At 72.1% G+C, this 180,634-nt stretch carries 148 protein-coding genes, 2 tRNA genes, 2 rRNA genes, 6 pseudogenes and 2 riboswitches; of the genes and pseudogenes, 46 read left to right on the top strand and 112 right to left on the bottom strand.

Annotated features, from left to right (window positions below):
* Window positions 1-146: 146 nt before the first annotated feature.
* The 3 genes from ABNF97_RS20415 to ABNF97_RS20405 form a co-directional block, all read right to left on the bottom strand.
* Window positions 147-626, bottom strand: a complete 480-nt coding sequence (locus ABNF97_RS20415; RefSeq protein ID WP_349339433.1) for a hypothetical protein — start codon at window positions 624-626, stop codon at window positions 147-149.
* Between the two features lie 194 nt (window positions 627-820).
* Window positions 821-1,588, bottom strand: a complete 768-nt coding sequence (locus ABNF97_RS20410; RefSeq protein ID WP_349339432.1) for an MBL fold metallo-hydrolase — start codon at window positions 1,586-1,588, stop codon at window positions 821-823.
* Window positions 1,589-1,630: 42 nt separating this feature from the next.
* Entirely contained in the window at window positions 1,631-3,019 is a 1,389-nt protein-coding gene (locus ABNF97_RS20405; RefSeq protein WP_502930524.1) for a DUF72 domain-containing protein, read from the bottom strand.
* Between the two features lie 23 nt (window positions 3,020-3,042).
* Here ABNF97_RS20405 and tnpA point away from each other — a divergent pair, with 23 nt between their 5' ends.
* Entirely contained in the window at window positions 3,043-3,474 is a 432-nt protein-coding gene (gene tnpA, locus ABNF97_RS20400; protein ID WP_349339431.1) for an IS200/IS605 family transposase, read from the top strand.
* Between the two features lie 281 nt (window positions 3,475-3,755).
* Window positions 3,756-5,138, top strand: a complete 1,383-nt coding sequence (locus ABNF97_RS20395) for a YibE/F family protein (protein WP_349339430.1) — start codon at window positions 3,756-3,758, stop codon at window positions 5,136-5,138.
* 52 nt (window positions 5,139-5,190) lie between these two features.
* Here the strand turns inward: ABNF97_RS20395 and ABNF97_RS20390 are convergent, their stop codons facing one another.
* Entirely contained in the window at window positions 5,191-6,168 is a 978-nt protein-coding gene (locus tag ABNF97_RS20390) for a LysR family transcriptional regulator (protein WP_349339440.1), read from the bottom strand.
* Between the two features lie 159 nt (window positions 6,169-6,327).
* On the opposite strand from ABNF97_RS20390, the gene ABNF97_RS20385 reads away from it, so the two are divergent.
* The 4 genes from ABNF97_RS20385 to ABNF97_RS20370 all read left to right on the top strand — a co-directional run bounded on the left by ABNF97_RS20385 (window position 6,328) and on the right by ABNF97_RS20370 (window position 10,356).
* Window positions 6,328-6,690, top strand: a complete 363-nt coding sequence (locus ABNF97_RS20385; protein ID WP_130460952.1) for a DUF1801 domain-containing protein — start codon at window positions 6,328-6,330, stop codon at window positions 6,688-6,690.
* A gap of 5 nt (window positions 6,691-6,695) precedes the next feature.
* Window positions 6,696-7,097, top strand: coding sequence for a VOC family protein (locus ABNF97_RS20380; RefSeq protein ID WP_130465666.1), 402 nt, complete (start codon window positions 6,696-6,698; stop codon window positions 7,095-7,097).
* 169 nt (window positions 7,098-7,266) lie between these two features.
* Entirely contained in the window at window positions 7,267-8,196 is a 930-nt protein-coding gene (locus ABNF97_RS20375) for a hypothetical protein (protein WP_349339429.1), read from the top strand.
* Window positions 8,197-8,340: 144 nt separating this feature from the next.
* The gene (locus ABNF97_RS20370) at window positions 8,341-10,356 is read left to right on the top strand and encodes an LVIVD repeat-containing protein (RefSeq protein WP_165436605.1); all 2,016 of its coding nucleotides are present in this window, start codon (window positions 8,341-8,343) and stop codon (window positions 10,354-10,356) included.
* Window positions 10,357-10,456: 100 nt separating this feature from the next.
* Here the strand turns inward: ABNF97_RS20370 and ABNF97_RS20365 are convergent, their stop codons facing one another.
* Window positions 10,457-11,140 (bottom strand): DUF305 domain-containing protein, encoded by a 684-nt coding sequence (locus tag ABNF97_RS20365; protein WP_165436606.1) that lies wholly within the window; start codon window positions 11,138-11,140, stop codon window positions 10,457-10,459.
* A 255-nt stretch (window positions 11,141-11,395) separates the two neighbouring features.
* Here ABNF97_RS20365 and ABNF97_RS20360 point away from each other — a divergent pair, with 255 nt between their 5' ends.
* A complete protein-coding gene (locus ABNF97_RS20360) occupies window positions 11,396-12,829 on the top strand; it encodes an LPXTG cell wall anchor domain-containing protein (protein ID WP_349339428.1) in 1,434 nt (477 codons plus the stop codon).
* A gap of 112 nt (window positions 12,830-12,941) precedes the next feature.
* Here the strand turns inward: ABNF97_RS20360 and katG are convergent, their stop codons facing one another.
* Genes katG through ABNF97_RS20340 form a run of 4 tightly spaced genes read right to left on the bottom strand, consistent with a single transcriptional unit; the run spans window position 12,942 to window position 19,914 of the window.
* Entirely contained in the window at window positions 12,942-15,173 is a 2,232-nt protein-coding gene (katG, locus tag ABNF97_RS20355; protein ID WP_349339427.1) for a catalase/peroxidase HPI, read from the bottom strand.
* Between the two features lie 25 nt (window positions 15,174-15,198).
* Window positions 15,199-15,711, bottom strand: a complete 513-nt coding sequence (locus ABNF97_RS20350) for a Fur family transcriptional regulator (RefSeq protein WP_502930527.1) — start codon at window positions 15,709-15,711, stop codon at window positions 15,199-15,201.
* A gap of 55 nt (window positions 15,712-15,766) precedes the next feature.
* Complete coding sequence (locus ABNF97_RS20345) at window positions 15,767-19,240, bottom strand: ATP-binding protein (protein ID WP_349339426.1); 3,474 nt, start codon at window positions 19,238-19,240, stop codon at window positions 15,767-15,769.
* Complete coding sequence (locus tag ABNF97_RS20340; protein ID WP_130460959.1) at window positions 19,237-19,914, bottom strand: hypothetical protein; 678 nt, start codon at window positions 19,912-19,914, stop codon at window positions 19,237-19,239. Before ABNF97_RS20340 ends, ABNF97_RS20345 begins: the two co-directional genes overlap by 4 nt.
* A gap of 383 nt (window positions 19,915-20,297) precedes the next feature.
* Here ABNF97_RS20340 and ABNF97_RS20335 point away from each other — a divergent pair, with 383 nt between their 5' ends.
* Together ABNF97_RS20335 and ABNF97_RS20330 are read left to right on the top strand one after the other, a co-directional pair.
* Complete coding sequence (locus ABNF97_RS20335; protein WP_130460960.1) at window positions 20,298-20,627, top strand: CU044_2847 family protein; 330 nt, start codon at window positions 20,298-20,300, stop codon at window positions 20,625-20,627.
* Between the two features lie 15 nt (window positions 20,628-20,642).
* Window positions 20,643-24,701: an AAA family ATPase gene (locus ABNF97_RS20330; protein ID WP_349339425.1), complete on the top strand. Its 4,059-nt coding sequence runs from the start codon at window positions 20,643-20,645 to the stop codon at window positions 24,699-24,701.
* A gap of 23 nt (window positions 24,702-24,724) precedes the next feature.
* On the opposite strand, the gene ABNF97_RS20325 is transcribed toward ABNF97_RS20330, so the two are convergent.
* The 10 genes from ABNF97_RS20325 to ABNF97_RS20280 all read right to left on the bottom strand — a co-directional run bounded on the left by ABNF97_RS20325 (window position 24,725) and on the right by ABNF97_RS20280 (window position 33,264).
* Entirely contained in the window at window positions 24,725-26,092 is a 1,368-nt protein-coding gene (locus ABNF97_RS20325) for a carboxylesterase family protein (protein ID WP_349339424.1), read from the bottom strand.
* Entirely contained in the window at window positions 26,089-26,466 is a 378-nt protein-coding gene (locus tag ABNF97_RS20320; protein WP_349339423.1) for an ArsR/SmtB family transcription factor, read from the bottom strand. The genes ABNF97_RS20325 and ABNF97_RS20320 overlap by 4 nt, the downstream gene beginning before the upstream one ends.
* Window positions 26,467-26,599: 133 nt before the next feature.
* Window positions 26,600-27,364 carry an ABC transporter permease gene (locus ABNF97_RS20315; protein ID WP_130460963.1) on the bottom strand — a complete coding sequence of 255 codons (765 nt, stop codon included), beginning with the start codon at window positions 27,362-27,364 and terminating at the stop codon, window positions 26,600-26,602.
* Window positions 27,361-28,173 (bottom strand): ATP-binding cassette domain-containing protein, encoded by an 813-nt coding sequence (locus tag ABNF97_RS20310; RefSeq protein WP_130460964.1) that lies wholly within the window; start codon window positions 28,171-28,173, stop codon window positions 27,361-27,363. The genes ABNF97_RS20315 and ABNF97_RS20310 overlap by 4 nt, the downstream gene beginning before the upstream one ends.
* On the bottom strand, window positions 28,170-28,550 hold the full coding sequence (locus ABNF97_RS20305; protein ID WP_130460965.1) for a DUF1048 domain-containing protein: 381 nt from the start codon (window positions 28,548-28,550) through the stop codon (window positions 28,170-28,172). Before ABNF97_RS20305 ends, ABNF97_RS20310 begins: the two co-directional genes overlap by 4 nt.
* Before the next feature lie 2 nt (window positions 28,551-28,552).
* Window positions 28,553-28,900 carry a helix-turn-helix transcriptional regulator gene (locus tag ABNF97_RS20300; protein WP_130460966.1) on the bottom strand — a complete coding sequence of 116 codons (348 nt, stop codon included), beginning with the start codon at window positions 28,898-28,900 and terminating at the stop codon, window positions 28,553-28,555.
* 364 nt (window positions 28,901-29,264) lie between these two features.
* A tRNA-Ile gene (locus tag ABNF97_RS20295) sits at window positions 29,265-29,341 on the bottom strand.
* A 214-nt stretch (window positions 29,342-29,555) separates the two neighbouring features.
* Window positions 29,556-30,899, bottom strand: coding sequence for an FAD-dependent oxidoreductase (locus ABNF97_RS20290; protein ID WP_349339422.1), 1,344 nt, complete (start codon window positions 30,897-30,899; stop codon window positions 29,556-29,558).
* Entirely contained in the window at window positions 30,896-33,025 is a 2,130-nt protein-coding gene (locus ABNF97_RS20285; protein WP_130460968.1) for an MMPL family transporter, read from the bottom strand. The genes ABNF97_RS20290 and ABNF97_RS20285 overlap by 4 nt, the downstream gene beginning before the upstream one ends.
* A gap of 166 nt (window positions 33,026-33,191) precedes the next feature.
* Window positions 33,192-33,264: transfer RNA gene (locus ABNF97_RS20280), tRNA-Asn, on the bottom strand.
* 261 nt (window positions 33,265-33,525) lie between these two features.
* Between ABNF97_RS20280 and ABNF97_RS20275 the strand changes: the two genes are divergently transcribed.
* Window positions 33,526-34,008 carry a hypothetical protein gene (locus ABNF97_RS20275; RefSeq protein ID WP_349339421.1) on the top strand — a complete coding sequence of 161 codons (483 nt, stop codon included), beginning with the start codon at window positions 33,526-33,528 and terminating at the stop codon, window positions 34,006-34,008.
* A 140-nt stretch (window positions 34,009-34,148) separates the two neighbouring features.
* On the opposite strand, the gene ABNF97_RS20270 is transcribed toward ABNF97_RS20275, so the two are convergent.
* The 25 genes from ABNF97_RS20270 to ABNF97_RS20140 all read right to left on the bottom strand — a co-directional run bounded on the left by ABNF97_RS20270 (window position 34,149) and on the right by ABNF97_RS20140 (window position 67,084).
* Window positions 34,149-35,156 (bottom strand): sugar phosphate isomerase/epimerase family protein, encoded by a 1,008-nt coding sequence (locus tag ABNF97_RS20270; RefSeq protein WP_349339420.1) that lies wholly within the window; start codon window positions 35,154-35,156, stop codon window positions 34,149-34,151.
* A 315-nt stretch (window positions 35,157-35,471) separates the two neighbouring features.
* Window positions 35,472-37,619 (bottom strand): ThuA domain-containing protein, encoded by a 2,148-nt coding sequence (locus tag ABNF97_RS20265; RefSeq protein WP_130460971.1) that lies wholly within the window; start codon window positions 37,617-37,619, stop codon window positions 35,472-35,474.
* Window positions 37,620-37,697: 78 nt separating this feature from the next.
* The gene (locus ABNF97_RS20260) at window positions 37,698-40,598 is read right to left on the bottom strand and encodes a PQQ-dependent sugar dehydrogenase (protein ID WP_349339419.1); all 2,901 of its coding nucleotides are present in this window, start codon (window positions 40,596-40,598) and stop codon (window positions 37,698-37,700) included.
* Window positions 40,599-40,903: 305 nt separating this feature from the next.
* Window positions 40,904-41,971 (bottom strand): polyprenyl synthetase family protein, encoded by a 1,068-nt coding sequence (locus ABNF97_RS20255; protein ID WP_349339418.1) that lies wholly within the window; start codon window positions 41,969-41,971, stop codon window positions 40,904-40,906.
* The gene (locus tag ABNF97_RS20250; protein ID WP_349339417.1) at window positions 41,968-43,428 is read right to left on the bottom strand and encodes an alkaline phosphatase family protein; all 1,461 of its coding nucleotides are present in this window, start codon (window positions 43,426-43,428) and stop codon (window positions 41,968-41,970) included. The genes ABNF97_RS20255 and ABNF97_RS20250 overlap by 4 nt, the downstream gene beginning before the upstream one ends.
* Window positions 43,421-44,686 carry a metabolite traffic protein EboE gene (eboE, locus tag ABNF97_RS20245; protein ID WP_130460980.1) on the bottom strand — a complete coding sequence of 422 codons (1,266 nt, stop codon included), beginning with the start codon at window positions 44,684-44,686 and terminating at the stop codon, window positions 43,421-43,423. Before eboE ends, ABNF97_RS20250 begins: the two co-directional genes overlap by 8 nt.
* Window positions 44,686-45,642, bottom strand: coding sequence for a TatD family hydrolase (locus ABNF97_RS20240; RefSeq protein ID WP_349339416.1), 957 nt, complete (start codon window positions 45,640-45,642; stop codon window positions 44,686-44,688). The genes eboE and ABNF97_RS20240 overlap by 1 nt, the downstream gene beginning before the upstream one ends.
* Window positions 45,642-46,307 carry an EboA domain-containing protein gene (locus ABNF97_RS20235; protein ID WP_130460982.1) on the bottom strand — a complete coding sequence of 222 codons (666 nt, stop codon included), beginning with the start codon at window positions 46,305-46,307 and terminating at the stop codon, window positions 45,642-45,644. The genes ABNF97_RS20240 and ABNF97_RS20235 overlap by 1 nt, the downstream gene beginning before the upstream one ends.
* A 53-nt stretch (window positions 46,308-46,360) precedes the next feature.
* Window positions 46,361-47,326, bottom strand: coding sequence for a sugar phosphate isomerase/epimerase family protein (locus ABNF97_RS20230; RefSeq protein WP_349339438.1), 966 nt, complete (start codon window positions 47,324-47,326; stop codon window positions 46,361-46,363).
* A gap of 68 nt (window positions 47,327-47,394) precedes the next feature.
* A complete protein-coding gene (locus ABNF97_RS20225) occupies window positions 47,395-48,282 on the bottom strand; it encodes an SCO3242 family prenyltransferase (RefSeq protein WP_349339415.1) in 888 nt (295 codons plus the stop codon).
* Window positions 48,266-49,435, bottom strand: coding sequence for an inositol-3-phosphate synthase (locus ABNF97_RS20220; protein ID WP_349339414.1), 1,170 nt, complete (start codon window positions 49,433-49,435; stop codon window positions 48,266-48,268). The genes ABNF97_RS20225 and ABNF97_RS20220 overlap by 17 nt, the downstream gene beginning before the upstream one ends.
* A gap of 634 nt (window positions 49,436-50,069) precedes the next feature.
* Window positions 50,070-51,245: a Gfo/Idh/MocA family protein gene (locus ABNF97_RS20215; protein ID WP_502930526.1), complete on the bottom strand. Its 1,176-nt coding sequence runs from the start codon at window positions 51,243-51,245 to the stop codon at window positions 50,070-50,072.
* A 54-nt stretch (window positions 51,246-51,299) separates the two neighbouring features.
* Entirely contained in the window at window positions 51,300-52,382 is a 1,083-nt protein-coding gene (locus ABNF97_RS20210; RefSeq protein ID WP_349339412.1) for a substrate-binding domain-containing protein, read from the bottom strand.
* 100 nt (window positions 52,383-52,482) lie between these two features.
* Entirely contained in the window at window positions 52,483-53,613 is a 1,131-nt protein-coding gene (locus ABNF97_RS20205) for an ABC transporter permease subunit (protein ID WP_130460987.1), read from the bottom strand.
* Window positions 53,610-55,157, bottom strand: coding sequence for a sugar ABC transporter ATP-binding protein (locus ABNF97_RS20200; protein ID WP_349339411.1), 1,548 nt, complete (start codon window positions 55,155-55,157; stop codon window positions 53,610-53,612). The genes ABNF97_RS20205 and ABNF97_RS20200 overlap by 4 nt, the downstream gene beginning before the upstream one ends.
* On the bottom strand, window positions 55,154-56,332 hold the full coding sequence (locus tag ABNF97_RS20195; RefSeq protein ID WP_130460989.1) for an ROK family protein: 1,179 nt from the start codon (window positions 56,330-56,332) through the stop codon (window positions 55,154-55,156). Before ABNF97_RS20195 ends, ABNF97_RS20200 begins: the two co-directional genes overlap by 4 nt.
* A gap of 191 nt (window positions 56,333-56,523) precedes the next feature.
* The gene (locus tag ABNF97_RS20190) at window positions 56,524-57,474 is read right to left on the bottom strand and encodes a YihY/virulence factor BrkB family protein (protein ID WP_349339410.1); all 951 of its coding nucleotides are present in this window, start codon (window positions 57,472-57,474) and stop codon (window positions 56,524-56,526) included.
* A gap of 148 nt (window positions 57,475-57,622) precedes the next feature.
* Window positions 57,623-58,432 (bottom strand): ABC transporter permease, encoded by an 810-nt coding sequence (locus tag ABNF97_RS20185; RefSeq protein WP_130460991.1) that lies wholly within the window; start codon window positions 58,430-58,432, stop codon window positions 57,623-57,625.
* A gap of 61 nt (window positions 58,433-58,493) precedes the next feature.
* The gene (locus ABNF97_RS20180; protein WP_502930525.1) at window positions 58,494-59,297 is read right to left on the bottom strand and encodes an ABC transporter permease; all 804 of its coding nucleotides are present in this window, start codon (window positions 59,295-59,297) and stop codon (window positions 58,494-58,496) included.
* Window positions 59,298-59,307: 10 nt separating this feature from the next.
* Window positions 59,308-60,240 carry an ABC transporter ATP-binding protein gene (locus tag ABNF97_RS20175; RefSeq protein WP_349339408.1) on the bottom strand — a complete coding sequence of 311 codons (933 nt, stop codon included), beginning with the start codon at window positions 60,238-60,240 and terminating at the stop codon, window positions 59,308-59,310.
* Window positions 60,241-60,361: 121 nt separating this feature from the next.
* Complete coding sequence (locus ABNF97_RS20170; protein WP_130460994.1) at window positions 60,362-60,898, bottom strand: hypothetical protein; 537 nt, start codon at window positions 60,896-60,898, stop codon at window positions 60,362-60,364.
* A gap of 3 nt (window positions 60,899-60,901) precedes the next feature.
* The gene (dnaG, locus tag ABNF97_RS20165) at window positions 60,902-63,763 is read right to left on the bottom strand and encodes a DNA primase (RefSeq protein WP_502930523.1); all 2,862 of its coding nucleotides are present in this window, start codon (window positions 63,761-63,763) and stop codon (window positions 60,902-60,904) included.
* A gap of 79 nt (window positions 63,764-63,842) precedes the next feature.
* Complete coding sequence (locus tag ABNF97_RS20150; protein ID WP_349339407.1) at window positions 63,843-64,682, bottom strand: siderophore-interacting protein; 840 nt, start codon at window positions 64,680-64,682, stop codon at window positions 63,843-63,845.
* A gap of 89 nt (window positions 64,683-64,771) precedes the next feature.
* Window positions 64,772-66,379 carry an MFS transporter gene (locus ABNF97_RS20145; RefSeq protein WP_349339406.1) on the bottom strand — a complete coding sequence of 536 codons (1,608 nt, stop codon included), beginning with the start codon at window positions 66,377-66,379 and terminating at the stop codon, window positions 64,772-64,774.
* A 9-nt stretch (window positions 66,380-66,388) separates the two neighbouring features.
* Window positions 66,389-67,084 (bottom strand): SDR family NAD(P)-dependent oxidoreductase, encoded by a 696-nt coding sequence (locus ABNF97_RS20140; protein WP_165436607.1) that lies wholly within the window; start codon window positions 67,082-67,084, stop codon window positions 66,389-66,391.
* Window positions 67,085-67,744: 660 nt separating this feature from the next.
* On the opposite strand from ABNF97_RS20140, the gene ABNF97_RS20135 reads away from it, so the two are divergent.
* From ABNF97_RS20135 to ABNF97_RS20125, 3 genes are all read left to right on the top strand, one after another.
* Window positions 67,745-68,137: a hypothetical protein gene (locus tag ABNF97_RS20135; RefSeq protein ID WP_165436608.1), complete on the top strand. Its 393-nt coding sequence runs from the start codon at window positions 67,745-67,747 to the stop codon at window positions 68,135-68,137.
* Window positions 68,138-68,243: 106 nt separating this feature from the next.
* Entirely contained in the window at window positions 68,244-69,422 is a 1,179-nt protein-coding gene (locus ABNF97_RS20130; RefSeq protein WP_165436609.1) for a VWA domain-containing protein, read from the top strand.
* Window positions 69,419-70,615: a hypothetical protein gene (locus tag ABNF97_RS20125; RefSeq protein WP_349339405.1), complete on the top strand. Its 1,197-nt coding sequence runs from the start codon at window positions 69,419-69,421 to the stop codon at window positions 70,613-70,615. Before ABNF97_RS20130 ends, ABNF97_RS20125 begins: the two co-directional genes overlap by 4 nt.
* A 45-nt stretch (window positions 70,616-70,660) precedes the next feature.
* Here ABNF97_RS20125 and ABNF97_RS20120 read toward each other — a convergent pair whose 3' ends face one another.
* Both ABNF97_RS20120 and ABNF97_RS20115 read right to left on the bottom strand, forming a co-directional pair.
* A complete protein-coding gene (locus ABNF97_RS20120; protein ID WP_130461003.1) occupies window positions 70,661-71,899 on the bottom strand; it encodes a deoxyguanosinetriphosphate triphosphohydrolase in 1,239 nt (412 codons plus the stop codon).
* Between the two features lie 34 nt (window positions 71,900-71,933).
* Window positions 71,934-72,287: a VOC family protein gene (locus tag ABNF97_RS20115; protein WP_130461004.1), complete on the bottom strand. Its 354-nt coding sequence runs from the start codon at window positions 72,285-72,287 to the stop codon at window positions 71,934-71,936.
* A gap of 325 nt (window positions 72,288-72,612) precedes the next feature.
* Here ABNF97_RS20115 and ABNF97_RS20110 point away from each other — a divergent pair, with 325 nt between their 5' ends.
* Window positions 72,613-73,119 (top strand): roadblock/LC7 domain-containing protein, encoded by a 507-nt coding sequence (locus ABNF97_RS20110; protein ID WP_130461005.1) that lies wholly within the window; start codon window positions 72,613-72,615, stop codon window positions 73,117-73,119.
* Between the two features lie 43 nt (window positions 73,120-73,162).
* Here the strand turns inward: ABNF97_RS20110 and ppdK are convergent, their stop codons facing one another.
* Window positions 73,163-75,871: a pyruvate, phosphate dikinase gene (ppdK, locus tag ABNF97_RS20105; protein ID WP_349339404.1), complete on the bottom strand. Its 2,709-nt coding sequence runs from the start codon at window positions 75,869-75,871 to the stop codon at window positions 73,163-73,165.
* 383 nt (window positions 75,872-76,254) lie between these two features.
* Between ppdK and ABNF97_RS20100 the strand changes: the two genes are divergently transcribed.
* On the top strand, window positions 76,255-77,955 hold the full coding sequence (locus ABNF97_RS20100) for a beta-N-acetylhexosaminidase (RefSeq protein ID WP_349339403.1): 1,701 nt from the start codon (window positions 76,255-76,257) through the stop codon (window positions 77,953-77,955).
* A 96-nt stretch (window positions 77,956-78,051) separates the two neighbouring features.
* Here ABNF97_RS20100 and dusB read toward each other — a convergent pair whose 3' ends face one another.
* From dusB to ABNF97_RS20075, 5 genes are all read right to left on the bottom strand, one after another.
* Window positions 78,052-79,263: a tRNA dihydrouridine synthase DusB gene (dusB, locus tag ABNF97_RS20095; RefSeq protein ID WP_349339402.1), complete on the bottom strand. Its 1,212-nt coding sequence runs from the start codon at window positions 79,261-79,263 to the stop codon at window positions 78,052-78,054.
* Between the two features lie 38 nt (window positions 79,264-79,301).
* The gene (locus tag ABNF97_RS20090) at window positions 79,302-79,907 is read right to left on the bottom strand and encodes a GNAT family N-acetyltransferase (protein WP_349339401.1); all 606 of its coding nucleotides are present in this window, start codon (window positions 79,905-79,907) and stop codon (window positions 79,302-79,304) included.
* A 15-nt stretch (window positions 79,908-79,922) separates the two neighbouring features.
* Window positions 79,923-80,036: riboswitch (SAM riboswitch) on the bottom strand.
* Between the two features lie 85 nt (window positions 80,037-80,121).
* A complete protein-coding gene (locus ABNF97_RS20085) occupies window positions 80,122-81,501 on the bottom strand; it encodes a glycine--tRNA ligase (RefSeq protein ID WP_130461009.1) in 1,380 nt (459 codons plus the stop codon).
* A 191-nt stretch (window positions 81,502-81,692) separates the two neighbouring features.
* A complete protein-coding gene (locus tag ABNF97_RS20080) occupies window positions 81,693-82,169 on the bottom strand; it encodes an Rv0361 family membrane protein (protein ID WP_349339436.1) in 477 nt (158 codons plus the stop codon).
* A 301-nt stretch (window positions 82,170-82,470) separates the two neighbouring features.
* Window positions 82,471-82,812 (bottom strand): antibiotic biosynthesis monooxygenase, encoded by a 342-nt coding sequence (locus ABNF97_RS20075; protein WP_130461010.1) that lies wholly within the window; start codon window positions 82,810-82,812, stop codon window positions 82,471-82,473.
* A gap of 97 nt (window positions 82,813-82,909) precedes the next feature.
* Between ABNF97_RS20075 and ABNF97_RS20070 the strand changes: the two genes are divergently transcribed.
* From ABNF97_RS20070 to ABNF97_RS20045, 6 genes and pseudogenes are all read left to right on the top strand, one after another.
* Window positions 82,910-83,167 (top strand): hypothetical protein, encoded by a 258-nt coding sequence (locus ABNF97_RS20070; protein ID WP_130461011.1) that lies wholly within the window; start codon window positions 82,910-82,912, stop codon window positions 83,165-83,167.
* Window positions 83,168-83,277: 110 nt separating this feature from the next.
* Window positions 83,278-84,252, top strand: a complete 975-nt coding sequence (locus tag ABNF97_RS20065) for a metal ABC transporter substrate-binding protein (RefSeq protein WP_349339400.1) — start codon at window positions 83,278-83,280, stop codon at window positions 84,250-84,252.
* On the top strand, window positions 84,249-85,016 hold the full coding sequence (locus ABNF97_RS20060) for a metal ABC transporter ATP-binding protein (RefSeq protein ID WP_349339399.1): 768 nt from the start codon (window positions 84,249-84,251) through the stop codon (window positions 85,014-85,016). Before ABNF97_RS20065 ends, ABNF97_RS20060 begins: the two co-directional genes overlap by 4 nt.
* A gap of 76 nt (window positions 85,017-85,092) precedes the next feature.
* A pseudogene (locus ABNF97_RS20055) lies at window positions 85,093-85,959 on the top strand (metal ABC transporter permease); the annotation flags it as partial.
* A 115-nt stretch (window positions 85,960-86,074) separates the two neighbouring features.
* Window positions 86,075-86,374, top strand: coding sequence for a metalloregulator ArsR/SmtB family transcription factor (locus ABNF97_RS20050; RefSeq protein ID WP_130461015.1), 300 nt, complete (start codon window positions 86,075-86,077; stop codon window positions 86,372-86,374).
* Window positions 86,375-86,420: 46 nt separating this feature from the next.
* A complete protein-coding gene (locus ABNF97_RS20045) occupies window positions 86,421-86,828 on the top strand; it encodes a transcriptional repressor (RefSeq protein WP_130461016.1) in 408 nt (135 codons plus the stop codon).
* A 100-nt stretch (window positions 86,829-86,928) separates the two neighbouring features.
* Here ABNF97_RS20045 and ABNF97_RS20040 read toward each other — a convergent pair whose 3' ends face one another.
* Window positions 86,929-89,541 carry a CHAT domain-containing protein gene (locus ABNF97_RS20040; RefSeq protein ID WP_130461017.1) on the bottom strand — a complete coding sequence of 871 codons (2,613 nt, stop codon included), beginning with the start codon at window positions 89,539-89,541 and terminating at the stop codon, window positions 86,929-86,931.
* A gap of 252 nt (window positions 89,542-89,793) precedes the next feature.
* On the opposite strand from ABNF97_RS20040, the gene ABNF97_RS20035 reads away from it, so the two are divergent.
* From ABNF97_RS20035 to ABNF97_RS20015, 5 genes are all read left to right on the top strand, one after another.
* A complete protein-coding gene (locus ABNF97_RS20035) occupies window positions 89,794-91,041 on the top strand; it encodes a S8 family peptidase (protein WP_349339398.1) in 1,248 nt (415 codons plus the stop codon).
* The gene (locus ABNF97_RS20030; protein WP_349339397.1) at window positions 91,034-91,729 is read left to right on the top strand and encodes an RNA polymerase sigma factor; all 696 of its coding nucleotides are present in this window, start codon (window positions 91,034-91,036) and stop codon (window positions 91,727-91,729) included. The genes ABNF97_RS20035 and ABNF97_RS20030 overlap by 8 nt, the downstream gene beginning before the upstream one ends.
* On the top strand, window positions 91,704-92,168 hold the full coding sequence (locus tag ABNF97_RS20025) for a hypothetical protein (RefSeq protein ID WP_130461019.1): 465 nt from the start codon (window positions 91,704-91,706) through the stop codon (window positions 92,166-92,168). Before ABNF97_RS20030 ends, ABNF97_RS20025 begins: the two co-directional genes overlap by 26 nt.
* Before the next feature lie 353 nt (window positions 92,169-92,521).
* Window positions 92,522-93,559, top strand: a complete 1,038-nt coding sequence (locus ABNF97_RS20020) for a hypothetical protein (RefSeq protein ID WP_130461020.1) — start codon at window positions 92,522-92,524, stop codon at window positions 93,557-93,559.
* Window positions 93,560-93,657: 98 nt separating this feature from the next.
* Window positions 93,658-94,272 carry a hypothetical protein gene (locus ABNF97_RS20015; protein ID WP_130461021.1) on the top strand — a complete coding sequence of 205 codons (615 nt, stop codon included), beginning with the start codon at window positions 93,658-93,660 and terminating at the stop codon, window positions 94,270-94,272.
* Window positions 94,273-94,353: 81 nt separating this feature from the next.
* Here ABNF97_RS20015 and ABNF97_RS20010 read toward each other — a convergent pair whose 3' ends face one another.
* The 3 genes from ABNF97_RS20010 to ABNF97_RS20000 all read right to left on the bottom strand — a co-directional run bounded on the left by ABNF97_RS20010 (window position 94,354) and on the right by ABNF97_RS20000 (window position 97,158).
* On the bottom strand, window positions 94,354-94,740 hold the full coding sequence (locus ABNF97_RS20010; protein WP_130461022.1) for a DoxX family protein: 387 nt from the start codon (window positions 94,738-94,740) through the stop codon (window positions 94,354-94,356).
* A gap of 162 nt (window positions 94,741-94,902) precedes the next feature.
* Window positions 94,903-95,082 (bottom strand): hypothetical protein, encoded by a 180-nt coding sequence (locus tag ABNF97_RS20005; RefSeq protein ID WP_165436610.1) that lies wholly within the window; start codon window positions 95,080-95,082, stop codon window positions 94,903-94,905.
* A 90-nt stretch (window positions 95,083-95,172) separates the two neighbouring features.
* Window positions 95,173-97,158 carry an acyl-CoA dehydrogenase family protein gene (locus ABNF97_RS20000; RefSeq protein ID WP_130461023.1) on the bottom strand — a complete coding sequence of 662 codons (1,986 nt, stop codon included), beginning with the start codon at window positions 97,156-97,158 and terminating at the stop codon, window positions 95,173-95,175.
* 323 nt (window positions 97,159-97,481) lie between these two features.
* Between ABNF97_RS20000 and ABNF97_RS19995 the strand changes: the two genes are divergently transcribed.
* A complete protein-coding gene (locus ABNF97_RS19995; RefSeq protein ID WP_130461024.1) occupies window positions 97,482-98,015 on the top strand; it encodes a COG4315 family predicted lipoprotein in 534 nt (177 codons plus the stop codon).
* On the opposite strand, the gene ABNF97_RS19990 is transcribed toward ABNF97_RS19995, so the two are convergent.
* The 7 genes from ABNF97_RS19990 to ABNF97_RS19960 form a co-directional block, all read right to left on the bottom strand.
* Window positions 98,012-98,941, bottom strand: coding sequence for a serine hydrolase (locus ABNF97_RS19990; protein ID WP_349339396.1), 930 nt, complete (start codon window positions 98,939-98,941; stop codon window positions 98,012-98,014). The genes ABNF97_RS19995 and ABNF97_RS19990 overlap by 4 nt on opposite strands.
* Complete coding sequence (locus tag ABNF97_RS19985; RefSeq protein WP_349339395.1) at window positions 98,934-99,680, bottom strand: hypothetical protein; 747 nt, start codon at window positions 99,678-99,680, stop codon at window positions 98,934-98,936. Before ABNF97_RS19985 ends, ABNF97_RS19990 begins: the two co-directional genes overlap by 8 nt.
* A 104-nt stretch (window positions 99,681-99,784) precedes the next feature.
* Window positions 99,785-101,794, bottom strand: coding sequence for a sensor domain-containing phosphodiesterase (locus tag ABNF97_RS19980; RefSeq protein WP_349339394.1), 2,010 nt, complete (start codon window positions 101,792-101,794; stop codon window positions 99,785-99,787).
* Window positions 101,791-102,372, bottom strand: coding sequence for a sigma-70 family RNA polymerase sigma factor (locus tag ABNF97_RS19975; RefSeq protein WP_165436611.1), 582 nt, complete (start codon window positions 102,370-102,372; stop codon window positions 101,791-101,793). The genes ABNF97_RS19980 and ABNF97_RS19975 overlap by 4 nt, the downstream gene beginning before the upstream one ends.
* A complete protein-coding gene (locus tag ABNF97_RS19970; RefSeq protein WP_165436612.1) occupies window positions 102,369-102,545 on the bottom strand; it encodes a hypothetical protein in 177 nt (58 codons plus the stop codon). The genes ABNF97_RS19975 and ABNF97_RS19970 overlap by 4 nt, the downstream gene beginning before the upstream one ends.
* Before the next feature lie 224 nt (window positions 102,546-102,769).
* Window positions 102,770-103,276, bottom strand: a complete 507-nt coding sequence (locus tag ABNF97_RS19965) for a DUF6328 family protein (RefSeq protein WP_130461029.1) — start codon at window positions 103,274-103,276, stop codon at window positions 102,770-102,772.
* A gap of 139 nt (window positions 103,277-103,415) precedes the next feature.
* The gene (locus ABNF97_RS19960) at window positions 103,416-104,165 is read right to left on the bottom strand and encodes a sugar isomerase domain-containing protein (protein WP_349339393.1); all 750 of its coding nucleotides are present in this window, start codon (window positions 104,163-104,165) and stop codon (window positions 103,416-103,418) included.
* Window positions 104,166-104,296: 131 nt separating this feature from the next.
* A riboswitch (TPP riboswitch) is annotated at window positions 104,297-104,404 on the top strand.
* Between the two features lie 76 nt (window positions 104,405-104,480).
* On the opposite strand from ABNF97_RS19960, the gene ABNF97_RS19955 reads away from it, so the two are divergent.
* From ABNF97_RS19955 to ABNF97_RS19945, 3 genes are read left to right on the top strand one after another with little or no spacing between them, the layout of a single operon-like run.
* Window positions 104,481-105,071, top strand: a complete 591-nt coding sequence (locus ABNF97_RS19955; RefSeq protein ID WP_130461031.1) for an ECF transporter S component — start codon at window positions 104,481-104,483, stop codon at window positions 105,069-105,071.
* Between the two features lie 25 nt (window positions 105,072-105,096).
* Window positions 105,097-106,632, top strand: coding sequence for an ABC transporter ATP-binding protein (locus ABNF97_RS19950; protein ID WP_349339392.1), 1,536 nt, complete (start codon window positions 105,097-105,099; stop codon window positions 106,630-106,632).
* Window positions 106,629-107,429, top strand: a complete 801-nt coding sequence (locus tag ABNF97_RS19945) for a CbiQ family ECF transporter T component (protein WP_130461033.1) — start codon at window positions 106,629-106,631, stop codon at window positions 107,427-107,429. Before ABNF97_RS19950 ends, ABNF97_RS19945 begins: the two co-directional genes overlap by 4 nt.
* 259 nt (window positions 107,430-107,688) lie before the next feature.
* Here ABNF97_RS19945 and ABNF97_RS19940 read toward each other — a convergent pair whose 3' ends face one another.
* On the bottom strand, window positions 107,689-107,880 hold the full coding sequence (locus ABNF97_RS19940; protein ID WP_349339391.1) for a hypothetical protein: 192 nt from the start codon (window positions 107,878-107,880) through the stop codon (window positions 107,689-107,691).
* Entirely contained in the window at window positions 107,877-108,077 is a 201-nt protein-coding gene (locus tag ABNF97_RS19935) for a hypothetical protein (RefSeq protein ID WP_349339390.1), read from the bottom strand. The genes ABNF97_RS19940 and ABNF97_RS19935 overlap by 4 nt, the downstream gene beginning before the upstream one ends.
* Window positions 108,078-108,300: 223 nt before the next feature.
* Here ABNF97_RS19935 and ABNF97_RS19930 point away from each other — a divergent pair, with 223 nt between their 5' ends.
* Window positions 108,301-108,561 carry a GntR family transcriptional regulator gene (locus ABNF97_RS19930; RefSeq protein ID WP_349339389.1) on the top strand — a complete coding sequence of 87 codons (261 nt, stop codon included), beginning with the start codon at window positions 108,301-108,303 and terminating at the stop codon, window positions 108,559-108,561.
* A gap of 63 nt (window positions 108,562-108,624) precedes the next feature.
* On the opposite strand, the gene ABNF97_RS19925 is transcribed toward ABNF97_RS19930, so the two are convergent.
* From ABNF97_RS19925 to recO, 3 genes are all read right to left on the bottom strand, one after another.
* Window positions 108,625-108,882 carry a hypothetical protein gene (locus tag ABNF97_RS19925; protein ID WP_349339388.1) on the bottom strand — a complete coding sequence of 86 codons (258 nt, stop codon included), beginning with the start codon at window positions 108,880-108,882 and terminating at the stop codon, window positions 108,625-108,627.
* Between the two features lie 329 nt (window positions 108,883-109,211).
* Window positions 109,212-110,024 (bottom strand): isoprenyl transferase, encoded by an 813-nt coding sequence (locus ABNF97_RS19920; RefSeq protein WP_207230701.1) that lies wholly within the window; start codon window positions 110,022-110,024, stop codon window positions 109,212-109,214.
* Between the two features lie 8 nt (window positions 110,025-110,032).
* A complete protein-coding gene (gene recO / locus ABNF97_RS19915; protein WP_130461041.1) occupies window positions 110,033-110,872 on the bottom strand; it encodes a DNA repair protein RecO in 840 nt (279 codons plus the stop codon).
* Window positions 110,873-111,059: 187 nt separating this feature from the next.
* On the opposite strand from recO, the gene ABNF97_RS19910 reads away from it, so the two are divergent.
* Window positions 111,060-111,845 carry a DUF4097 family beta strand repeat-containing protein gene (locus tag ABNF97_RS19910; protein ID WP_130461042.1) on the top strand — a complete coding sequence of 262 codons (786 nt, stop codon included), beginning with the start codon at window positions 111,060-111,062 and terminating at the stop codon, window positions 111,843-111,845.
* On the opposite strand, the gene ABNF97_RS19905 is transcribed toward ABNF97_RS19910, so the two are convergent.
* The 11 genes and pseudogenes from ABNF97_RS19905 to ABNF97_RS19855 all read right to left on the bottom strand — a co-directional run bounded on the left by ABNF97_RS19905 (window position 111,826) and on the right by ABNF97_RS19855 (window position 121,468).
* On the bottom strand, window positions 111,826-112,968 hold the full coding sequence (locus ABNF97_RS19905; protein ID WP_349339387.1) for an acyltransferase family protein: 1,143 nt from the start codon (window positions 112,966-112,968) through the stop codon (window positions 111,826-111,828). The two genes, ABNF97_RS19910 and ABNF97_RS19905, sit on opposite strands and share 20 nt — an antisense overlap.
* A gap of 95 nt (window positions 112,969-113,063) precedes the next feature.
* Window positions 113,064-113,903: an NAD-dependent epimerase/dehydratase family protein gene (locus ABNF97_RS19900; RefSeq protein ID WP_130461044.1), complete on the bottom strand. Its 840-nt coding sequence runs from the start codon at window positions 113,901-113,903 to the stop codon at window positions 113,064-113,066.
* A 34-nt stretch (window positions 113,904-113,937) separates the two neighbouring features.
* Window positions 113,938-114,846, bottom strand: coding sequence for a GTPase Era (era, locus tag ABNF97_RS19895; protein WP_349339435.1), 909 nt, complete (start codon window positions 114,844-114,846; stop codon window positions 113,938-113,940).
* A gap of 116 nt (window positions 114,847-114,962) precedes the next feature.
* Window positions 114,963-115,358, bottom strand: a complete 396-nt coding sequence (locus ABNF97_RS19890; protein WP_349339386.1) for a cytidine deaminase-like protein — start codon at window positions 115,356-115,358, stop codon at window positions 114,963-114,965.
* Window positions 115,351-116,784 carry a CNNM domain-containing protein gene (locus ABNF97_RS19885; protein ID WP_130461046.1) on the bottom strand — a complete coding sequence of 478 codons (1,434 nt, stop codon included), beginning with the start codon at window positions 116,782-116,784 and terminating at the stop codon, window positions 115,351-115,353. Before ABNF97_RS19885 ends, ABNF97_RS19890 begins: the two co-directional genes overlap by 8 nt.
* Window positions 116,784-117,251, bottom strand: coding sequence for an rRNA maturation RNase YbeY (gene ybeY / locus ABNF97_RS19880; protein ID WP_130461047.1), 468 nt, complete (start codon window positions 117,249-117,251; stop codon window positions 116,784-116,786). The genes ABNF97_RS19885 and ybeY overlap by 1 nt, the downstream gene beginning before the upstream one ends.
* A gap of 53 nt (window positions 117,252-117,304) precedes the next feature.
* Window positions 117,305-117,847, bottom strand: a pseudogene (locus ABNF97_RS19875) (PhoH family protein); the annotation flags it as partial.
* Between the two features lie 90 nt (window positions 117,848-117,937).
* Window positions 117,938-118,417: pseudogene (locus tag ABNF97_RS19870) on the bottom strand (LAGLIDADG family homing endonuclease); the annotation flags it as partial.
* A gap of 273 nt (window positions 118,418-118,690) precedes the next feature.
* A pseudogene (locus ABNF97_RS19865) lies at window positions 118,691-119,437 on the bottom strand (PhoH family protein); the annotation flags it as partial.
* A gap of 225 nt (window positions 119,438-119,662) precedes the next feature.
* On the bottom strand, window positions 119,663-121,054 hold the full coding sequence (locus ABNF97_RS19860; protein ID WP_130461049.1) for a serine hydrolase: 1,392 nt from the start codon (window positions 121,052-121,054) through the stop codon (window positions 119,663-119,665).
* 60 nt (window positions 121,055-121,114) lie between these two features.
* Window positions 121,115-121,468, bottom strand: a complete 354-nt coding sequence (locus ABNF97_RS19855; protein WP_130461050.1) for an HIT domain-containing protein — start codon at window positions 121,466-121,468, stop codon at window positions 121,115-121,117.
* Window positions 121,469-121,543: 75 nt separating this feature from the next.
* Here ABNF97_RS19855 and ABNF97_RS19850 point away from each other — a divergent pair, with 75 nt between their 5' ends.
* Window positions 121,544-122,305: an SDR family oxidoreductase gene (locus ABNF97_RS19850; RefSeq protein ID WP_130461051.1), complete on the top strand. Its 762-nt coding sequence runs from the start codon at window positions 121,544-121,546 to the stop codon at window positions 122,303-122,305.
* A 160-nt stretch (window positions 122,306-122,465) separates the two neighbouring features.
* Window positions 122,466-124,943 (top strand): glycoside hydrolase family 3 C-terminal domain-containing protein, encoded by a 2,478-nt coding sequence (locus tag ABNF97_RS19845; RefSeq protein WP_130461052.1) that lies wholly within the window; start codon window positions 122,466-122,468, stop codon window positions 124,941-124,943.
* A gap of 34 nt (window positions 124,944-124,977) precedes the next feature.
* Here ABNF97_RS19845 and ABNF97_RS19840 read toward each other — a convergent pair whose 3' ends face one another.
* The 3 genes from ABNF97_RS19840 to hrcA all read right to left on the bottom strand — a co-directional run bounded on the left by ABNF97_RS19840 (window position 124,978) and on the right by hrcA (window position 127,998).
* Complete coding sequence (locus ABNF97_RS19840; RefSeq protein ID WP_130461053.1) at window positions 124,978-125,721, bottom strand: 16S rRNA (uracil(1498)-N(3))-methyltransferase; 744 nt, start codon at window positions 125,719-125,721, stop codon at window positions 124,978-124,980.
* 51 nt (window positions 125,722-125,772) lie between these two features.
* Window positions 125,773-126,909, bottom strand: a complete 1,137-nt coding sequence (gene dnaJ, locus ABNF97_RS19835; protein ID WP_207230702.1) for a molecular chaperone DnaJ — start codon at window positions 126,907-126,909, stop codon at window positions 125,773-125,775.
* Window positions 126,910-126,975: 66 nt separating this feature from the next.
* On the bottom strand, window positions 126,976-127,998 hold the full coding sequence (hrcA, locus tag ABNF97_RS19830) for a heat-inducible transcriptional repressor HrcA (protein ID WP_130461055.1): 1,023 nt from the start codon (window positions 127,996-127,998) through the stop codon (window positions 126,976-126,978).
* Between the two features lie 281 nt (window positions 127,999-128,279).
* On the opposite strand from hrcA, the gene ABNF97_RS19825 reads away from it, so the two are divergent.
* Window positions 128,280-128,996 (top strand): DUF4870 domain-containing protein, encoded by a 717-nt coding sequence (locus ABNF97_RS19825; protein ID WP_349339385.1) that lies wholly within the window; start codon window positions 128,280-128,282, stop codon window positions 128,994-128,996.
* A gap of 103 nt (window positions 128,997-129,099) precedes the next feature.
* On the opposite strand, the gene hemW is transcribed toward ABNF97_RS19825, so the two are convergent.
* Window positions 129,100-130,323, bottom strand: a complete 1,224-nt coding sequence (gene hemW, locus ABNF97_RS19820; protein ID WP_130461056.1) for a radical SAM family heme chaperone HemW — start codon at window positions 130,321-130,323, stop codon at window positions 129,100-129,102.
* An 18-nt stretch (window positions 130,324-130,341) separates the two neighbouring features.
* Between hemW and ABNF97_RS19815 the strand changes: the two genes are divergently transcribed.
* From ABNF97_RS19815 to ABNF97_RS19805, 3 genes are all read left to right on the top strand, one after another.
* Window positions 130,342-131,127: an enoyl-CoA hydratase family protein gene (locus tag ABNF97_RS19815; RefSeq protein WP_130461057.1), complete on the top strand. Its 786-nt coding sequence runs from the start codon at window positions 130,342-130,344 to the stop codon at window positions 131,125-131,127.
* A gap of 154 nt (window positions 131,128-131,281) precedes the next feature.
* The gene (locus ABNF97_RS19810; protein ID WP_165436613.1) at window positions 131,282-132,142 is read left to right on the top strand and encodes a hypothetical protein; all 861 of its coding nucleotides are present in this window, start codon (window positions 131,282-131,284) and stop codon (window positions 132,140-132,142) included.
* A 286-nt stretch (window positions 132,143-132,428) separates the two neighbouring features.
* Complete coding sequence (locus tag ABNF97_RS19805; RefSeq protein ID WP_130461058.1) at window positions 132,429-133,331, top strand: phytanoyl-CoA dioxygenase family protein; 903 nt, start codon at window positions 132,429-132,431, stop codon at window positions 133,329-133,331.
* A 422-nt stretch (window positions 133,332-133,753) separates the two neighbouring features.
* Here ABNF97_RS19805 and ABNF97_RS19800 read toward each other — a convergent pair whose 3' ends face one another.
* The 4 genes from ABNF97_RS19800 to lepA form a co-directional block, all read right to left on the bottom strand.
* A complete protein-coding gene (locus ABNF97_RS19800) occupies window positions 133,754-134,557 on the bottom strand; it encodes a hypothetical protein (RefSeq protein WP_130461059.1) in 804 nt (267 codons plus the stop codon).
* A gap of 286 nt (window positions 134,558-134,843) precedes the next feature.
* Window positions 134,844-135,131: a GlsB/YeaQ/YmgE family stress response membrane protein gene (locus ABNF97_RS19795; RefSeq protein ID WP_130461060.1), complete on the bottom strand. Its 288-nt coding sequence runs from the start codon at window positions 135,129-135,131 to the stop codon at window positions 134,844-134,846.
* A 77-nt stretch (window positions 135,132-135,208) separates the two neighbouring features.
* A complete protein-coding gene (locus ABNF97_RS19790; protein ID WP_349339384.1) occupies window positions 135,209-135,613 on the bottom strand; it encodes an NUDIX domain-containing protein in 405 nt (134 codons plus the stop codon).
* Between the two features lie 221 nt (window positions 135,614-135,834).
* A complete protein-coding gene (gene lepA, locus ABNF97_RS19785) occupies window positions 135,835-137,712 on the bottom strand; it encodes a translation elongation factor 4 (RefSeq protein WP_349339383.1) in 1,878 nt (625 codons plus the stop codon).
* A 394-nt stretch (window positions 137,713-138,106) separates the two neighbouring features.
* Here lepA and ABNF97_RS19780 point away from each other — a divergent pair, with 394 nt between their 5' ends.
* Together ABNF97_RS19780 and rpsT are read left to right on the top strand one after the other, a co-directional pair.
* A complete protein-coding gene (locus tag ABNF97_RS19780; RefSeq protein ID WP_349339382.1) occupies window positions 138,107-139,087 on the top strand; it encodes a phosphotransferase family protein in 981 nt (326 codons plus the stop codon).
* Window positions 139,088-139,269: 182 nt separating this feature from the next.
* Window positions 139,270-139,536 (top strand): 30S ribosomal protein S20, encoded by a 267-nt coding sequence (gene rpsT, locus ABNF97_RS19775; RefSeq protein WP_107269985.1) that lies wholly within the window; start codon window positions 139,270-139,272, stop codon window positions 139,534-139,536.
* A 765-nt stretch (window positions 139,537-140,301) separates the two neighbouring features.
* Here the strand turns inward: rpsT and ABNF97_RS19770 are convergent.
* The 9 genes and pseudogenes from ABNF97_RS19770 to pepN all read right to left on the bottom strand — a co-directional run.
* Window positions 140,302-140,625 (bottom strand): annotated as a pseudogene (locus ABNF97_RS19770) (hypothetical protein); the annotation flags it as partial.
* Window positions 140,622-141,596: a DNA polymerase III subunit delta gene (holA, locus tag ABNF97_RS19765; RefSeq protein ID WP_130461064.1), complete on the bottom strand. Its 975-nt coding sequence runs from the start codon at window positions 141,594-141,596 to the stop codon at window positions 140,622-140,624. The gene holA and the pseudogene ABNF97_RS19770, both read right to left, overlap by 4 nt.
* A gap of 332 nt (window positions 141,597-141,928) precedes the next feature.
* Entirely contained in the window at window positions 141,929-144,460 is a 2,532-nt protein-coding gene (locus ABNF97_RS19760; RefSeq protein WP_349339381.1) for a ComEC/Rec2 family competence protein, read from the bottom strand.
* 302 nt (window positions 144,461-144,762) lie between these two features.
* Window positions 144,763-145,695 carry a ComEA family DNA-binding protein gene (locus ABNF97_RS19755; RefSeq protein WP_502930522.1) on the bottom strand — a complete coding sequence of 311 codons (933 nt, stop codon included), beginning with the start codon at window positions 145,693-145,695 and terminating at the stop codon, window positions 144,763-144,765.
* 217 nt (window positions 145,696-145,912) lie between these two features.
* Window positions 145,913-146,758: a DegV family protein gene (locus ABNF97_RS19750; RefSeq protein ID WP_349339380.1), complete on the bottom strand. Its 846-nt coding sequence runs from the start codon at window positions 146,756-146,758 to the stop codon at window positions 145,913-145,915.
* A 79-nt stretch (window positions 146,759-146,837) separates the two neighbouring features.
* Complete coding sequence (locus ABNF97_RS19745) at window positions 146,838-147,467, bottom strand: histidine phosphatase family protein (protein WP_349339379.1); 630 nt, start codon at window positions 147,465-147,467, stop codon at window positions 146,838-146,840.
* A complete protein-coding gene (gene rsfS, locus ABNF97_RS19740) occupies window positions 147,464-147,862 on the bottom strand; it encodes a ribosome silencing factor (RefSeq protein ID WP_130461068.1) in 399 nt (132 codons plus the stop codon). The genes ABNF97_RS19745 and rsfS overlap by 4 nt, the downstream gene beginning before the upstream one ends.
* 99 nt (window positions 147,863-147,961) lie before the next feature.
* Window positions 147,962-148,558, bottom strand: coding sequence for a nicotinate-nucleotide adenylyltransferase (gene nadD / locus ABNF97_RS19735; RefSeq protein WP_130461069.1), 597 nt, complete (start codon window positions 148,556-148,558; stop codon window positions 147,962-147,964).
* Window positions 148,559-148,672: 114 nt separating this feature from the next.
* Complete coding sequence (pepN, locus tag ABNF97_RS19730; protein WP_349339378.1) at window positions 148,673-151,195, bottom strand: aminopeptidase N; 2,523 nt, start codon at window positions 151,193-151,195, stop codon at window positions 148,673-148,675.
* Between the two features lie 72 nt (window positions 151,196-151,267).
* Here pepN and ABNF97_RS19725 point away from each other — a divergent pair, with 72 nt between their 5' ends.
* The 3 genes from ABNF97_RS19725 (at window position 151,268) to trpS (ending at window position 155,886) form a co-directional block, all read left to right on the top strand.
* Window positions 151,268-151,486, top strand: a complete 219-nt coding sequence (locus ABNF97_RS19725; RefSeq protein ID WP_101371446.1) for a DUF397 domain-containing protein — start codon at window positions 151,268-151,270, stop codon at window positions 151,484-151,486.
* Window positions 151,487-151,839: 353 nt separating this feature from the next.
* On the top strand, window positions 151,840-154,509 hold the full coding sequence (locus ABNF97_RS19720; RefSeq protein ID WP_349339377.1) for a PQQ-dependent sugar dehydrogenase: 2,670 nt from the start codon (window positions 151,840-151,842) through the stop codon (window positions 154,507-154,509).
* A 342-nt stretch (window positions 154,510-154,851) separates the two neighbouring features.
* Complete coding sequence (trpS, locus tag ABNF97_RS19715) at window positions 154,852-155,886, top strand: tryptophan--tRNA ligase (RefSeq protein ID WP_130461072.1); 1,035 nt, start codon at window positions 154,852-154,854, stop codon at window positions 155,884-155,886.
* Here trpS and ABNF97_RS19710 read toward each other — a convergent pair.
* From ABNF97_RS19710 to ABNF97_RS19675, 8 genes and pseudogenes are all read right to left on the bottom strand, one after another.
* Complete coding sequence (locus ABNF97_RS19710; RefSeq protein ID WP_349339376.1) at window positions 155,876-156,403, bottom strand: GNAT family N-acetyltransferase; 528 nt, start codon at window positions 156,401-156,403, stop codon at window positions 155,876-155,878. The genes trpS and ABNF97_RS19710 overlap by 11 nt on opposite strands.
* Window positions 156,404-156,626: 223 nt before the next feature.
* Window positions 156,627-158,111, bottom strand: a complete 1,485-nt coding sequence (gene obgE / locus ABNF97_RS19705) for a GTPase ObgE (protein WP_349339375.1) — start codon at window positions 158,109-158,111, stop codon at window positions 156,627-156,629.
* A gap of 177 nt (window positions 158,112-158,288) precedes the next feature.
* Complete coding sequence (gene rpmA, locus ABNF97_RS19700; protein WP_130461075.1) at window positions 158,289-158,546, bottom strand: 50S ribosomal protein L27; 258 nt, start codon at window positions 158,544-158,546, stop codon at window positions 158,289-158,291.
* 29 nt (window positions 158,547-158,575) lie between these two features.
* A complete protein-coding gene (gene rplU, locus ABNF97_RS19695; RefSeq protein ID WP_130461076.1) occupies window positions 158,576-158,890 on the bottom strand; it encodes a 50S ribosomal protein L21 in 315 nt (104 codons plus the stop codon).
* 271 nt (window positions 158,891-159,161) lie between these two features.
* On the bottom strand, window positions 159,162-159,692 hold the full coding sequence (locus ABNF97_RS19690; protein ID WP_349339374.1) for a hypothetical protein: 531 nt from the start codon (window positions 159,690-159,692) through the stop codon (window positions 159,162-159,164).
* Window positions 159,693-159,915: 223 nt separating this feature from the next.
* A pseudogene (locus tag ABNF97_RS19685) lies at window positions 159,916-162,952 on the bottom strand (Rne/Rng family ribonuclease).
* 109 nt (window positions 162,953-163,061) lie between these two features.
* Entirely contained in the window at window positions 163,062-163,808 is a 747-nt protein-coding gene (locus ABNF97_RS19680; RefSeq protein WP_130465678.1) for a TIGR03936 family radical SAM-associated protein, read from the bottom strand.
* Between the two features lie 131 nt (window positions 163,809-163,939).
* Window positions 163,940-165,928: a TIGR03960 family B12-binding radical SAM protein gene (locus ABNF97_RS19675; protein WP_349339373.1), complete on the bottom strand. Its 1,989-nt coding sequence runs from the start codon at window positions 165,926-165,928 to the stop codon at window positions 163,940-163,942.
* A 233-nt stretch (window positions 165,929-166,161) separates the two neighbouring features.
* Here ABNF97_RS19675 and ABNF97_RS19670 point away from each other — a divergent pair, with 233 nt between their 5' ends.
* On the top strand, window positions 166,162-167,997 hold the full coding sequence (locus ABNF97_RS19670; protein ID WP_349339372.1) for a hypothetical protein: 1,836 nt from the start codon (window positions 166,162-166,164) through the stop codon (window positions 167,995-167,997).
* Window positions 167,998-168,060: 63 nt separating this feature from the next.
* Here the strand turns inward: ABNF97_RS19670 and ABNF97_RS19665 are convergent, their stop codons facing one another.
* From ABNF97_RS19665 to ndk, 3 genes are all read right to left on the bottom strand, one after another.
* Window positions 168,061-168,747: a lysophospholipid acyltransferase family protein gene (locus ABNF97_RS19665; protein ID WP_349339371.1), complete on the bottom strand. Its 687-nt coding sequence runs from the start codon at window positions 168,745-168,747 to the stop codon at window positions 168,061-168,063.
* 167 nt (window positions 168,748-168,914) lie between these two features.
* The gene (gene ileS / locus ABNF97_RS19660) at window positions 168,915-172,166 is read right to left on the bottom strand and encodes an isoleucine--tRNA ligase (RefSeq protein ID WP_349339370.1); all 3,252 of its coding nucleotides are present in this window, start codon (window positions 172,164-172,166) and stop codon (window positions 168,915-168,917) included.
* A gap of 300 nt (window positions 172,167-172,466) precedes the next feature.
* Window positions 172,467-172,892, bottom strand: coding sequence for a nucleoside-diphosphate kinase (ndk, locus tag ABNF97_RS19655; RefSeq protein WP_130461082.1), 426 nt, complete (start codon window positions 172,890-172,892; stop codon window positions 172,467-172,469).
* Window positions 172,893-173,084: 192 nt separating this feature from the next.
* Here ndk and ABNF97_RS19650 point away from each other — a divergent pair, with 192 nt between their 5' ends.
* Entirely contained in the window at window positions 173,085-174,728 is a 1,644-nt protein-coding gene (locus ABNF97_RS19650; protein WP_349339369.1) for a VOC family protein, read from the top strand.
* Between the two features lie 28 nt (window positions 174,729-174,756).
* Here ABNF97_RS19650 and ABNF97_RS19645 read toward each other — a convergent pair whose 3' ends face one another.
* From ABNF97_RS19645 to ABNF97_RS19635, 3 genes are all read right to left on the bottom strand, one after another.
* Window positions 174,757-175,209 carry a DUF4233 domain-containing protein gene (locus ABNF97_RS19645; protein WP_349339368.1) on the bottom strand — a complete coding sequence of 151 codons (453 nt, stop codon included), beginning with the start codon at window positions 175,207-175,209 and terminating at the stop codon, window positions 174,757-174,759.
* The gene (locus ABNF97_RS19640; protein ID WP_130465681.1) at window positions 175,206-176,477 is read right to left on the bottom strand and encodes a glutamate ligase domain-containing protein; all 1,272 of its coding nucleotides are present in this window, start codon (window positions 176,475-176,477) and stop codon (window positions 175,206-175,208) included. Before ABNF97_RS19640 ends, ABNF97_RS19645 begins: the two co-directional genes overlap by 4 nt.
* Before the next feature lie 118 nt (window positions 176,478-176,595).
* Complete coding sequence (locus ABNF97_RS19635; RefSeq protein WP_349339367.1) at window positions 176,596-179,238, bottom strand: valine--tRNA ligase; 2,643 nt, start codon at window positions 179,236-179,238, stop codon at window positions 176,596-176,598.
* Between the two features lie 69 nt (window positions 179,239-179,307).
* Here ABNF97_RS19635 and ABNF97_RS19630 point away from each other — a divergent pair, with 69 nt between their 5' ends.
* Window positions 179,308-180,180 (top strand): hypothetical protein, encoded by an 873-nt coding sequence (locus ABNF97_RS19630; RefSeq protein ID WP_349339366.1) that lies wholly within the window; start codon window positions 179,308-179,310, stop codon window positions 180,178-180,180.
* A 134-nt stretch (window positions 180,181-180,314) separates the two neighbouring features.
* Here the strand turns inward: ABNF97_RS19630 and rrf are convergent.
* Window positions 180,315-180,431: ribosomal RNA gene (rrf, locus tag ABNF97_RS19625) — 5S ribosomal RNA — on the bottom strand.
* A 99-nt stretch (window positions 180,432-180,530) separates the two neighbouring features.
* Window positions 180,531-180,634 (bottom strand): 23S ribosomal RNA (locus ABNF97_RS19620); the annotation flags it as partial.

The raw sequence follows: 180,634 nt of genomic DNA, 5'->3' as shown, positions 1-180,634 counted from the left end.
AGGCCGAGTACTGGATGAGCACCATCACCCTGGCCAACTGGGCCGCCGAACGCGGCTACTCCGCATAACCAGAACCGGACACCACACGAAAGGGCCAGCCCCGACCGGGGCTGGCCCTTTCGCCGTCTACCGGGTTCTCCGGGTCGTCAGGTACCGACCGTCGGGTCGGTGCCGGCCAGCAGTGCCGCGAGCCGTTCGACACCGTCCCTGATCATCTGGCCGTACGGGTCGTCGCCGAGGGCCGGCAGCGCATCCCGGGCGAGGGTCAGGTGCTCCCGGGCCCGGTCCGGCCGGCCCAGCTTGCGGTAGTCCTCGGCGAGGTTGAGCTGCAACGACGGCCGGAACGCCGCGACCTGGAAGCTACTGTCGTGCCGCTGGACCCGCTCGTCGGTGAGCGTGTCGGCCGCCTCCAACGCCCGCAGGTCCCAGCGGAGTTCCTCAGCCGGGTCGTCCTGGAGATCGGCCAGATAGTGCGCCAGTGTGCAGCGGTGGAAGGGATCACCGGTCGGACCGATCCGCTCCCACAACTCGGTGAGCCGCTCGCGTGCCGCCTCGGTACGCCCGGCCTGCCCCCAGCCGACCGCCTCGGCGATGCCCGCCATCGTCCCGTCGGTGTCCCGCCCCATCGTCCACTCCCCTGCGTCGGCCGGTTCGCCGCCGTCGATGCTGCGGCCTCGACTAGGTCGAGGGTCAACCGCGGGATCACGGGCACCCCGCCGGATCGGCCGCGGCGGAGCAGGCCCTCCTCGACCAGGTGGTGTGCGAGATCCGCGCGGCGGCGCCAGCGCCTGACCGACCGTGCGAAGCGGGTGCCGGTTGGTCAGGCCGAGATCAGTTGCCGGGCCTGGGCCAGCGTGGCCGGCTCGCCGTGGCTGTCGACGTACCACTCGTAGTCGTCGTCAAGCAGGCCGCGCAGCATCGCCAGATCGAGGCCGTCGTCGGGGCCGCGCAGGTGCGCCGGTGGTGGATAGAAGCAGTCGCCGAGCAGGACGACCCCGGCGTCCGGGACGTACGCCACCGTCGAGTCGGGCGCGTGTGCGCCGCCGACGTGCCGCAGCCGTACGCCGGTCGGCAGGGTCAGCTCGTCGGTGAAGGTGCGGGTCGGGGGCAGCACGCTGAAATCGGTCCAGGTCTCCATGGCCAGCGCCCGGGCCCGGAAGCTCGGACCGAGTCGAGGGTTCTCCCGCACCTGGTCGCGCAGGTAGCGGTGGCTCCACGGCCGGACCGCCTCCCGCCGGAGCAGGTCCTGTCCGGCGACGTGCCCGACGATCTCCACATCCGGCCAGGCGCAGGCGCCCCAGACGTGGTCCCAGTGGTGGTGGGTGTAGACCAGCCAGCCGGCCGGGGGGAGCCCGGCGGTCCGCATGGCAGCCTGGATCGCCCGGCCGTGTGCGGGGCTGTGCCCGGCGTCGATGACGACGCTGCCCCGCTCGTCGGCGACTACCGCCACCCCGGCCTGGACGTTCGCCGGGTCGGGGTCGCCGGGCGAGATCCAGACCCGGCCGGTGAGCTGTCGGATCGTGATGCCGTCGATGATCGCGTGACCTCCGGGGGCGAGGTCCGGGGCGGACCGGGTGGCTTGCCCCACACCCTATCCGCGCGGTGCGACAGTCGAGGGTACGGCCGACGGTCACCGCACCACCCGCAGGGCGGCACGGCGCCGGGCGTGCCGGCCCGGCCAGTCCGCCTCGGGGCCGAGCATGCCGGCGAGGGTGGCCGCGTCCCGCTGTGCCTGGCCCGCGCAGCAGTTGTTCAGCAGCACGTGCAGCTCGTCGGTCTCCCCGGCCAGGCCGCGCAGCCGCTTCGCCCAGTCGGCGAGTTCGTCGTCGCCGTACGCGTACCGGAACCGGTCCTCCTTTCCCCCGGTGCTCCACTCCGCACTGTGGCCGTGGAACCGCATCACCGCCGGCTCGGCGGTGGCCAGCAGCAGCGGTGGGATCGACGACTCGTGCCCCTGCGGCATGTCGACGCTGACCATCGAGATGTCGTGCCGGGCGAGGAAGCCGACGCTGTCCGGCGCGTTGTCGCCGTCGAACCAGGACGCGTTGCGCAGCTCGACCGCGACCCGCCACGGGCGGCACCGCTCGGCGGCGTCGAGGATCCGCCGCTTCGCCCGCTCGCCGTGCGCCAGCCAGGGCGGGAACTGGAAGAGCAGTACGCCGAGCTTGCCGGCCCCGGCGATCGGCGCGACCGCCTCCCGGAACCGCTGCCACAGCTCGTCGTAGGTCGGCTCCGGCAGGTCGCGGCGGCGTACCCGACCGGTGTCCCGGCCGTCCGGTCGCAGGTCCCGGGGCAGCGCCGCCAGCTCCGCTCCGTGCCCGGTGAACAGGCCGAACGCCTTGACGTTGAAGGTGAAGTCCGGTGGCGTGCGGTCCACCCAGGCCGAGGTCGTCTCCGGTGCCGGTACGGCGTAGTAGGTGGTGTCCACTTCGACCAGGCCGAAGCGCTCGGCGTAGTAGGCCAGCCGCCCGGCCGGGGTGTTGGCCGATCGGGGGTACCAGCCGGACGTCAGCAGCGACCGGTCGGCCCAGGAGGAGGTGCCCACCTTTATCTCGCCCATGTCCACAGTCTCTCCCCATCGACCATGGTGGTCGAAACCTAACGGAGGCGCTGACCGACTGGAGATGGAGAGGGTTCGGGCGTCGGCCTGCCAGGACAGCATCCGGGCGTCGTACGGCTGGGCGGCGTCGGACCGGAAGCGGACCGGACCAGTTTCGGCCCGACGTCGTCGACGGCTACCGGGCCGGCCGAGGTTGCCAGCCCTGATGTTCGCCTTCAGGGTGGCGTAAGCGTCGGCGACCTTCTTGATCACGTGCTGGGCGGCCTGGGCGCCGAGCCGGTGGTCAATCTTGATCCGGTGGTAGGTGTGCTGTCGCAGGTCGTAGTTGCGGTAGCAGCCCAGCTGGCGGGCGAGCGCGGCGACCTCGGTCGCCGCGGTGTTGCAGGCGGCCAGGGTCGCCGCGAGTGCCGACGCCTGCTCCGGCGTCGGCAGCAGCTTCACCTGCACAACCAGCTTCACTCGACCATCGCATCATTTGGTCTATGTCACCACGGTGGACGCCAGACCCCTACGTCAGACGCGGCCGGAGCGTCGTCTACCACCTGCACGCGCATTTGGTCTTCACCACGAAGTATCGGCGCGGGGCGCTCACCGGCCCGATCCTCGACCGGTGCCAGCAGGTCATGGCCGACGTGTGCACCGACTTCGGCGCCGAACTGCGCCAGTTCAACGGCGAGGATGACCACGTGCACCTGCTCATTCACTACCCGCCAACGGTTGCCTTGTCAAAGTTGGTCAACAGCCTCAAGGGTGTGTCGGCCCGCTACTTGCGCAAGGAGTTCAGCGGCCACCTGTCCCGCTACTTATGGGGCGGACACCTGTGGTCGCCCTCGTACTTCGCCGGCTCGTGCGGCGGGGCGCCGCTGGCCGTCATCACGGAGTACATCGAGAACCAGAAGCGTCCCGATCCGTGACGGCGCTCCTCCCAGCCGTGAACGGCCGGGGTTCCCACCTTGTTCACCACTGAACCAGGAAACCGCCGCCCGACTGACCGACATCCTCATCCGCTGACCGCCGGGGCCGGAGGCCGTCCTGGTCGTGTCCGGCAGGTCACCGGCGTGTCATGCTGGCCCGTCGGGAGCCTCCGGCTGCGATGCTCGGGGCCGGAGCCCTCGCCGACGCGACCCGTACCCGCTCTGGTTCCAGTTCGCCGGGGAGCAGAACGAGCCTACGAGGAAGGCCAGCGGTCGAGCCGATGAGTTCCGAACACACACACAGCCACCCGCACCGCCCCGGCCGGCCAGCCAGCCGGGCCGCGCGCCGGCTGAGTCTGGCCCTGCTGATCCCGGCGGCGGTCCTCACCCTCGTGTCGATGGCGCTGCTCTGGCCCCGGGACACCCCCGCGCCCGCTCCGGCCGACGGGCCGATCCAGGTGCTCGGCACGGTCACCGCCGTCCAGTCGGCCCCCTGCGCCGCCCCGCCCGCCGGGGAGGAACTGCCGGCCGGCGCACCGACCGACTGCGGCACGGTCACCGTGGAACTGACCGAGGGTGTCGGAGCCGGCCAGCGGGTCAGCACCGACGTACCGTCCGGTCCGGGCGCCGTCCGGGTGGCCGCCGGGGACGACGTGGTGCTGCTCTACCTGGAGGAGAGCCCGGAGCGGCAGTACTCGATCATCGACCACCAGCGGTCCACCCAGCTGTGGGTGCTCGGCGCGGTGTTCGCGCTCGCCGTCCTCGCCTTCGGCCGGTGGCGCGGCCTGAGCGCCCTGGCCGGGCTCGGCGTCACCTTCGCGGTGCTGCTGATGTTCATCGTGCCGGCCATCCTCGACGGGCGCTCACCGCTGCTGGTCGCCATCGTCGGCGCCGCGGCGATCATGCTCACCGTGCTGTACCTGACGCACGGGTTCAACATGACCACCACGATCGCGGTGGCCGGCACCCTGGTCAGCCTGACCATCACCGCTGCCCTCTCCGCGATCGCCACCGCCGCGACCCACCTCTCCGGGATCGCCGACGAGACCTCGAACTACCTCTCCATCACCCAGGGCGAGGTCAACATGCGTGGGCTGCTGCTCGCCGGCATCGTGATCGGCTCCCTCGGGGTACTCGACGACGTCACGGTCACCCAGTCGGCCACGGTCGGCGAACTCGCCCTGGCCAACCCCGGGTACGGCTTCCGGCGGCTCTACTCCGCCGCCACCCGGATCGGTCGGGCACACATCGCATCGGTGATCAACACGATCGTGCTGGCGTACGCCGGCGCCTCCCTGCCGTTGATGCTGCTCTTCGCCGCCGACACCGCCACCCCGGTCGGCGAGTTGCTCACCAGTCAACTGATCGCCCAGGAACTGGTACGCAGCGCGGTCGGCACGATCGGGCTGATCGCCGCCGTACCGATCACCACCGCCCTGGCGGCACTGCTCGCCGCCAGCCGCGACACCGCGCAGGCGGGTCCGGTGCCGCCGGTCCCGGCCGGGCCCACGCCGGCTGCCCGGCGCGGTGCCGTCGAGGCCGGCGAGCCGCCCGCGCGGCCGACGTCCGACCTGCCCCGACCAGCGGTGGGTGCGGGTGGCGAGGCCCCGGAGACCGATCCGTGGATGGCCTTCGTCGACCGTCATCCGAAGGGGAGGCCGTAACCGGAGCGGCGGTAATGCACGGCAGGACGATGGCGGCCGGAGAACCCGCCTGTCACCGTCGTGCTCCGCCGCTTCCGTCCACTGCGGCCGGCGCGGGCGGGGCCGGCGCGGGCGGGGCCGGCGCGGGCGGGGCCGGCGCGGGCGGGGCCGGCCGGTTGGCGTCGACGGCGGCCCGAACGAACTCCCGGACCCGGGCGGTGCTGTTGGTGGCCAGCCAGATCGGGCCGCGTTCGATCGGCGGCGCGTCGGAGATCGGCACGTACGCGAGGTCGGGGCGGGGATAGTACCGCCTGCTCTGCTCGCCGACCGGCAGTACGCCCCGACCGAGGGCGACCAGCGAGAGCATCTCGGAGAAGGTGTTCCCGACCGGCCCCTTCGGCACCGGCCGTCCGGACGGGGTGTGCTCGGGCGTGCGGTCGCGCTTGAACCCGGCCGAGGTGACCGCCGGATACTGCACCACCGGGTGGTCGGCGAGGACCTCCAGGGTGACCGAGGCGGCGCCGGCCAGCGGATGGTCGGCGGCGACCGCGAGCACCCGCCCCTCGGAGAGCAGCGCCGGCCCGTTCGCCATCCCGTCGAACGGGAACGAGGCGATCAGCACGTCCACCGAGCCGTCCAGCAGGCTCGACCGGGTGTTCGCGAGCTGCGCCTCGTGCACCTCGACCTCGCACTCGGGATGCCGTCTGGTGAAGAGGTTGACCGCGCTGAGCAGTAGCGGTGCGGTCCCCTCCCCCAGGAACGCCACCCGGAGCCGCCCGGTGACGTTGCGCCCGGCGTCGACGGCCCGGCGTACGGCCTCGTCGATCCCGGCCACCAGCGGGGTCAGGTCGGCCGCCAGCTGCCGCCCGATCGGGGTGAGCCGGACGACCCGGCTGGTGCGCTCGAACAGCGGCGCCCCGACCCGGCGTTCGAGCTTCTTCACCACGTGGCTGATCCGCCCGGTGGTGACCCGCAGCCGCTGCGCGGTACGGCCGAAGTGCAGCTCCTCGGCGAGGGTCAGGAAGGTCTCGATCTCGTGTCGTTCCAGCACGTCGACGCCCATCGTTGAATCTGGTTCAACGATCGTAGCCCGATCACGGCTTGGTCCCGGTCGCCGTTGCGCGGATCGTAAGAGGCGTCACCAGCGGACCGGGGTTCCGGCCAGGACGCCGAGCAGCAGAGCCGACCGGCGCGACCACAGGAGGAGAAAATGGGCAACACCGAGATCACCGACTACCTGAGCGGTCTCGACGCACCGCTGCGGGAAATCGGCGAGAAGCTCCGGCCGATCATCGACACGGCATTGCCGGAGGCGACCGGCGGGATGTGGCACGGTCACCCGACCTGGGGTCTGGGGGGCAGACCCGGGCAGCGGCCGGTCTGCCTGGTCAAGGGGTACCGGTCGTACCTGACCTTCGGGCTGTGGCGGGGGCAGGACCTCGCCGACCCGTCCGGGCGGCTCGTCCCGGGCGCCCGCCGGATGGCGTCGGTGCGACTGCACGGCGTCGACGAGATCGACCCGACGCTCTTCACCGACTGGCTGCGCCGGGCCGCCGACCTGGAGTCGAGGTGACGACGATGCAGGCGAAGCCGATCCAGGTCAAGGCGTTCGACCATCTCGTGCTCACCGTGCAGGACGTGGAACGCTCCCTGGCGTTCTACTGCGGGACTCTCGGACTGGCACCGGTCCGGGTCGACGAGTGGCGGGCCGGCAAGGTCCCGTTCCCGTCCGCCCGGATCAGCCCGGAGACCATCATCGACCTGGTACGCGGCCAGCGGGGCGAATCGAACGTCGACCACATCTGCCTGGTGGTGGAGCCACTGGACTGGACCGAGGTGATCGAGTCCGGGGTCTTCACCGTCCTGCAGGGGCCGGTCGGCCGGTTCGGTGCGCGCGGCGAGGCGATCTCGATCTACGTCGCCGACCCGGACGGCAACACCGTCGAACTGCGCTGGTATCCGGAGGACCGGCCGGGATAGCTCCGGCCGAGGGGTGCGGCGGACGGAGGGCTCAGCCGTCCGCCGCGCCACCGGCGGCGTCCGCCGCACCACCGGTCCACCGATCGGCATCGAGCGATACCCTTGAATGCGTTGAGTCTCCGCCCGGCGACGCGCCGGACGGGTCCACCTGCACCGAGGCGGCGATACCATGGCCAACCTGCTCGACCGGATCGACCGGGCCACGTCCGGGCTCTGCCCCTGCGGCGCCGCCCCCGCCGACGGCTCGGCGTACTGCTCGGACGACTGTCGGCCCAGCCACGTCGGGGGTGACACCGACACCCGGGAGACGGGTCACCTGGCCACGCCCATGCGGTGGCGTCCCGACCTGGTCACCGCGGCCGCCGACGACGACCTGGTCGACCTCGGCGGCCAGACCTGGTACGAGGGCCCCTACCGGGCGCGGGTCTTCGAGCGGGCCAGCCAGCCCGGGAGCTGGCACCTGCGGCTCGACGACGGGCACCGGTACGTCGGCTGCGACCTCGGCGACCCCGACGAGACACGACCGGGTTCGGTGCCCGAGCACCTGGTCGGACGGATTCGAGGGCTCTGGCGGCGGCTGGAACGTGAGCTGACCGATCCCCGCCGCACGGTGCCGTACGCCGGACCCTGGCAGGCCGCCACTCCCACCGGCGCCGGGTCGTCGCCGTTCGCCGGTGACGTCGGACCGCCCCGACTGCGCAGCGCGCCGGGCCAGGCGTGGCAGCGGCGGTGCCGGCGCTGCGACCGGCACGGCGTTCCCCTGGACGGCCGGCGCGACGGCGAACCCTGCCAGGTCTGCCCGTACTGTCGGTCCCCGTTCCCCGGGCCGGTGCTGATCCCGATGCTGCAGTCCCACGGCCGGCACACCGTACTGAAGCTGAGCTACTTCGCCAACGGCGAGTACTTCACCCGCAGCGCCTTCGTGCCGGGGCGCGAGATGCTGGCCGCCGAGGATCCGGCGGAGCTGCTTCAGTCCGCATGGGACCGACTCGAGTCCTTCGTGCTCGACCAGATTCCCCGGTCCCAGCCCGGGACCGGGACCGGGGAGCCGGCAACCGCCCTCGCACAGCCTTCCGAGGAACGCGGTGCGGCCGGATAGCGGCCGGTGGTTTTCGCGTCCCTCGCAAAATATTCATGATCTTCCCGAGACTACACGCGGTACGGTCCTTACTAACGCGGCGTGCACGCGCCCCGACGCACGTCGTCGCCACCCGCTGGGGCATCGTGCACGGAGGACACATCCATGACTCGGTCGGATCGCACATCGGGCGGGAGACGCCGGACGGTCGGCGTGGCGGCGGCAGCCATACTCCTCGCCGCCTTGTTACCGGGGACGGCGTCGGGCCAGGAGCCCGAGCCGGACCCGCGCATCGATCTCGGCCCGGGGTGGCTGGACGCGCAGAGCGCGAGCAGCAACCTCGAACTGCTGGCCCACCGGGACAGGCCGGCGGGCTTCGTCAACCCGGCCAACCCGGGTGACTTCGGCTACGCGGGAACGGATCTCGCCTTCGGCGGCGACCATGCCTTCATCGGCAACTTCAACGGCTTCACCATCTACGACATCTCCCAGCCGGCCAACCCGACGCTGGTCACCAGCGTGGTGTGCCCGGGCGGGCAGGGCGACCTCAGCGTCCACGGCAACCTGCTCTTCATGTCGGTGGAGGAGAGTCGCGGCCGTCTCGACTGCGGTACCGATGCCTCGGTCGGCACCCGCTTCCAGGGCGTCCGCGTCTTCGACATCAGCGACGTGACGAACCCGGCGCAGGTCGCCGCCGTGCAGACCTGCCGGGGCTCGCACACGCACACCCTGGTGACCGACCCGGACGACGGCGCGAACGTCTACGTGTACGTCTCCGGCACCTCCGGCGTCCGCCCGGTCAGCACGATGGCCGGCTGCAACAACACCTCGGCGGCCGGCGAGGACCCGGCCCGGTGGCGGATCGACGTCATCAAGGTCCCGGTGGCCGCCCCCGAGCAGGCTGCGGTCGTCAGCGGCCCCCGACTGTTCACGGACCCGGAGACCGGTGCGGTCGACGGGTTGCAGAACACCCCGCCGGCCCCGAGGCACCCCTCGGGCGGCTCGTGGAGCCCGTCACCGGTCACCGACGCATGCCACGACATCACCGCCTATCCGGACCTCGGCCTGGCGGCGGGCGCCTGCGAGGGCAACGGCATCCTGATCGACATCTCCGACCCCGCCAACCCGGTACGCATCGACGAGGTTTCCGACCCGAACTTCGCGTACTGGCACTCCGCGACGTTCAACAACGACGGCACGAAGGTCGTCTTCACCGACGAGTGGGGCGGCGGCACGGCGGCACGGTGCCGGAGCACCGACCAACCGCAGTGGGGCGCCAACGCGATCTTCGACATCGTGGACCGGAAGCTGCGGTTCGCCAGCTACCACAAGCTGCCGGTACCGCAGACGCTCCAGGAGAACTGCGTCGCACACAACGGCTCGCTCGTCCCGGTGCCGGGACGGGACATCCTGGCCCAGGCGTGGTACCAGGGCGGCATCTCGCTGCTGGACTTCACCGACTCGGCCAACCCACGCGAGATCGGCTACTTCGACCGGGGACCGATCAGCCCCACCAGCCTCGTGCTCGGCGGCTTCTGGTCGGCGTACTGGTACAACGGTCAAGTCTTCGGCAGCGAGATCGCCCGTGGCTTCGACGTCTTCGGGCTGAAGCCGAGCCAGCACCTGAGCGCGGCCGAGATCGCGGCCGCCAGCGAGGTACGACTGCCGGAGTTCAACGCCCAGCACCAGACCAGGATCACCTGGGCGCCGAGCTTCGCGGTGGCCCGGGCCCGCTTCGACCAGTTGGCCCGGACCTGCACCTCGACCGTCTCGGGTCGGCACACGGGACCGCTGACGGTCACCGGTGTCACCTGTCTGACCGGGGCGACCGTCGACGGTCCGGTCAGCGTTCGCCCGGGTGCCGCCCTGCTCGCGCTCGACTCGTCGATCTCGGGTCCGGTCTCGGCCTCGAACGCGGTCGCGGTGCACCTGCACCGGAGCGCGGTGCGCGGGCCCGTGAGCATCACCGGTACGCGGGGCAGCGTCGCGATCGTGCAGACCGAGATCTCCGGACCGGCCGTACTGACCTCGAACCGTACCGGGACGGTCGAGCCGATCGTCGCGGACAGCACCGTGCGCGGCCCGCTGGGCTGCACCGGCAACTCGCCGGCGCCGATCAACCTCGGTGCGGCCAACACGGTGCGGGGACCTGCCGCCGGCCAGTGCGCCAGCCTTGACTGAAGTTCCACAGAGGTTCGCCGACGCACGGTAGGCACCGCTGGCGGTGCCGGGCGGGTCCGGCCGGAGTACCGGCCGGACCCGCCCGTCGGCATACTGTCGCTCAGTCGGGCAGCTTGGTCAGCAGTTCCCGCAGGCTCCTGATCTCGATCGTCTGGTCGGCGTCGACCTCGCGGGCGAACCGGTCGGCCGCCGGCTCCAGCCCGCCGCCGGCCGCGTAGAGCTGCTGCACCATCGTCAACGCGCCGTTGTGGTGGCGGATCATGAAGTCGAGGAAGAGTCGGTCGAACTCCCTGCCCCGGGCCTGCCGCAGCCGGCCCATCTGCTCCGGGGTGAGCATCCCGGGCATCGCCGCGTCGTGCCCGGCGTGCCGACTGTGCGGGCCCGGCACCTCCGCACCGCGTTCGGCCAGCCAGCGCTGCATCTGCGTTGTCTCGTCCCGCTGCGACGTCTGGATCCGGCCGGCGAGCAGCAACACCTCGGGGCTCTCCGCACGGTCGGCGACCAGCGCGGTCATCTCCAGCGCCTGCGCGTGATGCGCGATCATCCGCTGCATGAACCGGACGTCGGCCTCGGTGTGCGACGGTGGCGGCGGCAGTTGGGACTGCTCGGCCGGGGAGAGGGTACGACCGGCCTGCCCCGGCGCTCCGGGTTGGACGACCCTGGCGGCGGCGGCCGGTTCGTCGGGTCGGTCCCCGGTGGACCGGAGCACGGCGAACAGCCCCGCGCCGAGGGCGATGACGGCGACCGGCACGGCGATCAGGAGACGGCGACGCGACGAGAACACTATCCGAGCATCCGGCACCATAAGTTTCTATTATCTCCGCTTCAAGAAACCCGCATTTCCGCCTGCTGCGTTTGATCCACCTACCGACCGGTCCCTACGGTGTGCGTGCGGCGTACGGAACGGCCCGTGCGGCACCGATCTCGACCTCCGGGCGTTGTCGGGTCGCCAGCCACCGGAAGACGGTCCTCCGTCACGGGGCAGCCGGAACCCCCACCGGTCCGCGCCGCCGCGCATGATCTTGGGAGGTTCACACACATGCGACGGTCGCACCGCGGTCGCGCCTCCACCGGTACCGGCCAGCGCCGCCGCCTCCTTGCCGCGGCCGCCGCTCTCGCCGTGTTCGGTGGCCTGGTCGGTGTCACACAGATTTCCAACGCGGAGAGCCAGCAAGCCGCCCCCGGTTGCGAGCCTGGCTCGCCGCCCTCCGCCGCCGCGTCCGAGAGTCCCGGCGCCGCCGGGGACGACGCGACCGCCGAGGCGTCGCCGCCGACGTCCGACGAGAAGTGCCCGCCGTCGACCGGCCCGGCCAGCCCGTCCGGTACCCCTGGCGGAGCCGCCCCGGGCGGCAGCGGCCTGGACGCCCTCGGCGACGACTGCGAGGCGAGCAACCTTCCCGCGCACACCGGTTTCCAGGAGGGCGGCCGGTGCGTGGCGACCGCCTTCGGTGAGGTCGGCGCCGCGGAGCAGAACCCGAGCCTGCTGATCACCCAGGCGCCACGGACCGTACGGGAGGGAGAGCCGTTCCGGCTCGTGGTGAGCACCCGCAACCTCGTCCGCGACCGGTTCCTGCCGGCCGGGCGGGGCGGCTACTACCTGGAGACCTCCCTGCTCGACGGCGAGGGCCTGGTCCGGGGTCACTTCCACACCGCCTGCCGGATGCTGACCAGCACCAGTGAGGCGGCCGACCCGGCCCCGGTACCGGCGTTCTTCGTCGCTACCGAGGACGGCAAGGGCAGCGACGAGCCGGACTCGGTGATCATCGAGGTTCCCGGCCTGCCCGCCGGCCTCGCGCAGTGCTCGTCGTGGGCCGGTGACGGTTCGCACCGCATCCCGATGATGGTGCGGGCCAACCAGATCCCCGCGCTCGACTCGGTCCGCATCCGGGTCCAGCCGGCCCCGGAGCAGCCTCCGGCGGAGGAGCCCGGCAACGAGCAGCCGCCGGCCGAGGAACCGGGCAACGAGCAGCCCCCGGCCGAGAACCCGGATGACGAGGAACCCCCGGCCGAGGAGCCCGGCAACGGGCAAACCCCGGGCGGCGAGGAGCCGCCCGCCGGCAACCCCGGCGGCGAGCAGCCGCCCGCCGAGGAGCCGGGGAACGAGCAGCCCCCCGCCGGCAACCCGAGCGGCGGTCAGCAGCCGCCGGCCGGCGACGATTCCGAGCAGAAGCCGGACAACAAGCAGCAACCGGCCGGTCAGAAGCCCAGTCCGCAGAAGCCCGCAGGTGGCGCTGCCAAGCCGACCGCTCAGGCCACCGAGCCGGCGTCCGAGGAGTCACCGGCGGGTGCGGCGAACGTCGCCCAGGGCCCGCCCGCCCAGGAGAACGCCGAGACGGCGACCTCCGGTGCCGGTGGTGGGCTGGCGCTCACCGGCACGAAGACCATCAGTTTCATCGTGGTCGGTGTGCTGCTGCTGATCGCCGGTGCGGCCTTCCTCTACCTGAGCCGGCGACGCCGGCCGGTACGTCGCTGACGCCGAGCGGTATCAAGCGCAGACGGCAGGTGCGGCCCTCGCGGGCGCACCTGCCGTCTGCGGTTCGCGGCTGTCCCGGACCGGCACGGGCCGGCCCGGGACCGATCTGGAATCAGGCGAGGTCGAACCGGTCCAGGTTCATCACCTTGACCCACGCCGCGACGAAGTCGCGGACGAACTTCTCCCGCGCGTCGTCGCTGGCGTAGACCTCGGCGAGCGCCCGCAGTTCCGAGTTGGAGCCGAAGACGAGGTCGACCCGGGTACCCGTCCACCTGACCTCGCCGGTGGCGGAGTCACGGCCCTCGAAGGTGTTCGCGTCCTCGGCCGTCGGCTTCCACGTCGTGCCCAGGTCGAGCAGGTTGACGAAGAAGTCGTTGGTCAGCGATCCGGGCGTCGTGGTGAAGACGCCCAGCGGCGACTGCTGGTAGTTGGCACCCAGCACCCGCAGACCGCCGACCAGGACGGTCATCTCGGGCGCGCTCAGGGTCAGCAGGTTCGCCCGGTCCACCAGCAGGAACTCGGCCGGAAGCCGGTGGCCCTTGCCGAGGTAGTTGCGGAACCCGTCCGCCGTCGGCTCCAGCGGCACGAACGACTCCACGTCGGTCTGCTCCTGCGACGCGTCCATACGCCCCGGTGTGAAGGGCACCTCCACCGGCTGGCCGGCGGCCCTGGCCGCCTCCTCGACGGCGGCGGAACCGCCCAGCACGATCAGGTCGGCGATCGAGATCCTCTTCCCGCCGGTTTGAGCGGCGTTGAACGCCTGCTGGATTCCCTCCAGGGTGTGCAGCACCCGGGCCAGCTCGTGGGGGTCGTTGACCTCCCAGCCGTTCTGCGGCTCCAGGCGGATGCGCGCCCCGTTGGCGCCGCCGCGCTTGTCACCACCCCGGAAGGTCGACGCCGACGCCCAGGCGGTGGTGACCAGCTGGGACACCGACAGTCCGGAGGCCAGGATCTGGGCCTTGAGCGCCGCGACGTCCGCGGCGTCGACCAGCTCGTGGTCCACCGCCGGGATCGGGTCCTGCCAGACCAGCGTCTCGGCCGGCACCTCCGGGCCGAGGTAGCGCACGGCCGGGCCCATGTCGCGGTGGGTCAGCTTGAACCACGCCCGGGCGAACGCGTCCGCGAACTGGTCCGGGTTGTCCCGGAAGCGCCGCGAGATCTGCTCGTAGACGGGGTCGAACCGGAGCGCGAGGTCGGTCGTCAGCATCCGCGGCTCGCGGTACTTCGACGGGTCATGCGCCTCGGGCACCATGTCGCTGCCCGCGCCGTGCTTGGGCCGCCACTGGTACGCGCCGGCCGGCGACTTCATCAGTTCCCACTCGTACGCGAACAGGATGTGGAAGAACTCGTTGTCCCACCGGGTCGGGTGGTAGGTCCAGGTGACCTCGAGACCGCTGGTGATCGTGTCCGCGCCCTTGCCGGTGCCGAAGCTGCTCTTCCAGCCCAGACCCTGCTCCTCGATCGGGGCGCCCTCGGGCTCCGGCCCGACGTGGTCGGTGGGGCCCGCACCGTGGGTCTTGCCGAAGGTGTGGCCGCCGGCGATCAGTGCCACCGTCTCCTCGTCGTTCATCGCCATCCGGCGGAACGTCTCCCGGATGTCCCGGGCCGAGGCGATCGGGTCCGGGTTGCCGTTCGGGCCCTCCGGGTTGACGTAGATCAGGCCCATCTGGACCGCTGCGAGGGGGTCCTCCAGCTCACGGTCGCCGGTGTAGCGGTCGTCACCGAGCCAGGTGCTCTCGGGACCCCAGTAGACGTCCTCGTCCGGCTCCCACACGTCGACGCGGCCACCGGCGAAGCCGAAGGTCTGGAAACCCATCGACTCCAGCGCGACGTTGCCGGCGAGGATCAGGAGGTCGGCCCAGGAGATGCTCTGCCCGTACTTCTTCTTGACCGGCCAGAGCAGCCGGCGGGCCTTGTCGAGGTTCCCGTTGTCCGGCCAGCTGTTCAGCGGCGCGAAGCGCTGCTGGCCGGCGCCGGCGCCGCCGCGGCCGTCGCTGATCCGGTAGGTGCCCGCGCTGTGCCACGCCATCCGGACCATGAACGGGCCGTAGTGCCCGTAGTCGGCCGGCCACCAGTCCTGCGAGGTGGTCAGCACCTCCGCGATGTCCTGCTTCACCGCGGCCAGGTCGAGGGACTTGAACGCCTCGGCGTAGTCGAACTCCTCACCGAGCGGGTTGGCCACCGCGGGGTTCTTGGCGAGGATCTTCAGGTTGAGCTGGTTCGGCCACCAACCGCGGTTGCCGCCACCCTGGGTCGGGTGGGGGGTACGCCCGTGCGCGACGGGGCAGCGGGACTCGCTGCCCGCCTCCGCGTCGTGGACGACGGCTTCGTGGTTCTCGGACATCTGGTTCCTTCCGTGACTTCGCGGATCAGAGGGTTCGGGGCTGGCCTGCGGTGGAACGGGTTCCGGCTGGCCTGCGGGTGGAACTGGTTCCGGGCTGGCCTGCGGTGGATCCGGGCGGGCCTGCGGTGGAGCAGTCGGGGCAGCGCCCCCAGTAAATGATCTCGGCCTCGTCGATCGAAAAGCCGCCGTCGTTGGATGCAATCAGGCAGGGCGCCTCTCCGACGGCGCAGTCGACGTCGGAGATGCGACCGCACGACCGGCAGACGGCGTGGTGGTGGTTGTCCCCGACCCGCGACTCGTAGCGGGCCACCGAGCCGGACGGCTGGATGCGGCGGATCAGGCCCGCCGCGGTGAGCGCGTGCAGCGAGTCGTAGACGGCCTGGTGGGACACGTCGGGAAGATCCGTACGCACGGCACCGATGATCGAATCGGTGTCGGCATGCGGGTGCGCGTAGACCGCGTCGAGCACGGCGACCCGAGGACGGGTCACCCGCAACGCGGCACCGCGCAGCATCTGCCGGTAGTCCACGGTCGTCATCACGCCCGGAAGTCTGGCCGCTGATCTGGAATCAGTCAAGAATATGGGCTCGACATCACCCTGCCGGCACGGCCGCGCGGCGGACGACCTCCTCGGTCGTCAGCGGGCTGCGCGGATGATGGGTCAAGCACAGCGGCGCCTGCATCTTGACGAAACGGCCGCCCTCGACCCCGGAGTAGAACTGGCCGGTCCGCAGCTTGCCGACGTCGGCGATGTCGACGCCCTTCGCTCTGGCCACGTCCCGGGCCGCCTCGATCTGGACCGGTGCGGTCAGCAGCCCGAAGAACTGGGTGGCGGCGTTGCCGGGAATCTGGTTGTGCAGTGCCTTCGGCGCCTGCGTGGCGAAGACCAGGCCGAGTCCGTACTTGCGGGCCTGTGAGGTCAGCGCCAGGGTGCTCTGGGTGCAGGCGGTGACGGCCCCGGACGGGGCGAAAGTCTGTGCCTCGTCCATCACGAAGAGCCCGCCGAGCGGCCGGTCACCGGCCGGGTGGCGCTTGATCCAGGTGAAGAGCGCCAGCTGGAGCTGGTTGACGAAGCTCTGCCGCTGTTGATCGTCGGGCAACCCGACAAAACTGATCACCGACACCCGGGCGCGCCGGCCCGGCGCCGGGGTGAGTAGCTCACCAGGATCCACGGGCGCGCCGGCACCGCCGAACAGCGGGTCGTTGATCTGTGCGGCCTTGAGCAGCTGCGCCATGCTCGCCGCCAGTTTCGGTGCGCCGTCGAGCTGGCTCACCCCGTCCGGCAGCTCGTTGAGTACCTCGGTGAACTCGCGCACGTCGTTGGCGCCGGTCCGGGCGTAGCTGACTAGGGCCTCGCGCAGCACGGCCCGGCCGAGCCGCGCCTTGTCCGTGCCGCCGTCGACCCGGGCGTGCGGGGCGAGCGTGGCGACGGCGGCGTTTACCGCCCCGGTGAACCCGTCCGGGTCGTCGAGCACGTCCGCGAACCTGGGCAGCGGTTGGAAGGTCAGCGGCCGGCCGCTCTGCCGGCCCGGTGTCCAAATCACGACATCCGTCGCGGACAGGTACGCCGCCGCCCGGTCCGCGTCGTCCGGCCCCCACCCGGTCGGCTGCACTGGCCACGCCTCGCCGAGCCGGGCCAGATCGTTGTTCGGGTCGAGGACGATGGCGGAGACGCCGCGCAGGGCGCACTCCTCGATCAACCGGCGGAGCAGGACGGTCTTTCCGGAGCCGGAGCCGGCGAAGACGACCATGTGGCGGCGCAGTGACTCCAGGCCGATCCGCACCGGATCGGATCGCCCGGCGACCGTGCCGAGTGCCAGCTGGTGCGGATCGATCCAGGCGACCGGCCGGGATCCACGAGCCAGGTCGATCGGCTCGGACTCCGTCTCGGTCGACCGGGGCACGGTCTCAGCCGAGGCCGGCTCGGCAGGCTGGGGCACGGTCCCAGCCGCGGCCCGCTCGGCAGGTTGGGGCACGGTCCCAGCCGCGGCCGGCTCGGCAGGCTGGGGCGCGGGCCCGGAGGATCGCGGCGCCGCCGGGACCGACGCCCGACCGACCGCCCGGGCCGGCGAAGGCGGGCCCGATCCGGATTCGGGCTGCGGCGCCGACACCGACGGGAGCCGCTCACCGAGATCGACCGATGGCCGCGGCTCGGGCCCTGGATCCGGCCCCGCGACGAGCGGTTGCCCTGGCTCCCCGACCGCGTCGCGCCCGCTGGCCAACGCCTCCCGCAGACAGGTGACCTCCGCGGCGGGTCGCCGTTCCGCGAACCACGGCCGCAGGCTCTCCAGCCCGAAGTGCTGGATGAGCTGCTCCAGGGCCGCAAGTCGGCTGACGTCCGCGGCGGGAAAGGCGATCGTCCGGCCGCCGGCCCGTTCGAAGGCGTCCAGCACCTCCCGGGTACGGGCGCCAGCCGACCACGGCGCGCTGCGCAGCAGGAAGAGCCTGCGCTTGGCGACCCCCTCGGTGAGCCCGGCGGTGGTGATCGCGTTGCGGATCCGGTTGAGCGCGGCGATGTGGTGCGGCGCGGAGATCGCCCGGAAGGACCAGTGTTCCTCGTCCTCGCTCGCCTCGTCGAGGCTGTGGCGCAACCGTGCGTGCAGGGCCGGTTTCCCACCGGCGGGGAGCGGGTCGAGGCTGAACTCCTCCGCAGCGGCGCCCTGCTCGGCTATCCACGCGGTCAGCCCGGCCTGGAGGAGCACCGGGACCCGGGAGTCCTCGGACTGCTGGACTACGGCGGGCTCGGGATCGGCAGCGGCGATCAACTCCGCGTACCTGGTGTCGATCTTGCCGAACTCGTCCGGTCGGCTGCCGGCCGGTGGCGTACGGACCGCCGGGGCCGGTGTGGCGTCGACGTTCGCCCGGTCGTCGGCGGAGTGCAGCAGGTGGGTGAGTTCCCGTACCTCGCCGGCCGCGAGGCAGGCCCGGACGTGCGTGTCGATCCGGCGCAGCAACTCGCGTGGGGTGAAGTCGACCACCTCGTCGAACGCGGCGGGGTGGACCGGCCAGGTCGGGTACGCCGGCCGGAAACCCAGCTCACCGAAGGCCATCGCGAACCGCTTCTCGACCAACTCCCGCCCGACCTCGGTGGAGGGGATCTCCTTAAGCCAGACGGCTTCCCGGAACCGGTCCTGCACCGTGTCGGTGGCCTGCTCCTTCACGTTCTGCCAGGTCTGCGGCAGGCAGGAGACGACCGAGAGCGATCGCCGGGTGGTTTCCCGCAACGACATCAGACCGCTGGCGATCTGCTCCAAGAGCAGCGACGTCTGCCAGTCGGTCTCACCCCTGGCGTCGGCGTGCGTCGTCTTGACGGACTGCGCGACCATCAGGTCGATCTGGTCGACGGCGATCACCGTCGGGCCGACCATGGCCAGCAACCGGGACGCGTCCCGGACCACCTCCTGGGGTGCCCGTTTGTTCCGCCGTACGCCCCAGGTCGCGCGCGAGCCCGGCTCCTCCTCGTCGCTGGAGCAGAGGAAGTCGTAGCCGATGTCCTGCAGGGCGGGGGACTCTGCGGCGTAGAGCACCAGCGCGCGGGCGGTGTCCTGGCATTCGGTGCCGATCTGCCGGTTCGTCTTACGGATCAGGTCGACGAAGGCGTCGAGCGCGGGTCGGCTGAGTTCGGTGTCCCCGGTGACCGCCCGGCGTACCGCCCGCTGGGCGCCGACCAGATCCGCCAGGCCGCGCAGGAACGTGCGCAGCTGCGTCGTACCGTCCGGCATCGGCCTGGCGAAGTCCGCCAGCATCGACATCGCGGTGCTGCGCCAGAACGCGCTCGCCTCCAGCAGGCTGACCAGGAAGAAGAAGCCACCCCGCCGCTGCACCTGCTGGCGCACCACGCCGAGCAGGTGGGTCTTGCCGGTGCCCCGCTGGCCGAGGATGGCCACGCCCACCGGGCTGGAGTCGGCGCTGTCGTCCGCCTCCGCGACGCTGTCCAGCACCATCCCGGTGATGTCGCGGTGCAGGCCCTCGACGTGGAACGGCGTCGGTTTCCAGACGTCGTCCGGGGTCGGAGCCCAGTTGAACCGCAGCGCGGCCAGTGCCCTCTGCTCCTCCTCCGTGATCATGACGAGATGGCGATGAGGTGCTTGTCCTGGTTGCCGATGTTCACTGCGGCGGCCCGCTCCTCCGGCCGGAGTACCTTCTGGTTGGACTCGGGGACAAGGTGGACGTTCCGCTCCCGGTTCAGCCGGACCAGGGCGGCGTCCACCTCCGCACGGGGCAGGTCGCCGAGCGCGGAGCGCAGCTCGGAGAGCATCACGTAGTCGCCGGGCCTGCCCGCCAGTTCCTGGTAGGTCCGCCGCACCATCGTCGCCACGTCGGCGTCCCGGTCCGGTGCCGGGCCGGGGGCCGGCGGCGGGGCGGCGGCCAGCGCCGAGACGACGTCACCGCCGCTGATCTGCAACCGGAACAGGTCGTCGGCCCGGGTGCCCGAATGGTCGATGAGCCGGCGCAGGAAGTCGAGTGCGACGTAGAGGGCTCCACCGGTGCTGCCCGCGCCCCTCGGCGCCTCCGCGCCCAGTTCCTCGGCTGCCCGGCGCCATCCCTCGTCAGTCAGGGCCAACGTGATCGGTTTCTCGGTGACCTCGATCAGTTCGCGGGAGAGCAGTCTGCGGCGATGCTCCGCTTTCAGGCCGATCCCCGCGATGTTGGTGAAATAGGTCTGCGGCAGCGGGGTGGCCTTGATCATTAACGTGACGAGAATGCACCGGTCAACGAGCGTCAGTTCCTTTTCCGACATGCGGATGCTCCTCTGTGGCACGAGTCTTCGACCAGGCACACGGGGTTGAGCGAAGACTCAGGGGGTGGCCGGTGATCCGGGTCTGGCAACGGGGTGACCCGTGCCCGCGCCGATTCTGCCGACGCCACCGGGCAAGCGCAAGGTCACGTGCAGGGGCGCAGATAACTGACACCGCCGATTGAGTGGATCTTCAGTAATGCAGCCCGAAGGGGGTGCCTGAAACACCTGTTCGGAGCGATGGTTCGTGATCATGTATTCGCCCGTTGCCAAATATCGGAGACAGGGGGGAGCATGGCTGATCGGCGAGGGGGCCGAATCGGCGATCGCGGCGCGCCGAAACCCTCGTTCGTCCCTTTCCGCCGGACCAGCCACGGAGGTTACCGGTGCAGTCTGAGGTGGTCCGCTACCAGGTGGACGACAAGACGGTCGCGCTGATCGAGGTAGAACCGCCCGCGGGTTTCCAGCCCGCCGGGGTCGGCGATGTCGCCGGCTGGGTACGGGAGGCCGCCGCACCGGCGCTGGCCGCCGCCAAGGAGTTGCTGGAGCAGGTGAAGGCGGTCTCCCCCGACGCGGTCGAGGTGAAGTTCGGAGTCAAGGCGACCGGGACGGCGAACTGGGTGGTCGCCCGGGCGACCACGGAAGGAAACTTCGAAGTCACTCTGCACTGGCATCCGCGCGGATCCGTGCAGAGCGACACCGGGCCGGGGCACTGACGGACGGAGTGGCCGGTGGCAGCAGTCCCTGAGGACAGCCCGTGGGCAGTCGCCCTCCATCGGGGAGAGAACCAGGACACGCCGGTCGGCGCCGGCATCGTCATCGACACGAACCTCGTCCTCACCTGTCACCACGTGGCGTTCGCGGCCAACGGCGGCCTTTACGACGATCTCTGGGTCAGCTTTCCCCTCGCGTCGAGGGTCAACTACTTCGACCGGCGCAGGGTCCGGCAGTGCCTGCACGACGGCAAGCGGGCGGCGCACGTCGACCTGGTCGTCCTCGAACTGGTCGAGCCCGTCCCGGCCACCGTCGTACCGGCACGACTCCGCTGTCTGCGACCGAAACCGCTCGTCGGGCGCCCCTTCTGGACGTACGGGTTCCCGCGGGGAATCACCGGCGGCAGCCCGGTCACCGGGACCCTGACCGAGGTCGGTGGCTGGGGACACGTGATGGTCAACGGCGACGCCGGGGGCGTGCTCGGCAAGGGGTTCAGCGGCGGTGCCGTCTGGTCCCCGGAGTACCAGGCGGTGATCGGGGTCGTGGTCTCCGCGGACGCCCAGGGCAAGGGCCAGGCCGTGACGCTCTACTACGCCGACGAACAGCTACCCGAGATGAAGCTGCGGACGCTCTCCGCCTGGCGAGCCGAGGACGCCGATGACGCCGCGCTCTCTGCCTGGGGCTGGACGCTGCGCAGGGACGGGGAAGCCGGTCGGCACTGGCTGCCTCGGGCCAGGGGCGTGGCGGTCGACACCGAGGGTGGCGCCCGGTTCCGCGGCCGAACCGCGGCCCTGCGCCGGATCGTCGACTGGATCGATCGCCCGGCACCGGTAACCCGGGCACTGATCGTCACCGGATCGCCCGGCGTGGGAAAGTCCGCCGTCCTCGGCCGGATCGTCACCACCGCCGACCGACAGATCCGGGCATCCCTGTCCGGCGCTGACGCCGCCATCCAAGCCTCGATCGGCTCGGTCTCCTGCGCCGTGCACGCCAAGGGCAAGACCGCCGTCGAGGTGGCGCGGGAGATCGCCCGGGCGGTCGCCGTCGACCTGCCCGGCGCACCCGCCGACCTGATGCCGGCGGTACGCGAGCGGCTGCACGGCCGGCGTAGCCGGTTCACCCTGATCATCGATGCGCTCGACGAGACGGCGGACCCAGGCGATGCGCGGGTGGTCGTCGACGACATCCTGCTGGCGTTGGTCCGCAACTGCGGCCGGTACGGGATTCGGGTGGTGGTCGGCACCCGTCGCTGTGACGACCGGGGCGATCTGATCGCCTGCTTCGGCGACGACGCCGAACTGGTCGATCTGGACACCCCGGAGTACTTCGCCGAAGCCGACCTCGCCGACTACGCCCAGGCGACCCTGCAACTGCTCGGCGCCGAGCGGCCGGCCAACCCGTACGCCGCCGCCACCGTGGCGGCGCCGCTCGCCCGCCGGATAGCCGCCCTGGCGAAGGGAAACTTCCTGGTCGCCGGCCTCGTCGCCCGGGCACACGCGCTGCGTGACACCGCACCCGTCGATCCGGCCTCGGTGTCGTTCACCGCCACCGTGGCACACGCGCTGGACGCCTACCTATCGGGCCTGCCGGCGGCCGGCTCGACACCCGCCCGGCTGGCGCTGACCGCCCTGGCGTACGCCGAGACGCCCGGGCTGCCGCTGTCCCTGTGGCAGACCGCGACAGCGGCCCTCGGCGGAACGGTCACCGAGGCGGAACTCGGCACCTTCGCCCGTACCTCGGCGGCGAACTTCCTGGTCGAGACGGGCAGCGGGGCGCAGCCCGCGTACCGGCTTTTCCACCAGGCCCTCAACGACGCGCTGCTCGCCGACCGCGACGCCCGCGCTTCCCGCCGCGGCGACCAGCAGCGGCTGGTCTCCGCCTGGACGGATCTGGCCGGCGCCGCCGGTTGGGCGGACGCACCGGACTACCTGCTGCGGTCGCTGCCCCAGCACGCCGTCCGGGCCGGGCTCGTCGAGCGGCTGCTCGCCGACGAGGACTACCTGCTGCACGCCCACCTGGACCGGTTGCTCACGGTCACCGACGCGGAGCGGGCCCCGATGGCGCCGCTGCCGGCCGCCCGGGCGAAGCTGTTGCAGCGCACCCCGCTGGCGGTGGCGGCGGGGCCGGCCGAGCGGGCCGCACTCTTCTCGGTCGTCGACCGCCTCGACCGGCTCGGCAGCGGGATCGTGGCCAACGCCGCGCCGTACCGTGCCCGGTGGGCACACACCCCACCTCGACAGGAACGCAGTGTGCTGGACGGGCACTCCCAAGCCGTCTACGACGTCGCCGCCGTCGAGGTCGACAGTCGACGGTTGCTCGCCTCCGTCGGTGACGACGGCACCGTCCGGCTCTGGGATCCGTTGACCAACCAGGCCGAGCAGGTCTTCACCTGCCACGACGACACGATCCGCGGGGTGTGCGCGGTCCGAACCGGTGACGACGAGGTGTTGATCGCCACCGCCAGCCACGACGGCACGATCGGCCTCTGGGAGCCGCGGACCGGCCACCGCCGGCACGAGCTGCTCGGGCACGGCGACTGGGTACGCAACATCTGCGCCATTCCGCTCCCCGGCGGCGACCTGCTCGCCTCGGCCGGGGACGACCGGACGGTACGGGTCTGGGACCCGGCAACCGGCTCCGCCCGGTACGTGCTGGCCGGGCACGCCGGTTGGGCGACGGCGGTGACCTACCTGCCGGCCGGTGACCGCCACCTGCTGGCGTCCGCCGGCTACGACGGCCTGGTCCGGATCTGGGAGCCGACCGCCGATGCCGAGCCGACACGGGTGCTCGCCGGCCACACCGGATGGGTCACCACGCTGTACGCGGTCCGCGCCCCCGGCGGCACCCTGCTCGCCTCGGCGGGCTACGACGGCACCGTACGGCTGTGGGATCCGTTGACCGGCCGGTGCGTCCGGGTCCTCGACACCGGCGGGCCGGTGACCGACCTCTGCACGGTCGACGTCAACGGCGGTTGTCTGCTGGTCACCACCGGTGAGGACGGGCTCATCCGGCTGTGGGAGGTACCGACCTGGACGCAGCGGCCGAGCCTGCGCGGGCACGCGAACTGGATCCGCGCGGTCTGCGAACTGCGGACGGCGAAGGACCGGATGCTGGCCACCGCCGGAGACGACGGCACGGTCCGGCTGTGGGATCCGGCCGGAGGTCAACCGCCCGACACGGTCGCCGACCAGGACAGGTTCGGATCGGTACGCGCGCTCTGCCGAGTCCCGGGCGAGGGGTCGACGCTGGTCGCCTCCGGTGACGGCGACGGCCAGGTGCGCTTCTGGGACGTCGACACCGGCGAGCGGGTACGGGAGTTCAGCACGTCAGGCGGCGCGGTCAACGCGATCTGCGCGGTGGCCGACGACGAGGAGCCGCTGGTCCTCACCGCCCACGACGACAACGTGGTCGAGTCCTGGGACGTCCGGGACGGCTCGCCGGTGCGGGAGATGACCGAACACCACGACCGGGTCGCGGCGATCTGCCCGATCGTGGTGCGGGGCGAGTGCCTGGTCGCCTCCGCCGGGGACGACCAGGCCATCCGGTTGTGGCACCCGCACACCGGCGGCGTACGCAAGGTCCTGCTCGGCCACGTCACCCGCGCCTGGGTGACGGCGTTGGCCACGGTCGACTGGCGGGGCGTCGAGGCGCTCGCCTCGGCGGACAAGAGCGGCACCGTGATGCTGTGGGGCGGTGGCGACGCACCGCTCTGGACCCAGCAGGGCCACCAGGATGCCGTGAACGCGCTCTGCGGTGTCACCGTGGCCGGCCGGCCAGCGCTGGTGTCGGGCAGCGCGGACCACACCATCCGGATGTGGGACGCCGAACAGGGTCAACCGGTCCGGTGGTTCATCGGGCACACCGCCGCGGTGACCGGGCTGAGCCTGGTGCGGGTCGGCGGCCGGGACCTGGTCGCGTCGACCAGCCGGGACCGTACGGTGCGAATCTGGGATCCGATGACCGGCCGGATGCTGCGGAAGATCCCGGTCTACCATCCGGCCCTCGCCTGCTGCACGGTGGGCGACACCCTGCTGGTGGGTCTGGATCAGGGGTTGCTCGCGCTGGCATTCCGGTGATCGGCGCGCCCGCCCACCGGCGGTCAGTCCGGCAAAAGGCTGATCGTGTCGCTCTCCCCGACGTCCGGCACCGTGCCGGTGCGGGCAAACTCGGCCCAGATGCGGCGAACGACGCGACCGCGGCGGTCCACATCGGCCCAGTCGGCCGACCCGAGCAGTGCCGCTCCTTCCCACGCCTGGCGGGTGCCAAGCAGGAGTGGCAGGTCGGTGAGGTGTGCGGCGCCGTACCCGTTGTCGTCCGGCCGCCAGGTCATGCGGTACCGGTACGCGCGACCGCCAGCGGCCCGGTGCCGGGCGACGAACTGTCGGGCGGGGGTTTCGTACATGCTGCGGGTGGACGGCGTGACGATCAGTCGCCGCACGACGTGACCGAGCACCGGCAACCGGAACACTCCGTTCAGGGCTGGCACCAGTGCCCCGATCACCCCGGTCTCCTCCAGCGTGCAGCCGATCAGGACATCGACCCGCCCGGCCGCCTCCCGCCATGCCGCGTCCCGCTCGGCCCCATCGGGCACCGGCGGAAGACCCGGCTGCACGTCGAACGGCATTCTGCTCGCCATCCCATGTCCCCGCGCCGCCCGCTCGGCCACCGGCTGCAGCGCGAGGATCTCCTCGACCGGGGCGTCCCGCGACAGCACACCGACCGCCGCGAGCATCGCCTCGGTCATGGCGGCCCGGCCCGCCGCGACGGCCAGTGGGGCGCTCTGCATGATCGCCCGCCGGAACAGACCCTCGGCGCCGTCGCTGATCATCAGGTACGCGATGGCGGCGGCGCCCGAGGATTGGCCGAAGACCGTGACCAGATCGGGGTCGCCGCCGAACGCGCTGATGTTGTCCCGGATCCACCGCAGGGCCGTCAACTGGTCGAGCAGGCCGAGGTTTGCCGGCACCTCGGCGCCGTCGCCGAGGAAGCCGAGCATCCCGAGGCGATAGGTGACGGTGACGACGATCACGCGCTGTTCGACCACCAACGCACGCGGATCGTAGTGTGCGAAATCACCGGCACCGGCGACGTTGCCGCCGCCATGGATCCAGACCAACACCGGCAGCCGCTCGTCGGCGCCGAGATCGGCCGGAGCGGTGACCGAGAGCCGCTGGCAGTTCTCGTCCGTGCCCAGGTCGTCGTCGCCGATCAACCGGGCGAAGAGCTTCGGCGGCAGTTGCGGCGCGGCCGGGGCCCGCCGGAACGCGTTGACCGGTGCGTCGTATCGGGTGACCTGGACGGGAGGAGCGAACCGCGCCGCCTCCGCGTACCGGATGCCGAGCGCCCGCACCACATCGTCGTCGGCCAGCCCCACGACGACTCCGGTCTTGAGCCCGAAGCGTCGCTCGGCCGGGTCAGCCACTGAACCGGCACCGTCGTTCGCGCTCATCCGGTCTCGCGGACTCATCCGGTCACCGTCTCGAAGCCAGCAGCACCATGGCTGGGGCACAGCTCGACCGCCGAACCGGTCGCCGCGAGCACACCCTCGGCGGCCTGGAGCAGATCCATCAACTCCGGACGGGTCAGCGTGTAGAACGACTGCCGGCCCTCGGTGCGGTAGTCCACCAGGCCACAGTCGCGAAGGCAGGCCAGGTGCTTGGAGACGGTCGACTGGGCCATCCCGAGTTCGGTGGTCAGGTCCACGACCCGCGCCTCACCCGCGGTGAGTCGCCGCACGATCCGGAGCCGCGTCTCGTCGGCCAACGACCGGAACAGGGCCACCGCCGGAGTCATCCCGGCCGCGATGTTCGCGGTCACGCACTCCCCATCTGTCATCGCCATCTGGCGATGATAGCCCCTGAGCGCGATGGTACGTTAGGAGGCCGCCGATCCAAGCCAATCCCGCACAAGACGGAACTACGCACGAAGACAGCGGCGCATTCCTGCGGATGCGGCGCTGCCTTCGTGCGATCGGCTAGCTGATCTTCTTGCGGTAGATCGCTGTCGCGGCGGCGTAGGCGGCCACGAGCGTGCCGGCACACCAGGCGAGGGCGATCCAGATGTCGGCGCCGACGGGTTGCTGCGCAAACAGCGCGCGGAGAGTATCGACGATGGACGTCACCGGCTGGTTCTCGGCGAACCAGGCGACGGGGCCAGGCATCGAGTCGGTGGGAACGAACGCCGAGCTGATGAAGGGCAGAAAGATCAGCGGGTAGCTGAAGGCGCTCGCGCCGTCGACGGTCTTGGCGGACAGCCCCGCTATCACGGCGATCCAGGTGAGGGCGAGGGTGAACAGGATCAGGACGCCGGCGACAGCGAGCCAGTCCGCTACGGAGGCGCCGGTGCGGAACCCCATGATCAGCGCGACGCCTGTGACGATCACGATCGAGGCCAGGTTGGCGACGAGCGAGGTCAGGACATGCGCCCAGAGCACGGAAGGTCGCGGGATCGGCATCGACTGGAAGCGCTCGAAGATGCCGCCCCGCATGTCGAGGAAGAGGCGGTACGCCGTGTAGGCGATGCCGGATGCGATCGTGATGAGCAGGATGCCCGGAAGCATGTAGTCGATGTACGACTCGTCGGATCCGGTGTTGATGGCTCCGCCCAGCACGTACACGAAAAGCAGCATCAGCGCGACCGGGGTGACCGCTGTGGTGATGATGGTGTCCGGGCTGCGGAGGATGTGCCGCAGAGAGCGGCCGGTGAGGGTTCCGGTGTCACTCAGGGCGTGGGCGGTCATCGTGATTCCTCTCCTCCCGACCCGGCTGCCTTGCCGGCGGCGTCACCGGTGTCGCCGACGAGGGCCAGGAAGATGTCCTCGAGGGTCGGCTGCTTCTCGACGTACTCGATCGTGGCGGGCGGAAGGAGCTGCTTCAGCTCGGCGAGAGTGCCGTTCTGGATGATCTTGCCCTTGTGCAGGATCGCGATCCGGTCGGCGAGTTGCTCGGCCTCGTCGAGGTACTGGGTGGTCAGCAGGATGGTCACACCATCCCTGGCGAGCTGCTTCACCGTCTGCCAGACCTCGATGCGGGCCTGCGGGTCGAGGCCGGTGGTCGGCTCGTCGAGGAATACGACCGGCGGGTTGCCGACAAGGCTCATCGCGATGTCCAGCCGCCGGCGCATGCCGCCCGAGTACGTCGCCGCCCGGCGACTCCCGGCATCAGTGAGGGAGAAGCGGGCGAGCATGTCGTCGGCGATCACACCCGGGTTCCTCAGATGGCGGAGCTTCGCGACCAGGACCAGATTCTCCCGGCCGGTGAGCACTTCGTCGACTGCGGCGAACTGGCCGGTCAGACTGATCGACTTGCGTACGTCGCCCGGGGCCGAGGCGACGTCGAAGCCGTGCACGGTCGCGGTGCCGGCGTTCGCCTTGAGCAGCGTCGACAGGATCCGTACCAGCGTGGTCTTTCCGGCGCCGTTCGAGCCGAGCAGAGCGAGGATACTCCCGGATGCCACGTCGAGGTCGACGCCCCGCAGCACGGGTAGGTCCTGGTAGGACTTTGTGATGGCCCGCACCCTGATCGCGGGTTCGCGCGTCCTGGTCGTCATGCACCCTTCTCCTCGCCGTTTCCGCCGGCGGCGGCGTCGATCGCCTTCCGGAGGCGCTCGCGTTCCCTGTCTATCCACTGCTTGCCGGAGTACGCCTGCAGGAACGTCTCGGCGAACTCGACCGGGTCGTCGCCGACGACCGCCCGGACCGGCGTTCCGTCGGCGACCGCACGCTCCCAGAGGTCGACGAAGTCGCCGAGCATCGTGACGAGCGTGTCCCCGTCGAGAATCCCTCCGTGGTACATGAAGTACCGCTGAAGGGCCTTGGCCGCGCTGCGATAGGGCTCCGGCAGGGCCTCCATGCGGGCCATGTGGTACTTGTACTGCTTCTTCTGCTCAAGCGACCCGACAAGCGTCTCGATCCACTTCGCAGCCATGCTCATGCTCCTTCGTCCTGTCGATGGTCGTTGTGGTGGAGTTGCTCGATGCGTTCCGCGAGGACGCTCCACGTCCTCCAGAACTCGGCGAGTTGCTCCCGCCCCTTCGCGTTGAGCGAGTACACCTTCCGCGGGGGGCCTTTCTCGGAGGGAACCTTCTCCACGTCCACGAACCCGCGCTGCTCGACCCGGACGAGCAGCGCGTAGATGGTGCCTTCCGCGATGTCCGAGAATCCGCGGTCGCGCAGCCACGCGGTGATCTCGTAGCCGTACGCGGATCTGCGGGCCAGGATCGCCAGGACGATGCCTTCGAGAGTGCCCTTCAGCATCTCGGTCATCTGGTTGCCCATGCCGCCACCCTTCGCTACTAAGCACCACTGACTACCGGTATACAGTAGCACTAGGTACTGGTAGATAGCAACGCTGAATACCGAGGGGTCTCAGAACCGGGCACTCGGACCGGAGCCCACCGCGTGCTGACCCTGCCGCTGGGCTTGGACGGCCTGGTGGCGGATCGGGTCGAGCTGGCCGAGGACGGGATTCCGGTGATGCACCGCCACCGGGGATGAGCCGGCAACACCCGACTCGGTCGGTTGCGCTTGCCAAATCGCAGTCCGCCGGAAGACAGCACAACGCCCACCAAGCCGAGCGCCGACCACGGCACTGGTTCGCGTAATGGCAAAGCCGCAGCGGCACAACAGCAGGTCACGGTCTTGGTGGGGCGAGCGGGACTCGAACCCGCGACCGAGGGATTATGAGTCCCCTGCTCTAACCTGCTGAGCTACCGCCCCCCAACTGGCGCCGAAAATAGTAACTCCGGCACAGCGTCGGCCGACATCGACGTGTGGCGTCCACCAGTGAAGATCGAATCAGCCGTCTCCGGCACACCGGATCTCACCGGTTCGACACCGCCTCGGCGGTTCCGGCACGGCGAGAATACCAACCGGCATCGACATCGGGTGACCGGCGAGCGGCCGGTCGGGTCCGCGACCGGTGCGGGCGGGATCAGCCCTCCAGGTACCGGTTGATCGCCCCGGCCGCCCGCCAGCCGCTGGCCAGCGCTCCCTGCGCGGACGGGCTCCCCCGGTGGTCCCCGGCCACGAAGAGTCCCTCCCCCAGCGCCACCGGCTTGCGCAGCCGTCCCTGCGGCGGCAACGCGGCCGGCAGCGCCTCCGGCACCGGGACGGTGGTCAGGTGCTCCCAGTCGTCGACCGGGCGGCCGTACAGTCGGGCGAGTTCGGCCCGGACCAGCGGCTCCGGCGGCGCCGTCGGACCGGCCACCGAGGTCGCCACCAGGTGCCGCCCGGCCGGGGCGTACGACGGCGCGGCGCGACTGACCACGACCGTGTTCGCGACGAGTTCCCGCCGGTCCCCGTCGAGCAGCGGGATCGGTTCCTCCAGCGGGGGTTCGACCGTCGAGTGGTAGTAGGTGGTCAGGGCGTTCATGCGTACCCGGCCGAGGGATGGCAGCAGGACGCTCGCGGTGGCCGGGTCGGTGGCGACGAGTACGGCCCGGCAGCGGACCGCGCCCGCCGAGGTGCGAACCAGCCCGGGGCGCAGCGAGGTGGCGCCGACGCCGAGGACGATCAGCGACTCCGGCAGCGGGGCGGCGACCGCCTCCGGCAGGGCCGCGATCCCGGCCGCCGGCAGCCCGATCCGGCCCCGGGCGAAGGACCGGACGATCATCGCGAAGACGTGGCTGGAGGTGCTCAGCTCCCGCTCGCCGAAGACTCCGGAGAGGAACGGCCGGAGGAGTTCCTCGACGATCCGGTCGGAGAGCCCGGCCCGGCGCAGCGCCGCCTCGGTGCTGGTCTCCGGGGCCGCGAGCAGCCGGCCCGCCGGGTAGCTCGCACACCGGGCCGCCAGCGCGGCCAGCCGGAGCCGGTCGCCGGCCCGACCCACGCTGCTGATCCGGGGTACGTCGGCAAGCGCGCCACCGGCCACCCGACCGACGTTCCCGGTGTGGGCCAGCCGGCCCACCCCGGCCGCGTCGGCGAGGCCGGTCAGCACCGTACGAGCGGCGCCGAACGGGTCCCGCAGCGGGTGCGCCATCCGGTGCAGGGTCTCGCCCCGGCGCACCATCACGCCCTGGGTGAAGAGGCCGAGCCTGAGCGGGGTCAGGTCCACCAGGGCGGACAGCCGGGGATAGCCGGTGTTCACCACCTGGAAGCCGCGATCGATCAGGTACCCGTCCACGCTGTCGGTGCCGACCCGGCCGCCGAGCCGCTCGGCGGCCTCGACCAGCAGCCAGGGCGTGCCGGCGCGGTGCAGCCGGCGGGCGGCGGCGAGCCCGGCCAGCCCACCGCCGACGATCACCACATCGGTCTGCGCCGGTAGCTCGGCAGTCACGTCCCCTCCCGACCGGGACGGTCGGGGATCCGGGACAGCCGGGACGGCCACCAGACCGCCGGCCCGATGTCGTAGGTCAACGCCGGCACCAGCAGCGACCGTACGACGATGGTGTCCAGCAGCACGCCGAGGGCGACCGCCAACCCCAGCTCGACCAGGACCACCAGCGGCAGTACGGCCAGCGCCGAGAAGGTCGCGGCCAGCACGAATCCGGCGGAGGTGATCACCCCGCCGGTGACCACCAACCCGCGCAGCACTCCGGGCCGGGTGCCCTGACGCACGGACTCCTCCCGTACCCGGCTCATCAGGAAGATGTTGTAGTCGATGCCGAGCGCCACCAGGAAGACGAACGCGAACAGCGGAAACGACGCGTCGACGCCGGGGAAGCCGAAGCCGTACCGGAAGAGGAAGGCGCAGAGCCCGAGGGTGGCCAGGAACGACAGCACCACCGTCAGGATGAGCAGGATCGGCACGAGCAGGGCCCGGAGCAGTAGGGCCAGGATCACCGCGATCACGCCGAGCACCGCCGGGATGATCACGTTCCGGTCCCGGGTGGTGGCGTCGTTGATGTCCACGCCGACCGCGGTGGGGCCGCCGACCACCGCGTCCGCGTCCGGCACCCCGTGCACGGCGACGCGCAGCTCGCGTACCGTCTGCTCCGCCTCGGCGCTGTCGGCCGGCGCCGTCAGGGTGGCCTGGAGCTGGATCCGGCCGTCCACCACCTTCGGTGGGCCGCCGGACGCGCCCGGCCCGGATGCCGGGCCGGGCGCGTTGGCGTCGTCCGCCGGGACGGTACGCACCTCGGCCACCCCCGGTACGGAGCGGGCCGCCGCCCGCACCCGGTCGGCCGCACCGGCCAGCGGGAAGATGGTGACCGGGCTGCCCAGTCCGCCGGGATAGTGCTCGTCGATCACGTCCTGGGCGATCACCGAGTCGGTCCGGTTGGTGAACTGCTCGGACTGGCCGAGCCGGGTGGCGCCGAGCTGGGTCAGGCCGAAGCCGAGCACGATCAGGGCCAGGGTGGTCAGTACCCAGACGAGCCGGGCCCGGCGGGCGATGAAGCGCGCGACCGGTTCCCACAGCCGGCCGACCGAGGCGGTCTGCTCGACGTACGGCGACCGGGGCCAGAACGCCCACCGCCCACCGAGCAGCAGCATCGCCGGCAGGAAGGTCAACATCACCACCAGGGTGGCGCCGATGCCGAGCGCCGCGACCGGCCCCATGGCCTGGTTGGAGCTGAGGCTGGAGAGCAGCAGGCAGAGCAGCCCGGCGATGACGGTGCCGCCGGAGGCGAGGATGGCCGGGGCGGCGCCCCGCCAGGCGGCGAGCATCGCCGTCCAGGTGTCGTGGTGCCGGGACAGCTCCTCCCGGTAGCGGGCGATCAGCAGCAGGGCGTAGTCGGTGCCGGCCCCGAAGACCAGCACGGTGAGGATGCCCTGGGCCTGTCCGTTCAACGTGATCACGCCGCTCCTGGCCAGGAAGTAGACGGCCACGGCGGCGAGCGCGTACGACAGACCGGCAGCCAGCAGCGGGATGGCCCAGAGCACCGGGCTGCGGTAGACCACCAGCAGGATGACGAGTACCACGGCGAGGGTGACCAACAGCAGCGGCCCGTGCAGCGACGAGAAGACCTCGATCAGGTCGCCGAGCAGTCCGGCCGGACCGCCGACCACGATGACCTGGCCGGCGTCGCCCTTTCCGGCGATCCGGCGCAGTTCGTCGACCGCCGCCCGGGCCCGGTCGTCCTCGGCGTTGTCCACCGGCACGATCACCTGGAGCGCCTTGCCGTCGGCGCTGGGTACCGGCGGCGGCAGCGGCGCGACCACCCCCGGTACGGTGGCGAACCGGGTCGCGTCCGCGCTGGCCCGCTGCCGGTCGGCGTCGGTGACGCCACTGTCCCGGACGTAGACGACCAGCGCCGGGATGGTCTGGCGCTCGACGAATCCGGCGGCGAGCCGCTCTGCCCGGGTGGCCTCGGCGTCGGCCGGCAGGAACACCGCGTTGTCGTTGGTGGCGACCCCGCTGAGCCTGCCCGGGTACGGCGCCGACAGCGCACCGACCGCCAACCAGCCGACGGCGACCAGGGCGGCGATCAGGATGGCGCCGCGACGCCGCGATCCAGCCATCTCCCACCCATCCGTTCCGTGCCCGGCGCGCCGTCCGGCCAGCGCGTGCCGGTACGGGCGCGGTGCATCACGCCAAAGAGGTGACCGCCGTGGCTGACCGGTGCCGGACGGGCCCCAGATACGACGATGCCCGTCGGCGGGGCCGACGGGCGGGATGTTGGAAAAGCTCCCCCGTTTGGACTCGAACCAAAAACCTGCCGGTTAACAGCCGGCTGCTCTGCCAATTGAGCTACGGGGGATCGCTTTGACCGGCGCCGGATCTCTCCAGCGCCGGGCGACGGGACAAGAGTACAGGACAGCCGGGGCTGCTGGGCTACCGGGTTTGTCAGCACGGCGCCCGATGCCTGATATCTGGACAAAACGGCACGGCGGGCCACGAGCAGGCATGACATCGGTGGAGGATGGGTACCGGCCTGGGGACAGATGACGCAGGCGCGACACGGTCGCCCACCGGGACAACCGAGGGCGCTGACCGCGTCAGAATACGGAGAGGAGCCGTCATGCGCGGAAAGCTGTGGTTCGTCGGCGGGCTGGCTGTGGGCTTCGTCCTGGGCGCCCGCGCGGGCCGGGAGAGGTACGAGGAGCTGGTTCTCAAGGGTCGCAAGGTCCTCGACCACCCGACGGTGCAGGAGGCGGCCGGGGTGGCTCAGGCCCAGGCTTCCCGCCTGTACACCGAGGGCAAGGACCGGCTCGGTCACACCCGGCTCGGCGAGAAGCTCGCCGTTGGCAACGGCAGTCCGGCAGAGTCGGGCAACGACGACAGCGGTCGCCCGGACGCGGCCGCCGGATCGGGTTCGGCCTCCGGGTCGACCTCAACGGGATCGAGCGCGAAGTCCGGCTCGACCACCCCGTCCGGGTCGACTACGACGTCCGGATCGGGCACGACGTCCGGGTCGGGTGCGAAGGCCGGCTCGACCACCAAGTCGTCGACGACCGCCCCCGCCTCCCGGGCGGCGTCGGGAACGAACGGCACCACGTTCTGAGCCGGAAACAACGCTCCGAGCGCAGGGGAACGATGCTCTGAGCACCGGGGCACGCCCCTGTGGGCAGGTGTACCAACCCGCGTGACGGTGCGGGCCGACCCGATCCCGGGTCGGCCCGCACCGTTCGCGGCGGGAGCGTCTCACTCCTTGCTGCTGAACGCGGCGTCGAAGGCGGCGCTCGGGGCGTCGAAGGCGAGCCGGCGGACGAACTGCAACGCCTCGGGCGCACCGACCAGCCGGTCCATCCCGGCGTCCTCCCACTCGATCGAGATCGGGCCGTCGTAGCCGATCGCGTTCAGCGCCCGGAACGAGTCCTCCCACGGCACGTCGCCGTGCCCGGTGGAGACGAAGTCCCAACCCCGGCGCAGGTCGGCCCAGGGCAGGTGGGACGAGAGCCGGCCCCGCCGCCCGTCTCCGGTACGCACCTTCGCGTCCTTGCAGTCGACGTGGTAGATCCGGTCGGCGAAGTCGAAGATGAAGTTCACCGGGTCGAGTTCCTGCCAAACGAAGTGCGACGGGTCCCAGTTCAGCCCGAACGCCGGCCGGTGCCCGATCGCCTCCAGGGTCCGCTTCGTGGTCCAGTAGTCGTACGCGATCTCGCTCGGGTGCACCTCGTGCGCGAAGCGCACCCCGACGGAGTCGAAGACGTCGAGGATCGGGTTCCACCGGTCGGCGAAGTCCTGGTAGCCCTTCTCGATCATCGACGGCGGAACCGGCGGGAACATCGCCAGGGTGTGCCAGATCGACGAGCCGGTGAACCCGACGACGGTCTTGACGCCGAGCTTCGCCGCCGCCCGGGCGGTGTCCTTGATCTCCTCGGCGGCCCGCTGCCGGACCCCCTCCGACTCCCCGTCACCCCAGATCCGGGCCGGCAGGATGTCCCGGTGGCGCTCGTCGATCGGGTGGTCGCAGACCGCCTGCCCGACCAGGTGGTTGGAGATCGTCCAGACCTTGAGGTTGTACTTGGCCAGCGTCTGGCGCTTGCGGTCGACGTACGAGTCGTCGGCGAGCGCCTTGTCGACCTCGAAGTGATCACCCCAACAGGCGATCTCCAGCCCGTCGTAGCCCCACTCCGAGGCCAGCCGGCACACCTCCTCGAACGGTAGGTCGGCCCACTGGCCGGTGAAGAGCGTGATGGGTCGCGCCATGGTCTTTCTCCCTGTCGGTCACGCGGGATTCGCGACTGCGCCGGCTCGGCGCCGGTGGACCGGGGCGAGGGTGACCGTCCGGAACGGTGGCGGAAACTCCCCCGGCGGTGTGGTCGGCACGTGCGCAACCGCACCTGAGCCGGACGGGTTGCGCCTCCCGCCCGGTCGCCGGCCAGCGCCGGGGATCGCCACGACCACTCTAGGCCCTGCCGACCGGCCCGAGAAAGCCCCGACCCGGCAACCCGGGGCGTCCCCGGCGCCCGAGGAAGCCCCGACCCGGCAACCGGTGCCGTCCCCGGGCCGGGGCCGCTCGCCTCAGGGCAACGTCCACCGCTGGTTGGCGGCACCGGCGATGCACTGCCACAGGTGTACGTCCTGGCCGTCCGCCGAACTGTTGTTGGAGACGTCCAGGCACTTGCCCGAGCCGGGATGGCGCAATGTGCCGTCGGCCTGCGGCGCCCAGTTCTGGGCCCCGGTGGAGTTGCAGGTCCAGAGCTGGATCCTGGTGCCGTTCGCCGTACCCGCGCCGGAGACGTCGAGGCACTTGCCCAGGGCCCGGAGGGTCTGACCGTTCCTCGTCCAGGTCTGCCGGGCCGAGCCGGCGACGCAGGTGTTGATCTGTGCCTGCGTACCGTCGGCGGTGCCGCCGCCGTCGATCTCCAGGCACTTGCCGGCCAGCCCGACGATCGGCCCGGTCCCGGTGCCGCCATCACCCGAGCGCACCAGGGTGAACTCGTCGACGTCGTAGAGTCCGCTGCCGGAGCCCGCGACGGTGAGGTAGAGGTTCTGGGTCCCGCCCGGCAGCCCGGTCAGCGCGGTGCTCACCTCGGCGTAGCTCTCCCAGCCGCCGGTGTTGGAGATCGTCGCGGTGCCGTGCACCGGCCCGGTCTGCGAGCCGGTCCGGACCTGGAGGGTGCCGCCGGCACCGCCGGAGACGACCCGGGCCCGCAGCGAGGTGACCCCGGTCAGGTTCTGCCCGTGGTACGCCGCCCAGTCACCCGGGTCCAGGTACCCGATCGTCGATCCGCCGATGGCGCCGGCCTTGCCGACCACCTGGACCCCGCTCTGTGCGCTGAACGCCTCGGCCTGCACCGTGGTGTTCGGGCCGGGTTCCGGGCCGGGGCCGCCGTCGAGTTCCCTGATCCGGATGTTCCGGAACGCGACGTCGTCGCCGGTGCCGTGGTTCTGGATGCCGACGTGCCCGGCCAGCGACCGGACCGGGTCGGTGTTGGTGAAGTCGTTGATCAGCACACCGTTGAGGTAGATCCGCAGCCGCTCCCCCTCGACCAGCAGCTCGTAGCCGTTCCACTCGCCCGGCGGGTTGAGCGCGGCGTCCCGGGCCGCGATGTCGGCGGACTTGAAGGTGTAGACCGCGCCGGTGGTCCGGTCGGCCGCGTCGGTGGCGTCGATCTGGATCTCGTAGCCGTTGTCCACCGCCGACCACGGGTCGGACGAGGGCGGGAAGCCGATGAAGACCCCGGAATTGTCGTCGCCGGCCATCCGCCAGTCCAGCTTCAGCGAGTACGAGGTGAACTGCCTGGCGCTGTACCAGTACAGGCCCATCCCGCCGACCGAGGTGAGCGTGGCGTCGGAGTTGCTGAAGCTGCCCGGTCCGGCCTGGGACCAGCCGGTGGTGGAGCCGTCGTAGAGGGTGGTGTAGCCGGACTCGGGCCGGCAGTCCGCCCTGGTCCGGCCGGCCGCGTACCGGATGCCGCCGAGCAGGTGCGCCCGGAACGCCGGCTCGGCGTACGACGCCTGGGTGTGACCGCCGCCGGTGTAGAAGGAGCGGCCGCCCTCGTACGTCTTGCACCAGGCGTGCGGGTGGTCGGCCCCCATCCCGCCGCCGGAGTACGACGACTCGTCGAGGGTGGCCAGCACCCGGGCGCTGGACCGGGCGTTGGTGCGGTAGTTGTACCACTCGTCGGTGCGGGTCCAGGTCCGCGGCAGGTGGGCCGTTGCCGCGTGCCCCCGGTCCACCGCCTTCACGTTGGCCTGCTGGATCGCCGGGTGCGAGGCGAAGTACGCCCCGACCAGGTTGCCGTAGAACGGCCAGTCGTACTCGGTGTCGGCGGCGGCGTGCACCCCGACGTACCCCTTGCCGCTGCGGATGTACGACTCGAACGCGCTCTGCTGGGCGGCGTTCAGGGTGTCGCCGGTGGTGTTCAGGAAGACCACCGCCTCGTACTGGCCGAGGTTGGCGGTGGTGAACTGGGTGGCGTCCTCGGTGGCGGTCACGGTGAAGTTGTTCGCGGCGCCGAGTTCGCGGATCGCCTGGGTGCCGGCGGCGATCGAGTCGTGCCGGAACCCGGCGGTCTTGGAGAAGACCAGCACGTCGTAGGGGGCGTCGGCGGCGCTGGCCGGGCCCGCCGGCACGGTGGTGCAGGCCAGCACCGTGAGCGCGGTGGTGGCGATGGCGAGGCTGGGGCGGATGTTCTTCCGGTCTCTGCTGCGGAACAGTCGCATCGTCGCTCTCCTCGTGAGGGCGGTTGGGAAGGGCCCCCGCATCTACGGAACCCGATAACAGGGGCCCTTCCTCCCACGTCAGGGCAGGGTCCACTTTTGGTTGGCGGCGCCGGAGATGCAGTCCCAGAGGTGGACGTTCTGGCCGTCGGCGGAGCTGTTGTCGGAGACGTCCAGGCACTTGCCCGAGCCGGGATTGCGCAGCGAGCCGTCAGCCTGCGGCGCCCAGTTCTGCGCACCGGTGGAGTTGCAGGTCCAGAGCTGGATCTTGGTGCCGTTCGCGGTGCCGGCACCGGAGACGTCCAGGCACTTGCCCAGGGTACGCAGGGTCTGGCCGTTCCTCGTCCAGGTCTGGTGCGCTGACCCGGTACAGGTCCAGATCTGCGCCTGGCTGCCGTCGGCGGTGCCGCCGGCCTCGATCTCCAGGCACTTACCGGCGAGCCCGACGATCGGGCCGGTGCCGCCACCGGAGCCGCCGGTCTGCAGGGTGAAGGCGTCCACGTCGTAGAGGGCGCCGGTGCCGGAGCCGGCGAAGGTCAGGTAGAGCGTGGTGGTGCCGGCCGGCGGGTTCCCGATCGTGCCGGTCACGGTGGTGAAGGTGGCCCAGCCGCCGGTGACCGGCACGGCGGCGCTGCCGAGTACGGTCCCGGTGGCCGAGCCGGCCCGGATCTGGAGGGTGCCGCCGGCACCGGCCGACGAGACCCGGGCGCTGAACGAGGTGACGCCGGCCAGCCGGTACGGCTGGAAGGCGATCCAGTCCCCGTTGTGGATGTCGCCGACGGTCTGGCCACCCTCGGCCGCGGCCTTGGTGAACCTGTTCACCCCGGACGAGCTGCCGTAGTGCTCGGCCTGCCGGTGCTTCGGCGCCAGGACGTGCTGGGTGTGCGTGGTCAGCCCACCCCGGTCGGTGTACTCGGCGTCGAAGATCGGGAAGATGTTCGCCGCGTCGTCGTGCTCGCCGTCGACCGGCATGGTGAGGGTGCCGGAGCAGCCGGTGGCCGAGGTGATCAGGTGGCCGTGGCTGTCGTGCCCGAGGACGTAGTTCATCTTGGCCCGGGAGCAGTCGATGGTGCCGTCCTCCGGGTCGGTGACGGTGATCGAGAACGGCACCGCGTCACCGAAGGCGACGAGCTGACCGCTGGCCGGGGCGTTGATGGTCACCGTCGGCGCGGTGTTGCCGACCCGGATGGTGACGCTGGCGGTCCCGGTGGCGCCGGCCGGATCGCGTACGGTCAGCGTCGCCGTGTACGTGCCGTTCACGGTGTACGTCTTCGTCGGGTTCGCCGCCGTCGACGTGCCGCCGTCGCCGAACGCCCAGGAGTAGCTCAGCGCCCCGCCCTCGGGGTCGGCGGAGCCGGCCGAGGAGAAGCTGACGGTCAGCGGTGCGATCCCGGAGGTCGGGTTGGCACTGGCCACCGCGACCGGGGCCCGGTTGCCTCCGCCGACGTAGTCGAAGCGGTAGAGCGCCGAGTTGGCGTCCCCGTTGAAGTAGCCGGTGCCGTAGTCGAGCACGTAGTAGGAGCCGTCCGGCCCGAACGCGGAGTCCATCACCTGCTTGCCGACCCATCCGAAGGTGTCGATGGTGCCGGGCGAGCCGTCGGCGTCGACGTGGATCGGCTTGATCCAGCCCCGACCGAACTCGGTGGCGAAGAACTGGCCGTCGAAGGACTGCGGGAACTTGGTGGTCGACGGATTCGACGCGCTGTACCGGTAGACGGGGCCGCCCATCGGCGACTCCGAGCCGCCGCCGAACTCCGGCGGGCTGCCGGCGTCACCGGCGTACCGGATCCAGGCCGGCCGGGCGGGCGGCAGGGTGGACTGGCCGGTGTTCCGGAACGAGTTGTTGGTCGGCCCGCCGGTGCAGTTGTACTTCGCCCCGCTCGGCCCGTCCGGGAAGGTCCACTCGTTGTACGTCTCGGTGCTGGTGTTCGTCCCGGTGCAGTACGGCCAGCCGTAGTTGCCGGGCGAGGTGATCCGGTTGAACTCGACCTGCCCGCTCGGCCCCCGGCTGGCGTTGGTGGAGCCGGCGTCCGGGCCGTAGTCGCCGACGTAGACGTGCCCGGTCGCCCTGTCCACGCTCATCCGGAACGGGTTGCGGAAGCCCATCGCGTAGATCTCGGGCCGGGTGTTCGCGGTGCCGGGCGCGAAGAGGTTCCCGCTGGGGATCGAGTACGTCCCGTTGGCGTTCACCTTGATCCGCAGGATCTTGCCGCGCAGGTCGTTGCTGTTGCCGGCCGAGCGCTGCGCGTCGTACGCCGGGTAGCGGTTGGTCCGCTCGTCGATCGGCGCGTAGCCGGCGGACTCGAACGGGTTGCTGTCGTCCCCGGTGGAGAGGTAGAGGTTGCCGGCGGCGTCGAAGTCGATGTCGCCGCCGACGTGACAGCACATCCCCCGGTCCGCCGGCACGTCCAGCACGGTCACCTGGCTTGCCATGTTGAGGGTGAAGTCGGCGTTCAGGGTGAACCGGGCGAGCCGGTTGACCCCGGCGAACGGCGCGAACTGCGCGGGGGTGCCGTTCGCCGGGGCGTCACCGGCCGGCGTGCTCAGCGGCGGGGCGTAGTAGAGGTAGATCTGCCGGTTGGTGGCGAAGCCGGGGTCGACGCCGACGCCCTGCAACCCCTCCTCGTCGTGGGTGTAGACCGGCAGCGTGCCGAGCACCGCCGTGTTGCCGGCCGCGTCGGTGCGGCGCAGCGTGCCGTTGCGGGCGGTGTGCAGCACCGAACGGTCCGGCAGCACCGCGATGGTCATCGGCTCGCCCACCTCGGCGACGCCGCGGGCCAGGGTCACCTGCTGGAAGTCCGACGCGGTGATCGGGTGTGCCCCGGCCGGGGCTGCCGGGGCGAGTACCGCCGGAAGGGTGGCCGCGACCAGCAGCAGCGCGGCACCCGCCGCCCAGCGACGTCGGCGTGCCGGTCGGGATCGGCCGGGTGGATGGGACCGACCGGATCGGCCGGGCGGGCGGGGATGGTCGGTGAGGGACATGGTCGTGCACTCCCGTCCTGGACAGATGCGTACAGGCAGGGCGCTCGCCGTCGCGCCAGATGCCGTCGGGGTGGAACTCCGCCCGGGGGCCGCCGTCCCGCCAAGCCGCGACCGTGCACCGGCATGGGCACACCGGTACGCGACCGCTGTCGTGGGCTAACCGCGCCGTCGGTTACCTCGACGTAGCAATTCTGAGCTGTGCTCGACACAGTAATTTCGATGTGTCGATGTGTCCATACCTTCTGACACATCAACATGAACTTTTGTCGACACGGTGAAAAGTCGTCGTTCCTCGTTGCCGGCGGCTACAACCGCCGGTTGACCGTCTCGGCGGCCAGACCGGCCAGCACCTCCGCGGTTCCGTCGCAGAGTGGCATGTCGGCAAGTGTGGTGAGCGCCGCGTCGACGCGTACCTTGATCATCTGCTCGATCCGGTCCAGTGCACCGGTGTCGACGATGATGGCCCGCAGCTCGGCGGCACCCTCCGGGTCGAGCTCAGGGTTGCCGAAGAGCGCTCGCAACCGCTGCGCCTGGGCCCGGTCGGCACTCCCCCGGGCCAGCGCCATCATCACGGTCGGCTTCCCCTCCCGGAGGTCGTCCAGAATGGACTTCCCGGTGACCGTCGGATCGCCGAAGACCCAGAGTACGTCGTCGCGGAGCTGGAACGCGTCGCCCAGCGGATCGCCGAACGCGGCCAGCGCGGTCAGCAGCTCGGCGGATCCGGCCGCCAGGGCGGCACCGATCTGCAACGGCCGGGTCACCGTGTAGCGGGCCGCCTTCATCCGGATCACGGTCAGCGCGCTGGCCACCGAACCGTCCCCGACCCCGGACACCAGGTCCAGGTACTGTCCGGCGATCACCTCGGTACGCATGGTGGCGAAGTGCCGGTAACCCCGGTGCACCTGCTCCGGGGACATTCCGCACTCGTGGAACATCTGGTCCGCCCAGGCGGCGCAGAGGTCACCGCAGAGCAGCGCGGTGTTGCGGCCGTACGAGGCCGGGTCGCCGCGCCAGGCCGACCGGGCGTGCAGGTCGGCGAAGAGCCGGTGCACCGAGGGCTCGCCCCGGCGCCGGTCGCTGCCGTCCATGATGTCGTCGTGGATCAGTGCGAAGGCGTGGAACAGCTCCAGCGCGGCGGCGGCGGCCACGATCGGCGTACCGTCCGCGCCACCGGCACCGCGCCAGCCCCAGTAACAGAAGAGTGGACGCAGCCGCTTGCCACCGGCCAGCACGAACCGGTGCAGTGTGGTGAAGACGCCTCGGGGCGCACCGTCCGGCCAGTCCGGATCCTGCCGGTCGAGGAAGGCCGCGAGCTGGGCGTCGAAGCGCTTCCGCAGCGAACCCAGATCCACCTCCGGCACGGTGGCCGTCACGGTCGCTCTCCACTCGACAGCTCAGCCGAGCCGTCGGTGACCGAGCCGTCGGTGACCGAGCCGGCATCGGACCGGCCGGACAGGCCCGCGAGGCGCAGCAGCAGGCCCTTGACCTCGGTAGCCGCGTACCGGTCCCGCGCCGCCGAGGGGTCGGAGCAGAGCAGGACGGGACCGTCCGCCGGGTCGGCGGGCAGCCGCCCGTGCGAGCCGCGTACCGCCCGCGCGCCCGCGTCCAGCCCCACCACGCTCATCAGGTAGCGCATCCCGAGCTTCTTGCGGAGCAGCGCCACCGCCGCCCGGCGCTTCGCCGCGCCCGGCGCGGCCGGGTCGAAGAAGAGCTCCGCCGGGTCGTACCCGGGTTTGCGGTGGATCTCCACCAGCCGGGCGAAGTCCGGGGCGCGGGCGTCGTCCAGCCAGTAGTAGTAGCTGAACCAGGCGTTCGGCTCGGCGACCAGCACCAGCTCGCCGGCCCGCTCGTGGTCCAGCCCGTGCGCGGCCCTACCGGCGGCGTCCAGCACCTCGGCGACCCCGGGCAGCCCCGCGCAGAGCTTCGCCACCGCCGGCACGTCGGCCGGATCCCTGACGTAGACGTGCGCCACCTGGTGGTCGGCGACCGCGAACGCCCGGGACGTCCACGGGTCGAGGTACTCCATCCCGTCCTGGGTGTAGACCCGGAGCAGCCCCTCGGCCCGGAGCAGCCGGTTCACGTCCACCGGCCGGCTCGCCTCGGTGATGCCGTACTCCGACAGCACCACCACTGTCGCGTTCCGGGCGGCGGCCGCGTCCAGCAGCGGGCCGAGTACCCCGTCCAGTTCGACCGCGGCGGCCGCCGCCTGCGGCGAGGACGGGCCGAAGCGTTGCAGGTCGTAGTCGAGGTGCGGGACGTAGACCAGGGTCAGGTCGGGATTCTTCTCGACCATGACCTGCTCGGCGGCCCGGCAGATCCACCTCGACGACGGCAGTCCCGCCCCCGGCCCCCAGTACGTGAAGAGCGGAAACCCGCCCAGCCTCCCGGTCAGCTCGTCGTGCAGCTCGGGCGGGTCGGTGTAACAGTCCGGCTCCTTGCGCCCGTCGGCGTAGTAGATCGGCCGGGGCGTCACGGTCCAGTTCACGTCGGCGCCCATCGCGTACCACCAGCAGACGTTCGCCACGGTGTAGTCCGGGCGCTCACGGCGGGCCGCCTGCCAGACCTTCTCCCCGCCCATCAGCGCGTGGTGCTGGCGCCAGAGGAGGACCTCGCCGAGGTCCCGGAAGTACCAGCCGTTGCCGACGATGCCGTGCTCGGCCGGCAGCGCCCCGGTGAGCAGGGTCGCCTGCACCGAGCAGGTCACCGCCGGCAGTACGGTGCCGAGTTCGGCCCGGCAGCCGGCGTCGGCCAGGGCGCGCAGCCGGGGCATCTGGGCCAGCAACCGGGGGGTCAGCCCGACCACGTCGACAACCACCAGTGGATCAGCCATCGTGCCTCCTCGGCCCGGATGCGGAGGCGGCCGGGCCGCCAGAAATCCCGGCTGCCGGGCCGCCAGGGATTACGGTCGGGTCGGCAGAGACCCCGGTCAGCCCGAGCGCGAGCAGTTCGTCGCGGGCGAAGGCCAGCTCGGCAGCGATCCCGCCGGCCAGCTCCGCGTCCGACCCCGGACGCTGTCCAACCGGCAGCACCCCCCAGGTGTACGTCTCGACGTCCAGGTGGTCGCAGCCGGCGACCGGCCCGGCGAACAGCTCCCGCAGCGCCTCCCGGAGCACCGCGACGGTGGACTCCAGCGGTGCGGCGGGTACGGCGTGCAGCGGTACGTGGAAGTGCACCCGCCAGGCGCCGGGCAGGTTGGCGTCCAGCGCCGCGTCCAGGTCGTCGGCGGCGTGCGCCGGGTCGGCGGGATCGGCGGCCCCTCCGCAGGGTTCCGCGCGGGTCTGGTGCAGGAAGCGCGGTTCGACGTACCCGCGCAGGTCCTTGGCGGCCGCGACCGGGTCGGCGGCGGCCAGCGCGGCCGAGACCTGCACCTTCACCACCGGCAGCCCCGCGGCGCGCAGCCGGCCCAGCGCCTGCGCCGGGTCCTCCCAGGCGCAGGCGAGATGGGCCAGGTCGAGGCAGATGCCGAGTCTGTCGGTGTCCACCCGGGACAGTGCGGCGACCGCCTGGCCCGTCGACTCGATCACACAGCCCGGCTCCGGTTCGAAGCCGACCCGGACCGCCCGGCCGGTACGCCAGGCGATCTGGGTCAGCCCGGCGGCCAGCTCGTCCAGCGTCCGGGCCGCCCGGTCGGCCTGTCGCCGCTCCCAGGGCTCGCGCCAGGCCAGCGGCAGGGTGGAGACCGAACCCCGGAGGGCGTCGTCGGGAAGCAGGTCGACCAGTACCGTCGCCAGGTTCAGCGTGTAGACCAGCCGTTCCCGGGTGGTCCAGTCCGGGTGGTAGACGGCCTGCTTCACCACCGGCGCGTGGAAGGACCGGTAGGGGAACCCGTTCAGGGTCACCACCTCCAGCCCGCGCGCGACCAGCTCGGCGCGCAGCCGCCGCCGGGTCTGCGGGTCGGCGGCGAGCCCGGCCGCCACCGGCGCGGCCAGCCACAACCCCAATCCGAGTACGTCGGTGCCGAGCCGCTCCCGGATCGGCACCGCGTACGTGTCGAGCTGCCCCAGCACCCCGGCCAGGTCCTCGGCCGGATGCACGTTGGTGCAGTAGCTCAGGTGCACCGTCTGCCCGTCGGCGTGCCGCAGCCGCATCAGCTACCGCCCCGCAGGATCGAGTTCCCCTGGAAGGTGCCGGGCGGCGGCGCGGTACCGGACGCCGGGCCGGCGGCACCACCGGCTCCGGCCGGCCCGTCAGCGGCACCACCGGCTCCGGCCGGCCCGTCAGCGGCACCACCGGCTCCGGCCGGCCCGTCAGCGTCGAGTTCCAGCCGGCCGGACTGGCCGTAGAACTCGACCGGGTTGCGCCAGAGCACCCGGTCGACGTCGTCGGCGTCGAATCCGGCGGCCAGCATCGCCTCCCCGGTGGCCCTGGTCAGCAGCGGATCCGACCGGCCCCAGTCGGCGGCCGAGTTGACCAGCATCCGCTCGGTGCCGTACCTCCGGAGCAGCTCGACCATTCGCGGCGGCGACATCTTGGTCTCCGGATAGATCGAGAAGCCGAGCCAGCAGCCGGTCTGGCGGACCAGCGGCACGGTCACCTCGTTGAGGTGGTCGATCACCACCCGGCCGGGGTCGAGCCCGGACTCGGCGACCACCGCCAGGCTGCGTTCGGTGCCCCGGGCCTTGTCCCGGTGCGGGGTGTGCACCAGCGCCGGCAGCTGGTGTTCGACCGCAAGGGCGAGCTGGGCGGCGAAGACCTCGTCCTCCTCCGGCGTCATCGAGTCGTAGCCGACCTCGCCGACCGCCACCACGCCGTCCTTGTCCAGGTAGCGGGGCAGCAGGTCGAGCACCTCCCGGCAACGCGGGTCGTTGGCCTCCTTCGGGTTCAACGCGATGGTGGCGTGGTGCCGGATGCCGAACTGGCTGGCCCGGAACGGCTCCCAACCGACCAGCGAGTCGAAGTAGTCGACGAAGGAGGCGGCGCTGGTACGGGGCTGACCGAGCCAGAACGCCGGCTCCACCAGGGCGCGTACCCCGGCCGCGGCCATCCGTTCGTAGTCGTCGGTGGTCCGCGAGGTCATGTGGATGTGCGGGTCGAAGATTCGCATCACGCCTCCTCCGCGCCCGGCCCGGTCGGGGTCCCCGACCGGTCGAGCGTGCTCAGTCGCGCCAGCAACGCGGTCGCGTCCGCCGGCATGTCCCGGCCGGCCGCCCGGCGCTCCTCGGCAAAACCTGCCAGCATCCCGGCCAGCTCGGCGTCGGCCCGCCGGTCGAGGCCGTGCACGGCGGCCAGCGGGATCCCGGTGAATACGCACTTGAGCACCGCCTGCCGCCATGCGGCCTGGTCGAGCCGGTCGGCGTACCGGCCCAGGGCGGCGGCGACCAGCCGGGTGTCGTTGGTGCGGATCGCGTCGTGCAGCAGCGGGACTCCGGCGTCACCGACCGGCAGCAGCGGCAGCGCCCGGAGCACCGCCCGCTTCTCGGCCGCGTCGCCGTACCGGTAGCAAATCTCGACCTGTTTGGGCAGCTCGGTCGGGGGTAGCGCGCCGAGCAGCAGCACCCGGGCCGCGTCGTCGGCGGACCACTGCGGCAGGTCGGGCAGGGGTGCCCGGCCGCACCTGCGGCCCGCCGCCGCGAAGAGCCGGCCGAGCGCGGCGGGTTCGGCGCCGACCCGGCGTAACGCCTCGGCCAGCCAGTCCCGGTCGGGCGGCCGCCCGTCGGGTACGGCCAGCAGCGCCGCCCGCAGTCGTTCCAGTTCCGGTTCCGGTTCCATCCGGTCCTCCCCAGTTTCCGGTGTGGATGGTGGTCGCGGTCCCCCGGTGCCCCCTAGTCCGGTGTGCCGGTCGCCCTCCCTCGATCCGGCGCGGTGCTGGTCCGCGCGTCGGTGAACCCGGTCCGCGCCTCGGTGAACCCGGCGTCGGCGGCGGCGCGGAGGAATTCGATCGACTGTGCCGCCACGGTGGGGGCGGCGTGTGAGTGCCGGGGCAGCTCGACGGCGACCAGCCCGGCGTACCCGGCCTCGGCCAGCGCCCGCAGTACGGGCGGGAAGTCGATCTCGCCGGTGCCGAACTCCAGGTGCTCGTGCACGCCCCGGCGCATGTCGTCGATCTGCACGTTGACCAGGTGCGGAGCCACCCGCGTGACGCAGTCGGGCACCGGGGATGGCTCCAGGCACCGGCAGTGTCCGATGTCGAGGGTGATGCCGAAGCCCGGCGGGGCGCCCAGGGCGTCCCGCAGCCGCCACCAATCGGCGATCTCGGCCACCAGCATCCCCGGCTCCGGCTCGAAGCCGAGCGGAATCCCGGCGGCGTCGGCGACCCCGACCAGTTCGGCACAGCCGGCCACGAGCCGGTCCCAGGCGGTCGCCGGGTCGACACCGGCCGGGCGTACACCGGACCAGAAGGAGACCGCCTCGGCGCCCAGATCGGCCCCGATCGCGACGGCCCGGCGGAGGAACTCGACCCGCAGCGCGTTGTCGTCGTGCAACAGCGTCGGGGCGTGCTTGTGCCAGGGGTCCAGCAGGTAGCGGGCCCCGGTCTCGATCACCACCCCGAGACCGTGCACGGCGAGGCTCCGGCCGACCGCCGCCACCCGGGCCGCGAGGTCCGGGCCGAACGGGTCCAGGTGGTCGTGATCGAGGGTCAGCGCCACGCCGCGGTAGCCGAGATCGGCGATCACCCGTAGCGCGTCGTCCAGCCGGTGGTTGGCGAAGCCGTTGGTCCCGTACCCGAACCGCAGCCCGGACGCGGCGGAGCCGGCGACGGTCACCTCGGCGGGACCTTCGGCGCTCATCTCGGCGAGACCTCCAGTGCTCACCTCGGCGGGACCTCCGGCGCTCATCTCGGCGGGACCTCCGGCGCTCATGTCGGCGGGACCTTCCGGGCGAGGTGGCGGCCGAGCGGAGCGGCGGCGGCCACCGCGACGCCGAGGAGTGCGGCGCCGGCCCGGGCGACCAGCGCGCCCTGTAGCGCGGGCAGGCCGGTGATGCCGGCGCCGACCGCGGCCCGGACCCGGGCCGCCTGCGGGTCCGCCGCCACCCGGGCCTGCGCGGTGCCGTACTGCAGGCCGTACCAGCCGGCGAGGGCGGCCGGGACCAGGGCCCGCCAGCGGGACCGGCCGGCCTGCCGGTCCGGGTTGCCGGCCCGGCGCCGGGTCACCGCGGCGGCGGCCACCGCGGCGGTACCGGCCAGGGTCGCCGCCGGCAGCGCCCGGGTCGCGCCGGAGACCTCCCGCCGGGAGAGTTCGGTGACCGTGTACGTGTGCGCGGCCACCGTCAGCGCCGCCGGCACCGCCCGGACCATCCGGCCGCCGCTCGCGCCGAGCAGCACGTCCAGCCCCCGGCAGCCGGCCATCACCGCCGGCCCGGCCGCGGTGTTCTTGGCCCACAGGTCGTACGCCCAGACCGCGCCGGCCAGCGGCACCGCCACGGCGAGCGCCCGACGGCCACCGGCCAGCCCGGCGAGCCCGATCCCGGCGGCGGTGAGCCCGGCGGAGACGCCGAGGGCGAGTCCCGGCGATACCCGTCCACTCGGGATCGGCCGCTCCGGCCGCTCCCGCGCGTCGAGTTCGCGGTCCGCGAGGTCGTTGGCGGCCATCCCGGCCCAGTAGAGCAGCACCGACGCCCCGGCCAACCCCGGCACCCGGCGGTCCAGCGCGTCGGCGGCGGCGGCCCCGGCCACCACGTCACCGGGTACCGAGAGCGCGGCCGGCGCCCGGACCAGCTCGGCCAGGTCACGCAGCGACGGCATCCGAGCCTCCCGAACCGGGTTCGCGGTCCAGCTCGCGGACGAAGGCACGCAGCATGGCCCACTGTTCGGCGAGGGCGTGCGGCACGTCGCCGAGCGGGTCCTTGAAGAAGAACGCCAGTTCGGTCAGGGGCCCGCTCCGGCCGGCCCGGTGCGCGGCGGCGGTCAGCCGGGCCAGGTCGAGCACCAGCGGCGCGGCGAGCGAGGAGTCGCAGCCGTGCCAGGTGAACTCCATCCGCATCGGAGTACCGAGGAAGCCGGCGAAGGTGACCAGGTCCCAGGCGGTCTTGAAGTCGCCGATGTCGTCGACGTACTCGATCCGGGTGTTGCCCTGCGGGACGTAGCCCAGGGTCTCCCCGAGTACCCGCTGCTTGCTGGCGGACTTGGCCGCGTTCGCCGCCGGTTCGGCCAGGTTGGCCCCGTCGCCGCCGCCGAGCAGGTTGGTGCCGGACCAGCTCCGTACCCGCAGGTGCCGCATCGCGAACATCGGGGCGAGGACCGACTTCACCAGGGTCTCCCCGGTCTTGCCGTCGTGCCCGGCGTACGGCAGGCCGGCCCGCTGGGCGAGTTCGTCGAGCGCGGGCAGCCGGGCGCCGGTGGACGGGGTGAAGTCCACGTAGGAGCAGCCGGCGGTGAAGGCAGCGTAGGCGTAGGTCGAGCTGGCCGGCAGCGGGCTCCCGTCGGCGAGGGCGGTGTCCAGTTCGGAGAGTCGGGCGTGCGCCGGGTGCGGGTCCGGAGTCGGCTCGGTCGAGGAGACGTTGACCACCACCACCTGGTCCAGCCGGTGCCGTACGCGGAAACCGGTCAGGTCGGCGACGATCGCCTCGACGACGGCGGCCTGCGGGCCACCGGTCGGCGCCGGGCGCAGCTCGGCCTCGACCGTGCCGAGTTCCTCGGCCAGCGCCGCCACCAGCCGGGCCGGCAGTACGCCCGTCGCGGCCAGCGACTCCGCCTTCTTCACCAGCGGGGTGGTGGCGATGTCGTGCCCGCCGAAGACCAGGTCGGCCATGGCCGGCAGGGCGGCGGTACGCAGCGCCGGCAACTCGGTCACGCAGCCCGTCGGCCCGGCGAGCCCGGCCCGCAGGGCCAACGCCCCGACGGTGCTGGTCACCGCGACTGAACCACGTCCGCCAACCAGCCATAGACCCGTACGCATCAGTGCTCCTCCCTCCCGTGCCGGACGGCCTGAGCCGGCCGGAGGTTGTTCGACGGAACCGGGCTCGGAGCGACCCGTCGAATCCGCCTATCGAGACATCTTGCCTCGCAGTCGAGCAAAGCGCCCCGCCCGCCCGACCGTCGCGGTGGAACATCCCGTGCGGCAGCGCCGGAGTCGGCGGCAACGGCACTGCCCGGGCCCGTGACCGTGCGGGCGGACGGGGCTTGGTAGGCAGGGCCGGTCGGCGTCGCGGTCCTGCCTCCCCCGATCCGAGGCGACCGGGCGGCGGCGTTGCCGGCTCCGGTCGCGGTCCACTGTGTAGTTGTGCCACCGGTGGCGTACCGCGCGGTTGTGCCACCGCGGGTGTGCACGGCGTCCGGTGCGACCGGGGAATCCCGGTCCGGCCACACCGGACGGCCGTGTCACCTGTCGCACGACCCGGCCGGAGCGGGCTCCGTCGGGCGCGTGCGGTTCCTTCCGGTCCGACCTCCCTCCGGTCGCGGGGCGCAAACCGCGATCGGACCCTCGCCGGTCGTTCCGGAAAGCTCGGGTCGGGTTCGCCGGCCCGGGTCCCGGGCCGGGCCACCCGACGGGTGGACAGTTTGGGCTACGCGGTTGGGTGGTACCTACCGGGTTACGCGACGATCGGGGCGGGCACCGGCTCCACCGGCGTCCAGGACGAATCCCGCTCCGCCGAGCGGGCCACGGCGTCCAGCACGAGCTGAACCTGCAGCGCCTCGGCGAAGGACGGGGTGGGGTCCGAGCCGGTGGCGATCGCCGCGAGGAAGTCGCGCAGCTCGTGCGTGAACGAGTGCTCGTACCCGATGATGTGCCCCGGCGGCCACCACGCCGCCATGTACGGGTGGTCGCCCTCGGTCACCAGGATCCGCCGGAAGCCCTGCTCGGCGCCGGGTTCGGTGGCGTCGTAGAACTCCAGCTCGTTGAGGCGTTCCAGGTCGAACGCCACCGAGCCGAGCGAACCGTTGATCTCGACCCGCAGCCCGTTGCGCCGGCCGGTGGCGAACCGGGTCGCCTCGTAGGTGGCGAGTCCGCCGCCGTCGAGCCGGGCCACGAAGATCGCCGCGTCGTCGACGGTGACCTGACCCGTCGCGGCCCCGGCACCGTCGGCCGAGGCGGCCAGTCCGCTCGAGGAGGCCGGCAGCGGCCGCTCTCTGACGAAGGTCTCGGTGATCGCGCTGACCCCGGCGATCCGCTGACCGGTCACGAACTGGGTCAGGTCGATGATGTGCGCCCCGATGTCGCCGAGCGCACCGGACCCGGCCTTGTCCTTCTGGAGCCGCCAGACCAGCGGGAACTGCGGATCGCTGATCCAGTCCTGCAGGTAGACCGCGCGGACGTGCCGGATCACGCCGAGCCGGCCGGAGGCGACCAGCTCCCGCATCAGGCTGACCGCGGGTACCCGGCGGTAGTTGAACCCGCACATCGCCCGTACGCCCACCGCCTGGGCCTTGGCCGCCGCGGCGACCATGGCCCGCGCCTCCTCGACCGTGTTGGCCAGCGGCTTCTCGCACAGGACGTGCTTGCCCGCCGCCAGGGCCGCGATGGTGATCTCGGCGTGGCTGTCGCCGGGCGTACAGACGTCGACGATGTCGATGTCGTCCCGGGCGATCAGTTCCCGCCAGTCGGTGGTGTGGCCCTCCCAGCCGAGCCGGTCGGCCGCGTCGGCGACCTTGGACTCGTCCCGGCCGCAGATCAGGGCCATCCGGGCGCGTACCGGCAGGTCGAAGACGCGGTTCACGGTCCGCCACGCCTGCGAGTGCGCGGCGCCCATGAACGCGTAGCCGACCATGCCGACCCGCAGTTCTTTCTCGTTCGTGGACAAGGTGGGTCTCCCCCCGGTGTGTCAGAACCCGAGCTTGGCGTACGCGCTCGCGTTCTCCTTCGTGATCGTCTCGGAGGCCAAGGTGATCTCCTTCGGCACCTGCAGCTCGACCAGGTCGGACATGCCCCTGCCCTGGGCGATGAGCCGGGCCAGCGAGACCGCCGACGAGGCCATCGAGGGGCTGTAGGTGACGGTTGCCTTCAGGACGCTGTTGTCGGCCGCGATCGCGTCGATGGCGGCCTTGGAGCCGGCGCCGCCGACCATGATGAACTCGGAGCGGTTGGCCTGCTTGATCGCGGCCAGTACCCCGATGCCCTGGTCGTCGTCGTGGTTCCACAGCGCGTCCATCTTGGGCAGCGCCTGGAGCAGTTGCGAGGCCTCGCTCTGGCCGGTGTCGGCGGTGAACCGGGCGGCCCGCCGGTTGGTCACCTTGAAGCCGTAGACGGCCAGTTCGGCGGCGAAGCCGGCGGACCGCTCCTGGGTCAGCTCCAGCTCATCCATGCCGGCGATCTCGCCGATGATCGGGTTGGCGATCCCCTTGGTCTTCATCTGCTCGCCGATGTAGCGACCGGCGGCGACCCCCATGCCGTAGTTGTCGCCCTTGATCTGGAGCCGGTACGCCAGCGCGTCCGGGAAGGCCCGGTCCAGGTTGACCACCGGGATGCCGGCCTTCATCGCCGCCAGCCCGGAGGCGTTCAGCTCCTTGCCGTCGTGCGGGAGCATGACGATCACGTTCGGCTTCTGCGCGATCAGGGTCTGCAGCGCGGCCCGCTGGGCGGCGGCGTCCGCTCCGGCGGCCACCATCTTGAACTCCACGTCGGAGTAGACCTTCGCCTGCGCCTCGGCGTTCTTGGTGATCGCGGCGAGCCAGCCGTGGTCGGCGGCCGGTGCGGAGAAGCCGATCACGACCTTCTGCCCCGGGGCACTGTTCGGGTTGGCCGAGCTGTCGGCCTCCTTGACCTGCTCGTTCCCGCCGGCACCGGAACCGGTCTCGTTGCTGGTGCAGGCGGTGAGCAGGGCACCGGCGCCCACCGCCGCCCCGCCGAGCAGCAGCCGGCGGCGGGACAGGTCGCGCACCGGCCGGAGCGGATCGTGCTGGGTCATGACGACCTCCTGGTTATTCGAGGGGTGGGTGGGGTGCACCGGCCGGTGACCGGGCCGGCCACCGGCGGCGGGAGCCACCGGGAGAGGGGTTGCGGGTGGGTCAGTTCGTCGAGGTGAGCCTGTTGCGGGCGAGGAGTTGGGTGACCGACTTGAACCGGAACTGCTGGAGCAGTACGGCGGCGACGATGATGCCGCCCTTGACCATGTTCTGTGCCTCGGTGGAGAGGCCGTTGATCGCGAACAGGTTGGTGATGGTGGCGAAGATGATCACGCCGAGCAGGGAGCCGATGATGGTGCCCCGGCCGCCGCTGAGCAGCGTGCCACCGATGATCGCCGCGGCGATCGCGTCCAGTTCGTAGAGGTTCGCCATCGCCGCCTGCGCGGAGTTGGCCTGCGCGGTGAGCATGATCGCGGCGATTCCGCAGCAGAGGCCGGAGAGCGCGTAGAGCAGCATGGTGTGCCGGCGTACGTTGATGCCGGCCAGCCGGGCCGCCTCCGGGTTGCCACCGACCGCGACCGTACGCCGGCCGAAGGTGGTGCGGTTGAGCAGCACCCAGCCGGCCGCGACCACCCCGGCGAGGATGAAGACCAGCACCGGGATGCCCAGCACATCCGTGCTGGCGATGCCGTTGATTGTCGCGTTGTTCGAGACCTGGGTCTGCTTGTCGGAGATCTCCGCGGCCAGGCCCCGGGCGGCGACCAGCATGGCCAGGGTGGCGATGAACGGCACCAGCCGGCCGTACGAGATCAGCAGGCCGTTGACCAGCCCGACGCAGGTCGCCACCACGATCGCGGTGAAGATCATCCCTCCGGCGCCGAAGCTCTGGGTCGCGACCGTGGTGCTCCAGACCCCGGCCAGCGCCACGATCGCGCCCACCGAGAGGTCGATCCCGCCACCGATGATCACGAAGGTGATGCCCACCGTCACCACGCCGACCACCGAGGCCAGGGTGAGGATCGAGAAGATGTTCGACCGCACCCAGGCCGAGTCGCCGTACAGGTCGGGGCGGGTGACGATGCCGATCACGACCAGCACCACCAGTACCCCGACCAGTCCCAGGTTGCGCCGGAAGGCCTCACCCGCGTCGCCGCTCCACCGGCCGGTGGAGTTCGCGGCCGCCCCGGCACCCTGATGGGCCGCCGCTCCGGCCGGTGCCGGCGACACCGACGACGGCCGGTCCACGGGCGGCGCCGTGCCCGCCGGCGCGGCGGTCTCGGTACGTTCGGTCACGCTGGCGCCCCCTCCATCAGCGACCCCGCCATCACGAGGTCGAGCACGGTGTCTTCGTCGAGTTCTCCCGCCGGGGCCTCGTGCACCACCCGGCCCTCCCGCATCACCAGCACGCGGTCGGCCAGGCCGAGCACCTCCGGCACCTCGCTGGAGACCAGCAGTACGCCCACGCCCCGGGCGGCCAGCCCCCGGATCACCTGGTACAGCTCGGCCCGGGCGCCGACGTCGACGCCCCGGGTCGGCTCGTCGAGCAGCAGCAGTTTCGTGTCGCCGAGCAGCCAGCGGCCGACCACGACCTTCTGCTGGTTGCCGCCGGAGAGCGTCCGGACCGGTCGCCGGACGTCCCGGGGCCGCAACTCCAGCCGGTCGGCGACCTCGCTCGCCTCGGCCCGCTCCCGGCCCGCGTCGGTGAAGCCCAGCCGGGCCCAGCGGGTGAAGGTGGCCAGCGTGATGTTGCGGTAGACCGGGTCGCCGAGCAGCAGCGCCTGGCTCTTGCGCTCCTCCGGCGCCATCCCCATGCCGGCCCGGACGGCGGCGCCGACGCTGCCCGGCCGGACCTGCCGGCCGGCCATCGACACCGTGCCGGAGCTGGCCTGCCGGGCGCCGAAGATGGTCTCCAGCAGTTCGGAGCGGCCCGAGCCGACCAGGCCGGCGATGCCGACGATCTCACCGGCCCGCACGGTCAGCGACACGTCGGTGAACTCGCCCTCCCGGCCGAGGTCGCGCACCTGGAGCAGTTCCTCGGCCGCGGGCGTCTCGGCGGGGCGGTCCGGGAAGACGTACTCGATGGTCCGGCCGGTCATCCGGCTGACCAGGTCGCGGGTCGGGGTGGTCCGGGCCGGCAGGTTCGCCGCGGTGGTCCGGCCGTCCTTGAGTACGGTGACCCGGTCGCCGATCTCGCGGATCTCCTCCAGCCGGTGCGAGATGTAGATGACCGCGATGCCCTGCGCGGTCAGCTCCCGGATGATCCGGAACAGGTTGCCGACCTCGTCGTGCGCCAGCACCGCGCTCGGTTCGTCCATGATGATCAGCCGGGCCTCGTGCGAGAGCGCCCGGGCCATGCTGACGATCTGCTTGCCGGCCGACGGCAGCGAGCGGACCATCCGGCGGGGCGGGATGTCCGGGTGCCCGAGCCGGGCCAGGATCTGGCGGGTCTGCCGGGCCATGTGTCCGCGCCGGACGAAGCCGAGCCGGCGCGGCTCGTGCCCGAGGAAGGCGTTCTCGGCCACCGACAGGTCCTCGACCAGGTCGAGCTCCTGGTAGATGGTGGCGATGCCGGCCCTCATCGCGGCCTGCGGGTTGCGATGCGACACCGGCTGGCCGAGCCACTCCACCTGCCCGGAGTCGGGCTGGTGGGCGCCGGAGAGCACCTTGATCAGCGTCGACTTGCCCGCGCCGTTCTGACCGAGCAGGCAGTGCACCTCGCCGGCCCGTACCTCCAACTGCACCCCGTCCAGCGCGCGTACCCCGGGAAAGGTCTTCACCACGTCGGTGAGCCGGAGGACGACCTCGCCGCTGTCCAGACTGTCCCGTGCTGCCGTCATGACGCCTCCGCGAACGCGACATCGGTGGCGAGCACGGCGGCGCCGGCGACCCCCGCCCGGGGGCCGAGTTCGGAGAGCACCACCGGCAGGTTGCCGGTGGCCAGCGGCAGCGAGCGCCGGTAGACCACACTGCGGATCTCCGCGAGCAGGATGTGGCCGAGCTGGGCCAGCCCACCGCCGATGACGATCATCGACGGGTTGGCGAAGCTGACCAGGCCGGCCAGTACGCCGCCGACCCGCCGACCACCGTCGCGGATCAGCCGGATGCAGGTCACGTCCCCCTCGATGGCGCCCTCGGCGACGTCGAGCGCGGTGACCGCGCCGGAGGCGGCGAGTCGCTCGGCGAGCGCCGGCGAGGTGCCGCTGCGGGCCGCCACGGTGGCCTCCTTGGCCAGCGCAGCGCCGCTGAACAGCGCCTCCAGGCAGCCGAGGTTGCCGCAGGAGCACATCGGACCGTGCGACTCGACCTGGATGTGCCCGATGTCCCCGGCGCAGCCGTCGGTGCCCCGGTAGACCTCGCCGGAGAGGTAGATGCCGCAGCCGATGCCGGTACCGATCTTGACGAACAGGAAGTCGTCGACCGAGTGCGCCACTCCGCCGTGCCGCTCACCGATGGCCATGATGTTGACGTCGTTGTCCACCACCGCCGGGCAGCCGTGCTCCCGGGTCAGCAGTTCGCGGACGGGGAAGCGGTCCCAGCCGGGCATGATCGGCGGCGAGACCGGTACGCCGTCCCGGAAGCTCACCGGCCCCGGTACGCCGATGCCGACGGCGTGCAGCCGCTCGTACGCCCCGTCGACCTTCGCCTTGTGCAGCAGTTCGTGCACCCGCTGCAGGATGACCTTGGGGCCGGAGCGGATGTCGCTGGTCTCGGCGTACGCGGTGACGGGTTCGAGCCGGCCGTTGACCACCTCGACGTCGATCGAGCTGGCGCCCAGGTCGACGGCGGCGAACCGCAGGTCGGGGCTGAGTTCGACAAGTGTGGAGCGGCGCCCGCCCCGGGATGCGGCGAGTCCGGCCTCCGCGACGTAGCCGAGGCTGACCAGGCGCTCCAGCTCGGCGAGCAGGCGCGGCCGAGGTATCTGCAACCGGTCCGCCAGTTCGGCCCGGGACACCGCACCCTCGTCGCGCAACAGCCTCAGCAGCCGCAGATGCAGCGCTCCCGGGGTGCGCACAGGGACTCACCTCCGTCAGGCACTCGTGCACGTCGACGCAACGCCAGCGCGCTGTGCCCGTCACAGTAGGAGCCTTCCGGAGCACATGTCTAGAGCTTCATCCAAGATGACGCTAACTTTTGTCCTATCGGACGAAAGTTAGTTGTTGATCAAGGAAAGACCGCACCTCGCCCGGTGCGGTCTCCCGGTCCTCAGTCCCGGTCCCGTTTCCTGAGCTTGCGGTCGTCCCGGAGCGGGAGGTACGGCTCCCGGTCCGCCGGCCCACCCATCCGGATCGTCCGCTCCCGCTCCAGCTCAGCGCTCAACTCGGCGCCGAGCAGGACGGCCACGTTGGAGAGCCAGAGCCAGACCAGGAAGACGATCACTCCGGCCAGCGAGCCGTACGTCCGGTTGTACGAGGCGAAGTAGCTGACGTAGAGCGCGAAGCCGGCGGAAACCACCGCCCAGGCCAGTACGGCGAAGGCGCCACCGGGACTGATCCACCGGAACCGCTGACGCGCGTTGGGTGCCCCCCAGTAGAGGACTGCGAAGATCAGACTGACCAGCAGCACCAGTACCGGCCACTTGCCGATGTCCCACGCCGTCACTCCGGCCTCACCCACCCCCAGTCGCCGGCCCACCTCGGCGGAGAGCCGCCCACTGAACACCAGGAGCACCAGGCTGATCAACGCCAGCAGCCCGACCAGGGCGGTCAGGCCGATCCGGAGCAGCAGGGTCCGGCTGAACGGTCGTCCCTCCGGCACGTCGTAGATGGCGTTGGCGGCCCGGGTGAAGGCGCCGAGGTAGCCGGAGGCCGTCCAGAACGCGCCGAGGATGCCGAGGACCGCGACCAGGCTCGCCGTCCCGGAGCTGCCCTGGACCTGGTCGATCCCGGCGAGCAGGATGTCCCGGGCGGCCGGCGCGGGTACGACGTCCCGGACCACGTTCCGGACCCCCCGCACCGCGGCGTCGCCGAGCAGACCCAGCACCGCCACCAGGACCAGCAGGGCCGGAAAGAGCGACAGCACCGCGTAGTAGGTCAGCGCCGCCGCCCAGTCCGTGACGTTGTCCGCCTGCGCCTCCCGCAGGGTCCGGCGCAGCACCCCGGCCCAGGCGCTCCGGGGCAGCCGGCCCGGTGACCCCGCCGTCCGCTTGCCAGTCATCCGGCCCTCCTCGCCACGGCGCCGCCGGACGATGCGAACCACCGCCGGACCGGCGCTGTCGGTCAACTACTTAAAGTAGTCATCCGAGGCGGTCGCGTCGGGCGCAACGGCCGCAGCCGGCCGGCAATCTCACGGCAGACCCGTGGCCTCACTTGCAGAGCAGCCGGCCCATCCGGCGGCCGGCGACGACCAGGCCGAGCGCGGTCAGCGCGACCAGATAGAGCACGTCGACGAGTTGACCCCAGCCGCCGCCCTCCACCGAGATGCCCCGGACCAGATGCACCGCGCGGTAGAGCGGTGTCGCCTCGATCAGCCAGTGCAGCACCAACGGGTACGCCTCGGCCGGCACGAAGGTCCCGGAGAAGAGGAAGAGGGTGAACTGGGCCGAACCCATCAGGTCGAAGTCCTGCCAACTGCGCATGAAGGTGGAGAGCGCCATGCCCAGCGCCCCGAACGCGAAGCCGACCAGCACGGCGGCCGGAAAGGCGATCAGCGCCCGGACCGCGCTGGTCAGGTCCAGCCCCACCATCACGGCCAGGAACGCCGCCGAGTAGAGGCTGCCCCGGAGCATCGCCCAGCCCAGCTCACCGAGGGCGATCTCGAACGGCTGCACCGGGGTGGCCAGGATCCCCTCGTACAGCTTCATGTACTTCATCTTGCCGAAAAAGTTGAATGTCGTTTCGGCCAGCGCCCCGCTCATCGCCGAGGCGGCCAGCATCGCCGGTGCCACGAACGCCGCGTACGACACCACGGTGCCGGTCGGCAGCGTCATGTCGCCGACCAGCTTTCCCACCCCGACGCCGATGGAGAGCAGGTAGAGCAACGGCTCGAAGAAGCCCGAGATCAGCACCACCCAGTACGCGGACTTCAGCGCCGCGACGTTGCGCTCGGCCACCGAGGTGGCGCGGCGGGGTGCGCCCTCGAAACTGATCAGCCGAGGCAGGACGATGCTGACCACGGAAGCCTCTCCTCTGGTTCGGGTCGGACAGGGGTGCCGGTGGAGACTGACCGGCGGCGGCTCAGACCACCAGTCGGCGACGGAACGCCGCGCGCGCCAGCCACCACCCGACGGCCACCCAGGCGGCGAGGTAGAGCAGGTGGCCAGCGACCGACCAGGTCGGCGCGACGCCGAGGGTGGCGGCCCGGCACAGGTCCACGCCGTGCCAGAGCGGGGACGCGTACGCCAGCCAGCGCAGCACCGCCGGCAGCGACTCGACCGGGAAGAACACCCCGGCGAAGAGGGTCATCGGGATCACCCCGAACCGGAACAGCAGCGCGAGGTAACTGTCGCTGCGCACCGAGGAGCTGTAGGCGAAGACCGGCGCGGCCACCGCCGCCGCGATCAGCGCCACCAGCGGGAGCGTGGCCAGCACCCACGGCGAGTGCAGCGTGCCGAAGGCCGCCGCCACGAGCAGGAAGGCGAGGCTGCTGGTGAGCACCCGGAACAGCACGAATCCGAGCTGACCGCCGAGGATGTCGACGACCCGCAGCGGCGTCGCGGCCTGCGCAAAGTAGATCTTGACCCACTCGAAGTTGCCGAGCACCGGCCAGGTCGACTCGCCGATCGCCACCTGGAGCGCGGTCGAGGCGATCAGACCCGGCACGAGGAAGTCGAGGTACGACACCCCGGCCACCGGAGCGTCGACGTACGCCCCGACGCCCACCCCGAAGCCGACGACGGTGAGCAGCGGCAACAGGAACGACGAGAAGACACCGGCCCGCCAGGTGCGGCGGTAGGCGACAAGGTGATATTCGAGCACGGCGAGCGCGGGGAACCGCCCGACCAGTCCGGTCCGCGGTCGGGTGGCCGCCGCGGCCTCCAGAAGCGCCATCTCAGTCCACCAGCGTCCGGCCGGTGAGATGCAGGAAGACGTCCTCCAGGCTGCTGCGCCGGACCAGCACGCTGCTCGGGGTCAGCGCCCGGGCGTGCACCTCGGCCACCGCGGCGTCGCCGTCGGTGACGTAGAGCAGGATCCGGTCGGGTAACACCTCGATCCGCTCGGCGAGCCCGTCCAGCTTGCCGGCGAACGCCTCCTGGCTCTCGGCGGCGAAGCGCAGCTCGACCACCTCGCGGGTGGAGTAACGGTCGATCAGCGAGCGCGGCGAGCCCTCGGCGGCGATCCGGCCCCCGTCCATCACCACCAGCCGGTCGCAGAGCTGCTCGGCCTCGTCCATGTAGTGAGTGGTCAGCACCAGCGTGACGCCCTGCTGCTTGAGCCGGAAGAGCCGCTCCCAGACCAGGTGCCGGGCCTGCGGGTCCAGCCCGGTGGTCGGCTCGTCGAGCAGCACGATGTCGGGCTCGTTGACCAGCGCGCGGGCGATGGTGAGCCGGCGTTTCATCCCGCCGGAGAGTGGCTCCACCTTGCTGCCCGCCCGCTCCGCGAGCTGCACGAAGTCGAGCAGCTCGGCGGCGCGCTCCCGGGCCACCCGGCGCGGGATGCCGAAGTAGCGCGCATAGGTGGTGAGGTTCTCCCGGACGGTCAGCTCCGGGTCGAGGTTGTCCGACTGCGGACAGACGCCGAGCCGGGCCCGGATCGCCGGACCGTCCCGCCGGGGATCCATCCCCATGATCTGCAACTCGCCGTCGGTCGGTGGCGAGACACAGCCGACCATGCGCATCGTCGAACTCTTGCCGGCGCCGTTGGGCCCGAGGAAGCCGAACGCCTCCCCCGCCCGCACGTCGACGTCGATCCCATCGACCGCAATGAATTCCCCGAACCGCTTGACCAGCCCTCGCGCCCGGATGAGGATCTCGTCCTTTGCCACGGGCTCGACCCTAGCCGCCGGGTCCGACACGTCCACCGAGTTTTCTGCCGGGCCGGCTCCCGGGTCGGCCCGACAGCAACCGGGCCGGCTCCGGGTCGGATCACCGACGGCGGGCGGAGACTCAGAGGTCCGGGTCGACGCCGGACAGGGCCTCCGCCACCAGCCGGTCGGTCTCGGCCACCACCGCCGGGTCGTCGACCGGCGTACCGGGGTCGTAGCGGACCGTCCAGGTCAGGCCGTCGACGCCGCGCACCTGGCGGGCCGCGATCCGCAGACCGCCGTCGGGCAACCCGTGGTGTGCCGTGTACGCCACCGACCGGGTCACCCGGGCCCGTACCTGGTGCGGCACGTCACCCGGATCGACCAGCAGGTACGTCCGGACCGGCCCGTCGGCCACCACCCGATAGCCGGCCCGCTCCCCGACCGGCTCGGCCGGGGTGATCGCCAGGTCCCGACCCGACCAGATCGCCTTGTGCACCTCGTGCCAGCCCAGCCGCGCGGCCTCCCCCGGCAGCCAGAGCCCCCGGTCCGTGACCACCACGATCTCGTCGCCGTCACCCACCCTGGCCCAGTCCAGCACCCGCTCGCCGCGCTCCAGCGCCGGACGCCGATCGGCCGGCAGCTTCCGGCCACGACGGAACAGGTTGAACGCCTCCATCGGCTACAGCCCTCCCATCGCCTGCTCGCGCAGGGCTCGTGCGTGCTGCTCCAGAGAGAGCAGCTCACCGAAGAGCGCGAAGTACTCGTCCTTGTTCGCCGTCGGGTTGACCCGCTGCACCTTCGACTTCAGGTCCCGGATCCGGGTGGTCACCGACCCCCACTCCAGCCGGGCCAGGGTGATCGAGACGTACCGCGGGTCGGGCTCGGTGTCGAGCCGCAGCGGCTCCACGGCCAGCTCGCCGACGAGCGCCGCGGCGGCCAGGTCGCCGCAGGCGTCCCGGACCCGCTCGATCCAGACCGCCCCGGTGGTCGCCGCCGTCGCGCCGCCGGCCGCCTCGATCGCGGCCCGGACCACCCGGTGTACGGGGTGCAGGTACACCTCCGCCGCGAGCGCGTCGAACATCGGGCCGGCCAGCACCGGCACCTGGAGGGCGAGCTTGAGCGCCTCCCGCTCCACCAGCGACTGCGGGTTGTCCACCACCGGCTCGATTGTCCGCCGCTGCGGCGGGGTCGGCCCGGCACCGTTGCCCCGGCGCGACTGCCCGGTCCCCTGCGCGGCGGCATCGAGCACCGCCCGCTGCACCGGCTCGATCTCCATGCCGAGGTCGCCGGCGAGCTTGCGGACGTACTCCGGGCGCTTCTCCCGGTCCTTGAGCTTGGCCACCAGCGGCGCCGCCCGGCGCATCGCCTCCACCCGACCGTCGACGGTGTCCAGGTCGTACCGGCGCAGCACCTGGCGCAGCGCGAAGTCGACCAGCGGCTCGCGGCGGGCGACCAGGTCCCGGACCGCGAGGTCGCCCTTTGCCAGCCGAAGCTCGCAGGGATCCATGTTGTCCGGGCTGATCGCGATGAAGGTACGCCCGACGAACCGCTGGTCGTCCTCGAAGGCCCGCAGCGCCGCCTTCTGCCCGGCGGCGTCACCGTCGAAGGTGAAGATGATCTCGCCCGCCACCGCGTCGGTGTCCATCAGCAGCCGGCGCAGCACCGAGATGTGGTCCGCGCCGAAGGCGGTGCCGCAGGTCGCCACCGCCGTCGGTACGCCGGCCAGGTGGCAGGCCATCACGTCGGTGTACCCCTCGACGATCACCGCCCGCCCCTGCCGGGCGATCTCCCGCTTCGCCTGGGAGATGCCGTAGAGCACGTGCGACTTCTTGTAGATCGGCGTCTCGGGGGTGTTCAGGTATTTCGGGCCGTCGTCGTCGGAGAACAGCTTGCGGGCGCCGAAGCCGATCACGTCGCCGGTCAGGTCCTTGATCGGCCAGAGCAGCCGGCGCCGGAACCGGTCGATCAGCGAGCCGGATCGCGCCTCGCGGGCCAGCCCGGCGGTGACGAGTTCCTGGCCGGTGAAGCCCTTCTGCCGTAGGTGCTTGGTGAGCAGGTCCCAGGCGTCCGGGGCGAAACCGCAGCCGTACGTCTGCGCCGCCGTACGGTCGAAGCCGCGCTGGGCCAGGAACTCCCGCGCCGCCCGGGCCCCGGCGGTGCCGAGCTGGCCGGCGTAGAACTCGGCGGCGGCGGCGTGCGCGGCGACCAGCCGCTGCTTCTGGCCCTGCTGCGGCCGGACCGGGGCGGGGCCGGCCTCGATGTAACGCAGTTGGATGTTGGCCCGGTCGGCGAGGCGTTCGACCGACTCGACGAAGGTCAGGTGCTCGGCGTCCATCAGGAACTTGATGGCGTCCCCGCCGGCCCCACAGCCGTGACAGTTGCCGGTGAGGATGTTGTCCTCCAGCACGAACGCGTGGGTGCCCTCGACCACCGGGCAGAAGACCTCCTCCACCTCGCCGTCGTCCTCGACCCGCTCGACGGTCCAACCCCGGCGCTCGTACGCCTTGCGGTGGGCGAGGAATCGCTCCCGGTGGGCGGAGATCAGGAAGAAGTCCTCCGGCAGGTCCGAACCCATCAGGGTCAGCCGGTACACCGGGCCGGTGTACCCCAGCTCGCCATTTGGCCGGAGGTAGTCCTTGAAGCCGGTACGGATGTACTCCCGGATGCCGTAGCTGCCGACGCCGATCCGGGTGCAGAGGTCGCGGACGAACTCCAGGTGGGTGCGTGAGGTCGAGTTGAGCGAGATGCAACCGTCGGCGGCGACGTCCCCGTCCGCCGCGAAGTAGCCGGCCAGCCAACCGAAAAGGTAGGACAGCGACTCGTCGAGCGGTGGCAGCTCCGTCTTGAAGTACGCCGGCAGGCCGGTCACGGTCAGCCCGTTGTCTCGCTGGTAGGTGTGGCTCAGCGGGAACCACTTGAGCAGTTCGGCGTCCTTGCCGCCGCAGAGAAGGGCCACGCTGCCGCCACTGAGCAGGGTGCCGTCGCCGAAGACGATGCCCCGGGCGATCCCGTACGGGGACGGGCGCAGTTCGTGGCCACCGTCGCGCGTGGTCAGCGACCGCGGATAGGCGTAAGCCAGCCGGTCACCTGTCCGCAACTGTTCCGTCACCCGCTCCAGGTGCCGCTTGCGGTCCCGCCCCGCCCGGACGAACCAGCGGTGGTTCACCGTCGCCCGGATCACCTTTTTCTGCCCGTTCCGGCTCAGGTGCACCCGCAGGACGGGCTGCTCACCGAACGAGTAGAAGGGAGCCTCGACCCACCGCCCCCCGGTGGTCAGCACCGAGTGGCTGCCTCCGGCCATGTCCCGGATCTCCCGTACGCCGGACCTGGTGAGCACCCTGGTGTCACCGGCAAAACAAAAATAGACATTTCGAGCAGGGGCCACGGTGAACGACGGGGTCTTCTCGTCGTGGAACGGGCAGAGTCCCTTGAGGTTGCCGCCGCCGGCCGACCGGAGCGTGACGGTCTCGGAGATGATGTCCGCGATCGAGGTGCGCTCCCGCACCAGCGCGATGTCCTCGTCACGGATCCGCCCGGCCACCGCCTCACCCCCTCCGGGCTACATCCTGCCCTGTCGGGCGGACGTGGGCGGCGAAGGGGTGGCCGGTGCGCGAGGCGGTTCAGCGGGCGGTCACCGACTCCTCGGCCTCGACCTGCCGGTTCCAGTCGGGCTTGGCGGCCCGCCAGCTCTCGTCGTCGTCACCGCGACGCCAGTAACCGGAGATGGAGAGCCGCTCCTTCGGCACCCGGAGTTCGCCGCGGAACATCCGGCGTAGCTCGCGGACGAAGTACGCCTCACCGTGCACGAAGGCGTGCACGTCACCGAGCGGGAAGGTGGCCGCGCGCACCGCCTCGACGAGGGCCTCGCCGACGACCCGTCCGGCGCGGTGCACCCAGACGATCTCGGCGGACGCCTTGGTGGCCAGGTGCTGCTCCTCGTCCGGGCCGGCGACCTCGACGAAGACCCGGGCCGGGGCGCCGTGCGGCAGCCACTCCAGCGCGGCACCGATCGCCGGCAGGGCGCTCTCGTCGCCGACCAGCAGGTGCCAGTCGGCCGTCGGGTCCGGGGCGTACCCGCCGCCGGGCCCCCGGAACATCACCCGGTCTCCCGGCCGGGCTCCGGCGGCCCACGGGCCGGCCAGCCCTCGGTCGCCGTGGTAGACGAAGTCCAGGGTCAGCTCCCGGGCCGCCGTGTCCCAGGCCCGCACGGTGTACGTGCGCAGCCGGGGCCACTGGTCACGGGGTAGTTCGCGCTTGACGAGGTCGAGGTCGAGCGGCACCGGATAGTCGACACCGGCCGGCGGAAAGATCAACTTCACGTAGTGGTCGGTGTAGGTGTCCGCGGCGAACCCGGCCAGCCCCTCTCCGCCGAGCACCACCCGGATCATGTGTGGCGTGAGCCACGCCGTCCGCAGCACCTCGGCGTACCTGATCCCGGTTTCCTTCGAACTTTCCGCCATGAGCTTAGGCTAGCCTAAGTCGCCGGGCCCGCCCAGCCGGGGCCACCGGCCCACCCGGCCCCGGGGACACCTCATGGGGCCGGGACACCTCACGGGGCGGCCTCGGCCGGCAGCAGGTGGCTGACCTGTGGCAGCCCCTCGGCGTGTTCCAGCGCCCGCAGCTCGGCCACCTGGTCCGCCTTGGTCAGCCGGCCGCCGTGCTGGCGCAGGTGCTCGTCCCAGGAGGAAAGCTCGTAGATCTCCACGAAGAGGTCCCCCGACTCGCCCTCCCGGTACAGGCCCCAGCGCGACGCGCCGGTACGCCGTCGGGCCGCCCGGACCTCCTGCATGGCGGCGACGAACCGCTCCCGCCGATCCTCCCGGACCGTGTACGTCACCACCACGATCACCGGCCCGACACTCGGGTCCGGCTCGTGCACCAGTTCGAGGTCGGGCCAGTGCGTCGCCGGGTCCTGCCGCACGGCACGCAGGTCCGGCAGCGGCCACATCCTCACCGTCAGCGCACCAATGATCATCAGCAACCCGGCGGCGACGTGCGCGAGGATCAGGCTCGCCGCGTCGGCGACGATGCCCCAGGCCAGCGCGCCGATCGCCTGCGCACCGGCGAACACCACCTGGTAGACGGCGAGGCCGCGGGCGCGTACCCAGCCGGGGAGGAAGAGCTGCATCTCCGCGGTGAGGTTGGAGAGCACCGTCACCCAGGCCAGCCCGGCCGGTACCAGCGCGACCAGCACCACCACCTCGATCGGGACCAGCGCCACCACGAGCGTCGCCGCCCCGTAGGCCAGCCCGGCGACCAGCAGGAAGAGGTTCGGCGAGAGCTTGGCCCGGACCCAGGGCAGCGCCAGCCCGCCGGCCACCGCACCGACGCCGAGCGCGGCCAGCAGCACGCCGTACCCGCCGGCGCCGAGCCCGAGCCGCTGGTTGGCGATCAGCGGCAGCAGTGCCCAGAGCGCGCTACCGGGAATCAGGAAGAGCAGCGCCCGCAACAGCAGCCGCTGCACCATCGGCGAGTGCCGGACGTACCGGCCACCGGCCCGGAGCGCCGCGGTGAACCGCTCCGGCACCTCGACCGAGCGGGAGTTGCCGGCCCGCCACCGGATCAGGGTGAGCGCGAAAAAGAGGAAGGCCACGGTGTTCAGGGCGAAGACCAGCGGTACGCCGATCCGGGCGATCAGCACGCCGGCCACCGCCGGGCCGACCGAGCGGGCCACGTTCACGCTGATCGAGCCGAGCCCGGACGCGGGCTGCAGCAGGTTGCGCGGCACCAGGTCGGGGATGATCGCGGCCCAGGCCGGCAGGGTGAGCGCCTGCCCGACCCCGAAGGCGAAGGTGAGGGTGAGCAGCAGTGCCGGCGGCATCCGACCGGCCGCGGTGAGCAGGGTCAGCGCCACCCCCACCCCGACGATGAAGAACTGCACGGCGATCAGCAGCCGACGCCGGTCGAGGGTGTCGGCCAGGGCACCGGCGGGGAGCGCGAGCAGCAGGATCGGCAGGCTGCTCGCGGTCTGTACCAGGGAGACCAGGGTCGAGGCGTTCCGCTCGTCGATCAGCAGCCACTGGGCGCCGACGGTCTGCATCCAGGTGCCGATGTTGGCGACCAGCATCGCCACCCAGAGGCTGCGATAGGCCGCCACCCGCAGTGGCGCCCATGCCGAGGGTGGTGGCTCGGCGGAAGCCGGCCCGGCGCTGACCATCGCCCCGGGCTACCAACGTCCGTCGGCGCGGAGCACTCTCTGGCCCGAGACGTACAGGTCGTCGGCGCCGAGCAGCATCAGCCGGACCACCTCGGACGCCACCTGCTCGGGCGGCGCGAAGGTCGTGTCGAGGAAGTCGGCGCCGACCCGCTCCTGGAGCCTGGTCGGCATCGGGCCGGGGTGGATCTCCATCACCTTGATGCTGTTGCTGCCCTGCGCCTCGGCCAGCGACTCGACCAGGCTGGTGCCGAAGCTCTTCGTCGCCCGGTAGAGCGGGATGCCCGGCCGGGGCACGTCGGTGGCGAGCGCGCTGATGTAGACGATGTTGCCGTACCCCTGCTCCCGCATCCGCAGCAGCGCCTCGTGCATCAGGTACGCCGTACCCAGCACGTTCACCTCGACCGCCCGGCGGATCGCCTCCGGGGAGAGTTCCTCCAGCCTTCCGCCGGCCCACATCGCCGCGCAGTGGGCCAGCCCGTCGATCGGACCGTACCGGGTGACGACCTCCGCCAGGGCGTCCCGGACCTGCTCGCTGCGGGACATGTCGCAGACGATGCCGTCGCAACCCAGTTCGTCGCGGGCCCGGGACACCTCGCCGGGGACGTCGCCCAGGATCACGACCCGATGGTCGGCGGCGAGGATCCGGGCCACCTCCATCCCGAGCCCACTCGTGCCGCCGTCCACCACGAACGTCCTGGCCTGCATGCCCACTCCCACCCCTCGTCGACCACGCGGTCCTACCAAGGAGGGTTCCACCTGCGGCGCGGGCGTGCGGCCATGATCGGGTAATGACCGACGGGCACTGCGGGAGACAGCGGGGCCCTGGGGGACGGATTCCGGGCAGCGAGGCGGTCGGGGGCGGATTCCGGGCGCCGACGGGCCGCTGCCGGTGTCGTGCCGTACCCGGACCCTCAGGTCTGGCGCGGTGCCCCGGAGCCGCTCCGCCAGCACAGGTCGCCGGTCTCGCGCCCGCTGTTGTTGCCCTTGCTGGTGTCCTCGCCGCAGGACTTGTACCGCCGCTCGTGGTAGCCGCCGGGCTCGAACTCGAATCTCTCGCCATCGGCGGCACTCGCCGGTTCCGTGCGATCTCCGCCGCGCCCTCCGCCGGTCAGGAGACGGCCGGGCGGCGCGTAGCGAATCGGACCGCCGTTCGGCCGACCCGGACCCGGACCATCGACCGGGCGCTCGCCACCTTCGGGCAGCCCTTGTCAGGTTGGTGTCAGGGGGCTTGTAGTGCCCACAGTGGATTGATAGACACATGGTCCGGACGCTGCCTCGTCAACCGTGGCCCGAGGCGGCACGGCTCCCGGCCTCGTCCCACCGCCAGCGCAGTCCCACCCGCCAGCGCGACAGGAGCAGAGTCTGATGGATCCCATCACCGTCGTGGTGACCGCGTTGGTGGCCGGTGCGGCAGCCGGGGTCTCCGGCGCCGCCTCGACAGCCGTCCAGGACGCCTACGCCGGCCTGGTCGCCCTGGTACGACGCCGACTCACCGGCGGACAACGTGACCGCGACGCCGGCGCGGAGATCGTGGACGCGTACCGCGCGGATCCGGTCGGCCAGTACGGCCGGCTGGTGGCAGAGCTGACCAACGCTGGCGCCAAGCACGATCGTGACCTGGCCGAGGCGGCGCTGCGGGTGCTCGCCCTGACCTTCCCGGGCAGCGGGGAGTCGGCCGCGCGATACACCACCGATCTTCGCGGCGCCCAGGGTGTCTACCTGGGCGACCACGGCACCCAGACCAACACGTTCTCCTGAGATGACCGCTCAGTCGAAGGAACCCGCCCGGCCCGGGCCGACCGGGGCGGAGCCGGCGCGGACCGGGGCGGAGCCGGCGCGCGCAGCACCGACCCGAGGTGCCTCGGTGCCCGGGCAGCCCGGCCCGGTCGACCTGCGGCACGCCCAGGGCGTGCTGGTCGGCGACCACGGCCGGCAACGCAACGTGTTCCGGCTGAACCTGCCGCGCAGCGTCCGGATCGCGCTGCTGAGCACCCTCGCGCTGGTCGTACTCGCCGGTGCCGGCGTGCTGACCGTCACCTGGGTGCTGCCACAGTTCGCGCCGACCTACAAGACGGAGTTCCTGATCGACACCACCGCCGCCGGCACCACCGAGGGGGTCGCCACGATCGCCGACTCGCTCCGGAAAGTGATCGACAACTCCGGGGACAGCGACGCGCTGGCGCTGCGCCGCTTCGGAGGCGAGTGCGGCGCGCAGGACAACACCAGCCAGCTCGTCGGCTTCGGCACCGACAACCGCCAGGAGATCGCCGACGCGGTCGGCGGCATCGGCCAGGGCACCAAGGCGACCCTGCAACGCGGCATCGTCGAGGCCGTCGCCGACTTCTCCAAGCCGTTCGCGCGGCGGGCCAAGCAGGTCAACCGGATCATCGTGGTGACACGCAACGGCACCGACGCCTGCGACGAGGACACAGCGTTCGTGCAGCGGCAGATCAGCGACCGGATCAGGGCCGCCGGCCTCGCCATCGAGTTCCGGATGATCGGCTACCAGGTACGCGACGACCAGCAGGAGCAGCTCACCCAGCTCGCGACCGGCGCCGGCGCCCCCGATCCGATGTTCGTCGACACCCCTGGGGAGCTGGACGCGGCCCTGGACTGGTTCACCAACATCGAACCGGTGCTGCGCAACGCCAAGGAGATCATCGACATCCTCAATCCCGCCGTCGAGCAGGTCAACGCCGCCGTCAAGGCGGTCGGCACCGGTCGGCTCGACACGGCCGAGCGCACCCTCGACCGGGCCCGTAACGTCCTCGCGAGCACCGACACCGAATTCGAGGACCTGCAGGGCCGTGCCAAGACGGCCACCGCCCGGGACATCCACGACCGGGCGTCCCGGCTGCGCGCCCAGCAGCAACGGGTCGTGCGTAGCGCCGAGGACCTGCTGGAGACCGCCCGCTCGGGCACACCGTTGGGGCCGAAACACGCCGCCTTCGAGCGGGTGGCCACCCGGTACAACGACGAGGTGAACGCGATGAACGAGGCGCTCGCCGCGCTCCGCGCCAAGGCCCCGAGGAGCATACGATGAGCATCACGACCGGCCGTCCGGGCAGCCGTCGGCGGCGCTTTCTGCTGATCGTCGCGGTGGTCGTCGTCGCCGCGCTCGCCGTCGGCACCGTCCTGGTGGTGCGCGCCATCCCGGACTACCGCACCGCCCTGCTGGTCGACACCTCGACGGACCCGGAGGGCGGCGACTTCGCCGAGGTCGCCGCCGCCGTGGGCGCCGCGGCCCAGAACGCCGCCGACGACGACGCGCTGTCACTGCGCCGGTTCGGCGGTCGCTGCGACGACGTCGGCAACACCGCACAGGTGGTCGGCGCCGGCACCGGCCGGGCACCGGAGATCGTCGAGAAGGTACGCACACTCACCCCCGCCGGCGAGTCGACGCTGCGCGCCGGCGTCCTCGCGGCGATCGACGACTTCGCCGGCCGCTATCCCTTCCGGGGCCGCAAGGGCAACCGGATCGTCGTGATCTCCCGGCACGGCGTCGACGGCTGTGACCCCGACCCCGCCGCCGTGGCCCGGACGATCCAGGAGCGCGTCGAGAAGGCCGGGCTCGCTCTCGACTTCAGGTTCGTCGGCTACCGGGTGCCGGCCGAGCAGCGACCGGCGCTGACCCAGCTGGCCTCGGCGGCCGGCGCGCCCGAGCCGGTGTTCCCGGAGACCGCCGACGTTCTCACCGCCGTCCTCGAGCAGCTCACCATCCCCGCCTCGCCCGACGCCGCCCCGGTGGCGATACCCACTCCCGACCCCACCGCCGACTGGACCCCCTACCGCAGTACCCGGCACGGGTACGCCCTGCGCCACCCACCGGACTGGCTGGTCGAGGAGTGCGAGACGAGTCTCTGGCTGGCACACACCCGCGACCTGCTGCCCGGCTGCCTCGGCACCGACTACTTCTTCTACCTCGTCTGGGTGCGCAGCGAGGCGGCGGACCAGGCCTACACGGGACCGTACAACGCGGAGACCCACGGCGACATCGAGGTCCGGGACGTCACCGTCGACGGCGTCGCCGGCAAGCGCCACTCCGCCGTCGTCGTCAAGGAGGACGATCTGATCGGACGGAGCGCCGTCGGCACCATGGTCGTCCGGTACGTCCTGCAGGCGAACGGTCGGGTCTACACGATCGCCTTCGAGAACCACAGGGACGCACCCGGCGCGGCAGACCTGCTGGAGAAGTTCGACCTCATGGTGACGAAGTCGTTCACCTTCACCGCCTAGTCGGCACCAAGCGCCCGGCAGCCGTCCGCACCGGGCGGCGGTCGACTAACCGGTGGTGAGCCGCTCATGCCAGGCGACCGCCGCCGGATCGGTGAGCGAGGCGACCTGGTCGACCACCACCCGCAGTCGGGCGGCGTCGTCCGGCGCCGCCTTCCACAGTGGTGCGAAGACCGGGTCGAGCGCCTCCGGTGCCCGGGTCAGCAGCGCCGCCACCAACCCGGTCAGGATCTCCCGCTGGCGCTCGTACCGGTCCCGCGCGCCGGGGCGGCGCATCACGTAGCGCAGCGCCATGCCCTTGAGCAGCGCGCACTCGGCACGGATCCGCCGGGGCACGACCAGTCCGGCGGCGTACCGGCGCAGCGGGCCGGTGCCGTGGCGCCGCTCGGTGGCCTCGACCGCCGCCGCGACGAACCGGCCGGTCAGCACGCTGGTGCTCGCCTTCAGCGCGGCCAGCGCCCGGTGACTGCCGTCGTAGTCGCGAAGCGGCGCGAGTACCGGGTCGGCGAGCAGCCCGGCCAGCACCTCGGCCAGGTCGTCGGCCGACTCGGTCGAGTACCGCCCGGCGACGTCGGCACAGAGCGCGGCCCGCTCGTCGGCGTCGTCCCGCAACTGCGTCAACCGCAGTCGCAGGTAGCCGCCGTGGATGCCGTCCTCGACGTCGTGCACCGAGTACGCGACGTCGTCGGCCCAGTCCATCACCTGCGCCTCAAGGCAGCGTACGTCGCCGTCCGGGGCACCCTGGCGCAGCCAGTCGAAGGTGTCGGCGTCGTCGGGGTACACCCCGAACTTGCGCTGCCCCGGTCGGCGCGGCCAGGGGTACTTGCAGGTGGCGTCGAGGGCGGCCCGGGTCAGGTTGAGCCCGGCGGAGGTGCCGTCCGGGCCGTACACCTTGGCTTCAAGCCGGGTCAGCACCCGCAGCGTCTGCGCGTTGCCCTCGAAGCCGCCGCAGTCGGCGGCGAGGACGTCGAGCACGGCCTCGCCGTTGTGCCCGAACGGCGGGTGCCCGAGGTCGTGCGCGAGCCCGGCCACGTCCACGATGTCCGGGTCACAGCCGAGCCGGGCACCCATCTCGCGGGCGATCTGGGCGACCTCCAGCGAGTGGGTGAGCCGGGTCCGGAGGAAGTCGTCGGTGCCGGCGGTGTGCACCTGGGTCTTCGCGGCCAGCCGCCGGAACGCCGCCGAGTGCAGCACCCGGGCCCGGTCCCGCTGGTAGGGGCTGCGCCCGTGGCCGCTGTCCTTCGCCGGTTCGGCCACCCGGCGCTCCGCGTCAGGCTGGCTGGTCACGCCACCGATCCTCACCCGGCTGACTCCGGCACCGTCAACCCCGCTGGGCGAGCACGCAGAACTCGTTGCCCTCGGGGTCGGCCAGCACGGTCCAGGTGTGCTCCGAGGACTGCCCGACGTCGACGTGCCGGGCTCCCATGTTGACCAGCCGCTCCACCTCGGCCTCATGGTCGGCCGGGCGGAGGTCGATGTGCAGCCGGTTCTTCGTCTCCTTGCCGTCGGGAACCGGCACGAAGACCAGGCCGGGCAGTACGTCCGGGGCCCGGCGGATCTCCACCTCGTCCGGTAGTTCGGCGACGATCCGGTAGCCGAGCGCCTCGGCCCACCAGCGTGCGAGCCGGGCCGGATCGGCGGCATCCACCACCAGGTTCTCCCACACGCTGCCCATGGGCCACACCTCCGGTACGAGGGAAGCGACGTTCGCGTGTCGCTCAGGTTACGCCGGGGCCCCGACCCGGGCGCAGCAACGTACGCCCGACACCCCAGCCGGTTGACCTGCTTTGCCGAACGCAACCGCCGAACAGCCGAGAGTTGCCGGACGATCGCCGGTGGTCACGGGACGGCGCCGGGAGCTTGCTCGATGTAGCGTGCCGGAGTCGGAAGGTAACCGCTCGGGTCGCGAGGTGCCGGCGACGTTGCGCGACAGGACGCCACAGGCCGGAGCGAAACGTCCGAACGCCGAGGGATGGGCAACGAGTAGGGAGCAGTCACCGGTGAACACTGATGCCGCCCTGCTGGCCGAACTGCACCGGCTGCGGCGCGCGGTGCCGGAGATATCGGGTGCCGTGCTGGCCGCCGTGGACGGCCTGCTGGTCGCCAGCGACCTGTCCGGGATCGACCCGCACCACGTCGCCGCGCTCTCCGCGGCGGGGCTCGGGATCGGTGGCCGCTTCGCGCAGCTGGCCGGGCACGGGCCGTTGCGGGAGTCCGTGGTCCGGAGCGCGCAGGGGTGCGTGGTCGTCTACCCGGCCGGTGAGGACGCGATCCTGACCACCGTGGTCCGCCCGGAGACCGAGTTCGCCCGGCTGCACGCCGAGGCTCGGCCGGCCGCCCAGCGGCTCGGCGCGCTCTGGGACGCCGTCCGGCAGCCGGCGGTGGCCACCGCGATCCCGCCGGTCACCAACCCGGACGCGCCGCTGGCGACCCGTACCCCGATGGCCTCCCTCCCGGCCGGCCTCTGGTCCGACCCCGGCGGCCGGCGCTCCCCCGGCCGGTCCTGAGGAGCCGCGCCCAGCGCGGGAGGATGCGCGGGAGTGCCGGGGGTCAGCGGCTGTCGGAGCCGGTGGACTCGACCACCGCCCGACCGGCCTCCAGCCGGGCCACCGGCACCCGGAACGGCGAGCAGGAGACGTAGTCCAGGCCGACGTCGTGGAAGAAGTGCACCGAGTCGGGGTCGCCGCCGTGTTCGCCGCAGACCCCGAGTTTGAGCCCGGGGCGAGCCGCCCGCCCCTCGTCGGTGGCGATCCGGACCAGCCGGCCGACCCCGTCGGCGTCGATCGACTCGAACGGTGAGATGCCGAAGATGCCCAGCTCCAGATAGCGCCAGAAGAAGGCGCCCTCGACGTCGTCCCGGGAGAAGCCCCAGCCCATCTGGGTCAGGTCGTTGGTGCCGAAGGAGAAGAACTCGGCGGCCTCGGCGATCTGCCCGGCGGTCAGCGCCGCCCGGGGCACCTCGATCATCGTGCCGATCAGCACCTCGACGGGCTGCTCCCGGGTCACATCCGCGATGATCTTTTCGGCCTCGGTGCGTACCGTCTCCAGTTCCTGGACCGCGCCGACCAGCGGCACCATGATCTCCGGCTTCGGGTTGCCACCGGCCCTGGCACACTCCACGGCCGCCTCGACGATCGCCCGCACCTGCATGGCGAACAGGCCCGGGATGACCAGGCCGAGCCGGACCCCGCGCAGACCCAGCATCGGGTTCTGCTCGTGCATCCGACGTACCGCGGTGAGCAGCGCCTCGTCCCGGGCGGCGTCCTCGCCGCGCTCGTGCGCGACAGCGACGTGCACGGCCAGCTCCTCCAGCGAGGGGAGGAACTCGTGCAGCGGCGGGTCGATCAGCCGGACGGTCACCGGCTGCCCGTCCATCGCCCGGAAGACCTCCAGGAAGTCGGCACGCTGCAACGGAAGCAGCTCGGCCAGCGCCGCCTGCCGGTCGCCGTCGGTCCGGGCCAGGATCAGCCGCTCGACCAGTTCTCGCCGGTCACCGAGGAACATGTGCTCGGTGCGGCACAGGCCGATCCCCTCGGCCCCGAACCGCCGGGCCCGGGCCGCGTCCCCGCCGGTGTCGGCGTTCGCCCGGACGCCCAGCCGCCGCTTGGCGTCGGCGTGCGTCATGATCCGGTGTACGGCGGCCACCAGCGGATCGTCCGTGGTCTCGCCGTCCACGCTCCCCTCGAAGTAGCGCACCACCTCGGAGGGCCAGACCGGCACCTCGCCCAGGTAGACGTTGCCGGTGGTGCCGTCGATCGAGACGACGTCCCCCTCGGAGACCGTCCGGCCGTCCACGGTGAACCGCCGCTGCCGGACGTCCACGTCGAGCGAGTCGGCGCCGCAGACGCAGGTCTTGCCCATGCCCCGGGCGACGACGGCGGCGTGGCTGGTCTTGCCGCCGCGCGAGGTGAGGATGCCGCGCGAGGCAATCATGCCGGGCAGGTCGTCCGGGTTGGTCTCCCGGCGGACCAGGATGACGTCCTCGCCGGCCTCGGCCAGCTCGACCGCCCGCCGCCCCTCGAAGACCACCTTTCCGACGGCAGCGCCCGGGGATGCGCCGATACCCCGGGCCAGTGGGGTCCGGTCGCCGTCGAGCCGGAACCGGGGGAACATCAGCTGGGCGAGTTGGGCGCCGTTGACCCGGTGCAGCGCCTCGTCCAGGTCGATCAGGCCCTCGTCGACGAGTTGGGCGGCGATCACGAACGCGGCGGCGGCGGTGCGCTTGCCGACCCGGGTCTGCAACATCCACAGCTTGCCGCGCTCGATGGTGAACTCGATGTCGCAGAGGTCGCGGTAGTGCCCCTCCAGTTTGGCCATGATGGCCAGCAGCTCGTCGTACGCCGGCTTGTTCAGTTCTTCGAGCTGTTGCAGCGGGACGGTGTTGCGGATCCCGGCCACCACGTCCTCGCCCTGGGCGTTGGCCAGGTAGTCGCCGTAGATGCCCTGCGCGCCGCTGGCCGGGTCGCGGGTGAACGCCACCCCGGTGCCGGAGTCCGGGCCGAGGTTGCCGAAGACCATCGCCACGACGTTGACCGCGGTGCCGAGGTCGGCGGGGATCCGCTCCTGCCGCCGGTAGAGCACGGCCCGCTCGGCGTTCCAGGACTCGAAGACCGCGTTGATGGCGAGCTGGAGCTGCTCCCTGGGCTGTTGCGGGAACTCCCGGCCGGCGTGCTTACGGAAGATCGTCTTGTACGTGTCGACCAGCGCCCGGAGGTCGTCCGCGTCGAGGTCCAGGTCACTCTCGCTACCCTTGGCCCGCTTGGCGTCGTCGAGGGCGTGCGCGAAGTGCTCACCCGGTACGTCGCAGACGGTCTTGCCGAACATCTGGATGAGCCGGCGGTAGGAGTCCCAGGCGAACCGCTCGTTACCGCCGGCCTGCGCGGCCAGTCCGGTCACGCTCGCGTCGTTGAGCCCGACGTTCAGCACCGTCTCCATCATGCCGGGCATGGAGAACTTGGCTCCGGACCGGACCGAGACCAGCAGCGGGTCGGCCGGGTCGCCCAGCCGCCTGGCCATCCCCTTCTCCAGCGCGGCCAGGTGCGCGTCGATCTCGTCGGCCAGCCCGGCGGGTTGGGTCCCGCTGTTCAGGTACGCCTGGCAGGCTTCGGTGCTGATGGTGAAGCCCGGCGGAACCGGCAGCCCGAGGTTGGTCATCTCGGCCAGGTTCGCGCCCTTGCCACCGAGCAGGTCCTTCAGGTCCTTGTTGCCCTCGGTGAAGTCGTAAACGTACTTCTGTCCCGCCGTCTGCTGCGCTGTCAACGGACCCTCCCACGTGCGCCGTTCGACACTGAACGAAGGTTTAGCCGCTCTCTACGTACCCAGGGGACGGTTGCCCGTACCAGCGGGAACCGCCGGCTGCTGGTGGGCGAAGGCTAAGCGACCGGTGGGCATCTTGGGACCGTTCGGTGACAATCCGCACAGTCGCGAAGGCTGTACGTGTTCGCGAGGTTGTGTGGGAACGATTCCACGAGCAAGATCGGTCACGGAAGGATCCCGACCCGGCCCGGCGTTTGGTCAGTCGACGGGTACGACGAAGGACTCGTACCACAGGGTGACCAACCCTTGACAGGACGCCATTTCGTACGTACGTTTCATGAGATTTGCCCGGAAATCACCTGCGGCTCCCCCCGGAGAGATCTGCCGTGCGACCTACCACCTTCCCGCCCCGGTCCACCCGCACCCCCGCCGACACCCCGCCCCGGCTGACCGACGTGCTTCCCGCCCCCGCCCGGGTCGAGCCAGCCGCCGGGGTGGAGTTCATCCTGACCCCCGGCACGACGATCCGGACCACCCCCGGCCCCGAGGCGAGTGCGGTCGGCCGACACCTGGCGGAGCTGCTGCGCCGCCCGACCGGCTACCCACTACCGGTGGTCACCGCCGGTCAGGCCGACGGGCCCGGCGGGATCTCCCTGCTGCTGACCGGCGACGACGGGGCAACCGGCCGTTCCCGCACGCCACAGCCCGGCGGCGCCGGCTCGGCCGAGGGCTACCACCTGGAGATCAGCCCCTCCGGCGTGGTGGCCCGGGCCCGCACGGCCACCGGCCTCTTCTACGCGGTGCAGACGCTGTGGCAGTTGCTGCCACCGAAGGTCGAGTCCGCCCGGCGGCAGCCCGGCCCGTGGGCGATCCCCGGCGGAACGATCGACGACCACCCCCGGTTCGGCTACCGGGGCGCGATGCTCGACGTGGCCCGGCACTTCTTCGCCGTACCGGACGTGCTGCGCTTCGTCGACCACCTCGCCCGATACAAGGTCAACCACCTGCACCTGCACCTCACCGACGACCAGGGCTGGCGGATCGCCATCGACTCCTGGCCCCGACTGGCCAGCGTCGGCGGCTCCACCGAGGTGGACGGCGGCCCCGGCGGCTACTACACGAAGGAGCAGTACGCCGAGATCGTCGCGTACGCGGCCGCCCGGCACATCACCGTCGTACCCGAGATCGACCTGCCCGGGCACACCAACGCGGCGTTGAACGCGTACGGGGAACTCGCCCCGGACGGCGTCGCGCCGCCGGAGTACACCGGCACCGACGTCGGGTTCAGCGCGGTCGCCGTCGACAACGAGCGGACGTACCGGTTCATCGACGACGTACTCGGCGAGGTCGCCGCGCTCACCCCCGGCCGCTACCTGCACATCGGCGGCGACGAGGCGTTCACCCTCGACCGGGCCGCCTACACCCGGTTCATGAACCGGGTCCAGCGGATCGTCACCGGACACGGCAAGCGGGTGCTCGGCTGGCACCAGCTCGCGGTCGCCGAGCACAGCACCGGACGGGTCGTCCAGTACTGGGGCACCTCGACCGAGGACCCGGTGGTGGCCGAAGCGGTGCGCAACGGCGCCAAGGTGTTGCTCTCGCCCGGCAACCGCAGCTACCTCGACATGAAGTACTCGGCGGCGACCCCGCTGGGCAAGGACTGGGCCGGGCTGGTCGAGGTCCGCGACGCGTACGACTGGGATCCCGGCGACTATCTCGCCGGAGTACCGGCCGAGGCGGTGCTCGGGGTGGAGGCGCCACTCTGGACGGAGACGGTCCGCACGGTCGGCGACATCGAGTTCATGACCTTCCCCCGACTGCCGGCCATCGCCGAGCTGGGCTGGTCGCCGGCGCGGTCCCGGGACTGGGCGGACTTCCGGCGGCGGCTGGCCGGCCACGGCCTGCGCTGGAGCACGGCCGGGATCGCCTTCCACCGCTCGCCGGAGGTGCCGTGGGCGGGCAGTACTCCGGTCGTACCCGAGCCCCGGTCCGCCGGATCGACGGCGGAGGCCACCGGTGCGTCGACGACGTCGACGCCGGGGAGCGGCCCGCCGCCCGCCGACGACCGGCCGCTACCGATCGCCTGACCGCCCCGGGCCCGGTCCACCGCTTCCGCTACCGATCGCCGGCCCGGGCACTCACGGCCCCGCCAGCGCGACCAGCCCGGCACGACCGGGCGCGGCTCAGCCGCCGGAGTCGGCCAGTTCGGCGCCGGCCGGCACCTCGGCGCTGTCCCGATCGGCCAGCCAGCCGTCCGGCAGGAAAACCTTGCCCGGCGAGTTCGTCCGACCCCGGGGCTGGCCGAGCGTCTCCGGCGGGAACGGCTCGGCCGGGTCGAGCTTGCCGAGCAGGTCGTCCAGCTCGGCCAGGCCGTTCACCATGGCCAGGGCCCGGCGCAGCTCGCCGCCGACCGGGAAGCCCTTCAGATACCAGGCGACGTGCTTGCGGAAGTCGACGCAGCCGTCCCGCTCGGCGGTGTCCGGGCGGTCGCCACCGGCGAACCACTCGACCAGCAGTTCGGCGTGCCGGCGCGTGGTCGCCGCGACCTCGCCGAGGGTGGGCAGCCGGCGCACCGGGCGGCCGTCGAAGGCCGCCGCCAGATCGGCGAAGAGCCAGGGCCGGCCGAGGCAGCCCCGGCCGACGACCACACCGTCCGCCCCGGTGTGCGCCAGCATCCGCAGCGCGTCGTCGGCCTCCCAGATGTCCCCGTTGCCCAGCACCGGCACGTCCAGCGCCTGTTTCAGGGTGCCGATCGCGTCCCAGTCCGCCGTACCCGAATACCGCTGCGCGGCCGTACGCCCGTGCAGGGCGACCGCCGCCACCCCGGCCTCCTGGGCGGCGAGCCCCGCGGCCACGTACGTCAGGTGGTCGTCGTCGATGCCCTTGCGCATCTTGACCGTCACCGGTACCCCGGCCGGGGCGGCCGCCTCGACCGCCGCCCGGACGATCCGGGCGAAGAGCCGGTGGCGCCACGGCAGCGCCGCCCCACCGCCCTTGCGGGTGACCTTCGGCACCGGGCAGCCGAAGTTCAGGTCGACGTGGTCGGCCAGGTCCTCCTCGACCACCATCCGGACCGCCGCCGCGGTCACCTCCGGGTCGATCCCGTACAGCTGGAGGCTGCGCGGCCGCTCGTCCCCGCCGAAGGCGATCATCCGGAGCGTCTTCGGATTCCGCTCGACCAGCGCCCGGGTGGTGACCATCTCGCAGACGTAGAGGCCGCCGCCCTGTTCCCGGCAGAGACGCCGGAAGGCGACATTCGTGATCCCGGCCATCGGCGCAAGTACCACCGGCGGCCACACCACGTGCCCGCCCAGGTGCAGCGGGCGGGATGCGCGGAAGGGCCCGTTCCTGTCGCCTTCACCGGGAGAACCGCCCCCTGCCAACAGCTCAGCCATGGCACACTCCCCCGCCGTCCCGGTACACAGCCCCCACGTTATCCACGGTCGTCCCCGGGGAGAGCCCTGACGAGGCGTCGGGCGTCCGGCCAGGCCATGCGGTACTTGCCAGGAGTCCCGATGAGGAAGGCGGGGTCGCCGCAGGGGGGAGCGACGATGCCCGTTTCGACCCGGATGCCGCCGCAGGCCAGATAGAACATCTGTGCGCGAGCGTTCTGCTCAAGCACCCACAGGTAGAGCGCTGGAGAGCCGGCATCGGCGAGGACCGCCCGGGCGGCGTAGGCCATCAGCGCGGTACCGATGCCAGCGCGATGCTCCGAATGGTCGACGTGGAGGTTGTCGATGAGGCTGCCCCAGCGCGGATCCGCGTCGAAGACCACATGGACGAAGCCCGCGAGACAGCCGTCACGTTCGGCGATGATCGTGGTGGTGCCGGCGGGGGAAGCGAGTCGCGCCGACCACACCCTGCTGCGTTCACCGAGCAGATCGCCGTCGAGATACGTGTCGGCGTAGGCGCCCCGATAGTGCCGCCGCCAGCTGTCGGCATGCAGCGCGGCGATGCGACCGGCATCGCCGGCTCCGGCAGGGCTGAAGATTGCGGGGCCGGTCGGGGCGACGGACCGGGGCACGGCGGAACGGGACACTGCGACAAGCTCCTCGACTGGCGGCTTACCGGGCAAATTGCGTCGGCCAGGTCGTCACCCGGAGCACCCCGCCCGCGAGCGGAGGGTTGCCGGCCAGCAAGCCGGGGCTGTGCGCTGGCACTCATGACCTTCACCGCAGAAGTTAGCACCGGTGTTGCTCGTCGGCAGCCGCTGCCCGAACTCAGCCTGCGGTACGGGCTCGCCCGGTGGAGCCTCAGCAGCCGGGGAGGCGTTCCAGGAGGTAGCGCTCGACCTGGTCCAGGCCGACCCGTTCCTGGGTCATGCTGTCCCGGTCCCGGACGGTGACGGCGTTGTCGTCCAGGGTGTCGAAGTCGACCGTGACGCAGAACGGGGTGCCGATCTCGTCCTGCCGGCGGTAGCGGCGGCCGATCGCCTGCGAGTCGTCGAACTCGACCACCCAGCGGCGGCGGAGCGCTGCGGCCAGGTCCTTCGCCTTCGGCGAGAGGGAGGGGTTGCGGGAGAGCGGCAGCACGGCCACCTTCACCGGCGAGAGCCGGGGGTCGAAGCGGAGGACGGTGCGCTTGTCGACCCCGCCCTTGGTGTTCGGAGCCTCGTCCTCGTCGTACGCCTCCAGCAGGAAGGCGAGCACCGCGCGAGTCAGCCCGGCGGCCGGCTCGATCACGTACGGCACCCAGCGCTGCTGCTTCTCCTGGTCGAAGTAGGACAGATCGACACCGGAGTGCTTGCTGTGCGTGGAAAGGTCGAAGTCGGTGCGGTTCGCGATGCCCTCCAGCTCGGAGAACTCGGTGCCGCCGAACCGGAACCGGTACTCGATGTCGACGGTCCGCTTCGAATAGTGCGACAGCTTCTCCTGCGGGTGCTCGTAGAACCGCAGGTTCTCCTCGGAGATGCCAAGGTCGAGATACCAGTTCCAGCGCTCGCGCAGCCAGTACTCGTGCCATTCCTCGTCGGTGCCCGGCTCGACGAAGAACTCCATCTCCATCTGCTCGAACTCCCTGGTCCGGAAGATGAAGTTGCCCGGGGTGATCTCGTTGCGGAACGACTTGCCGACCTGCGCGATGCCGAACGGCGGCCTCTTGCGGGCCGAGGCGGCCACGTTGTTGTAGTTGACGAAGATGCCCTGCGCGGTCTCCGGCCGGAGGTAGTGCAGGCCCTCCTCGCTCTCCACCGGGCCGAGGTAGGTCTTCATCAGGCCGTTGAACATCCGCGGCTCGGTGAAGGTGCCCTTGTTGCCGCAGTTCGGGCAGTTCATCTCGGTCAACGAGGCCGGCGGGTGGCCGTGCCTCTCCGCGTACGCCTCCTCGAGGTGGTCCGCCCGGAACCTCCGGTGGCACGACTGGCACTCGGTCAGCGGGTCGACGAAGGCGTCCAGGTGGCCGGAGGCGGCCCAGACGTCCCGGGCGAGGATCACGGCCGAGTCGAGGCCGACAATGTCGTCCCGCTGCTGCACCATGGTCCGCCACCACTGGCGCCGGACGTTCTCCTTCAGCTCGACGCCGAGGGGGCCGTAGTCCCAGGCCGACCGGGTGCCCCCGTAGATCTCGCTGGACGGGAAGACGAAGCCTCGGCGCTTCGCGAGACTGACGACGGCGTCGATACGGTCGGCTGGCATGGTTACCTCCTACACCGGCTGGCGGCCGGCGGGGACATCTTCGGGACGGCTGGGAAAGGCGGACAGGTTCGGCACTCGGACCTGGCTCGGGCGGTGCTCCGCACAACGGTACGGTCACCTGCGGCCCGAGCCCAGCAGATTACTCCACCTCGGCGGCCGTACCGCCGCCGCCCGGCGGGCCGGCCCCGGTGTCAGGTGATGTCGCAGACCCGCAGTTCGCCGGTGCTCTGATCCTGGGCCAGTCGGGCCTGGAGGTTGTCCTGCCCGCCGCTGGCGTAGGTCACGTCGACCGGCACGCTCAGCTCACTGGTCAGCGACACGTCGCCGATCCGGAACGAGGCGATCTCCGGCTCGGAGCTGACCCGGCGCTCGAACTCGGCCGGCGACTCCCGCTGCTGGGCGGACTCGCAGAGCAGGTCGTACGCCTTGCGGAAGTCGTCGTCGTCGAGCGCGTCGAGGTAGTCGGTCACCACCGCCTTGGCCTGCTCGTTCAACGCCTGTGAACCGGAGATCAGCAGGCCGACCAGGGCCGCTCCGCCACCGCCGCAGAAGAGTACGACGGCCAGGGCTGCCACCCCGAGCCCGAGCCACAGCCGCGCACCGCGCCCCTCGCTGGGCGGCGCGGCGAACAGCGGCTCGACGCCGGTGCCGGGGGGCGGCGCCGGCACGGCCGGCGGCATCGGTCCCCATCCGGCCGGAGGCGGCCCGTAGCCGACCGGCGGCGGCCCGTACCCGACCGGCGTAGGTGGCGGCGGACCGTACTCGACCGGCGGCGGACCGTACCCGGCCGGCGTAGGTGGCGGCGGGCCGTACCCGACCGGGCTTGGTGGCGGCGGGCCGTATCCGCCCGACGGCGGCACGGGTCCACCGGGTGCGGCCGGTTCGTCGGTCCGGACGGAATCGGGTGGGGACGACGGGCCGCCGGGCGGTCCGGGAACGCTCATGAGGCACAGGGTAGTGCCCGGTTCATCACCGGCCGGGGTCAGCGGCCCGGTCACTGGGGGTGACTTCGACCTGACCGTCCGGTTCGGCGCTGGCCAGCGTCTCGAACGCGGACGGCTCGTCGAGCGACTCGGCGAGCAGCGGGGTGGCGTCGACCTTGACCTCGAAGGCGCCGAGGGCCCGCCGGTACGTGCCGACCGACTCCCACTCGGTGATCAGGCACCAGTGCCGGGGATCGTCGAGGGCCCGCAGCAGCCGCCCCCGACGGTACCCCGGCCGGGCGGCGAGGGCGGCCAGCGCGGTGTGGGCCCGTTCGGTGAAGGTTGCGGCGGCCTCCTCCGGCACGACGAACCGGTTGGTGACGAGCACGTACGCCTCCTGTCCGGTGCCGCCACCGGCGTGCGCGGAGGGTGTCGCTGGCGACAGCTCGCCGGCCGGGGCACCGTGATCTCGTAGAGTCTGTGGAATGCAGCGTACGCAGAGCGTTCTGCTGACCCGGCTGGCTCGGGTCAACCCCACGGGTGTGTTCCTCGCCGTGCTGGCGCTGGTGCTGGTCGCCCTCTTCGCGCCGGGGATCGTCGGCGGAGCCCTGCTGCTGGCGCTCGCCGCCGGGCTGGCCGCGCTGTTGGCGACCACCTGGCCGGTGCAGCGGCCGGCGACCCGGATCCTCCGGCTGGTCATCCTCACCCTGCTGGTCGCTACCGCGCTGATGAAGATCCTCTGATGGCCGTCCGCCCCCGGACGATCGCTCGACCAGAACCGAACGCGATCAAGCGGTTCCATGCAAGCATGCGTTTTTGACAATCATTCTCATTGTCGCGGAGAGTGGATGACATGGTGATCCGCTTCGCGCCGCGTACCGTCGCCCTCGCCGCCACCGGCCTGCTCGCGCTGGCCGGCGCTGCCGCGTGCGGCAATGCCGGCAGCGGCGCCGACCCCGACCGGGTCGACGTCGTCACCGCGTTCTATCCCCTCCAGTTCGTCACCGAGCGGGTCGGCGGGGACGCCGTCCGGGTGGTCAACCTCGCCAAGCCCGGCGCCGAGCCGCACGATCTGGAACTCAACCCCGGCCAGGTCGGGCAGGTCAGCGACGCGGAACTGGTCGTCTACCTCGCCGGCTTCCAGCCGAGCGTGGACGACGCGGTGCGGCAGCAGGCCGGCGACCAGGCCTTCGACGTGGCCACCGTGCGACCGCTGCTACCGGCGACGGCCGGCGGGCACGAGCACGACGGCGCCGACCACGCGCCCGAGGAACCGGGTGCCGAGGAGGGGCACGCGGAGGGGACGGAGGGCAGGGACCCGCACGTCTGGCTGGACCCGACCCGGCTGGCCGAGATCGCCGACGCGCTGGCCGGGCGGCTCGGCGCCGTCGACCCGGACCGGGCCGCCGACTACACCGCCCGGGCGAAGGCGCTCCGCACCGAGCTGGAGACCCTCGATTCCGAGTACGCCCGGGGACTGAAGACCTGCCAGCGACGTGAACTGGTGACCAGCCACACCGCGTTCGGGTACCTGGCGGAGCGCTACCAACTGGAGCAGATCGGCATCTCCGGGCTGACCCCCGAGGACGAGCCGGCCCCGCAGCGGCTGGCCGAGGTGGCCGCCGAGGCCCGCAAGCACCAGGCCAGCACGATCTTCTTCGAGACCCTGGTCAGCCCGAAGGTCGCCGAGACGATCGCCCGGGAGGTCGGGGCGAAGACCGCGGTACTGGATCCGATCGAGGGCCTGCGGCCCGGCGGTACCGGGGACTACCTTTCGGTGATGCGCGGCAATCTCGACGCCCTGAGGACCGCACTGGAGTGCGCATGACCGCACCTGTCGTCGCCGTCCAGCAGGGGGTGGTCGCCTACGACGACCGCCCCGTGCTCCGGGGCGTCTCCCTGCGGGTGGACCCCGGCGAGGTGGTCGCCGTGCTCGGCGCCAACGGCTCCGGCAAGTCCACCCTGATCCGGGCGATCCTCGGTCTGGTGCCGCTGGCCGCCGGTACGGTCTCGCTGTTCGGCACCCCGCAGCGCCGGTTCCGGCAGTGGGCCCGGATCGGGTACGTGCCGCAGCGGATGGGCGCCGGCAGCGGCGTACCGGCCACCGTGGCCGAGGTGGTCGCCTCCGGGCGGCTGGCCCGGCGGGGCCCGTTCCGGCCGCCGGGGCGGGTCGACCGGGCGGCGGTGGCCGATGCGCTGGCGGCGGTCGGGCTCGCCGACCGGGCCGGTGACCCGGTGGCCACCCTCTCCGGCGGGCAGCAGCAGCGCACCCTGATCGCCCGGGCGCTGGCCGGCCGGCCCGAGCTGCTGGTCCTCGACGAGCCGACCGCCGGGGTCGACTCGGCCAGCCAGGACGCCTTCGCCGAGGCGCTGCGCGGGTTCGTCGCCGGTGGCGGGACCGTGCTGCTGGTCGCGCACGAACTCGGGCCACTGGCCGGGGTGGTGACCCGGGCGGTGGTGGTACACGACGGGACGATCGCGCACGACGGCCCGGTACCGGAACCGGCCGGGCACCACGCGGCGCCCGGACACGAGCACGTCCACCCGCACGCGCCCGAGGAGTCGACAGGGATGTGGGGCACTCGTCCATGAGCGAGCGAAGCGAGCGAACCAGCCAGCTCAGCGTCGATGTGCCTCATGTCGGCACGGGGCGGAGCGGAGGGCCGGCATGAGCCTCTTCCAGTACGACTTCATGATCAGAGCCCTGGTCGGGGCGCTGGTGATCGGGGTGACCGCCCCGGCGCTCGGCATCTACCTGGTGCAGCGCCGGATGTCGCTGATCGGTGACGGGGTCGGGCACGTCGCGCTGACCGGGGTCGGGGTCGGCCTGCTGCTCGACCGGTCCCCGGTGCTCACGGCGGTGATCGTCGCGGCGGTCGCGGCGGTCGCCATCGAACTGATCCGGGAACGCGGCCGCACCTCCGGCGACGTCGCCCTGGCGATGCTCTTCTACGGCGGCATCGCCGGTGGCGTGATGCTGGTCGGGCTCTCCGGCAGCCGGAGCAACGCCAACCTGATGGCGTACCTCTTCGGCTCGCTGACCACGACGTCGCCGCAGGATCTGGTGGTGATCGTGGTCCTCGCGGTGGTGGTCCTGGCGGCCATGGTCGCGCTGCGCCCGGCGCTCTTCGCGATCTGCCACGACGAGGAGTACGCCCGGGTCTCCGGGCTGCCGGTCCGGGCGCTGAACCTGCTGCTCGCGGTGACCACGGCGGTGACCGTGACCATCGCGATGCGGGCGGTCGGCCTGCTGCTGATCAGCGCCCTGATGGTGGTACCGGTGGCCACCGCGCAGCTGTTCACCCGCGGCTTCCTCGGCACCATGCTCGCCGCGATGGGGCTGGGGCTGCTCGCCTCGGGCTCCGGGGTGTGGCTGGCCGGCACCGCCAACACCGCGCTCGGGGCCACCATCGTGATCCTGGCGATCGGCCTCTTCCTGGTGGCGTCGGTGGCCGTGGCGGTACGCCGGGCGCTGGCCCGGCGCCGTGCCGTACCCGGGCCGGCGCCGCAGGTAGAACCCTGTGACGTGGTACTCGACGCCGGCCGGCGCACCCCACCGGCCCCGACCCCACCCGCCGGGCCGGTACCGGTTGACCTTGGAACCGCGCACCGAACGACGGTCGGCCGTTAACAACGGTTACCGTTACAGCGTGACGAGCACAAACGCCTACGAGGCCTACGCCGGCGCCGGCGAGCTGCTACGAGCGCTTGCCGCGCCGATCCGGCTCGCCATCGTCAGCGAACTCGCGCAGGGCGAGCGGTGCGTGCACGAGCTGGTGGAGACCCTCGGCGCCCCGCAGCCGCTCGTCTCCCAGCACCTGCGGGTGCTCCGGGGTGCGGGGGTGGTACGCGGTGCGCGGCGCGGTCGGGAAATCGCCTATACCTTGGTCGACGAACACATCGCGCATATCGTGGCGGACGCGGTGAGCCATTCGGGGGAAGCCACCTGACGGGGGACGTCCGGGGAGGCACCTGACATGACGCGAGGAGGGCGAGATGGCGGCGGCGGGGAACGGCGCGGCGGTACGTAACACCCGACAACGCAGCGCGGTCAGCGCACTGCTCGGCGAGGTCGAGGGCTTCCACAGCGCCCAGGACCTGCACGCGATGCTGCGCAGTCGCGGCGAGCGGGTGGGCCTGACCACCGTCTACCGCACGCTGCAGGGACTCGCCGACGCGGGCGAGATCGACGTGATGCGCCCGCCGGGCGGTGAGCACCTCTACCGGCGGTGCAGCGAGGGGCACCACCACCACCTGGTCTGCCGGGCCTGCGGGCGCACGGTCGAGGTGGAGGGCCCGGCCGTGGAGAGCTGGGCCGACCGGGTCGCCAACAAGCACGGGTTCCGGGACGTCAGCCACACGCTGGAGATCTTCGGCACCTGTCCGGCCTGCGCGGACCGATAACCCGAGGCCCGGCGACCGGCCGCGGCGTTGCCGGTGAGCCGGCGGTCAGCCGGGTGCCGGTGAGCCGGCGGGCAGCCGGCGGCGGCGGGTGAGCCGGCGGTCAGCCGGCGCCGAAGCAGACGAAGGCCGCCGCCGTGGCCTGCGCGGAGCCGTCGCCGGCGGCGGCGAACTCCCGCTGGGCGGCGGCGAGCGCCGAGGCCGGTCGGGCGCCGCCCCCCATCCGGCGGTGCAGGTCCAGCATCAGCGTGGTGGTCAGGTCCGCCGGCACCGGCAGCACGGTGGCGACCAGGCTGCTGGCGCCGAGGGCCAGCAACACCGAGGTGAATCCCATCACCTCGTCGCCGGGACGTACCCCGGACAGCCCCGAGTCGCAGGCGGAGAGGACGACGCAGCCGGGCGGTCGGGGCAGCCGCTCCAACTCGTACGCGGTCAGCGGGCCGTCGGCGAGTTCCAGTGTGGAGAAGAGCGGGTTGTCGGCCCGGAACGTCCCGTGTGCCGCGACGTGTGCCAGCCGGGCCCCGTCCAGTGCCGTGGTGACCGCCTCGGCGGTCGCCTCCGCGCCGGCCAGCAGACGCGCCCCGGGCAGTACCCGGCTCAGCAGGCGTACCTCGGTCTCGGCGGCGGGCAGGCGTGGGCCGGCGGCCAGCAGCGGTGCGCCGTCCGGCAGCGTACGGCGGGCGGCGGCAAGCCACGCCGTCGCCGACGGGGCCACCGTCACCGGCCGGCCGGCACAGGTCGGCAGCCCCGCCCAGGCGACGGCGTGCAGCGCCCCGATCGGCACCATCACCAGTGGCCGGTCGGCCAGGCGGGCCCGCAGCGGCCCGAAGAGCTGCCGGTCCAGGGCGACCGCGGCGTGTTCGACCCCGGCCCGGGCGTCGGGGGTGTCCCCGGTGACGACCAATCTGCGCAGGCCGAACCGGTGCAGCCGGGCCGCGTGCAGGGCCGCGTCGAGCGGGCCGAGGTCGTGCAGGGTCGCCCGGCCGTCCCGGAGCAGTACCGCCCGCAGCCGCTCCCGGTGGGCCACCAGTTCCACGAGTACGGCTTCGCCGAGCCACTCCCCGAGGGTGCGCACACCCGGTGGGGCCAGCAGCCCGCCACCGCCGTCGACCCCCCGGGCCAGCTCCCGGATGTGTCGTTCGAGCCGGGCCTGGCGACGGCGCAGCGCGGTCACCGGCCGGCCGGCGAGCAGTGCCTCCTCCAGCGCGCCGCTGACCATCCGCAGTTCGGCGAGGGCTGCGGCCAGGCCGACGTCCTGCGGCGGGAGCACCGCCCGCATCCGCAGCGCACCGGCCCGCCACCGCTCCGTCCAGGCCAGCACCTGGGCGGGCGTGCCGGCGCTGATGGCGAGGTCGACTCCCTCGGCCGCCAGATCCTGGCCGTGCGCGCCGCTGTGTGCGCGAAGTTCGGTGGCGCCCAGCGCGGCCCGGTACCCGTCGAGCACCGCCAGCCCGCGCTGCAACGCACGGGCGCCACCCCGGTGGTCTCCGCCGATCCGCCGGGACAGCGCCAGCGCGAACCAGCCCTGCGCCCGCCGCGACGCCGTGCCCCGGCGGCGTGCCCGCGCGGCGACCTCCAGCAGTTCCACCGCCCGGCCGGTACGGCCCAGTTCGGTGGCCAGCCGGGCCGCCTCGATCCGGGTGGTCAGCGCCGGACCCGGCCAACCGGTGGCGTCGAGCTGGTCGGCGGTACGCGCCATCGTGGCCAGCAGCGCCGCCGAGCGGGTACCCCGGCGCAGTTCCGCGCGCAGTTCCACGTGCCGGGCGAAGGCGGCCCAGGTGCGGCGCCCCTGGCGGCGGAACCGGACCCGTGCCGAGGCCGCGGCCGTGGTGGCGGTCTCCAGGTCACCGGCGAGCAGCGCGGCCCGGGCCTGGGCAAGCAGCGCCTCGGCGAGGTCCGAGCCCATCCTGCGCCGCCGCAGCTCCCGTACGGCGAGGCTGGCGACCTCGACCGCCTCGTCCACCAGCGGCACCGAGAGCAGCAGCTCGAACCGGTCCAGCAGCAGCGCCGGCCGGGGCACCTTGAGCTGGGCGTACTCCTCCTCGACGGCGGCGAAGCGGCGCAGCGCACCGGGGATGTCGCCGCCGTGGCTGGCGGCGATGCCGATGTTCCACCGGACGTCGGCGGCGGCCAGGTCCAGTCCGAGCCGCTGGAAGATGGCGGCGGCGCGGCCGAGGTCGTCGTCGGCGCCCAGCGTCGCGCCCCGGTGCGCGTTGAGCAGCCCTCGGTTGTTCCGGGCGCGCGCCTCCAGCAGCAGGTCGCCCTCGCGTTGGGCGATCTCGACCGCGATCCCGTACTCCCGGACCGCCTCCTCGAACTGGCCCCGGAAGTGCAGCACCACGCCCCGCTGCATCCGGGCCCGCCCGGCGTCGGCGCCGGTCAGCTCGGGCAGCGCCGAGGTGACCGCGGCCAGTGCGGCGGAGGTACGGCCGGCGTTGGCGAGCACGTAGCCGAGGCTCATCCTGGCCAGTGCCGCCACCCGGGGTGATCCGGCGGCCCGCAGCGCGCGGCGCAGGTGTCGCAGGGCACCGGGCAGGTCGTTGAGTTCCCGCAGGGCCAGCCCGATCGCCCGTTCCGCGGTGGAGCGTTCGTCGGCGTCGGCACCGCCGGTCGCCAGTACCCGCCGCCCGAGCATGATCGCTTCGCGGGGATAGCGCTGAACGGCGTCGAGCGCGGCCCGGGCCGTGGGAGCGACGGAGCCGGCGCTGTCACCCATGCGGACAGAATCCCCGATCGATGACCTTGGGTCAATCTGCGCGGTTATCCGAAAAAAGGTGATTCCCGGCCACCCCCATCGGATCCATGATTATTGACAACTGACTATCACTGGAAAAGAATTGACGACACCTGGAAATGTTCAGGAGGTCGGCCCGCCAACCGCGCTATTTCCGTCCCCTTTGGAGGACCGGTGTCGCCTGACCGTCCCGTCGCGCCGCGCCCGAACCATCGGTTGTCCCGCCGTCGTCTCATGACGTTGGCCGGGCTGGTCGCGGCCACACCGTTGGCCGCCGGGCTGCGACCGGGGCCGGCGGCCGCGAACCGCGACGACGACGCGTACCAGCGGGCATTCCAGGAACTGCTGGCGGCCGATCCCGAGGTGCGCCACCACGGCGAGGCCGGCCGGGAGTTCCTCTACCGCCCCCGGCAGTTGCTGGTCGCCAACCCGGACACCGATCGGGTGGCGGCCGCGTTGCGCAGGGCCGGGCACCAGGTCAGCCGCAGCGGTGAGTTCGCCGGTGTCACCCGGCTCCGTTTCGACCGGGAGACCGACGTGCCCTCGGTGGTGGCGAAGCTGCGCGATCCCCGGCAGTGGCCCGACCAGCCGGTCCCCCGGGTGCAACCGCACCACGTGCTGCTGGGCTACGGCAACATCATGGGCAACCCGGGCGGTCCACCGCAGGTCGCCGCCGCGTTACCCGCGCCCGACCCGGCACACGCCGGGGACGGCGCCGGGGTGACGGTGGGCATCTGCGACACCGGAGTCTGGCGGCTGGCCGGCGCCCGCCATCCGGAGTGGCTCGGCGGCGGCTACCTGCCGCAGGTCGACGACGAGGACCCGCTCTACCTGCACAGCGACGTACTCGGCCCGCAGGGCGGGCACGGCACCTTCGTCGCCGGGGTGGTCCGGCAGGCCGCGCCGGGCGTGTGGTTCGACCCCGAGGCGGCGCTGAACCCGACCGGCGTCGGTGACGAGGCGATGCTGGCGGCGGCCCTGGCCGGGCTCAGCCCGGACGTGTCGATCGTCAACCTGTCGCTGGGCTGTCTCACCCAGGACGACCTGCCGCCGCTGCCGTTGGTGAACGTCCTCGGCGGCCTGCCGACGGGCAGCGTGGTCGTGGCGGCCACCGGAAACGCCGGCATCAACCGGCCGAGCTGGCCGGCCGCGCTGCCCGAGGTGCTGGCGGTGGCCGCGGTCAGCCGGGGGGTGAACGGGCTGACGCCGGCCCCGTACAGCAACTTCGGGTCCTGGGTCGACGCGTGCGCGGTCGGCGAGCGGACCAGCACCTTTGTCGACGGCCGGCTGCTGCTGCCCGGACTGCCCGCCAGGCAGTTTCTCGGGTATGCGGCCTGGGCCGGCACGTCCTTCGCGGCGGCACACGTCTCGGGCCGGCTGGCCGCCGTGATGAGCGCCACCGGGCTCGACGCCGCGCAGGCCCGCTCGGTCCTGCTCGGAGATCCCGCCTGGCACCCCGACTACGGCGTACTCGTTGACTGAGCATCCGGATCCCACCCGTCCCGATGCCGGTTCGGTACCGGACGCCCCGGCGACCGACGGGGCCCTCGCCGGCCTGGTGTCCGCCGCCGCGAACGGCGACGAGTTCGCCTGGACCGAGCTGGTCCGCCGCTACGCCCCGCTGGTGCTCTCGGTGATCCGGGCACACCGGCTGAACCGGACCGACGCGGCGGACGTGAACCAGACCGTCTGGCTGCGCCTGGTGGAGCATCTCGGCCGGGTACGCGAGCCGGCCGCCCTGGCGACCTGGCTGGCCACCACCGCCCGGCGGGAGTGCTACCGGCTGGTCCGGGTCGGTCGGCGTACCCAGCCGTTCGACCCGCTCGACGACGCCGTCCAGGGGACCATCGGCGCCCTGCTGCCCCCGGACCTGAGGGCACCGGACGAGAACCTGCTCCGGGCGGAACGCCGGCAGGCGCTGCGGGACGGCCTCGGCCAGCTTCCGGCACGCTGCCGGGACCTGCTGTCCCTGCTGGTGGCCGATCCCCCGACCAGCTACCGGGAGATCGCTGCGCGGTTGGGCATGCCGATCGGCAGCATCGGCCCGTCGCAGGCGCGATGCCTGCGCAAGCTGCGCGACTCCCCCGCGCTGGCCGCGTTCGTCGGGGCGTCCTCGGACGCCGAGGGGAGCGGAGGTGACCGCAATGGGGCAGTGGCCGCCGGCCGATGACGACGCCCTGCTGAGCGAGCTGGGTGAGGCGCTGCGCGACGCGGGACCGCCGCCGGAGGAGTTCCTGGCCGCAGGCTACGCGGCGTGGAGCTGGCGAACCGTGGACGCCGAGCTGGCCGTCGCCGAGCTGACCTTCGACTCGGCCTGCGATCCCGAGCCCGCCGGGCTGACCCGGTCCGCCGGCTCCGCCCGCGCGCTGGCGTTCCACGCCGGTCCGGTTGTCGTCGCGATCGAGGTGACCGGGACCGGCATCGTCGGTCAGCTCTCGCCGGCCCGCGGCGGCCGGGTCGTCGCCCGCACCCCGCACGGCCCGTACGAGGAGGTGCCGGTCGACACCGTCGGCTTCTTCTCGCTGGGTCCGCCGCCGTCCGGTCCGGTCCAGTTACACGCCCGGACCTCCGACTACGCGGTGGCGACCAGTTGGGTCTCGCTGCGCTGAGCCGCCCCGCGCCACCTGCCAGCTGCCACCTGCGCTGCGGCACGTCGTGCCGGACCACCGGCGCCACCACCGGCCGACCACCGGCAAACCGCTGCCACCGCGTGCGCCCGGAGGGGTGCCGGCGTACAGGAGGACGGTCGGACTCCGTTGATACAAATTGACGGGTAATTCTTTCACTCGCATTCCGCCTTATCCGAGAATTACTCCCTCCCCGGCAAAAGCGGGCACGCGCGGCAATCGAATTTATCGCCTATTCCATTGCCTTCGCTCGCTGGATTAGAGTCATTTCGCCGGCACGGTACGAGCGCGCTCCGCACTACACACCGCCCCAGTACCGAGGAGAAGGAACCCCCATGACCTCTGCGAGTCCACGCCTGCTCCGAACCCCCATAGTGTTGTTCGGCGCGGTACTGGCCACCCTGCTGACCTTCTCGACGAGCGGCGCCGCCCTGGGTGGCGGCGCCGACAACGGGTCGACGACCGGCGCGGCGGTGTCCGCGCGTACCGACGCGTTCATGAAGGACACCGCGTCGGACGTCGGGAACGAGCCGCACGGGGCGATCTACTCGTCCTTCTTCAACAGCCCGGACGTCAAGATCTGCCCCAGCGGGGTCGAGTGTCCCTCCCACACGAACCCGGTCGTCGGCTCGACCAGCTACATCTTCGTCAAGCTCCGGAACCCGGGCCCGTACGGGTCGGGGATCAGCTCCGGCACGCTGCGCGCGTACTACACCACCTCGGGTGGCGCCGCGAACTGGCCGGCACACTGGACCCCGATCGGCTCGAAGACCCTGCCGGTCGCGCCCGGTGAGACCGTCACCTCCATCGCGTGGCCCAACGTGCCCTCCATCGGCCACTTCTGCCTCCTGCTGCGCTGGGAGTCCGCGACCGATCCGATGAACTTCGAGGGCACGGCGACGTCCATCAACACGCAGTACAACAACAACATCGTCTGGAAGAACGCCAACACCGTCCCGGCCACTCCGGGCGGGCCGGCGGTGGACCGGCCGTACGCGCTGGCGAACGCGCTGGCCGTACCGGCGAACTTCGATCTCGTGTTCCGGCCGGCGGACCAGGTCGCCCCGGATCTGAAGATCGTGGTCGACCTCGGCCCGGAGCTGTTCGAGCGCTGGGCGCGCAACGGTGGGGCAGGCGACGGCGTCCGGGTGGTCGGTCGGAGCCAGCTGGAGGTGAACCCGGCCAGGGCACAGATCAGGGACCTGCTGATCTATCCGGACGAGCGTCCCGTCGTCAAGTTGAGCTTCGCGGCCGCCGAGGTCGTGCAGAAGCCGTACGTGCTCCAGGTGTTGCAGGTCGGACCGGCCCGTGAGGTCGGCGAGAAGTTCGTGCTGGGCGGGGTGGACTACACCATCGTGCCGGGCCGGGGCTGACCCCGAGGCGGGACGGTGGGCCGGGGATGCGTTCCCCGGCCCACCGGTGCGTCGGCGGCGCCCGGCGCCGCCGACCGGCCCGTGGCACGCTGACCGGCATGAGGGTCTATGCCGATCGCTTTCCGACCGCCGCCCGTCAACTCCTCACCGATCTGCTCGTCGTCGCCTGGATCTACCTCTGGATCCGGGCGGCGATGTGGTTGCACGACCTGGTGCAGAAGCTCGCCGTACCCGGACAGAAGCTGGAAGGGGCCGGCGGTGGACTCGCCGACAACCTGGCCGACGCGGGTGGCAAGGTCGGCCGGGTGCCGGTGGTGGGCGACGAACTGACCGCGCCGTTCGAGAACGCCGCCGAAGCGGCCCGGGCGATGGCCGAGGCGGGGCGGGACCAGCAGGCGCTGGTCGGGGAACTGGCGTTGGCACTGTCCCTGGCCCTGCTGGTGTTTCCGCTCGGGGTGGTGCTGGTCGGCTGGCTGCCGTTGCGGGTGCGCTGGATGCGCCGGGCGGGCGCGGCTCGGGCGTTGCGCTCGGCGCCGGCCGGCCGGGACCTGTTGGCGCTGCGGGCGTTGGCGACGCAGCCGATCCGGAAGCTGACCCGGATCGACCCGGATGTCGCGCAGGCGTGGCGGCGGGGTGACGCCGATACGGTGGACGCGCTGGCCGCGCTGGAACTGCGCGCTCTCGGGCTGCGGGCCACCCCGGTACGCCGCTGACGTCGCCCACCGCCCACCGCCACCGCCCACCTCGCAGGGCTCGGCCCAGCACTGCGGGGCTACCTCCTCGCGGGGCTCGACTCAGCCGGTGAAGGACTCGGGACCGAACCGGCCCCAGGCCACGAAGACGGCCATGCCGAGATAGACCAGGTCGGGGATGATCGTCACCCGCTCGCCGCGGCGGAGGCGCATGATGGCCGCCCCGGTGAAGAGCAGCGCCACGCAGGTTGCGGTGATCGGCACCAGAACCGGCGCGATGTCCAGGAGGGCGGGCAGGATCAGGCCCACCGCAGCCAGGAGTTCAAGGGCGCCGATGACCCGCAGGGCGCCGGGACTGAAGTCGAGGACCCACTGGCCGGCGCGCCCGCCCGCGGCGGCCATCTTCTCCCTGGGTACGAACATCTTCGAGGTGCTGATCAGGAGGACGGTGGCCAACACCCCGGTGACGATCCATAGCGCGAGGTTCACAGGTGTTTCCTTTCGAACCGGTGACTGTCTTCGCCGTCAGGTTCCGAGAACATGACGTCTCCGCTCGTTGTGCTCACCAACAACAGACGAGACAGCCGGACACCCCATGACCGGTGGTTACCGAGGTCACAGTGGGGTGCCGCGATGCACGGCGAACAGCGATCACCGGACGACTTCCCCCGCCGCCCGCTGGGCGGCACCGGCCTGCACGTCACCCCGGTCTGCGTCGGCGGCGGCCCGCTGGGGCAGCATGCCGGGCCTCTTCGGGTACGACGTCAGCGCCGAACGCGGCACCGAGACCACGCTCGCCGCGCTGACCGGCCCGTTCAACTTCCTGGACACCGCCGCCGGCTACAGCGACGGGGAGAGCGAGCGGCGGGCGGCGGCACTCCAGTTCTCGCTGCGCGAATCCCGGACCACCCCCCGTCTCACTCACTCGCTCTCCGGCTTCGGGATCCGCCGGCGTACGTCCTCGACGGACGACGGGCCGGGCTGCCACGGCGCGACCCAGGGCAGGTCGGCGGGCGGGGTGATCACACCCTCTTCCAGGAAGGCGTAGCGGCCGGCGAGGATCCGCTTCGCCGCCGCCGTGTCGACCGAGTCGGTGTTCTCCCACAGTGCCCGGAACAGCGCCGCGATCCGCACCCTGGCCTGTCGACAGAAGAGGTCGGCCAGTTCCACGCCCTCCGGCCGGGTCTCCCGTTCCGCGTTCGCCCGCACACAGACCGCCGACATCGCGAAGAGTTCGGCGCCGATGTCCACGATCCGGCCGAGGAAGCCCTGCTTGTGCTCCAGTTTGCCCTGCCAGCGGGACATCGCCAGGAACGTGGACCGGGCCAGTTTCCGGGACGACCGCTCGACGTGACGCAGGTGTCCGGCGAGGTGGCCGTACTCGGCGTACCCGCCGGGGTTCTGGCCGCGACCGACCGCGAGGGTCGGCAGCCACCTGGCGTAGAACGCACCCGCCTTGGCGCCCGCCCGGACCTTCTGGCCCAGTTCGGCGTCGGGGTCGATGATGTCGCCGGCCACCGAGAGGTGCGCGTCGACCGCCTCCCGGGCGATCAGCAGGTGCATGATCTCGGTCGAGCCCTCGAAGATCCGGTTGATCCGCAGGTCGCGGAGGATCTGCTCGACGGCGGCCGGCCGCTCACCCCGGGCGGTCAGCGAGTCGGCGGTTTCGTAGCCGCGCCCACCCCGGATCTGCACCAGTTCGTCGGCGATCTTCCAGGCCATCTCGCTGGCGTAGAGCTTGACCAGGGCGGCCTCGATCCGGATGTCGAAGCGGTCGTCGTCGGCGAGCAGGCAGCAGAGGTCGAGCATCGTCTCCATGCCGTAGGTGGTGGCGGCGATGAAGGCGAGCTTGCCGGCCACCGCCTGGTGCCCGCCGACCGGCCGGCCCCACTGCACCCGCTCGGCGGCCCACTCCCGGGCCACGTTCAGCGACCACTTGCCGGCGCCGACGCACATCGCCGGCAGCGAGAGCCGACCGGTGTTCAGGGTGGTCAGCGCGATCTTCAGGCCGCGTCCCTCGCCGCCGATGACGTTCTCGGCCGGGACGAAGACGTCGGAGAAGCGGGTCAGGCTGTTCTCCAGGCCGCGCAGCCCGAGGAAGGCGTTGCGCCGTTCGACGGTGATCCCGGGCGAGTCCGCCTCGACGACGAACGCGGTGATGCCGCCGCGCCGCCCCTCCGCGGCGGGCACCCGGGCCATCACCACCAGCAGGCCCGCCACGGTGCCGTTGGTGGCCCAGAGCTTGACGCCGTTGATCCGGTAGCCGGTGCCGTCGGGGGTCGGCTCGGCGGTGGTGCCCAGCCGGGCCGGGTCGGAGCCGACGTCCGGCTCGGTCAGCAGGAACGCCGACACCTCACCGGCGGCCAGCCGGGGCAGGAAGCGCTGCTTCTGCTCGTCGGTGCCGAACATCTTCAGCGGCTGCGGCACCCCGATCGACTGGTGCGCCGAGAGCAGCGCGCCGATCGCCGGGCTGGCCGAGCCGGCCAGGGTCAGCGCCCGGCAGTAGTGCAGGTTGCTCAGGCCGAGGCCGCCGTACTTCTTGTCGATCTTCATCCCGAAGGTGCCGAGCCGGGCGAGTCCGGAGAACACCTCGTCCGGGATCATGGCGTCCCGCTCGATCGCCGCGCCGTCCACGTCGGACCGGACGTAGCTGTCGAGCCGGTCGAGGAACTCCTGTGCTTCGGCGGCGCGCTCGGGGTCGGGCTGCGGCCACGGGTCGATCAGGTCGAGCCGGAGCCGGCCGAGGAAGAGTTCCTTGCCGAAACTCGGCTTGCCCCACTCGGTCTCCCGGGCGGCCTCGGCCACCTGTCGGGCCTCCCGCTCGGAGACCTGTCCCGCCTCCTTCGGCAGCGGCCCGGCTCCGTCCGACCCGCTCGACGCCGGCCTGTTCCGCTCTGTCGTGGTCACGGCAACCCCCTCGATCGAGTACGGCGGTGAGGGGCCACCCGCGCTCATCACTCCGTGCGGCGGAGCGGGCAACCCCCTTGACGTGCAGCGGTCGAATACACCACCAACGCTACCCGGTTTTGTTACCCGCCGGTAGCACAAAATATGCGCATGCCGTCATCCCTGACCCCCCGAGGCGCCGGGCCAGGCGCCGGGCAGACACGCCGCCGGAGGAATGACGGTGCATTGGCGAGACTGTCGAGCCGCCGTCACCGTCCACATTGCCGCGCCGTGCTATGAATAGGCCGGCACCGATCCCGTCGAGCGATGGTGGTGAGGGCGGCGTGACGCACCAAACTGGGATCCGGCTCCGGTCGGCAGTGCTGGCCACGGTCGGCGTACTTCTGGTGGCGACGGGATGCTCCGGCGGTGACGCCGACGACACCCCCGCACCCGCGACCACGTCGGCGGGCTCCGGGACCTCGGCGCCGGCCGCGAGCACGGCGGCCACGCCGGAGGGAAAGGCGGCGGCGCTGAAATTCGGACTCCCGAAATATCCGGAGGCGCTGGTCGACGCGGAGGGCAGGACGGTGTACACCTTCAGCGGTGACCGCCACGGCAACGTCACCTGCCTGGACGCCTGCGCGCAGGAGTGGCCACCGGTCCTGACCGTGGGCGACCCCACCTTCGCCGACGACCCCACCGCGGCGGGCGGTACGCAGGGACTCGGCAACGGTCTCTGGCAGGCGACGTACTCCTCCTGGCCGCTCTACTACTACTCCGGTGACACCGCGCCGGGACAGGCGAACGGCCTCGGCAAGGAGTCCTTCGGTGGCAGGTTCACGATCATCCTGCGCAACGGCAACCGGATCGGTTAGCGGAACCGGGCTGCCGACGGATCGCCCGGCGGGATCGCGCGCAGCTCGGTCAGGGCGTACCTCGCGGCCTTCTCCACCGCCGCGATGCCCTGTTGCCGGGTCGGGTGGTGGTCGGAGAGTACGGCGACCAGCCAGTCCCGGCCCGGCTCGACGATCCGGCCGATGCTGTTCGCCAGCCACAGGCCGTCGTCGGCGTCCGCAGTGGTCCAGCCGTTCTTGACGTAGCTGGCGGTACTGGCCGGGCCGGCGGCGGCGGTGATCCCCCAGTCCTGCTCCTTGTCGACCTGGCCCATCAACCCGAGCAGGAAATCCCGGCCGGCGTCGCCGAGCGGACCGGCCGGGTCGGTGAGCGCGGTCAGCAGCCGGAGCTGGTCGGCGGCGGTCGTCGTGGTCATTCCCCAACTCGCGCTCGGGGTGGTCTGGCGCAGCCCGAGGGTCCTGTTCGCGGCGGCCAGCCCGGTCCGGCGACCGATCGTGGCGTATAGGCTGCTCGCCGCGTCGTTGTCGCTGACCACGATCATCGCGCGGGCCAGTTGCCGCTCGTATGCGCTGAGCTTGCGCCCCTGGTTCTGCCGGCGCAGCAACAACGCCGCCAGGATGTCGACCTTGACGATGCTGGCCGTCTGGTACCGCCGGGTGCCGGCAACGACCGCGAGGCCGCTGGCCCGGTCCCGCGCCGCGAGCGTGACCCGGCCGCCGACCCCGCGCAGGTACCGCTCGATCCGGGTACGCGCCAGCGCGGCGTGGTCCGGAGTCGGGCTCGGCGTCGGCCGGACCGGGCTGGGCACCGCCGCCGGCCGCGGGCCGGCATCCACCGGACCCGCCCACCGGTACGCCAGTCCGGTGCCGGCCACGCCCGCGCCGAGCAGTGCGGCGGCGGTGCCGGCCAGCAGCTCCCGGCGCCTCGGCCCGCGTCGACTAGCCAAGGAGGTCCGCCAACCTCTTCGCCACCGCGTAAGCGGCGCTCCGGTCCACCGGGCCGGGAACGTTCAGCGTCGAGAGTCGGTCGTCGTGACGTACCGCCACCAGCAGGGTGGACCGGGCGGGCGCCCCCGGTGACTCGATCCGCCCCTGCACCACCACCGCGTCGGCGGCCGGAAGCCCGGGGGTGTCCAACAGCGTGAACGAGATGCTGGCGCCGTAGGCGTCGTACCGGGAGCAGGTCCGGACCACCCGGCGTACGTCGTCGAGAGCCCGCACCGCCCAGCCCGGCTCGTACGCCTCGACGACCTGCGTCGCGACCAGTTCGGACGGCTCGTGCCGGTATCGGCGCTGCACCGCGTCGGTCCGGTGCCGCTGGGCCGGATAGTCCCCCTCCCGGTACGCCGGGCAGTCGGCCTGGAGCCACGGCCACGGCGGCGGCTCCGGCGGATGCGGACTCTGCCGCCATCCCGTGCCCAACCCGCCCGGCTGGAGCAGGGCCGGTTCCAGGGCGCCAGGCCGGTCCGCCGGACCGCTCGCCGTCAACCGGGCCTGCTGGTCGACCGGCGATCGAGGTGCCGGATCCGCACCGCAGGCGGCGACGCCCAGCACGACGAGCAGCAGGAGGAGGCGGCGGGCCGTCGCCCCGGCCAGCCGTTCCCGTTCCCGTCCGTCGGGGATGCTCCGGAACCGTTGCGCTGTCGGCCCGTCGACCGTCCGTAACCGCCTTGCTGGGGCTTCCACGCCCCTTAATGACGACCGGGGCAGCCAGGACTTTGCATGGACCGTCGACCGGCGCGGCGCCCCGGGCCACGGTCGCGCCGAGCCGGTCGACGGTCGGATGCGGGCTATCCGGTGGCGGCCCGCAGCTCCCGCTCCGGGTCGGCCTCGGCCTCGGCCGACACCGGCGGCGTACGCGCCGGGCCGGTGACCGGCTTCGGCTTGCCGATGAGGTACCCCTGGGCGAAGTCCACCCCGTAGTCACGGAGCAGATCCCTGGTGGCCTCGTCCTCCACGTGCTCGGCCGCGGTCCGGATGCCCAACCCGCGGCACATCTCGACGATCGACCGCACGATCCCCCGGTTCGCCACCGAGTGCTCGATGCCGGCGATGAACTCGCCGCCCAGCTTCACCAGGTCCACCGGGAAGTAGGTGAGGAAGGCGAACGGCACGTGCCCGGAGCCGAAGTCGTCGAGCGCGAGCTGGCAGCCGAGCTGGCGGATCCCGTACGCGAAGTTGTGCGCCTCGGTCAGGTTGCCGATCCGCGCCGTCTCGGTGATCTCGAAGGTGAGCTGGCCGGGATCGACGTCGTACCGCTGGAGCCGCTCTTGCACCCGCTCCAGCAGGTGCGGGTCGCCGAGTGATCGCCCGGAGAGGTTCACCTGGTAGTGCGAGGTACGCGAGCCCCGGGCGATCAGCTCGATGGTGCGGTCGATCACCCACCGGTCGATCGGCAGGATCTCGTCCAGCCGCTCCGCGTCGCCGAGCAGGGTCGACGCGGAGTGCGCCTGCCCGCCGTCGTCGACCAGCCGGAGCAGGATCTCCTGCCGGGTGATCTGGTTGAGCCGCAGGTCGAGGATGGGCTGGGTGTAGAGGGTGAACCGGTTCTCCGCCACCGTGGCCCGTACCCGGCTGCGGCACAGTTCCCGGCGTTCGTCCTCGGCCGCCGGCCGGTCCAGGGCGACCCGGGCGACGCCGGTGCCCCGGGCCCGGCGCCAGGCCGTCTCCGCGTCCACGATCAGGTCGACGCCGCGGCTGCCGTCCCGCCCCTGGTAGCGGACCAGGCCACCCCAGGCGTCGACCAGCCGGGTCCGCCCCAGCACGAAGGACTGGGAGCGGATGCCGTCGATGATCCGCTCGGCGAGCGCGGTCGCCGAGCTGAGCGTTGTCCGCTGCATCAGTACCCCGAACTCGTTCGGACCGGTCCGGCCGCAGACGTCGGAGCGGCGGGTGACCCGGCGGACGACCTGGGCCACCGCCACCGCCAGCCGCTCCTGCTCGTCGCCGCCACCGGGCCCGCCGTCGCCACCGCCAGGTTCATCGTCGCCGCCGTTGTCCGGACCGACCGCCGGGCCGACCGCCGGGCCGACCGCCGATCCGACCGCCGGACCGACCGCCGATCCGACCGCCGGACCGACCGCCGGGCCGACCGGTTCGACGGCCACCACCAGCAGTACTCCCGGCCCGCCCCGCTGGGCGGTGTCGATCTCGTCGGCGAACCTGGCCCGGTGGAAGAGCCCGGTGACCGGGTCCCGGCCGGCCGGTTCCGCCTGCACCGTCTCGCGGCGGCGGGCCAGTCGCGCCTGCTCCTGGCGGGCGAGTTCGATCTCGGTGACGTCCCGGGCGGTGGCGACGATGCCGTACGGCCGGTTCTCCCCGTCGACGACGTATTCCAGGTGGCAGTGCACGTACCGGGTGACCCGGTCCGGGCGGACCACCCGGCAGGTCGTCTCCCGGACGGTTCGGTCCCGCCACACCGACTCGACCACCCGGCGTACCCCGTCGACGTCCTCGGGGTGGATCAGCCGGGTCAGCGCCGCGACCGAGTGCCGGACGGTGCCGGGCGGATGGCCGAGGATCAGGGCCATCTCGTCCGACCAGGTCAGCTCCGCGCTGGCCCGGATCCAGGTGATGGTGCCGAGCTTGGCCAACTGGGCCTCCCGGGTGATCCGGGCGACCTCGTCGGTGTCGGCGGTGAGCGGATCGCGTACCTCGATGTCGCCGGTCAGGTCGCGGCCCTCGGAGACCGCCCGCCGGTATTCCTGCTGCACCCGGCGGGTGGCCCGGCGGGCCCGGGCCCGTTCCAGCTCACTGCAGGTCCGGTCCGAGGCCAACGCCAGGATGTCGTCCAGGTTCATCCCCGCTCCCTCCCGGAGGGCGTGTCGAAGCCCGCCTGCTGGGCGAGTTCCTTCAACCGGTGCCGGGCCTCCTGCCGGTACGTCCGCACGGTGTTGTACGCGATGCCGAGGATGGCCGCGATCTCGTGGTCGGACCAGCCGTCGAGGGCCAGTACGAAGACCTCGGCCTGGCGGGGCGGCAACCTCGGCAACCAGCCACGCAGCAGTTCCCGGGCCTCAGCCGGGTCGGCCGGTTCGGCGAGCCGCTCCGGCGGTACCTCGTCCAGGCTCACCGTCACGTCCTGCCGCCGGCGCCGGTGCAGCACCAGCAGCTTGTAGCGGGCGGTCTTGTACATCCAGGCCAGCGGCTTCTCGTAGTCGCGGATCTGCTCCCACTTGTCCCGGGCGGTGATGAACGCCTCCTGTACGGCGTCCTCGACCAGACCCCGGTCCGGGCAGCGGGCGAGCAGGAAGCGCTCGACCTGTACGAAGTTCTGCTGGCAGAACGCCTCGAAGCTCACCTCTGACTCGGTCTGGCCCGCCCGGTCCCCCAACCGGGTGGCCGGATCGGCACGCACCACCGCGTTGTCCCCACTCACGCCGCCTCGCCCCCGTCTGTTCGACGGAGGCTGCGCAGTTCCCCGACCCGGTGCCCGTCGCGGTCCCGCGCGTGGACCCGTAGGTCGGTCGAGCCGCCGCCGGTCGACCGGATCAGACCCACCGGTACTGCCACCGAGCCACCGGTCGACAGTCCCCCCAGAACGTCGCTCATCCTCGCCTCTCGCGGTCCGTAGTTGTCGTTCCGGGTATAACTCTCCGTCAAGCGCCTTGGCGTAGGGGGCGACCCGCCAGGGTGAAGATGTCAATGATCAAAAAAGCGGCGACCACGTGCGGCATTTCCTCCGATCGGCCACAGTAGACAGGCCGATCGGGCGAGCACATGTACTGTCGAGTATGGATTACGCGCGGTGATGAGGTGGCGATCGGCCGGCATCCTCAGTCGATCGCGTCGGGGCGGGCCTCCGGCGGCTCGTCGTCGTCCTCGTCGGCCTCGCCCCAGTTGCGGCGCAGGAACGGCAGCGCGGCCCAGAAGGTCAGGAACCAGACCCCGGCCAGCCCGGTGAGCACGAACGCCAGCGGCCGGGGCAGCAGGAAGTCGGTGATCAGCAGCACCGAGCTGACCATCGCGATCAGCATGAAGGCCAGCCCGCCGCTGGCCATGCCGTGCGCGAACCGGACCAGTTCCGGCTTGCGCCCCTGCCGGAAGAGCGCCCGGTGAAAGGCGACCGGCGAGATGATCAGTGCGGTGGCGGCCGCCGCCGACAGCAACGCGACGATGTAGATGTCCTTCTGGAACGTGGTGGCTCGCGGAAACCCGCTGCTGAAGGGGAGGGTGAGCAGGAACGCGAACAGGATCTGCACGCCGGTCTGCGCCACCCGCAGTTCCTGCAACAGGTCGGCGAAGTTGCGCTGCCAACGCTGTTTCTCCGTCTCGACGGCCACCCGGGCCACCTCCGCTTCCGGTCGAATGTGGCAGCAGTGTGCCCTGACCGGCCGTACCCGAAACGCGAGGAAGCCTCGACGGTGACCCGGAAGCGGTAAGGGAGACAACCCGGGCGGCGCCGGAGTCGGGGTGCCGGGGTCAGCCGCCCCGGCGGATCCGGCCGGCGTACCGGGCCTCCAGGGTGTTGTTGTGCTCGTCGCTGTCCGGGATGTTCGCCGAGAGGTAGACCGGAGGCTTCTCCCCCGCCTCGACCAGCCGGCGGACCACCTCCACCACGACCTGCTGGGCGAGGAGCGCGGCGGTGATCGACGACACCGCACCGACCGCACCGCCGCCGGGCAGCGGCAACGCCGCGTCGCCGTACGGGGCGCCGTTGTCGAGTACCACGTCGGCGAGGTCGCTCAGCTTGCGTCCGGACGGATGCCGGGACGGCACCCGTGCGGAGTGCTGCTGCGACGTGATCGCGATCAGCCCGTGGCCGCGCTCCTTGACCAGCGACGCGAACTCGACGATCGTGCCGTTCACCCCCGAGTTCGAGGCGATCACGAAGACGTCCCGAGGGTCGATCGGGGTCAGCTCGTAGAGCCGGCCGGCCACGCTCGGGTCCCGCTCCAGGGTGGGGCCGAGGATGTCGACCGGCTCGCCGCCGCGCAACACCAGGTCCCGCAGCGCGATCCGGTTGGTCGGGACCAGCCCGCCGGCCCGTCCGGCGATCTCCATGGCCAGCGCCTCCGAGTGGCCGGTGCCGAACGCCTGCACCACTCCACCGGCCCGCAGCGCGTCGCCGACCAGGTCGGCCGCCCGGAGTACGCCGTCGCGGGCAGCGGCCGCGACCCGCCCGATCGTCTCGGTGACCAGGTCGAGATAGCCCTCGGGGCTCAGTGTCACGCCGCACGCGTCCCTTCGAGATGTTGATCTGGGCCATCCAGCCTATCCCGTGGGATCGTGCGCGCCGCCACATCCGCCGGTCGCACGCTGTCGGCGCGGCGGTATCCGGTGTACCGTCTGCGGAACAACAGCACATCCGACAGGGGAGCGCACAGCGCTGAGAGTGCGGGTGACACACCCGCAGACCCTCGAACCTGATCTGGGTAATGCCAGCGCAGGGAGTTCGGTCGAGTCTCCAGCCGCGCCGCAGTCCGGGCAGTCCCGGGTTGCGGCGTGCGTCTTTCCTGGTCCACCACGTGACTGGGAGGCATGCTCATGAGTTCGTCCACCACCGCCAGATGGCGCACCGTCGACATCATCGTCGCCTCGGTCATCGCGGTCGCGTTCGGGGTCATCTTCTGGGCCTGGAGCCTGGTCTGGAGCGCCACCGAGGGTGCCTTCACCTTCTTTCCGCCGGCCCAGGCGCTCATCTACGGCATCTGGCTGGTGCCCGGAGTACTCGGCGGCCTGGTGATCCGCAAGCCGGGTGCGGCGCTGTACTGCGAGTTTCTCGCCGCCTTCGTCTCGGTGCTGCTCGGCAGCCAGTGGGGCACCGTCGCGATCATCCAGGGACTGGCCCAGGGCGTCGGCGCCGAGGCGGCCTTCCTCGCCGTCCGCTACCGCTCGTTCCGGCTGCCGGTCGCGGTCGGCTCCGGTCTGTTGGCCGGTCTCGCCGCCGCCATCTTCGACCAGATCCGCTACTACTCGGAGCACGACTTCGACTCTTTCCGGCTGCCGGTCTTCCTCCTCACCGTGCTCAGCTCGGCGATCGTGGCCGGTGCCGGTGGCTGGGCATTGACCCGGGCGCTGGCCCAGACCGGGGTGCTGGACCGGTTCCCGGCCGGCCGCGACCGCACCGCCGTGTGAGCGGCGCGAACCCGGTGGTGACGTCGTGAGCGAGGTGCGGCTACGCGGCTTCGGCTGGCGGCACGCCGGCCGCCGGGCCTGGGCGGTCCGCGACGTCGACCTGCGGATCGGGCACGGCGAGCGGGTACTCCTGCTCGGCGCCTCCGGTTCCGGCAAGAGCACCCTGCTCGCGGCGCTGGCCGGACTGCTCGCCGAGGACTCCGGCGAGCAGTCCGGCAGCGTCGAGATCGACGGGCTCGATCCGCGCAAGGCCCGGGAGCGGGTCGGCATCGTCTTCCAGGACCCGCAGACCCAGCTGGTGATGGCCCGCTCCGGCGACGACGTGGCGTTCGGCCTGGAGAACCGGGGGGTACCGGCGGAGGAGATCTGGCACCGGGTCACCGAGGCGCTGGACCGGGTCGGCTTCCCGTACGGCCCGGACCGGTCCACCGCCGCGCTCTCCGGCGGCGAGCAGCAGCGGCTCGCCCTGGCCGGGGTGCTGGCGCTGCGGCCCGGGCTGCTGCTGCTGGACGAGCCGACCGCCAACCTGGACCCGGCCGGCGCCGCGCTGGTCCGGGAGGCGGTCCGGTCGGCGGTCGACGACGACACCACGCTGATCCTGGTAGAGCACCGGGTGTCGGAGGCGCTGCCGCTGGTCGACCGGGTGGTGGTACTCGAACCGGGTGCCGGGGTGTGTGCCGACGGCGCTCCGGGTGAGGTCTTCGCGGCACACGGCGCGGAGCTGGCCGCCGCCGGGGTCTGGGTGCCCGGGCCGCCGCCGGCACCGCGCCGGTCCACGAGCGGTCCCGGTGCGGTGTTGCTCGCCGCCGACCGGCTCGGCCTGCCACCCCGGCTGGCAAGCACCGATCTGCGGGTACGTGCCGGCGAGGCGCTCGCGGTGCTCGGCCCGAACGGTGCTGGCAAGTCCACCCTGGCGCTGCTGCTCGGCGGGCTGCTCCGGCCCGGCGCCGGCCGGCTCTCGGCCACCGAGACACTGGCCGGCCGGCACGCCGGCACCGCACCGCACCGGTGGCGGGCACCGGTGCTGGCCGACCGGATCGGCTCGGTCTTCCAGGACCCGGAGCACCAGTTCGTCCGCACCACCGTCTTCGAGGAGCTGGCGCTCGGGCCGCGTCGGGCCGGTCGGCCGGAGGCGGTGGTCCGGTCGGTGGTGGACGAGCTGCTGGCCCGGCTCCGGCTGGACCGGCTGGCGGCGGCCAACCCGTACACCCTCTCCGGCGGCCAGGCGCGGCGGCTGAGCGTGGCGACGGCGCTGGCCACCGCACCCCGGCTGCTCATCCTGGACGAGCCGACCTTCGGCCAGGACCGACGTACCTGGCTCGAACTGGTCGAGCTGCTCGCCGAGCTGCGCGACGACGGGCACGGCATCGTCACCGTCACCCACGACGCCGACTTCGTCGCCGCGCTCGCCGACCGGACGCTCCGGCTCCGCGACGACGCGTCGGAGCGACCCCGGCAGCCCAGCGACGACGCGTCGGAGCGACCCCGACGGCCCGGCGACGACGCGTCGGAGCGGCCGGTGGAGCGGGCCGGCACCGGATCGGCCGGGCGGGACCGATGATCCCGTACCAGCCGATCGCCGCCCCGCACGCGGCGCTGGCCCGGCGCAATCCGGTGGCCAAGGTCGCCGCTGCGCTGGTCGTCTCGGTGGCGCTGATCGCCACGGTCGATCCGGTGGCCCCGGCGGTGGCGATCGGGTTCGAGCTGGCCGTGGTGCCACTCTTCGGCGTCCGGTACACCGAACTGGCCCGCCGGGCCTGGCCGCTGCTGCTCAGCGCCCTCGGCATCCTCTGCACCCTGGTGCTCTTCGCCGCCGAGCGGACCGGCAGCCTGCTGTGGCTGGTCGGGCCGGTGGAGATCACCACCGGGGTACTGGCCACCGCGCTGGGGATGGCACTGCGGGTGATCGCGGTGGCGCTACCCGGCGTACTCGTCTTCGCCACCACCGATCCCACCGACCTGACGGACGCGCTCATCCAGAACGTCAAGGCATCGCCCCGGTTCGCGATCGGGGCGCTGGCGGCGTTCAGGCTGGTGCCACTGCTCGGCCTGGAGTGGCGGATGTTGACCCTGGCCCGGCGGGCCCGGGGCGTCGACGCCGGACGGAACCCGCTGGCCCGGCTGCGGCTGTTCGGCTCGACCGGGTTCGCCCTGCTGGTCGGGGCGATCCGCCGGGGTACCCGGTTGGCCACCGCGATGGACGCGCGGGGCTTCGACTCGGGCACGCCGCGTACGTCGGCGCGCCGACAGCGGTTCACCGCGGCCGATGCCGCACTCATCCTCGGGGCGGTGGCGCTGGCCGGCGGGGCGCTCGCGGTCAGCGTCGCGCTGGGCACCTTCCGGCCACTGGTCGGCTGAGCCGGCCGGTGCGGTGCCGCCCGGGGCCGGCCGGTCCCACAGTCAGCCCAGGGTGGCGATCTCGATGTTTCCGTACGCGACCCGGTGGAACGGATCCCGCTCCGGGGCCGGCTCGGAGAAGATGCCCAGCAGCACCCGGCCGGCCACCGGCGCGGTGTCGCGGGCCGTACCGACCCGCCGGCCGTTCTGAACTGTGGAAACGACGGAACCCGCGGCCGATTCTCTGGCCGGGGGTTCCGCGTGTCGGGAGCTGTTCGGATCAGCCCCGGCAGTAGTACGGCTCGTACTCGTACAGTGCCGTCCGACCCTCCCCCCGGTCGTGCTCGGAGAGGGTCAGCCGTGTCACGGGGATCATGACGCGCTGCCCCGTCGTGCCGGAACCCGCGTCAAACCACACCTCCACCGTGTCCGCCTTCGGCAGCTCACGCGGGCCGATCGCCAGGATCGTCACGAGACCGGCCTTCCGCTCGAACCGGTGGGATCGAACCGCGCCAGCACGGCGGCCCGCTCCCGGCGGGACAGCGCCGGAGTGTGTGCCCACATGGAGAGCAGACGTCCGGCGCTGGGCCGGTCGGTGGCCTCGAACGCCCGGAGCGCGTTCTCCGCCCGGTCGATGACAGGGCTCTTGCCTGGCGGGTAGAGCGCCATCAGGCGGGCGGATGGGGGTTCGTCTGGCGGGGCGGGGAAAACTGTTCATCGGGTCGGACCTCCCGTGTCCGATCAAGGCCCCGGGTTGGCGTGTCCGCGCCGCTCGGGGCCGCCTTGTCTGGGTACTGACCGGGACTTTACCGCCACGCCGCCTAGGTTGCCTAGGGTGCCCTGGGTGCCGTTATTGCCGTGGGTGCTCGGGTCGCCCCTGATGATGAAGGGCATGGCTACAGAGATCGACCCGATGTCACCGGTGCCGCGATACCGGCAACTCGCGGCGATCCTGCGTGCGGCGATCGAGGCCGGCCAGTACCCGCCGGGGAGCCGGCTCCCGTCAGAGAAGACGCTGACCCAGACCCACGGCGTAGCCCGAGAGACCGCATCCAAGGCGATGGACGCACTGGCGGCCGAGGGCCTGGCCGTGATGGTCCCCGGCGTGGGCTGGCACGTCCCAACCGGGAGGGCCGGGGGTCTTGGCGCTTAAGCGCCACGACCCCCGCCGTCAATAAACGCCCCGGCCTGGGATCGGGCCGGGGCGTACGGCGACTCAGCTGCGCCGGAAGGCGTACCGGCGGGCCGACGCGGCGCCCCGGCCACGTCCGACCCCGGCCGGGCCACCGCCGTTGCGGATCGTCGGACCGGCCTTCGGCGCCATCGGTCGCTGCGGCGCCGGAGTGTCGTCGTCACCCGGCAACACGATCGGGGTGGCGAGTTCGATCGAGTCGTCCTCGGGCCGGCCGACCCGGGCTGGGGAGCCGGTTCCGGTCGAGCCGGTGGTCTTCCTAGACTTTCGGTTGGCAGGCATACGGTGTTCTCTCCTCCTGGTCGGACCGCCCTGCGCGCACGGCAGCAACGGCGCGGGAATGGGATCTGCGGGAGTCCGTTCGCGGAGGTGTCACCGATTCGGTGACGGGTCGCCAGAAAAGCGGAACGGCACGGACGCCCGGGGCGCTCACACCCGCGCCGCGCAGAACAGGCGGGCGGGTCGGCTCGGTTGAAGGGGGCATCAGTACCGCATGCCGAGACCATAACCCGGGCCGTTGCCCGGACGCACCTGTTTTCCGGCTCGGAGTTGCGCTGGTCACCGCATCGACGGCCGGCGGCGTCCGGTCGGTCGGTCGGTCGGTCGGTCGGTCAGCCCAGCGCCGGCCCGGGTGCGACCGGGTTGGGCAGGGCACCACCGAACCGGCGGTCCCGCTGGGCGTACAGCTCACAGGCGTACCAGAGGTGGCGGCGGTCGAAGTCCGGCCAGAGGGTGTCCAGGTAGACCAGCTCGGCGTACGCGCTCTGCCAGAGCAGGAAGTTCGAGATGCGCTGTTCGCCGGAGGGACGGAGGAACATGTCGACCGGCGGCACCTCGGGGTGGTAGAGGTACCGGGAAATCATCTTCTCGTTGACCTTTGCCGGGTCCACCCTGCCGGCGGCGACGTCCCGGGCGATCGCGGCGGCGGCGTCGGCGATTTCGGCCTGCCCCCCGTAGTTGACACAGAACTGCAGGGTCAGCGTCGAGTTCCCTCGGGACATCTCCTCGGCCGTCTGCAACTCCGAGATCACGCTCTTCCAGAGCCGGCCGGCCCGCCCGGACCAGACCACCCGGACCCCGAGCTCCACCAACTGGTCACGGCGGCGCCGGATGACCTCCCGGTTGAAGCCCATCAGGAAGCGGACCTCCTCCGGCGACCGCCGCCAGTTCTCCGTGGAGAAGGCGTACGCCGAAAGGTAGGGGATGCCGAGTTCGATTGCGCCCTCGATCGTGTCGAAGAGGGAGTACTCGCCCTGCTCGTGACCCTTGGTGCGGGGCAGTCCGCGCTGCTTGGCCCACCGCCCGTTGCCGTCCATCACCACCGCCACGTGCTTCGGCAGCGCCTCGGCCGGCAGCGCCGGAGGCCGGGCCCCGGACGGGTGCGGGGTCGGTGGGACCGGCGCCCGGCGGGCCCGGTTGGTCATCGCTCGGATCACTGCGCTTCCTTCGCTACGTCCGCCGGGCCGGGTCGCGGGGCGGGCCGCACCCGTTCCGTACGCTCGCCGATCGCTCCCCTGTCGACCAGCGGCAACGAGCGTAACCCCCGCTCCAGATGCCATTGCAGGTGTGCCGCCACCAGCCCGCTGCACTCCCGGCGGTGCGGCGGCTCGGCGGCGTCCGCCGTCCGCCAGTCGCCGGAGACGAGCGCGGTCATCAGGTCGAGGGTGGCCGGCGCCGGGTGGGCAGCGCCGGGTGGGCGGCAGTCCGGGCAGACACAGCCCCCGGCGGGTACGGAGAACGCGCCGTGCCGGCCCGGCGTACCGCAGACGGCGCAGGCGACCAGCGCCGGCGCCCAACCGGCCAGCCCCATCCCGCGCAACAGGTAGGCGTCCAGCACCAGGGTGCTGGCGTGCTCCCCGTCGGCGAGTGCGCGCAGCCCGCCCAGGGTGAGCTGGAACAGCCGCAGCGACGGCTCCCGCTCGACCGGGGTGAGCCGCTCCGCCGTCTCGGCGATCGCGCTCGCCGCCGTGTAGCGGGGATAGTCGGCGACGAACGCCTTGCCGTAGAGCCGGATCCCCTCGACCTGGCTGATCGAGTGCAGCGAACTGCCCTGCTCGCCCTTGGGGTCACCGGCGATCTGGAGGTCGACGTGGCCGAACGGCTCCAGCCGGGCGCCGAACCGCGAGGTGGTCCGGCGGACCCCCCGGGCCACCGCCCGCAGCCGGCCGTGCCGGCGGGTCAGCAGGGTGATGATCCGGTCGGACTCGCCGAGCTTCTGGACGCGCAGCACCACCGCGTCGTCGCGGTACAGCTGTCGGCGGTACCCGGGCATCCACCCATTGTTCCCTGCCGGCACATCCGGCCGGCGGCCCGGTCCCGGGGCACGTCCGGTCCTGGACGCCCGGTCCCGGGCCGCGGTTTCCGGGTGCGACCCTGAGACGGTTCTCAGGGTCCGGATCGGGGTGGGTAGGTGGCGGACCCGGATGCCCGGCGGACGGCCGGCGCCATACCCTTCGACAATGCTGGTTTCCCGGACCACCGCCCTGACCGGCGGGCTCGCCCTGGTCGCCATGGTCGCCCTGGCCGGCTGCGACGGCCTCGCCGAACAGCGCCTCACCTACGACCGCACCGAGGACGTGAAGATCACCGAGGTCGAGGTGCTCCCCGGCTCCGGGGACGTGACGGTACGCACCGGAGCGGTGCAGAACGTCCGGATCAAGCGGGTGGTGCAGTACCGTGGCCCCGAGCCGAGCGACGCCACCTACCGGATCGACGGTACGACGCTCGTCCTGGACACCGACTGCGGCAGGCACTGCGGGGTGTCCTACGACATCCTCGCCCCGGCCGGCATCGCGTTGCACGGCGAGAACGGCTCCGGTGACATCGCCCTGACCGCGCTGACCGAGGTGGACATCAAGGTCGGCTCGGGCGACATCGCGGTGACCGATGCCAGCGGTGCGGTACGCGTCGAGACCGGTTCCGGGGACATCACGCTCGACCGGCTGCCCGGCACCGTCACGGCACGGGCCGGCTCGGGGTCGATCGAGGGCCGCTCGTTGGGTGCCGGCAAGGTGAACGCGCAGACGGGGTCCGGCGACATCAGGCTGACCCTCGGCACCGCCGGCTCGGTCCAGGCCAGCGCGTCGAGCGGCTCGATCGAGCTGACCGTCCCGGCCGGCGACTACCGGGTACGGGCGCACGCCGACTCGGGCGACGTCGACGTGACGGTGCCGGACGACCCGGCCGCGGAGTCGGTACTCGACGTACGGACCGGTAGCGGCGACATCACCGTCCGGTCGAACTGAGGCCGGCGGGCCCGCTGGTCGGCGTACTCGGCACGAGGTCCTCCGCACCCGGCTGCGCGGCGTCGGCCGACGCCCCGACCGGGCCACCGGTCGACGCCCGGGCGGTGCCACCGGACGGTGCCCCGGCAGTACCGCCGGGCAGCAGGCACGGCGGTCGCCGCGCCGCCAGATCCTCGACCCAGCCGAAGAGCACGACCGCGACCGCTACCAGCACCGCGACGGCGGCCAGCCGGGCCGCCAGGCCGAGCGCGGAGGAATGGGCCAGCCCCCACCCGGAGAGGAGCTCACCCAGAACGATCACGAAGGGCATGTGCCAGAGATAGACCGTCAGCGCCCGGCTGTTCAGCACGGTCACCGTCCGGCCGAACGGCGCCCATCGGTCGACCCAGGCGGCGGCCGACGGGGCCAGCCCGAAGACCAGCAGTACGAAGGCGACCGACCAGAGCGCGTTGCCCAGCGGTACGTCGTTCAGGTCGTAGCCGCGCGGCCCCTGGTGGGTGAGGATCCAGCCGAGGCCGGCCGCACCGACCGGCACCGCCACCGCGAAGAGCAGCCGGCGGGACATCCGCCGCAGCAGCCCGTCGTGCTGGGCGAAACCGAGCAGCCAGGCGCCGTAGTAGAGCCCCACGTCGCGGAGCACCCCCGGCGCGTCCGGATAGCCGAACTCGACGACCCCGAGCAGCAGGTACGGCGCGAGCAGCGTCGGTACCGGCCAGCGCCGGAACAGCCGAAGGGCCAGTGGTGAGAGGAGGACGAACCACAGGTAGTCGCGCAGGTACCAGATCACGCTCAGCACCAGCGCGCCCCAGGGGTTGGCCGGTGGATCGGCCAGCGGCAGTACCCAGAACACCAGCCGCCACGACGGCGCCAGTCCGGTGAGCAGCATGGCGGGTACGAAGATCAGTGCCACCAGCCAGAACGACGGCAGCAGCCGACGCAGCCGACGGCCGACGGCGGCCGTGCCCCAGCGGTCGAGGGAACTGGCCATCAACGACCCGGCGAGCGCGAACATCACCGACATGGCGGGGAACGCCAGGGTCAGGAAGGCCCAGCCGGTGACGTGGTAGACGACGACACGGACGATGGCAAGGCAGCGGAGCAGGTCGTAGTACCGGTTTCGCATCAGCCTGACTTGTCGCCGGGTGGAGGGGACACCGGTCCCTTTCTACCCCGGATCGCCGCCACCGCAACTCGACCCCGGGCAGGATGCCCCGCGGGTCAGCGCCGCTCGCCGAGCGGATAGCCACAGAACTGCGCGCCGACCAGACCGGCGGTGGCGGCCTCGCCGTCGAGCGGGCGCACTCGGTCGGCGTAACGCTCGGCGTCGTCCTCCGGCTCGTACCCGATCTCCCGCCCCTCCGCCAGCGACCACCAGCGGCGGCTGTTCCGGCTGATTCCCCAGAGCAGTCGGAAGCCGCTGGCGTCTGCCCGCAGGCAGGCGTCCACCAGCCGGGCGCAGTCGTCCGGGGAGATCCAGTTCTCCAGCGCGCTGATGCCGGGCGGTTCCGGGAAGCAGGCGCCGAACCGCACCGCGAAGACGGTCATGCCGAAGCGGTCGGCGTAGAGGCTGCCGAGCGATTCGACCGCCGCCTTGGACCAGCCGTAGTAGGTGTTCGGGCGGGCCGGAGCCGCCGCCGGCACCCCGTCCGGCCCGGTCGGTGCCGGTACCCCGGCCGGCTCCGGGCTGCTGCCGGCCCGGCGGTACCAGCCGGCGGCGTGGATCGACGAGGCGAGCACCACCCGGGGTACCCCGGCCGCCCGGGCCGCCTCCAGCAGGCACTGGGTACCCGCCACGTTCGTCCGGAGCAGTTCCGCGAAACCATCCTCACCGGGAATCGCCGCCAGGTGCAGTACGGCGTCGACTCCGGCACAGGCCGTGGCCAGAGCCGCCGGGTCGAAGAGGTCGGCACGGACGATCTCCACCGGTTCGCCGGGTGCCGCCGGAGGCTGCTCGGCGACATCGAGCAGCCGCAGAATCCGCTCGGGGCCGGCCAGCCGAGGCCGGAGCAGCCGCCCGACCCGGCCGGCCGAGCCGGTCACCAGTACCCGTGCCGGCATCCGTGCTCCCTCCCCCGACCGGCCGCAGGCGGATTCAGAAGCCGAGCTTGCGCAGCTGCTTCGGGTCCCGCTGCCAGTCCTTGGCCACCCGGACGTGCAGGTCGAGATAGACCCTGGTGTCGAGCAGTTCCTCGATCTGCTGCCGGGCCCGGATGCCAACCTCCTTGAGCCGGCTGGCCCGGGCCCCGATCACGATCGCCTTCTGGCTCGACCGTTCCACATAGACGTCGGCGTAGATCTTAATCAGCCGGTCCTCGGGAATCATCTCCTCGACCACCACGGCGATCGAGTGCGGCAGCTCGTCCCGGACCCCCTCCAGAGCCGCCTCCCGGATCAGCTCGGCGATCAGGATCTGCTCCGGCTCGTCGGTGAGCATGTCGTCCGGATAGAGCTGCGGCGACGACGGCAGGTAGCCGGTCATCACGTCGACCAGGGTGTCCACCTGGTGCCCGGAGACGGCGCTGACCGGTACCACCTCGGCGAAGTCGCCGAGTTCGGCGACCGCGAGCAACTGCTCGGCCAGCCGCTTCCGGTCCACCAGGTCGGTCTTGGTCACCACCGCCAGCACCGTGGCCTTCAGCTCGGCCAGCTCGCCGGTGATGAACCGGTCGCCCCGGCCGACCGGCTCGTCCGCCGGGATGCAGAGCCCGATCACGTCGACCTCGCTCCAGGTCTGCCGGACCAGGTCGTTGAGGCGCTCGCCGAGCAGCGTACGCGGCCGGTGCAGCCCCGGGGTGTCGACCAGGACGAGCTGCGAGTCGGGCCGGTGCAGTACGGCGCGGATCACGTGCCGGGTGGTCTGCGGCTTGTTGGAGGTGATCGCGATCTTCTGCCCGACGATCGCATTGGTCAGCGTCGACTTGCCGGCGTTCGGCCGCCCGACGAAGCAGGCGAACCCCGCCCGGTAACCGGCCGCACCGTCAGCCGACCGGTTGCCGGCCATGCCGTCAGCCGAGCGATTGCCGGCCGCGCCGCCGCCCGAGCGGTTGCCGGCCGCCTGGCGGGTCGACCGCTGGCCGGAGTGCGGAGCGGTCGGCCGCCGCCCGGAGCGTGGTGCGGTCACTCCAGCACCGTGCCGAGCAGGGTGCCGTCCGGAGCGGCCACGTGGATCGGCGCGTCCGCGGCGAGGTCCCGGACGGCGGCGTGCCCGGCGCCGTCCAGCGTCGACGCCTCGGTCACCACCGCACCGGCCTCCAGCCGGATGGCTCCGGCGGCGACCGCCGAGGCGACCGCGAGCTGCAGCGCGGTGATGGTCAGCGACGGCAGTGAGACGCTGGCGGCGGCGTACGTCCGGCCGTCCTGGTCGCGTACTGCCGCGCCCTCGACCGCGCCGATCCGGGCCCGGGCGCCCCGGGCCAGCACCACCAGCTTGGCGTCCTCGGCGGTCAGCTCGACCGTTGCCGACGGGGTGTGTCCGCCGACCTGCGTGGTCGGCACGGCGGACGGTTCAGGCATCTGCGGGTTGCCTCTCCTCGGCCCGGGAGTGCTGCTCCCGGGTGCTCTGTGCGCCCCGGAGTTCGGGGTCGGTGCGGGTCTGCGGCTGCTCCGGCTCGTCGGCCTCGGTGAGCCGGCGGACCAGTACGGAGTCGATGTGGTTGCGCCGGCCGGTGGTACCCTCGGCGACCAGCCGCAGCCCGCCCACGTCGGCCGAGGCGCCGGGCAGCGGCACCCGGCCGAGGGCCTGGGCGAGCAGCCCGCCGACCGTCTCCACCTCGTCGGTCGGCAGCTCGACGTCGAAGAGCTCGCCGAGATCCTCCACCGGCAGCCGGGCGGTGACCCGCACCTGCTCGTCGTCGAGGTGCTCGATGGGCGGCCGCTCGACGTCGTACTCGTCGGTGATCTCGCCGACGATCTCCTCCAGGATGTCCTCGATGGTGACCAGCCCGCCGGTGCCGCCGTACTCGTCGACGACGATCACCATGTGGGTGCGGGCCGCCTGCATCTCGGAGAGCAGATCGTCGACGGGCTTCGACTCGGGCACGAAGGTGGCGGCACGCATCACGTCGGAGACCGGCCGCCCGCCGGCGTCGGGGTCGCCGCCCTGGGTCTGCCGGATCACGTCCTTGAGGTAGAGCACCCCGAGCACGTCGTCGACGCTGTCGCCGATCACCGGAATCCGGGAGAAGCCGGATCGGAGGAAGAGCACCAGCGCCTGCGGCAGCTTCTTGTGCGCCTCGATCCAGACCATCTCGGTACGCGGCACCATCACCTCGCGGACGATGGTGTCGCCGAGCGCGAAGACGGAGTGGATCATCTGCCGTTCGCCGTGCTCCACGACGCCGCGCTGCTCGGCGAGGTCGACCAGCTCGCGCAGCTCGACCTGGGTGGCGAACGGGCCCTCCCGGAAGCCGCGCCCCGGGGTCACCGCGTTGCCGATCAGGATCAGCAGCGAGGCGAGCGGGTTGAGCACCCGGCCCAGCCAGCGGACCAGCGGCGCGGTGGCCCGGCCGACCGTGTAGGCGTGCTGCCGGCCGATGGTGCGCGGCGCCACGCCGACCACCACGAAGCTGACCAGGGTCATCGCCCCGGCGGTGACCAGGGCGGCGGTCCAGCCGGCGCCGAAGGTGTCCACCGCGACCAGCGCGACCAGGACGGTCGCGGTCAGTTCACAGAGCAGCCGCAGCAACAGCAGCAGGTTGATGTGCCGGACCGCGTCGGCGGCGACGACCTGGAGGGTACGCGCGCCGCGTACGCCGTCCCGGGCCAGCTCGCCGGCCTGGGCCGGGGAGACGGCGGCGAGCGCGGCGTCGGCCATCGCGAAGATCCCGGCGAGCACCACCAGCCCGGCGGCGAGGAAGAGCAACTGGATGTCGGGCAGGCCACCCGGACCGCTGACGGACGACGCCAGCGACGCGGGCAGCGCGGCTAAATGACCAGGCATCACTGGACCCGCGCCGCGCGCCAACTGTCCAGGAGCCGCGCCTGTAGCGCGAACATCTCCCGTTCCTCCTCCGGTTCGGCATGGTCGTAGCCGAGCAGGTGCAGTACGCCGTGCACGGTGAGCAGGTGCAGCTCGTCGGCGGCCGAGTGCCCGGCGGCGGCGGCCTGCTTGGCGGCGACCTCCGGACAGAGCACGATGTCGCCGAGGAGTGCCGGCTCACCGCCGTTGACCTCGCCGGGCCCGTGGTCGACGCTGCCCTCGTCCATCGGGAAGGCGAGCACGTCCGTGGGGCCGTCCCCACCCATCCAGCGGTGGTTCAGCTCGGTCATGTAGTCGACGTCGACGAGCAACACCGACAGCTCGGCGAGGGAGTTCACTCCCATCTCGTCGAGGGCGTGCCGGGCCACGGCGAGCACGGCGTCGGTGTCGACGGCGCTCCCCGACTCGTTGGCGATCTCGATGGACACCTGGTTCCCCTGTTGGACTGTCAGAAGCTGTGGTGACTGCACTGTCGGCCGGACTAGCGGCGCCGGCCGGCCCGGCCGCCGTGCGCGGTCCGCCCCGGTACGGCGTGCACGCCCTGGCCCTGCTGCTGGGACTCCCGCTCGGCGTCCCAGCGGGCGTACGCGTCCACGATGTCACTGACCAGCCGGTGCCGCACGACGTCGGAACTGGAGAGCTGGGAGAAGTGCACGTCCTCCACGCCCTCCAGGATCTCGCGCACGGCGCGCAGCCCGCTGGTCGTGCCGCCGGGGAGGTCGACCTGGGTCACGTCACCGGTCACCACGATCTTGGAGCCGAAGCCGAGCCGGGTGAGGAACATCTTCATCTGCTCGGGCGTGGTGTTCTGCGCCTCGTCGAGGATGATGAAGGCGTCATTGAGCGTGTTGTGGGTGACCAGGAAGTGGTCGGTGACGTACAGCGAGTCCTCCGCCGCGACCTGGATGCACATCGTCTCCTGCACCCCGGCGGGGAGGATCGAATCGATGAAACGCATCGGCCGGCCGCCCCCGTGCGCATCGTAGAGCCGGCGCTTGCGGTCCAACCGGAACGGGGCGATCCCCTCCGGCAGCCGGATCTCCACGACGTAGGCGTCCGCCCGGTACGGAACCGCGCGACCGTTCGCGAGGCCGGGCTTGCGCCCCTCCGCCGCCCGAACCCGCCAGGAAGCCACCCCACCGAGCGACTGGACCAGATAGATGACGTCGTCGCGCAGCCGGGCGGATGTCGTCGAGTACTGCACCCGGCAGGTGCGCCCCGGCTGGACGACCGGCCCGCCGTCCGTGTCCAGCAACCCCTGGAGCACGGCCAGGCGGATGTCGACGCCGTTGCGCTTGTACACCTCCGGCACGAACTTGGTGCCGGAGGTGGTCCCGGCCAGCTCCAGTTCGCGGAGCGCGACGGTCACCGGATTGGCGACGATCACGCCACCACGGCCACCGTTGACGTGCCGGAGGACGTAGTCGATGTCACCCTTGCGGACGAGTTCGATGCCGGGAAGCGCCGCCTCGAGCGCGACCGCCAGCTCCGGGTCCGCCGTGGTGAATCCCGGCGTCGCCCGGCACGAGATGGAGCCGTCGCCGAGCAGCAGACCGAGGGCGTACGGGTCGAGCGGAACCTCCTGCGGCTCCATCTGCACGGGTGCCACGACCGGGAGTTCGTAGCGGTGGATGTAGCCACGCCGCTCCTTGCCGATCATCTCCTGCGTTTCGAGGGTGCGCTGGCGGCCGCGTCGCTTATCCTCGGGTGTCGCGACCGTCCAGAGGTGCTCACCGCAGCACAGGGTGGACGCGCCGTCCTGAGTGGTAACCCGGTAGACCTGCTTGGGCCCCTGCGGGTAGATGCCGATCACCGGCGTGGGCGTGCCGTTCGAGCCGATGACCAGATCACCGATCTGAAGTGAACCGAACGGCTTGAATCCCTCTGGAGTCAGAACCCGCGCATCGTACGGCTGTGCACGGCCCCGCATATATGCCAGCGGCGCGACCTCGATCGTCCCGGCGGCCATCAGCTTCGGGATGGAGTCCGGGTCGAGCATGTCGTGCAGCGCGTCGTAGAGCGGACGCAGGTAGGGGTCGATCTTCTCGTGCAGGGTGCCGGGCAGGAAGCCGAGCCGCTCGCCGGCCTCGACCGCCGGGCGGGTCAGGATGATCCGGTTCACCTGCTTGGCCTGGAGCGCCTGCACGGCCTTGGCCATCGCCAGGTAGGTCTTGCCGGTGCCGGCCGGGCCGATGCCGAAGACGATCGTCTTACCGTCGATCGCGTCGACGTACCGCTTCTGGCCCAGCGTCTTGGGCCGGATGGTCCGGCCGCGCCGGGACAGGATGTTGAGCGTCAGCACCTCGGCGGGGCGCTCGGTGCCGCCCTGTTCGATCATGCCGAGGGTACGCCGCACGGCGTCGGTGGTCAGCGTCTCGCCCTTCTCGATCAACTCAAGCAGCTCGGTGAAGAGCCGCGAGGCGAAGGCGTTGTCACCGGGAGCACCGGTGAGGGTGATCTCGTTTCCCCGGACGTGCACGTCGCTGGGGATCGACCGCTCGATCAGCCGCAGGATCTCGTCGCCCGCGCCGAGCAGGTTAACCATGATCTTGGGGTCAGGAACCGTGATCCTGGTCTGCACCCGGGCCTGCCCCGGGGGTGGGGTACCGGTCATGGGTCGGGCCCGAAGCCCTGTGCCACCTGCTTCCGATCTCGGTGTCGCGGTGCCAGCGGGAACTTCCCGGCTGGTCGCGGCGTACGGACGTTGCAGTCATCGTATCCGTTCAACGCCGATGGCACGCTGCCCATTTCCGCCACCGACCACCGACCTGGGCAGCGGCCCGGATCACCCGCCGATCCGGACATCGTTGGCACAACCGGACAGCCGTGACGGCAACCGTCAACCGGCGCGGAAGTCGAACCGGTCGAAGGTCTCCTGCCGCCGGGTGAACCGGTAGGTGGCCCAGTGCATCCGAATCACCTCGCCCCGGTCGTCCCGGGTCAGCCGGAGCAGCTCGCCGACCTCCCGGCCGGAGACCGTACGCAACACGTCCGGCCGGTCCGGCAGCGGCGCGAAGACGGCCGGCGGCCTGCCGGCCGGGTCCGCCGCCCCCCGGGCCCGCAGGGCGCCGTCCCGCCACGAGAAGACGTACTCGAAGCCCTCGCCCCACCAGCGGCCGAGCAGCCCACGGTATGGCTCCGGGGCCGGCCCGCCCGGGCTCCACGGCACGATGTCGGCGGGATCGTCCCGGGCCGAGGCGGCCATGATCTGGTGCGCCAGCTCGTTGACCACGACGCCGGTGCCGGAGGAGCCGAGCACCGCGCAGCCCATCGCCCCGGGGGTGCCGGCGCCGCCACGCCGGCCGTAGACACAGGCCAGGAAGCCGGGCATCGCGCCGTCGTGGCCCACGTGCACGACCCGCTCGGCGGCACCCGGAGCGTCCCGCTGGGGCACCAGGATCAGGCCCAGCCCGAACCCGGCGGTCCAGAGCGACTCGTCGGTCACCGTCAGCGGCCAGCGCATCTCGTCGAGGGTGTCCGGCCGGAGTACCGCACCGGTCGGGTCCAGCGCCGCCGGGTCGGCCAGGAACGCCGCCCAGCGGGCCATGTCCGGAGCGGTGCTCCAGAGCTGCGCCGCCGGCCCGACCGCGCCGAGGTCGGTGTTCGGCTCCGGCCGGGCGTGGTCGGAGTAGGCGTCGACCAGGAAGCCTGTCGCCGCACCCGCCGGCGGGTGCGTGACGGTGTGCGCCAACCCGAGCGGGCCGAGCACCCGGTCGGCGAGCACCTCCGCCCAGGTGCCGCCGCGCAGCCGGGCGACCGCCTGGCCGAGCAGCGCGGCGCCGAGATTGGAGTAGTGGTACCGGCGGGCCGGCGGCAGCACCCGCTCGGCCCGGTCCAGGTCGGCGAGGAACTCGTCGAGTTCCGGGGTGTGCAGGGTGTCCCACACGTCGCCGTACGGCTCGCGCTGCACCCCGGAGGTGTGCGACAGCAGCCGGCGTACGGTCAGTTCGCCGTGTGCCGGTACGTCCAGGTGCGCCCCGATCGGGTCGTCCAGGTCGAGCAGCCCGTCGTCCCGGCACTGCAACACGAGTACGGCGGTGAGGGTCTTCGTCACCGAGCCGATCCGGAACGCCGTGTCCGGCCCGAGCGGGGCGTCGTTGCCGGTGCTGCCGACCGTGCAGGTCCAGAGCGGTCGGTCGGCCCGGTGCAGCGCGGCCGAGACCGCCGGGATCCGGGACTCCGCCTGCGCCTGCCGGACCAGCCGGGCCAACCGCCGGGCAACCTCCGTCATGATCCCTCCTCGCCCGCGATCCGCTCGTCCAAGATCACGGATCTTACGCCCGGCCCCTGCTCAGCGGGCGACCATCGGCCCCAACGGCGCGCCGCCGAGCACGTGGGCGTGGGCGTGGAAGACCTCCTGGCCGCCGTACGGACCGGTGTTGAAGATCAGCCGGAAGCCGTCGGCGACCAGTCCCTCGGTCTCGGCCACCACCGCCGCGGTGCCGAGCACCTCGCCGGCCAACCCCGGATCGGCCCCGGTCAGGGTCACCACGTCGGCGTAGTGCTCCTTCGGGATCACCAGCACGTGCACCGGCGCCTTCGGGTCGATGTCCCGGAAGGCGAGGGTGGTTTCGGTCTCCCGGACGACGGTGGCCGGGATCTCGCCCGCGACGATCCGGCAGAACAGGCAGTTGGTCTCCATCACCGGAATCGTAGGGGCTGCCGTTCGGCGACGCGGCCCGGCCAGCCCGGTCCGTCCGGCGACCGGCATCATGATCCGATGAGCGGACGAGCGGTACTGGTGACGGGCGCGTCCCGGGGAATCGGGCGAGCGGTGGCGATGGCCTTCGCCGCCGGTGGCGATCGGGTGGCGGTGCATCACCGCGACTCGGCCCCGCTGGCCGGACAACTCGTCGCGGCCCTGCCCGGCGAGGGGCACGTGGTGGTCCGGGCCGACCTGGCCGACCCGGACGAGGTGCGCGCGATGGTCGACGACGCGGCCGACCGGCTCGGCGGACTCGACGTACTGGTGAACAACGCCGGGGTGTTCGGCAGCGCGGAGGCCGGGCATCCGGTCTTCGACTCCTCCTACGAGCAGTGGCAGCAGCAGTGGCGCCGCACGCTCGACGTCAACCTGCTCGGTGCGGCCAACACCATCTGGTGCGCCGCCCGGCACCTGCGGAACCGGGGCGGCCGGATCGTCAACGTCTCCTCCCGGGGCGCGTTCCGCGGCGAGCCGACCCAGCCGGCGTACGGCGCGAGCAAGGCCGGGCTGAACGCGCTCGGCCAGTCCCTCGCGGTGGCCCTGGCCCCGTACGGCATCGCGGTCGCCACCGTCGCGCCCGGCTTCGTCGAGACCGACATGACCAACGAGCACCTCAAGGCGCCGCGCGGCGACGCGATCCGGGCGCAGAGCCCGTTCCACCGGGTCGCCCGGCCGGAGGAGATCGCCGCCGCCGTGCACTGGCTGGCCTCACCCGAGGCGGAGTGGGCCTCCGGCACCATAGTGGACCTCAACGGCGCCTCCTACCTGCGCACCTGACCCCGCCGCCCAGCCACCGGCCGGCGCCGGGGGCACCCTGCGGTGTCGGGACAGCGGCCGTCGGGCGGCGCGACGTGCCGACGACCGCGGCTCTGCGGTGTCCTGAGCGGCCTCCGGCTGGCAGGATGATCGATATCCGGCCGGTGGAGGGGGCGCGAGGATGACGGTGGATCGGCAGGACGGGGCGACGGTCGACGCGGACGCCACGGCCAGGAGCGGAGCCGACGCGGTGCTCGAACGGGCGCTCGCCGCGCTGGACCTGGAGACCAAGGTCCGACTCCTCTCCGGCCAGGACTTCTGGACCCTGCCGGCCGTACCCGCGATCGGGCTCGACTCGCTGGTGATGTCGGACGGCCCGATCGGGGTACGCGACGTCCGCTGGGCCCCGGACGACCCGTCGATCGCCCTGCCCAGCCCGACCGCGCTGGCCGCCACCTGGGACCCCGGGCTGGCCCGGCAGGCGGGTCGGGTGCTCGCCGCCGAGTGCCGGCGCAGGGGCATCCACCTGCTCCTCGCCCCCACCGTCAACCTGCACCGCAGCCCGCTCGGCGGCCGGCACTTCGAGTGCTACTCGGAGGATCCGCTGCTCAGCGCCGAGATCGGCGTCGGCTACGTCACCGGCGTACAGGACCTCGGTGTGGGCGCCACGGTCAAGCACTTCGTCGCCAACGACTCGGAGACGGAACGGATGACCGTGGACGTCCGGGTCTCCGAACGGGCGCTCCGGGAGCTCTACCTCGCCCCGTTCGAGCGGATCGTCGCCGCCGGGGTCTGGGCGGTGATGGCCGCCTACAACGGGGTCAACGGGCACACCATGACCGAGCACGCCGGACTGCTCCGGGAGCTGCTCAAGCGGGAGTGGGGCTTCGACGGGATCGTGGTCTCCGACTGGACGGCGGCGAGGACCACCGAGGCGTCCGCGAACGCCGGACTCGACGTGGTGATGCCGGCCGTCGGCGACCCCTGGGGTGCCGCGCTGGTCGCCGCCGTCCGCGCCGGCTCCGTCGCCGAGGCGGAGGTGGACGACAAGGTACGTCGGGTGCTCCGGCTCGCCGGTCGGGTCGGACTGCTCGACGGCGTACCCCCGGCGGTGGACCCGGCCGATCTGCCGCGCGCACCGGACGGTGCCACCCTGGCGCACGTGGTGGCGGTCCGCTCCTTCGTGCTGGCCCGCAACGACGGCGACCTGCTGCCGCTCGATCCGGGCCGGCTGCGCCGGGTCGCGGTGCTCGGCGCGCTCGCCGACGACGCGCGGATCCAGGGCGGCGGCAGCGCCCTGGTCGCGCCGCCACACGTGATCTCCCCGCTCGCCGGGCTGACCGCCGCGCTCCCCGACGCCGACCTCGGGTACGCGGTCGGCGCCGACCCCCGGCTCCGGCTGCCGGCCGCCGGCGGGGTGGCGTGGACCCCGATCGTCGCGACGCTGCGCGACGCCGACGGCCGGGAGCGCTACCGGACCGAACTGGACCGGGCGACGGTGCGCTGGATGGGCGACCCGCCGGACGGGCTGCCCCCGGACGATCTCGCCGCGGTCGACCTCACCGCCACGCACACGCCGCTGCGCACCGGCACCGCCCGGCTCGCGGTCGAGGGCTTCGGCGTCTTCACCCTGGTCGTGGATGGCGTGGAACTCTTCGACGGCCCGCTCTACGACCCGGCCGAGGAGCCCGGCACGGTCTTCCGGGCCACCGTCGAGCGCCGGTTCGAGCTTCCCGTCCGGGCCGGTGAACCGGTCGAGGTACGGCTCACCCAGCGGATGGTCGACGGCGACCACCCGGGCTTCGTGTCGTTCACCCTCGGGCACGCCGAGCCCGCGGTCGCCTCGGCGGACGAGCTTCTCGACGAGGCGATTCGGACGGCGACCGGGGCCGACGTCGCGGTGGTGGTGGTCGGCACCACCGAGGAGGTGGAGTCGGAGGGGTTCGACCGGGGCACGCTGGCGCTGCCCGGCCGGCAGGACGAACTGGTCTCCCGGGTCGCGGCGGCCAATCCCCGGACGGTCGTGGTGGTCAACGCCGGCTCACCGGTGCTGATGCCCTGGGCCGACGAGGTGGCGGCGATCCTGCTCACCTGGTTTCCCGGCCAGGAGGCCGGGGCGGCGCTCGCCGACGTGCTGCTCGGCCGGGCGGAGCCGGGCGGGCGGCTCCCCACCACCTGGCCACGCCGGCCGGAGGACTGCCCGGCGCTCTCCACCACCCCGACCGACGGGGTCCTCGACTACCCCGACGAGGTTTTCGTCGGTTACCGGGGCTGGCGGGCCGAGCCGCTCTTCCCGTTCGGGCACGGGCTCGGCTACACCGACTGGGCGTACGAGTCGCTGACCGTCGAGGCCGGACCGGGCGGGCCGGTCGCGGTGGTCACCGTCCGCAACGCCGGTCGCCGTCCCGGCCGCGAGGTGGTGCAGGTGTACGCCGGCCCGGCGGCGACCGAGTCGGACCGTCCGGTCCGCTGGCTGGCCGGCTTCGCCGCTGCCGAGGCGGCTCCCGGGGAGGCGGTGACCGTCCGGGTACCGCTGCCGGGCCGCACCTTTCAGGTCTGGGAGCCGGACGGCGGCTGGCGGACCCGACCGGGCCGGTACCGGCTGGAGGCGGCACACAGCATCGCCGACATCCGCCGGAGCACCACCCTCGACCTCTGACACCCGGCGCCCAGAACCCGGTGCCGGCCGTCGGTCACCAGCGGCCGAGCCGGGTGGAGAGGACGGCGAGGGCCGCGACGCCGGCGGTGGAGGTACGCAACACCTCGGGTCCGAGCCGGACCGGCACGGCGCCGGCCGAGGTCAACGCCGCCAGCTCGTTCGGCGACACGCCGCCCTCGGGACCGACCACCAGCACGATGTCACCGGTCGCGGGCAGTTCGGCGGTGCCGAGCCGGGCCGCCGCCGCCTCGTGCAGCACGAAACCGGCCGCCGCGTCGGCGACCCGCCGGGCCACCGCCCGGAGCGACTCGTCCGGCGCCCGCGCCGACCCGGCGATTGTCGGCAGCCAGGGCCGGCGGGCCTGCTTGGCCGCCTCGCGGGCGGTCGCCACCCAGCGGTCGCGGGCGCGGGCGCCCCGGTCACCGCGCCACTGCGCCACCGAGCGCTCGGCCGCCCAGGGCACGATCTCGTCCACCCCGACCTCGGTCATCGCCTGCACCGCCAGCTCGCCCCGGTCGCCCTTGGCGATGCCCTGCACCACGACCAGGCGCGGGTCGGGCGGGTCGACGTACCACCGGGAGGTGACCGAGGCGGTCAGGGTGCCCCGGCCGACGGCGGTGACCACGGCGGTGAGGGTGCCGCCGCGCCCGTCGGCGAGCAGCAGCTCCGCACCGGTACGCAGCCGCTGCACGGTCGCGGCGTGGTGCCCCTCCGGACCGTCCAGCGTGACGGAGTCGTCCGACGGCAGCGACTCGACCAGGAACAGCGGCGCGCTCACGGCGTGCAGGTTAGCGGGTCGCGGTGTCGAGGCCGGCGGGTGGCGCGCCCGTCAGGCGTGGCCGTTGAAGGCGTCCCGCATCCGGGAGAAGAAGCCGCCCTGCTTGGTCAACTCGGCGACCTCCTCGCCCCGGGTCTTGGCGAACTCGCGCAGCATCCGCTCCTGCTCGGCGTCGAGCTTGGTCGGGGTACGCACGTCGAGGTGCACGTAGAGGTCACCCCGGCCGGTGCCGCGCAGATGTGGCACGCCCCGAGCCCGCAACCGCAGCGTCGAGCCCGGCTGGGTGCCCGGCTTGACGTCGACCGGCTCCTCGCTGTCCAGCGTCTTGATGGTCAGCCGGGTGCCGAGCGCGGCGGCGGTCATCGGCACGGTGACCCGGCAGTGCAGGTCGTCTCCTTTGCGGGAGTAGACGTCGTGCGGCCGCTCGTGGATCTCGACGTAGAGGTCGCCGGCCGTACCGCCGCCGGGGCCGACCTCGCCCTGCTGGGCCAGGCGGATCCGCATGCCGTCCTCGACCCCGGCCGGGATCTTGACGGTCAGCGAGCGGCGGGTACGCACCCGACCGTCCCCGGCGCAGGTCGGGCAGGGGTGCGGGATGACCGTGCCGTACCCCTGGCAGACGGTGCACGGCCGGGACGAGACGACCTGGCCGAGGAAGGTGCGCTGCACCGACTGCACCTCGCCCCGCCCGCCGCACGCCTCGCAGGTGGTGAGATGGGTGCCGGGCGCCGTGCCGGCCCCCGTGCAGGTGGTGCAGAGCACGGCGGTGTCCACCGCGATCGGCGCCTCCACCCCGAAGGCCGTCTCGGGCAGGTCGAGCTCGAGCCGCAGGATGGCGTCGGCACCCGGCCGGGTACGCGGACGCGGTCCTCGGGAGCCGCCCGCGGCACCGAAGAACGCGTCCATGATGTCCTGGAAGCCGACGAAGGGACCGCCCGCACCACCCGGGCCGCCTCCGGGGGCGCCGCCGGGAGCCAGCGGATCGCCACCGAGGTCGACGATCTGCCGCTTCTGGTCGTCCGAGAGGACCTCGTACGCGGCGTTGATGTCCTTGAACTTCTCGTGTGCCTCCGGATCCGAATTCACGTCCGGGTGGTACTGGCGCGCCAACCTTCGGTAGGCACGCTTGATGTCGTCGTCGGAGGCGTCCCGGCTGACGCCGAGAATCCCGTAGTAGTCCTTGGCCACTGCGTTCCGTGTCCTCATGTCTGTCTCGCGTTACCGTCCGCCGGTCGTCAGGGATGGGTTTGGTGGTCAGTTCTGCGCCAGCACGTCGCCGACGTAGCGTGCCACGGCCCGCACCGTGGCGATGGTGCCCGGGTAATCCATCCGGGTGGGGCCCAACACGCCGAGTCCGCCGACGATGGTCGTCCCCGGACCGTATCCGGTGCTGACCACCGAGGTGGCCCGCAGATTGTCGATCTCGTTCTCGTCGCCGATGCGCACCTGGAGGGTGTTCGGCTCCACCTCGCCGATCAGCTTGAGCAGGATGACCTCCTCCTCGAGCGCCTCGAGGATCGGTCGCAGCGAACCCTGGAAGTCGAGCAGCCCGCCACGGGTAAGGTTGGCGGTGCCGGCCAGCGCGATCCGCTCCTCGTGCCGCTCCACCAGGGTCTCCAGCAGCACGGTGGCGAGCGTGGTCATCGCCGGGCCGAGCCCGGGAGACACCTCGTCGACCAGCGCCTGGACCAGGGGTGGGGTCTCGGCCAGCTTCTTGCCGCCGAGCCGCTCGTTGATCAGCCGGCGCAGGTCGGTCACGTCGTCGGCGGTGATCGGGGTGGGAAGTTCGACCAGGCGCTGCTCCACCCGACCGGTGTCGGCGATCATGACCAGCATCAGCCGGGTGGTGGAGATCGGCACCAGCTCCAGGTGCCGGACGGAGGAGCGGGCCAGACTCGGGTACTGCACCACGGCCACCTGCCGGGTGAGCTGCGCGAGCAGCCGAACCGTACGGTGCACCACGTCGTCGAGGTCGACCGCGCCGACCAGGAAGCGTTCGATCGCCCGGCGCTCGGCCGGGGTGAGTGGCTTGACCCGGGAGAGCCGGTCCACGAAGAGCCGGTAACCCCGGTCGGTGGGCACCCGGCCGGCGCTGGTGTGCGGCTGCCGGATGTAGCCCTCCTCCTCCAGCACGGCCATGTCGTTGCGGACGGTCGCCGGGGAGACCCCCAACTGGTGCCGCTCGACCAGGGCCTTGCTCCCGACCGGTTCCTGGGTGGCGACGTAGTCCTCCACGATCGCGCGCAGCACGTCGAGCTTGCGGTCGTCGAGACCCATCCTCACCTCCCTGCGACGTCCCGGCCCCGGCCGCGCGGAACGACCGGAGCGACCACGACGGTCGGGCGCCAGGTCGCCCTGGCACTCGACTGTAGCGAGTGCCAGTCTACGACCAAGGCCTACCCGGCGCGATGATCGTTTGGAAGGGCTATCCGAAGCCGGACAACCGGCTTGCCAGCACACCCTACCCCGGTGGGCCTAGCAGGTACGGTCGGCCATTGTCCAGATTCAATTCGGGGGGCGGCTGGCGCCGGTTGAGCCGGAGTCCTACCGTGACCTCCATGACTGAACCGCCTCGCCCTCCCGGAGAATACGGCGGTCCGCCCCAGGACCCGACCGCCCCGATGAACCCGGGTCAATACCCGACGCCAGGCGAGGGATACCCCCCGCCGGCGGCGCCCCAGTACGGCGCGCCCGGCACGCCCCCGCCGACCTCCGGCGGCGGCACCTACCCGACCTCCGGCGGCGGGACATACCCGACGTCGGGTGGCGGGACGTACCCGACCTCCGGTGGCGGGACATACCCGACCTCCGGTGGCGGCTATCCCCCGCCCGGCGGCTATCCCCCGCCGGGTGGTTATCCACCCCCCGGTGGCTACCCGCCCCCCGGCGGCCAGCCCCCGGGCGGCTACCCGCCGGGCAACCCCTACGGCGCCCCGGCGCCCTCGGGCTACGCCAACAGCGACGAGAAGACCTGGGCCCTGATCGCCCACTTCGGCGGGATCGCGGTGGGCTTCATCGCCTCGCTCGTCGCGCTGCTGGCCAAGGGGAACGAGTCGCCGACCGTGCGCGCGCACGCGGTCGAGGCGCTCAACTTCCAGATCACCTGGGGCATCATCTCGATCGTCTCGCTCATCGTCGGGACCTGCACCCTGGTGCTGTTCTTCCTGCCGCTGATCGCCTGGCTGGTGGTGGTGATCTTCTCGATCATCGCCGGCATGAAGGCCAACGAGGGCGTGCTGTACCAGTACCCGATGTCCATCCGCATGATCAAGTAGCACCGACCGAAACCCCCGATGGCCCGCGCCGGATCCGGCGCGGGCCATCGTGCTGTCGGGACCGCTCCTTGCACGCCACGGTGCCGCGACGCGGCGTACCGGGTCAGGGCAGCAGGTCCCGGACCACCGCGTCGGCCAGCAGCCGCCCCCGCAGGGTGAGCACCGCCCGGCCCGCGTCGTACGCCGCACCGTCCAGCAGTCCCGTCTCGCGGGCCCGGGCCGCACCCGACCGCCCGGCGTCGTCGAGCGTCGCCAACGGCAGCCCGGCGGCGAGGCGGAGCCGGAGCAGCACCTCCTCCGCCTGCCGCTCCCGCGCCGACAGCACCTCCCGGGCCTGCCCCGGTGACTGCCCGGCGGCCAGCCGGGCCGCGTAACTCGACGGGTGCTTGACGTTCCACCAGCGGACCCCGCCGACGTGGCTGTGCGCGCCGGGGCCGAGGCCCCACCAGTCGCCGCCGGTCCAGTAGAGCAGGTTGTGCCGGCAGGCAGCGGCCGGCGTCCGGGCCCAGTTCGAGACCTCGTACCAGGAAAAGCCGGCCTCGTGCAGCGCGGCCTCGGCGGCCAGGTAGCGGTCCGCGGCCACGTCGTCGTCGGGGTACGCCAACTCCCCGCGCCGCATCCGGCCGGCCAGCCGGGTGCCGTCCTCCACTATCAGGGCGTACGCGCTGACGTGGTCGACCCCGGCGGCCAGCACCGCCTGAAGCGACGCCGCGAAGTCCTCCGCCCGCTCCCCCGGCGTCCCGTAGATCAGGTCCAGGTTGACGTGCGCGAATCCTGCCTCCCGAGCCTCCCGCGCGGCCTCGGTCGCCCGGCCGGCGGTGTGCCGGCGGTCGAGGATCGCCAGCACCGGCGGGGCGGCCGACTGCATGCCCAGGGAGATCCGGGTGTAGCCGGCGACCCGCAGCGCCGCCAGCGACTGCGGGGTCACCGACTCCGGGTTGGCCTCGGTGCTGACCTCGGCGTCGGCGGCCAGCCCCCAGGTCCGGTCGATGCCGTCCAGGATCCGGGCCAAATCGTCCGGAGGGAGCAGGGTGGGCGTACCACCACCGACGAAGACGGTGTCGACCCGGGCCGGCGGCCGGTCGGCCAGCACCCGGGCGGCCAGGCGCAGCTCGGCGAGCACCTGGTCGGCGTAGCCGTCCCGGCCCGCCGTCCCGCCGAGTTCCGTCGCGGTGTACGTGTTGAAGTCGCAGTAGCCGCAGCGGCTGGCACAGAACGGCACGTGTACGTAGACACCGAAGCCACGGCCACCCACCGTGGCCAGGGCGGCGTCGGGCAGCGCCCCGTCGACGGGTACGGGCTCGCCCGCTGGGAGCACTCCAGGCATGCGACTAGTGTGCCGCCCATGACCTCAGCTTCCGATCCGCTCGTCCGGGTCTCTACCACGCACGGAGTGACGACTCTCACCCTGGACAGCCCGCAGAACCGCAACGCGCTCTCCACCGCCCTGCTCCGGCAACTGCTCGACGCGCTGGGCGCGGCGGCGGCGGACGACGAGGTCCGGGTGGTGGTGCTCTCACACACCGGGCCGGTCTTCAGCTCCGGCGCCGACCTGAAGGAGACCGCGGCGGCGTACCGCGAGGGCACCGTGCCGGTGGCGATGCTAGGTGACGTGCTCGCGGCGATCTGGGAGTGCCCGAAGCCGGTGGTGGCCCGGATCGGCGGCCCGGCCCGGGCCGGTGGACTCGGCCTGATCGCCGCGGCCGACGTCGCGATCTGCACCCAGGAGGCGACCTTCGCGTTCACCGAGGTACGGCTCGGGGTGATTCCGGCGGTGATCTCGGCGACCGTGCTGCCCCGGCTGCAACCTCGGGCCGCCGCAGAGCTCTATCTGACCGGGGACACCTTCGACGGTCGTCGGGCGGCCGAGATCGGCCTGGTCACCACGGTTACCTCGGCCGAGGCGCTGGACGAGACCGTCGCCTCGTACTGCCTGGCGCTGGTCCGGGGCGCGCCCGGCGCGCTGGCCGGGGCGAAGGAGCTGCTCCGGCGCGGCCCGGCGGAGAGCTTCCGGGCCGACCTGGCGGAACTGCGCGACCTGTCGGTGCGGTACTTCCACTCCGAGGAGGGGCGGGAGGGCGTGACGGCGTTCGGCGAGAAACGGCCCGCCCGATGGGTACCCGGAAGCTGACTCCGGGCGGCCGGCAGCAAGGACGCGGCCACCCTCGGCCGGTCGATCCGGCGGACGAACCCGGTTCGGCACCAGCACCGGCACCGGCACCGGCCGTGATCGACTCAGGATTTTGGGCTGTCGAAGTAGGCTGTGTCCGGCTATCAGACAGGGGGTGGCGGTGCAGACTCGGGCAGCGGTGGCGGCGGGCGTGGCGCTCGCGGCGGTTGCCAGTTTCGGCGTCTACCTGGGAGCCCGCGAGATGGGGCACACCCTGCCAATCCCCAGCGCCGCGCCGGGCTGCGTGGTCGAGGCGGACGGCCGGGTCACGTTGAACGCCGAGCAGATGGCGAACGCCGCGACCATCGCCGCGGTGGGTGTCCGGCACAGGATGCCGGAGCGGGCCGTGGTGGTGGCGCTGGCAACGGCGTTCCAGGAGTCCCGGCTGCGCAACCTGGCCGGCGGTGACCGGGACTCGGTCGGACTCTTCCAGCAGCGGCCGAGTCAGGGCTGGGGCACGCCGGAGCAGATCCGGGATCCGCGCTACGCCGCGACCAGGTTCTACAAGGCGCTCAAGAGGGTCCGCGGCTGGGAACAGATGGAGGTCACGGTCGCGGCGCAGCGGGTGCAGCGGTCGGCCTTCCCCCGGGCCTACCAGCAGTGGGCCGACGAGTCCGAGGTGCTGACCCGGGCTCTGCTGGGCAACGCCACCGGCGCGGTCGCCTGCACGGTCGGCCGGGAGCCGGCGATGCGCGGGAGCGCGGCGGCGGCTGCGCTGACCGCCGGGCTGAAGCTGGACTGGGGCCGACTGGAGACGTCGGTGCCGGCCGAGGTGACCGGTCTGGCCGTACCGACGACGGATCAGCAGGTGGGCTGGCGCTACGCGCACTGGCTGGTGTCGCACGCCGACGACCACGGAGTGAAGATGGTGCGCTTCGGCGACCTGCAGTGGACGGCGGCCGGCGGCACCTGGGCTCCGGTCAGGGGCGCGCAGCCGACCCCGCACCAGGTGCTCGCCGAGGTCTTCGCCGACTGATTCCGCCCGGCTCCGGTGGTTCGGGCGTCGCCGACCGGCCGGCGATTTCGTTGCTCCATTCGGACGTCGATAACTGGCAGTGATTGCACAAACGGGCAGACAGGTTCAAATATCCCCACTATTCGGCACTTTTATTGCGTTCCGTCAAGGTCTGGCTGCCCTGCGTACCCCCAGATGCCCGGCGCCGCGCGCCCGGCCGAGCGCCCGAATGCGGACCTTGCAGGGGGAGCTACGATCGGCAGCCTGTGTGCTCAGAAAGAGTTTCACCCTATGGGGAGGGGACGCGGTGTTCGACTACGGCGGCCGCACTGGCTACGAGCCGATCAGTGACACGGATCGCAAGGAGTTCCACGAGCAGGGCTTCCTGTTGCTCCGCAACGTCCTGACCGAGGACCACCGCGCGGCCTTGGAGGCGGCGGTCGACCGGGTCTACGCCGAGGAGAAGGCGAAGGGCAACACCACCAAGGACGGCACCCTGCACCTGCTGGGCTTCCTGGAGCGGGACGAGCTCTTCGGAGAGCTGCTCACCCACCCGATCGCGTTCCCCTACATGTGGGGCCTCGCCGGGTGGAACATCTACACCCACCACAACCACCTGGACGTCACGCCGCCGGCACTGGAGCCGGAGAAGCCGTACTGGGGCTGGCACCAGGACGGCTACCGGCAGAACTCGGACCCGGAGACGATGGATCCGAACCTGCCCCGGCCGATGTTCTCGCTCAAGGTCGCCTACGTACTCTCCGACCTGTCGGAGAAGGGCCGCGGAGCCACCAAGGTCATCCCGGGCAGCCACCTGTGGAACTCGCTGCCGCGCCCGGCCGACCTGACGGTGCACAACCCGGACCCCGAGGGCACCGTCGAGATCACTGCCAACCCCGGCGACGCCTTCATCTTCGACCGCCGCCAGTGGCACTCCCGGTCCACGAACCTCTCCACCATCACCCGGAAGATGCTGTTCGTGGGGTACACCTACCGCTGGATCCGGCCGCTGGACGAGCTGCACCCGGACAAGAACGGCGAGTGGTACAAGAACCGGACCCCCGTGCAGCGCCAGCTGCTCGGCGAGGGGACGCACACCGCAAACTACTGGGGCATCAACTGGAACGGGTACGTCGACGACGAGATCCCGCTGCGCAAGGAGCTGAAGGAGCGCGGTCTGCTCGACCGCAGCATCCCCTGGCTGCGCTGACCCTCTCGACCCGAGAGTGCGGCCCCGCCGGTCCCGTCGGATCGGCGGGGCCGCTTTCCTTCGGGCCGGTCGAAGGTGCCGGACATCCGCGACGGACGGCCTTCCGCCGTCCTGTCCACGGACGGGTCGCGTCGACGGACGCCAATAACCGTGGGTAATTCCTCGGTGTGATGGCAGTTTTACCAATGCCCTGCGGAAGTGGCCCGGAACAGCGGGGGGCGACGCCGGACGGTCCAACCGTCGAAGGCGACGGAACCGTCACACCATTGAACCTTTTTCCACCTGAACCGCGCGGCGCTCACACACCGCGTCCGACCTTGCGCTCCGACGGACCGCAAGGGGAGGTTGAAAAAGGTTCATTCATGCTCGGCCCCGCACCGGTCCACCGTTCGGTGGAGCTGGAACAGCCGCGTTCGGTGGAGTTAGAACAGCCGACCGGACATCCGGTAGACGTCCACCAGTAGCGCCCAGAACTCGTTGTTCAGCGGCTGGCCCTCGCCGTCGGTCAGCCGGTGCGCCGGACACTTCATGGTCGGGCTGTCCAGCTCGACGCCGCGCGGCGGGACGCTGCCGAACCGGATCTTGCGCTGCCCCTCCGGACCGACGGCCCGGAACTTGTCCGGCCCGATCCGGAAGGCGCCCCGGACGATGTCCGCGACCGTGAACTTCGGGTGCTGGATCTCGGTCGGGTCGCCCGTCAACTGCCGCATCCGGGCCATCTCCTGCTGGTCGTGCAGGACGGAGAGGCTGGCCAGCATGGAGGTGCTGCTCCGCAGCGTGCGCTCCAACTCCGCACCGGACAGCCCCAGAACCTCCCGGCCGTAGGTCAGGGCGGACTCCAGACAGATCAACGCCTCCAGCATGGCGAGGCTGATGTTGCGCTTGAACTTGTGTCGCAGCGAAGCCGCCAACTCGTCGCTGCCGGCACCGGGGCCGGGCACCAGTTGGTCCTCCCAGACGACCGCCTCGCGGTTCGCGGCCACCACCGCCAGGGCGCGCTCCAGGACCGGGGTCGGCCGCGCGAACATGCCGTCGACCAGGTCGCGAAAAAGCTGGTCGAGCCTTTGCAGATTGTCGACGAGATCGCGGCCCGGCGAGGTACGGCGCAATTCCGTCAGCGCATCGGAATCACGCAACGCCTGGAACCACTCTTCGACCAGGGGGGTGTACGCCTCAAGGTACAGCGTGACCTTGGGATGCCGATCCGAAAGCTGTAGAGGTGACACCCTGACGCTTTCTGGGAGAGAGTCCGTAGACACTTACAGAGCGTAACATGGAGAGATCATTTGAGCAAATGTGAATGAATGCTCGGAACTATAGGTGGTGCCGGCTAGTAGATCACCGCAGTCGATCGTACGGCCGTGGTGAATTTAGCGGTCTTCGGCAGTCGGCGCCAGACCGGTACCGCCCCGGGTTCCCCGATAGCTGGGGAAGGTGTTCGCGACCCCGAACGCCAGCAGGGGCGCCAGCCGAGTCGGCCGGCGCCCCTTGGTTCTGACGGGAGCGGGTTGCTCAGTACCGGCTGACTCGCCGACGGCGACCGACCCCGGCCACCAGGGCCACTGCCACGGCGGCCAGTACGACCTGGATCAGCAACTCCGTCCAGTCGATGCCGGGCGTCGCGGTCGCGATGCCCGCGGCCCGAGCGATGACCGTGCCCAGCAGCGCGGCGCCGACACCGATCAGCATGGTCAGCCAGATCGGCATGTCCTGGCGGCCTGGCACGACCAGACGACCGAGGGCGCCGATGACAAGACCGACGATGAGCGCGGTGATAATACCCCAGACGGTGAGTTCCACGGCCGTCCTCCTTCGGATGCGTCACACGTTGTTGTGGTGACAGCTAGATTCCCGAAGGCTGAAAAACTCAAACCGACCTAGCCGCCCAGACGTCGCGCCGCGTCCCGAATCGCCGCGTCCATCGTGGCGAAGGCCAGCGGGGGTGGATTCACCAGGGAAAACCAGCTCAGCTCGGCAGACTCGGCCGGGTCGAGCACGATCCGCGGGTCGTCCAGGGTGGCCAGAAAGAAGTTGTCGAGGACCGGAAGAACCTCGTCCTGGAACTCGTAGCTGCCGATGTACATGCCGAGATGGTCACCAAGAGTGATCGAGATCCCGAGTTCCTCACGTGCCTCCCGTACCGCTGCCTCGGCCGGGTGCTCCCAGCCGTCGCAGAACCCGCCCGGCGTCTCCCACCGGCCGATCATCGGTTCCGCCGCCCGACGCAGGGCCAGGAAGCGCAGGTCGGCAAGGTCCGGCCCCGGCACGGCAGTTGCCCGCACGGTACCGGCCTGACCCGCCGGAACCCCCGGCACGACACCAGCCGGGGCGGAGGCGGACGGACCGACGGACGGACCGCGGTCGAGGATGACGAGGCCGACGGTCGGGCGGGCGTTGACGAAGAGCTGGTAACGGCACCGGGTGCAGGTGGTCGGGGCAGGGCCGGGCAGGGCCGCCGCGCACCGGGGGCAGAAGGACGCGCCGGGGCCGTACCCCCGGGGGATCACTTCTTGCCGCTGCCCTTGCCGTCGCCGGAGTCGGTGGAGAGTGCGGCGATGAAGGCCTCCTGCGGCACCTCGACCCGGCCCACCATCTTCATCCGCTTCTTCCCCTCCTTCTGCTTCTCCAGCAGCTTGCGCTTCCGGCTGATGTCACCGCCGTAGCACTTGGCCAGCACGTCCTTGCGGATCGCCCGGATCGTCTCCCGGGCGATCACCCGGTTGCCGATCGCCGCTTGGATCGGCACCTCGAACTGCTGCCGGGGAATCAACTTCTGCAGCTTCGACGCGATCGAGACGCCGTAGTTGTACGCCTTGTCCTTGTGCACGATCGCGCTGAAGGCGTCCACCGGCTCGCCGTTGAGCAGGATGTCGACCTTGACCAGGTCGGAGCGCTGCTCGTCGGTGGGCTCGTAGTCCAGCGAGGCGTAGCCCTTGGTACGGCTCTTGAGCTGGTCGAAGAAGTCGAAGATGATCTCGGCGAGCGGCAGCGTGTAGCGCAGCTCGACCCGGTCGGCGGAGAGATAGTCCATCCCCTGCAACGAGCCGCGCCGCCCCTGGCAGAGCTCCATAACCGCGCCGACGTAGTCGTTGGGGGTCAGTACGGTGGCCCGGACCACCGGCTCGTAAACCTCGGCGATCTTGCCAGTGGGGTACTCGCTCGGGTTGGTGACCGTGACCTCGCTGTCGTCTTCCATGACAACCCGGTAGACCACGTTGGGTGCCGTCGAGATCAGGTCGAGGTTGAACTCGCGTTCCAGCCGCTCGCCGATGATCTCCAGGTGCAGCAGGCCGAGGAAGCCGCAGCGGAAGCCGAAGCCGAGCGCGGCCGAGGTCTCCGGCTCGTAGTTGAGTGCCGCGTCGTTGAGCTTCAGCTTGTCGAGCGCGTCCCGCAGCGCCGGATAGTCCGACCCGTCGATCGGGTACAGACCCGAGTAGACCATCGGCTTCGGGTCCTTGTAGCCGCCGAGCGGCTCGCCCGCCGGCCGGGCGTTGATGGTGACGGTGTCACCGACCCGGGACTGCCGGACGTCCTTCACGCCGGTGATCAGGTAGCCCACCTCGCCGACCCCGAGCGCGCCGGCCTTCTGCATCTCCGGGGAGATCACACCGAGTTCCAGCAGTTCGTGCACGGCACCGGTGGACATCATCTTGATCTTGTCGCGCGCCTCGATCCGCCCGTCGATCACCCGGACGTACGTCACCACGCCCCGGTACACGTCGTAGACGGAGTCGAAGATCATGGCCCGGGCCGGGTTGTCCGCCTCGCCGACCGGCGGGGTGAACTGCCGGACGATCTCGTCGAGCAGGTACGGCACCCCCTCGCCGGTCTTGCCGGAGACCCGGATGCAGTCGCTCGGATCCCCGCCGATCAGGTGCGCCAACTCCTCGGCGTACTTGTCCGGCTGGGCGGCCGGCAGATCGATCTTGTTGAGTACGGGGATGATGTGCAGGTCGTTCTCGAGCGCCAGGTAGAGGTTCGCCAGGGTCTGCGCCTCGATCCCCTGGGCGGCGTCGACGAGCAGGATCGCCCCCTCGCAGGCGGCGAGCGACCGGGACACCTCGTAGGTGAAGTCCACGTGGCCAGGCGTGTCGATCATGTTCAGCACGGCCTCTTCGCCCTGCTGGTCGCCCTCTCGCACGGTCCACGGCATGCGGACCGCCTGGCTCTTGATCGTGATGCCACGCTCCCGCTCGATGTCCATCCGGTCGAGGTACTGGGCGCGCATCTGCCGGGGGTCGACCACGCCGGTGAGCTGCAACATCCGGTCGGCCAGCGTCGACTTGCCGTGGTCGATGTGGGCGATGATGCAGAAGTTCCTGATGCGGCCGGGGTCGGTGGCACCAGGGGAGTTCGCGCCGGAGTCGGGCGTCGGTGGCACGGCGATCCGTTCTGCTTGGCTGACGACAATGAGCTTTCTATGTTCCCATGCCGCCCGGGAGCACCCGGCCGAGGCCGCCGGATCACCGCCGCGAGTTCCGTCACCCCGCCCGGGCGTCACACCCGGACCGGCGTCCCGGAGGCGCCGCCGGCCGCGCCGTCTCCCGCCCCGCCGTCCCCGGCGACCCCGCCTCCGGCTGCCCAGGTGGCCCCGCCTCCGGCAGCCCACACGGCGTCGCCTCCGGTGCTCAGGCTCGACCCCGCCTCCGGTGGCCCCGCCTCCTGCAGCCCACACGGCGTCGCCTCCGGGGGTCCGGCTCGACCCCGCCTCCGGTGGCCCCGCCCGACCCGGGCCACTCCGGGCCGGCCCGAGCGAAGCAGGGCAGACTTGTGACATGGCAGCCATCTCGGTACCGCCCAGACCGTACGACGCGACCGCCGTACGCCCGGGCTGGGCCGATCTCCCCGCCGAGCTACGGGCGGCGATCAGCGCCCGCCTGGGCGCCCGGGTCGACTCGGCCGGCACCGCAGGCGGCGGGTTCACCGGCGGGTTCGCCGGGGTGCTGCGGACCGTGGCCGGAGACCGGGTCTTCGTCAAGGCGGCGTCCCTGGTCGACCAGCGACACCTCAGCGACTGGTACGCCCGGGAGGCGGCGATCACCGCCGCGCTGCCAGCCGGGCTCGCCGTCGCCCGCCCCCGCTGGACGCTGACCGCCGCCGGATACCACGTGATCTGCCTGGACGCCATCGACGGTCGGATGCCGGGGCTACCCTGGCTGCCGGCCGAGTTGGCGGCGACCCTCGACACGTACGCGACCGTCGCGGCAGCGCTCCGGGAGCCTCCGGCCGAGCTGGCAGTACTGGGCGTACCACGGCTCGCCGACCTCGCCCGGGCCGACCTGGCCTGGTGGGCCGAGTTGGCGGCCGGCCGGGAGACCGTGCCGGAGCTACCCGCCGTCGCCCGGCACCGGCTGCCGCAACTGGCCGCGCTGGAGGCCAGGTTTCCCGGGTACGCCGACCTGCCGTCGATGATCCATGGCGACCTGCGGGTGGACAACGTACTGCTGGACCGGAGCGGAGCCGCCTGGCTCTGTGACTGGACGTGGCTCTGCTACGGCCCACCCTGGTTCGACCTGGCCAGTCTGCTGGTCACCGGGTACGCCAGCGGGCTGGACGCCGACGCCCTGTTCGCCACCCACCCGGCGGCACGGGACGCCCCGGTCGACGGGCTGGACGCCGCGCTCGCCGCCCTCTCCGGGTACTGGCTGGTCAACGCGGCGGCCGATTCCGACCCAGGCTCACCGCACATCCGGGCCCACCAGCGGTGGAGTGCGGAGACCGCGCTCGGCTGGCTGGCCGAGCGCCAGGGATGGTAGAGCTGTGGCGCCAGGACGGTAGAGCTGTGGCGCCGGGGATGGTAGTGGGCTGTTTTGGCTCCGGCGCGGCGTACCTGGTAACGTGGCTTTTCGCGCGTGCCGACACGGCCGTACTCCGACGTGCGTCGTCGCCCGCGCATCCAAGGCAAACGTAACCCTAGCTACCAGGACGAGGCTGTCGCGTGGCGAACATCAAGTCCCAGATCAAGCGCAACCGGCAGAACGAGAAGCGCCGGCTGCGTAACAAGTCGGTCAAGTCGTCGCTGAAGACCGCCATCCGCAAGTTCCACGAGGCGACCGAGAGCGGAGACAGCGCCAAGGCGACCGAGCTGATGCGGGACGCCTCGCGCAAGCTCGACAAGGCTGTCAGCAAGGGCGTGATCCACCAGAACCAGGCGGCGAACCGCAAGTCTGCGATCGCCAAGCGGCTGCAGTCGCTCTCTGCCTGACGGTCCCTCCGCCTGACGGCGGAGCCCCACACCTGACGTGTGGCCCCCCGAGCCGGCCGGCTCGGGGGGCCACACGTGTTCGTTTCGACGCGGCACACGGATGCGGGCCGGGCCCGGCGGCTACCGGTAGCGGCGTCTCGCCGACTGGCGGCCGATGTCGATCGGATCATGCCGGGAGAGCCAGCCCCCGTCCGGTCGTTGGTCCAGGCGTTCGACCAGGCCGCTGTTGCGGGCCCGAGCGGTTGCGGCGGGTCGTGCCGGCTGCTCCTGCCGGCTCTGCGGCAACCCGGAGTACGGTCGGCCGTGCTCGCGCCGCCCGGCGTCGCCACCCTCCCCGCCGTCGGCCCGGACCGGCGTGGTCGGGTCGACATGGGGCCGACGCCGTCCGCCGAGCTCCAGCCGGGCCCGGAGCAGCGCCGTCATGCCGAACGAGCGGGCAACCAGCAACCGGGCCGGCAGCCGGTTGGCCGAGGCGGTCCGGTGCGTCGGTGCGCCGTGGCCAGTCTGGCTGCCGTGGCCCGTCTGGCTGCCGTGGCCAGACGCTGCGCCGTTACCGGACCGGGCGGCATCCCCAGTCGGGCCCTGGCCGGACCGGGCGCCGTCACCAGACGCTGCGCCGTTACCGGACCGGGCGCCCTGGCCGGACCGGCCGTCGTGGACAGTCCGGGAGCCCTGGCTGGTCCCGGCACTGTGGTCACCGGCGGTGCCAGATCCGGGGGCGGTCAGCCGGTGGGTCTGTCCGGACGCGACCAGTGACCGCTTGGGCACACTGGCCCGGCCGACCGCCGGCTGGATCTGCCGACGGAACCGTTCCCGCTCCTGGGCGGGTACCCGGGCCGCTGAGCGGAGCACCGCCGCGGCCACCACGTCGTTGATCTTCACCATGACCGCGACGGTCGCGGGCAGAACGAGTACGCCCCACCAGTTCACCAACTCGGCGAGCGCGAGCAGCAGGCCGAGGGCCACGGTGCCCTCGAAGAAGACGAAGCAGAGCATCCCGCCCGGGTCGACGTGCCGGAGCCGCAGCACGCGGGCGTACAGCGGTCGTAACCGCTCCTCGTCCGCCGGCATCGCCGTCACCGCGGTCATCGTGATGCGCTCGCCCTGCGGGCGGTCGCGACCGCGACCACGGCACGCTCCAGGGCATAGCCCCGGTCATCGGAACCGCCCTTGACGGCGGCGTTGCACTCGGCGGCGGCGTACATGGCGTCGGCCAGCCCTTCCGGTGTCCAGCCCCGGCCGACCCGCTGCGCCTTCTCGATCTTCCACGGTGGCATGCCCAGGCTGCTCGCCAACTGGTAGGCGCTGCCCCGGCCCGCCGAGCTGACCCGGGCGACCGTGCGCACTCCGTCAGCGATCGCGTCGGCTATCGGCACCGGGTCGACCCCGACGTGCAACGCCCAGCGCAGTGCCTCCAGCGCGCCCGGCACGTCACCGGCCATCGCCGCGTCGGCGACCGTGAACCCGCTCACCTCGGCCCGCCCCCGGTAGTACCGGGCGACGGTGTCGACGCCGATCCGTCCGTCGGTGTCGGCCAACAACTGCGAACAGGCGGAGGCGAGTTCGCGAAGGTCGTTGCCGACCGCCGCGATGAGCGCCTCGGCCGCGTCGTCCGTGCATCGGCCGCCGCCGCGCCGGATCTCGTCCCGGACGAACGCGACCCGGTCCCGGTGGCCCTTCAGCTTCGCCGCCGGCAGGACCTCCGCACCGGCTGCCCGGAGGCCGTCGGCGAAGGCCTTGCCCTTGGCCCCGCCGAGGTGGGTGACCACCAACTGCACCTCGGGGTCGGGATTCTTCGCGTACGCCAGCAGCGTCGCGGCCAGGTCCTTCTTGGCGTCCTGTCCAGCCCGGACCACCAGTACCCGCCGACCGCCGAAGAGGGACGGTCCGAGCAGTTCGGCGATCTCTCCCGCTCCCAACGCACCCGCCTCATGGTCGTGTACGTCGACGTCCGGGTCGGCGGCTCTGGCCGCGTCGACCACTCCGGCGACCGCTCTGGTGGCGAGCAGTTCTTCGTCACCGAGCACGAGTACGACGGGGGCGAGACTAGCGGGGGTCACGAGGTCATCGTCGCACGTGGCGTGCGTTCATCGGGCCTGGTCACCCGGCTCGCTGCGGCTGACCCCGCACTTAGTGCAAATCCAGACATCTATCTTAACCCTGGCATTCCACGCCAGTGGTTGTGGTGACCGGTCGGAGCCTACCGCCCGAGCCGGTCGGCACAGCGTCACCACGCGGGGCCGGATAATCGCCACACTCGAACGGGTGCCGGGCGGCGCGACCGGCATCGTCCGCATCGCCACCCAGCCCCCAGGCCCGGACGGCCGGCACGAGACTCCTGGTTTGCCCGGTATGGAGCGGGCGGCCCACCTGCCGGGCGACGAAGCCGAGATCACCGGGTGGACCCATCGCCGACGTCCAGTCCCCGGACCGCCACCGAGAGCTGTCCGCCGCCCGCCCCGACCACCGCCAGATCCCCGTCCCGGTCGGTGCGCAGCACCCGGACGCCCGACCGGGCCAACCGGTCCAGCACTCCGGCGTTGGGATGCCCGTATCCGTTGTCGACGCCGACCGGCACCAACGCCACCGCCGGACGTACGGTGTCGAGGAACGCCGGCTCCTGGTACGCCGAGCCGTGGTGAGCAAGTTTCAACACGTCCACCCGGAGCCGGGCGACCGGCACGGACTCCAGGAGCGCCCGCTGCTCCTCGGTCTCGGCATCCCCGGAGAGCAGGATGCTGACTCCGCCCACCTGTGCCCGCAGGACCAGGGAATTGTTGTTCGGGTCCGAGCGGGTGCCCCGGATCGGATACGGCGGACCCAGCAGGACCAGCGCCACCGAGCCGGCCGCGTAGGTCCAACCGGCACCGACCGTGCCGACCGGTACGCCGTTCGCGCTGCCGGCGCGCTCGACAGTGGCGCGTCCCTCGGCCGGCTCCAGCCACTGCGGGACGACCACCGCGTCCACCCGCCGTCCCCGGAAGACTCCGTCCACCCCGTTCACGTGGTCGGCGTGGAAGTGGCTCACCACCAGCAGGGACACCGCCCGTACGCCGAGCCGGCGCAGACAGCGGTCCACCGCCCCGGGGTCCGGGCCAGCGTCCACCACCACCGCCCGGCCGACGCCGACCGGCAGCACCAGGCTGTCGCCCTGACCCACCGCGCAGGCCACGACCACCCAGCCGGCCGGTGGCCACCCGGTGGCGACCAACCGCACCGGCAACGCGCCGACCACCACGGCAGCCGCGACCACCGCGACGAGCCGGCGCACCAGCGGCCGACGGACGGCGATCAGCAGCGCCACGGTCAGCACCCCGAGTAGCAACCCGCCAGCCACCCCGTCCAGCCAGGGCAACGTCCCGGCGGGCAGTCGTGCGCCGTACCGGGCCACCAGGACGAGCCACCACGCCGGCCAGCTGCCGAGCCACGCCATGCCCTCCGCGCCGGTGGGCCAGATCGGCGAGAGCACCGCCGCCGTCACCCCGAGCACCGTGGCGGGTGCCACCGCCGGCACCGCCAGAAGGTTGGCCGGTACGGCCACCAGACTGATCGTGCCGGAGAGCCCCGCCACCACCGGCGCGCAGGCCAGCTGCGCCGCTGCCGGGATGGCCAGCGCCTCCGCCGCACCTGCCGGCACACCCCGACGCCGCAGCGCATCCCGCCACCGGGGAGCGAGCAGCAGAAGCCCGCCGGTGGCCAGTACCGAGAGCGCGAATCCCGCGTCGCCGGCCAGCTCCGGGTCGACGACCACCAGTACGGTGACCGCGCTGGCCAGCGCCGGCAGGGCGGCCCGTGGTCGTCCGACCGCCAGCGCCAGCAGACCGATCGCCCCCATCGTGGCGGCCCGGACCACGCTCGGCGAGGGTCGGGCCAGAACGACAAAACCGACCAGTGCGGCACCCGAGAGCACGGCGGCGAGCCAGGGCCCGGCCCGGGCCCACCTGGCCAGCAACAGCACCAGCCCGACCACGATCGCCACGTTGGATCCGGAGACCGCCGTCAGGTGGGTCATACCCGTGATCAGGAAGTCCTCCTCGACCGCCGGCTCCAGCCGGCTGGTGTCGCCGACCACCAGGCCTGGCAGCAACCCGCCCGGTTCGGTGGGCAGCGGCGCGGCGGCTCGTTGCAGCCCGGCCCGCAACGAGCCGGCCGCCCGCTGTGCCCAGGACGGTGTCCCCTGTGGCACGGGTGGGGTGCTCACCGTCAGTACGGCGGCGGTGAGGTCGCCGCCGCGCGGCGCCGCCAGTCGCCCGGTGGCGGTCACCCGTTGACCGGGCAGCAGCCCACGCCAGCCCGGATCGGTGGCCAGCACCAGAATCCGAGCCGGCATCCTGATCCGGCTCGTCTCCTCCTCGGCGAGCCAGACCAGCCGGGTCGACAAGAGATAGGTCGCCGGCCGCCCGGCGACGCCGCCGATCGGCCGTGGATCGTCCCGGACCACCAGTTCGGCGCGGACCCTGGCCCGGTCCTCAGCCAGCCGGCTGATCGGTGGCGCGTCCCGCACTCCCAGTCGGGCGGCCGTTGCCACGCTGCCGCAGACCACGCCGAGCAGGACGGTGACCACCACCCAACCGTGCCGGTCGCAAAGGGCACGGCCCTGGCGGCCGAGCTGCCCCGAGGTCACCACCCACCTCGACAGGGGCGACCGACGCGACAGGGTTGCCCACCCCGACCAAACCGACCGACGCGACAGGGTTGCCCATTCCGACCGAACCGACCGACGCGACAGGGCCAGCCGCCCCGAAAGGGCCAGCGCGGCGCCGCCGGCCAGCGCCGCGACCAGCACGGTCGGGCCCGTGCCGAGCAGGAGCCCGGCCAGCGCCGACAGCCAGGACCCGAGCGCCAGCCCGGCCAGCCGAAGATCCGGCGGTTGGCGATGCTCGGGCACGTCCACCACGCCCTGGTCCGTACCGCTGGACGCCATGCCGGAAGCGGCCTCCATCTGGTGTGTGCCGGCCTCGCCGGCCGGCTGGGCCCGGGGTGCTGGGTGGGCCCGGCGGGCGGAGTTGCCTGAGTTGGCCCGCTGAGCTCGGCCGGCCCGCTGAGCTTGATTGGCCGGCTGAGACTGGTTGGCCGGCTGAGACTGGTTGGCCGGCTGAGACTGGTTGGCCGGCTGAGACTGGTTGGCCGGCTGAGACTGGTTGACCCGAAGTGGTCGGTTGGCCCGCTGGCCCTTATCGGCCGGATGGGCCGGGTTGGCCGGGGCGATGCGCCGGTGGTGGGCCGTCACACCGTCACCAGGTCCTTGAGGTCCTCGTAGCGGGCGTCTCCGATGCCGCTGACCTGCCGAAGGTCGGCCACCGAGCGGAAACCACCGTGTTCTTCGCGGTGCGCCACGATGCGCTGCGCGAGCACCGGCCCGACTCCGGGCAGGGCATCGAGTTGCGCCACGGTAGCGGTGTTGAGGTTGACTCTCCCACCGCCCGGCTGGGCGCCAGCGCCGCCCGCAGCCGCACCGGGCGGTGCGCCGCCGCCCGGGCCGGCTCCGGGTGGCGGAGTCACTCCGACCAGGATCAACTCGCCGTCGGTCACCTTGCGGGCGAGATTGAGCAGCGCCACGTCGACACCGGGCAGTGCCCCGCCGGCAGATTGCAGAGCGTCGGCGACCCGGGCACCGGCGGGCAGGCGCACCAGACCGGGGCGGCGAACCTTGCCGGCGACCGCGACCACCACCTCGGCGGCGCCGACTGCGGACCCCGACGTCGACGGAGTCGGTCCGAACGCGGACGCCGGGGACGGCAGGGCCGCGACCGGCTCGGTGCGGGGACGGGACAGCCAGGCCCAGCCGGCCGCTCCGAGCACCACGACCACCGCTACCACGGCGAGGGCCCTGACGCCACGGCGTCCGGGGTCGAAGGCGCCCGGACCGGCCAGCCGGCCCGGCTCCGTCGAAGGGTCCGACCCGGTGCCGCCCAGAATGCCGCCGGAGGAATCCTGGCCGGCCGCAACGGCCTCGGGAGAAGCAAGGCCGCCCGCAACGGCGCCAGCGGAAACAGGACCAGCGGAAACGGGACCGACGGCAGGGAAACCGGCAGGAACAGGGCCGGTGAGAAGGGGACCGTCGAAGAGGGAGCTGTCGGCCAACCGCTCCGCCGAGGTGGCGCGGTCACCGCGTAGCCGGGCGAGGCGTTGCCGCACCAGGGTTTCGTCGTCGGACACCCGGCGAAAATAGGCGACCGGCGCGACGTCGCATCGGCCGCCCAGGGCCAGTCTGTGGACAACCGACGCCACTGTGGACAACGCCCTGATCAAGCGAAAGTGTGCTATGGGCTGCACCGGGAACCCGAGGTCACCGGCGTGCCTGCCGGAGAGAAGCCGGTTCCGCCGGCCGAAGCGACGAGCCGGGGACCGGACCTCAGCTACCGGCGGACCTCAGCTACCGGCGGTGCACCACCACGCAGACCAGTCCCGGCCCGGTGTGTGTGGCGATCACCGCGCCGGCCTCCGTGACGTACGTGGCCCGGAGCCGGTCGCCGAGGCGGCTGCTCAGCCTCTCCGCCAGGTCCGCCACCCGGTCCGGTACGGCGAGATGGTGCAGCGCCACCTCGACCTCGCCCGTACCGGCCGCCTCCACGGCGAGGTCGACCAGCCGGGTCAGCCCGCGTCCGGCGGTGCGGACCCGGTCCCGCAGCACGATTCCGCCGTCGGCCACGTGCAGGATCGGCTTCACCGACAGAGCGGTACCGAGCAGCGCCTCGGCGGCGTTGATCCGGCCACCGCGCCGAAGGAACTCCAGGGTGTCGACGTAGAAGAAGGTGTTGGTCCGGGCGATGGCGTCCAGCGCCGCCCGGCGTACCTCGGTCAGGCCCGCACCCCGGGCGGCGGCCTCGGCGGCGGCGAGCGCCGGGAAGCCGAGACCCATCCCGGTCGACCGGGCGTCGACCACGGTGACCCGGGGACCCAACTCGGCGGCGGCCAGCCGGGCCGCGTCCACCGTGCCGGAGAGTTCAGCCGACAGGTGTACCGAGACGACGCCGTCGGCACCCCCGGCCAGCACCCGGCGGTACGTCTCGACGAACTCCTCCGGCGCCGCCCGGGACGTGCTCATCGAGAACCGCCGGGCGCTCAGCGCCTGGGCCGCGTCCGCCGGCCCGACGTCGACGCCCTCCCGTCCGGGAGTCCCGTCGACCACGACGATCAGCGGTATGACGGTGAGCGAGTACCGGTCGAGCAGTTCGGTTGGCAGGTAGGCGGTGGAGTCGGTGACGACCGCGACAGGCATTCCGGCACGGTAGCCGATCCCGGCGGCGAGACGACCGGCCAGCCAGCCAGCAGAGAACCGAGCGCAGAGCGTGCACGGCTCAGACGGGGGTCGGCGCCGGCCCCGGGGTGATCAAACCGACGTTGTGCCCGCGCAACTGCCAGCCGCGCACCTCGTCGTACCGCAACTCGGTCCAGTGGCAGTTGTTCAGCGGCCCGACCGACCGCAGCACGGTCGAGTCCCAGCCGAGCAGGTAGCCGCAGCCCTGCCGGGCGCCGCCGCCGTGCGTGGCGATCACGATGGTGCCGCCCGGTGCGGCGTCGGCCGCCTCCTGCAACGCGGTGCCGACCCGCTTGCCGAGGTCGTCCAGGCTCTCCACCTCGGCGCCGGGATCCGGGTCGCCGGCCCGCCAGCGGGCGTACTCGGCGGGGAACCGCTGCGCCACCTCGGTCATCAGCAGCCCTTGCCACTGCCCGTAGAACCGTTCCCGGAGCCGGGCATCGGTGCGGACCGGCAGCCCGGTCAGGGCCACCAACGCGGCAGCGGTGTCGGCCGCCCGACGAAGGTCACTGGCGACGATCGCGTCCGGACGCAGCGCGGAGAGCAGCGGTGCCGCCTGGGCAGCCTGCTCGCGGCCGAGGTCGTTCAGCGGTACGTCGAGTTGTCCCTGCACCCGGTTGGCGGCGTTCCAGTCCGTGTTGCCGTGTCGCCAGACGATCAGCCGGGTCATTCGGCGATGCCCGCCTCGGCCTCCACCAGGTCCCGATCGACGAACGGGATCGTCGGGCAGTCCTTCCACAGCCGGTCGAGTGCGTAGAACTCGCGCTCTTCGCTGTGCTGGACGTGCACCACCAGGTCGACGTAGTCGAGCAACACCCAGCGGCCGGCGCGCTCGCCCTCGCGACGGACCGGCTTGGCCTTCTCCGGCAGACCGACCAGCGCCTCCTCGATCGCGTCCACGATCGCGGTCACCTGTCGCTCGTTCGGCGCGGAGGCGAGCAGGAACGCATCGGTGATCACCAGCTGGTCCGCAACGTCGATGATGACGACGTCCTGCGCCTTCTTGTCGACTGCGGCCTGCGCGGCGACCGTTGCCAGCTCACGGGCGCGGTCGGAAGCTGTCACCATTCTCCTTCGATCAACCGTTGGACCCTCCTAGCCTCTCACACGGGGGCGCGGTACGGCTCGGCGGTTAACGAACGATGAGCATGAAACCCGGCGAAATCACCCGAGATAGAGCCCTCGTTTGGCGATGTACTGCACCACACCGTCGGGGACGAGGTACCAGAGCGGCCCACCGGCAGCCACCCTGGCACGGCAGTCGGTGGAGGAAATCGCCATCGCGGGCACCTCGACCAGGCTGACGGTGTCGGCCGGCAGGTGCGCGTCGGAGAGGACGAACCCGGGCCGGGTCACCCCGATGAAATGGGCCAGTTCGAACATCTGGTCGAGATCCTTCCAGGAGAGGATCTTCTCCAGCGCGTCGGCACCGGTGATGAAGAAGAGCTGCACCTTCGGGCCGCACTCCGCGTGCAGGTCACGAAGGGTGTCGACGGTGTAGGTCGGACCACCCCGGTCGATGTCGGCCCGGCTCACCTGGAATCGCGGGTTCGAGGCCGTCGCGATCACCGTCATCAGGTAGCGGTCCTCGGCCGAACTGACCGGCTCGTCCGCCTTCTGCCACGGCTGCCCCGTGGGCACGAAGACAACCTCGTCCAACTCGAACCGGTCGGCCACCTCGCTCGCCGCGACGAGGTGCCCGTGGTGGATCGGGTCGAAGGTGCCCCCCATGATCCCTATCCGCCGGATGTCTGCCTCCACGGCTTGATCGTAAGCCGGACCCGCCGCCCGTTCCGGCGATCATGAGCCAGATCGCACTTTCCGGCCGATCGCCCGGCAGACGAAACCGTGGGCGGCAGACGAAACCGTGGCGGCTCACCGCCGCGCGGCGAGCGCCCGGCGCAGGTCGTCGTCCTCGTCGACCACCACTCGGCGCAGGCCGGGCGGCAGGTCGTCCCGGTGCAGCAGCGCCGCCGCCAGTTCCCGGGTCCGCGCCGAGACGGCGTACCGCGGATAGGCCAGCCCGGCGACCCGGTCGGCCACCCAGGGGGTACGGCGCCGCGCCGCCGCCGGCATCTCGGCAAAGTACCGCTCCACATAGGAGCTCGTCAGCTCCCCCTGCTCCGGCTGCCAGAATCCGCGGGCGGTCGCCTCCAGCAGCCGGTTCGACAGGCTCGTCTCCCCGACGATCAACCGCCAGGCGTGCTCCTTGGCCGCTGGCTCCGGCAGGGCCGCCCGACAGGTCGCGGCCCACTCCGCTCCGCTGGCGCTGGCGTCCTCGGCCTGCTCGGCGGCGATTTCCGGCCCACCCGCCACGCCGAGCACGACCAGCCGGCGCAGTACCGCCCAGCGCAGCTCGGCGTCGACCGTAAGCCCGTCGGGAACCTCCTTGCCCGCCAGCCAGCCGGTCAGCCGGGCCGCGTCGACGGTCGAGGAGATCCACCCGCGCGCCGCGGCGAGCTGGCCCGAGCCGCCGGGTGGCGCCACCGCGAGCAGCCGGACACAGGCCCCGGCGAGCTGCTCCAGCGCGGCCGGCCGGACCTCCGGCTCCAGGTGGCGGTCGAGCAGGTCGCGGGTCCGACCCAGCACGTCCTGCACCACGACCACCTCGGTCTCGGTCGGCAGGGCCGCCACCACCAACGCCACCAGCTCGGCCACCGGCCGTTCCGCGTCGGTCACCGCGTCCAGCATCTCCGCCCAGAGCAGTGCCCGGGCCAGCGGATCAGCCAGTTCGGGCAGGGCCGCCGGCACGGCGGCGGCCGAACCGGCGTCCAGGCGTACCTTGGCGAAGGTCAGGTCGCCGTCGTTGGGCAGCAGCAGCCGGGCCGCCGGCTGGCCGGTCAGCCCGCCGAGCACCGTACGACCGTGGTCCATCGCCGGGTCGAGGTCCACCTCGATCCGGTCCCGCAACCGCAGCCCGCTCCCCCCGCCGGCCGGATCGGAATCGTAGAGCCCGACGCCTATCCGGTGCGGGCGCAGCACCGGATGATCCGGCGGGGCACTCTGCACCAGGGCGACCTCCGCGTAGTGCCCGTCCTCGCCGAGCCGCACCTCGGCACGGAGGGTGTTGAGCTGCGGCTGGCGCAGCCACACCGCCGCCCAGCCGGTCAGGTCGCGACCGCTGCTGGCGGCGAGTGCCGCGAGCAGGTCGACGAGGGTGGCGTTGCCGAACCGGTGCGCGACGAAGTACTCCCGCAGCCCGGCCAGGAAGGCGTCGTCGCCGAGCCAGGCGACCAGCTGGCGGATGACCGCGGCGCCCTTGGCGTACGAGATGCCGTCGAGGTTGGAGAGCGCCTCGCTGGCGTCGAGTACCTCGGTCGGCGCGACCGGATGGGTGGAGGGACGCTGGTCGGCGGCGTACCCCCAGGCCTTGCGGCGCAGCGCGAAGGTGGTCCACGCCCCGTCGTACCGGGTCGCCTCGGCGGTCAGCCGGGTGCCGAAGTACTCGGCGAACGACTCGTTCAGCCACAGGTCATCCCACCAGCGCAGGGTGACCAGGTCGCCGAACCACATGTGCGACATCTCGTGCGCGATGACATTCGCCCGGTGCTCCCGCTCGGCCTCGGTCACCGCCGAGCGGGGGAGGAACTCGTCCCGGAGGGTGACCAGGCCCGGATTCTCCATCGCACCCATGTTGAACTCCGGCACGAACGCCTGGTCGTACTTGTCGAACGGGTAGCGCACCCCGAAGAGTCGATGCAGCCGGTCCAGGCACTGCCGGGTGACGGTGAGGATCTCCTCGGCGTCCCGGTCGAGGTGCTCGGCCAGCGATCGCCGGCAGTAGAGGGCCAGCGGGATGCCGTCGTGCTCGGCCCGGCGCACCTCGTACGGGCCGGCGACCAGCGTCACGAAGTAGCTGGCCAGTGGCGGGGTCGGGGCGAACACCGATCGTCCGGCGACCGGCTCGCTGGCGAGCCGCCCGTTCCCGGCCACGGTCCAGTTCGGCGGCGCGAGGACCGTCAGGGTCACCGGCGCCTTCAGGTCCGGCTGGTCGAAGCAGGGGAAGATCCGCTGGGCGTTGTCCACCCCCGACATCGCGTAGAGGTAGGTCTCGCCGTCGACCGGGTCGACGAACCGGTGCAGTCCCTCCCCGCTGTTCGAGTACGCCATCTCCGCCTCGACCGCCAGCGTGTTCTCGGCGGCCAGCCCGGTCAGCGGAAACCGGTTGTCGTCCAGCGCGGCCGGGTCCAGTTCGACGCCGTTGAGTCGTACTCCGAGCAGTCGGGCCGGCCTGACCTCGACGAACGTCGCCGCCCCCGGCGTGCTGGAGCGGAACCGGAGCGTGGTCGTCGACCGGAACCGCTCCGTTCCTCCGGTGAGATCCAGCGCGATGTCATACGACTCGACGGTGAGCAGGGCGGCGCGTTCCGCCGCCGCTACCCGGGTGAGGCTCGGCATCCGCTTATCCTGCACGATGGGCCCGTTGGACGGCCCGGTCCCGGGCAGATTCACCGATGGAGGAACCGACTGATGGCGCAGCACCCCAAGGGCGATTTCGACCTGTCGCGCGCCGTGTGGCAACGCGCCGAGGGCGACGACTCGGAGGGCGCGGTCGAGATCGCGTTCGTCGACGATCTGATCGGCATGCGCAACTCCGCCGAACCGGACGGTCCGGTGCTGGTCTTCACCCAGGCCGAGTGGGACGCCTTCGTGGCCGGCGCCCAGGACGGCGAGTTCGACCTCGACTAGGGAGTTCTCCGGCCGGCCGATCCGAGGTGGGCCGGCCGGGCGGAACCGCCTCGCCTGACCGGCCGGGTCCTCTCCGATGATCCGCCGAGGCGGCGCGTCGTGATCGGGCGGCATCACCCCAAACATCAGGCGACGTACGGTTAGCCCGTAGTCACGAGATGCTCACTCCGGGCGTGGCCGGGCTGCCGGCCTCCGCCCCTCCCCCTAGCGTGACAGGTCCTTTGTGCACCCGGTTCGGGACCGCGAAGGTCGCACCGTGCACGCACTGCTTGGAGCTGCGCCAAGTTGGGGGGAAACGAATGCCATCTTCCGCACGACCGTCCCCGGTCACCCGTCTGCTGCGGACAGGAGTCGTGGTCGCACTGGTCGCCGCGCTGGCCGCGCCGATCTCGGGTACGGCACCCGCCGCCGCGGTGGTGCTGCCGACCGGCCTCCAGGAACAGGTCGTCTTCACCGGCCTGAACCAACCGACCAACATCGAGTTCGCCCCGGACGGGCGGATCTTCGTCGCCGAGAAGGGCGGCCGGATCAAGGTGTACGACGACCTCGCCGACACCACCGCGACCGTCTTCGCCGACCTGTCGGCGAATGTGCACAACCAACACGACCGGGGGCTGCTCGGGTTGGCCCTGCACCCGGACTTCCCCACCCAGCCGTACGTCTACGTGCTCTACGCGTACGACGCGCCACCGGGGCAGACCGCGCCGTACTGGAACGACAACTGCGCCTCGGTCGGCGGTACCAACGGCGGGCGGTGCATCGTCACCGGCCGGCTCTCCCGGCTGACCGCCGCCGGCAACACGATGACCGGCACCGAGCAGGTGTTCATCGAGGACTGGTGTCAGCAGTACGCCAGCCACGCCACCGGTGACCTGCGGTTCGGTGCCGACGGGATGCTGTACGCCACCGCCGGGGACGGGGCCAGCTACGACCTGGTCGACTACGGTCAGCTCGGCAACCCGCCGAACCCCTGTGCCGACCCGCCCGGTGGCACGATGACCCCGCCGACCGCCGAGGGCGGCGCGCTGCGCGCCCAGGACTCCCGGACCACCGCCGACCCGACCAGCCTGGACGGTACGGTGCTGCGACTCGACCCGCTGACCGGTGCCGCCGCCCCCGGCAACCCGTCGGCGGCCAGCCCCGACCCGAACACCCGGCGGATCGTCGCGCAGGGCCTGCGCAACCCGTTCCGGTTCACCATCCGGCCCGGTACCAACGAGGTGTGGGCCGGTGACGTGGGCTGGACCCGCTGGGAGGAGGTCAACCGGGTGGTCGACCCCACCGCCGGGGTGACCAACTTCGGCTGGCCCTGCTACGAGGGCGCCGGACGGCAGAGCGGCTACGACAGCGCCAACCTCGACCTGTGCGAGAGCCTCTACAGCGGTGCCGGGCAGACGGCGCCGTTCTACACGTACGACCACGCGGCAAGGGTGGTGGCCGGGGAAGCCTGCCCGACCGGCAGCTCCTCGATCTCCGGTGCCGCCTTCTACCCGGCCGCCGGCGGCAGCTACCCGGCCGAGTACGCGGGCGCGCTCTTCTTCTCCGACTACTCCCGGGACTGTATCTGGGCGATGCTGCCCGCCGCGCCCGGTGGGCTGCCGGTGGCGTCCGACCGACGTACCTTCGGCAGCGCCGCGGCGAACCCGGTAGACCTGGCCATCGGGCCGGGCGGCGACCTCTACTACGTCGACCACGCCGGTTCGGTACGCCGGATCCGCTACTTCCCCGGCAACCAGCCGCCGGTCGCGTCGATCGCCGCCTCCCCCACCTCCGGGACGGCACCGTTGACGGTCACCTTCGACGGCACCGGCTCCACGGACGCCGACCCGGCCGACGCGGGCCGGCTGCGCTACGAGTGGGACTTCACCGACGACGGCACCGTTGACGCCACCACGGCGACGGCCTCGTACACCTACCCGGCCGGCGGCCCGTACACCGCCCGGCTCACCGTCTACGACACGCTGGACGCCTCCGGCACTCAGACGGTGCCGATCCAGACCGGCAACAGCATGCCGACCGCGGTGATCGACACCCCGGGCAGCGACTTCACCTGGGCGGTCAACGACCCGATCAGCTTCACCGGGCACGCGACCGACCCCGACCAGGGCACCCTGCCGGCGAGCGCGCTGCACTGGCGGATGCTGCTGCACCACTGCTACACGCTGGACAACTGCCACATCCACACGTTGCAGGACTTCACCGGCACCAGCGGCAGCATGCTCGGACCGGACCACGAGTATCCGTCCTATCTGGAGCTGGTGCTGACCGCCACGGACAGCGGCGGGTTGTCGCACAGCACCAGCGTGCGACTCGACCCGAAGACCGTCGACCTGACCGTCGACTCCAGCCCGTCGGGCCTGCAACTGGTGTTCGGCGCGACCGCGCAGGCGACGCCGTTCACCCGTACCGTCATCCAGGGGTCGAGCAACACCGTCAGCGCGGTCACCCCGCAGACCCTCGACGGCGTACCGTACGTCTTCGGCTCCTGGTCCGACGGCGGGTCCCAGACCCACGTGATCACCGCCCCGACCAGCCCTACCAGCTACATCGCTACCTACCAACCGCAGTCCGGCAGCGTTCGGCTGCCCCAGTCAGCCTGGACGGTGGCCGGTGCGGACAGCCAGGAGACACTACTGGTCAATGGCCGGGCGACCAATGTGCGGGACGGCAACACGTCGTCGATCTGGCACACTCGGCGGCTACTGTCCAATTCGTCGCACCCGCACTGGATCGACCTCGACCTGGGCAGCGCCCGTACGGTCAACCGGCTCTACTACCTGCCCCGGCAGGGCTCCAACACCGGCGGCCGGATCACCGGCTACGAGGTGTACGTCTCGAACAGCCGGAGCAGTTGGGGCACGGCGGTGGCCGCCGGCACGTTCCCGGACAGTGCGGCGGAACAGACGGTGACGATCCCGCCGACCAGCGGCCGGTACATCCGGCTCCAGGCCCTCGGTGAGGTCGACGGCAACCGCTGGACCTCGGTGGCCGAACTCAACGTCGGCGTCGTGCCGACCGGCTGACCGGCTGACCGGCTGACCAGCCAACCGGCCAGCTCTCGGTGACCGGGCGATGGAACGGCTCCTGCCGTCGCCATCGCCCGGTCACCACACCCGCCGACCACACCGCCGGATCACCACACCGCCGGTTCATCGGGCGGCTCGGGCACCGTCTAGGCGGGTCCGCCGGACGGGCGGGCCTGCTACCGTGGACGCGTGCGGATGGCATCGAACGGTTGGTGGCTGCCCTGACGGGCGGCCCACGCATCCGCGTACCCGAAACACAGCTCATCGGCCGCCCTCCGGGCGGCCGTTTCGCATGTGCTCACCGGGGGGCGACGCCCCAAACCGGTAAGGAGCACCCTAATGGCCCCGACCGCACCACTTCCGGCAGCCACCGCGCTCGCCCCGAACACCCCGGCGGTACGCCGGATCACCGGCCTCAAACCAACCGGCCACCTGCACCTGGGCAACCTGATCGGTGCGATCCGGCCGGTCGTCGCCGGCCAGTACCGGGCGGAGACGATCGTCTTCCTCGCCGATCTGCACGCGCTCACCGTCACCCACCAGCCGGCGCAGATCCGGGCGCTCACCCTGGAGCAGGCTACCGTGCTGCTCGCCGCCGGCCTGGACCCGGACCGGGCGCTGCTCTATGTGCAGTCTCAGGTCCCACAGCACACCGAACTTCACTACCTGCTCGAGTGCGCCACCGGCTACGGCGAGGCGCACCGGATGATCCAGTTTCGGGAAAAGGCGGCACGGCACGGGCAGGTTCGGCTGAGCCTGCTCAGCTATCCGGTGCTGATGGCCGCCGACATCCTGCTGCACGACGTACACGAGGTGCCGGTCGGCGACGACCAGAGCCAGCATCTCGAACTCACCCGCACCGTGGCGACCCGGTTCAACGCCCGGTACGGCGACACCTTCACCGTCCCCCGGGCGGTCCATCCGGCGGTGTCGTCCCGGGTGATGGACCTGGCCGATCCGACCGCGAAGATGGGTAAGACCAACGCCAGTGGGGCGGGGACGATCCTCCTACTCGATCCGCCCGAGGTGATCCGCCGCAAGGTGCTCCGCGCGGTGACCGATCCGGGCCGGACCGTCGGGTACGACCCGCAACGCCGTCCCGGCGTGGCGAACCTGCTGGAGATCCTGGCCTCCTGCCTCGGCGGCTCACCCGCGGCTCTGGCCGCCGACTACGGGTCGTACGCGCAGTTGAAGAACGCGGTCGCCGAAGCGGTCGAGGCGATGCTCCGGCCGATCCGGCTCCGCCACACGGAACTGGCCCGCGATCCGGGCTACGTCCGGCGGATCCTCGCGGACGGCGCCGAACGTGCCCAGGACCACGCCGCCGACACCCTCCACCGGGCAAAACGCGCGATCGGCCTGCTCAGTCATTGAAGATCGCGCTCTTTCGGGGAACGAGTGGCCTCGGTCCGTCCGAGTAGCCACTCTTTCCCGGAAGTAGCGGATCCGCTGCCGGTAGGCGTTTCTGGAAGCAGACGCTGTAGGGGTTGTCGACGTACTCGCCGTAGGTCGGGATCTCGGTGTAGCCCGACGAGAGGTAGAACCGGATCGCACCGGGCAGGTAAGTGCCGGTCTCCAGCCGGAGCACGGTGTGCCCGGCACGCAGGGCGAGTTCCTCCAGCGCGCCGAGCAACTGCCGGGCCAGGCCCTGGCCCCGGTGGGCCGGGCGGACGTACACCCGCTTGACCTCGGCCGTCTCCCGGTCCAGCGCCTGGACCGCACCGCAGGCGACCGCCCGGCCGGCGATCACGCCCACCAGGTACCGCGCGTCGTCGTGCGGCATGAACACCTGTCCGTCCAGGCCGCCGTCGGCCTGGCGAAGCTCACGTTGCTGGGCCGTCAGCAGGGCAGCCAGCTCGGGATCCGACGATGCACGCGACTCGATCAGCACACCGCCGACGCTAGCCACCAGGCATTTCAGCGAGGTTTCGGGCAGGTGGCCCCGCTACGCCACGGTGGCGAAGCAATCCCACCCACCCTCACCCGCAGCGATCCCGCGCCCTCACGCGAAGCGATCCCGCGCCCTCACCCGCAGCGATCCCGCGCCCCCACGGGATGCACTACCGCGTGCACCGGCGCATCGCGTGCACCGGCGCATCGCGTGCTCCGGCGTATCAGTCCGCGTCCTCCGGCGGACCGGCGTGGGGCGGGTCCACGGGGCCGTCCGGCGTCGACCCGTCGGCCGCCTCCTCCGGCTGTCGCTGCCGACGGGCCTTGCGGGCGGCGAGCCGCTCGGCCGCGGTCGGCCGGGTCACCTTCTCGGCCAGCCGGCTGTCGGTGCCCCGTGCGCTCGGCACGTACTCCGCCCCGGCGTACAGCGTCGGCTGCCAGTCGAACTCCCGCTCGCCGATCCGGACCAGGCTGCCCGGCTCGGCACCGGCCTTGGCGAGCTGATCCTCGACACCCAGCCGCGCCAGCCGGTCCGCCAGATAGCCGACCGCCTCGTCGTTGTCGAAGTTGGTCTGCTTGACCCAGCGCTCCGGCCGCTGCCCGCGCACCACGTACGCGCCGTCCGGCGCCGACTCGACCGTGAAGCCGGCGTCGTCGACCGCGACCGGCCGGATCACGATCCGGGTCGGCTCCAGATCGGGCGCGGCCGCCCGGGACTGCTCGACCAGCTCCGCCAGCGCGAAGGTCAGCTCGCGCAGCCCTTCCCGGGTCACCGCCGAGACCTCGAAGACCCGCAGGCCGCGTGCCTCGATGTCGGGCCGGACGATCTCGGCGAGATCTCGCCCGTCCGGTACGTCGATCTTGTTGAGTACGACCAGCCGGGGCCGGTCGGCCAACCCGCCGTACTCGGAGAGTTCGGCCTCGATGGCGTCGATGTCGGCCAGCGGGTCGCGGCCCGGCTCCAGGGTGGCCGCGTCCACCACGTGCACCAGCACTGCGCAGCGCTCGATGTGCCGCAGGAACTCCAGCCCCAGCCCCTTGCCGGTGGCCGCGCCGGGGATCAGGCCCGGCACGTCGGCGACGGTGAAGGTGTGCTCGTCGATCCGGACCACGCCGAGGTTCGGCACCAGCGTGGTGAACGGATAGTCCGCGATCTTCGGCTTCGCCGCCGACAGCACCGAGATCAGTGAGGACTTGCCGGCAGACGGGAAGCCCACCAGCCCGACGTCTGCGACGCTCTTGAGTTCGAGTACGACGTCGAGCCGGTCCCCCGGCTCGCCCAGCTCGGCGAAGCCGGGCGCCTTGCGCCGGGCGTTGGCCAGCGAGGCGTTGCCCCGACCGCCCCGACCGCCGCGGGCCACCTGGAAGGTGGTGCCGGCACCTACCAGGTCGGCCAGCACCGTACCGTCCATGGCGTGCACGACCGTCCCGTCCGGGACCTTGAGCACCAGGTCCCGCCCGTTGGCGCCGTCCCGGTTGGAGCCCGCGCCGCCCTTGCCGTTCTCGGCCTTGACGTGTGGCCGGAAGTGAAAGTCGAGCAGGGTGTGCACCTGGGGGTCGACCACCAGGGAGACGCTGCCGCCGTGTCCGCCGTTGCCGCCGTCCGGGCCACCGAACGGCTTGAACTTCTCCCGATGGATCGAGACGCAGCCGTGCCCGCCGTCACCGGCCTGCAGGTGCAGTACGACCCGGTCAACGAACGTGGTCACGCTGCCAATCCTTTCATCAGCGCCGCCCGCCGACGCCGGATACGGCACAGGTGGTACGCCCGGCCGGTCTGCCGGGCTGTCGAACTGTGCCCGAGAAACGCTGTCGAATTGTGTCCGAGAAACGGCGGAGCGGGCCCGGACACCAGGTCCGCGGCCCGCTCCGCCGGAAAACTGACGTTACCGTTCGGACGGCACGATGCTGACGACCTTGCGGCCACGCTTCGTGCCGAACTGAACCGCACCAGCGGCCAGCGCGAACAGCGTGTCGTCGCTACCGCGACCGACCAGGTCACCGGGGTGGAACTTGGTGCCCCGCTGCCGGATCAGGATCTCACCGGCGCTGACGACCTGCCCACCGAACCGCTTGACGCCGAGTCGCTGTGCCGCGGAGTCGCGACCGTTCCGCGAGCTGGACGCACCCTTTTTGTGAGCCATCTGAGGACGACCTGTCTTTCCGCCGGGGCTTACTTGCCGTTGGTGATGCCGGTCACCTTGACCTGGGTCAGCGGCTGGCGGTGACCCATGCGCTTGTGGTAGCCGGTCTTGTTCTTGAACTTGTGGATCCGGATCTTCGGACCCTTCGTGTGCGCGGCGATCTCGCCGGACACCGCGACCTTGGCCAGCTGCGCGGCATCGGTCACCAGGTTGTCCCCGTCGACGAGGAGGACGGCGGCGAGCTTGACCGCGTCGCCAGGCTGGCCAACCAGCTTCTCGACCTCGATCACGTCGCCCTCGGCGACCTTGTACTGCTTGCCGCCGGTCTTGACGATCGCGTACATCGGACGCGGACTCCCTGTCGTTGAGGCTGCGGGTGGTGTTCGCGACGGCCAGCTCGACCGCACAGGGTGCGGGGCGGGCACGCGAGAACGTGGCGCGTAATCAGCGCCGCAGGCCAGCGTACGCCATGACGGGCCGCTGGCCCAAACCGGGCCCGCTCCCCGGTACCGGTCGACGCGCCGGTACCCAGACCCACCGTCCCCACGTCCGCACCCGGCCAGCCCACGTCCGCACCCGGCCGGGTCCATGTCCCAGCCGGCCGGGCTGGACCGGTCAGCTCGCGCAGAGGGCGTCCAGCCGCTGCTGCAGCTCCTGGAGCTTGTTCTCGTCGACCGACTCGACGCTGGCCTTCATCGTCCCGACCTCGGTCCCGATCTCGGCCAGTACCTTCTTGAGCCGGTCGTCGGTGGCTCGGGCGGACTGCTCTCGCATCGCGTTGCCCCAGGTCCGCAACGCCGCCTCCGCCTTGCGCTGCGCCGCCTGCGCACCGTCGGTGTCACCGGCACCCGCCGCCTGGAGCGACTTGCCCAGCTCGGAGACGAAGGTCTGCACGGACGAGGTGGCGGCCTCGGTGGCGGCCGCGCAGACCTCCTTGCCGTTGCCCCCTGCCGGCCTGGTGTCCACGGCCGGTGACCCGGCCGGAGCGCCCGGGCTGGTTCCCGGCGTCGCGACACCCGACGACGGGGCGCCGGCCGGCGGGACGCCCGCCGGTCCGGGTGCGGCGGCACCGTCCCGCTCACCCGAGCAGCCGGCCGCCGCGAACAGCGCGGCGGCGATAGCGGCGGTCACCAGCAGGCGTCGCATCGTCTTCTCCTCCGGGGTGCGGCTGGTCCCCCGCGAGGCGGTGCCGGCGGTGGCCGACGACCGGTCGAGGATCGCGAGGGAGTGACCAGCGTAACCACCTCCGGCACCGACGGAACAAACCCGTCCTCCGGCCAGGGCCGGCTGCGGCGACGCGATCAGGACCGGGTGTGCGCGCTCAGGACCGGCTGCGGCGGCGGGCTCAGGACCGGGTGCGGCGACGGGCTCAGGGCCGGGTGCGGCGACGGGTACCGCCGCGGCGGGCCCGGCGACGACCGCCGCCGACCTCCGCACCGTCGGCCTCCCCGTCCAGGTCCCCGGTCTCCTCGATGGCGTCTGGGTCGCCGGCACCGGCCAGCCGCATCGACTCGGCCGGGGCCGCCTCGGCGACCTCGGCGGACCCGCTGCCCTCCATCTCGTAGCGGGACAGGTCGTACCCCATGGTGTCCTCGTACTCCGAGACCTCGACGACGACCCGCTCCGGTGCCGCCGCCTTGCGACCCCTGCGCCGACCACCGGCGGCCGACGCATCCGAGGCCGGCGGCGGGGCCGTTGCCGTTGCCGGGGTACCGGCGGCCGAGGCGACCACCTTGACCTTGTCCCCCGCACCCGCGCGGGACTTTTCCGGCACCGGCTCGGTGTGGATGATCAGGCCACGGCCCTTGCAGCAGTCGCAGGTCTCGCTGAACGCCTCCAGCAGCCCCGCGCCGATCCGCTTTCGGGTCATCTGGACCAGACCGAGCGAGGTGATCTCGGTCACCTGGTGCTTGGTCCGGTCTCGGCCGAGGCACTCGGTGAGCCGGCGCAGTACGAGTTCCCGGTTCGACTCCAGCACCATGTCGATGAAGTCGATCACGACGATGCCGCCCAGGTCGCGGAGCCGGAGCTGCCGGACGATCTCCTCGGCCGCCTCCAGGTTGTTCCGGGTGACCGTCTCCTCCAGGTTGCCTCCGGCACCCGTGTACTTGCCGGTGTTGACGTCGATCACCGTCATCGCCTCGGTGCGGTCGATCACCAGGTGACCGCCGGAGGGCAGGAAGACCTTCCGGTCCAGCCCCTTGAGGATCTGCTCGTCGATCCGTCGCTCGGCGAAGACGTCCGCGGTTCCGGTGTGCCGGCGCAGCCGGGGCACCAGGTCGGGCGAGACGTGCGAGAGGTACGACTCGACCATCTCGTACGCCTCGTCGCCCTGCACAATCAGCTCGCGGAAGTCCTCGTTGAACAGGTCCCGCACCACCCGGATCACCAGGTCGGGCTCCTCGTAGAGCAGCACCGGCGCGCCGCCCTCGGCCGCCTTGGCCTGGATGTCCTCCCACTGCGCCTGGAGCCGCTTCACGTCCCGGGCCAGCTCGTCCTCGCTCGCTCCCTCGGCGGCGGTCCGGACGATCACGCCGGCACCGTCCGGGACCAGCTTCTTCAGGATGTCGCGCAACCGCTTTCGCTCGGTGTCCGGCAGCTTGCGACTGATCCCCGAGGCGTTGCCGTGCGGCACATAGACCAGATGCCGCCCGGAGAGCGCGATGTGGCTGGTCAGCCGGGCGCCTTTGTGTCCGATCGGGTCCTTGGTGACCTGCACCAGCACCGAGTCGCCGGAGCGCAGTGCCTGCTCGATCGAGCGGGCCCGCCCCTCCAGACCGGTGGTGTCCCAGTTGACCTCACCGGCGTAGAGCACCGCGTTGCGGCCCCGGCCGACGTCTACGAAGGCCGCCTCCATGCTGGGCAGCACGTTCTGCACCTTGCCCAGGTAGACGTTGCCGGCCATGGTGCCGGCCGACGCCCGGGTGACGTAGTGCTCGACGAGCACCCCGTCTTCCAGTACGGCGATCTGGGTGCGGTCGCCGCGCTGGCGTACCGCCATCACCCGGTCGACCGCCTCCCGGCGGGCCAGGAACTCCGACTCGCTCAGGATCGGCGGCCGGGTACGCCGCTGCTCGCGGCCGTCCCGGCGGCGCTGACGCTTGGCCTCCAGCCGGGTCGAGCCGGAGACGCCCTGCACCTCGTCCACGGTCTTGCGCGGCTCGCGGATCTTGACAACCGTGGGTACGCCGTCGTCGACCGCACCGTCGGTGTCCCCGGCGCCCTTGCGGCGGCGCCGGCGGCGACGCCGGGTCACCCCGTCACCGACCTCGCCGTCGTCGTCCTCGTCCTCGTCGGCCCCGGCCTCGACGCCGGCCTCGGCTTCGGCCGCCGGCTCGTCGCCCTCGTCGGCGTCGTCAGCGGTGCCTTTGCCCCGGCCCCGACCCCGACGGCCGCGCCGCCGTCGACGCCGGGCTGCCGCGGTCTCCTCGTCCTCGTCCTCGTCCGCTTCGGTATCGGTGACGTCCAGGCCCTCCTGGTCGGCGACGACCTCGACCTCGACCTCGGAGTCCAGCACGGCCGGCTCGGCACCGCGCCGGCCCCGGCGGCGCCGCCGGGTGCCCTCGGCCGGTTCGCCTTCGGCGTCGACCTCGGTCGACGGGGCCGGCGGAGCGGTCTCGACCGCGCCGGCCCGGGCCGGCGGAGTCTCCGGTTCCGGGGCCATGAACAGCACGGTGGGCGCGGAGAGCGCGGCGCGGCGGCGCCGCCCGCGGGGCGCCTCCTCGGCCGCCGGCTCGGCCTCGACCGGACCACCGGCCACCGGCAGGTCGGCACCGCCGGTCGGCTCAGGTGCGGCCGGAGCGCCGACATCGGAGCCGGCCAGCGGGACCTCGCTGGCCGACGGGTCACTCCCGACGGCCCCGGCCGGCTCGACCGCGGCCTCACCCGGCTCGACGGGGGGGGGCTGCCGCCTTCTTCCGGCGGGTACGGGTCACCTTCACCGGCGGTACGGGCTCGATCGCCGCGTCGTCGGGGCCGGCCGCGGGAGCGCCCGGGTCAGCCGCCCCACCGGCGGCAGCCGCCTCGCCGGCCGGAGGTCCGGCATCGTCCCGTCTGTCCGCCGTGGTGGCCTTGCGGCGCCGGCGGGTCGCTTTCGGCGCGGGTTCGATGTCGGCGGCCACCGGGGCGAGCACCTCGGGGTCGGCGGCTTCCGCGCTGGTCGTCCTGGCCGTGCTGGGCGCCTCGGCCGGTACGTCGGTCGGCGCCGACTCGCTCGACGTGCTGGACGTACGGCGCCGCGTGGTGCGCCGCCGCGCGGGCATCTCGGCACTGCCGCCCTGCGCGCTCGCGCTCTCGGCACTGCCGCCCTGCGCGCTCGCGCTCTCGGTGCTGCCGCTTGCGGTGGTGGCGTCGAAGGCCGACTCAGCGCCGGGCCGTTCTCCGCCCTCTGGCTCGTTCTCGAGCATGGACGTTCTCCAGTTCTGGCTTCCCCGGGCGCGGGTGAGCGCTGCCACGCAGGGTTGCCGCAAAGTATTTCCGGTGACGCGTCAAGGTGACCGGGTCGCCGAAGTCTGCCTACCTGACCGCCGGCCGGACTTCCGGCTGGCGTTCGCCGATGGCCATCCCGTCGCGATCCGCCTCCAACGGATCCACGATCTCCCCCTGCGCGGTCAGCGTGCCCTGCGCCAGCCGGGTCGCCCTCGGCGGCACCGGCGGCTCCAGGTCGGCCACCACGCGGAGGCCGGAAAGGACGTCATCGGGTCGTACGGACGGGGTGACCTGCCGCACGACCACTTCGAGTATCGCACACGGTACGCCCGCGACCCCGGAAGGTGCCTCGGTCCTCTCGATCATATCGATGGCTGTCACGGCCGCCCGGGTGTCGAAAACCCGCCGTCCCTGCTTGGTCATCCGCTCGACGAGCACCTCGGAGGCGGCCAGAAAATTCGACACGGCGGCGCGGGCGACATCCGGCTCGACACCGGGCAGTTCGATCCGCCACCGGGAGGCCTCGATCCGGTCGGCCAGGCTGCCGCCGGCGGCCACCACCGCGTCGAGTACGTCGAGTCCGGGCGAGAGCACCGCGTCCAGGGCGGTACGCAACTCGGCCGGATCCACCGACCGCTGGAGCCCGATCTCCAGGTACTCCGCCTCGCTGGCCACTCCGGTCGGGGCCGCGCTGGCGTAGGAGATCTTCGGGTGCGGGGTGAAGCCCTGCGAGAACGCCACCGGGACGCCGGCCCGGCGCAACCCGCGCTCGAAGGCCCGGGCGAAGTCCCGGTGTGAGGTGAACCGCAGCGGCCCACGCTTGGCGTACCTGATCCGGATCCGCTGTACGACCGGTGCCTGGCCGCCCTCCGGCTGTGGTTTCCTGCTGATCGTGCCGCTCCTCGGGTACGGATGGTCGGTTGGGCCGTTCCCCCGGTCGGGACGCGCCGGGACAACGGGCGAGGTCAGTGCCCGGCGCCGGCCGGCATCCGCAGGCCGGTGTTGACCGGCGTCAGCGGCAGCAGCTTCTGGCCGGTCGGGCCGATCTGGATCTCGGTGTCCATGGACGGGCAGACGCCGCAGTCGAAGCACGGGGTCCAGCGGCAGTCGTCCTGCTCGTACTCGGTGAGAGCGTCCTGCCAGTCCTGCCAGAGCCAGTCCTTGTCCAGCCCGGAGTCGAGGTGGTCCCAGGGCAGCACCTCGGTCTGCTCCCGCTCCCGAACCGTGTACCAGTCGAGGTCCACCCCGAAGGCCGGCAGCACCTCGGCGGCGGCGTCGACCCAGCGCTGGTAGGAGAAGTGCTCGCTCCAGCCGTCGAACCGGCCGCCGTTCTCCCAGACCCGCCTGATCACCGCGCCGACCCGGCGGTCACCCCGGCTGAGCAGGCCCTCGATCAGCGACGGCTCGCCGTCGTGGTAGCGGTAACCGATCGCCCGGCCGAGCGACCGGTCGGAGTTGATCGCCTGCTTGAGCAGCTTGAGCCGGTTGTCGATCACCTCGGGCCGCTCCATCGGGGCCCACTGGAACGGGGTGTGCGGCTTGGGCACGAACCCCCCGATCGACACGGTGCAGCGGATGTCCTTGGAGCCGGTGGCCGCCCGACCAGCCTTGATCACCTCATGTGCGAGCCGGGCGATCTGGAGGACGTCGGCGTCCTCCTCGGTCGGCAACCCGCACATGAAGTAGAGCTTCACCTGCCGCCAGCCGTTGGTGTACGCGGTGACCACGGTGCGGATGAGGTCCTCCTCCGACACCATCTTGTTGATCACCTTGCGGATCCGCTCCGAGCCGCCCTCCGGGGCGAAGGTCAGCCCGGTACGCCGGCCGTTGCGGGACAGCTCCTGGGCCAGCTCGATGTTGAAGGCGTCGACCCGGGTGGACGGCAGCGACAGCGAGACGTTGGTGCCCTCGTACTGCTGGGCCAGGCCGGAGCACATGTCGCCGATCTCCGAGTGGTCTGCCGACGACAGCGACAGCAGCCCGACCTCGGAGAAGCCGGAGTATTCCAGACCGTCCTGCACCATCTGGCCGACCGTGGTGATGGAGCGTTCCCGGACCGGTCGGGTGATCATGCCTGCCTGGCAGAACCGGCAGCCCCGGGTGCAACCCCGGAAGATCTCCACCGCGTACCGCTCGTGCACGGTCTCGGCGAGCGGCACGATCGGCTTCTTCGGGTACGGCCAGGCGTCCAGGTCCATCGTCGTGCGCTTGTGTACCCGGAACGGCACGTCCGCCCGGTTCGGCACGACCCGCTGGATCCGACCGTCGGGCAGGTAGTCGACGTCGTAGAAGCGCGGCACGTAGACGCTCTCGGTCCGGGCCAGCCGGAGCAGCAGTTCGTCCCGCCCGCCGGGGCTGCCCTCCGCCTTCCACTCCCGGACGATCTCGGTGATCTCCAGGACGGCTTCCTCGCCGTCGCCGAGCACCGCCGCGTCGATGAAGTCGGCGATCGGCTCCGGGTTGAACGCGGCGTGCCCGCCGGCCACCACCACCGGGTGCGCGTCGGTGCGGTCGGCGGAGAGTAGCGGGATGCCGGCCAGGTCGATCGCGGTGAGCAGGTTGGTGTAGCCGAGTTCGGTGGCGAACGAGATCCCGAACAGGTCGAACGCGCCGACCGGCCGGTGCGCCTCGACGGTGAACTGGGGCACCCCCTCGGCCCGCATCAGCCGCTCCAGGTCCGGCCAGACCGCGTAGGTCCGCTCGGCCAGCACGTCCGGCAGCTCGTTGAGTACCTCGTAGAGGATCTGCACCCCCTGGTTCGGCAGACCCACCTCGTACGCGTCCGGATACATCAGCGCCCAACGGACGACCGCCGACTCCCAGTCCTTCACCACCGCGCCGAGCTCGCCGCCGACGTACTGGATCGGCTTGCTGACCTGGGGCAGCAACTGCTCGAGCTGCGGCCAGACCGTCAGCGCCGCTGACCTTTCCGCGGCGGACGACGCGGCGCTCATGGAACCTCCCGGGACACTCCGTTGGGACACCAATCATCCAGAGTACGCGTCACGCCCGCACCCCGGTTCGATGGACCCCGCACCGCTGCCGGGGAGGTTTTCGCCGGAACGTCCCCCGGTGCTCGCTCGGCCGGATTTCCCCGCCGCCGAGACATCCTCGTACGATCCGGCGCGGAAGGACCGGTTGGTCGGGCGGTACTAACCTCGAACCGGCGCGAGAGGAGACCCGCACAATGCCGCAGCCTCAGCCGGAGGAGACCGCACCGGCGGGCCGAGCCACGCCGCCCGGGCCACCCCCGGCCGAGGACTCGGCGACGGTGGCGACCGGCGACCGGCACGCCAGGACCGGCGCCCGGCAGGACAGTCGAGCCGACCAACAGAAGGGTCGAGCCGACGACGAGCAGAACCGCCACGCCGACCAACAGAACGGTCCAGCCGACCACGAGCAGAACCGCCAGGCCGACGACGAGCAGGACCATCGAGCCGACGGAGGCGCGCCCCAGGCCGCCGTCGGAGGTGAGACGCCTGCGGCGGAAGAGCCGGCGGCCGCCACCGAACGGGACGGAGCGGACGAACGGCAGGTGATCGAGGAGGATGCGCCGACCCGCCGTACCCCGGCGCCGGACGCGACCCGGGGCGAGCGCCCCGATGAGCGCCGGTCGGGGCAGCCGGTCGACGCCACCCGGATCGACCAACCCGCCGAGGCTGCCACCGACTCGGGTCCGGCCGAAGCCGGTACGCCGGTACCGCCCCCACTCGACGACGAGGAGCCGGCCCCGACCCGGGTGGCCGCGCCGCGCTGGACCGGCTCGGCGGCCGTACCACCGCCCCGGCCGCGCAAGCGTCGCTGGTTCCGGGGCGATGCCGAGGACGGCGGGCTTCCGGCGGCGCCGACGGCTCACACCCACCCGGCCGATCCGACCCTGCGGATGCCGGACGTCGAGGCGGACGAGGACGAGATCCCGACCCCGGTCGACCCGTGGGCCGGTGCCGCCGACGACCCGTGGGACACGTACCCACCGTTCGGTGGCCATCCGGGCGCGGCGCCGCATCCACCGATCGATGACCATCCGGGCGCGGCGCCGCATCCACCGTTCGGCTCCGACGCGCCGGTCAGCCCGCCGCCGGCCCGGCAGTTGCCGGTGACCCGGCGCTTTCCCGCGCCGACCGGTCCGCCGTCAGCACATCCAGGGTCGCCCCCGCACCAGGCGTCGCCCCCCCACCAGGTGTCACCCCCGCACGCGGCGGCACCACCACCGGCGGCACCACAACCGGTGGCACCGCCACCGCCGGTACCACAACCGGCGGTACCACAACCGCCGGTACCGGCACCGCCGGCGACCTGGGGCCCTCGACCGCCGGCCGCGCCCGCGCCCCGGAAGCAGCCCCTCGGCCCGCCCCGACCGGTGAAACAGCGGCGCCAGCCGGAGGCGCCGCCCGCCCCGCCCCCGCTCCGTCCGGTACGCCGCCGACGGCGCTGGCCCCGGGTGATGTTCATGATGACCCTGCTGAGCATCGCCTGCTGCTGCGGAATCCCGGCGTACTACGTCAAGCCGATCTGGGACCAGTACCCGGCATCACCGGCGGATCCCCTGCCGAGCGAGGTACTCGACCTGCGGCTGCTCGACAACGCGTCCGGCCGAAAGACCGCCGAACGGTTGAAGCAGGAGGTCCGGGCCCGCAACTGGTTCACCGGCGAGGCGTTCGCCGGGGTCTACCGCGCCTCGAACGGCAAGGTGGTGACCATCTTCGGCAGCACCGGCTTCCAGTTCAGTCCGGAGTCGGTGGTGCAGGACGAGGTCACCCGGCTCAAGGACGAGTACGCGGCCACCTCGGTCGAGTCGGTGCCGACCGGCGTACGCGGCGAGTACCGCAGCTGCGGCACGGGCAGGGCCGACGGTGACGAGGTGGTGGTCTGCACCTGGGCGGATTACGGAAGCTCCGGCACGGCGCTGTTCACCCGCCTGTCGATAGCGGACAGCTCCGAACTGCTCAGCACGCTGCGGGACAGCATCGTCGTGCGGGAGCCGGTCGGCTCGAACAGCGGCAGCGCCAGCAGTACCGGCTGAGCGGGCGACCGGCCGCCGGAGGCCGGTCGGGCGCGCCGCGCACGGACGGGAGCGGACGGGCGTCTACGAGCCGCCGTTCTCGGCCGCGTTGCGGGCCGGCGCGTACCGGGGCACGTACTCCTGTCCGGTCAGCTTCTGGATCTCCGCCATGATCTCGTCGGTGATCTGCCGCAGCGAGGTCCGGTCCGCCGGGCGGCCGACGAAGTCCATCGGCTTGCCGAACCGGACGATCACCTTGCCGGTGCCGAGCCGGGGCAGCCGGGCGCCGATCGGCTGGACGCGTTCGGTGCCGATCATCCCGACCGGGATCACCGGCACCTCGGCGGCGAGCGCCAGCCGGGCCACCCCGGTACGTCCCCGGTAGAGCCGGCCGTCCGGTGACCGGGTGCCCTCCGGGTAGATCGCGACCAGGTCACCGGCGCGCAACACCGGGATCGCCCCGTCGAACGCCGACAGTGCGGCCCGGCCGCCGGCCCGTTCGACCCGGATCGCGCCGAGCCCGCTGATCACCGACCGGGTGAACCAGCCGCGCAGCCCGGTACCGGTGAAGTACTCGGCCTTGGCCCAGAAGGCGAGGTGCCGGGGCACCACCGAGCCGAGGAACAACTCGTCCGCGACCGAGAGGTGGTTGCCGGCGAAGATCGCACCGCCGGTCGCGGGCACGTTCTCCAGGCCCTCGACGGTCGGACGCCAGGCGACCCGCATCGCGGTGCCGACGGTGTACTGACCGATGGTGTAGAGCAGCGGCACGGGACCTCCGGCGGTCAGGGTAGTGGGGCGCTGTCACGTTAACCGACGGCCGACCGGTCCGCGTAGGTGACCGTCTCGATCACCTGCCCGGACCGGTCGGGCGGAACTTCTGGTAGATGCCCCTGCTGGTCCACTTGTCGCTGACCCGCCGGACGTCCCGGGACTGCTCAGCGGCGCCGTACCGTCACCGTCACCCGCTCGCCGTCGCCGACCTCCCCGGCGAAGCCGTCGACCTGCTCCGCGAGGTCGACGGAGCCACCCTGGGAGTCGACCTGCTCCGCGAGGTCGACGGAGCCACTCTGGGAGTCGACCTGGTCGGCGAAGCCGATCGAGTCGGCCAGCACCTCCCGGGCCACGAAGTCCCGGTACGCCTCGACCGCCGAGGTGACCTCGGCCGGAGCGGCGAGCAGCACCTCGATCCGGTCCGACACGTCGAGGCCGGCGTTCCGGCGGGCCTGCTGCACCACCCGTACGACGTCCCGGGCCAGGCCCTCGGCGGCGAGTTCCGGGGTGACGGTGGTGTCCAGCACCACCACGCCCTCCCCGCCGGGCAGCGGCGCGGAGTGCTCGGGGTCGGCGGGAACCAGCTTCAGCTCGTACTCGCCCGGCTCCAGCCGCACCCCGGCCGCCTCCGGTACCCCGTCCACCAGCGTCCAGTCGCCGGACTTGACCGCCTTGATCACGGCCTGCACCTGCTTGCCGACCCGGGGGCCGAGCGCCCGGGGCACCACGGTCAGCACCTGTTCGCAGTGGCTGGCCAGCTCGTCGGTGACGGTGACCGCCTTGACGTTCACCTCGTCGGCGAGCAGGTCGGCGAAGGGCCGCAGGGTCTCCGCCACCGGGCTGGCCACGGTCAGCGACGGCAGCGGCAGCCGGACCCGCAGGCCCTTCGCCTTGCGCAGCGACAGCGCCGCCGAGGCGACCGCCCGGGTGGCGTCCATCGCGGCGACCAGCCCGAGGTCGGCCGGGAGCTCGGCGGCCTCCGGCCAGTCGGTCAGGTGCACCGACCGCTCTCCGGTCAGCCCGCGCCAGACCTCCTCGGCGGTCAGCGGTGCCAGCGGCGCCAGCACCCGGCTCACCGTCTCCAGCACCGTGTAGAGGGTGTCGAAGGCGTCCCGGTCGCCGAGCCAGAACCGGTCCCGGGAGCGCCGGACGTACCAGTTGGTCAGCGCGTCCAGGAAGGACCGGACCGTGCCGCAGGCGCCGGAGATGTCGTAGACGTCGAGCTGTGCCTGCACCGTCTCGACCAGCTCCCGGGTCTTGGCCAGCACGTACCGGTCGAGCAGGTTCGCCGCGGCTCCGCCGTCGCCGGCCGGCCCGGTGTCGGTCCGCCGCCTGGCCTCGTAGCCCTCCGCGTTCGCGTAGAGCGAGAAGAAGTACCAGACGTTCCAGTACGGCAGCAGCACCTGGCGTACCGAGTCCCGGATCGTCGTCTCGCTGACCACCACGTCGCCGCCGCGCAGCACCGGCGAGGCCATCAGCGTCCAGCGCATCGCGTCCGAGCCGTAGCTGTCGAACATCTCGTAGACGTCCGGATAGTTGCGCAGGCTCTTGGACATCTTGCGCCCGTCCGAGCCGAGCACGATGCCGTGCACCACGGCGTTGCGGAACGCCGGCCGGTCGAAGAGCGCGGTCGCCAGGACGTGCATGGTGTAGAACCAGCCCCGCACCTGCGGGACGTACTCCACGATGAAGTCCCCCGGGTAGTGGTGCTCGAACCACTCCCGGTTCTCGAACGGGTAGTGCACCTGGGCGAACGGCATCGACCCGGACTCGAACCAGCAGTCCAACACCTCCGGCACCCGGCGCATCATGGAGCGTCCGGTGGGATCGTCCGGATTGGGCCGGGTCAGCTCGTCGATCATCGGCCGGTGCAGGTCGGTGACCTTCACCCCGAAGTCGGTCTCCAGCTCGGCGAGCGAGCCGTAGACGTCGACCCGCGGGTACTGCGGGTCGTCGGACTTCCAGACCGGGATCGGCGAGCCCCAGAACCGGTTACGGCTGATCGACCAGTCCCGGGCGTTCGCCAGCCACTTGCCGAACGAGCCGTCCCGGACATGTCCCGGCGTCCAGTTGATCTGCTGGTTCAGCTCCAGCATCCGGTCCTTGACCTTGGTGACGGCCACGAACCAGGAGGAGACCGCCTTGTAGACCAGCGGCGTGTCGCAGCGCCAGCAGTGCGGGTACGGGTGGGTGTAGGTGTCCTGCCGGAGCACCACCCCGCGCTCCTTCAGCTCCCGGATCACCGACTTGTTCACGTCGAAGACCTGTTCGCCCTGGTAGGGCGGCACCAGCGCGGTGAACCGGGTGTGGTCGTCCACCGTCACCACGGTCGGGATGCCGGCCGCGTTGCAGGCCTTCTGGTCGTCCTCGCCGAAGGCCGGGGCCAGGTGCACCACCCCGGTACCGTCCTCGGTGGTGACGAACTCCGCACCGAGCACCTGGTATGCGTTCGGCCCGCCCTGGCTGACCAGGAAGTCGTAGAGCGGGGTGTAGCGGCGCCCGACCAGGTCCCGGCCGTAGACGGTGCCGACCTGGGTGTAGCCGTCCAGCTCCTTCGCGTACGCCCCGAGCCGGGCGGCGCCGACGACGTGCCGCTGGCCGTCCCGCTCCAGTACCGCGTACTCGATGTCCGGGCCGACCGCGAGCGCCAGGTTGGACGGCAGGGTCCACGGCGTGGTGGTCCAGACCCCGACCCGGACCGGCTCGCGCAGCGGCTCCGGCGCGGACTCGTCCGGGGTCAGCTCGAACCAGACCGTCAGGGTCGGGTCGTGCCGGTCCCGGTAGACGTCGTCCATCCGGGTCTCGGTGTTCGACAGCGGGGTCTCGCAGCGCCAGCAGTACGCCAGCACGCTGAACCCCTCGTAGACCAGCCCCTTGTCGTGGAGCTGGCGGAACGCCCACATGACGCTCTCCATGTAGCTGAGGTCGAGCGTCTTGTAGTCGTTGCCGAAGTCGACCCACCGGGCCTGCCGGTTGACGTACCGCTCCCAGTCCCGGGTGTAGGCCAGCACCGAGGTCCGGCAGGCGTCGTTGAACCGCCCCACGCCGAGGTCGAGGATCTCCGCCTTGGTGGTGATCCCGAGCTGCTTCTCCGCCTCCACCTCGGCCGGCAGGCCGTGGCAGTCCCAGCCGAAGCGCCGCTCGACCCGCCGGCCGCGCATCGTCTGGTACCTCGGCACCAGGTCCTTGACGTAGCCGGTCAGCAGGTGGCCGTAGTGCGGCAGGCCGTTGGCGAACGGCGGACCGTCGTAGAAGACGTACTCGTTGGCGCCGTTCGGGCCGGGGTCGCGGGCCTCGACGCTGGCCTCGAAGGTCTTGTCGGCCACCCAGTGGTCGAGCACGCGCTGCTCGACCGCCGGCAGCTCGGGGCTGGCCGGCACGCCCGTGCCGGCGGGGGCGTTCTTCGGGTAGGCCATCGCGGGTCGCTCTCCTCGTCGCAGCTCACTGACCGTGGTCTGCGAGGACGAGCCCCTGGTACGCCGGAGACCGGCGCGGCCGTGGGCCCGCGGTACCACCCCGCTTGGCGGTCGGGATCGACCACCCGCTCGTTGGCCGGCTGTGACGGGCCGGTCCCGTCCGGTTCTACTGGGGTGTTTCCACCTGTTCTTCCGGAGGCTCGCCGGTGATGGCCGGGTCGACGCCTGTACCGGTCAACGATACTCGAACCCATCCGGCGACCCCACTCGATATCCCCGCCGCGACGTCCCCGCCGACCGTCAGGCCAGCTCGGGGAACCAGAGCGCGATCTCCCGGCGGGCGGTTTCGGCCGAGTCGGCCGCGTGCACCAGGTTCTCCCGGGACGAGCGGGCCAGGTCGCCCCGGATCGTGCCCGGGACCGCCCGGCGCCCGTCGGTCGCACCGACCAGGCCGCGGACCATCTCGACGACTCCGGAGCCGGAGAGCACCAGCGCGACCAGCGGCCCGGAGGTCATGAACGCCCGCAGCGCTGGATAGTACGGCTCCGCCACGTGCTCGGCGTAGTGCAGCTCGGCGAGCCGGTCGTCCATCCGGCGCAGCACCATCGCGTCGATGCCGAGGCCCTTGCGCTCGAACCGGCCGAGGATCTCGCTGACCAGCCGGCGCCGCACCGCGTCCGGCTTGATCAACACGAGGGTACGCTCGGCGGAACCGCTGCTGGCCACGAACACCCCTCGGTACGTCCGGAAACTGGCACCGTCAGCGTATGGCGGCCCGCACCCGGCCGCGGTGTGAAGGTCGGCACGTTCGGCCAGGTCAGCGCCGACGATCCGGCGACGAAGACCGCACACCCGCCGCGAGGTCGTTCCATTCCCGCCGGATCGGGCCTAGCCTGGCCTTAACCAGGGAGGTCCACTGTGGCAGATGGTCGTCGCCGCCAGGTCGCGCCGGTGCGCAAGCTGGTCGCCGCTGTGCTGGGCACCTTCGCCACCTTCGTCGTCCTGTTCGGCTTCGGGATGCGCAGTTGGGCGATCGCCGTACTCGGGGTGGCCCTGCTCGCCCTGGCGATCGCGCTCGTGGCGGTCACCGCCGTACGCAGCGGCCCCCGGGCCTGGGTGACCGGCATCGGGCACGTGCACAGCGTCACCGAACCACCCGCCTCGTCGACCTTCGGCCGGTGTGAACTCCAGATCGTGATCGACGCGCCGGGGGTGCCGGGCCGTTCGGTGCGGATCCGCGACCCCCGGGTGCCGGTGTCGAAGTGGCCGGACCCCGGCGCCACCCTGCCGATCATGGTGGCCGTCGACGACCAGCGGCACGTCCGGATCCTCTGGGACGAGGTGCTGACCCACGCCGAGGCGGCGGCGAGCGGCGACCTGCCACCGGAGTTCCACCTCGACCCGGTCGACGACGACATCCTGATCGAGCAGGAGGCGCCGCCGTGGGCTCGGGGTGGGCGGGACGACCCGTACGGCACCGATCCGTCCGGCGGCGCGCCGGTCGGCGACGAGCTGACCGAGGACGACCTCGCCACGCTCCGGGACGACCCGGAGCGGCTCCATGACAACCCGGAACGGCTCCGGAACGACCCGGAACGGCTCCATGACAACCCGGAACGGCTCCATGACGAGCCCGAACGGCTTCGGGACGACCGCGGTACGGCCCGGGAGGAGCCGGTGGTGATGCGGCAGACCCCCGGCGGAACCATCGTGCTGGAGGGGACCCTGGTCGACCCACCGTCCACCGCGCCGCTACCCCGCCGCCCCCGCCCCACCTCCGGTCCGGGCGGCCGGAACCGCCGGCCCCGGCCGGGTCCGACGGCGGCCACGGCGCCGGTCTCGGACCCACCACCGGCGCCACGCCCACCGGAGCCGGACGAGCCGGAACGGGAGACACCCGAACCGGCACCGGGGACCCCGGAACAGGCCGGCGCCGGAGGCGAGGCCGACGCTGCGCCGGGGGGCCCCGGCCGGTCGGCCACCACCGCCGGCGGCACCGACCCGGCCGACACCTGGCACGACGAGATCGACATCCCGCTCGACGACCCGGCCCCGGAGCTCGCGACGGGCCTCGACCCACGAGCCGGCGCGGCCTCGCCCGAGGATGTCGCGGCCACCTCGGACGACGAGGCGATCCTGGCCGACCTGACCGCCACCCAACCACCCGCCCGGCTCGGCGAGTCCGGGCCGATCGCCGGGGTCGGGATCACCCTGCTGGTCGCCGACCTCGAACGGTCGATCGCGTTCTACCGGGACCTACTCGGCTTCTTCGAGATCGACGGCGGCGAGGGCAGCGCCGTCCTCGCCTCCGGCGCGACCCGGCTGGTCCTGCGAGCGATCCGGGAGGTGGCACCGATCAACCGACGGCTGGTCCACCTCAACCTGGAAGTGAACGACGTGACCGCGTTCTACGAGGAACTCCTCGGCAAGGGCGTCAAGTTCACCTACGCCCCCCGGGCGGTCAACCGGGGCGCCAAACTCGAACTCTGGGCCGCCGCGTTCCGGGATCCGGACGGGCACGGGATCGCGCTCACCCAGTGGCGGCACCGGGCAACCGGCTGAGTCGCCGCACCGGGTGCCGGGGTGGCTGTCAGCCGCTGCCGAGGATGACCCGCCGGACGTGCAACACGTACGCCCAGACCGCGGCGAAGATCAACCCCAGTGCGCCGAGTGACCAGTGCAGGAGTCCGGAGAGCAGCAACAGGCCCTGCAGGACGGTGCCGGCGTGCCAGGCCCACGGCCGGCGCAGGAGGCCGGCCAGGACGACCGCCCCTACGGCGAGCCCGACGACCACCCCGATCGCGGTGCCGCCGAGTCCGCCGCCGAGCAGCCGGATCGGCTGGATCGCCAGCAGCAGCACGAGCGCCTCGACGCTCAGCGTCAGGGCGCCCAGACCACGTACCGCCCGGTCCGGGTCGCGCAGGCCGGAGGGCCGGCCGCCGGGCGTACCCGTTGGCTCCCCGAGCGGGCCGGACGGCTCAGCGGGCCGGGCTGCCGGTTCGATCCGCCCGGCCGGCTCCGCCGCCTCGTCCGGGGCACTCATCGCTTCAACAGCCGTCGCGCGTCGGCCACCGTGACCACCGAACCGGTGACCAGCACACCCACCCCGCTCAGCTCCCCCTGCACGTCGGACTCGGCCAGCGCCACGGCGGCCTCGATCGCGTCCGGCAGCTCCGGCGCCACCTCGACCCGGTCCGGGCCGAAGACCTCGACGGCGAGGTCGCCGAGTTCGGCGGCGGGCATCGCCCGGGGCGAACTGTTCCGGGTGACCACGACCGCGTCGACCACGGGTTCGAGCAGTTCAAGCAGGCTTGGCGCGTCCTTGTCCTCCAGTACGCCGACCAGCGCGATCAGCCGGCTGAACGCGAACTCCTCCTGGAGTGCGGTGACGGTGGCGGCCATGCCCTGCGGGTTGTGCGCCCCGTCCAGCAGGATCGTCGGGGCGGACCTGACCCGCTCCAGCCGGCCGGGTGAGTCGGCGGTGGCGAAGCCCTGCCGGACGGTCTCGACGTCGAGCTGGCGGGACGCGCCCGCGCCGAGGAACGCCTCGACGGCGGCGAGGGCGAGCCCGGCGTTCTGCGCCTGGTGCGCCCCGTGCAGGGGTACGAAGACGTTGTCGTAGACGCCGCCGAGGCCCTGCAACGACAGCACCTGGCCGCCGACCGCCATGGTCCGGCGCAGTACGCCGAACTCGCCGCCCTCCCGGGCGATGGTGGCGCCGACCTCGGCACAGCGTTCCAGGATCGGCTCGGCGGCCTCCTCCGGCTGCACCGCCGAGATCACTGTCGCGCCCTTGTGGATGATGCCCGACTTGGCCAGCGCGATGTCTGCGATGGTGTCGCCGAGCCACTCCGTGTGGTCGAGCCCGATCGGGGTGAGCACGGCGATCCCGGCGCTCAGTACGTTCGTGGAGTCCTCCGCCCCGCCGAGCCCGACCTCGACCACCGCCACGTCGACCGGGGCGTCGGCGAAGGCGGCGAAGGCGAGTGCCGTCGTCATGTCGAAGTACGTCAGCGGCTCGTCGGCACGCTCGTCGACCAGCCGGGCCAGCGGCGCCACCTCGCGGTAGACCGAGACGAAGCGTTCCTCGCTGATCGGCTCGCCGTCCAGGCTGATCCGCTCCCGCACGGTCTCCAGGTGCGGGCTGGTGTACCGGCCGGTGTGCAGCCCGAAGGCCCGGAGCAGCGAGTCGATCATCCGCGCCGTCGACGTCTTGCCGTTGGTGCCGGTCAGGTGGATCGCCGGGTACGCCCGCTGCGGGCTGCCGAGCACGTCGAGGAGCCCCTCGATTCGCCCCAGGTCGAAGACCATCCGGGTATAGCCACGGCCGGCCAGTTCCGCCTCGACCTTGGCAAACTCGGCCGCCCGCTCCGCGCGCTCACTCACCGCGTCCCTCGTTCCCGCACCCACGCCCCGCCCTGTCTCACGGTCAGCCCAACGCTGCCAGGGCGCTGGCGATCCGCTCCAGGTCCGCCTCGGCCGCCGCCAGCCGATGCCTGATCTTGTCGACCACCGGCGCCGGCGCCTTGTCGAGGAAGGCCTGGTTGTCGAGCTTCGCTCGGGCCTGGCCGATCTCCTTCTCCGCCGCGGCCCGGTCCTTGGTCAGCCGGGCCCGCTCGGCGGCGACGTCGATCGACCCCCGGGTATCCAGGGCCACCGTCACCGCGCCGGAGACCGCGAGGGTGGCACTGGCCCGGAAGCCCGGCGTCACATCGTCCAGCCGGACCAGGGAGCGGATCAACGGCTCGTGCGCGGCGATGCCGGCCCGGTCGAGCCCGTCGAGCCGGGCCGCCACCCGCTGGGCCGGCCGCAGGCCCTGGTCGGAGCGGAAACGGCGGATCTCGGTGACCACCCGCTGGAGTTCGGTCACCTCCCGCTCCGCCGCCTCGTCGCGCAGCTCGGGTGCGGCGGCCGGCCAGGCGGCGGTCATCACCGAGGCGCCGGCCCGGTCGGCTCCGGTGTTCCCGGCGCCGGCCAGCGCGATCCAGAGTTCGTCGGTGACGAACGGCACCACCGGGTGCAGCAGCCGCAGCAACCGGTCGAGCACGTGTCCGAGTACCCGGCGGGTGACCTCGGCCGGCTCGCCACCGGCGGCCAGCACCGGCTTGGCCAGCTCGACGTACCAGTCGCAGACGTCGTCCCAGGCGAAGTGGTAGAGCACGTCGCAGACCTTGGCGAACTCGTACGCCTCGAACTGCTCGTCCACCTCGGCGGTGACCTGCTGCAACCGGGACAGGATCCAGCGGTCCACGGTCGAGAGCCGGGCCGGCTCCGGCAGGTCCCCTGCCACGTGGGCGCCGTTCATCAGGGCAAATCGGGTGGCGTTCCAGAGCTTGTTGCAGAAGTTGCGGGAACCCTGGCACCACTCGTCGCTGACCGGCACGTCCTGACCGGGGTTGGCGCCCCGGGCCAGGGTGAACCGGGTGGCGTCGGCGCCGTACCGCTCGATCCAGTCCAGCGGGTCGACCACGTTGCCGAAGGACTTCGACATCTTCTTGCCGAACTGGTCGCGCACCATGCCGTGCAGCGCGATCACGTCGAACGGCTGCCGGCCCTCCATCGCGTACAGGCCGAACATCATCATCCGGGCGACCCAGAAGAAGAGGATGTCGTAGCCGGTGACCAGGACGCTGGTCGGATAGAACTTCGCCAGGTCGGGGGTGGACTCCGGCCAGCCGAGCGTGGAGAAGGGCCAGAGCGCGCTGGAGAACCAGGTGTCCAGCACGTCGACGTCCTGGTGCCAGCCCTCCCCGACCGGCGGCTCCTCGTCCGGGCCGACGCAGCGCACCTCGCCGTCCGGGCCGTACCAGACCGGGATCCGGTGCCCCCACCAGAGCTGCCGGGAGATGCACCAGTCGTGCATGTTGTCGACCCAGCCGAAGTACCGCTTGGCCATGTCGGCGGGTTCGATCCGGACCCGGCCGTCCCGCACCGCGTCGCCGGCTGCCCGGGCCAGCGGTCCGGTGTTGACGAACCACTGCAACGACAGCCGCGGTTCCACCGTCGTACGACACCGCGAGCAGTGTCCCACCGCGTGCGTGTACGGCCGCTTCTCCGCGACGATCCGACCCTGCTCGCGCAGTGCGGCGACGATCGCCGGCCGGGCCTCGAACCGGTCCAGCCCCTCGAACGGACCGGGCGCGGTGATGACGCCCCGCTCGTCCATCACCGTCAGGGTCGGCAGGTCGTGCCGCTGGCCGATCTCGAAGTCGTTCGGGTCGTGCGCCGGGGTCACCTTGACCATGCCGGTGCCGAAGCTCGGGTCGACGTGCTCGTCACCGACGATCGGGATCCGACGCCCGGTCAACGGCAGCTCGACCTCGGTGCCGATCAGGTGCCGGTACCGCTCGTCGTCCGGGTGCACCGCGACCCCGGTGTCCCCGAGCATGGTCTCGGCCCGGGTGGTCGCGACCACCACGTCGTCGCTGTACCGGATCGAGACGAGTTCGCCGTCGTCGTCGGTGTGCTCCACCTCGATGTCGGACAGGGCGGTGAGGCAGCGCGGGCACCAGTTGATGATCCGCTCCGCGCGGTAGATCAGGCCGTCGTCGTAGAGCTTCTTGAAGATCGTCTGTACCGCCCGGGACAGCCCGTCGTCCATGGTGAAGCGCTCGCGATCCCAGTCCACGGAATCGCCGAGCCGGCGCATCTGGCCGAGGATCTTGCCGCCCGATTCGGCCTTCCACTGCCAGACCCGTTCGACGAACTTCTCCCGGCCCAGGTCGTGTCGGGACAGCCCCTCCTCGGCGAGCTGGCGCTCGACGAGGTTCTGGGTGGCGATGCCGGCGTGGTCCATGCCGGGCAGCCAGAGCGCCTCGTAGCCCTGCATCCGGCGACGTCGGACGAGCGCGTCCATCAGGGTGTGCTCGAAGGCGTGGCCCATGTGCAGCGAGCCGGTGACGTTCGGTGGTGGGATGACAATGGTGAACGGGGGCTTGTCGCTGTCGGCCGAGGCCCGGAAATGCCCGGCCGCTACCCACTCCTCGTACCGCCGACCTTCTACCTCGCCCGGCTGGTACTGGGCGGAAAGGGTCGGGGCCGGGGCGCGGTTCGCATCCAGAGTCTCGGTCACCCTCGAAGTCTACGAGCCTCGGCGCCGGGCCCGTCGTGCGCCACCTCCCGGTCGCGTACGGTGGCGGCTATGTCCGATGCCCGCCGCTCCGATCGGCATGACACGGCCGACACCGAGGCCGGAAAGACCACGCCGGAACCGACCGTGCCGGCCCAGTCCCGGCAGGCCACGGCCGAGTCCGGCGCTATCCAGATCACGTCGGAGCCGATCGTGCTGCACCAGCGAGCGGGCCGGGACGCCGACGCGGTCGACATCACCCCGGCGCTCAACGCCGAGCACAATGCCGGGGGCGCCGAGCTCAACAGCGCAGCCGGGGAGCCCGGTGCCGCAGGCGGCGGCGAAGCCGTGCGGTCGGCTTCTCCTGGCCCGGCCGGCAGGCGCTCGTCCCGGCGCCGCAAGGTCGTCCTCGGGGCGGTGCTCGCCGTCGCTGTCGCCGGGGTTGCCGCGCTGGGCAGCGTCGGCCTGCGGATCGTGCAGCAGAAGGATGCCACGCTCGCCACGCCGGTCGAGGTGGCCGGTCTCACCCGGGACGAGAGCCAGGGCGCCCAGGCGACCATCGAGTACCTGCGGACCGCCGTCAACGCTGAGATCAACTTCGCCGAAAGCTACGGCGTCGCGTACGCCGACCCGGCCGGCCCGGACCGCAGCGTCCTGCTCTTCGGCGGTACGACCCTCGTCTGGCAACCCGAGCGGGATCTGGACCGGCTGTTCGAGCTGGCGTCGGAGGAGAACAGTCCGGTCGCCGACATCCGCGAGGTCGACGCGGGTTCGCTCGGCGGGATCATGAAGTGCGGGACCGCCCCGATCGACGGCGGCGAGCTCGTCTTCTGCGGCTGGGCCGACCACGGCAGTATCGCGATGGGCATGTTCGCGGGCCGTTCGATCGACGAGTCCGCCCGGCTGCTCCGCCAGATCCGGAACGCCGTACAGAGCCGGGACTGACCCGCCGCTGCGGATTGGTTGGGGGGTGGTCGGGGCCGTGGGAACCGGCCAACCCCCTTTTACCCGGTCCGTTGCTTGTCCCGAGAAACACGAGTGGCGCCACCCGCATCGGGTGGCGCCACTTCGTGGATGATGTCCGGCGGTGTCTTACTCTCCCACACCCTCCCGAGTGCAGTACCATCAGCGCTGGAAGGCTTAGCTTCCGGGTTCGGAATGTAACCGGGCGTTTCCCTTCCGCCATAACCGCCGTAACCCTATCAACAACACAAACAACAACCCCCACCCCACACGGTAGGGTTTCTTCTGTTGTTCGTTTGCTGTGAATCACACAGTGGACGCGTAGCAGCTTTGTAGTCAAGTCCTCGGCTTATTAGTACCGGTCAACTGAACCAGTTACCTGGCTTACATCTCCGGCCTATCAACCCAGTCGTCTCACTGGGAGCCTTACCCCCCA

This window comes from Plantactinospora sp. B6F1, assembly GCF_040120695.1.
Classification (GTDB): Bacteria; Actinomycetota; Actinomycetes; order Mycobacteriales; family Micromonosporaceae; genus Plantactinospora.
This window is presented reverse-complemented; position numbering and strand designations above follow the sequence as displayed.

What these genes read in the sequence shown, in the direction of transcription:
- ABNF97_RS19930 (WP_349339389.1), top strand. Translation starts at nt 108,301, where the DNA reads ATGGCTACAGAGATCGACCCGATGTCACCGGTGCCGCGATACCGGCAA.
- ABNF97_RS19750 (WP_349339380.1), bottom strand. Translation starts at nt 146,758, where the DNA reads ATGCCTGTCGCGGTCGTCACCGACTCCACCGCCTACCTGCCAACCGAA.
- ABNF97_RS19925 (WP_349339388.1), bottom strand. Translation starts at nt 108,882, where the DNA reads ATGCCTGCCAACCGAAAGTCTAGGAAGACCACCGGCTCGACCGGAACC.
- ABNF97_RS20210 (WP_349339412.1), bottom strand. Translation starts at nt 52,382, where the DNA reads ATGACCCAGCACGATCCGCTCCGGCCGGTGCGCGACCTGTCCCGCCGC.
- ABNF97_RS19640 (WP_130465681.1), bottom strand. Translation starts at nt 176,477, where the DNA reads ATGGTCTTCGACCTGGGGCGAATCGAGGGGCTCCTCGACGTGCTCGGC.
- ABNF97_RS20115 (WP_130461004.1), bottom strand. Translation starts at nt 72,287, where the DNA reads ATGGGCAGCGTGTGGGAGAACCTGGTGGTGGATGCCGCCGATCCGGCC.
- ABNF97_RS19980 (WP_349339394.1), bottom strand. Translation starts at nt 101,794, where the DNA reads ATGAACCTGGACGACATCCTGGCGTTGGCCTCGGACCGGACCTGCAGT.
- ABNF97_RS20060 (WP_349339399.1), top strand. Translation starts at nt 84,249, where the DNA reads ATGACCGCACCTGTCGTCGCCGTCCAGCAGGGGGTGGTCGCCTACGAC.
- ABNF97_RS19890 (WP_349339386.1), bottom strand. Translation starts at nt 115,358, where the DNA reads ATGCCTGAACCGTCCGCCGTGCCGACCACGCAGGTCGGCGGACACACC.
- trpS (WP_130461072.1), top strand. Translation starts at nt 154,852, where the DNA reads ATGGCCCCGACCGCACCACTTCCGGCAGCCACCGCGCTCGCCCCGAAC.
- ABNF97_RS20325 (WP_349339424.1), bottom strand. Translation starts at nt 26,092, where the DNA reads ATGAGTCCGCGAGACCGGATGAGCGCGAACGACGGTGCCGGTTCAGTG.
- ABNF97_RS20235 (WP_130460982.1), bottom strand. Translation starts at nt 46,307, where the DNA reads ATGGAACCGGAACCGGAACTGGAACGACTGCGGGCGGCGCTGCTGGCC.
- ABNF97_RS20040 (WP_130461017.1), bottom strand. Translation starts at nt 89,541, where the DNA reads ATGGGTGACAGCGCCGGCTCCGTCGCTCCCACGGCCCGGGCCGCGCTC.
- ABNF97_RS20035 (WP_349339398.1), top strand. Translation starts at nt 89,794, where the DNA reads ATGACGTTGGCCGGGCTGGTCGCGGCCACACCGTTGGCCGCCGGGCTG.
- dusB (WP_349339402.1), bottom strand. Translation starts at nt 79,263, where the DNA reads ATGGCTGAGCTGTTGGCAGGGGGCGGTTCTCCCGGTGAAGGCGACAGG.
- ABNF97_RS20370 (WP_165436605.1), top strand. Translation starts at nt 8,341, where the DNA reads ATGACTCGGTCGGATCGCACATCGGGCGGGAGACGCCGGACGGTCGGC.
- ABNF97_RS20345 (WP_349339426.1), bottom strand. Translation starts at nt 19,240, where the DNA reads ATGATCACGGAGGAGGAGCAGAGGGCACTGGCCGCGCTGCGGTTCAAC.
- ABNF97_RS19850 (WP_130461051.1), top strand. Translation starts at nt 121,544, where the DNA reads ATGAGCGGACGAGCGGTACTGGTGACGGGCGCGTCCCGGGGAATCGGG.
- ABNF97_RS20070 (WP_130461011.1), top strand. Translation starts at nt 82,910, where the DNA reads ATGCAGCGTACGCAGAGCGTTCTGCTGACCCGGCTGGCTCGGGTCAAC.
- ABNF97_RS19675 (WP_349339373.1), bottom strand. Translation starts at nt 165,928, where the DNA reads ATGAGCGCCGCGTCGTCCGCCGCGGAAAGGTCAGCGGCGCTGACGGTC.
- ABNF97_RS20415 (WP_349339433.1), bottom strand. Translation starts at nt 626, where the DNA reads ATGGGGCGGGACACCGACGGGACGATGGCGGGCATCGCCGAGGCGGTC.
- ABNF97_RS20320 (WP_349339423.1), bottom strand. Translation starts at nt 26,466, where the DNA reads ATGGCGATGACAGATGGGGAGTGCGTGACCGCGAACATCGCGGCCGGG.
- ABNF97_RS19630 (WP_349339366.1), top strand. Translation starts at nt 179,308, where the DNA reads ATGTCCGATGCCCGCCGCTCCGATCGGCATGACACGGCCGACACCGAG.
- ABNF97_RS19725 (WP_101371446.1), top strand. Translation starts at nt 151,268, where the DNA reads ATGGCGCAGCACCCCAAGGGCGATTTCGACCTGTCGCGCGCCGTGTGG.
- ABNF97_RS20215 (WP_502930526.1), bottom strand. Translation starts at nt 51,245, where the DNA reads ATGGTCGGCTACGCGTTCATGGGCGCCGCGCACTCGCAGGCGTGGCGG.
- ABNF97_RS20230 (WP_349339438.1), bottom strand. Translation starts at nt 47,326, where the DNA reads ATGAGCGCCGAAGGTCCCGCCGAGGTGACCGTCGCCGGCTCCGCCGCG.
- ABNF97_RS20045 (WP_130461016.1), top strand. Translation starts at nt 86,421, where the DNA reads ATGGCGGCGGCGGGGAACGGCGCGGCGGTACGTAACACCCGACAACGC.
- ABNF97_RS19935 (WP_349339390.1), bottom strand. Translation starts at nt 108,077, where the DNA reads ATGGCGCTCTACCCGCCAGGCAAGAGCCCTGTCATCGACCGGGCGGAG.
- ABNF97_RS19920 (WP_207230701.1), bottom strand. Translation starts at nt 110,024, where the DNA reads ATGACCAACCGGGCCCGCCGGGCGCCGGTCCCACCGACCCCGCACCCG.
- ABNF97_RS19780 (WP_349339382.1), top strand. Translation starts at nt 138,107, where the DNA reads ATGGCAGCCATCTCGGTACCGCCCAGACCGTACGACGCGACCGCCGTA.
- ABNF97_RS20145 (WP_349339406.1), bottom strand. Translation starts at nt 66,379, where the DNA reads ATGGTCAGCGCCGGGCCGGCTTCCGCCGAGCCACCACCCTCGGCATGG.
- ABNF97_RS20350 (WP_502930527.1), bottom strand. Translation starts at nt 15,711, where the DNA reads ATGACGACCGTGGACTACCGGCAGATGCTGCGCGGTGCCGCGTTGCGG.
- ABNF97_RS19690 (WP_349339374.1), bottom strand. Translation starts at nt 159,692, where the DNA reads ATGCGACGCCTGCTGGTGACCGCCGCTATCGCCGCCGCGCTGTTCGCG.
- ABNF97_RS20200 (WP_349339411.1), bottom strand. Translation starts at nt 55,157, where the DNA reads ATGACGGCAGCACGGGACAGTCTGGACAGCGGCGAGGTCGTCCTCCGG.
- ABNF97_RS19900 (WP_130461044.1), bottom strand. Translation starts at nt 113,903, where the DNA reads ATGCCGGCACGGGTACTGGTGACCGGCTCGGCCGGCCGGGTCGGGCGG.
- ABNF97_RS19645 (WP_349339368.1), bottom strand. Translation starts at nt 175,209, where the DNA reads ATGAGTGCCCCGGACGAGGCGGCGGAGCCGGCCGGGCGGATCGAACCG.
- ABNF97_RS19905 (WP_349339387.1), bottom strand. Translation starts at nt 112,968, where the DNA reads ATGCGAAACCGGTACTACGACCTGCTCCGCTGCCTTGCCATCGTCCGT.
- ABNF97_RS19910 (WP_130461042.1), top strand. Translation starts at nt 111,060, where the DNA reads ATGCTGGTTTCCCGGACCACCGCCCTGACCGGCGGGCTCGCCCTGGTC.
- ABNF97_RS19945 (WP_130461033.1), top strand. Translation starts at nt 106,629, where the DNA reads ATGATCCCGTACCAGCCGATCGCCGCCCCGCACGCGGCGCTGGCCCGG.
- ABNF97_RS20135 (WP_165436608.1), top strand. Translation starts at nt 67,745, where the DNA reads ATGGATCCCATCACCGTCGTGGTGACCGCGTTGGTGGCCGGTGCGGCA.
- ABNF97_RS19760 (WP_349339381.1), bottom strand. Translation starts at nt 144,460, where the DNA reads ATGGCGTCCAGCGGTACGGACCAGGGCGTGGTGGACGTGCCCGAGCAT.
- era (WP_349339435.1), bottom strand. Translation starts at nt 114,846, where the DNA reads ATGGCCGGCAACCGGTCGGCTGACGGTGCGGCCGGTTACCGGGCGGGG.
- ABNF97_RS20140 (WP_165436607.1), bottom strand. Translation starts at nt 67,084, where the DNA reads ATGCAGGCCAGGACGTTCGTGGTGGACGGCGGCACGAGTGGGCTCGGG.
- ABNF97_RS19970 (WP_165436612.1), bottom strand. Translation starts at nt 102,545, where the DNA reads ATGAGCGACGTTCTGGGGGGACTGTCGACCGGTGGCTCGGTGGCAGTA.
- ileS (WP_349339370.1), bottom strand. Translation starts at nt 172,166, where the DNA reads ATGGCCTACCCGAAGAACGCCCCCGCCGGCACGGGCGTGCCGGCCAGC.
- ABNF97_RS20265 (WP_130460971.1), bottom strand. Translation starts at nt 37,619, where the DNA reads ATGCGACTGTTCCGCAGCAGAGACCGGAAGAACATCCGCCCCAGCCTC.
- ABNF97_RS20285 (WP_130460968.1), bottom strand. Translation starts at nt 33,025, where the DNA reads ATGGCTGGATCGCGGCGTCGCGGCGCCATCCTGATCGCCGCCCTGGTC.
- ABNF97_RS20270 (WP_349339420.1), bottom strand. Translation starts at nt 35,156, where the DNA reads ATGGCGCGACCCATCACGCTCTTCACCGGCCAGTGGGCCGACCTACCG.
- ABNF97_RS20015 (WP_130461021.1), top strand. Translation starts at nt 93,658, where the DNA reads ATGAGGGTCTATGCCGATCGCTTTCCGACCGCCGCCCGTCAACTCCTC.
- ABNF97_RS19955 (WP_130461031.1), top strand. Translation starts at nt 104,481, where the DNA reads ATGAGTTCGTCCACCACCGCCAGATGGCGCACCGTCGACATCATCGTC.
- pepN (WP_349339378.1), bottom strand. Translation starts at nt 151,195, where the DNA reads ATGCCGAGCCTCACCCGGGTAGCGGCGGCGGAACGCGCCGCCCTGCTC.
- ABNF97_RS20170 (WP_130460994.1), bottom strand. Translation starts at nt 60,898, where the DNA reads ATGGAGGCGTTCAACCTGTTCCGTCGTGGCCGGAAGCTGCCGGCCGAT.
- ABNF97_RS20340 (WP_130460959.1), bottom strand. Translation starts at nt 19,914, where the DNA reads ATGTCGGAAAAGGAACTGACGCTCGTTGACCGGTGCATTCTCGTCACG.
- ABNF97_RS20305 (WP_130460965.1), bottom strand. Translation starts at nt 28,550, where the DNA reads ATGGCTGCGAAGTGGATCGAGACGCTTGTCGGGTCGCTTGAGCAGAAG.
- ABNF97_RS20065 (WP_349339400.1), top strand. Translation starts at nt 83,278, where the DNA reads ATGGTGATCCGCTTCGCGCCGCGTACCGTCGCCCTCGCCGCCACCGGC.
- ABNF97_RS20125 (WP_349339405.1), top strand. Translation starts at nt 69,419, where the DNA reads ATGAGCATCACGACCGGCCGTCCGGGCAGCCGTCGGCGGCGCTTTCTG.
- ABNF97_RS20260 (WP_349339419.1), bottom strand. Translation starts at nt 40,598, where the DNA reads ATGTCCCTCACCGACCATCCCCGCCCGCCCGGCCGATCCGGTCGGTCC.
- ABNF97_RS20375 (WP_349339429.1), top strand. Translation starts at nt 7,267, where the DNA reads ATGGCCAACCTGCTCGACCGGATCGACCGGGCCACGTCCGGGCTCTGC.
- ABNF97_RS20275 (WP_349339421.1), top strand. Translation starts at nt 33,526, where the DNA reads ATGCGCGGAAAGCTGTGGTTCGTCGGCGGGCTGGCTGTGGGCTTCGTC.
- ABNF97_RS19825 (WP_349339385.1), top strand. Translation starts at nt 128,280, where the DNA reads ATGACTGAACCGCCTCGCCCTCCCGGAGAATACGGCGGTCCGCCCCAG.
- ABNF97_RS20025 (WP_130461019.1), top strand. Translation starts at nt 91,704, where the DNA reads ATGGGGCAGTGGCCGCCGGCCGATGACGACGCCCTGCTGAGCGAGCTG.
- ABNF97_RS20150 (WP_349339407.1), bottom strand. Translation starts at nt 64,682, where the DNA reads ATGGCGGAAAGTTCGAAGGAAACCGGGATCAGGTACGCCGAGGTGCTG.
- ABNF97_RS20380 (WP_130465666.1), top strand. Translation starts at nt 6,696, where the DNA reads ATGCAGGCGAAGCCGATCCAGGTCAAGGCGTTCGACCATCTCGTGCTC.
- ABNF97_RS20315 (WP_130460963.1), bottom strand. Translation starts at nt 27,364, where the DNA reads ATGACCGCCCACGCCCTGAGTGACACCGGAACCCTCACCGGCCGCTCT.
- ABNF97_RS19860 (WP_130461049.1), bottom strand. Translation starts at nt 121,054, where the DNA reads ATGACGGAGGTTGCCCGGCGGTTGGCCCGGCTGGTCCGGCAGGCGCAG.
- ABNF97_RS19885 (WP_130461046.1), bottom strand. Translation starts at nt 116,784, where the DNA reads ATGCCTGGTCATTTAGCCGCGCTGCCCGCGTCGCTGGCGTCGTCCGTC.
- ABNF97_RS20360 (WP_349339428.1), top strand. Translation starts at nt 11,396, where the DNA reads ATGCGACGGTCGCACCGCGGTCGCGCCTCCACCGGTACCGGCCAGCGC.
- ABNF97_RS20310 (WP_130460964.1), bottom strand. Translation starts at nt 28,173, where the DNA reads ATGACGACCAGGACGCGCGAACCCGCGATCAGGGTGCGGGCCATCACA.
- ABNF97_RS20300 (WP_130460966.1), bottom strand. Translation starts at nt 28,900, where the DNA reads ATGGGCAACCAGATGACCGAGATGCTGAAGGGCACTCTCGAAGGCATC.
- ABNF97_RS20220 (WP_349339414.1), bottom strand. Translation starts at nt 49,435, where the DNA reads ATGCGTACGGGTCTATGGCTGGTTGGCGGACGTGGTTCAGTCGCGGTG.
- ABNF97_RS20250 (WP_349339417.1), bottom strand. Translation starts at nt 43,428, where the DNA reads ATGGCTGATCCACTGGTGGTTGTCGACGTGGTCGGGCTGACCCCCCGG.
- ABNF97_RS19815 (WP_130461057.1), top strand. Translation starts at nt 130,342, where the DNA reads ATGACCTCAGCTTCCGATCCGCTCGTCCGGGTCTCTACCACGCACGGA.
- recO (WP_130461041.1), bottom strand. Translation starts at nt 110,872, where the DNA reads ATGCCCGGGTACCGCCGACAGCTGTACCGCGACGACGCGGTGGTGCTG.
- ABNF97_RS20240 (WP_349339416.1), bottom strand. Translation starts at nt 45,642, where the DNA reads ATGCGAATCTTCGACCCGCACATCCACATGACCTCGCGGACCACCGAC.
- tnpA (WP_349339431.1), top strand. Translation starts at nt 3,043, where the DNA reads ATGTCACCACGGTGGACGCCAGACCCCTACGTCAGACGCGGCCGGAGC.
- rplU (WP_130461076.1), bottom strand. Translation starts at nt 158,890, where the DNA reads ATGTACGCGATCGTCAAGACCGGCGGCAAGCAGTACAAGGTCGCCGAG.
- eboE (WP_130460980.1), bottom strand. Translation starts at nt 44,686, where the DNA reads ATGCGGCTGCGGCACGCCGACGGGCAGACGGTGCACCTGAGCTACTGC.
- katG (WP_349339427.1), bottom strand. Translation starts at nt 15,173, where the DNA reads ATGTCCGAGAACCACGAAGCCGTCGTCCACGACGCGGAGGCGGGCAGC.
- ABNF97_RS20385 (WP_130460952.1), top strand. Translation starts at nt 6,328, where the DNA reads ATGGGCAACACCGAGATCACCGACTACCTGAGCGGTCTCGACGCACCG.
- hrcA (WP_130461055.1), bottom strand. Translation starts at nt 127,998, where the DNA reads ATGGGTCTCGACGACCGCAAGCTCGACGTGCTGCGCGCGATCGTGGAG.
- ABNF97_RS20020 (WP_130461020.1), top strand. Translation starts at nt 92,522, where the DNA reads ATGACCTCTGCGAGTCCACGCCTGCTCCGAACCCCCATAGTGTTGTTC.
- ABNF97_RS19745 (WP_349339379.1), bottom strand. Translation starts at nt 147,467, where the DNA reads ATGACCCGGCTGATCGTCTGGCGACACGGCAACACGGACTGGAACGCC.
- ABNF97_RS20085 (WP_130461009.1), bottom strand. Translation starts at nt 81,501, where the DNA reads ATGCCAGCCGACCGTATCGACGCCGTCGTCAGTCTCGCGAAGCGCCGA.
- ABNF97_RS20225 (WP_349339415.1), bottom strand. Translation starts at nt 48,282, where the DNA reads ATGCCGTCGCTGCGTGACCTGGCCGAGCTGGTCCGGGCGCCGGCCGCG.
- ABNF97_RS19845 (WP_130461052.1), top strand. Translation starts at nt 122,466, where the DNA reads ATGACGGTGGATCGGCAGGACGGGGCGACGGTCGACGCGGACGCCACG.
- ABNF97_RS20190 (WP_349339410.1), bottom strand. Translation starts at nt 57,474, where the DNA reads ATGACTGGCAAGCGGACGGCGGGGTCACCGGGCCGGCTGCCCCGGAGC.
- ABNF97_RS19670 (WP_349339372.1), top strand. Translation starts at nt 166,162, where the DNA reads ATGCCGCAGCCTCAGCCGGAGGAGACCGCACCGGCGGGCCGAGCCACG.
- hemW (WP_130461056.1), bottom strand. Translation starts at nt 130,323, where the DNA reads ATGCCTGGAGTGCTCCCAGCGGGCGAGCCCGTACCCGTCGACGGGGCG.
- rpmA (WP_130461075.1), bottom strand. Translation starts at nt 158,546, where the DNA reads ATGGCTCACAAAAAGGGTGCGTCCAGCTCGCGGAACGGTCGCGACTCC.
- ABNF97_RS20395 (WP_349339430.1), top strand. Translation starts at nt 3,756, where the DNA reads ATGAGTTCCGAACACACACACAGCCACCCGCACCGCCCCGGCCGGCCA.